Annotated in this window: 208 protein-coding genes, 1 tRNA gene and 4 pseudogenes (1 of these 213 cut by a window edge); 98 read left to right on the top strand and 115 right to left on the bottom strand. The window is 69.3% G+C overall.

From position 1 onward, the window contains the following. Nucleotides 1-146 precede the first annotated feature (146 nt). The 5 genes from E2169_RS07045 to E2169_RS07025 all read left to right on the top strand — a co-directional run bounded on the left by E2169_RS07045 (nt 147) and on the right by E2169_RS07025 (nt 2,577). Nucleotides 147-353: a hypothetical protein gene (locus E2169_RS07045; RefSeq protein ID WP_132985896.1), complete on the top strand. Its 207-nt coding sequence runs from the start codon at nt 147-149 to the stop codon at nt 351-353. Between the two features lie 3 nt (nt 354-356). Then, nucleotides 357-659 (top strand): hypothetical protein, encoded by a 303-nt coding sequence (locus E2169_RS07040; RefSeq protein ID WP_207918366.1) that lies wholly within the window; start codon nt 357-359, stop codon nt 657-659. A gap of 119 nt (nt 660-778) precedes the next feature. Beyond that, a complete protein-coding gene (locus E2169_RS07035) occupies nt 779-1,384 on the top strand; it encodes a hypothetical protein (RefSeq protein ID WP_132985894.1) in 606 nt (201 codons plus the stop codon). An 82-nt stretch (nt 1,385-1,466) separates the two neighbouring features. After that, nucleotides 1,467-1,826 (top strand): hypothetical protein, encoded by a 360-nt coding sequence (locus E2169_RS07030; RefSeq protein ID WP_132985893.1) that lies wholly within the window; start codon nt 1,467-1,469, stop codon nt 1,824-1,826. A gap of 94 nt (nt 1,827-1,920) precedes the next feature. After that, the gene (locus tag E2169_RS07025; protein ID WP_132985892.1) at nt 1,921-2,577 is read left to right on the top strand and encodes a hypothetical protein; all 657 of its coding nucleotides are present in this window, start codon (nt 1,921-1,923) and stop codon (nt 2,575-2,577) included. Nucleotides 2,578-2,583: 6 nt separating this feature from the next. Here E2169_RS07025 and E2169_RS07020 read toward each other — a convergent pair whose 3' ends face one another. The 3 genes from E2169_RS07020 to E2169_RS07010 form a co-directional block, all read right to left on the bottom strand. After that, nucleotides 2,584-3,291, bottom strand: coding sequence for a hypothetical protein (locus E2169_RS07020; protein WP_132985891.1), 708 nt, complete (start codon nt 3,289-3,291; stop codon nt 2,584-2,586). 1,080 nt (nt 3,292-4,371) lie between these two features. Further along, nucleotides 4,372-5,280, bottom strand: a complete 909-nt coding sequence (locus tag E2169_RS07015; RefSeq protein WP_207918365.1) for a 5'-nucleotidase, lipoprotein e(P4) family — start codon at nt 5,278-5,280, stop codon at nt 4,372-4,374. Between the two features lie 64 nt (nt 5,281-5,344). Further along, entirely contained in the window at nt 5,345-7,324 is a 1,980-nt protein-coding gene (locus E2169_RS07010) for a UvrD-helicase domain-containing protein (RefSeq protein WP_132985889.1), read from the bottom strand. A gap of 156 nt (nt 7,325-7,480) precedes the next feature. Here E2169_RS07010 and E2169_RS07005 point away from each other — a divergent pair, with 156 nt between their 5' ends. Together E2169_RS07005 and E2169_RS07000 are read left to right on the top strand one after the other, a co-directional pair. After that, complete coding sequence (locus E2169_RS07005) at nt 7,481-8,275, top strand: SEL1-like repeat protein (protein WP_132985888.1); 795 nt, start codon at nt 7,481-7,483, stop codon at nt 8,273-8,275. Between the two features lie 4 nt (nt 8,276-8,279). Further along, a complete protein-coding gene (locus E2169_RS07000; RefSeq protein WP_132985887.1) occupies nt 8,280-8,903 on the top strand; it encodes a thymidine kinase in 624 nt (207 codons plus the stop codon). Nucleotides 8,904-8,906: 3 nt separating this feature from the next. Here E2169_RS07000 and E2169_RS06995 read toward each other — a convergent pair whose 3' ends face one another. The 4 genes from E2169_RS06995 to E2169_RS06980 all read right to left on the bottom strand — a co-directional run bounded on the left by E2169_RS06995 (nt 8,907) and on the right by E2169_RS06980 (nt 14,296). Continuing rightward, nucleotides 8,907-11,765 carry a serine/threonine-protein kinase gene (locus tag E2169_RS06995; RefSeq protein ID WP_132985886.1) on the bottom strand — a complete coding sequence of 953 codons (2,859 nt, stop codon included), beginning with the start codon at nt 11,763-11,765 and terminating at the stop codon, nt 8,907-8,909. Nucleotides 11,766-11,793: 28 nt separating this feature from the next. Then, entirely contained in the window at nt 11,794-12,357 is a 564-nt protein-coding gene (locus tag E2169_RS06990) for an ECF-type sigma factor (RefSeq protein ID WP_132985885.1), read from the bottom strand. 37 nt (nt 12,358-12,394) lie between these two features. Next, complete coding sequence (gene mutM, locus E2169_RS06985; protein WP_132985884.1) at nt 12,395-13,219, bottom strand: bifunctional DNA-formamidopyrimidine glycosylase/DNA-(apurinic or apyrimidinic site) lyase; 825 nt, start codon at nt 13,217-13,219, stop codon at nt 12,395-12,397. An 84-nt stretch (nt 13,220-13,303) separates the two neighbouring features. Beyond that, nucleotides 13,304-14,296: a glutathione S-transferase family protein gene (locus tag E2169_RS06980; RefSeq protein WP_132985883.1), complete on the bottom strand. Its 993-nt coding sequence runs from the start codon at nt 14,294-14,296 to the stop codon at nt 13,304-13,306. Between the two features lie 170 nt (nt 14,297-14,466). On the opposite strand from E2169_RS06980, the gene E2169_RS06975 reads away from it, so the two are divergent. Continuing rightward, on the top strand, nt 14,467-15,675 hold the full coding sequence (locus tag E2169_RS06975; protein WP_132985882.1) for a DesA family fatty acid desaturase: 1,209 nt from the start codon (nt 14,467-14,469) through the stop codon (nt 15,673-15,675). Nucleotides 15,676-15,688: 13 nt separating this feature from the next. Further along, a complete protein-coding gene (locus tag E2169_RS06970) occupies nt 15,689-16,090 on the top strand; it encodes an EF-hand domain-containing protein (protein WP_229659076.1) in 402 nt (133 codons plus the stop codon). Between the two features lie 20 nt (nt 16,091-16,110). On the opposite strand, the gene E2169_RS06965 is transcribed toward E2169_RS06970, so the two are convergent. From E2169_RS06965 to E2169_RS06940, 6 genes are all read right to left on the bottom strand, one after another. Further along, a complete protein-coding gene (locus tag E2169_RS06965; RefSeq protein WP_132985881.1) occupies nt 16,111-16,629 on the bottom strand; it encodes a hypothetical protein in 519 nt (172 codons plus the stop codon). A 137-nt stretch (nt 16,630-16,766) separates the two neighbouring features. Then, the gene (locus E2169_RS06960; RefSeq protein WP_132985880.1) at nt 16,767-18,542 is read right to left on the bottom strand and encodes a sodium:solute symporter family protein; all 1,776 of its coding nucleotides are present in this window, start codon (nt 18,540-18,542) and stop codon (nt 16,767-16,769) included. Between the two features lie 10 nt (nt 18,543-18,552). Then, nucleotides 18,553-18,810: a DUF4212 domain-containing protein gene (locus tag E2169_RS06955; protein ID WP_132985879.1), complete on the bottom strand. Its 258-nt coding sequence runs from the start codon at nt 18,808-18,810 to the stop codon at nt 18,553-18,555. A gap of 29 nt (nt 18,811-18,839) precedes the next feature. After that, nucleotides 18,840-20,210 carry a DcaP family trimeric outer membrane transporter gene (locus tag E2169_RS06950; RefSeq protein ID WP_132985878.1) on the bottom strand — a complete coding sequence of 457 codons (1,371 nt, stop codon included), beginning with the start codon at nt 20,208-20,210 and terminating at the stop codon, nt 18,840-18,842. 68 nt (nt 20,211-20,278) lie between these two features. After that, nucleotides 20,279-20,908, bottom strand: coding sequence for a 3'-5' exonuclease (locus tag E2169_RS06945; RefSeq protein WP_132985877.1), 630 nt, complete (start codon nt 20,906-20,908; stop codon nt 20,279-20,281). Nucleotide 20,909: 1 nt separating this feature from the next. After that, nucleotides 20,910-22,727, bottom strand: coding sequence for a DUF294 nucleotidyltransferase-like domain-containing protein (locus E2169_RS06940; RefSeq protein ID WP_132985876.1), 1,818 nt, complete (start codon nt 22,725-22,727; stop codon nt 20,910-20,912). 111 nt (nt 22,728-22,838) lie between these two features. Between E2169_RS06940 and acs the strand changes: the two genes are divergently transcribed. After that, on the top strand, nt 22,839-24,782 hold the full coding sequence (gene acs / locus E2169_RS06935) for an acetate--CoA ligase (RefSeq protein ID WP_132985875.1): 1,944 nt from the start codon (nt 22,839-22,841) through the stop codon (nt 24,780-24,782). A gap of 6 nt (nt 24,783-24,788) precedes the next feature. Next, entirely contained in the window at nt 24,789-25,457 is a 669-nt protein-coding gene (locus E2169_RS06930) for a response regulator transcription factor (protein ID WP_132985874.1), read from the top strand. A 15-nt stretch (nt 25,458-25,472) separates the two neighbouring features. Here the strand turns inward: E2169_RS06930 and E2169_RS06925 are convergent, their stop codons facing one another. The 8 genes from E2169_RS06925 to E2169_RS06890 form a co-directional block, all read right to left on the bottom strand. Continuing rightward, nucleotides 25,473-26,006, bottom strand: coding sequence for a TlpA disulfide reductase family protein (locus tag E2169_RS06925; RefSeq protein ID WP_132985873.1), 534 nt, complete (start codon nt 26,004-26,006; stop codon nt 25,473-25,475). Between the two features lie 49 nt (nt 26,007-26,055). Beyond that, nucleotides 26,056-29,520, bottom strand: coding sequence for a hybrid sensor histidine kinase/response regulator (locus E2169_RS06920; RefSeq protein WP_132985872.1), 3,465 nt, complete (start codon nt 29,518-29,520; stop codon nt 26,056-26,058). A gap of 176 nt (nt 29,521-29,696) precedes the next feature. After that, nucleotides 29,697-29,864, bottom strand: a complete 168-nt coding sequence (rpmG, locus tag E2169_RS06915) for a 50S ribosomal protein L33 (RefSeq protein WP_188726152.1) — start codon at nt 29,862-29,864, stop codon at nt 29,697-29,699. Between the two features lie 7 nt (nt 29,865-29,871). Then, on the bottom strand, nt 29,872-30,108 hold the full coding sequence (rpmB, locus tag E2169_RS06910; RefSeq protein WP_132985871.1) for a 50S ribosomal protein L28: 237 nt from the start codon (nt 30,106-30,108) through the stop codon (nt 29,872-29,874). A gap of 259 nt (nt 30,109-30,367) precedes the next feature. Next, complete coding sequence (locus E2169_RS06905) at nt 30,368-31,300, bottom strand: ParB/RepB/Spo0J family partition protein (protein WP_132985870.1); 933 nt, start codon at nt 31,298-31,300, stop codon at nt 30,368-30,370. Further along, complete coding sequence (locus tag E2169_RS06900; RefSeq protein ID WP_132985869.1) at nt 31,297-32,085, bottom strand: ParA family protein; 789 nt, start codon at nt 32,083-32,085, stop codon at nt 31,297-31,299. The genes E2169_RS06905 and E2169_RS06900 overlap by 4 nt, the downstream gene beginning before the upstream one ends. A 67-nt stretch (nt 32,086-32,152) precedes the next feature. Further along, nucleotides 32,153-32,803: a 16S rRNA (guanine(527)-N(7))-methyltransferase RsmG gene (gene rsmG, locus E2169_RS06895; protein WP_132985868.1), complete on the bottom strand. Its 651-nt coding sequence runs from the start codon at nt 32,801-32,803 to the stop codon at nt 32,153-32,155. 16 nt (nt 32,804-32,819) lie between these two features. After that, nucleotides 32,820-33,413: a 4'-phosphopantetheinyl transferase family protein gene (locus tag E2169_RS06890; protein ID WP_132985867.1), complete on the bottom strand. Its 594-nt coding sequence runs from the start codon at nt 33,411-33,413 to the stop codon at nt 32,820-32,822. 113 nt (nt 33,414-33,526) lie between these two features. Between E2169_RS06890 and E2169_RS06885 the strand changes: the two genes are divergently transcribed. Continuing rightward, nucleotides 33,527-34,906: an AMP-binding protein gene (locus tag E2169_RS06885; protein ID WP_132985866.1), complete on the top strand. Its 1,380-nt coding sequence runs from the start codon at nt 33,527-33,529 to the stop codon at nt 34,904-34,906. Nucleotides 34,907-34,997: 91 nt separating this feature from the next. After that, entirely contained in the window at nt 34,998-35,255 is a 258-nt protein-coding gene (locus tag E2169_RS06880) for a GlsB/YeaQ/YmgE family stress response membrane protein (RefSeq protein ID WP_132985865.1), read from the top strand. A 274-nt stretch (nt 35,256-35,529) separates the two neighbouring features. Here E2169_RS06880 and xth read toward each other — a convergent pair whose 3' ends face one another. Continuing rightward, entirely contained in the window at nt 35,530-36,303 is a 774-nt protein-coding gene (xth, locus tag E2169_RS06875) for an exodeoxyribonuclease III (RefSeq protein ID WP_132985864.1), read from the bottom strand. 85 nt (nt 36,304-36,388) lie between these two features. Between xth and E2169_RS06870 the strand changes: the two genes are divergently transcribed. Then, a complete protein-coding gene (locus E2169_RS06870) occupies nt 36,389-36,928 on the top strand; it encodes a gamma carbonic anhydrase family protein (protein ID WP_132985863.1) in 540 nt (179 codons plus the stop codon). Between the two features lie 55 nt (nt 36,929-36,983). On the opposite strand, the gene aroE is transcribed toward E2169_RS06870, so the two are convergent. The 3 genes from aroE to E2169_RS06855 form a co-directional block, all read right to left on the bottom strand. Beyond that, complete coding sequence (aroE, locus tag E2169_RS06865; RefSeq protein ID WP_132985862.1) at nt 36,984-37,823, bottom strand: shikimate dehydrogenase; 840 nt, start codon at nt 37,821-37,823, stop codon at nt 36,984-36,986. Between the two features lie 80 nt (nt 37,824-37,903). Then, nucleotides 37,904-38,893 (bottom strand): porphobilinogen synthase, encoded by a 990-nt coding sequence (gene hemB / locus E2169_RS06860; protein ID WP_132985861.1) that lies wholly within the window; start codon nt 38,891-38,893, stop codon nt 37,904-37,906. A gap of 22 nt (nt 38,894-38,915) precedes the next feature. Next, the gene (locus E2169_RS06855) at nt 38,916-39,941 is read right to left on the bottom strand and encodes a chorismate transformation FkbO/Hyg5 family protein (protein ID WP_132986012.1); all 1,026 of its coding nucleotides are present in this window, start codon (nt 39,939-39,941) and stop codon (nt 38,916-38,918) included. A 67-nt stretch (nt 39,942-40,008) separates the two neighbouring features. On the opposite strand from E2169_RS06855, the gene E2169_RS06850 reads away from it, so the two are divergent. The 10 genes and pseudogenes from E2169_RS06850 to E2169_RS06805 all read left to right on the top strand — a co-directional run bounded on the left by E2169_RS06850 (nt 40,009) and on the right by E2169_RS06805 (nt 47,837). Next, nucleotides 40,009-40,275, top strand: a complete 267-nt coding sequence (locus E2169_RS06850) for a phosphopantetheine-binding protein (RefSeq protein ID WP_132985860.1) — start codon at nt 40,009-40,011, stop codon at nt 40,273-40,275. 20 nt (nt 40,276-40,295) lie between these two features. After that, nucleotides 40,296-40,979, top strand: a complete 684-nt coding sequence (locus tag E2169_RS06845) for a ketosynthase (RefSeq protein ID WP_132985859.1) — start codon at nt 40,296-40,298, stop codon at nt 40,977-40,979. A 60-nt stretch (nt 40,980-41,039) separates the two neighbouring features. Then, nucleotides 41,040-41,795 (top strand): lysophospholipid acyltransferase family protein, encoded by a 756-nt coding sequence (locus tag E2169_RS06840; RefSeq protein ID WP_132986011.1) that lies wholly within the window; start codon nt 41,040-41,042, stop codon nt 41,793-41,795. Nucleotides 41,796-41,813: 18 nt separating this feature from the next. Then, nucleotides 41,814-42,092, top strand: coding sequence for an ApeI family dehydratase (locus tag E2169_RS06835; protein ID WP_132985858.1), 279 nt, complete (start codon nt 41,814-41,816; stop codon nt 42,090-42,092). Further along, nucleotides 42,089-43,051 (top strand): annotated as a pseudogene (locus tag E2169_RS06830) (lysophospholipid acyltransferase family protein); the annotation flags it as partial. The gene E2169_RS06835 and the pseudogene E2169_RS06830, both read left to right, overlap by 4 nt. A gap of 34 nt (nt 43,052-43,085) precedes the next feature. Further along, nucleotides 43,086-43,724: a LolA-related protein gene (locus E2169_RS06825; protein WP_132986010.1), complete on the top strand. Its 639-nt coding sequence runs from the start codon at nt 43,086-43,088 to the stop codon at nt 43,722-43,724. Continuing rightward, the gene (locus tag E2169_RS06820) at nt 43,721-46,057 is read left to right on the top strand and encodes an MMPL family transporter (protein ID WP_132985856.1); all 2,337 of its coding nucleotides are present in this window, start codon (nt 43,721-43,723) and stop codon (nt 46,055-46,057) included. The genes E2169_RS06825 and E2169_RS06820 overlap by 4 nt, the downstream gene beginning before the upstream one ends. Further along, entirely contained in the window at nt 46,054-46,500 is a 447-nt protein-coding gene (locus E2169_RS06815; protein ID WP_132985855.1) for a hotdog family protein, read from the top strand. The genes E2169_RS06820 and E2169_RS06815 overlap by 4 nt, the downstream gene beginning before the upstream one ends. A gap of 7 nt (nt 46,501-46,507) precedes the next feature. Then, complete coding sequence (gene fabG / locus E2169_RS06810; RefSeq protein WP_132985854.1) at nt 46,508-47,248, top strand: 3-oxoacyl-ACP reductase FabG; 741 nt, start codon at nt 46,508-46,510, stop codon at nt 47,246-47,248. A gap of 106 nt (nt 47,249-47,354) precedes the next feature. Next, nucleotides 47,355-47,837, top strand: coding sequence for a hypothetical protein (locus E2169_RS06805; protein WP_132985853.1), 483 nt, complete (start codon nt 47,355-47,357; stop codon nt 47,835-47,837). Between the two features lie 28 nt (nt 47,838-47,865). Here E2169_RS06805 and E2169_RS06800 read toward each other — a convergent pair whose 3' ends face one another. The 7 genes from E2169_RS06800 to E2169_RS06770 form a co-directional block, all read right to left on the bottom strand. Further along, a complete protein-coding gene (locus tag E2169_RS06800) occupies nt 47,866-49,137 on the bottom strand; it encodes a cation:proton antiporter (protein ID WP_132985852.1) in 1,272 nt (423 codons plus the stop codon). A 19-nt stretch (nt 49,138-49,156) separates the two neighbouring features. Then, nucleotides 49,157-50,779, bottom strand: a complete 1,623-nt coding sequence (locus tag E2169_RS06795) for an NAD(P)/FAD-dependent oxidoreductase (protein ID WP_132985851.1) — start codon at nt 50,777-50,779, stop codon at nt 49,157-49,159. After that, nucleotides 50,779-51,618, bottom strand: a complete 840-nt coding sequence (locus E2169_RS06790; protein WP_132985850.1) for a glycosyltransferase family 2 protein — start codon at nt 51,616-51,618, stop codon at nt 50,779-50,781. The genes E2169_RS06795 and E2169_RS06790 overlap by 1 nt, the downstream gene beginning before the upstream one ends. Then, entirely contained in the window at nt 51,611-52,408 is a 798-nt protein-coding gene (locus E2169_RS06785) for a beta-ketoacyl synthase chain length factor (RefSeq protein ID WP_132985849.1), read from the bottom strand. Before E2169_RS06785 ends, E2169_RS06790 begins: the two co-directional genes overlap by 8 nt. Beyond that, nucleotides 52,405-53,601, bottom strand: a complete 1,197-nt coding sequence (locus tag E2169_RS06780) for a beta-ketoacyl-[acyl-carrier-protein] synthase family protein (protein ID WP_132986009.1) — start codon at nt 53,599-53,601, stop codon at nt 52,405-52,407. The genes E2169_RS06785 and E2169_RS06780 overlap by 4 nt, the downstream gene beginning before the upstream one ends. Before the next feature lie 229 nt (nt 53,602-53,830). Next, nucleotides 53,831-56,089: a S9 family peptidase gene (locus tag E2169_RS06775; RefSeq protein WP_132985848.1), complete on the bottom strand. Its 2,259-nt coding sequence runs from the start codon at nt 56,087-56,089 to the stop codon at nt 53,831-53,833. A 91-nt stretch (nt 56,090-56,180) separates the two neighbouring features. After that, nucleotides 56,181-56,882 carry a glutathione binding-like protein gene (locus E2169_RS06770; protein WP_132985847.1) on the bottom strand — a complete coding sequence of 234 codons (702 nt, stop codon included), beginning with the start codon at nt 56,880-56,882 and terminating at the stop codon, nt 56,181-56,183. A gap of 145 nt (nt 56,883-57,027) precedes the next feature. On the opposite strand from E2169_RS06770, the gene uvrD reads away from it, so the two are divergent. Beyond that, nucleotides 57,028-59,208: a DNA helicase II gene (gene uvrD, locus E2169_RS06765; protein ID WP_132985846.1), complete on the top strand. Its 2,181-nt coding sequence runs from the start codon at nt 57,028-57,030 to the stop codon at nt 59,206-59,208. 96 nt (nt 59,209-59,304) lie between these two features. Here the strand turns inward: uvrD and E2169_RS06760 are convergent, their stop codons facing one another. Beyond that, nucleotides 59,305-60,030: a DUF502 domain-containing protein gene (locus E2169_RS06760; RefSeq protein ID WP_207918364.1), complete on the bottom strand. Its 726-nt coding sequence runs from the start codon at nt 60,028-60,030 to the stop codon at nt 59,305-59,307. Beyond that, nucleotides 60,021-60,308, bottom strand: a complete 288-nt coding sequence (locus E2169_RS06755; protein ID WP_132985845.1) for a DUF2782 domain-containing protein — start codon at nt 60,306-60,308, stop codon at nt 60,021-60,023. Before E2169_RS06755 ends, E2169_RS06760 begins: the two co-directional genes overlap by 10 nt. Nucleotides 60,309-60,385: 77 nt before the next feature. Here E2169_RS06755 and polA point away from each other — a divergent pair, with 77 nt between their 5' ends. From polA to E2169_RS06740, 3 genes are all read left to right on the top strand, one after another. Continuing rightward, complete coding sequence (polA, locus tag E2169_RS06750; RefSeq protein WP_132985844.1) at nt 60,386-63,151, top strand: DNA polymerase I; 2,766 nt, start codon at nt 60,386-60,388, stop codon at nt 63,149-63,151. Between the two features lie 771 nt (nt 63,152-63,922). Then, entirely contained in the window at nt 63,923-64,885 is a 963-nt protein-coding gene (gene glk, locus E2169_RS06745) for a glucokinase (protein ID WP_132985843.1), read from the top strand. A gap of 82 nt (nt 64,886-64,967) precedes the next feature. After that, nucleotides 64,968-65,453 (top strand): DUF421 domain-containing protein, encoded by a 486-nt coding sequence (locus tag E2169_RS06740; protein ID WP_132985842.1) that lies wholly within the window; start codon nt 64,968-64,970, stop codon nt 65,451-65,453. A gap of 274 nt (nt 65,454-65,727) precedes the next feature. On the opposite strand, the gene hemF is transcribed toward E2169_RS06740, so the two are convergent. Continuing rightward, on the bottom strand, nt 65,728-66,660 hold the full coding sequence (gene hemF / locus E2169_RS06735) for an oxygen-dependent coproporphyrinogen oxidase (RefSeq protein ID WP_132985841.1): 933 nt from the start codon (nt 66,658-66,660) through the stop codon (nt 65,728-65,730). A gap of 92 nt (nt 66,661-66,752) precedes the next feature. After that, nucleotides 66,753-69,149 (bottom strand): S9 family peptidase, encoded by a 2,397-nt coding sequence (locus E2169_RS06730; RefSeq protein WP_132986007.1) that lies wholly within the window; start codon nt 69,147-69,149, stop codon nt 66,753-66,755. Between the two features lie 163 nt (nt 69,150-69,312). Between E2169_RS06730 and E2169_RS06725 the strand changes: the two genes are divergently transcribed. The 4 genes from E2169_RS06725 (at nt 69,313) to E2169_RS06710 (ending at nt 75,425) form a co-directional block, all read left to right on the top strand. Next, entirely contained in the window at nt 69,313-70,731 is a 1,419-nt protein-coding gene (locus tag E2169_RS06725; RefSeq protein ID WP_229659077.1) for a cytochrome ubiquinol oxidase subunit I, read from the top strand. After that, nucleotides 70,731-71,744 (top strand): cytochrome d ubiquinol oxidase subunit II, encoded by a 1,014-nt coding sequence (cydB, locus tag E2169_RS06720; RefSeq protein WP_132985839.1) that lies wholly within the window; start codon nt 70,731-70,733, stop codon nt 71,742-71,744. Before E2169_RS06725 ends, cydB begins: the two co-directional genes overlap by 1 nt. Nucleotides 71,745-71,842: 98 nt before the next feature. Further along, nucleotides 71,843-72,115 carry a YcgL domain-containing protein gene (locus E2169_RS06715; RefSeq protein ID WP_132985838.1) on the top strand — a complete coding sequence of 91 codons (273 nt, stop codon included), beginning with the start codon at nt 71,843-71,845 and terminating at the stop codon, nt 72,113-72,115. Between the two features lie 67 nt (nt 72,116-72,182). Further along, the gene (locus E2169_RS06710) at nt 72,183-75,425 is read left to right on the top strand and encodes an ankyrin repeat domain-containing protein (protein WP_132985837.1); all 3,243 of its coding nucleotides are present in this window, start codon (nt 72,183-72,185) and stop codon (nt 75,423-75,425) included. Nucleotides 75,426-75,492: 67 nt separating this feature from the next. Here E2169_RS06710 and E2169_RS14555 read toward each other — a convergent pair whose 3' ends face one another. The 4 genes from E2169_RS14555 to E2169_RS14240 all read right to left on the bottom strand — a co-directional run bounded on the left by E2169_RS14555 (nt 75,493) and on the right by E2169_RS14240 (nt 77,555). Further along, nucleotides 75,493-75,933 carry an RICIN domain-containing protein gene (locus E2169_RS14555; protein ID WP_341777416.1) on the bottom strand — a complete coding sequence of 147 codons (441 nt, stop codon included), beginning with the start codon at nt 75,931-75,933 and terminating at the stop codon, nt 75,493-75,495. 208 nt (nt 75,934-76,141) lie between these two features. Next, the gene (locus tag E2169_RS06705) at nt 76,142-76,888 is read right to left on the bottom strand and encodes a PQQ-dependent sugar dehydrogenase (RefSeq protein WP_165942351.1); all 747 of its coding nucleotides are present in this window, start codon (nt 76,886-76,888) and stop codon (nt 76,142-76,144) included. Next, nucleotides 76,885-77,334: a choice-of-anchor V domain-containing protein gene (locus E2169_RS14245; RefSeq protein ID WP_165942350.1), complete on the bottom strand. Its 450-nt coding sequence runs from the start codon at nt 77,332-77,334 to the stop codon at nt 76,885-76,887. The genes E2169_RS06705 and E2169_RS14245 overlap by 4 nt, the downstream gene beginning before the upstream one ends. Then, nucleotides 77,331-77,555, bottom strand: coding sequence for a hypothetical protein (locus E2169_RS14240; protein WP_165942349.1), 225 nt, complete (start codon nt 77,553-77,555; stop codon nt 77,331-77,333). Before E2169_RS14240 ends, E2169_RS14245 begins: the two co-directional genes overlap by 4 nt. A 154-nt stretch (nt 77,556-77,709) precedes the next feature. Between E2169_RS14240 and E2169_RS06700 the strand changes: the two genes are divergently transcribed. Then, nucleotides 77,710-78,510 carry an energy transducer TonB gene (locus E2169_RS06700; protein ID WP_165942348.1) on the top strand — a complete coding sequence of 267 codons (801 nt, stop codon included), beginning with the start codon at nt 77,710-77,712 and terminating at the stop codon, nt 78,508-78,510. Continuing rightward, a complete protein-coding gene (locus E2169_RS06695) occupies nt 78,507-79,352 on the top strand; it encodes an energy transducer TonB (RefSeq protein ID WP_132985834.1) in 846 nt (281 codons plus the stop codon). Before E2169_RS06700 ends, E2169_RS06695 begins: the two co-directional genes overlap by 4 nt. Before the next feature lie 350 nt (nt 79,353-79,702). On the opposite strand, the gene E2169_RS06690 is transcribed toward E2169_RS06695, so the two are convergent. The 5 genes from E2169_RS06690 to trbL are packed head-to-tail and all read right to left on the bottom strand — an operon-like array spanning nt 79,703 to nt 84,319. Then, nucleotides 79,703-79,960: a DUF2274 domain-containing protein gene (locus E2169_RS06690; protein WP_132985833.1), complete on the bottom strand. Its 258-nt coding sequence runs from the start codon at nt 79,958-79,960 to the stop codon at nt 79,703-79,705. Further along, nucleotides 79,957-81,252, bottom strand: a complete 1,296-nt coding sequence (locus E2169_RS06685; RefSeq protein WP_132985832.1) for a TraB/TrbI/VirB10 family type IV secretion system protein — start codon at nt 81,250-81,252, stop codon at nt 79,957-79,959. Before E2169_RS06685 ends, E2169_RS06690 begins: the two co-directional genes overlap by 4 nt. Before the next feature lie 2 nt (nt 81,253-81,254). Then, nucleotides 81,255-82,244, bottom strand: a complete 990-nt coding sequence (gene trbG / locus E2169_RS06680; RefSeq protein ID WP_132985831.1) for a P-type conjugative transfer protein TrbG — start codon at nt 82,242-82,244, stop codon at nt 81,255-81,257. Next, the gene (gene trbF / locus E2169_RS06675) at nt 82,241-82,945 is read right to left on the bottom strand and encodes a conjugal transfer protein TrbF (protein WP_132985830.1); all 705 of its coding nucleotides are present in this window, start codon (nt 82,943-82,945) and stop codon (nt 82,241-82,243) included. The genes trbG and trbF overlap by 4 nt, the downstream gene beginning before the upstream one ends. A 12-nt stretch (nt 82,946-82,957) precedes the next feature. After that, nucleotides 82,958-84,319 (bottom strand): P-type conjugative transfer protein TrbL, encoded by a 1,362-nt coding sequence (gene trbL / locus E2169_RS06670; protein ID WP_132985829.1) that lies wholly within the window; start codon nt 84,317-84,319, stop codon nt 82,958-82,960. Here trbL and E2169_RS14640 point away from each other — a divergent pair. After that, a pseudogene (locus tag E2169_RS14640) lies at nt 84,285-84,392 on the top strand (hypothetical protein); the annotation flags it as partial. The gene trbL and the pseudogene E2169_RS14640 sit on opposite strands and share 35 nt — an antisense overlap. Here E2169_RS14640 and trbJ read toward each other — a convergent pair. The 11 genes and pseudogenes from trbJ to E2169_RS06615 all read right to left on the bottom strand — a co-directional run. Then, a pseudogene (gene trbJ, locus E2169_RS06665) lies at nt 84,342-85,061 on the bottom strand (P-type conjugative transfer protein TrbJ); the annotation flags it as partial. The pseudogenes E2169_RS14640 and trbJ sit on opposite strands and share 51 nt — an antisense overlap. Next, the gene (gene trbE / locus E2169_RS06660) at nt 85,058-87,496 is read right to left on the bottom strand and encodes a conjugal transfer protein TrbE (protein WP_132985827.1); all 2,439 of its coding nucleotides are present in this window, start codon (nt 87,494-87,496) and stop codon (nt 85,058-85,060) included. The gene trbE and the pseudogene trbJ, both read right to left, overlap by 4 nt. 10 nt (nt 87,497-87,506) lie before the next feature. Next, nucleotides 87,507-87,779, bottom strand: coding sequence for a VirB3 family type IV secretion system protein (locus tag E2169_RS06655; protein ID WP_009518842.1), 273 nt, complete (start codon nt 87,777-87,779; stop codon nt 87,507-87,509). Then, on the bottom strand, nt 87,776-88,162 hold the full coding sequence (locus E2169_RS06650; protein ID WP_009518843.1) for a TrbC/VirB2 family type IV secretion system protein: 387 nt from the start codon (nt 88,160-88,162) through the stop codon (nt 87,776-87,778). The genes E2169_RS06655 and E2169_RS06650 overlap by 4 nt, the downstream gene beginning before the upstream one ends. Then, complete coding sequence (gene trbB / locus E2169_RS06645; protein WP_132985826.1) at nt 88,159-89,172, bottom strand: P-type conjugative transfer ATPase TrbB; 1,014 nt, start codon at nt 89,170-89,172, stop codon at nt 88,159-88,161. The genes E2169_RS06650 and trbB overlap by 4 nt, the downstream gene beginning before the upstream one ends. Then, nucleotides 89,169-89,657, bottom strand: a complete 489-nt coding sequence (locus E2169_RS06640) for a ribbon-helix-helix protein, CopG family (RefSeq protein ID WP_132985825.1) — start codon at nt 89,655-89,657, stop codon at nt 89,169-89,171. The genes trbB and E2169_RS06640 overlap by 4 nt, the downstream gene beginning before the upstream one ends. After that, entirely contained in the window at nt 89,654-91,648 is a 1,995-nt protein-coding gene (locus E2169_RS06635) for a conjugal transfer protein TraG (protein ID WP_009518847.1), read from the bottom strand. Before E2169_RS06635 ends, E2169_RS06640 begins: the two co-directional genes overlap by 4 nt. 218 nt (nt 91,649-91,866) lie before the next feature. Then, nucleotides 91,867-92,133, bottom strand: coding sequence for an EexN family lipoprotein (locus E2169_RS06630; protein WP_009518848.1), 267 nt, complete (start codon nt 92,131-92,133; stop codon nt 91,867-91,869). Then, nucleotides 92,130-93,071 (bottom strand): LysR family transcriptional regulator, encoded by a 942-nt coding sequence (locus tag E2169_RS06625; RefSeq protein WP_081921843.1) that lies wholly within the window; start codon nt 93,069-93,071, stop codon nt 92,130-92,132. Before E2169_RS06625 ends, E2169_RS06630 begins: the two co-directional genes overlap by 4 nt. Nucleotides 93,072-93,325: 254 nt before the next feature. Next, nucleotides 93,326-94,819, bottom strand: coding sequence for a porin (locus E2169_RS06620; protein ID WP_132985824.1), 1,494 nt, complete (start codon nt 94,817-94,819; stop codon nt 93,326-93,328). Nucleotides 94,820-94,861: 42 nt separating this feature from the next. Then, nucleotides 94,862-95,236, bottom strand: coding sequence for a cupin domain-containing protein (locus E2169_RS06615; RefSeq protein ID WP_113934479.1), 375 nt, complete (start codon nt 95,234-95,236; stop codon nt 94,862-94,864). Between the two features lie 274 nt (nt 95,237-95,510). Between E2169_RS06615 and E2169_RS06610 the strand changes: the two genes are divergently transcribed. Beyond that, complete coding sequence (locus tag E2169_RS06610; protein WP_009518852.1) at nt 95,511-96,470, top strand: LysR substrate-binding domain-containing protein; 960 nt, start codon at nt 95,511-95,513, stop codon at nt 96,468-96,470. Nucleotides 96,471-96,510: 40 nt separating this feature from the next. Here E2169_RS06610 and E2169_RS06605 read toward each other — a convergent pair whose 3' ends face one another. The 5 genes from E2169_RS06605 to parA form a co-directional block, all read right to left on the bottom strand. After that, entirely contained in the window at nt 96,511-98,463 is a 1,953-nt protein-coding gene (locus E2169_RS06605) for a relaxase/mobilization nuclease and DUF3363 domain-containing protein (RefSeq protein WP_094159807.1), read from the bottom strand. A gap of 400 nt (nt 98,464-98,863) precedes the next feature. Then, nucleotides 98,864-99,439, bottom strand: a complete 576-nt coding sequence (locus E2169_RS06600; protein ID WP_132985823.1) for a S26 family signal peptidase — start codon at nt 99,437-99,439, stop codon at nt 98,864-98,866. Beyond that, on the bottom strand, nt 99,436-99,981 hold the full coding sequence (locus tag E2169_RS06595; RefSeq protein WP_132985822.1) for a DUF2840 domain-containing protein: 546 nt from the start codon (nt 99,979-99,981) through the stop codon (nt 99,436-99,438). The genes E2169_RS06600 and E2169_RS06595 overlap by 4 nt, the downstream gene beginning before the upstream one ends. Next, on the bottom strand, nt 99,978-100,229 hold the full coding sequence (locus tag E2169_RS06590) for a chromosome partitioning protein ParB (RefSeq protein ID WP_132985821.1): 252 nt from the start codon (nt 100,227-100,229) through the stop codon (nt 99,978-99,980). Before E2169_RS06590 ends, E2169_RS06595 begins: the two co-directional genes overlap by 4 nt. Further along, nucleotides 100,226-100,864, bottom strand: a complete 639-nt coding sequence (gene parA / locus E2169_RS06585) for a ParA family partition ATPase (RefSeq protein WP_132985820.1) — start codon at nt 100,862-100,864, stop codon at nt 100,226-100,228. Before parA ends, E2169_RS06590 begins: the two co-directional genes overlap by 4 nt. Here parA and E2169_RS14525 point away from each other — a divergent pair. Beyond that, nucleotides 100,863-100,988, top strand: coding sequence for a hypothetical protein (locus tag E2169_RS14525; RefSeq protein WP_268236919.1), 126 nt, complete (start codon nt 100,863-100,865; stop codon nt 100,986-100,988). The genes parA and E2169_RS14525 overlap by 2 nt on opposite strands. Nucleotides 100,989-101,150: 162 nt before the next feature. Here the strand turns inward: E2169_RS14525 and E2169_RS06580 are convergent, their stop codons facing one another. The 4 genes from E2169_RS06580 to E2169_RS06565 form a co-directional block, all read right to left on the bottom strand. Continuing rightward, nucleotides 101,151-101,921, bottom strand: coding sequence for a replication initiator protein A (locus E2169_RS06580; RefSeq protein WP_207918373.1), 771 nt, complete (start codon nt 101,919-101,921; stop codon nt 101,151-101,153). Between the two features lie 86 nt (nt 101,922-102,007). Next, nucleotides 102,008-102,298 carry a helix-turn-helix transcriptional regulator gene (locus E2169_RS06575; protein WP_132985818.1) on the bottom strand — a complete coding sequence of 97 codons (291 nt, stop codon included), beginning with the start codon at nt 102,296-102,298 and terminating at the stop codon, nt 102,008-102,010. A gap of 83 nt (nt 102,299-102,381) precedes the next feature. Then, nucleotides 102,382-103,167 (bottom strand): DUF2285 domain-containing protein, encoded by a 786-nt coding sequence (locus E2169_RS06570; protein ID WP_132985817.1) that lies wholly within the window; start codon nt 103,165-103,167, stop codon nt 102,382-102,384. Nucleotides 103,168-103,521: 354 nt separating this feature from the next. Then, on the bottom strand, nt 103,522-103,869 hold the full coding sequence (locus E2169_RS06565; RefSeq protein WP_132985816.1) for a DUF2958 domain-containing protein: 348 nt from the start codon (nt 103,867-103,869) through the stop codon (nt 103,522-103,524). A 262-nt stretch (nt 103,870-104,131) separates the two neighbouring features. Here E2169_RS06565 and E2169_RS06560 point away from each other — a divergent pair, with 262 nt between their 5' ends. Further along, nucleotides 104,132-104,425: a helix-turn-helix domain-containing protein gene (locus E2169_RS06560; RefSeq protein ID WP_132985815.1), complete on the top strand. Its 294-nt coding sequence runs from the start codon at nt 104,132-104,134 to the stop codon at nt 104,423-104,425. A 48-nt stretch (nt 104,426-104,473) separates the two neighbouring features. Further along, nucleotides 104,474-105,355 (top strand): TIR domain-containing protein, encoded by an 882-nt coding sequence (locus E2169_RS14330; RefSeq protein ID WP_207918363.1) that lies wholly within the window; start codon nt 104,474-104,476, stop codon nt 105,353-105,355. 84 nt (nt 105,356-105,439) lie between these two features. Here the strand turns inward: E2169_RS14330 and E2169_RS06550 are convergent, their stop codons facing one another. Continuing rightward, nucleotides 105,440-105,754, bottom strand: a complete 315-nt coding sequence (locus E2169_RS06550) for a DUF736 domain-containing protein (RefSeq protein ID WP_132985814.1) — start codon at nt 105,752-105,754, stop codon at nt 105,440-105,442. Nucleotides 105,755-106,504: 750 nt separating this feature from the next. Here E2169_RS06550 and E2169_RS06545 point away from each other — a divergent pair. After that, a complete protein-coding gene (locus E2169_RS06545; protein WP_132985813.1) occupies nt 106,505-107,023 on the top strand; it encodes a GNAT family N-acetyltransferase in 519 nt (172 codons plus the stop codon). A 137-nt stretch (nt 107,024-107,160) separates the two neighbouring features. Here E2169_RS06545 and E2169_RS06540 read toward each other — a convergent pair whose 3' ends face one another. From E2169_RS06540 to trxA, 11 genes are all read right to left on the bottom strand, one after another. Continuing rightward, nucleotides 107,161-109,212, bottom strand: a complete 2,052-nt coding sequence (locus E2169_RS06540; protein ID WP_132985812.1) for a ParB/RepB/Spo0J family partition protein — start codon at nt 109,210-109,212, stop codon at nt 107,161-107,163. A 555-nt stretch (nt 109,213-109,767) separates the two neighbouring features. Then, on the bottom strand, nt 109,768-110,163 hold the full coding sequence (locus tag E2169_RS06535) for an ATPase (RefSeq protein ID WP_132985811.1): 396 nt from the start codon (nt 110,161-110,163) through the stop codon (nt 109,768-109,770). Between the two features lie 275 nt (nt 110,164-110,438). Next, the gene (gene radC / locus E2169_RS06530) at nt 110,439-110,945 is read right to left on the bottom strand and encodes a RadC family protein (RefSeq protein WP_132985810.1); all 507 of its coding nucleotides are present in this window, start codon (nt 110,943-110,945) and stop codon (nt 110,439-110,441) included. Nucleotides 110,946-111,268: 323 nt separating this feature from the next. Further along, nucleotides 111,269-113,140, bottom strand: coding sequence for a UvrD-helicase domain-containing protein (locus tag E2169_RS06525; RefSeq protein ID WP_132985809.1), 1,872 nt, complete (start codon nt 113,138-113,140; stop codon nt 111,269-111,271). Continuing rightward, complete coding sequence (locus E2169_RS06520; protein ID WP_132985808.1) at nt 113,137-115,503, bottom strand: AAA family ATPase; 2,367 nt, start codon at nt 115,501-115,503, stop codon at nt 113,137-113,139. The genes E2169_RS06525 and E2169_RS06520 overlap by 4 nt, the downstream gene beginning before the upstream one ends. A gap of 88 nt (nt 115,504-115,591) precedes the next feature. After that, a complete protein-coding gene (locus tag E2169_RS06515) occupies nt 115,592-115,927 on the bottom strand; it encodes a helix-turn-helix domain-containing protein (protein ID WP_132985807.1) in 336 nt (111 codons plus the stop codon). Continuing rightward, a complete protein-coding gene (locus tag E2169_RS06510; RefSeq protein ID WP_057684961.1) occupies nt 115,924-116,262 on the bottom strand; it encodes a type II toxin-antitoxin system RelE/ParE family toxin in 339 nt (112 codons plus the stop codon). Before E2169_RS06510 ends, E2169_RS06515 begins: the two co-directional genes overlap by 4 nt. After that, nucleotides 116,262-116,408, bottom strand: coding sequence for a hypothetical protein (locus E2169_RS14235; protein WP_165942347.1), 147 nt, complete (start codon nt 116,406-116,408; stop codon nt 116,262-116,264). The genes E2169_RS06510 and E2169_RS14235 overlap by 1 nt, the downstream gene beginning before the upstream one ends. After that, entirely contained in the window at nt 116,405-117,604 is a 1,200-nt protein-coding gene (locus E2169_RS06505; RefSeq protein WP_132985806.1) for a tyrosine-type recombinase/integrase, read from the bottom strand. The genes E2169_RS14235 and E2169_RS06505 overlap by 4 nt, the downstream gene beginning before the upstream one ends. 220 nt (nt 117,605-117,824) lie before the next feature. After that, the gene (gene rho, locus E2169_RS06500; RefSeq protein WP_132985805.1) at nt 117,825-119,585 is read right to left on the bottom strand and encodes a transcription termination factor Rho; all 1,761 of its coding nucleotides are present in this window, start codon (nt 119,583-119,585) and stop codon (nt 117,825-117,827) included. A 261-nt stretch (nt 119,586-119,846) separates the two neighbouring features. Beyond that, nucleotides 119,847-120,173 carry a thioredoxin gene (gene trxA, locus E2169_RS06495; RefSeq protein ID WP_132985804.1) on the bottom strand — a complete coding sequence of 109 codons (327 nt, stop codon included), beginning with the start codon at nt 120,171-120,173 and terminating at the stop codon, nt 119,847-119,849. A 203-nt stretch (nt 120,174-120,376) separates the two neighbouring features. Between trxA and rhlB the strand changes: the two genes are divergently transcribed. The 6 genes from rhlB (at nt 120,377) to rpoH (ending at nt 126,435) form a co-directional block, all read left to right on the top strand. Next, on the top strand, nt 120,377-122,128 hold the full coding sequence (gene rhlB / locus E2169_RS06490; RefSeq protein ID WP_132985803.1) for an ATP-dependent RNA helicase RhlB: 1,752 nt from the start codon (nt 120,377-120,379) through the stop codon (nt 122,126-122,128). Between the two features lie 120 nt (nt 122,129-122,248). Further along, nucleotides 122,249-122,941 carry a cell division ATP-binding protein FtsE gene (locus tag E2169_RS06485; protein ID WP_132985802.1) on the top strand — a complete coding sequence of 231 codons (693 nt, stop codon included), beginning with the start codon at nt 122,249-122,251 and terminating at the stop codon, nt 122,939-122,941. Further along, nucleotides 122,934-123,881, top strand: a complete 948-nt coding sequence (gene ftsX, locus E2169_RS06480) for a permease-like cell division protein FtsX (protein WP_132985801.1) — start codon at nt 122,934-122,936, stop codon at nt 123,879-123,881. The genes E2169_RS06485 and ftsX overlap by 8 nt, the downstream gene beginning before the upstream one ends. 2 nt (nt 123,882-123,883) lie before the next feature. Beyond that, on the top strand, nt 123,884-124,732 hold the full coding sequence (locus tag E2169_RS06475; protein ID WP_132985800.1) for a response regulator: 849 nt from the start codon (nt 123,884-123,886) through the stop codon (nt 124,730-124,732). Between the two features lie 23 nt (nt 124,733-124,755). Further along, nucleotides 124,756-125,442, top strand: a complete 687-nt coding sequence (gene ung / locus E2169_RS06470) for a uracil-DNA glycosylase (RefSeq protein ID WP_132986005.1) — start codon at nt 124,756-124,758, stop codon at nt 125,440-125,442. A gap of 117 nt (nt 125,443-125,559) precedes the next feature. Further along, nucleotides 125,560-126,435, top strand: a complete 876-nt coding sequence (gene rpoH / locus E2169_RS06465; protein WP_132985799.1) for an RNA polymerase sigma factor RpoH — start codon at nt 125,560-125,562, stop codon at nt 126,433-126,435. A 79-nt stretch (nt 126,436-126,514) separates the two neighbouring features. Here rpoH and zupT read toward each other — a convergent pair whose 3' ends face one another. Together zupT and E2169_RS06455 are read right to left on the bottom strand one after the other, a co-directional pair. Continuing rightward, on the bottom strand, nt 126,515-127,324 hold the full coding sequence (gene zupT, locus E2169_RS06460; protein ID WP_132985798.1) for a zinc transporter ZupT: 810 nt from the start codon (nt 127,322-127,324) through the stop codon (nt 126,515-126,517). Then, nucleotides 127,321-128,589: an NAD(P)/FAD-dependent oxidoreductase gene (locus E2169_RS06455; RefSeq protein WP_132985797.1), complete on the bottom strand. Its 1,269-nt coding sequence runs from the start codon at nt 128,587-128,589 to the stop codon at nt 127,321-127,323. Before E2169_RS06455 ends, zupT begins: the two co-directional genes overlap by 4 nt. Nucleotides 128,590-128,641: 52 nt before the next feature. On the opposite strand from E2169_RS06455, the gene E2169_RS06450 reads away from it, so the two are divergent. Further along, the gene (locus tag E2169_RS06450) at nt 128,642-129,475 is read left to right on the top strand and encodes an NYN domain-containing protein (protein WP_132985796.1); all 834 of its coding nucleotides are present in this window, start codon (nt 128,642-128,644) and stop codon (nt 129,473-129,475) included. On the opposite strand, the gene E2169_RS06445 is transcribed toward E2169_RS06450, so the two are convergent. After that, nucleotides 129,469-131,691, bottom strand: coding sequence for a primosomal protein N' (locus E2169_RS06445; RefSeq protein WP_132985795.1), 2,223 nt, complete (start codon nt 131,689-131,691; stop codon nt 129,469-129,471). The genes E2169_RS06450 and E2169_RS06445 overlap by 7 nt on opposite strands. A gap of 440 nt (nt 131,692-132,131) precedes the next feature. On the opposite strand from E2169_RS06445, the gene E2169_RS06440 reads away from it, so the two are divergent. From E2169_RS06440 to E2169_RS06410, 7 genes are all read left to right on the top strand, one after another. Then, complete coding sequence (locus tag E2169_RS06440; RefSeq protein WP_132985794.1) at nt 132,132-133,598, top strand: DUF3106 domain-containing protein; 1,467 nt, start codon at nt 132,132-132,134, stop codon at nt 133,596-133,598. Nucleotides 133,599-133,603: 5 nt separating this feature from the next. Further along, nucleotides 133,604-134,968, top strand: a complete 1,365-nt coding sequence (locus tag E2169_RS06435) for an MATE family efflux transporter (protein WP_132985793.1) — start codon at nt 133,604-133,606, stop codon at nt 134,966-134,968. Nucleotides 134,969-135,043: 75 nt separating this feature from the next. Next, entirely contained in the window at nt 135,044-136,939 is a 1,896-nt protein-coding gene (gene sppA / locus E2169_RS06430; RefSeq protein WP_132985792.1) for a signal peptide peptidase SppA, read from the top strand. Nucleotides 136,940-136,944: 5 nt separating this feature from the next. Next, entirely contained in the window at nt 136,945-137,721 is a 777-nt protein-coding gene (locus E2169_RS06425; RefSeq protein ID WP_132985791.1) for an SDR family oxidoreductase, read from the top strand. Nucleotides 137,722-137,807: 86 nt separating this feature from the next. Beyond that, the gene (locus tag E2169_RS06420; RefSeq protein ID WP_132985790.1) at nt 137,808-139,106 is read left to right on the top strand and encodes a hemolysin family protein; all 1,299 of its coding nucleotides are present in this window, start codon (nt 137,808-137,810) and stop codon (nt 139,104-139,106) included. Beyond that, entirely contained in the window at nt 139,103-140,395 is a 1,293-nt protein-coding gene (locus tag E2169_RS06415; RefSeq protein ID WP_132985789.1) for a hemolysin family protein, read from the top strand. Before E2169_RS06420 ends, E2169_RS06415 begins: the two co-directional genes overlap by 4 nt. A gap of 97 nt (nt 140,396-140,492) precedes the next feature. Then, on the top strand, nt 140,493-141,242 hold the full coding sequence (locus tag E2169_RS06410) for a UPF0149 family protein (RefSeq protein ID WP_132985788.1): 750 nt from the start codon (nt 140,493-140,495) through the stop codon (nt 141,240-141,242). 19 nt (nt 141,243-141,261) lie between these two features. Here the strand turns inward: E2169_RS06410 and E2169_RS14635 are convergent. Further along, nucleotides 141,262-141,525 (bottom strand): annotated as a pseudogene (locus E2169_RS14635) (TonB-dependent receptor domain-containing protein); the annotation flags it as partial. Between the two features lie 120 nt (nt 141,526-141,645). Between E2169_RS14635 and E2169_RS06400 the strand changes: the two are divergent. Next, nucleotides 141,646-141,984, top strand: coding sequence for a YegP family protein (locus tag E2169_RS06400; RefSeq protein WP_132985787.1), 339 nt, complete (start codon nt 141,646-141,648; stop codon nt 141,982-141,984). Nucleotides 141,985-142,033: 49 nt separating this feature from the next. Here E2169_RS06400 and E2169_RS06395 read toward each other — a convergent pair whose 3' ends face one another. Beyond that, the gene (locus tag E2169_RS06395; protein WP_132985786.1) at nt 142,034-143,635 is read right to left on the bottom strand and encodes an SDR family NAD(P)-dependent oxidoreductase; all 1,602 of its coding nucleotides are present in this window, start codon (nt 143,633-143,635) and stop codon (nt 142,034-142,036) included. A 163-nt stretch (nt 143,636-143,798) separates the two neighbouring features. On the opposite strand from E2169_RS06395, the gene E2169_RS06390 reads away from it, so the two are divergent. From E2169_RS06390 to E2169_RS06365, 6 genes are all read left to right on the top strand, one after another. Continuing rightward, entirely contained in the window at nt 143,799-144,350 is a 552-nt protein-coding gene (locus E2169_RS06390) for a DUF6630 family protein (RefSeq protein ID WP_132985785.1), read from the top strand. A 129-nt stretch (nt 144,351-144,479) separates the two neighbouring features. Next, on the top strand, nt 144,480-145,880 hold the full coding sequence (locus E2169_RS06385; protein ID WP_229659078.1) for an NfeD family protein: 1,401 nt from the start codon (nt 144,480-144,482) through the stop codon (nt 145,878-145,880). Then, a complete protein-coding gene (locus E2169_RS06380; RefSeq protein WP_132985784.1) occupies nt 145,877-146,638 on the top strand; it encodes a slipin family protein in 762 nt (253 codons plus the stop codon). The genes E2169_RS06385 and E2169_RS06380 overlap by 4 nt, the downstream gene beginning before the upstream one ends. 75 nt (nt 146,639-146,713) lie before the next feature. Then, complete coding sequence (locus E2169_RS06375) at nt 146,714-147,124, top strand: SRPBCC family protein (protein WP_132985783.1); 411 nt, start codon at nt 146,714-146,716, stop codon at nt 147,122-147,124. Nucleotides 147,125-147,224: 100 nt separating this feature from the next. Then, nucleotides 147,225-147,863 carry a hypothetical protein gene (locus E2169_RS06370; protein WP_132985782.1) on the top strand — a complete coding sequence of 213 codons (639 nt, stop codon included), beginning with the start codon at nt 147,225-147,227 and terminating at the stop codon, nt 147,861-147,863. Between the two features lie 121 nt (nt 147,864-147,984). Beyond that, nucleotides 147,985-149,415: an XVIPCD domain-containing protein gene (locus E2169_RS06365; RefSeq protein WP_165942346.1), complete on the top strand. Its 1,431-nt coding sequence runs from the start codon at nt 147,985-147,987 to the stop codon at nt 149,413-149,415. 1 nt (nt 149,416) lies between these two features. On the opposite strand, the gene E2169_RS14230 is transcribed toward E2169_RS06365, so the two are convergent. The 10 genes from E2169_RS14230 to E2169_RS06320 all read right to left on the bottom strand — a co-directional run bounded on the left by E2169_RS14230 (nt 149,417) and on the right by E2169_RS06320 (nt 160,594). Next, entirely contained in the window at nt 149,417-150,103 is a 687-nt protein-coding gene (locus tag E2169_RS14230; protein WP_165942345.1) for a DUF4124 domain-containing protein, read from the bottom strand. Beyond that, nucleotides 150,103-150,879, bottom strand: a complete 777-nt coding sequence (locus E2169_RS06360; RefSeq protein WP_132985780.1) for a DUF4124 domain-containing protein — start codon at nt 150,877-150,879, stop codon at nt 150,103-150,105. The genes E2169_RS14230 and E2169_RS06360 overlap by 1 nt, the downstream gene beginning before the upstream one ends. Before the next feature lie 86 nt (nt 150,880-150,965). Beyond that, a complete protein-coding gene (gene tsaC / locus E2169_RS06355; protein ID WP_132985779.1) occupies nt 150,966-151,529 on the bottom strand; it encodes an L-threonylcarbamoyladenylate synthase type 1 TsaC in 564 nt (187 codons plus the stop codon). 58 nt (nt 151,530-151,587) lie between these two features. Beyond that, nucleotides 151,588-153,048 carry a peptidoglycan-binding domain-containing protein gene (locus E2169_RS06350; protein ID WP_132985778.1) on the bottom strand — a complete coding sequence of 487 codons (1,461 nt, stop codon included), beginning with the start codon at nt 153,046-153,048 and terminating at the stop codon, nt 151,588-151,590. Between the two features lie 30 nt (nt 153,049-153,078). Continuing rightward, nucleotides 153,079-153,849 carry an XAC2610-related protein gene (locus tag E2169_RS06345; protein ID WP_132985777.1) on the bottom strand — a complete coding sequence of 257 codons (771 nt, stop codon included), beginning with the start codon at nt 153,847-153,849 and terminating at the stop codon, nt 153,079-153,081. Nucleotides 153,850-153,912: 63 nt separating this feature from the next. Continuing rightward, nucleotides 153,913-156,432, bottom strand: a complete 2,520-nt coding sequence (locus E2169_RS06340; protein ID WP_132985776.1) for a DNA topoisomerase I — start codon at nt 156,430-156,432, stop codon at nt 153,913-153,915. A gap of 178 nt (nt 156,433-156,610) precedes the next feature. Next, nucleotides 156,611-157,564, bottom strand: a complete 954-nt coding sequence (locus E2169_RS06335; protein ID WP_132985775.1) for an RDD family protein — start codon at nt 157,562-157,564, stop codon at nt 156,611-156,613. Nucleotides 157,565-157,696: 132 nt separating this feature from the next. Beyond that, nucleotides 157,697-158,170: a DUF494 family protein gene (locus tag E2169_RS06330; protein WP_132985774.1), complete on the bottom strand. Its 474-nt coding sequence runs from the start codon at nt 158,168-158,170 to the stop codon at nt 157,697-157,699. Between the two features lie 27 nt (nt 158,171-158,197). Continuing rightward, a complete protein-coding gene (dprA, locus tag E2169_RS06325) occupies nt 158,198-159,346 on the bottom strand; it encodes a DNA-processing protein DprA (protein ID WP_132985773.1) in 1,149 nt (382 codons plus the stop codon). Between the two features lie 75 nt (nt 159,347-159,421). Continuing rightward, nucleotides 159,422-160,594 carry a LysM peptidoglycan-binding domain-containing protein gene (locus tag E2169_RS06320; protein WP_132985772.1) on the bottom strand — a complete coding sequence of 391 codons (1,173 nt, stop codon included), beginning with the start codon at nt 160,592-160,594 and terminating at the stop codon, nt 159,422-159,424. A gap of 141 nt (nt 160,595-160,735) precedes the next feature. On the opposite strand from E2169_RS06320, the gene def reads away from it, so the two are divergent. From def to rsmB, 3 genes are all read left to right on the top strand, one after another. Next, entirely contained in the window at nt 160,736-161,251 is a 516-nt protein-coding gene (def, locus tag E2169_RS06315) for a peptide deformylase (RefSeq protein WP_132985771.1), read from the top strand. A 21-nt stretch (nt 161,252-161,272) separates the two neighbouring features. Next, on the top strand, nt 161,273-162,196 hold the full coding sequence (fmt, locus tag E2169_RS06310; RefSeq protein ID WP_132985770.1) for a methionyl-tRNA formyltransferase: 924 nt from the start codon (nt 161,273-161,275) through the stop codon (nt 162,194-162,196). 71 nt (nt 162,197-162,267) lie between these two features. Then, a complete protein-coding gene (gene rsmB / locus E2169_RS06305; RefSeq protein WP_132985769.1) occupies nt 162,268-163,611 on the top strand; it encodes a 16S rRNA (cytosine(967)-C(5))-methyltransferase RsmB in 1,344 nt (447 codons plus the stop codon). Here rsmB and E2169_RS06300 read toward each other — a convergent pair. Continuing rightward, entirely contained in the window at nt 163,574-164,506 is a 933-nt protein-coding gene (locus tag E2169_RS06300) for a glycosyltransferase family 2 protein (protein ID WP_132985768.1), read from the bottom strand. The genes rsmB and E2169_RS06300 overlap by 38 nt on opposite strands. A gap of 154 nt (nt 164,507-164,660) precedes the next feature. On the opposite strand from E2169_RS06300, the gene E2169_RS06295 reads away from it, so the two are divergent. Together E2169_RS06295 and E2169_RS06290 are read left to right on the top strand one after the other, a co-directional pair. Next, on the top strand, nt 164,661-165,476 hold the full coding sequence (locus tag E2169_RS06295; RefSeq protein WP_132985767.1) for a glycosyltransferase family 2 protein: 816 nt from the start codon (nt 164,661-164,663) through the stop codon (nt 165,474-165,476). A gap of 20 nt (nt 165,477-165,496) precedes the next feature. Further along, entirely contained in the window at nt 165,497-166,534 is a 1,038-nt protein-coding gene (locus tag E2169_RS06290) for a CDP-glycerol glycerophosphotransferase family protein (RefSeq protein WP_132985766.1), read from the top strand. Here the strand turns inward: E2169_RS06290 and E2169_RS06285 are convergent. Then, nucleotides 166,488-167,297: a glycosyltransferase family 2 protein gene (locus tag E2169_RS06285; protein WP_132985765.1), complete on the bottom strand. Its 810-nt coding sequence runs from the start codon at nt 167,295-167,297 to the stop codon at nt 166,488-166,490. The two genes, E2169_RS06290 and E2169_RS06285, sit on opposite strands and share 47 nt — an antisense overlap. A gap of 131 nt (nt 167,298-167,428) precedes the next feature. On the opposite strand from E2169_RS06285, the gene E2169_RS06280 reads away from it, so the two are divergent. Further along, on the top strand, nt 167,429-168,283 hold the full coding sequence (locus E2169_RS06280; protein WP_132985764.1) for a glycosyltransferase family 2 protein: 855 nt from the start codon (nt 167,429-167,431) through the stop codon (nt 168,281-168,283). A gap of 58 nt (nt 168,284-168,341) precedes the next feature. Here the strand turns inward: E2169_RS06280 and E2169_RS06275 are convergent, their stop codons facing one another. The 3 genes from E2169_RS06275 to E2169_RS06265 are packed head-to-tail and all read right to left on the bottom strand — an operon-like array spanning nt 168,342 to nt 171,302. Next, entirely contained in the window at nt 168,342-169,910 is a 1,569-nt protein-coding gene (locus E2169_RS06275) for a PH domain-containing protein (RefSeq protein ID WP_132985763.1), read from the bottom strand. Continuing rightward, nucleotides 169,894-170,379 carry a PH domain-containing protein gene (locus tag E2169_RS06270; protein ID WP_132985762.1) on the bottom strand — a complete coding sequence of 162 codons (486 nt, stop codon included), beginning with the start codon at nt 170,377-170,379 and terminating at the stop codon, nt 169,894-169,896. Before E2169_RS06270 ends, E2169_RS06275 begins: the two co-directional genes overlap by 17 nt. Continuing rightward, entirely contained in the window at nt 170,376-171,302 is a 927-nt protein-coding gene (locus tag E2169_RS06265) for a lauroyl acyltransferase (RefSeq protein WP_132985761.1), read from the bottom strand. Before E2169_RS06265 ends, E2169_RS06270 begins: the two co-directional genes overlap by 4 nt. A gap of 45 nt (nt 171,303-171,347) precedes the next feature. Between E2169_RS06265 and dtd the strand changes: the two genes are divergently transcribed. The 4 genes from dtd to E2169_RS06245 all read left to right on the top strand — a co-directional run bounded on the left by dtd (nt 171,348) and on the right by E2169_RS06245 (nt 174,606). Next, on the top strand, nt 171,348-171,788 hold the full coding sequence (gene dtd / locus E2169_RS06260) for a D-aminoacyl-tRNA deacylase (protein WP_132985760.1): 441 nt from the start codon (nt 171,348-171,350) through the stop codon (nt 171,786-171,788). Nucleotides 171,789-171,843: 55 nt separating this feature from the next. Then, nucleotides 171,844-173,754, top strand: a complete 1,911-nt coding sequence (gene rpoD / locus E2169_RS06255) for an RNA polymerase sigma factor RpoD (protein WP_132985759.1) — start codon at nt 171,844-171,846, stop codon at nt 173,752-173,754. Between the two features lie 261 nt (nt 173,755-174,015). Further along, nucleotides 174,016-174,393 (top strand): hypothetical protein, encoded by a 378-nt coding sequence (locus E2169_RS06250; RefSeq protein ID WP_132985758.1) that lies wholly within the window; start codon nt 174,016-174,018, stop codon nt 174,391-174,393. Nucleotides 174,394-174,530: 137 nt separating this feature from the next. Then, a tRNA-Ile gene (locus E2169_RS06245) sits at nt 174,531-174,606 on the top strand. 67 nt (nt 174,607-174,673) lie between these two features. On the opposite strand, the gene E2169_RS06240 is transcribed toward E2169_RS06245, so the two are convergent. Continuing rightward, on the bottom strand, nt 174,674-175,015 hold the full coding sequence (locus E2169_RS06240) for a YnfA family protein (RefSeq protein ID WP_132985757.1): 342 nt from the start codon (nt 175,013-175,015) through the stop codon (nt 174,674-174,676). A 203-nt stretch (nt 175,016-175,218) separates the two neighbouring features. Here E2169_RS06240 and fabA point away from each other — a divergent pair, with 203 nt between their 5' ends. The 3 genes from fabA to E2169_RS06225 all read left to right on the top strand — a co-directional run bounded on the left by fabA (nt 175,219) and on the right by E2169_RS06225 (nt 178,193). Then, nucleotides 175,219-175,734 carry a 3-hydroxyacyl-[acyl-carrier-protein] dehydratase FabA gene (gene fabA / locus E2169_RS06235; protein WP_132985756.1) on the top strand — a complete coding sequence of 172 codons (516 nt, stop codon included), beginning with the start codon at nt 175,219-175,221 and terminating at the stop codon, nt 175,732-175,734. Then, nucleotides 175,734-176,942 carry a beta-ketoacyl-ACP synthase I gene (fabB, locus tag E2169_RS06230; RefSeq protein ID WP_132985755.1) on the top strand — a complete coding sequence of 403 codons (1,209 nt, stop codon included), beginning with the start codon at nt 175,734-175,736 and terminating at the stop codon, nt 176,940-176,942. Before fabA ends, fabB begins: the two co-directional genes overlap by 1 nt. 138 nt (nt 176,943-177,080) lie before the next feature. Further along, complete coding sequence (locus tag E2169_RS06225; RefSeq protein WP_132985754.1) at nt 177,081-178,193, top strand: alkene reductase; 1,113 nt, start codon at nt 177,081-177,083, stop codon at nt 178,191-178,193. A gap of 35 nt (nt 178,194-178,228) precedes the next feature. On the opposite strand, the gene E2169_RS06220 is transcribed toward E2169_RS06225, so the two are convergent. Next, nucleotides 178,229-179,560, bottom strand: coding sequence for an XVIPCD domain-containing protein (locus tag E2169_RS06220; protein ID WP_132985753.1), 1,332 nt, complete (start codon nt 179,558-179,560; stop codon nt 178,229-178,231). A 27-nt stretch (nt 179,561-179,587) separates the two neighbouring features. Next, nucleotides 179,588-179,980 carry a hypothetical protein gene (locus E2169_RS06215; protein WP_132985752.1) on the bottom strand — a complete coding sequence of 131 codons (393 nt, stop codon included), beginning with the start codon at nt 179,978-179,980 and terminating at the stop codon, nt 179,588-179,590. A gap of 230 nt (nt 179,981-180,210) precedes the next feature. On the opposite strand from E2169_RS06215, the gene E2169_RS06210 reads away from it, so the two are divergent. Next, the gene (locus tag E2169_RS06210) at nt 180,211-181,110 is read left to right on the top strand and encodes a pirin family protein (RefSeq protein ID WP_132985751.1); all 900 of its coding nucleotides are present in this window, start codon (nt 180,211-180,213) and stop codon (nt 181,108-181,110) included. A 28-nt stretch (nt 181,111-181,138) separates the two neighbouring features. Here E2169_RS06210 and E2169_RS06205 read toward each other — a convergent pair whose 3' ends face one another. The 3 genes from E2169_RS06205 to E2169_RS06195 are packed head-to-tail and all read right to left on the bottom strand — an operon-like array spanning nt 181,139 to nt 183,003. Further along, a complete protein-coding gene (locus E2169_RS06205; protein WP_132985750.1) occupies nt 181,139-181,702 on the bottom strand; it encodes a YceI family protein in 564 nt (187 codons plus the stop codon). A 1-nt stretch (nt 181,703) separates the two neighbouring features. After that, nucleotides 181,704-182,282 (bottom strand): cytochrome b, encoded by a 579-nt coding sequence (locus E2169_RS06200; RefSeq protein WP_132985749.1) that lies wholly within the window; start codon nt 182,280-182,282, stop codon nt 181,704-181,706. A gap of 13 nt (nt 182,283-182,295) precedes the next feature. Then, entirely contained in the window at nt 182,296-183,003 is a 708-nt protein-coding gene (locus E2169_RS06195) for a pirin family protein (protein ID WP_132985748.1), read from the bottom strand. A 304-nt stretch (nt 183,004-183,307) separates the two neighbouring features. Here E2169_RS06195 and E2169_RS06190 point away from each other — a divergent pair, with 304 nt between their 5' ends. After that, nucleotides 183,308-183,901 (top strand): YceI family protein, encoded by a 594-nt coding sequence (locus E2169_RS06190; RefSeq protein WP_132985747.1) that lies wholly within the window; start codon nt 183,308-183,310, stop codon nt 183,899-183,901. Nucleotides 183,902-183,973: 72 nt separating this feature from the next. On the opposite strand, the gene E2169_RS06185 is transcribed toward E2169_RS06190, so the two are convergent. After that, nucleotides 183,974-184,615, bottom strand: coding sequence for a TetR family transcriptional regulator (locus E2169_RS06185; RefSeq protein WP_165942344.1), 642 nt, complete (start codon nt 184,613-184,615; stop codon nt 183,974-183,976). A 157-nt stretch (nt 184,616-184,772) separates the two neighbouring features. Between E2169_RS06185 and E2169_RS06180 the strand changes: the two genes are divergently transcribed. Genes E2169_RS06180 through E2169_RS06170 form a run of 3 tightly spaced genes read left to right on the top strand, consistent with a single transcriptional unit; the run spans nt 184,773 to nt 190,629 of the window. Continuing rightward, the gene (locus E2169_RS06180; RefSeq protein ID WP_132985745.1) at nt 184,773-186,023 is read left to right on the top strand and encodes an efflux RND transporter periplasmic adaptor subunit; all 1,251 of its coding nucleotides are present in this window, start codon (nt 184,773-184,775) and stop codon (nt 186,021-186,023) included. Between the two features lie 6 nt (nt 186,024-186,029). Continuing rightward, nucleotides 186,030-189,185 (top strand): efflux RND transporter permease subunit, encoded by a 3,156-nt coding sequence (locus E2169_RS06175; RefSeq protein ID WP_132985744.1) that lies wholly within the window; start codon nt 186,030-186,032, stop codon nt 189,183-189,185. Continuing rightward, the gene (locus E2169_RS06170) at nt 189,178-190,629 is read left to right on the top strand and encodes an efflux transporter outer membrane subunit (RefSeq protein ID WP_132985743.1); all 1,452 of its coding nucleotides are present in this window, start codon (nt 189,178-189,180) and stop codon (nt 190,627-190,629) included. The genes E2169_RS06175 and E2169_RS06170 overlap by 8 nt, the downstream gene beginning before the upstream one ends. Before the next feature lie 9 nt (nt 190,630-190,638). On the opposite strand, the gene E2169_RS06165 is transcribed toward E2169_RS06170, so the two are convergent. Beyond that, complete coding sequence (locus E2169_RS06165; RefSeq protein ID WP_132985742.1) at nt 190,639-191,883, bottom strand: TerC family protein; 1,245 nt, start codon at nt 191,881-191,883, stop codon at nt 190,639-190,641. 152 nt (nt 191,884-192,035) lie between these two features. Here E2169_RS06165 and E2169_RS06160 point away from each other — a divergent pair, with 152 nt between their 5' ends. The 5 genes from E2169_RS06160 (at nt 192,036) to E2169_RS06145 (ending at nt 197,254) form a co-directional block, all read left to right on the top strand. Next, nucleotides 192,036-193,571, top strand: coding sequence for an OpgD/OpgG family glucan biosynthesis protein (locus E2169_RS06160; protein ID WP_188726129.1), 1,536 nt, complete (start codon nt 192,036-192,038; stop codon nt 193,569-193,571). Then, nucleotides 193,559-195,481 carry a glucans biosynthesis glucosyltransferase MdoH gene (mdoH, locus tag E2169_RS06155; RefSeq protein WP_132985741.1) on the top strand — a complete coding sequence of 641 codons (1,923 nt, stop codon included), beginning with the start codon at nt 193,559-193,561 and terminating at the stop codon, nt 195,479-195,481. The genes E2169_RS06160 and mdoH overlap by 13 nt, the downstream gene beginning before the upstream one ends. 132 nt (nt 195,482-195,613) lie before the next feature. Then, nucleotides 195,614-196,282, top strand: a complete 669-nt coding sequence (locus E2169_RS06150; protein WP_132985740.1) for an alpha/beta hydrolase — start codon at nt 195,614-195,616, stop codon at nt 196,280-196,282. 94 nt (nt 196,283-196,376) lie between these two features. Next, entirely contained in the window at nt 196,377-196,526 is a 150-nt protein-coding gene (locus E2169_RS14225; protein ID WP_165942343.1) for a hypothetical protein, read from the top strand. Continuing rightward, complete coding sequence (locus tag E2169_RS06145; protein WP_132985739.1) at nt 196,523-197,254, top strand: LytR/AlgR family response regulator transcription factor; 732 nt, start codon at nt 196,523-196,525, stop codon at nt 197,252-197,254. Before E2169_RS14225 ends, E2169_RS06145 begins: the two co-directional genes overlap by 4 nt. A 46-nt stretch (nt 197,255-197,300) precedes the next feature. Here E2169_RS06145 and alr read toward each other — a convergent pair whose 3' ends face one another. Both alr and E2169_RS06135 read right to left on the bottom strand, forming a co-directional pair. After that, the gene (alr, locus tag E2169_RS06140; protein ID WP_132985738.1) at nt 197,301-198,383 is read right to left on the bottom strand and encodes an alanine racemase; all 1,083 of its coding nucleotides are present in this window, start codon (nt 198,381-198,383) and stop codon (nt 197,301-197,303) included. Beyond that, a complete protein-coding gene (locus tag E2169_RS06135) occupies nt 198,383-199,669 on the bottom strand; it encodes a D-amino acid dehydrogenase (RefSeq protein ID WP_132985737.1) in 1,287 nt (428 codons plus the stop codon). The genes alr and E2169_RS06135 overlap by 1 nt, the downstream gene beginning before the upstream one ends. Before the next feature lie 115 nt (nt 199,670-199,784). On the opposite strand from E2169_RS06135, the gene hemC reads away from it, so the two are divergent. Then, a complete protein-coding gene (gene hemC, locus E2169_RS06130) occupies nt 199,785-200,699 on the top strand; it encodes a hydroxymethylbilane synthase (protein WP_132985736.1) in 915 nt (304 codons plus the stop codon). A gap of 88 nt (nt 200,700-200,787) precedes the next feature. Here hemC and E2169_RS06125 read toward each other — a convergent pair whose 3' ends face one another. The 6 genes from E2169_RS06125 to E2169_RS06100 all read right to left on the bottom strand — a co-directional run bounded on the left by E2169_RS06125 (nt 200,788) and on the right by E2169_RS06100 (nt 208,131). Next, complete coding sequence (locus E2169_RS06125) at nt 200,788-201,468, bottom strand: DUF481 domain-containing protein (RefSeq protein ID WP_132985735.1); 681 nt, start codon at nt 201,466-201,468, stop codon at nt 200,788-200,790. Nucleotides 201,469-201,551: 83 nt separating this feature from the next. After that, nucleotides 201,552-202,508, bottom strand: a complete 957-nt coding sequence (locus E2169_RS06120) for a dimethyl sulfoxide reductase anchor subunit family protein (RefSeq protein WP_132985734.1) — start codon at nt 202,506-202,508, stop codon at nt 201,552-201,554. A 7-nt stretch (nt 202,509-202,515) separates the two neighbouring features. Continuing rightward, the gene (locus tag E2169_RS06115) at nt 202,516-203,253 is read right to left on the bottom strand and encodes a 4Fe-4S dicluster domain-containing protein (protein ID WP_132985733.1); all 738 of its coding nucleotides are present in this window, start codon (nt 203,251-203,253) and stop codon (nt 202,516-202,518) included. Beyond that, nucleotides 203,250-203,474, bottom strand: coding sequence for a hypothetical protein (locus E2169_RS06110; RefSeq protein ID WP_132985732.1), 225 nt, complete (start codon nt 203,472-203,474; stop codon nt 203,250-203,252). The genes E2169_RS06115 and E2169_RS06110 overlap by 4 nt, the downstream gene beginning before the upstream one ends. Then, a complete protein-coding gene (locus tag E2169_RS06105; RefSeq protein ID WP_132985731.1) occupies nt 203,471-205,240 on the bottom strand; it encodes an SLC13 family permease in 1,770 nt (589 codons plus the stop codon). Before E2169_RS06105 ends, E2169_RS06110 begins: the two co-directional genes overlap by 4 nt. Continuing rightward, nucleotides 205,237-208,131: a molybdopterin oxidoreductase family protein gene (locus E2169_RS06100; protein WP_207918361.1), complete on the bottom strand. Its 2,895-nt coding sequence runs from the start codon at nt 208,129-208,131 to the stop codon at nt 205,237-205,239. Before E2169_RS06100 ends, E2169_RS06105 begins: the two co-directional genes overlap by 4 nt. A 124-nt stretch (nt 208,132-208,255) precedes the next feature. On the opposite strand from E2169_RS06100, the gene E2169_RS06095 reads away from it, so the two are divergent. Continuing rightward, a complete protein-coding gene (locus E2169_RS06095) occupies nt 208,256-209,224 on the top strand; it encodes a helix-turn-helix transcriptional regulator (RefSeq protein WP_132985729.1) in 969 nt (322 codons plus the stop codon). Between the two features lie 15 nt (nt 209,225-209,239). Here E2169_RS06095 and E2169_RS06090 read toward each other — a convergent pair whose 3' ends face one another. Further along, a complete protein-coding gene (locus E2169_RS06090; protein WP_132985728.1) occupies nt 209,240-209,860 on the bottom strand; it encodes a lipocalin family protein in 621 nt (206 codons plus the stop codon). A gap of 280 nt (nt 209,861-210,140) precedes the next feature. Here E2169_RS06090 and E2169_RS14220 point away from each other — a divergent pair, with 280 nt between their 5' ends. From E2169_RS14220 to E2169_RS06035, 12 genes are all read left to right on the top strand, one after another. Next, nucleotides 210,141-210,302 (top strand): hypothetical protein, encoded by a 162-nt coding sequence (locus tag E2169_RS14220; RefSeq protein ID WP_165942342.1) that lies wholly within the window; start codon nt 210,141-210,143, stop codon nt 210,300-210,302. Nucleotides 210,303-210,381: 79 nt separating this feature from the next. Further along, complete coding sequence (locus E2169_RS06085) at nt 210,382-212,499, top strand: prolyl oligopeptidase family serine peptidase (RefSeq protein ID WP_132985727.1); 2,118 nt, start codon at nt 210,382-210,384, stop codon at nt 212,497-212,499. A 58-nt stretch (nt 212,500-212,557) separates the two neighbouring features. Further along, nucleotides 212,558-214,744: a S9 family peptidase gene (locus E2169_RS06080; protein WP_132985726.1), complete on the top strand. Its 2,187-nt coding sequence runs from the start codon at nt 212,558-212,560 to the stop codon at nt 214,742-214,744. A 28-nt stretch (nt 214,745-214,772) separates the two neighbouring features. Continuing rightward, on the top strand, nt 214,773-215,180 hold the full coding sequence (locus E2169_RS06075; protein WP_132985725.1) for a YbaN family protein: 408 nt from the start codon (nt 214,773-214,775) through the stop codon (nt 215,178-215,180). 10 nt (nt 215,181-215,190) lie between these two features. Next, on the top strand, nt 215,191-215,496 hold the full coding sequence (gene lptM, locus E2169_RS06070) for an LPS translocon maturation chaperone LptM (protein WP_132985724.1): 306 nt from the start codon (nt 215,191-215,193) through the stop codon (nt 215,494-215,496). Next, complete coding sequence (gene dapF, locus E2169_RS06065; protein ID WP_132985723.1) at nt 215,483-216,355, top strand: diaminopimelate epimerase; 873 nt, start codon at nt 215,483-215,485, stop codon at nt 216,353-216,355. Before lptM ends, dapF begins: the two co-directional genes overlap by 14 nt. Beyond that, nucleotides 216,352-217,026: a DUF484 family protein gene (locus E2169_RS06060; RefSeq protein WP_132985722.1), complete on the top strand. Its 675-nt coding sequence runs from the start codon at nt 216,352-216,354 to the stop codon at nt 217,024-217,026. Before dapF ends, E2169_RS06060 begins: the two co-directional genes overlap by 4 nt. 39 nt (nt 217,027-217,065) lie before the next feature. After that, nucleotides 217,066-217,986, top strand: coding sequence for a tyrosine recombinase XerC (gene xerC, locus E2169_RS06055; RefSeq protein ID WP_132985721.1), 921 nt, complete (start codon nt 217,066-217,068; stop codon nt 217,984-217,986). Nucleotides 217,987-218,080: 94 nt separating this feature from the next. Next, entirely contained in the window at nt 218,081-218,632 is a 552-nt protein-coding gene (hslV, locus tag E2169_RS06050; RefSeq protein WP_132985720.1) for an ATP-dependent protease subunit HslV, read from the top strand. 8 nt (nt 218,633-218,640) lie between these two features. Next, nucleotides 218,641-220,038, top strand: a complete 1,398-nt coding sequence (gene hslU / locus E2169_RS06045; RefSeq protein ID WP_370465133.1) for an ATP-dependent protease ATPase subunit HslU — start codon at nt 218,641-218,643, stop codon at nt 220,036-220,038. A gap of 147 nt (nt 220,039-220,185) precedes the next feature. Continuing rightward, the gene (locus E2169_RS14520; RefSeq protein ID WP_132985719.1) at nt 220,186-221,961 is read left to right on the top strand and encodes a S8 family serine peptidase; all 1,776 of its coding nucleotides are present in this window, start codon (nt 220,186-220,188) and stop codon (nt 221,959-221,961) included. Nucleotides 221,962-222,127: 166 nt separating this feature from the next. Beyond that, nucleotides 222,128-222,559, top strand: coding sequence for a hypothetical protein (locus tag E2169_RS06035; RefSeq protein WP_132985718.1), 432 nt, complete (start codon nt 222,128-222,130; stop codon nt 222,557-222,559). A gap of 20 nt (nt 222,560-222,579) precedes the next feature. Here E2169_RS06035 and E2169_RS06030 read toward each other — a convergent pair whose 3' ends face one another. Further along, nucleotides 222,580-223,642 carry the 3' portion of a DEAD/DEAH box helicase family protein gene (locus tag E2169_RS06030; protein WP_132985717.1) on the bottom strand. The gene runs 1,913 nt beyond the window's last position, so 1,063 of the gene's 2,976 nt are visible here — the last part of the coding sequence; its start codon lies beyond the right edge, outside the window — the gene reads right to left on this strand; its stop codon occupies nt 222,580-222,582.

The raw sequence follows: 223,642 nt of genomic DNA, 5'->3' as shown, positions 1-223,642 counted from the left end.
GCCGCGCCCCGTTGCGGCCCTGCCCCGGGCCGGCCCTAGGTCGGGTACGCACCAGCTTGGCGCCGCAGCGCGGCTGCGGAAACTGGAGCCTGCACCCGGAGTCCACCCGGGCTATCAACACCCCATCAAGAAGAGAGGACAAGGACATGGGCAGTCAAGTCGGTTCGGTTGTCGGCAGCCTCGTCGGCACGTACTTCGGTGGTCCCATCGGCCAGGCCATCGGCCAGCAGATCGGTTCCTGGCTCGGCGGCGCGCTCGGCAGCGAGATGACCGATGCCGTGGGCTTCAACTTCGATTCGCTGTTCGGCAACGCCTACGGCGCCGGCTTCGACCTCGGCTTCGGGAACGGCTGACGCATGTCCATGGATGGCGCACCCCCGAAGACGCGTGAAGAGTTGGCCGAGCGCCTCGCCGACCTGCGCCAGCAGGGGGTGCTCGATACCGGCGAGGAAGCCCGCCTGCTCGGGCATTACGACGACATGCTTCGCGACATGAACGATGAAAAGTCCAAGCTCGAGCCCGAGTACAACCGGCGCATCCGCGAGGACGGCCTGGACAAGGCGAACGCCTGGCTGCGCGAGATCGCCGCCGACCTCGGGCGTCGCCATGGCGAGGCGACGCGCGTGATCACCGAGCGGCTGCGCGTGGTCACGGGCTGATCCCGCGCACGGCGAGCCGGCGGGCAAGGGTTTGCCCCAGCTTGCCGCTCGCCTTCACGTTGGACAGACTCGAAACCAAGCCACCCTGATGCCAACGCCAGACCGGAGCACGCAAACCGATGTCCCGAACCAAGACCCCCGTAGACATGCAAGCCTGGGCCGGCGCCAACGCCGATGCCGGCGGCGCGTCCACGGGCCGTCAGGGTGCGGAGGCAGCGGCGGGTTTCGATCCGGCGGCGTTGATGGGCCAGTTGCTGGGTGAGTTCGATGCCGTGCTCGCCGCCAACCCGGCCATCGACCGCGAGATGCGGGAGCAGCTGCAGGCGGACTTCTCGCGCGCCCTCGAGGATGCCGCGGAAACGGCGGCAAGCGCCGCCGCGTCGATCCCCGACCGTGCCTCCTGGTCCGACACCGTCCAGGCGCTGCAGCAGAACGGCGCGATTGGCGATGAGGAAGCCAACGAGCTCATCCGCACTTTCGATACGTCGCTGCAGCCGCTGGAGCGTCGCGAGTCGCGGGTTGCGCTCGAGTTCGCGCGCCTGCTCGCCACGGAGGGCGAGGAGAAGGCGCTGGCCTGGTTCCGTACCCAGGCCTTCAAGGCGTCCGTCGGCAGCGCGGATGTCGCTGCGACCGACGGCGCGCCACGTGACAACACCGGTGCGGCCCTGCGCAGCGAAGTGCTCGGCTCCCGTTCGCGTCGATTGAGGGGTCCACCGCGGCGATGACGCGCCGCCGGCCGCACCCGCGGCCGGCCGGCAGCAAGCGCAGCCGTGGCACCACACCCTTCAAGACATACGGAGCACCACCATGAGCGATATCCAGAGCTACAACTTCTCCTTCGTCCAGAACGCCCAGATGCAGCGCCAGGGCGAAGCCCGCGCGGCGGCCGAGGGCGGCAGCTACCTGATGGCCTTGGCCATGATGCTCGGCCAGATCGCCGACAAGATGCTCGACCGCGTGATGGACCTCGCCGACCAGCTGGACAACCTCCAGGACAAGAAGGCCGACATCAAGAATGACAACAAGGATCCGGGCGGCATGGGCGAGAACAAGCTGACCGCCCAGCTGCAGGCGCAGACCCAGATCATGAACATGTTCATGCAGGCCATGAACACCGTGATCAAGAGCGTGGGCGAGGCCAACAGGGACGTGTCCCGCAAGCAATAATCTCTCTCCAAGGGATTGCAAAAGGACGGTCCCGGAGCAATCCGGGACCGTTTCTCGTTTCCAGAGCGAGTCGTTTCCAGGGCGAGGCAAAGGCATGCGCATCATGGCGTCGATGGTCCTGCTGGCGGTGATCGCGCTGGGCGTGGCTGCGCGGACCGGATCCGGCGATGGCAAGGCAGATGCCGGGGAGTCCACGGACATCCGGGCCTTTGCCGGAGGCGCCTACTTCGGCGTGGTGAAGGTGCGGGTGCTTCCACCGGAGGGTTCCGGCGTGCGCGCCACGTCCCGCAACGGCACCGGCAGTGCTGAACTGCAGGACTCGGGCCGGTTGGTCGTGGTCGGGGATATCGACAGCGAGGCCGATGCGGGCTTCGCGGCCGACGGCGGGTTCGCCGGCGGTGGCTGGAGCGGCGGCAGCGGCGGGGTGGAGCTGCGGATCGCGCCGGGCGGCGCGATATCCGGCGGCGGCACGGTGGATGGCAACGCGATGTCCATCAAGGGCAGCATCGACCGCCGGCGCCTCGACCTGTTCTTCGAGATAGAGCTGCTGTCCGACAGCGGTGGCGGGTTTCCCGCGGGGACCCGGTTCCAGTTCCGCTACGACCTCTGGCGGCCCTTTGAACACGCGCCGGGACAGCGTGGCCGGACGCCCGAGGGCGGCTGCCGCGAAGTGGTGTACCGGAACAAGCTCGTGCCCAACCTCAGCGGAGGTGCGATGGGCATGGTGCGGGTGCCGGAGTGCCGGCGCTGAGGCGTCTCAGCCCCGGTCACCCTTGTCGCGCGATCCGCTGTCGTTCCGGTGCGCCATGCCGCGTGCGAACCACCATGCGCCCAGTCCCGCGACCAGGCCTGCCAAGGCAAAGCCGCCGATCCACGCGCGGTTGTCGACCGGGGTGACCCGGCCGCCGCCGAGGCTGCCCGGGGGCAACAGTCCGATGATCGCGAAGGCGACGCAGCCGTAGGCGATGATCGCCAGCAGCCAGAACAGCCACTGCATCATGGCCGCGCGCAGTTCGCGTTCGATGGCCGCAGGATCGCGTCCGGCAGCGCCCGTGTTGCCCTGGGCGCCGAGTGCGATGAGCAGGGTCGACAGCCCACCGGGCAGCGACTTCGCCGCGCGTCGCAGCCCACGGCGGTACGGACCCTCGCCGGTATAGGTGCCCGCGATATCCGTACGGGCGATGACCTGCCCGCGGTCGGCCGCGATCAGCGGGTTGACGCTGCGCGCCTCCACGGCCTGGGTTGCCGCCTGTGCAGCAGGCGCGGTGGCCATCGTCGTTCCGGCTGCAGCGGTGGCGATCGCGGCGGCGTTCGTGGTCGCGGCGGCGTTCGCCGCGGTGGTGGCGGGAAGCGTGCTCGCGAGCGGCATGGGCGCGGCCGCGGCGCGCTGCAGCATCGCCATGCGTTCCGCGGCCGCCACATCGCCCCGGGGCACCGTGGCCGGGTCCGCGCGTTGGGCGGGCATGTGCGTCGCGTCCGTGCGTGCAGGCTGGGCAGCATGCGCGAGCTGCGGTGCTGTTTCCGCCCGTGCGGGAGCGGCGGTCTGTGCGTGCTGCGGTATCGGTGCCTGCTGCGCCATGGGCTGCAGGGTGGCCGTGGCGGGGGCCAATGTTGTGGTGACCGTGGCCGTGGTCGTGGCCGGGCCGCTGAAGGGCAGGGCATGCGCTTGCGTGTGTGCTGCAAGCATGGAGGTTGGCGAGCCCTGCGCATGCGCGGCCAGGGGCAGTGCCGGCGACTGCCCTGGCGGACCGGCAGGCCGGCCCGGCAGTTGCTGTGGCAGGCCGACCGCGTCGAGGACCTGCCTCGGCACGTGCCCGACAAGGCCTGGCGCCCCGCGGTCGGCGCCCGGCGGTGCACCATGGGGGTGGTTCGGGCGGTCAAGGCCCGGCGGGCCGCCATGCGGGTGGCTGGGGCGCTCGACGCCGGGCGGGCCCATGTTGGGAAGATTCGGGCGATCGACGCCGGGGGGACCCGCAACGTTGGGGAGGTTCGGGCGATCGACGCCGGGGGGACCTGCAACGTTGGGTAGGTTCGGGCGATCGACACCGGGCGGACCTGCAACGTTTGGGAGGTTCGGGCGATCGATGCCCGGTGGGCCCGCGACGCTGGGGAGGTTGGGGCGCCCGATGTCCTGCTGCCCGCTGCCGATGCCGAGCGGAAATCCGCCGCGGGCGCCGTCATGGGCTTGCCCGTGGTTGGACATCCAGCTCTGGTGGTGTGCTCCGGGGAGCGGAGGCCCCTTGGCCAGCGCGTTCAGAAGGGAGCTGATGTGATTGATGGGCATCAAGCGCCTCGCGCAGGCAGGAGTGCGCCGCCAGCGATGGCGGGTGGATCCCCTCCATCGGCACGTTAGCCCCAGCGGCGCCGGCCCGCAGCCTGGGGTCAACCCCAGGGTGTCGATTCCGCCGGACAAAAAAAAGCGGGAGGCCCTGGGGCCTCCCGTGAAAACCGGCCGGAGCCGGAGGACTATGTTGTGGCGAGCACAGCCTACCGCCGCCCGGATCCTTATGCAATACCTGAGGTATGGCAACTTAAGTCATTGATACTAGTCACGATCAAGTCGCAAGGCATCGCGCTTGTGCTGGCGCCGTTCGCCCTGCGGCAGGCTCCAGGCGTTGTTGAACTGGGCGGGTTCCCAGGCGCCGTAGGTCGGATTGGGCAGCATCCACCAGCGCTCGCCGAACCAGGCGCGGTATTCGGCATGCAGCTGCATTTGCTGCTCCGGCGTGTTGGCCGTGGCCTGCACGAAGTCGCCCAACTGGTCACCGAACTGCATCAGCACGCGATGCTCCCGCCCCACCAGCTGGCGACGGCAGGTCTTGCCGGAACCCTTCTGTTCGCAGCCCGGGACCTGCATGCCCAGGCCCAGGAACACGTCTCCATGCTGCACCGGCAGGCCTTCGCTGCGCAGGTTGGCCAGCGTGGCTTCGGTCAGCGCCGCACTGCGGTTGGACACATAGAAGACGGTGATGCCCTTGTCCGCCGCCGCGCGGGTGAATGCCACCGCGCCCGGCACCGCGGTCGCCCTGCGCTCTTCCACCCAGGCGTCCCAGGCGGGGTCGGCGAATTCCTTGCCATCCACCACCAGGCGCGCCTGGTAGGGCGAGTTGTCGAGCACGGTCTCGTCGATGTCGAGGATGACCGCCGGCGGCAGCGATGCGGCATCGCCGGCGGCCGCGCGTTCGGCGGGGACCAGCGCGTCCCAGGACGGATCGGCCAGCGCGGCGTCCAGTCGCTCGGTGGCGGCGCGGAACACGGTCTCCGACAGCGCCCGGTATTCCATCGAGCGCTGCAGCCACAGGACGGCGTTGAGGTTGTCGTGTGCGGGCACGGTGTCCGCGGCCGGCGGGTGCGCCGCGGCCTGCGGCGCTTCGGCCTGGGCGGGGACAGTGCGGCAACCGGCCAGTAGCAGGGCGGCGGCCAGGAGGGCGACGGTGTACAGGGGCGTGCGCATGGCGATACCTCGTCCAGGACAGGCGCCGAGTCTAGCCGAGGCCCGCGCCCTTCCGGGACGACGCTCAGCCTTCCAGCAGCGCCTTGATCGCGGCGAAGCCGACGTCGGCGCGCTCCTTCTTGCGCGCCGCATCCGCCACCGGGTCGGCGCCGTCGCGCTGCAGTTCGGCCGCCGGCAGTTCGTCCAGGAAGCGGCTCGGCGCCAGCCGCAGGCGTTCGCCCCAGCGCTGCGCCTCGCGCGCGTAGGACAGCCACAGCTGTTCCTTGGCGCGGGTGATGCCGACGTACAGCAGGCGCCGCTCCTCGTCGATGCGGCCCTCCTCCACGCTGGCCTCGTGCGGCAGGGTGTCGTCGTCGACGCCGACGATGAAGACGTAGCGGAACTCCAGGCCTTTGGCCGCATGCAGGCTCATCAGCCGGATCTGGTTGCCGGCGTCGCCCTTGTCGGCGTGGCTGAGCAGCGCCAGCGACGCCGCCAGCTCGCCCGGACCGGCACCGCCGCGCGCGCCGTCGAACCAGTCGGCCAGCTCGTCGAGGTTGCCGCGGCGGATGCGGAACATCTCCTCGGTCTTGCACTGGGCGCGCAGCGCGGTCAGCAGGCCCGAGCGCTCGTTGAGCACGCGCACCAGCTCCGAGGGCGGCAGGCGCGTGGCGTCCGCGCGCAGCCCGCGCACCACGTCGGCGAAGCCCGACAGCGCCGCGCCCGCGCGCGGGTGCAGCTGCTTCAGCAGCCCGATGGACTCGATCGCCCGCGACATCGGCATGCCGGCATTACGCGAGAGCTCGGCCAGCTTCGCCAGCGTGGTCGCGCCGACGCCGCGGCCGGGCGACTGCACCGCGCGCAGGAAGGCGGAATCATCATCGGGATTGGCCAGCATGCGCAGCCAGGACAGCGCGTCCTTGACCTCGCCGCGATCCAGGAAGGCCGTGCCGCCGGACAGGTGGTAGGGCAGGCGCAGCATCTGCAGCGCCTTCTCCAGCGCGCGCGACTGGTGGTTGCCGCGGAACAGGATGCAGAACTCGCTCCACTCGGCCTTGCGCGCGGCGTTGAGGAACTGGATCTCGGCGGCCACGCGTTCTGCCTCGTGCGCGGCGTCGCGGCATTCCCAGACGCGGATGCGCTCGCCGTCGGGCTGCGCGCTCCACAGCGTCTTGAGGTGTTCGTGCGGGTTGTTGGCGATCAGCGCGTTGGCCGAGCGCAGCACGCGGTTGGAGCAGCGGTAGTTCTGTTCGAGCTTGACCACCCGGAGTGCGGGGTAGTCGCGCGCCATCTGCGACAGGTTCTCGGGATTGGCGCCGCGCCAGGCGTAGATCGACTGGTCGTCGTCGCCCACGCAGGTGAAGTTGCCCTTGTCGCCGGCCAGCGCTTTCATCAGGCGGTACTGGGCGTCGTTGGTGTCCTGGCACTCGTCCACCAGCAGGTAGCCGATGCGCTCGCGCCAGCCCAGTGCGCAGTCTTCGTGGTTTTCAAGCAACTGCACGGGCAGGCGGATCAGGTCGTCGAAGTCGACCGCGTTGAAGGCCGCCAGCCGGGCCTGGTAGAGCTCGTACACCATCGCCGCCTCGTGCTCGGGCGTGGAGCGCGCCAGCGCGCGCGCCTGCTCCGGCGACAGGCCGCCGTTCTTCGCTCGCGACACCAGGCCCTGCACGGCCTGGATGGCATCGGGCTTGGCGCCGGGCATCAGGTCCTTGAACTGGGCCATCGAATCGTCGGAGTCGAAGATCGAGAAGCCGCGCCGCAATCCGGCACGTTCGTGCTCGACCTGCAGCATGCGCAGGCCCAATGCGTGGAACGTGGACACCGTCAGGCCGTCGGCCGCGTCCCCGCGGATCCGCTTCGCCACGCGCTCGCGCATCTCGCGCGCGGACTTGTTGGTGAAGGTGATCGCCGCGACCCGCTTCGCCGGATAGCGCCCCGAGCCGATCAGGTGCGCGATCTTCTCCACGATCACCCGGGTCTTGCCGCTGCCGGCGCCGGCCAGCACCAGGAGCGGGCCTTCGCAGTGGGCAACGGCCTCGGATTGTTGGGGATTCAGGCCGTGCATGGGGACTCCGGGACGGCCGGCGATTGTAGCCAATGCCGTCCGCGGCCCGTCGCGGTGCCCGCGTCAGGGGCGCGGCGGGTAGGCCATCAGTCCCGGCGCACGATGCCCCCGTGAGACGATATGCTCTCGGGGCCGGTAAAAAAAGGAATGAGACCGATGGCCATGAAGCATGCCCTGTTGCTCGCGCTGCTGCCCTTCGCATATGCGCAGGCGTCCGAGCCCGCGAATCCCGCACCTCAGGACCCGACCGACGACCCGCTCGTGATCGCGGCAGGCTTCCTCAACGCGCACCCTGACCTGCAGTACCGGATGTACGGGCTGGAGGCCTACAAGGCGGGGCGGCACGAGAAGGCGCTGGCGTACTTCAAGCGCGCGTCCTTCTTCGCGGACAAGCCGTCGCAGGGCATGGTCGCGGAGATGTACTGGAACGGGCAGGGCCAGCCCCAGGACAGGGTCCAGGCCTACATCTGGATGGATCTTGCCGCCGAGCGCGGCTACACCGGCTTCCTCGGCCTGAGGGAACGCTACTGGACGGCTCTGGACGAGGCCGAGCGCGCCCTCGCCATCGAGATGGGGCAGGAGGTTTACGCGCGCTTTGGCGACGCGGCGTCCAAGCCGCGGATGGCAGCCACCCTGCGGCGCGCGGCCAAGCGCATGACCGGCAGCCGGACCGGACGGGGCATCGGCAATCTCCAGGTGATCGTGCCCGGCCCGGGCGGTACCGAGATGATCCTCGACGGCACCAAATTCTACGACCCGCGCTACTGGGATCCGGAGGAGTACCAGAAGTGGCAGGACTCGGTGTGGGCCCATCCGCGCATCGGGCGTGTATCGGTGGGTGAACTCGAATCGATCGGCACCGCGGCGCAATCGCGCGTGCCCGCCACCGAACCCGACCACGATGCCGAGGCACCGGAGTTGCCCCCGGACGCGGACGAACCGGACATGTGATCCCTTGGCCAAGCTCTACTTCTACTACTCGGCGATGAACGCCGGAAAGACCACCACCCTGCTGCAGTCCGCGCACAACTACCGCGAGCGCGGGATGCGGGTACTGATCCTGGCACCTGGGCTGGACGACCGCTCCGGCAGCGGCCGCGTAGCGTCGCGGATCGGGCTGCAGGCCGAGGCCCTGGCCTTCGGACGCGACGCCGACCTGCAGGCGGTGGTGAAGGCGGACATCGCCGCCGGCGGTCGCCTGCACTGCGTGCTCGTGGACGAGGCCCAGTTCCTCACCCGGCCCCAGGCCTGGCAGCTGTCGGAGGTGGTCGATGCGCTCGGCGTGCCGGTGCTCTGCTACGGCCTGCGCACCGATTTCCAGGGCGAGCTGTTCGAGGGCAGCCGCTACCTGCTGGCCTGGGCCGACGAGATCCAGGAGATCAAGACCATCTGCCACAGCGGCAGCAAGGCGACGATGACCGTGCGCGTGGACGACCAGGGACGCGCGGTGCAGGACGGGCCGCAGGTGGAGATCGGCGGCAACGAGCGCTATGTCTCGGTCAGCCGCGCGGAGTTCAAGCGCATCATGCGCGGCGAGGGCCGCATCGAGCCGCTGCAGCCGTCGCTGCGGCTGGACTGAGCCTCAGCCGGCCGCAGCGGCCACGTCGGTGGCCGCGGGTGCATCGCACTGCTGCCGCCAGTGGCGCACTTCGCGCACCACCACCCCGCCCTCGGGTCGCGCCATCTCGATCAGTTGCTCCAGGGCGGTGAACACGGCCAGGGATTCGTCGCGCCGTGGACCATGGCAGCGCAGCCCGGCGGCGACCGCCTGCGCGCGCCAGGCGACCTTGCGCAGCTCGGTGTCGGTTTTCGGCAGGGCGGCAAGGTGGTCGAGCCGGGCCAGCGCGCCGTGGGTGTCGAGCGTGGCCTCGAACTGCGCCAGCGCCAGCTCGGCACGCCGCGTGGTCGGGTGCGCCGCGCCGTAGTCGGCGCTGGTCAGGGCCACCGCGCGCCGCAGCGCCGCCAGCGCCTCCGGCTTGCGGCCGCGCGCGGCATCGACTTCGCCGGCCAGGCGCAGGGTGGCGCCCACCAGGCCGTGATCGCTGCCGAAGCGGGCGCCGCGCAGGCGCAACGATTCCTCCAGGAGCCCGGCCGCGCGAGCCTGGTCGCCGGCCTCGTGCAGCACCAGGGCTTCGTTGAACAGGCCCGCGGCGAGCATGGTCCCGTTGCCGAGCTGGCGCCAGGTGGAGTTGGCACGCTCCAGCCCGGCGATCGCCTCGTCGAGGTCGCCACGCTCCCAGGCCACGATGGCCATGCTGTTGTCGTTGCGGGCAACGTCGGCGTGCCGGCTGCCCAGGCGTGATACCAGCCAGGCGTGCGCGTCGCGGAAGATGACCTCCGCCTCGCCCAGGCGCCCGTTGTCGACCAGCAGCGCGGCCAGCTGGCGGCGTCCGTCCACGGTGTCGCGATGCTGCGGGCCGCGTATCTCGAGCGCGAGTTCGAGCGCTTCGCGGCAGTCGGCTTCGGCCGAGTGCAGATCGCCCAGTTCGCGGTGCAGCGAACAGGTCGCGCGCAGGATCGCGATCGCCTGCGGGTGGCGCAGCCCCACGCGCGTGCGCAGCAGCGCCAGCGCCGCGCGCTGTTCGCGCAGTGCCAGCGCGCTCTCGCCCGACGCCGCGCGCAGGGTGGCCAGGTCCGACAGGCTCTCGACCACGTCGGTCACGGGCAGCGCCGCCGTGCGGCGGATGGCCAGCGCGCGCTGGAAGCCCGTGCGCGCGGCGTCAAGCTCGCCCTCGTCGCGCTGGCAGCGCGCGAGCTGGGTGTGGTATTCGGCGGTCAGCTGGGGCAGCCGTTCCTGCTCGCGCAGGGCCAGTGCCTGCAGCGGCTGCATCGCCAGACGGCAGGCGCCGGGCTGGCCCAGCAGGCGGCGGATGCGGCCCATGTCCGTGGCGGCCTGCAGGTTCAGGCCGGGCGGCGGCTGTTCGATGCCGGCGATGACCGTCGCCTGGCGCTGCTGCAGCGCGAGCGCCTGGCCGTAGTCGCCCAGGCCGGCGCGCAGGCGCGCGACCACGCCCAGCAGCTCCGCCAGCGCCACCGGCTGCCGGGCGAGCTCGAGTTCGCCGCGCTGCACGCCGTCTTCCAGCAGCCGACGCACGTCGATGTGCGCCCCGCCGGGCGCGCTGCCCGCGTTCTCGAACAGGCCCACCATGAAGCTCTGCAACGCGCGCGTGCGCGCAGCCTGCTGCACCGCCTGCTGCGCCTGCCAGCCCACGATCGCCAGCGCCGCCACCAGCACCACCGCGATCGCGGCGCCGGTGCCCAGCGCCCACCGGTGCCGGCCCAGGTACTTGCGTGCCCGGTACGCCATGCTCTGCGGGCGCGCGCGCACCGGCTTGCCGTCAAGGTGGCGGCGGACGTCCTGGGCCATCGCCTCGACCGAGGGATAGCGCTGCTCGGGCCGCTTGGACAGCGCCTTGAGCACGATGTTGTCGAGGTCGCCGGCGATCCGGCGCGCATCGCGACGGAGCTGCGCCGCCGTCGGCCTTGCCGCGGATGCGGCGGTCGCTTCGCCGGACGTGCGCTGCAGCGCCACCGACGGACGCGGCGGGTCGGCGCTGAGGATCGCCTCCTCCCACTCCGCGTCGCTCTTGCGCTTGAGCCGGTAGGGCTTGCAGCCCGACAGCATCTCGTAGAGCACCACCCCCAGCGAATAGACGTCGGTCATGGTGGTGACCGGTTCGCCGCGGATCTGCTCGGGCGCCGCGTAGTGCAGGGTGAAGGCGCGCACGCCGGTGCGCGTGCCCTCGGCGCCGACGTCGGGGGTGTCGAGCAGCTTGGCGATGCCGAAGTCGAGCAGGCGCACCTCGTCGAGCGGCGTCACCAGGATGTTCGACGGCTTCAGGTCGCGGTGCACGATCAGGTTGGCGTGGGCGTGGCTGACCGCTTCGCAGACCTGCAGGAACAGGCGCAGGCGCGCGTCCACCGTCGGCTCGCGCACCTGGCACCAGTCGGTGATCGGCTCGCCGTCGACGTATTCCAGCGCCAGGTAGGGCTGCTGGTCGGCGCTGATGCCGGCGTCGAGCAGGCGCGCGATGTGGGCGTGTTCCAGGCGCGCCAGGATCTGCCGCTCACGGGTGAAGCGCAGGCGCAGGTTGGGGTCGGCCAGGCCCGGGCGCAGCAGCTTCAGCGCCACGCGGCGCTGGTAGAGGCCATCGGCGCGGCTGGCCAGCCACACCTGGCCCATGCCGCCCTCGCCGAGCATGCGCTCCAGGCGGTAGGGACCGATCACCGCATCGGCGCGCGCCAGCGGCAGCTGCGAGACCACGGGCTCGGAGAGGAAATCCTCCTGGCCTTCCTCGAGCTCCAGAAGTCCTTCGAGGTCGGCCGCCAGCTCCGGGTCGTCTTCCCGCAGCGATGCCAGGCTCTGCGCCCGCGCCATCGGCTCGAGCTCGAGCAGGGCGTCGAGCAGTGGGGACAGGCGTTGCCAGCGGTCTGCGTCCATCAGCCGCGCGTGCCCGCCGGGCGCCTCCTCAGTCCGCCTTCAGCGAGGCGAGGAGGTACAGCCGCGCCTTCTGCCAGTCGCGGCGGATGCTGCGCTCGGAACGCTGGAGCAACTCGGCGATCTCGATCTCGGACAGGCCGCCGAAGTAGCGCAGCTCGACCACGTGGGCCAGGCGCTGGTCGACCGCGGCCAGGCGGGTGAGCGCGACGTCCAGGGCGAGCATGTCGTCGTCCAGGCGCAGGCCGCCCTCGATGTCCTCGGGCAGGTCGGTGACCCGGTGCAGGTCGCCGCCGCGCTTCTGCGCCATGCGCTGGCGCGCGTAGTCGACCACCACGCTGCGCATCGCCGATGCGGCATAGGCGAAGAAGTGCGCGCGGTCGTCGAAGCGGGCCTCGCGGCGGCCGATCAGCTTGAGGTAGGCCTCGTGCACCAGGGCGGTGGCGTCGAGCGTCTGCCCGTACTGCCCGGCCAGCTGGCGCCGGGCCATGCTGTGCAGTTCCTGGTAGAGCGTGGCCAGCACGTTGTCGAGCGCGCCGCGGTCGCCATCGCGGGCGGCGTCGAGCAACAGCGTGATGTCTGCGTTGTCGGGCATGGGGTTCCCCTCGGAGGCCCGATCATAGCGCCTGCGCTCAGCGCTGGCAGGTGCCGCACCATACGGTGGCGCGCTGCGCGACCAGGGCATGGCGCAGGGGGCGGCCGCAGTGCTGGCAGGGTTCGCCGTCGCGACCGTAGACCGAGAGCTCCTGTTCGAAGTAGCCCGGCGCGCCGTCGGGCGAGATGAAGTCGCGCAGGGTCGTGCCGCCGCTGACGATCGCCCGCGACAGCACGGCCCGGATCTCGTTCGCGACCCGCCCGTAGCGCTCGCGCGAGATCCTGCCCGCCGCGCGCAGCGGCGACACCCCGGCCGCGAACAGCGCCTCGGCGACATAGATGTTGCCCACGCCCACCACCACCCGCTGGTCCATGAGGAAGGCTTTCACCGGAGCCCGGCGGCCGCGGCTGCGGGCGAACAGGTAGTCGCCGTCGAAGCCGTCGCCCAGCGGCTCCGGCCCCAGTCCGGCCAGCAGCGGATGGGTTTCGCCCGATGGTTGCCAGAGCAGGCATCCGAAGCGCCGCGGGTCGGTCAAGCGCAGCACGCGCAGCGCGCCGTCGGGTCCGGACATGGCGATGTCGACGTGGTCGTGCGCTCGGGGCGCGGTGTCGGCGGGCAGCACCCGCAGGCTGCCGGACATGCCCAGGTGCAGCAGGGCGCTGCCGGCGGCGGTGTCGAGCAGCAGGTATTTGGCACGCCGGCGCACGGCGTCGATGCGCTGCCCGGGCAGCTGCTCACCCACCTCGGCCGGGATCGGCCAGCGCAGGTCGGGACGGCGCAGCAGCACCCGCTGCACGCGCGCGCCTTCGACGTGCGGCGCCAGGCCGCGGCGGGTGGTCTCGATTTCGGGCAGCTCGGGCATGGCGGCAGCGTGGGGGCGCGTGGGGGGGCGGTGCAAGGCGCGCGGTGGTGGCTGGCGCGCGACCGCCCCCGCGTGGTGGTCGACCTACGGCACCGGCGCGGCCGGCAGGTTCCCGCGGCCGTGCGCTGCGCCCAGGTCCTGCAGCGGGCCCAGCGGCACGATGCCGTTCGGATTGATGGTGGGATGGCTGCGGTAGTAGTGCTGCTTGATGTGGTCGAAGTCGACCGTGCCGGCCACCCCGGGCCACTGGTACAGCTCGCGCAGGTAGCCCGACAGCTGCGGATAGTCGGCGATGCGGCGCAGGTTGCACTTGAAATGGCCGTGGTACACGGGATCGAAGCGCAGCAGGGTGGTGAACAGCCGCCAGTCGGCCTCGGTGATGCGCTCGCCCAGCAGGTACCGGCGCTGCGCGAGGCGCTGGTCCACGTCGTCCAGCGCGTCGAACAGGCGGGACACCTCTTCCTCGTAGACGTCCTGGTCCGTGGCGAAGCCGGCCTTGTACACGCCGTTGTTGATGGCGTCGTAGATGCGCGCGTTGAGCGCGTCGATCTCCGGCAGCAGTGCCGTCGGCGCGTAGTCGCCCGGACGGGCGCCGACGGCGTCGAAGGCGGAGTTGAGGATGCGGATGATCTCCGAGGATTCGTTGTTGACGATGGTGTTGCGTTCGTGGTCCCACAGCACCGGCACGGTGACCCGCCCGCTGTAGTCCGGCTGCGCACGGAGGTAGACCTCGTACAGGTAGCGCGCGCCCTCCGGGTCGGGTGCGACGCCGTCGGCAGGCTCGAAGGTCCAGCCGTTCTCGCCCATGTACGGATTCACGATCGAGACCGGGATCATCTCCTCCAGGCCCTTGAGCGCGCGCAAGATGAGCGTGCGGTGGGCCCAGGGACAGGCGAGGCAGACGTACAGGCGGTAGCGCCCGGGTTCGGCGGCAAAGCCGCCCTCGCCGCCGGGGCCGGGGCGGCCGTCGGGCGTGATCCAGCTGCGGAACTGGGCGTCGGTGCGGACGAAGCGCCCACCGGTGCTGGAAGTGTCGTACCACTGGTCCACCCAGCGGCCGTCGATCAGGAGGCCCATGGCCGTGCTCCCGTGTGTCGGAGTCATCCAGCATGCCCGGCGCGGCGTTGCGGTGCGGAAACGGTCCGTCACGGACCTGTCGCCCGCCTGTCGCACCCGCCTTCCCAGGGCTGGCAATCGCCGGTGCCGCGTTCCATCATGGGGGCGTACTTCGCCCTGACCCCCATACCATGCCTGCTTCCCTGCTCGATTTCCTCGCCGGCGGCCTCGTCCAATCCGGTTTCTGGGGACTGTTCGCCTATTTCCTGGTCGTCACCCAGCTGACGATCTTCACGGTGACGCTGTACCTGCATCGCAGCCAGACCCACCGCGGCGTCGACTTCCATCCCGTGCTGGCGCACTTCTTCCGCTTCTGGTGCTGGCTGACCACGTCGATGATCACCCGTGAATGGGTGGCCATCCATCGCAAGCACCACGCGCGCTGCGAAACCGAGGAAGACCCGCACAGCCCCATGCACAAGGGCATCAAGGCGGTCTTCTGGCGCGGCGCCGAGCTCTACCGCGAGGCGCGGGCGGAGCGCGCCGACATGGAGCAGTACGGCCGCGGCACGCCCGACGACGGGATCGAGCGCAGGCTCTACACGCCCCACGCGACCATGGGGCCCGTGCTGATGCTGGCCATCAACATCGTCCTGTTCGGCGCCGCGGGCGTCGCGATCTGGGCGATCCAGATGGCGTGGATCCCGTTCTGGGCCGCCGGCGTGGTCAACGGCCTCGGCCACTGGTGGGGCTACCGCAACTTCGAGACCACCGACACCGCCACCAACCTCAGCCCCTGGGCGGTGTGGATCGGCGGCGAAGAGCTGCACAACAACCACCACGCCTTCCCGAGCTCGGCCAAGTTCGCCCTGCGCCGCTGGGAGTTCGACATCGGCTGGGCCGTGATCAAGGGCCTGCAGGCGGTGCGCCTGGCGAAGGTGCTGCGCGTGGCGCCGTCTCTGGACGTGCGCCCGAACATCCATGTGCCTGACAGCGACACCCTCAAGGCCCTGCTGGCGCTGCGCTTCCAGGCCATGACCGACTACCAGAAGCGCGTGCTGAAGCCGGCCCTGCGCGAGGAGGCCGCCGCTGCCGGTGCCAGGCTGCGCGCGCTGCTGCCGCGCAAGCTGCGCCGCGGCCTGGTCGACGACGGCCGCTGGCTGAAACCCGATGCGCGCGCGCAGCTGCAGGACTGGGTCGAACAGCGCCCGCGCATCCGCACCCTGGTCGAGCACCGCGCCCGCCTGGCGGCGCTGCTCGAGGCGCGCAGCCACGACGCCTCGGAATCGCTGGCCAACCTGCAGGCCTGGTGCCGCGAGGCCGAGGCCAGCGGCATCCGCGCGCTGCAGGACTACGCCGCGCGGCTGAAGGGGTATTCGCTGCAGCCCGCGCGCGGCTGAGGCGACGGGGCGCGTGCCCGCGGTGATCGACATGGATGCGCGGCGGCCCGGCTGGAAACAGCCGGGCCGCTTTGCGTTCGGCCTGTCCCTGCTTGTGGGCGCGGCGGCTGCGGCCGTGTCCCTGCCGGCCACGGCCCAGGTCACCGCCACCGGTGACTACCTCGAACGCATGGATGCCGATGGCGACGGCCGGGTATCGCTTGCCGAGTACCTCGACTGGATGGGCTACGCGTTCCGGGAAATGGATCGCGATGGCAACGGCGTGCTGACGTCGGCCGAACTGCCCGGCGGCAAGGGCGGGCCGGTCACGCTCCAGCAGCACCGCGCGCGGCTGGCCGAGCGCTTCGCGAAGCAGGATACGAACGGCGACGGCCTGCTCGACGCGAAGGAGCTGGCCGCGCCGCCGCAGCGCTGAGCAGGCCCCGTCGCGTGCGGCTAGCGGCCGCAGGCGGCCTGCATCACTGGATCGTCGGCGGACAGCCGCACCCAGTTCGCGTTCTTCAACTGCCCGCCGTGGTCGAGTTCAACCTCGTCGAGCAGGTCGGCCCGGCGATCCAGGTTGCAGTCGAACACCACGCCGTACTGCCGCATGGGCTCCCAGCGACCGGCGAGGATCACGCGCGTCAGCACCTGGCCCGGCACGTCGGCATGGCGGCGGTCGAAGCGGTGGTCGACGGCGATCAGCCGGTTGGTGAGCGGGACGACGTAGGTCCAGGGCCGGTACCAGGAGCGGACCTGGTTGGTGGAGGCGACCTCGACGCCGTCCGGGAAGGTGGCGGTCGTCCGGTCGAGCCATGAGTACTCCAGCCAGATCGCCATGAGCAGCATCCCGGCGCCGGCCGCGGCGGGCACGATCCACTGCGGCAGGCGCCTGCGCAACGCGATGTTGATCGAGAGCACGATGCCGGCCAGGCCGAAACCGGCGGCGATGATGGCGATGAACTCCAGCAGCATGGATGCTCCCGATGCAGTGTCGGATGGATGGCAGGGGATTGTAGTCGGCGCCGGACACGCAGCATCGCGCGTCCCGGAAGAAGGACGGCCCGCCCCCGTTGCCGGGAGCGGGCCGTCGTTTCAGCACAGTACGTGGATCAATGGTGCGCGGTGGCCGCGCCCGCGCCACGCGGGACGCGGATGTCCTCGACCAGGTGCTGGATGTGCTCCGGCACCGGCTTGGTCAGCTTCATCGTGATGTAGGCGGCGATGAAGTTGAGGAGCGCGCCGATCGCGCCGAAGCCCAGCGGCGAGATGCCGAACAGCCAGTTCTCCGGGGAGTCGGTGAGCATGTTCGTGCCCGGGATGAAGAACCAGCCCTTGTAGGTGAACAGGTACACGCTGGTGGCGATCAGGCCGGTCAGCATGCCGACCACCGCGCCCGTGGAGTTCATCTTCGTGGAGAAGATGCCCATCATGATCGCCGGGAACAGCGAGCTTGCCGCCAGTCCGAACGCGAACGCCACGGTTTGCGCCGCGAATCCCGGTGGATTCATGCCGAGCCACGTCGCGAGCACGATCGCGGCCGCCATCGACACGCGCGCCGCCAGGAGCTCTCCCTTTTCGGTGATGTCGGGCTTGAACGTGCGCTTGATCAGGTCATGGCTCACCGCCGACGAGATCGCCAGCAGCAGGCCTGCCGCCGTCGACAGCGCTGCGGCCAGGCCGCCGGCCGCGATCAGGGCGATCACCCAGCCCGGCAGGCGCGCGATCTCCGGGTTCGCCAGCACCAGGATGTCCTGGTTGAAGGTGACCATCTCGTTGCCCTGCCAGCCGCGCTCGGCCGCGACCGCGGCGAACTCGGTGCTGGCCTCGTTGTAGGACTGGATCATGCCGTCGCCGTTCTTGTCCTCGAACGCCAGCAGGCCGGTCTGTTCCCAGGTGTGCATCCAGTCCGGGCGCGCCTCATAGGTGAGCGACGGGGCCTGGGTGCCTTCGGGATAGATCGTGGTGAGGATGTTCAGCCGCGCCATCGCGCCCACGGCCGGGGCCACGGTGTAGAGCAGGGCGATGAACACCAGCGCCCAGCCCGCCGACTTGCGCGCGTCCGACACCTTGGGCACGGTGAAGAAGCGGACGATCACGTGCGGCAGGCCCGCGGTGCCGACCATCAGCGACAGCGTGAACAGCGTCATGTTGAGCGTCGAATCATGCAGGCCGGTGTAGTCGTTGAAGCCCAGGTCCACCAGGATCTGGTCAAGCCTGGCCAGCAGCGGCATGCCACTGTCGACATGGGTGGAGAACAGGCCCAGCTGCGGGATCGGGTTCTCTGTCAGCTGCAGCGAGATGAACACCGCCGGGATGGTGTAGGCGATGATCAGCACGATGTACTGCGCCACCTGGGTGTAGGTGATGCCCTTCATGCCGCCCAGCACCGCATACACGAACACCACCGTCGAGGCGATCAGCAGGCCGGTATTGGTATCCACCTCGAGGAAGCGCGAGAACGCCACGCCGGCGCCGGTCATCTGCCCGATCACGTAGGTGATCGAGATCATCAGCAGCGACGCCACCGCCACCAGGCGCGCGGTGCGGCTGTAGTAGCGGTCGCCGATGAACTCGGGCACGGTGAAGCGGCCGAACTTGCGCAGGTAGGGTGCCAGCAGCATCGCCAGCAGCACGTAGCCGCCGGTCCAGCCCATCAGGTAGGCGGAGTTGCCGTAGCCGACGAAGGCGATCAGGCCCGCCATCGAGATGAACGAGGCCGCCGACATCCAGTCCGCGGCGATCGCCATGCCGTTCATGACCGGATGGACACTGCGGCCCGCGGCGTAGAACTCGGAGGTGGAAGCGGCGCGCGCCCAGATCGCGATCGCGATGTAGACCAGGAACGAGCCGCCGACGAAGATGAGGTTGAGAGTGAACTGATCCATGGTCGGCCCCTTATTGCTCGTCCACGTCGTACTCGCGATCGAGCCGGTTCATGTACCAGGTGTAGAAAACGATGAGCGCGATGAAGGTCAGGATCGAACCCTGCTGCGCGAACCAGAAGCCCAGGTCGGTGCCGCCGATGCGGATGCCCGCGAGCAGCGGGCGCAGGATGATGCCGAACCCGTACGACACCAGGGCCCAGATGCCCATGCAGATGAAGATGATCCGGAGATTGGCCTTCCAGTAATTTTGTGGTGATTTCTCGGACATGGCTGTCTTTGCCCCCTCAGGCAGGTGGATCAGAAGGTGTACTTGACGGTCGTCTGGATGCGCTTGAGGTCGCCCTTGCGGTTGTCCTCGAGCTCACGCTGGCCCCAGCCGATCTCGGCGCCGATGTCGAGCTTCGGGAACGGCGAATAGATCAGGTTGGCGTGGAAGGACTGCGCGCGCTCGGTGGCGGCAAAACTGCCCGGACCCCAACCCACGAGGCTGCGGTCGTTGTCGAACTCGGCCACCGAATACATCAGGTTGCTGCGCAGCTTGCCGTTGAAGGCATGGCGCCAGGCGACGAAGCCGCCGGCACCGTCCTGCGCGTGCAGGTTGCCGTTGGCGTCGACCACCGAGTCGGCGCCCAGGCCGAAGCCGAGGTAGCGGCCGATGCCGCTGCCGTAGTTGGCCATCCAGCGGATGTCGTCGTTGGCGCCGATGTTGAACCGGCCGGACAGGCTGACCGCGGCGCCGGTGGCGGTCTCGTCCCCGGACTTGAGCTGGCGCAGCAGGCCGGCGGCGCTGAAGTGGCCCCAGTCACCCTTCATCACATAGCGCGCGGTCAGGTCGGGCAGGGAGTCGCTGCCACCGGCGTTGTTGCGCGCGGCAGTGGTGATGTTGCTGACCGTGGTGTGCGGGTTCTCCAGGGCAACGGAGAACGGCCCGCTGGTGTAGCGGATCTGCGCCTGGCGCACGAAGGTGGTGCCTTCGGTGACGCCGACGAAGTCCACGGCCTCCGGCAGCGCCGCCACGTCCTGGAAGTTCGACCAGGTCTGGCCGGCCAGCCAGCTGTTCCAGGTCACGAAGGCCTGGCGCAGGGTGACGCCGTGGGTGTTGGTACTGACCTCGTTGCCGAGGTTCGCGCTGCCGCCGCCGTACATGTCGGCCTCGATGTAGGCGCGGAACTTGTCGCCGCCCTCGGTGGTGTGGTCGGCCGCGAACCAGAACCGCGAGAAGGCGGCATGGAAGTCGGTATAGGGGTCGCTGTCGGGCTCGGCGCCGTTGGCGGTGACCGGGATCGTGCTCGGCACGTAGAACAGGCGCCCCGCGGAGCCTTCGGCGATCGCGCCGTCGCTGGTGTCGGTGACCATCGCGTCGAACTTGATGAAGCCACCGTAGGTGAACACCGCGTCCGGGTTGGCAAGGATCGGCTTGGACTGCAGCGGCGCCGCCGCCGGCTGCGCGACCTGGACCTGGTCGAGCCGGGTCTGGGCCTGGGAGATGCTTTCCTGCTGCTGTTGCTGCCCCTGCAGCAAGGTCTGGATCTGCGCCTCGAGCTGCGCGACCCGTGCCTCCAGCTCTGCTTCCTTCGCGGTCTGCGCGAAGGCCATGCCGGGGGCCGCCAGTGCGACCAGGACCGCGGTTGCCAGCAATCGCCGCGAATTGCGTTGTTTCGTCGTCATTGCTCCCTCCCACAGGATGTCCGCATAGCGCGCGGTTCCCCGAGCCTGACTGCGCGGCCGGCGCCCGCCTATTCGCCATTGGTCGAATAGGCCGACCCGCGTGCCGCCTGCAGCGCCAGCCAGCACAGGCCGACGGTGACCGCGTCGCCGAGCGCGCTGTGGCGGCCCAGCACCGGCACGCCAAGGCTGTCGGCGATGTGCCGGAACTCGAGGTTGGGCGGCGCGTTGGGCAGGGCCCGCCGCGCTCGCGCGGCGTAGGCATCGGCCAGGTCCACGCGCGGGTTGGGCAGCCCGAAACCCGCCAGCCCGCGCACGTGCGGCGACAGCATCGCCAGGTCGAAGGACAGGTGGTAGCCGAGCAGGGTGCGTCCCTCCAGCCAGTGCAGGAACTCGCGCACCGCGGCCGTGACCGCGACGCCTTCGGCGGCCTCGTCGGGGGTGATGTGGTGGTGGCGGATGGAATCGATGCCGAATTCGCGGTCGGCGCGGATGCGGCGCTCGAAGCGCTCCGAGGTCAGCACCCGGCCATCGCGCACGGGCACCGCGGCGAGGCTGAGGATGTGGTCCTGCTTCGGGTCCAGGCCCGTGGTTTCCAGGTCCAGGCTGATCCACTCGCCGGGCGGCGCGGGCCTCAGCAGGCCGGCCCATTCGCCGTCGCCGGCCTTCCGTTGCAGCCACCAGCGCCGGAATGCCCGCATCCTAGTCGCGCAGGTGGAAGCTTTGGCGGATGTGGCTGCGGAAGTCCTTGACCACGTGCAGCGCGTCGCGCACCAGTTCGCGGTCGAGCCGGCGCAGCCGCGTGGGATCGATGTGGTTGTCGGCGGCCCTGCCCTCGGCCAGCGCAGCGAACTGCGCATCCAGGCGCATGTGCTGGAACACGTTGAGCGCCTGCGGCAGGTCCCGGCCCAGCCCGGGCGACAGCTCGCCGCACTCGACCAGCGCGGCGCAGCGCTCGCGGCTGGCGGTGGCGGTGATCCCGTGGCGCAGCGCCAGGCAGCGCAGGCCATGGACCACCGGGAAGATGCCGCCCTTCTTGATGTCGGTGCCGGCGCCGTCGGCCCGGACCCGGCCGAAGAAGGTCAACGGGGTGTCGAACCCGAGCGTGGCCGCGGCCAGGTGGTGGAGCAGGATCCCGTCGTCGCCCAGCGCCATCAAGGCGTCCTTGACCGGCGCGAACAGCGCCATGTTGCCGGCGACCGGCCGCGCGTCGAGGGCGATCGACAGGTCCAGCGCACCCTCGCCGCCGTGCACGTGCTTCCACTGGCCGATGCGATCGCGCCATTGCGCCGCGCTCATCCGCCAGTGCGGATTGTCGACCATCACCCTGCCGGGGCAGGGCGGATAGCCGACTTTCGCCAGTGCGGCGCTGAAGCGGTCCATAGCCTCCGGGAGCCCCGGCCAGTCGAGGTCGTCGGCGAGCACCAGCGCGTTGTCCTGGTCGGTCTTGAGCAGCTGTTCGTGGCGGCCTTCGCTGCCCATGACCAGCAGGCAGACGCGGTCGCGCAGCTCCGCCGGGACCACCAGGTCGAAGATGCGGGCCATGATGCGGCTGTTGAGCGCGCTGACCAGCTGCATCATGTAGGGGATGCGCGTGCCGTTGACATTGAGGCTGCGCACCAGCCGGGTCATGCCGGTGGCGGCCTCGGCGATGGCGTCGATGTCGCGCGCGCGGGCCAGGCGCAGGCTGATCAGGTGCGAGTGGCTGGCGAAGTGGGCCAGCACTTCGGCCATGCCCAGGGTCCCCGCGATCCGGCTGCCTTCGGTGACCACCACGCGCTCGATCTGGCGCTCGGTCATGTCGATCAGGGCCTGGAACAGCACTTCGCCCGTGCCGATGGTGGCCAGCGGGCGGCTGGCCAGCGGGCCGATCGGCGCTTCCAGCGGCAGGCGCAGCCGCGTCAGTGCCTCCAGCAGGTCGGTACGGGTGACGATGCCCGGGGTGTCGTGCGCAGGGTCGTAGACCAGCAGGCAGTCCACGCGCCGCTCGCGCAGGCGTGCGCTGGCCTCGGCGATGCTGGTCGTCGCGTCGACGCGTTCCGGGGGAGCGAGGTCGGCCTCCCCGACCCGGATCACCATCAGTTCCGCGGCCTCGCCCCGCTCGCTGCCGCTGGAGAGCCGGCCCTTGGTGGCCAGTCCCTCGTTGAAGTACGCCGCGACCGGGGGGTTGTCGGCCAGCAGCTGGCGAAAGGTCGCGGCCGGGACCAGGTGGGTCAGGCAGTCGCCGTCGGCGCGGTAGCTCAGGCGCGCGCGCCCGGCCATGACCGCCCAGGCACCGATGACGTCGCCCGGCCCGTAGTCTGCGAAGCGCTCCTCGCGGCCGCGGTCGTCCACCTGGTGGGCGTGGACCAGGCCCTTGAGGATGATGAAGACGTGCGGCGAGTCCTTGCCCGCCTCGATCAGGGTGGTGCCGGCGGGATGGAAGCCGATGTCGACGCTGGCCTCCAGTTGGCGGCGCCCCGCGTCATCGAGCAGGTCGAAGGGCGGGAGGCTGAGGTCCAGGCCGGGCACGGGATCCATGGCCGCATTGTGCGTCGCACGCGGCGGGCGGTGAATAGACGAAGGTCTAAAAACCCGGTTGCATGGCAATGCGGCAAACTGACCTGTACACGTTCCAGAGGGTCAGCTGCCATGTCCGATGTCTACCCCGTCCCAGAGGCCTTCGCCGCGCAGGCCAACGTCAAGCCGGCCGACTACGAGCGCGACTACGCCGAGTCCATCCGCGACCCCGACGCGTTCTGGGGGCGCATCGCCCAGCGCCTCGAATGGATGACGCCGCCGACCCGCATCCGCGACGTCAGCTTCGACCGCGAGGATTTCCGGATCCGCTGGTTCGCCGATGGCGAGCTCAACGTCAGCGTGAACTGCCTCGACCGCCACCTTGCCACCCGCGGCGACAAGACCGCGCTCATCTTCGAGCCCGACAGTCCCGATGGCGAGGCCCAGCGCGTCAGCTACCGAGACCTGCATGCCCGGGTCTGCCGCCTGGCCAACGCGCTGCGCAACCTCGGCGTCGCCAAGGGCGATCGCGTCACCATCTACCTGCCGATGATCGTCGAGGCGGCGGTGGCCATGCTGGCCTGTGCCCGTATCGGCGCGGTGCACAACGTGGTGTTCGGCGGCTTCTCCGCCAACTCGATTGCCGACCGCGTGGGCGACTGCAAGGCCAAGCTGATCATCACCGCCGACGAAGGCCTGCGCGGCACCAAGAAGGTGCCGCTGAAGGCCAACGTCGACGCCGCGCTCAAGCTGCCGGGCACCACCACCGTCGAGACCGTGCTGGTGGTGCGCCACACCGGCGGCGCGGTCGACATGCAGATGCCGCGCGACCGCTGGTACGACGCCGTGGTCGACGACCAGCCCGATACCTGCGAGCCCGAGCGCATGAACGCGGAAGACCCGCTGTTCATCCTCTACACCTCGGGCTCCACCGGCAAGCCCAAGGGCGTGCTGCACACCACCGGCGGCTACCTGCTGTTCGCGTCCTTCACCCATGAATGCGTGTTCGACCTCAAGGAAAACGACGTCTACTGGTGCACTGCAGACGTGGGCTGGGTCACCGGCCACAGCTACATCGTCTACGGCCCGCTGGCCAACGGCGCCACCTCGCTGATCTTCGAAGGCGTGCCGAGCTATCCCGACGCCTCGCGCTTCTGGCAGGTGATCGACAAGCACCAGGTGACCATCTTCTACACCGCCCCGACCGCCATCCGCGCGCTGATGCGCGAGGGCGACGAGCCGGTGAAGAAGACCTCGCGCAAGTCGCTGCGCCTGCTGGGCAGCGTCGGCGAGCCGATCAACCCCGAAGCCTGGCGCTGGTATCACGACGTGGTCGGCGACGGCCGCTGCCCGATCGTCGACACCTGGTGGCAGACCGAGAACGGCGGCATCCTGATCTCGCCGCTGCCCGGCGCCTGGCCGACCAAGCCGGGCTCGGCCACGCGGCCGTTCTACGGCGTGCAGCCCGCGATCGTGGACCCGGCCGGCAACGTCCTCGAGGGCGAGGCCGAGGGCAACCTCGTCATCCTCGACTCCTGGCCAGGCATGATGCGCACCGTCTACGGTGACCACGAGCGCTTCTTCGACACCTATTTCGCCGCCTATCCCGGCACCTACTTCACCGGCGACGGCTGCCGCCGCGACGCCGACGGCTATTACTGGATCACCGGCCGGGTCGACGACGTGATCAACGTCAGCGGCCACCGTATCGGCACCGCCGAGGTCGAGAGCGCGCTGGTGCTGCACCCGAAGGTGGCCGAGGCCGCGGTGGTGGGCTTCCCGCACGACGTCAAGGGCCAGGGCATCTATGCCTATGTGACCCTGGTGGCGGGCGAAGTCGAAAGCGACGCGCTGCTGAAGGAACTGGTCGCCCACGTGCGCAAGGAAATCGGCCCGATCGCATCGCCCGACTTCCTGCAGTGGGCGCCGGCGCTGCCGAAGACGCGCTCGGGCAAGATCATGCGGCGTATCCTGCGCAAGATCGCCGAGAACGCGCCCGACCAGCTCGGCGACACCAGCACCCTGGCCGACCCCTCCGTGGTCGACGCGCTGCTGGGCAACCGACGGGATGCATGAGCGCACGTGGCCACCCTGCTGATCGCCGACGACCACCCCCTGTTCCGCGAAGCGCTGCGGGGGGCGGTCGCGCGCGTGCTGCCGGGCGCCACGCTGCACGAGGCCGACAACGTCGACAAGCTCTACGCCCTGGTGGAGTCCGAGCCCGACGCCGACCTTCTGCTGCTTGACCTCAACATGCCGGGCGCGCACGGCTTCAGCGCCCTGGTGCACCTGCGCGCGCAGCACCCGGAGCTGCCGGTGGTGGTGGTGTCGGCGCGCGAGGAGCCTGCGGTGATGCGCCGCGCGCTCGACCACGGCGCGATGGGCTTCATTCCCAAATCGGTGGACTCGGCCACGCTTGGCCTGGCGCTGACACAGGTGCTGGAGGGCGACCGCTGGGCGCCGCCCGCGGCGCATGCCGCACCGGCTGCCGGTGCCGACGAACACGACGCCGCCCAGCGCGTGGCCGACCTCACCCCGCAGCAGTTCCGCGTCCTGCAGATGCTGGGCGAGGGCCTGCTCAACAAGCAGATCGCCTATGAGCTCGGCGTGTCGGAGGCCACGATCAAGGCGCACATGACGGCCATCCTGCGCAAGCTCGGCGCGAACAACCGCACCCAGGCGGTGTTGATCGCCGGCAAGCTGGCGCTGGAGCCGGGCGTGGTCGCGCCGCAGCCCGACGAAGGTGACTGAGGCCCGGTCTCGGCGTCATGAGCCCGCGGGGCGCGTAAGTACCTCGGGCGGCAGCACCGACATGACTTCTTCCACGATCCCCGGCAGCGCGGCCTCGCTGTAGCCGCGGTGCACGGCGGCGACCTTGCCTTCGCGGTCGACGATGAACATGTTCGGCAGCGCCTGCACGCCGTAGCTGTCGCTGATGCGGCCGCGCAGGCCGTGCACCCAGGTGACGTCGATGTCCTTGTTGGCGCGGATCACCGCGAGGAACTCCTTGCGCGGCTCCTTGACGTTCACCGCGATGACCTCGAGCGCGTCGCGTCCCACCGCCTGCTGGAAGCGCCCGAGCACCGGCAACTCCTTGCGGCAGGGCCCGCACCACGACGCCCAGAAGGTCACGATCACGACCTTGCCGCGGTAGTCGCGCAGGTCGATCGCGCTGCCGCCGAACTGGCTGCCGAGGTCGAAGGGCGGCACTTCGCCCACCCTGGGCTGGACCGCGTCGGCTGCCGACACGGGCAGGAAGGAGGCGCACAGCAAGAGCAGGATCAGCAGGCGTCGAAACATGGATGTCCCCGGTTCGCAATCCACACGTCGAGGCTAGCATCGATGTTCCCTACGGCGTATGCCCCGCCACATGCGCACTCCGCTGCGCCGCCAGGAACGCCCTTAGCGACGCCGGCTTGATCGGCTTGGTCAGCACCCGATAACCCCGGGACCGCGCATCCCGCTTCACCTGGTCGCTGCCGTCCGCGGTCACCAGCGCACCCGGCACCCGCGGGCCATGCTCGCGCAGCGCGTCCAGCGTATCCAGGCCGTCCATCCGGTCATGCAGGTGGTAGTCCACCAGCAGCACGTCCGGCGCTTCGGTCATCTTCTGCAGTGCCTCGTCCACGGTGGTCGCGCGCAGCACTTCGATGTTCCAGCGCCCCAGCAGCAGGACCATGCCGGCGAGGATGTCGACGTCGTTGTCCACGCACAGCACGCGCATGCCGTCGAGCGAGTCGGGCAGGCTGATGGCCTGGACCGGGGCCGGCGGCAGTTCGGCCAACGCCGAGCGCGGCGTGCGGATCGAGAACATGCTGCCGCGGCCGGGGCGCGAGCGCACGTTGAGCGGATGCGACAGCACGTTGGAGATGCGCTGGCAGATCGACAGGCCCAGGCCCAGGCCCTGCGCGTCCCAGCTGTCGGGATGCTCGATGCGGAAGAACTCGTCGAAGATCTGCTGCAGGTGGTAGGTGGGGATGCCCGGGCCGGTGTCCCAGACCTGCAGCTCGACATCGCCGCCGCGCAGGCGCGCGGCGAGCACGATGCGCCCCTCGCGGGTATAGCGCAGGGCGTTGGCGAGGAAGTTCTGCAGCACGCGGCGCAGCAGGCGGCGGTCGCTGCGCACCGGCAGGTGGCGGGCGTGCACGCGCAGGTCGATGCCGCGGGCCGCGGCCAGCGGTGCGTACTGGGCGGCGAGCTCGGCCAGGAGTTCGGCGGCGTCGAAGTCCGAAAGCTGGGGTTCCAGCGCACCGGTGTCCAGGCGCGAGACGTCGAGCAGGCCTTCCAGCAGCTCCTCGGCGGCGCGCAGCGAGGTGTCCACACGCTCGGCGAGGTGGTGCTGCTCGGCGGCGGTGTCGCTTTCGCGCAGCGCGGAGGCGAACAGGCGCGCTGCGTTGAGCGGCTGCAGCACGTCGTGGCTGACCGCGGCCAGGAAGCGTGTGCGCGAGGCCTGCGCGGCCTCGGCCTCGCGGGTGCGGGTGGCGACGCGCTGTTCCAGCGTTTCGTTCACCTCGCGCAGTTCGCGCTCCACGCGCTTGTACTCGGTGACGTCGCTGTAACTGGTGACATAGCCGCCGCCGGGCAGTGGCTGGCCGCGCATCTCCACCACCTGGCCGGTGCTGCGCACGCGTTCGAACACGTGGGGTGAGCCGGCGCGCATGTACTCGATGCGCTTCTCGACCTCGGTGTCGATGTCGGGACTGCCGCTGCCGAGCTCGCCGCGCAGGGCGTTGTAGCGGATCAGGTCGGCCACGGGGCGGCCGACGTAGAGCATGCCTTCAGGGTAGTCGTACATCTCGGCATAGCGCAGGTTCCAGGACACCAGGCGCATGTCGCGGTCGACCACGCTCACGCCCTGGTCGAGGTTGTCGAGCGTGGCCGAGAGGATCGCGCGGTCGAACCTGAGGTCCTGGCCGGCCTCGTCGAGCACCGCCACCACTTCGGCCACGTCCATGCCCGAGCCCTTCAGCGCGCTGGTCATCACCAGGCGCGCCGAGGCGGCGCCGATGGCGGCGGCCAGCAGGCGCTCGGTGAACTGGGCCCAGGCGCGGTCGCTGGGGGCGGCGGGGTCGAGCTCGCGGCTGCTGCCGGTGGCGTGGTCGGCGAAGGCGCGGCGCGCGGTCGATTCGCCGACGATGCGCCCGGCCAGGGTCATCAGGTCGCCGAGCTGCATCGAGGAGTGCGGGACGCCGCTGCCCGCCGGCAACTGTGCCGAAGCATAGGGATCGAGGAAGGGCGCGGTGCGCAGGCGCTCCTCGAAGCTGGGGCGCCAGCGCGCCGACACCAGGAACAGCGCGCCGATGTTCGCCAGCAGCGACCAGAACGTGCCGTGGGTCAGCGGATCCCAGCCGGCCAGCCCGAACAGCTGGCGCGGCCGCAGCCAATCGATCCCGAAGGGCCCGGCGAGCAGCCAGGCGTCGTCGAACCAGCCGGCTTCGGTCAGCGTGGGCAGCAGCAGCGTGTAGATCCACATCGCGAAGCCCAGCAGCAGGCCGGCCTCCACGCCCTGGCGGCTGGCGCCGCGCCAGTACAGGCCACCGATCAGCGCCGGCGCGAACTGTGCCACCGCGGCGAAGGACATCAGGCCGTAGGAGGCCAGGGTGGTGTCGCTGCCGCTGACGCGGTAGTAGCCCCAGGCCAACGCGGCGAAGCAGACGATGGCCACGCGGCGGATCCACAGCACGGTGGAGGCGACGTTGCCTCCGTGGCGCTGCGCCCAGCCGCGGGCAAGCAGGGGCGGCATGATCAGATCGTTGGAGACCATGGTCGCCAGCGCCACGCTGGACACGATCACCATGCCGGTGGCCGCGGAAAAGCCGCCCACGTAGGCGAACAGCGTCAGCAGGTCGCGGCCCTCGGACAGCGGCAGCGCCAGCACCAGGGTATCGGCCGAGGCGCCAGCGCCCGCGACGGTGCCCGACATCGCCAGACCCGCCGCGGCGATCGGCAGCACGGCCAGCGACACCAGCGCCAGGTAGCCGCCGAACATCCAGCGCGCGCGGCGGATGTCGGAGACGTCCATGCACTCGACCACCGCGACGTGGAACTGCCGCGGCAGGCAGATGATGGCGGTGAACGCGAGCAGGGTCTGGCCGATGAAGCCCGTCGGCGCCGATTGCGACAGCAGGGTGGCGGTGGCTTCGGCCAGCGGCAGGTCGCGGCCCCTGAACCAGAACACCGCGAACACGCCGACGAACACCAGCGCCATCAGCTTGACCATCGACTCCAGCGCGATGGCCAGCATCATGCCCGGGCGGTGCTCGGTGGCGTCGACCTGGCGGGTGCCGTAGAGGATCGCGAACAGCGCCATCAGCACGGCGACGTACAGCGCCGGGTCGCCGATGCTGTCCAGGAGCTCGTCGCCGCCGCCGAGCACGTTGAGGCTCAGCGCAACCGCCTTGTACTGCAGCGCGAGGTAGGGCACCGCGGCGATCAGCGCGATCAGCGTGACCAGGGCCGCCAGCCGCTGCGCGCGGCCGTAGCGGGCGGCGATGAAGTCGGCGATCGAGACCGTGCTCTGGCTCTGCGCCACCAGCGCCAGGCGCTCGAGGATGCGCCAGCCGAACAGCAGCATCAGCAGCGGACCGAGGTAGATCGCGAAGTAGCCGATGCCGTTGCGCGTGGCGGTGCCGACCGCGCCGTAAAAGGTCCACGACGAGCAGTACACCGCCAGCGAGAGGCTGTAGACCAGCGGCCGCAGCCAGCTGCCGCCGGCGCGCATGTGCACCGGGTGGCGGTCGCCCCACCAGGCGACGGCGAACAGCAGCGCCGCATAGCCCAGCGATACCAGCAGCAGGATCCAGCCCGGCAGCATCCGCGTCCCCGCCCCTCCATCGTGTGGGAGCAGCTGCGGCTGCGACCGATCGCCCGGGTCGCAGCTGCAGCTGCTCCTACAGTATGCCCAATGCCACGGCAGACCCGATGCCGGCATCCGCCCACGAAAAAGCCCGCCTTGCGGCGGGCTTTTCGCGGAACAAGGGAAGGCAGGCCTTACTTGATCTTGCCTTCCTTGTAGATCACGTGCTTCCGGACGACGGGATCGTACTTCTTGATCTCCATCTTGCCGGGGGTGTTCTTCTTGTTCTTGTCGGTGGTGTAGAAGTGGCCGGTGTTGGCCGAGGAGATCAGTCGGATCTTGTCGCGCTTGCTAGCCATGATGTTCTCCTCAGACCTTTTCGCCGCGGGCGCGGAGTTCGGCCAGAACGACGTCGATGCCGTTCTTGTCGATGGTGCGCATGGCATGGGCGGACACGCGCAGCTTCACCCAGCGGTTCTCGCTGGCGACCCAGAACCGGCGCTCGTGCAGGTTGGGAAGGAAACGGCGGCGGGTCTTGTTGTTGGCGTGTGAGACGTTGTTGCCTGTCTGCACTCGCTTGCCGCTGACCTGGCAAACTCGGGACATAACGCACCTCGATGGTGATTGGTGTACCCCATGGCCTGGGGGACGGCGGCCCCGGCAGGCCCTTGCGGGGCGTGCCATGCGAAACGGGTCAAGGTCGCTGCCGGGCGGGGCGCCGGAATCGCACTCCGGGCCGCCGGGGTCGTCCCAAGGGATGACCGGACGCAGCGAGCCGAGCATTTTGTGGCATTGATGGGGGTTTGGCAAGACTTGCCCCCATCCGCCCTCCAGGCGCCTTCCCCCGCCTTGCGGGCGAAGGGGGTCAGCGCTGGCGGCGCAGCCTCTCCAGCACGCCATCCAGCGAGTCCAGGTCGCTGTAGTGGATCACCAGCTTCCCCTTGTTCCCGCGCCCGTGCGCGATGCTGACCCTGGTCGCCAGCACTTCCGACAGCTCGTTCTCCAGCGCCACGATATCCGCCTGCGGCTTCGCCGAGCCGCTGCCGGCCTTCTTCTTCGCCGTCGTCGGCAGGCGGCCGGCGGCGAACTGCTGCGCCCGGTGTTCCACTTCGCGCACCGACCAGCCGTGCTCCGCGGCATCGGACGCCAGCTTGCTCGCCAGCTCCGGCGACAGGGTCAGCAGGGCGCGGGCGTGGCCCATCTCCAGGCGCCGGGCCTCGAGCAGGATGCGGATCGCCGGCGGCAGCTCCAGCAGGCGCAGCAGGTTGGACACCGACGCGCGCGAGCGGCCCACGGCCTCGGCCGCGGCGGCATGGGTCAGGTCGAATTCGTCGATCAGGCGCTGCAGGGCCTGGGCCTCTTCCAGCGGGTTCAGATCCTCGCGCTGGATGTTCTCGATCAGCGCCATGGCCACGACCGTGCGGTCGTCGACCTCGCGCACCACCACCGGGATCTCGGCCAGGCCGGCCTCGCGCGAGGCGCGCCAGCGGCGCTCGCCGGCGATGATCTCGAAGGTGCGGTCGGGCAGCTGGCGCACGACGATCGGCTGGATCACGCCCTGGGCGCGGATCGATTCCGCAAGCTCGGTGAGCTTGCCCGGGTCCATGTGCTGCCGCGGCTGGTATTTGCCGGGCGCCAGCGCGTCCACGGGCAGCGTGCGCAGCGCGTCGCCCGGGCGCGCTTCCAGCGCCGGGGCCCCTTCGGCGGCCTTGGGGCCGAGCAGGGCTTCGAGCCCGCGGCCCAAGCCACGCTTCTTGGCCGCCGCCTTCACGGTCGGTGCCTTCTTGCCGGCGGTCATGCCGCGTTCTCCTTTTGTTCGCGCTCGCGCTGGCGGCGGATGACTTCACCGGCCAGGCCGAGGTAGGCGATGGCGCCCCGCGAGGCGCGGTCGTAGCCGACGATGCTCTGGCCGTGGCTGGGCGCCTCGGCCAGGCGCACGTTGCGCGGCACGATGGTGCGGAAGACCTTGTCGCCGAAGTGCGTGACGAGTTCGGCCGAGACCGCGTTGGTGAGGTTGTTGCGCACGTCGAACATGGTGCGCAGCACGCCTTCGATCTCCAGCCCGGGATTCAGCCGCGCCTTCAGCGCCTCGATGGTCTGCAGCAGCGAGCTCAGGCCTTCGAGCGCGTAGTACTCGCACTGCATCGGCACCAGCACGCTGTCGGCGGCGGTGAGCGCGTTGAGCGTGAGCAGCGACAGCGCCGGCGGGCAGTCGACGATGATGTAGTCGTACTCCGGGCGCAGCGGGTCGAGCGCGCGCTTGAGCCGTTGCTCGCGGCCTTCCTCGTCCATCAGCTCGATCTCCGCCGCGGTGAGGTCGGTGTTGCCGGGCAGCAGGTCGAAGCCTTCGGGCGTGCGCACCACGGCATCGGCCGCGTGCACTTCTTCAAGCAGCACGTCGCAGGTCGAAGCGGCAAGTTCGCGCTTGTCCACGCCGCTGCCCATGGTGGCGTTGCCCTGCGCGTCGAGGTCGACCAGCAGCACGCGCCTGGGTGTCTGCGACAGCGCGGAGGCAAGGTTCACCGCCGTTGTCGTCTTTCCGACGCCGCCTTTCTGGTTGGCGATGGCGATGATGCGGGCCATGGGCTCGGCTGCCTCGATGCAGGGATGCGACGGGAATCCCGGCCTGGAACCCCGACCGGGTCGGTGATTATGCCCCGCCCGGCCCCGCCCGGCCCACCACCACCAGATGGCGTTCGGCGTCAAGGCCGGGGACGGCCAGCGGATGCACCACTTCGACCCGCCAGCCGGCGGGCAGCGCCGTGATTTCGGCGTCCGGGTGCGCGCCCTTCATCGCCAGCAGCCGGCCGCCGGGCGCAAGCAGGTGCCCGCCGACGGCCAGGATGTCGGCCAGGGTGGCCAGCGCGCGGGCGGTGATCGCCTCGAAGGCGCCGGGCATGTCCACTGCTTCGGCCCGCGATTCGACGACGCGCGCGTTGGCCAGGCCGAGCGTGCGCACGACCTCGCGCAGGAAGCGGGCTTTCTTGCCGTTGGATTCGACCAGGGTGACCTGCAGCTCCGGCAGCGCGATCGCCAGCGGGATCCCGGGCAGGCCGGCGCCTGCGCCGAGGTCGGCAAGCGACGCGATGTCGCGCGAATGGACGTGCATCGACAGCGAGTCGAGCAGGTGCAGGGTGACCATCTCGCCTGGGTCGCGGATCGCGGTGAGGTTGTAGGTGCGGTTCCAGCGCGCCAGCAGTTCAAGATAGCGGCGCAGCGGCGCGGCCAGCGCCGGATCCAGGCCGAGCGCGGCGAGGCCGGCGTCGAGCGCGGCGTGGGGATCGGTATGCATGGCGGCCATTGTAGGCGGCGCCGGCTCAGGTCCAGCGGGCGCGCCAGGCCACGGTGGCCAGGTAATCCGGTGCGGGGCGGAAGGTCCGCAGCGTCCAGTCCGCCGGCGTGCCGAGCGCGGGATCGCAGGCCTCCAGCCGCCACTCCTCGCCCTCGAGCTCGAAGGCCAGCCGGTGCAGCCCGAAGGACAGGCCCTGGCCGTGCGCCTTCAGCACGGCCTCCTTCGCGCACCACAGGCGCACGAACGCGGGTTCGCGCAGGGCGTCGGGCATCGCCGCCAGCGCCGCGGCTTCCTCGGGGGCGAAGAAGCGCTCGGCCAGCACTCCGGCCTTGGGCCGGGGCCGCCGCAGCTCCAGGTCGATGCCCACGCGCAAACCCTGGGCCAGCGCCATCAGCAGGCCTTCGCCGCTGTGGCTCCAGCTGGCATCCCAGTCCGCGTGCGGAGCGCCCAGGTGCGGGCGGCCGTGCTCCGTGCGGTGGATTTCCAGGGCGGCGGCCGCCGTGCCGAGCTCGCCCGACAGCCACTCGCGCACCAGCGGTTCGGCCGGCCGGCCGTGGCGGTAGGGCCGCCAGGCGCAGCGGACGGGTCCGAGCTGGAGTTGGCCGTCGGCTAGCGGCATCGGGGCGGGGATCCTTTCGACACGGGGGCGGCCAGCGTAAAGTACCGCCCCGGCCGGCGGGGATTCCGGCAGCAGTCACGGGGAGCGCACGCGCGTCCGGGAGAATCGAACGCATGTCGGCAGTCATCAGCATCCATGGGCGGCAGGACGCCGCCAGCCACCTGGCATCGCCACTGGCGGTCGGCGCGCCGGAGCGCCCCCTGGCGTTCGGCGCGCACGGCAGCGTGGCGCTGTCCGATTTCCTGGCCGAGGTGCGCGGCGTGGCCGCGCTGCTGCCCGACCGCCCCTATGCGGTGAACCTCTGCGAGGACCGCTACCGCTTCCTGGTCGCCTTCGCCGCGGCCGCCGTGCGCGGGCAGGTGACCCTGCTGCCGCCGTCGCGCACGCGCGCGGCGATCGACGATGTCCGCGCCCACCATCCCGACAGCTACTGCCTGGGCGATGCCGACGCCTGCGGCTGCGAGGACATTGCGCCGCTGCAGCACTACCTGCGCCTGCCCGACGCCCTGCCGCGCGGCGACGGCGACATGCCGCAGGTGCCCAGGGACGCCATCGTCGCCATCGGATACACCTCCGGCAGTACCGGAAGGCCCACGGCCAACCACAAGACCTGGGGCAGCTTCGCCACCAGCACGGCGCAGAACATGGCTGCGCTCGATGGATTGCTGCCCGCTGGCGGCAGCGCGCACGTGGTGGCCACGGTGCCGCCGCAGCACATGTACGGGATGGAGATGTCGGTGCTGCTGCCGCTGGTCGGCGGCGTGGCGGTGCACGATGCGCGCCCCTTCTTCCCCGTCGACATCGCCGCCGCGCTGGTCGCGGCGCCGCTGCCGCCGCTGCTGGTGACCACGCCGGTTCATCTGCGCGCGCTGGTCGAGTCCGGCGTGGTGCTGCCGCCGCTGGCCGGCATCGTCACCTCCACCGCGCCCCTGTCCGCGGAGCTGGCCGGCACCGCGGAAGCCGCCTTCGGCTGCGAGGTGCGCGAACTGTTCGGCTCGACCGAGACCTGCATCCTCGCGCGGCGCCGCAGCGCCAGCGAAGAGGCCTGGACGCTGCTGCCCGGCGTCGACCTGCACCCGCAGCCCGATGGCACCCTGGTGCATGCCGCGCACCTGGCCATGCCGGTGACCCTGGCCGACATCGTCGAACTGCTTCCCGGCGGCCGTTTCCGCCTCTGCGGGCGCCAGGCCGACCTGCTCGAGATCGCCGGCAAGCGCGCCTCGCTGTCCGACCTCACCCACCGCCTGCTGGCGATCCCCGGCGTACGCGACGCCGCCCTGGTGCAGCTCGAGCCCGACGCCTGCGGCGTGCGCCGGCTGGCCGCGGTGGTGGTGGCGCCGGGTCTGGACGAAGCGGCGGTCCGCGACGGCCTGCGGCGCGCCGTGGATCCGGTGTTCCTGCCGCGACCGCTGCGCCTGGTGGCGGCGCTGCCACGCAACGAGACTGGAAAATTGCCCCGCCAGCGGCTGCTGGAGCTGCTCTCCGCGGTGTGATCGCGACCCCGGTTTGCCTACGCCGCCATCACAGGGGGAGGGCCAGACTGGCGTTGCGCCGTTCCGGCGAAGTCAAGGCACTGGAGGAGCAATGAACTTCATCATCTACCTGATCGTCGGCGGCATCGCGGGCTGGCTGGCCAGCATCATCATGCGCACGGATGGCCAGCAGGGCCTCCTGCTGAACATCATCGTCGGCATCATCGGCGGATTCCTGGGTGGCTGGCTGTTGCCGGCGATCGGCCTGGGGCTGGGCGGGGGCTGGCTGGGCTTCCTGATCACGGCATTGATCGGCGCCATCATCCTGTTGGCGATCGTCAACCTGTTCCGGCGCGGCAGCGTGCGGTGAGCGTGGGCTGGTAGAACAGCAGGTTGCGAAAAGGGGCCCGGTGATCGCCGGGCCTCTTCTCGTTTGGTTTGTCAGCCTCGATTGGCGTGTCGGCCTCGATGGGGGAGCGTGCTCCCGCAGGCGGGGTATGGACCGGCAAGGCAGCCATCCATGGCTGACTTGCCTACCGCGCACATCCTTGTGCGCTGTCCATATCCCGCCTGCGGTATCCCGCTTTCGCGGGGTTGTGGATTGCGGCTTCGGGGAGACGGTGTCCGCCGAGCGTGCCTGGGCGTCAGCCGCCGATCTGGACCCACGCGGGTGCGTGGTCGCTGGGACGCTCCCAGGTGCGGGGTTCGCGGTCGATGCCGGAGGCTGCGGCGGTGGAGAGCAGGGCGTCCGAGACCAGGGTCAGGTCGATGCGCAGGCCGAGGTCGCGGCGGAAGGCGGCCTGGCGATAGTCCCACCAGCTGAACACCCCGGCGTCGTCGCTGTGCAGGCGGAAGGCGTCGTGCAGGCCGAGGTCGAGCAGCGCCTTGAGCGCGGTGCGTTCGGCGGTGGAGGTGAGGATGTGGGTTTCGTTCCAGACCGCGGGGTCGTGCACGTCGCGGTCGTCGGGGGCGATGTTGAAGTCGCCCATCACCACCATCTTCGGATGCCGCTGCAGTTCGTCGGCCAGCCAGTCGCGAACGGCGGCCAGCCAGCGCAGCTTGTAGGCGTACTTGTCGGTGCCGACGTCCTGGCCGTTGACCACGTAGAGGTTGACGATGCGGACGCCATCCACCGTGGCCGCGATCACGCGCTGCTGCTCGTCCTCGAAGCCGGGAATGCCGTACTGCACCTCGCCGATGGCGCGGCCGCGGGCGAGGATGGCGACGCCGTTGTAGGTCTTCTGGCCGCAGAACACGCTGCGGTAGCCGAGCGCGGCCAGGGCGTCATCGGGGAAGCGCGGGTCCTCGAGCTTGGTTTCCTGCAGGCCGACGATGTCGGGCGCGAAGGCCTGCAGCCACTGCTGCAGGTGCGGCAGGCGGACGTTGAGGGAGTTGACGTTCCAGCTGGCGATTTTCATGCGGTGTCCTGTTTCACGCGCGCCGCACGAGCGGGCGATGCGGTCGGGGAGGCGGCCGCGACTATAGCCCGGCTAGAATCCCCGCATGGCCAACATCCGCCCCTACCGCGGCACGCTGCCGAAGCTCGGTGACCGCGTCTACGTCGACCCCGCCGCCACCGTCATCGGCGACGTCGAGATCGGCGACGACAGTTCGCTGTGGCCCGGCACCGTGGTGCGCGGCGACGTCAACTTCGTGCGCATCGGCGCGCGCTGCAACCTGCAGGACGGCACCATCGTCCACGTCAGCCATGCCGGGCCGCATTCGCGCATGGACGGCTACGCCACCCTGATCGGCGACGACGTCACCATCGGCCACGGCGCGATCGTGCATGCCTGCACGATCGGCCAGGGCGCGTTGATCGGCATGGGTGCCACGGTGATGGACGGGGTGGTGGTCGAGGAGCACGGCTACGTGGGCGCGGGGGCGCTGGTGCCACCGGGCAAGGTCGTGCGCAGCCGCGAGCTGTGGCTGGGCAACCCGGCGAAGCGGGTGCGCGTGATCGACGACGCGGCGGTCGAAGGCCTGCTGTACAGCGCCGCGCACTATGTGCGGCTCAAGGACGAGTACCTCGCGGCCCGGTGAGTGCCCGCGGTGCTGGCCGAGCCACCGTCGCCCGCGCGCTGGCTGCGGCGCGGCTTCAGTCCGCGGTGATCAGGTGCGAGTGTTCGGCGCGCAGTTCGCCATAGATGATGTCGGTCTCGGGCACGACGCCGTGCCAGCGCGCGAACGCCAGCGCGGCCTGCTCCACCAGCATGCCCAGGCCGTCGACGACGGCATAGGCGCCGCTGGCGCGACCCCAGGCGAGGAAGGGCACGGCGGCTTCGCCGTAGTTGAGGTCGACCGCGGCCATGCGGCGGCCCACCAGGGAGCGCGGCAGCGTCGGCAGCCCGTCGCCGCGCGCGGCCGAGGTGGCGTTGACCACCAGTTCGAACTCGCCCAGTGAGCCGATGTCGGCCAGGTGCCGTGGATGGACCCGCCCGGGCTGGCCGATCTGGTCGGCCAGGGCGTCGGCGTGGGCCGATGTCCGGTTGACGATGTAGAGGTCGCCGATGCCGGCGTCGAGCAGGGCCGGTGCCACGCCGCGCGCGGCGCCGCCGGCGCCGATCAGCAGGGTGCGGCGCGCGCGCAGATCGAGCGCGTGGCGGCCGGTGAGGTCGCGGACCAGGCCTTCGCCGTCGGTGTTGTCGCCGTGCCACTGGTCGCCGTTGCGCACCATGGTGTTCACTGCGCCTGCGCGGCGCGCGCGCTCGGTGACGTCGGCGCACAGCGCCAGGGCCTCCTGCTTCAGCGGCAGCGTGACGTTGGCACCGACGCCTCCGCGCGCGGTGAACTCGGCCAGGCGCTGCCGGAAGCTGCCGATGTCGGCGTCGAGGGCGGTGTAGTCGATGGCGATGCCGGTTTCGCGGCCGAACGCGGCGTGGATGCGCGGCGACAGCGAATGCTCGACAGGGTGCCCGAAGACAGCGTAATGCTTCATGCCGTATCTCCCGGATGCTTCGGCGGCGCGCGCTGCGTCGCCCACGAACCGAGTCTACGCCTCCGCCGTGCAGGCGGCGCTCAGTCGGCGCGCAGCCAGCGCGCGGCGTCGAGCGCGAAATAGGTCAGCACGCCGTCCGCGCCCGCGCGCTTGAAGCCCAGCAGCGCTTCGAGCACGCAGGCACGCTCGTCCAGCCAGCCGTTCGCGGCGGCCGCCTTGAGCATCGCGTACTCGCCGCTGACCTGGTAGGCGAAGGTCGGCACGCCGAAGGTGTCCTTCACCCGGCGCATCACGTCGAGATAGGGCATGCCGGGCTTCACCATCACCATGTCGGCGCCTTCGTCGAGGTCGGCGGCGACTTCGCGCAGCGCCTCGTCGGTGTTGCCGGGATCCATCTGGTAGGTGCGCTTGTCGGCCTTGCCCAGCGCCGAGGCCGAACCCACCGCGTCGCGGAACGGACCATAGAAGGCCGAGGCGTACTTGGCGGCGTAGGCGAGGATGCGGACGTTGACGTGGCCGGCCTCTTCCAGCGCCATGCGGATAGCGCCGATGCGGCCGTCCATCATGTCGCTGGGCGCGACCACGTCGGCACCGGCGCGCGCGTGCGACAGCGCCTGCTTCACCAGGGCTTCCACGGTGACGTCGTTCTGCACGTAGCCGGCGTCATCGAGGATGCCGTCCTGGCCGTGGCTGGTGTACGGATCCAGCGCGACGTCGGTGATCACGCCCAGCTCCGGAAAGCGTGACTTCAGCGCGCGCACCGCGCGCTGGCAGAGGCCGTCGTCATCCCAGGCGGCGGCGGCGTCGAGCGACTTGGCTGCGGCCGCGGTCACCGGGAACAGCGCCAGCGCCGGCACGCCGAGTACCGAAGCCTGCTCGGCCTCGCGCAGCAGTTCGTCGATCGACATGCGCTCGATGCCGGGCATCGACGGCACCGCGGCACGGCCGTCGTGCCCGTGCACGAACACGGGATAGATGAGGTCGTCGACGGTGAGCGTGTGCTCGCGCATCAGCCGCCGCGAAAAGGCGTCGCGTCGCATCCGCCGGAAGCGGGTGTCTGGATAGGTCATGGCCGCATTCTACGTCGGGACCTCAGGCGGCGAGGTTGCCTTGGGAGCCAGGCCTGCCGTGCACGCCGTCGATCTCGACGGCGAGCTCGCGGCGGCAGATCGCGGCGTGCAGGATTATCCGCGGCACGGCATCGCCGAAGCGGCGGTCGAGCGCGTCCGCGACCAGCGGCAGGTCGTGGCGGTCGCGCACGTAGACCTTGAGCCGGGTGCCGGGACCGAAGTGGGGTGGCAGCGACGGATCGTGCACGCGCGCGGCGCCCACCAGGGCATCGAAGTTGGTGAACGTCTCGTCCAGCTGCGCCAGCAGTTCGCCGTCGTGCATCGAGGCGTGGCCGACCACGGCCGCGGTGCCGGAGAGCAGCAGCGGCATCGAGCTGCCCGGCGGCGGCAACATGGCGCGCGCGAAGCTCGGCGACTGCGGGCCGTACTGGCGCGGGTAGCGGTAGGCGCTGACCTGGCGCGGGTTTTCCACCGGCGTGCCGGGCGCGGCCGAGGCCAGCCAGTACACCTGCACCACGCGCTCGCCGTCGCAGCGGCCGATGGCGGTGGCGGCAGGCAGGGCCTGCACGTCGAAGCTGCCAAGCCCGCGCGCGCGGCCGACGCAGAATGCGCGGTAGCGCTCGTCGTCGCCGGCGCCCAGGGTGATGTCGTCGACGTAGTTCCAGATGCGCAGCAGGTGGGGCGTGCGGCTGCTGGCGGTGAAGGCCGCCAGCCGCGCGTACGCCCGTCGCGCCGCTTCCTGGATGCCGCCGACACCCTCGTGGATCTCGATCACGCCGAACAGCAGCTGGCCGTCGCTGGCCCAGCGCACGCCGTCGTCGCGGCCCCGGACCACCGGCGCGTTGCCATGCCAGACCTCGAACCACGCCGGGCCGTGCGGTTCCAGCGGGATGCGCAGGTAGCGGGGGTCGGGCAGCGCGGCGGGTGCATCGGCACCGAAGCCGAAGGCGGCGAGCACGTCGTCGCCGGCGAGCAGCACAGCCGGCGCGGTCGAGTCGACGTAGTCGACCTGGAGCCGCGGCGAAGTGTCTTCCATGGGGTTGTGCATTTCGCGGCGCGTGGTGGCCATGCGATCATCCGGGGACGCGAATGATAGCCGCAACGGAAGCCAGACCATGTCCAGCCAGTCCCCCGCCGAACGCGAACTCGCCCAGCTGCTGGTCGAGGCACTGAGCCTCGACGATGTCGATCCGGCGTCCATCGACCCCGAGGCGGCCCTGTTCAACGCCGGCCTGGGCCTGGACTCGATCGACGCCCTGGAACTGGCGCTGGCGGTCGGCAAGCGCTATGGCTTCCAGCTGCGCTCGGACAGCGAGGAGAACCGCCGCATCTTCGCCTCGCTGCGCGCGCTGTCGACGCACGTCGAAGCCCACCGCGCCTGACGGCGCCCCCGGTGCCGGCCATGGGCCTGGCCCTGACCTTGGCGATGGCGGTGGCTTATGCCGCGCTCGCGCACATGGCCAGCGCCACCCTCGATGACCGCTATGCCTACGCGGCCCTGCTCGCGCTGGTGGCGATGATGCTTGCCGCAGGCCTGGTGGCGCGCCGCGCCTGGGCCTGGGTGGCGCTGCCGCTGTCGCTGCTCGCTTGCCACCTGCTGTACGCGGCCGGCCATGCCGGGTTGCCGCTGCTGCTGGCGCCGGTGGTGTTCGTGGCTGCCATCGCCTGGCTGTTCGCGCGCAGCCTGCGGGCGCCGCGCGGGGCCCTGATCACGCGCATCGTCGCCGCGCTCGACGGCAGCACCCCGGACACGCTGGCGCCGGAGCTGGTGTCCTACAGCCGCGGCCTCACGGCCGGCTGGGCCGCTGCGCTGGGCGTGCTCGGGCTGGCCAACCTGGCGCTGGCGATGGTCGCCGAGCCCGGCGGCCTGCTGTCCAGCCTGGGCCTGCGCGCACCGCTCACGATCACCCGCGAGCAGTGGTCGCTGTTCGCCAACATCCTGAACTACGGCATCGTCGGTGGCTTTTTCGCCATCGAGTTCGCGTGGCGCAAGCACCGCTTCCCGGGCCGCCACGGCAGTTTCGTGGGCTTCCTGCGCCAGATGGCGAACCTGGGCCCTGCGTTCTGGCGCGACTTCCTCCGCTGAACGGGCGGTTTGGCCGCGGCCATTGGGTATGCTTTGCCGATGCAGCAGCGCGTCGACAACATGGATGTGGCCGAACCGGCCGCGCAGCGCTTGGCCTGGGGCCTGCACAACGCACTCGGCTTCGTCTTCATGGTGGCCTGGACAGTCGGCTGGATCTGCCTCGCGTTGCTGCTGCTGTTGGTGACCCGGCGCCGCGACCTGGCCCTGCGCATGGCCGCGCGCTGCTGGGCGCCGGCGCTGCTGGCCGGCACCGCCGCACGCCTGGTGGTGGAGGGCGCCGACGCCATCGACTGGTCGCGGCCGCGGCTGCTGGTGTCCAACCACCAGTCGATCATCGACATCTGCGCGCTGTTCCGCGCGGTGCCCGTGCCGCTGCATTTCCTGCTCAAGCGGGAGATGACCCGGGTGCCCTTCGTGGGCTGGTATGCGCGTGCCTGCGGCATGCTGTTCATCGAACGCGACAACCCGCGCGCGGGTGCCCGCCTGCGTCGTGAAGCCGCCGCGCTGCTGCGCGAAGGCAGCACGCTGTGCCTGTTCCCGGAAGGCACGCGCAGCCGCACCGGCGTGGTGGCGCCGTTCAAGGGCGGCACCTTCCAGTCGGCGATCGACGCCGGGGTCGACGTGTTGCCGGTGGCGATCGATGGCGCCGGCGCGGTGCTGCCGGCCGGTGGCTTCCGCGCCCGCCCGGGCGTGATCCGCGTGCGCTTCGGGACGCCGCTGCCGACATCCGGCTGCGGTTCGGGGGCGGGTGCCCGCCAGGCGCTGGCCGATGCCGCCCATGCCTCGGTGGTGGCGCTGCTGCGCCGCCAGGACTGAGGGCGGGTGCGCGGCCCCATGGAGTTCGTCGTCGAGCACGGCCACCCTTGCCTGCCGGGGCATTTCCCGGGCCGCCCGCTGGTGCCCGGTGTCGTGGTCCTCGACCACGTGCTGGCGGCCATTGAAGCCGTGCACGGGCCCCTGGGTCCGCTGCGCCTGCCGCAGGTGAAGTTCGCAAACCCCTTGCTGCCCGGCGAGGCCGCGTCCATCGAGATCGAAGGCGCGGCGCCGCGCTGGCGCTTCCGCGTGTTGCGCGGCGTGACCCTGGTCGCCTCGGGCGAGGTGGCGCTGGCATGAGCGGCGACTGGAAGCAGCGCCGCGAGGGTGGCGCATGGTTCGCGCTCTGGCTGCTGCGCGGCTTCAGCCTGCGCGGCGGACGTGGCCTGGCGCGGCTGCTGCTGTATCCGATCACGGCGTACTACCTGCTCCGCCGCGGCGAAGAGCGGCGCGATTCCCGCGCCTACCTGTCGCGCGCACTCGGCCGACCCGCGCGCCTGGCCGACATCGCGCGCCACATCCACACCTTCGCCGCGACCATCCTCGACCGCGTGTTCCTGCTTGGCGGCGACATGCGCCGCTTCGACATCAGGGTCAGCGGCCTGGAGTCGCTGCACGCGGCGCTCGACCGTCGCCAGGGCGTGCTGGTGTTCGGCTCCCACCTGGGCAGCTTTGAAGTGCTGCGCGTGCTTGGCCGCCAGCGCCCGGAGCAGGAGATCCGCGTGGTCCTGGACAAGGCGCACAGCCCGGCGGTCACCCAACTGCTGGACGCGCTCAATCCCGGGATCGCGGCCTCGGTGATCGATGCCTCGCAAGACGGGCCCGGAATCATGTTCGAGATCCAGAAAGCCGCCTCGGACGGTGCGCTGGTGGCGCTGCTGGTCGATCGCACGCAGCCGGGCGAGGCCTCGGTCGCGGTGCCGATCCTCGGCGACGATGCGCGGTTCCCGGTGACGCCGTGGCTGCTGGCTTCGGTGCTGCAGGTCCCGGTGCAGCTCGCCTTCGGCCTGTACCGCGGCGGCAACCGCTACGATCTCGTGTTCGAGCCGTTCAGCGACGGCGTCGCGATCCCGCGGCGCGAGCGCGCGGCGGCGGTGCCCGCGCTCATCCGCCGTTACGCGGAGCGCCTCGAACATCACATGCGCGATGCGCCGTTCAACTGGTTCAACTTCTATGATTTCTGGGGCGACCGTGAGCACAGCCGAAGCCAGCAAGACGCCATCCCGCACCAGTCGCCGCCCCCGGCGCCCGAAGCGGACGGGCCGTCACCGCGCGACCAGGGGCCCGGGCCGGATCCTGGCCGTCCTGGTCCTGCTGCTGGCGGCGACCGCGCTGCCGCTGGCCGCGCAGCCGGCGGCGGTCGATAGCGCCTGGATCCTGCAGCGACTGGCGCGGCCCGCGCCGGTGAGCACGCCGTTCGTGGAGTTGCGCGGTTCGGCGATGTTGAAAGCGCCGCTGCGCATCGAAGGCGAGTACGCGCGTCCCGACGACGACACCCTGGTGCGCGAGGTGCGCGTGCCCTATGCCGAGACCACCACCATCCGCGACGGCGAGGCCAGCATCGCCCGCGGCAGAAGCACGCGCAGCTTCGCGCTGTCGCGTGCGCCCGAGCTTGCGGGGCTGCAGGCCAGCTTCGGCGCCCTGCTGGCCGGCGACGCCGCGGCGCTCGAGCGCGACTACCGCATCGAATCCCGCGGCCGCCGCGAGGACTGGACCCTGGTGCTGGTGCCGCGCGACGCGGCGTTGGCCGCCAGCGTCCGCGACATCACCCTGCGCGGCCGTGGCGCCGAACTGCGCTGCATCGAGACCCGGCCCACCGAGGGCGACCTGCAGCGCACCCTGCTCGCTGGCGCCGCGCGCGCCGCGGTGGCCGCCGGCGAAGGCGCCGACTATGAGGCCCTGTGCCGCGACCTCGGCGCCGCGGCGCAATGACGCCCGCGTGGCGCACCGCGCTGGCGTTGCTGTGGCTGGCGGCGCTGCTGGTCGCGGGCTGGGCGATCGGCCAGCGGCTCGAACTCAGCGGTGACCTGCGCCGCTTCATGCCCGAGCCGCGCACGCCGGCGCAGACGCTGCTGGTCGACGAGCTGGGCGACGGTCCGGGCTCGCGCCTGCTGCTGGTGTCGCTGTCGGGCGCATCGCCCGAGGCCCTGGCCGGGCAGTCGCGCGCCCTGGCCGGAGCGCTGGCCGCGAATCCCGACTTCGAGTTCATCGCCAACGGCGCCGACGCGGGACTCGAAGCCGTGCCGGAATCCCTGCGTCCCTATCGCTACCTGCTGTCGTCCACGCTCGACCACCGGCGCCTGGACGCCGACTATCTCGGCGAACAGCTCGACGAGCGCCTGCAGGACCTGGGCTCGCCGATGGCGGGTCTGGTGGAGCCCTTGCTGCCCGCCGACCCGACGCTGGAGATGCTCGCGCTGGCCGAGGCCTGGCAGCCGAAGGTCGCGCCGCAGCGCCTGCACGGGGTGTGGTTCGACGCCGCGGGCGGCGAGGCCCTGCTGCTGGCGCAGACGCGCGCGGCCGGCTTCGATCCCACCGCCCAGCAGCGTGCCTACGACGCGCTGCAGTCAGCCTTCGCCGACGCCGCCGGCGACAGCGGCGCGCGGCTGCAGATGGCCGGCCCGGGCGCGTTCTCGGTCGAGATCGGCGGCCGCACCGCGCGCGAGGCGCAGTGGATCGGCGCCATCGACAGCATCGGCCTGGTCCTGCTGCTGCTGCTCGCCTACCGCAGCTGGCGCGCGCCGCTGATGGGCGTGCTGCCGCTGGCCACCGCGGGACTCGCCGGACTGGGCGCGGTGGCGCTGGCGTTCGAGGCCGTGCACGGCATCACCGTCGCCTTCGGCTTCACCCTGATCGGCGTGGTCCAGGACTATCCCATCCACTTCCTCAGCCAGCAGCGCGCCGGCATCAGCCCGCGCGACAACGTGCGCGCGCTGTGGCCGGCGCTGGTGACCGGCGTGGTGGCCACCTGCATCGCCTACCTCACCTTCCTGTTCTCCGGCGTGGATGGCTTGCGCCAGCTGGCGGTGTTCACGATCTCCGCGCTGGCGGCGGCCGCGCTGGCCACGCGCTTCGGGCTGCCGCCGCTGGTGGATCCGGCGCCGCGCGACCTGGCCGAGTCCCCGCGGCTGCAGGCGCTGTGGCGCGGCATCCAGCGCCTGCCCCGGCCGCGCTGGTCGCTGCTGCTGCTCGCGGCCGGCTGCCTGGTGGTGCTGGCCACCGCGCGCGGTCCGTTCTGGGAAAACGACCTGTCGAAGCTGACCCCCGTGCCGGCCGAGGGCATGGAACTCGACGCGCGCCTGCGGCAGGCCCTGGGCGCGCCGGACGTGCGCTACCTGCTGGTGCTGCGCGGCGCCGACGCCGATGCCGCGCTGGCCGCGACCGAAGCCCTGCATCCGCGGCTGGATGCGCTCGTGGCGGAAGGCGCGCTGGGCGGCTACGACAGCGCCGCGCGCTACCTGCCGTCGGCTGCCACCCAGCGCGCGCGGCAGCAGGCGCTGCCCACGCCCCAGGCCTTGCGCGCGGCCATGGCCGAAGCGCTCGCGGACTCGCCGTTCCGCGAGGACGCCTTCGCACCCTTCCTCGCCGATGTCGAGCGCGCGCGCACGGCCGACCCGCTGCGGCCGGCGGACCTTGCCGGCACGCCGCTGGCCGCCACCGTCGAGGGCCTGCTGCTGCAAAGCGACGGCTCGACGGCGGAAGGCGCCATTGCGCTGGTGTCGCTGAGCAGCCTGGAGGACGTCGATGCGGTGGCGCGAGCGGCGTCGGAAGCCGGCGGCGAACTGCTGGACATGAAGGCGGCGTCCGAGTCGCTGGTCGTCGAATACCGCGGGCGCGTGCTGGCCGCGCTGGCGGTCGCCGCGCTGCTGCTGGCGGCCACGGTGTGGATCGCGCTGCGTACGCCCGGCCGCGTCGCGCGCGTGCTGCTGCCGATGGCGCTGACCACGCTGGTGGTGCTTGCGGTGCTGCGCGGCTTCGGCGTCGAGCTGAACCTGTTCCACCTGGTCGCGCTGATCCTGGCCGCGGGCCTCGGCCTGGACTACGCGCTGTTCTTCGAACACGCCGGCGACCGCCGCGCCGACCAGGTGCGCACCCTGCACGCGGTGCTGGTCTGCAGCCTGATGACCCTGCTGGTGTTCAGCCTGCTGGCGCTGTCCTCGATCCCGGTGCTGCGCGCGATCGGCAGCACGGTGGCGATCGGGGTGCTGTCGAACTTTGTCCTGGCGCTGCTCGTCTCCCGGCACGACGCTGGCGACACCTTATGATCCCCCGCCAGGACATCTTCGACCTCATCCCGCACCAGCACGCCATGTGCCTCTGGGACGAGGTGGTCGAGTGGGACGCCAGCCGCATCCGTCTGCGCGCCCACAACCACCGCGATCCGACCCACCCGCTGCGCAGCAACGGCCGGCTCCGTGCCGTGCACCTGTGCGAGTACGGCGCCCAGGCCATGGCCGTGCATGGCGGCCTGCGCGGACGCGACTCCGGCGAGGCGGTGCGCCCGGGCATGCTGGTCGCGCTGCGCGGCGTCGACCTGCGGGTGGCGCGCATCGACGACCTGCCGGGCGTGCTGGAAGGCGAGGCCGAAGTGCTGATGGAGGGCGGGTCCAGCCAGCAGTACGCCTTCCGCATCCATCATGCCGGCGTGCTGCTTGCCGAGGGCCGCGCAGCGGTGGTGCTCGCCGACGCGCCGCCGATGCCGCGATAATCGGCGCATGAGCGAACACTCCCATGCACTCCGCCGCGCCCTGGTCACCGGTGGCAGCGGTGACCTCGGCGGGGCGATCTGCCGCCAGCTGGCCGCCGACGGTTTCCACGTCATCGTCCATGCCAACGGCAACCTCGCGCGTGCCGACGCGGTGGTGGTCGACATCACCACCGCCGGCGGCAGCGCGGAGGCGGTGGCGTTCGACGTCGCCGACGGCGAAGCCGCGGGCGCGGCCATCGCCGCGCTGCTGGAGGCCGGTCCGGTGCAGGTCGTGGTCAACAACGCCGGCATCCACGACGACGCGCCCATGGCCGGCATGTCCGCAACCCAGTGGCGGCGCGTCATCGACGTCTCCCTGCATGGTTTCTTCAACGTCACCCAGCCGCTGCTGCTGCCGATGGCGCGCACGCGCTGGGGCCGGATCGTCAGCGTGTCCAGCGTGGCCGCGGTGCTCGGCAACCGCGGCCAGGCCAACTACGCGGCGGCCAAGTCGGCACTGCACGGCGCCTCGAAATCGCTCGCGCGCGAGATGGCCAGCCGCGGCATCACAGTGAACGTGGTCGCGCCGGGCGTCGTCGCCGGGCGCATGGCCGAAGCCGCGTTCCCGCCCGAGGTGGTGAAGCAGATGGTGCCGGCGGGTCGCGCGGGCACGCCGGACGAGGTGGCGGCGGTGGTGCGCTTCCTGTGTTCGGATGCCGCCGCCTACGTCACCGGCCAGGTGATCGGCGTCAACGGCGGCATGGCCTGAACGCAACCCGGACACCACGCGCAGCCGGCATGGCCAGGGGCGGCTGGTGACACCGGATTCATCGGGATGGGAGGATGATCGGCAACCAATCGTCCAAGGTGCCGCCATGAATCCCACCCGCATGCTTCGTATCGCCGCCGCCAGCGCCGTGCTGCTGCTGGCGGGCTGCGCCAGCTCGCACATCCTCACCGGCACGCCGCGGCCGCCGATCGATCCGGCGCAGGTGCGCGTCTACTATGGCTCGCCCGGCGTCCCCTACGAGGAAGTGGCCCTGCTCGAGACCTCCAGCGGTGCGTTCACCTATGGCGAGCAGAACAAGGCCGACTCGGTGATGCGCAAGCTGCGCGAAGAAGCCGCTTCGCTGGGCGCCAACGGCATCCTGTTCCAGGGCACGGCCGACGGCTATGGCGGCGGTGGCGTCAGCATCGGCGCCGGCACGGGGCGCTTCGGCGGCCGCAGCTATACCAGCGGCGGTGTCGGCGTGAACATCAGTCCGCGACAGAAGCACGGCCGCGGCGTGGCGATCCACCTGGCCAACCCGCCGCCGGAACATGCGCCGCCGCCGGTGGCGGAGCAGCCGCTCGACTGAGTCGCGGGCTCCGGACTGGCCGGCGCACTCAGCCGCCGCGCTGTGCGGGCGGCTCGCCGGCAGGTACGGTGCCCAGCGCCTGCGCCGCGCGCCGGCCCAGCGACAGCGACACCAGCGGTCCGGTCATGACCGTGGTCAGGATCGCCATCACCAGCAGCATGGTGAAGAGGTCCTGGCCGATGATCCCGGCGTCCAGGCCGACCTTGATCACGATCAGCTCCATCAGCGCGCGTGCGTTCATCAGCGATCCGACCGCGAAGCTCTCGCGCCAGCCGAGGCCCGACAGCCGCGCGCCGGCCGCACCGCCGGCGACCTTGCCCACCACCGCGACCGCCAGGATCAGCAGCATCGCGCCCAGCGCCGCGCCGGTGAAGGCGTCGCGGGTGGTGCTGAGCCCGGCCAGCGCGAAGAAGATCGGCATCAGCACCACGATGGCGAGGTATTCCACGCGTTCGATCAGCGATCCCAGCAAGCGATCGTCGCGCGGCAGGCAGGCGCCGAAGAGGAATGCGCCGAACACCGCGTGCACGCCCAGCCATTCGGTGGCCGCCGCGCAGGCGAAGGCACCGATCAGCAGCGCCGCGAGCACCATCAGCGATGGCACGCCGTCGGCGGCGTGGGTGCGCAGCAGCCAGGCATAGAGCGGTCGCAGCAGGACGAACACCACCGCCGCCAGGATCGCCAGGCCCGCGATGGTGCGGAGGAAGCCGCCATGGCCGTCGCCCGCGCCGACCAGCGCCACCACAAGTGCCAGCATGATCCACGCGAGCACGTCGGCGATCGCGGCGCCGCCGAGCGCCAGGCGCCCCAGCGGCGTATGGGTCATGCCGCGCTCCTTGAGGATGCGGGCCAGGATCGGAAACGCGGTGATCGACATGGCCGCGGCCATGAACAGCGCGAATGGCGCCAGTGCCACGCCGTCGGGCGCGTACGGATGCAGCAGGGGCGACGCCGCGAAGCCCAGCGCCATCGGCACCAGCACGCTGGCCACGCCGACCAGGCCAGCCGACCTGAGCTGCGCCTTCACGCCGTCGGGCGCGCGCAACTCGACCCCGACGATGAACATGAACAGCACCAGGCCCAGTTCGGCCAGCGAAGCCAGCCCGGGCAGCGACTCCGGCGCGAACACCGTCGCGTGGAACCCCGGGAACCAGGCGCCGAACACGATCGGCCCCAGGAGCAGGCCCGCGGCCATTTCGCCGATCACCGGCGGCTGGCCGACATGGCGCAGCAGAAGCCCGCAGGCGCGCGCGGTGAGCAGGATGATGACGAGCTGCAGCAGCAGGGGACTGTGATGCATCGAAGTCCTTTGCCAGCGGTCAGGCGGCGGTGTACCAGGCCGCGCCGAGCGAAGGTTCTGGCGCGGTGAGACCGGCCGGGAGTGCGGCAAGGCCATGGTCGCCGATGGCCGGATGCGCGTCGCGCGCGCGGGCGAGGATCTCGACCGCCAGCGCCTCCATGCGCCCGACGTTGTCGGCGATGCGCGCGTCGAAGGCCGCATCGTCGAGCTGGTCGCGCAGCGCGCGGTTGAGCTCGTGGAACCAGTGGATTCCGTGCTGGTCGAGCGCGCGTCCCTGGCCGTCCGGCGTCGAGCCCGCGGCTGCCGCATTGCGTTCGCCCCATTCGCGCAGCAGGGGCTGCATGGCGGCGTTGAGTCCGCTGCCACGCTCGAACAGCGGCTGCAGGCGCCTGTACATGGCGACGTCGGTGATGCGGCCGGTGAAGAACACCGGTGCCAGCAGCGCCCAGTAGAACGTGTAGTCCCAGATCACCTTGACCGGCAGGACCTGTTCGTCGCCGAACAGCGGGTACTGGTCCTGGTAGAGCGTCATCGTGTTCTCGTAGAACGAGAAGTACAGCTGCTCGTACAGCCTTGCATACGGTGCGAACGGGGTGCCGGCGCGGTCGCGTGCGATCAGGTCGCTGACCTGGGAGTTGGAGATCGCGATGAAATCGCTGCCCGGCGAATAGAACGGATCCATGAACAGGCCGGCCTCGCCGGTCAGCGCCCAGCGCTCGCCGTACACGTGGCGGCAGCCGTGCGAAAAATGGCGCAGGAAGCGGAAATCCTTCACCGCGTGGCCTTCGAGCGCGGAGGCCACGCGCGGCTGGTGCCGGCGCAGCCAGTCCATGGCCTTGTCGTGGGTGTTCATGCCTTCCAGCGGGTGCAGCTTCGCGTCGCAGACGATCCCCAGCGAGTGCGCGCCCGAGGCCAGCGGGATCATCCAGAACCAGTAGCCGGTGCCGCACATGTGGTTGGTCGAGCGCCAGCGGTCGGGCGGCGTGCAGCGCGCGCGCCAGGCGGCGTCGTCGGACCAGTCGTTGGGATCGAGGATGCCTTCCACCCGCCACCAGGCGGCGTTGGCGTCGTGGTCGTTGGCTTCGGCCAGGCCCAGCTGGCGCTTCAACAGCCCGGCACGACCGCTTGCGTCGACCACCCAGCGCGCGGCGAGCGTGCCTTGCACGTCTTCGCGCGACCAGGTGACGCGGTGGTCGTCGCCGCCTTCGCCGAGCTCCACGCCGCGCACCATGCTGCCGTCGCGGAAGTCGATGCCCGCTGCCTGCGCGCGCTCGCCGAGCATGTTCTCGAAGCGGCCGCGGTCGATCTGCCAGGACGGCGTGGGCAGCAGGTGGCTGACGCCGATCTCGGTGCAGCGGTCGATGTCGCTGCGGCCATCGGAGAAGAAGAAGCGGAAGCCGAACTTGCGGATCTGCTCCTGGTCGAGGTGCTCGCGCAGGCCGAGCACCTCGGCGAAGTAGTGGGCACCGACTTCGACGGTGGACTCGCCGACCTTGAAAGCCGCCTCTGGAGCCGGGTGCGCGTGACGCTCGAATACCACGATGGTGATGGATGGATCGGCCTTGCGCAGCTGCAGCGCGAGGGTCAGGCCCGCCAGCCCGCCTCCAAGGATCGCGACATCGACGCGTCGTGCACTGTCCATCAGCCGTGGCCTCCCTTGGCCTTCTCGATGCGACCCCCCGCGTCCACGGTAGCGGATCCTCCGCTGCAGTCGTCGATGACCGGCGGACAGCGACGCGCGCGAGCGTATTCAGCGGCCATGTCGCCGTGGCCCCGGACCTGGCCCACCACGTGCGAAGTGATCGCCCAGAGGTCGCGGAACAGGCGGAAGTGGCTCTTGCGGAACTCGAGGCCGGGCCCGGAGCCGGCGTAGCGGGTTTCGATCGGCACCGCGACCACGCCGGCGCCGGCCTGGCGCGCGGCCGAGATCAGCATCTGCGCCTCGAACACGAAGCCTTCGCCCGGCACGTCCGGCAGGGTGAACACCTCGCGTGGATACAGGCGCTGCCCGCTCTGGCTGTCGACCAGGCGGAAGCCGCAGGCCCAGCCGATGCCCCAGTCGCCGAAGTCGTTGCCCAGGCGCCGGTGCGGCGGCTGCGAGGCGCGCTTGCGCAGGCGTGCGCCCACGATCACGCAGCCGGGATGGCGGTTGGCCGCGGCGATCAGTCGCGGGATGTCCCCCGCGTCATGCTGGCCGTCGCCGTCCATCGTGACCACCGCGCGCGCGCCCAGGCGGGCGGCCTCGGCGAAGCCGTCGCGCAGGGCCGCACCCTTGCCCATGCGCCGTGGGTGGCGGACCACCCGTGCCGGAAGGTCGGCGATGCGGGCGACGGTGTCGTCGTCGGAGCCGTCGTCGACCACGATCACCGTCGGCGCCTGCGCCAGCGCGCCCTCGACCACGCCGCGGATGTGCAGCGACTCGTTGAGCGCGGGGATCACCACCGCGACGTCTTCGCGGCGCAGCGGAACGGACTCAGCCATGTGCGAGCTCCACGCGGAGCGTGCGACCGTGGCCGGCGTGCAGGAGCGCGAGGTCGCTGCGACCGGCCAGTGCGTCGAACAGCGGCAGCATGGGCGCCATCGCGTTGGCCGCGCCAAGGCGGGCCAGCGCGCCGTGTCGCGTTGGCGCGTTACCGTCGACCAGGGTTGCGCGCAGCAGCACGCCGTTGCGGTTGCCATCGCCACGGCGCTCGCAGCGGGCCAGTACCAGCGCGCCGCCCAGCAGGCCGCTGCTGTGCGACACGGTGCCCAGCGGGCCCGTGCCGGCGGTGTCGTACGCAGCCAGCAATACCGCCTCGTCGCCGCAGGCCAGCTGCGCCAGCGCTTCCAGCAGGCCCTGGGCGAAGCTGGCGCGGTGCGCGCTCAGCGCCGTGGCCGGGCGCAGGCAGCCGGCACCGATGGTCCAGTAGCCGGCGGCGGCGTTGTGCACCGAGTTGTGGAACTTCGTCGGCGAGATCGCGCTCGGGTCGTCGGCCAGCGTCGCGCACATGTAATCGGTGATCGCGAGGTCGCCGTGGGTGGAGGCGAAGACCGAAGGCAGCGTCGCGGGGTCGCGGGCGGCGGCCTCGCAGGCGGCCAGCGCGACGTCCAGCGCCACCGCCACCGAGGGCGGCGCGCGGCGGCGCTCGTTCGGCGCCAGCAGTCGCGGCGACGGCTTGCCGCGCTCGCCCGGGGGCGAGCCCCTGGACACGTGGCCGACCGCAGCCTGCCAGGACGGCAGTCCGTCGGCCCAGAAGCCGACGCCCTCGATGCAGGCGGTGAGCGTGTTCATGCGCGCCCGAACACCAGGCTGGCGTTGTTGCCGCCGAAGCCGAAGGAGTTGTTCATCGCGTAGCGGATCGCGGTGTCCTCCGCGTTGCTGAAGCGGATCTGCGGACCGCAGGCAGCGTCCGGGGTCTCGCTGTGCAGGATGCCCGGCAGCAGGCCGTGTTCGAGCGCGACCAGCGCGAAGACCGATTCAACGATCCCGGCGGCACCCAGCGTGTGTCCGGTCCAGCCCTTGGTGGAGCTGGCATGCAGCGTGTCCGGGAACATCGCCGCCACGGCGGCGGCCTCGACCGCGTCGTTGGCCGGCGTGGAGGTGCCGTGCAGGTTGAGGTAGCCGACCTCGGCCGAAGTGATCCCCGCCCGCGCCAGCGCGTCGCGCATCGCGAGCGTCGCGCCCAGGCCTTCGGGATGCGGCGCGGACATGTGGTGGGCGTCGCTGGATTCGCCGTAGCCGCGCAGGCGCAGGCCGTGGCTGCCGGGCGCGACGCGTTCGAGCATGGCAAAGCCGCCGGCCTCGCCGAGCGACAGGCCGTCGCGGTCGCGGTCGAACGGTCGGCACGGATCGACCGACACCAGGCCCAGCGAATTGAAGCCGAACAGCACGCTGCCGCAGAGGGTGTCGACGCCGCCCACGAGCGCCGCATCGACCAGGCCGGCATGGATCAGCCGTGCCGCCTGCGCGAAGACCTTGGCGCTCGACGAGCAGGCCGTGGCCACGGTCATGCAGGGGCCGCGCAAACCGGTGGCGGCCTGCACGAAGTCGCCCAGCGAATGCGGGGTGTGCACGATCGGCCGCGCGAGGTCGGCGGGGAAGGCGGGTGCGCCGTCGGCACCGGGAACCAGGCGCGAGTAGGCCTCTTCGCTGGCACCGATGCTCGAGGTCGAGGTGCCGATCACCACCGCGACGCGTTCCGCGCCGTGGCGCACGCGCGCGACGTCGATGGCATCCATCAATCCGTCGTTCTGCAGCGCCATCCACGCCAGGCGGTTGTTGCGGCAGTCCCACTGCGCGAAGGCCGCTGGCAGCGCCTCGTCCTCGAGGCCGTCGACGCGACCGATCCAGGCCGGCAGCGGGTCGGGTCCGAAGTCGTTCGACCGCAGGCCACCACGGCGCGCGCGCAGCGCCTCGACCTGTGCGTCCCGGCCGCGGCCGAGGGCGGTGGTGGCGGTGTAGGCGGTGATCGCCAGGGCCGGCATGGGCAGGGGTGGCGACGGCAGCGATGACGGCAAGGCGCGGGTCCGACGGGGAAAGGAGGCGAGTATAGCCACGGCCACGAATGCCCCGGGTGATGCCCCCATTGCCTCGTCCGACCCGCAGGAGCAGCCACAGCTGCGACCCCGAACTGGCGATCACCAATCGGACGTGCTGATGGTGGTGGTCGCAGCTATAGCTGCTCCTGCAGGGTGGCCGGCAGTTCGCGGAAGGCTATGGGGTCGGGGCCAGACAGTTGTCCAGGAACCGTTCCGCCAGTCGATACCGGTGCAGCGCATCAGCCCCGCGCAGCCCGTGCTTCGCGCCCGGATACGTCATCAGCTCGAAGCGCGTACCCGCCGCCTGCAGCCGCGACATCAGCGCGGTGGCATTGCTGAAGAGCACGTTGTCATCCGCCATGCCGTGCACCAGCAGCAGGGCGTCGTCGCGGATGCCGTCGAGGTGGGTGAAGACGCTCGCTGTGCGGTAGCCGTCGATATTGGCCGCGGGCAGGCCCATGTAGCGCTCGGTGTAGTGGGTGTCGTACAGCGCCCAGTCGGCCACCGGTGCGCCGGCGATGCCGCAGGTGAAGTCATCGGGCGCCTGCCCCAGCAGCATCAGGGTCATGTAGCCGCCGTTCGACCAGCCGTGCACGCCGATGCGATCGCCGTCGACCCAGGGCTGCGCGCGCAGCCACTCCACGCCCTTGCGCTGGTCTTCGACTTCCACCGTGCCCTGCTTTCCGTACAGCGCGCCGCCGAACTCGCGCCCGCGCCGCGGGGTGCCGCGGTTGTCCAGCGAGAACACCACGTAGCCCTGTTGCGCCAGGTACTGGTTGAAGAAGGCGTCGGCGCGGCCCGGCCAGGCGTCGAGCACGGTCTGCGCGGCGGGGCCGCCGTAGACGTACACCACCACCGGATGGCGCTTGGCGGGGTCGAAGCCGGCGGGCTTGATCACGCTGTAATGCAGCGGCGTGCGGCCGTCGGCAGCGGTCAGCGTGCCGAACTCCGTGGGCAGGTGCGCGCCCATGTGCCGCGCGTAGGGATGCGCGGGTTCGGCGGGATCGTTCTCGAGCAGGACCGCGATGCGGCTGCCGTCGGCGCCGTACAGCGCGAGCTGCGGCGGCGTGCGCGTGTTCGACCAGCTGTCGACGTAGACGCTGGCGTTGTCGGCAAACGTGATGGCGTGGCTGCCCGGCGTGGCGGTCAGCGCGACGATGCCACCGCCGTCCACCGGCACCGAATACAGCGCGCGCTGCGTGGGCGATTCGCGCCCTGCGGTGAAGTAGACCAGGCCGCGCGCTTCGTCGATCGCCTCGACGGCGTCGACCGGCCAGTCGCCGCGGGTCAGCTGGCGCAGGTTCGAGCCGTCTTCGTCGGCGATGTACAGGTGCTCGAAGCCGTCGCGTTCGGAAGCCCACAGGAAGCGGCCATCCTTGAGGAAGCGCAGGTCGTCGTGCAACGGCACCCAGGTGTCCGAGGACTCGGTGGCCAGGACGCGCTGGCGGCCGCTGGCCAGCTCCGTTTCGATCAGCTCGAGCCGCTGCTGCTCGCGCGATTGGCGCTGGAACGTCAGCCGCTGCGGATCGCGCCAGTCGACGCGTGCCAGGTAGATGTCCGCGTCGTCGCCGAGGTCGATGGGGGTCGGCGCCGCCTGCGGCCGGTCGGGGCGTGCGACGAACAGCTCGACGCGCACGTTCGGGTCGCCGGCGGCGGGATAGCGCTGCTCGACCACCTCGGTGCGGTCGGGATAGACCTCGTAGCGCTTCTGCACCGGCACCGGCGACTCGTCGATGCGCGCGTAGGCGATGGCGGAATCGTCCGGCGCCCACCAGTAGCCGGTGTGGCGGGCCATTTCCTCGTCGGCCACGAACTCGGCCACGCCGTTGCCGATGGCGCCGCCGCCGTCGGTCGTGAGCTGCACTTCATTGCCGCTGGCAAGGTCGACCACCCACAGGTTGCGGCCGCGGATGAAGCTGACGTAGCCGCCCTTCGGCGACACCTTCGGGTCGGTGGCGAAGCCGCCGCCGGTCAGCTTGCGCACGGCTTCGGGGCCGGACTTCGCCAGGTCGTACAGGTACAGCTCGCCGCCGAGCGGGAACAGCAGGGTGCGGGAGTCCGGCGCCCACTGGTAGTCGACGATGCCCGACAGCGCGGCGATGCGCTGGCGCTCGCGGCGGGCCTTTTCCTCGTCGCTGAGCACTTCGTCGCCGGGCAGCACCAGCGCGGAGTCGACCAGCATCGCGGTGTCGCCGCTGGCGACGTCGAAGGCCCAGAGGTCGAGGCGGTTGCGGTCGCTGTCCTTGCCGCGCAGGAAGGTGACGCGAGAGCCGTCGGGCGAAACCTTGGGCTTGAGCAGTGTCGGCCCGGAGAGGGCCGCGTCGCCGGTGATGGCTTCCAGCGTGAGCGGAACCGCGCGCGAAGTGTCGGGCGTGGCGGCGTTGGCGTTGGCGAGGGTCATGGACATCAGGGCGGTGGCCAGCAGCAGGCGCATGGGGCGTTCCGGGATGGTCGAGGGCGACATGATGCCGCAGGGACGCATTTGTGCGGGTCGGGGGGACATGCCGTGGCGCTGGCGGGGCGGTTCAGTCGCGTTTGGCGCCCTGGCCGAACAGCAGCGCTTTCTCCTCGTCCGACATCGGCTTGCCGGCGTCGGGGTTCACTTCCTTCGTGAGCGCCCAGGCGCGCTGCGTGGCCGGGCGGGCGGCGATCACGGCCTGCCAGCGGCGGACGTCCGGGAAGGGGGCCAGGTCCAGCGGGGCCTTGTCATAGGCGTTGATCCACGGATAGGCCGCCATGTCGGCGATCGTATAGTCGTCGCCGGCGATGAAGGCGCGCCCGGCCAGTCGCTTGTCGAGCACGCCGAGCAGGCGCTCGGCCTCCCTGGTGTAGCGCTCGATGGCGTAGGGGATCTTCTCCGGCGCGTAGACCTGGAAGTGGCCGTACTGGCCGTTCATCGGGCCGAGGCCGGCCATCTGCCAGAACAGCCACTCCAGGGCTTCGATACGGCCGCGGGCGTCGGCGGGCAGGAAGCGGCCGGTCTTTTCGGCCAGGTAGAGCAGGATCGCGCCGGATTCGAACACGCTCTGCGGCGCACCGCCGTCCGCGGGCGCGGTGTCGACGATGGCCGGCATCTTGTTGTTGGGCGAGATGGCGAGGAAGTCCGGCTCGAACTGCGCGCCCGTGCCGATATTGACCGGATGGATGCGGTACTCCAGTCCGGCCTCCTCCAGGAACAGCGTGACCTTGTGGCCGTTGGGGGTGGGCCAGTAGTAGAGCTCGATCATGCCGCTTCTCCGCGGGGACAGGGGATCACGAGTCTAGGCCGGTGTGGCGCGGCGCGATGTCGCAGGGCCGCAACGCTGCGTCACGGATGGCGGCCGCGGTCGCCGCAGCAGCGGCTCCCGCAGTGGGGTCGCGTAAACTTCGGCGATGGATGTCTCCCACCTGCTCGACGGGCTCAACGATGCCCAGCGCGAGGCCGTGTCCGCGCCTCCCGGCCACTATCTCGTGCTCGCCGGCGCCGGTTCCGGCAAGACCCGCGTGCTCACGCACCGCATCGCCTGGATGAACGAGGTCTTCGGGGTGCCGGTGCACGGCATCTTCGCGGTCACCTTCACCAACAAGGCCGCGGCCGAAATGCGCCAGCGCGCCGACGCGCTGCTGCGCAACGGTGCTCGCGGCTTGTGGATCGGCACCTTCCACGGCCTCGCCCACCGCCTGCTGCGCCTGCACTGGCAGGACGCGACATTGCCCGAGGCCTTCCAGATCCTGGATTCGGACGACCAGCTGCGCCTGGTCAAGCGCGTGGTCCAGCAGCTGGAGCTCGACGAGGCACGCTTCCCGCCGCGGCAGATCGCCTGGTGGATCAACGCGCAGAAGGACGAGGGCCGGCGGCCGGCGCACATCCAGGACGGCCAGGACGAGTGGGGCTCGGTGATGCTCAAGGCCTATGCGCTCTACCAGGAGCGCTGCGATCGCGCCGGCCTGGTCGATTTCGCCGAGATCCTGCTGCGCGCGCACGAGCTGCTGCGCGACACGCCGGCGCTGCTGGCGCACTACCGCCAGCGCTTCGGCCACCTGCTGGTCGACGAGTTCCAGGACACCAACGCCATCCAGTACGGCTTCATCCGCCTGCTTGCCGGCGAACAGGGCCAGGTGTTCGTGGTCGGCGACGACGACCAGGCCATCTACGGCTGGCGCGGTGCCAAGGTCGAGAACGTGCAGCGCTTCCTGCAGGACTTCCCCGGGGCGCAGACCATCCGCCTGGAACAGAACTACCGCTCCACGGCCGCGATCCTCGATGCCGCCAACGCGGTGATCGCGCACAACCCCGGCCGCATGGGCAAGCGCCTGTGGACCGACAGCGGGCAGGGCGATCCGATCGATCTCTTCGCCGCCTACAACGAGATCGACGAGGCCGATTACATCGTCGGCCGCGTCCGCGAGTGGGTGCGCGACGGTGGCAGCCATGGTGACTGCGCCGTGCTTTACCGCAGCAACGCGCAGTCGCGGATCATCGAGGAGAAGCTGCTGGCCTCGCAGGTGCCCTACCGTGTCTACGGCGGCGTGCGCTTCTTCGAGCGCGCCGAGGTCAAGGACACCCTGGCCTACCTGCGCCTGGTGGCCAACCACGACGATGACGCGGCCTTCGAACGCGCGGTCAACACGCCCACGCGCGGCATCGGCGGGCGCACGCTGGACGAGGTGCGCATGCGTGCGCGGGCGGACAGCGTCCCGCTCTGGGAGGCCTCGCTGCGCTGCACGCAGGGCACGGCGCTGGCCGGACGCGCGCGCAACGCGCTGGCGGCCTTCCACGCGCTGATCGACGCCATCGGCGGCGAACTGGTCGACCTGCCGCTGAAGGACAAGATCGACCATGTCCTGCTGCGCTCGGGCCTGCGCGAGCACTATGCGCGCGAGTCCAAGGGCAGCCTGGATTCGCGCGTGGACAACCTCGACGAGCTGGTCTCGGTGGCCTCGCGCTTCGTGCGCGGCGAGGACGACGAAACCGCGGCGCTGTCCGAGCTCGTCGCCTTCCTCGCCTACGCCGCGCTCGAGGCCGGCGAGGGCCAGGCCCAGGCCGGCGAAGACGGCGTGCAACTGATGACCCTGCACAGCGCCAAGGGCCTGGAGTTCCCGCTGGTATTCCTGGCTGGGCTCGAGGAGGGCCTGTTCCCCAACGCGCGCTCGATCGACGAGAGCGGGCGCCTGGAGGAGGAGCGCCGCCTGGCCTACGTCGGCATCACCCGCGCGCGGCAGAAGCTGGTGCTCAGCCACGCCGAGACCCGCCGCCTGCACGGCCAGGACATGTACGGCATGCCCTCGCGCTTCCTGCGCGAGATCCCGCCGGCGCTGCTCAATGATGTGCGGCCGAAGGTGCAGGTGTCGCGGCCGCGCTACCAGCCGACGCCGCGCCGTGACTACGGCCATGCGGTGGTCGATGACACGCCGGGTATCGCCGTCGGCCAGGGCGTGGTCCACGCCAGCTTCGGCAGCGGCGTGGTCACCGACATCGAGGGCGCCGGCGCGCATGCGCGGGTGCAGGTCAACTTCGACGACGCCGGCAGCAAGTGGCTGGTGCTGGCCTACGCCAAGCTGCAGCCGGCCTGAGCGGCGCCTGGTCGCGCAGTGGCGTGAATTGCGGTGTTCGGCGCGCTTGCCGGCCATCGATCCGAGCATGGGGATCGAGGGCGGATGCACGCCGGATCAGGACGCAGGCGTGCGATCGACGCGCGCCGATGCAGCGCCGGGCCTGGGGGTGGTGATGCCCATCGACAGGTAGACGCTGGTCAGGGTGTCGATGCCGATCTCGGCCGGCTTCACCCACTCCGCGGGCACGTACAGCAGGCCGCCGCCGACCGGGATCGGCGCGGTCGGCACCAGCACGGTGAGGTACATGCGGCCCTGCAACTCGATCGGCTCCGGATTGGGCAGCAGGCCGAGCACGGCCACGCCGTCGCCGCCGAAGAAGCACCACACCGGGCTCATCGCGGCGATATCGGCCTCCTGGCGGTCGCCGATCACCGACACGAAGCGCTCGGCCAGCGCGTACACGCTGCCCACCAGCGGGATCCGGCGCATGGTGTTGTCGAGCAGAGCCTTGAACGGCCCCTTCAGCCGCGACTGCACCAGCAGGCCGAGCAGGTACACCAGGGCCAGGGTCAGCATCGTGCCCAGCAGCCAGGCCGCCATCGGGTGCGCGGCGAACCAGACGCCGAACACGGTGAACGAGCGTCCAAACAGGCTGTTGGGTCCGAGGACGCCGTTGACGATGCCCACCGCCCAGCCCAGCAGCACCAGGGTGAGCACCAGCGGCAGCACCGCCAGCAGGCCGGTCAGCCACGTGGTGACGATCGGCCGCAGGTGCTTCTTCAGGTCGGAGCCGGCTTCGTCATCACCATGGTCGTGACCGGGGGGCGTGATCAGTTCCACTCGAACAGCTTGAAGTAGACCGGAGACACGCCGTCGCGCTCGCTGTCGACGACGCCGTCGCCGTTGCGGTCGAACAGGTAGTAGGTCGCGCCGCGCGAGGGTTCGACCCGCAGCGCGCGCAGGCGGCCGTCGACCCGGTACTCGGTGACCACGTCGCCGTTGGCTTCGGTGCGGATGGTTTCCACGGCGCCTTCCGGGATCTGTCCGGCGGGCTCGTCGTACGTGGCGCAGGCGCCGAGCAGGAGCGCGGTGGCCAGCGCGGCGGCGAAACGGTTCATGGCGATCTCCCGTGGGGCTGGCGCCAATTATGCGCCAGCCGCCGCGGCCCCGGCCGGCGAGGACGTAGAATCCGGGCATGACGCACCTGGTACTGATCGACGGATCCTCCTATCTCTACCGCGCCTTCCACGCGCTGCCGCCCCTGTCCAACGCCCAGGGCGAGCCCACCGGGGCGCTGTTCGGCGTGGTCAACATGCTGCGCGCCACGCTGAAGGAACGGCCCGAATACGTCGCCTTCGTGGTCGACGCGCCCGGCAAGACCTTCCGCGACGACCTGTATCCCGCGTACAAGGCCAACCGGCCGCCGATGCCCGACGACCTGCGCGCCCAGGTGCAGCCGATGTGCGACGTGGTCGAGGCGCTCGGCATCCCGATCCTGCGCGTGCCGGGCGTGGAGGCCGACGACGTCATCGGCACCCTGGCGCTGGCGGCGGCGGGCGAGGGCATCGACGTCACCATTTCCACCGGCGACAAGGATTTCGCCCAGCTGGTGCGCCCGGGCGTGGCCCTGGTGAACACCATGAGCGGCACCCGCACCGATTCCGACGAGGCGGTGATCGCGAAGTTCGGCGTGCGTCCGGACCAGATCGTCGACCTGCTGGCGCTGATGGGCGACAGCGTCGACAACATCCCCGGCGTGGAAAAGTGCGGGCCGAAGACCGCGGCCAAGTGGCTGGCCGCCTACGACAGCCTGGACGGCGTGATGGCCTCGGCCGGCGAGATCAAGGGCAAGGTCGGCGACAACCTGCGCGCGGCGCTCGACCGCCTGCCGCTGAGCCGGGAGCTTGCGACCATCCGCACCGACGTCGCGCTCGATGTCGGCGCCACCGGCCTGGGCCTGCGCGAACCCGACGTCGAGACCCTGCGCGGGCTGTACCAGCGCTACGGCTTCGTGCAGGCGCTCAAGGAGCTGGACGGCGGCAGCGCCAGCGGCGTGGTGCCGGCGCGCGCCGCGATCGCGCGCCCCGGCAGCGGCTTCATCGCCCCGGCGCCGACGGCTGCCGACGCCGCGCTGGATCCGGAGCTGGCCGCGCCCGGCCGGCATGAAACGATCCTCGACGCCGCGGCGCTCGAAGCCTGGATCGCGCGCCTGCGCGCGGCCGGCCTGTTCGCGCTCGATACCGAAACCGATTCGCTGGACGCGCTGCGCGCGAACCTGGTCGGCATCAGCGTCTGCTGCGAGCCCGGCCACGCCGCCTACCTGCCGCTGGCGCACGACTATCCGGGCGCCCCGGCCCAGCTCGACCGCGGGCTGGCACTGGAAGCCCTCCGGCCGCTGCTCGAGGACGCCTCGGTGCGCAAGGTCGGCCAGAACGGCAAGTACGACCTTCACGTGCTGCGCCGCCACGGTGTCGACGTCGCCGGCTATGCCGAGGACACGCTGCTGCAGAGCTTCGTGCTCGATGCCGGCCGCGCGCGCCACGACATGGATTCGATGGCCAGGCGCGAGCTCGGCTACCAGACCGTGGCCTATGCCGACGTCGCCGGGAAGGGCGCCAAGCAGATCCCGTTCTCCCAGGTCGCCATCGACGACGCCACCCGTTACGCCGCCGAGGACGCCGACGTCACCCTGCGCCTGCACCGCGTGCTGTCCGCGCGCCTGGACGCTGAGCCGGGCCTGGTCCCGGTCTACCGCGACATCGAGATGCCGCTGGTGCCGGTGCTGGCGCGCGTCGAGGCCAACGGCGTGCTGATCGATGCCGGCGAACTGCGCCGCCAGGGCGCGGAGCTCGGGCGGCGGATGCTCGAGCTGCAGCAGCGCGCCACCGCGCTTGCCGGGCGCAGCTTCAACCTCGACTCGCCGAAACAGGTCTGCGCGCTGCTGTACGACGAACTCGGCCTGCCGACGCGGGTGAAGACGCCCAAGGGCCAGCCCTCGGCCAACGAGGAGGCGCTGGAGGCGATCGCCGACCTGCACGAGCTGCCGCGCGTGATCCTGGACTACCGCAGCCTGGCCAAGCTGCGCGGCACCTATACCGACAAGCTGCCGGAGATGGTGAATCCCGACACCGGCCGCCTGCACACCAGCTACCAGCAGGCCGGCGCCGCCACCGGGCGGCTGGCATCGAGCGATCCCAACCTGCAGAACATCCCGATCCGCACCGAGGACGGCCGCCGCATCCGCACCGCCTTCATCGCGCCCGCGGGGCGGAAGATCGTGGCCTGCGACTACTCGCAGATCGAACTCCGGATCATGGCCCACCTGTCGCAGGACGCCGGCCTGGTGGCCGCGTTCGAGGCCGGCGCCGACATCCACCGCGCCACCGCGGCGGAGGTGTTCGGCCGCGCGATCGACGACGTCAGCGGCGACGAGCGCCGCGCCGCCAAGGCGATCAACTTCGGCCTGATGTACGGCATGGGCGCCTTCGGCCTGGCGCGCAACCTGGGCATCGGCCGGGGCGAGGCCCAGGACTACATCGCGCTGTATTTCTCGCGCTATCCCGGCGTGCGCGACTTCATGGAGCGCACGCGGGTGCAGGCGCGCGAGCAGGGCTACGTCGAAACCGTGTTCGGCCGCCGCCTCTGGCTGGAATACATCAGCCGAGGCACCCAGGCGCAGCGCGCCGGCGCCGAGCGCGCCGCGATCAACGCGCCGATGCAGGGCACGGCCGCGGACATCATCAAGCGCGCCATGGTCTCCGTGGAAGGGTGGCTTGCCGACCATCGCGAGCGCGCGCTGATGATCCTGCAGGTGCACGACGAACTGGTGTTCGAATGCGATGCCGGCTTCGTCGACACCCTGCTGGCCGAGGTGGTGGCGCGGATGACCGCGGCAGCCAGCCTGAGGGTGCCGCTGGTGGTCGACAGCGGCGTCGGCGACAACTGGGAACAGGCGCACTGAGTATTCAGAAACCGACCTGAACAGGCGTCCGGAATCCGGTCAGTGGTGAGGGGTCTGGACCCCTCGCCCGGCACTGGTAAACGCCGGCTGAATCCAACAGAAACTTAACGGTGATCTTCACGAACCATCCATGTGCGCGGTGGTCATATAGCCCGTGACAGATGCAAGGTCTGTCGCAGATCACCTCCCTCCCCTGGAGTTGATCGACCCCGGAACGACGGCTTCTCCCCGAGCCCCGTTCTCAGCCCCGCCGGCCCCCCCTGCCAGCGGGGCTTTTTTATTGGTTCTTCTCCCAACTGAGGGAGTGGCGCGCATTGATACAGCGCGGGCGCCGGGTGCCAAGGCCCTTGAGTGCTCATGTCCCCCGGCGCTGGCCTGCGGCCATCGCCTCCTCCTTGACTTCGCTCTCAAGGGCCTTGGCACCCGGTGTGCAGCAGTACGCGGTGGCCCGGGAGCAAAAGCCGGGCATCGTGCGTACTCCAGCCGAAGCCGAGCCCCGTCGTGGGCGGGGGGGGCTGCGCGGGGAAGTAAAGGAGGAGGCATCCGCCGCCTGGGGGTTGCGGGGGGACATGAGCCGCGAAGCCCTCCCGGCCACGGCGGGGCCCTCCAGGTCACGGCCGGGCGTAGCGAAAGAAGCAGACACTCCTCGTCGAACCGGTTCCCCGGAGTTCGGAGATGAACCTTTTTACTGTCCGTGGCCTGAGCGCCATCGCCTCCTTCGGGGAGGTGCCTGTAGCCTGTGGGGCCTGACGGGCTGCCTGGAGCGATGCCGTGACCGGAGAGCTGGCGCTGATCGCGGACATCGGCGGCACGAATGCGCGGTTTGCGCTGTGCGACCCCACGGCGACGGTGCCGGAGCTGGTGGAGCCGATGGCACTGCGCAACGCGGAGTTCGCGAGCCTGCAGCATGCCGCCGAGCACTACCTTGCCGCCGTCGGCGTCCGCCCGCAGCGGGCGGCCATCGCGCTGGCCAGCCCGGTCGACGGCGACGAAATCCGGCTGACCAACCGCGCCTGGTCGTTCAATCGCCACGAGCTGCGCGCCTCGCTCGGCCTGGAGGAGCTGCGCCTGGTCAACGACTTCGGCGCCATCGCGCACGCGGTGCCGGTCCTGGCACCGGGCGAGCGCGTGGTGCTGCATGGGCAGGCGCATGAGCTCACGCGTGGCCCGATCAGCGTGATCGGGCCCGGCACCGGCTTCGGGGTCGGCCTGCTGGTGGGCAGCGCCGAACGCGGCTGGCAGGTGGTGGAAACCGAGGGCGGCCACGTCGGCTTCGCGCCCCTGGGCGACGAGGAGCGCGTGCTCGCGGACCGGGTGGCCGTGCGCCACGGCCGCGCGTCCTGGGAGCGGCTGCTGTCGGGCAGCGGTCTGTCGATCATCGATGCCGTGTTGCGTGGGCACGATGGCGGGCCGGACGGGCAGCTGCGCGATCCGGCCGAGGTCGTGGCCGCGGCGCTCGACGGCCACGACGTGGTCTCGCGCCGCGCGCTCGCGCGCTTCTGCGCGATCCTCGGCAGCGTTGCAGGCGACGTCGCGCTGGTGCACGGTGCGCGGACGGTGATGATCGCAGGCGGCATCGTGCCGCGCTTCCTGCCCTTCCTGCGCGCCAGCGCCTTCCGCGAGCGCTTCCTGGACAAGGGCCGTTTCGCCGCGTACCTGGAGCCGGTATCGATCCAGGTCGCGACCCACCCCCACCCTGGGCTGCTGGGAGCCGCGGTGGCGCTGCGCGCGTAGGCGCGCGCGAAGCGCGGGCGGCGGACGACGCCTTCACGGGCAGGGTGGCCTGATTGGCCTTCCACTCCCTGGGTCCTGCGCCATGTCCGGACTGTTCGAGCTTGCGATGCCGTGGTGGGAGTTCGTGCTCCGCGCGGTGATCGTCTACTTCCTTCTGCTGCTGATGCTGCGCCTGTCGGGCAAGCGCACGGTCGGCCAGTTCACGCCCTTCGACCTGCTGGTGGTGGTGCTGCTGGGCACCGCGGTGCAGAACTCGCTGATCGGCGAGGACGTGTCCCTGCTCGGCGGCCTGATCCTCGCCGCCACCCTGATCGGCTGCAACTGGCTGGTGGGCTTTGCGACCGCCCGCAGCCGGCTGCTCGACCGCCTGGCTGAAGGCAGCCCCGTCCTCCTGGGTCGCAAGGGCGAGCTGTTCCCGGCGGTGCTGCGCCGCCAGAACATCAGTCGCCTCGACATCGACGAAGCCCTGCGCGAAAACGGCATCGCCGACCTGTCCCGGGCCGCGCTGGTCATGCTGGAAGTCGACGGCACGATCACCGTGGTGCCGCGTCGGGATGCGGCGGGCTGAGAGAGCGGAAGCGCTTTCTGCCACGGATTTGCGCGGATAGGGCAAAGACAGAAGAAAAAGCGTTCTTTTGCCGCGGATTTGCGCGGATGACGCGGATCGGGGCGAGGCCAGCCGGATCACCGCGCCCTGTTCCAAAGATTTTTTGCCTACAGGGATTCTCGCTTCGAACTTGCCTCGGCCAAATCCGCGTCATCCGCGCAAATCCGTGGCCAAAAAAAGCTTCTGCTCCATCCGCGCCTATCCGCGCGAATCCGTGGCAAAAAACGCTCTTCCCTCAGCCCAACTCCGCCAGCCAATCCCGCGGCCGGAGGTAGTCGGCCAGGCGTGCCTCGGGGCTGTCGGCCTCCGGTTCGAAGCCGTATTCCCAGCGTGCCAGCGGCGGCAGGCTCATGAGGATCGATTCGCTGCGGCCGCCGGATTGCAGGCCGAAGTGGGTGCCGCGGTCCCAGACCAGGTTGAATTCGACGTAGCGGCCGCGGCGGTAGAGTTGGAACTCGCGCTCGCGCTCGCCGTACTGCGTGGCCTTGCGGCGTTCGACGATCGGCAGCCAGGCGTCGAGGAAGCCGTCGCCGACCGCGCGCATGTAGGCGAAGTCGCGATCGAAATCGTCCGCGAGGTCGTCGAAGAACAGGCCGCCCACGCCGCGGGTCTCGCCGCGATGCTTGAGGAAAAAGTACTCGTCGCACCACGCCTTGTGCGCGTCGTAGCGCGCCTGGCCGCCGAAGGGCTCGCACAGCGCGCGCGCGGTGCGGTGCCAGTGCAGCACGTCCTCGTCGAAGGGATAGAAGGGCGTGAGGTCGAAGCCGCCGCCGAACCAGCTGGCGACGGTCCGGCCGTCGCGCTCGGCGCGGAAGTGGCGCACGTTGGCATGCGTGGTCGGCAGGTAGGGGTTGCGCGGGTGGAACACCAGCGAGACGCCGATGGCGCGCCACGAGGCACCGGCGAGCTCCGGCCGGTTCGCCGTGGCCGAGGGCGGCAGCGCTGTTCCGGAGACGTCCGAGAAGCCGATGCCGGCCTGTTCGAACACCGCGCCGTCGCGCATCACGCGGGTGCGGCCGCCGCCGGACAGGCCGCCGTCGGTGCTGTGGTCCGGGCGTGTCCAGGCGTCTTCGTGGAAACGGGCGGCGCCGTCGGCGCCCTCCATGGCGGCGCAGATGCGGTCCTGCAGGCCGGTGAGATAGCCGCGCACGGCGTCGAAGTCATTCATGCCGCCATTGTAAGGCGGTGCACCGCCGTCCCGCGGGCGCGCACGTCCCGTTGCCCGGGGACGTGATCGCGCATCGCCACTGCCCGCAGGCTTCAGTCCTTCAGCGCCCTCTCGAACAGCTCGTGGATCCGCCGGTATTCGTCGTACCACGAGTCCGGATGCACGAATCCATGCCGCTCCATCGGATAGCTCGCCAGCTCCCACTTGTCCTTGCGCAGTTCGATCAGGCGCTGCGCCATCATCACCGAGTCCTTGTAGAACACGTTGTCGTCGATCATGCCGTGGGCGATCAGCAGGTGGCCCTGCAGGCCGTCGGCGTACTCCATCGGCGAGGACTTCGCGTAGGCCTCGGGATCGAGCTCGGGAGTGTTGAGGATGTTGGCGGTGTAGCCGTGGTTGTACTGCGACCAGTCGGTCACCGGGCGCAGCGCGGCCCCGGCCTTGAACTTCTCCGGCTCGCGGAACATCGCCATGAAGCTCATGAAGCCGCCGTAGCTGCCGCCGTAGATGCCGACGCGGTCGCGGTCGGCCTGGCGGTTGGCAACCAGCCAGTCGATGCCGTCGAGATAGTCCTCGAGCTCCGGGTGCCCCATCTGCCGGTAGATCGCCGTGCGCCAGTCGCGGCCGTAGCCTTCCGATGCGCGGAAATCGAGGTCCAGCACGATGTAGCCCTGCTGCACCAGCAGGTTGTGGAACATCTGCTCGCGGAAGTAGTTCGGGTAGCGGTCGCTGACGTTCTGCAGGTAGCCGGCGCCGTGCACGAACAGCACGACCGGGTACTCGCGGCCGGGCTCCATCGTGGCCGGGCCGTAGTACTTGCCCCAGATGGTGCCGGCGCCGTGCTTCGAGGGCACCTGCACGGTTTCGGGCTGGATCCACTCCCGCGCCTTGAACTCCGCGCTGCGGGTGTCGGTGAGCTGCCGGGCGCTGCCGCCGCCGGCGTCGACCACGGAGAGCTGCGGCGGCACGTAGCTGGTCGAGTGCCGCACCAGCACGCGGCTGCCGTCGGGTGATGCAACGAAGTCCTCGACGCCGTCGAGCGCGGTGAGTTCGCTCACCTCGCCGCCGTCGGCGCCGACGTGGCAGACCTCGTAATCGCCGGGACGCGCGCGGTTGCAGAGGAACAGGAAGCCCTGGCCATCGGCGGCCAGCACCGGCTGCGAGGCCTCCCAGCGGCCCGAGGTCAGCGCGCGCGCGCGGCTGCCCGAAGCCGTGTACAGGTGCGACCAGCCGGACTCCTCGGACAGGAACCACAGCGTGCGTGCGTCCGGCATCCAGCCGAACTCGTTGAAGCCCCAGTTGATCCAGGCGGCGTCGGTCAGGCGGTGCACCGGCTGCAGGCTCGCCGTCGACAGGTCGACGGTGGCCAGCCAGCGGTCCTTGTTGTCGACCGAGTGCAGCATCAGCGCGAGTGCGCCGCCGTCGTCGCTCCAACGCGCGCCGGAGGAGACGTCGCCGCCCCAGCCCTCGATGCGCACCGCGCGGTTGCCCTTCAGCGCATCCTTGCCGGCGGCCTTGCGCAGCGCGGCCAGGGGATCGGTGGTGACGCCCGGCAGCGGGTCGGTCTTCAGCTCGCGCACCTTGCCGTCGTCCAGCGACACCAGCCAGAACGACTGCGGCGTGGGGTCGTTGCGGCCGACGCGGGTGCGCACGTCCTCGAACTCCTCGTAGCCGGACTCGGTCACGTACTTGGGCATCTTGCCGCCCTGGCCGGCCTCGGCGCCCTTGGCCTGGGTCACGGCGAACAGCCAGCGGCCGTCGGGCGACAGGGCGCTGCCCTGGATCTCCACATCCTTGCCGAGGAAGGCCGGTGCCGGCGCGCGGCTCGGATCGGCGCTGCGCCAGGCCTCGGCCTGGGTGCGCAGTTCCTCGCGGCGCTCGCGCTCCGTGCGCAGGGTCTCGATGTAGCGCAGCTGGCGCTCGCGCAGGTCGTCGGGCTTCGGCGCCGTGCCCGGCGCATCCTCGGCGCGAAGGCTCGCGGCCTGTCCCACGCCGCCGCCCGCGGTCCAGCGGAACCAGTCGTTGCCGCTGCGCCAGGACAGTGAACCGTCGCGACCCCATTGCAGTTGGGACTCGCCGGCCTCGGTGCGGGTCAGCTGGGTCAGCGCGCCGCCGCGCAGGTCGCGCACGAAGACGTCGCCGCTGCGCAGGAAGGCCATGCGCGCGCGGGTGGCGTCGTAGACGGGGTCATGGGCGTCGATGCCGGCGCGCGCGGCGCCGTCGACCAGGGCCGCGGCGCCACCGGTGACCTGCTGCGCGAAGGTGTCGCGCACGTTGCTGCCGCTGCGCTTGGCCATGTAGTAGGCGGTGGCGCCGTCCCAGGACCACCACGCCCGCTCCACCGGCGGGCCGATCCAGTCCGGGTCGGCCATGACCTGGTGCAGGTCGAGCGCCTGCGGCTGCGCGGACTGGGCGGTGGCGGTGAGCGCCGGCGCGGTGGCCAGCAGCAGCGACAGTGAAAGCAGCGGAACAGCAGAGCGGTGGCGCATGGTGCGGCGATCCCCGGGGCGATTGACGCGCCAGCCTATCAGCCGCGCGCGCCGCGTCTCAGGGCCGGTGGTCATGGCCGTGTTCACGCCGCCTGAACAGGCCGGTACCCGTAGGGGCGCACAATGGCCGGCGCGGCGCCCGGTCAACGCCGCGGAGAACGGCGTGGACGCACTTGACGCACTGTTGCTGTCGCGGATCCAGTTCGGCTTCGTGATCACGTTCCACATCCTGTTCCCGGCCTTCACCATCGGCCTCGCGCACTGGCTGGCGTTCCTGGAGTGGCGCTGGCTGCGCACCCGCGACACCCTCTGGCGCGACCTCTACTTTTTCTGGCTGCGCATCTTCGCGATCTCCTTCGGCATGGGCGTGGTGTCGGGGATCGTGATGAGCTTCCAGTTCGGCACCAACTGGGCGGTGCTGTCCGAACGCGCCGGCGCCATCCTCGGGCCGCTGCTGGCCTACGAGGTGCTGACCGCCTTCTTCCTCGAGGCCAGCTTCCTCGGCGTGATGCTGTTCGGCTGGAATCGGGTCTCGCCGAAGCTGCACCTCTTCTCGACCTGCATGGTCGCGCTGGGCACGCTGTTCTCGACCTTCTGGATCCTCGCCGCGAACAGCTGGATGCAGACGCCGCAGGGCCACGAGATCATCGACGGCATGTTCCACCCGGTGGACTGGTGGGCGATCATCTTCAGCCCGTCCTTCCCCTACCGGCTGGCACACATGGTGCTGGCCGCGTTCATCACCACCTGCATGGTGATCGGCGGCGTCAGTGCCTGGTACCTGCGCCGCGGCGTGCACATCGATGGCGGGCGCCGGATGCTGAAGCTGGCGGTGGCTTTCGCCGCGATCGCGCTGCCGCTGCAGGTGCTGGTCGGCGACCTGCACGGGCTCAACGTCGGCGAGCACCAGCCGGTGAAGCTGGCGGCGATGGAGGCGCACTGGGAACAGGGCGAACCCGGTGCCGGCGTGCCGCTGGTGCTGTTCGCCTGGCCTGACGAGGCCGCCGAGAGCAATCGCTACGAGCTCGCCATCCCGCGCCTGGGCAGCCTGATCCTCACCCACAGCTGGGACGGCGAGATCGAGCCGCTGACCGCTGTTCCCGCCAGCGAACGACCGCCGGTGGCGCCGGTGTTCTGGGGCTTCCGGATCATGGTCGGGCTGGGCGTGGCCATGCTGCTGCTGGCGCTGGCCTCGGCCTGGGCCTGGTGGCGCGGCTGGCTGTTCGAATCGAAGTGGCTGCTCAACGGCTGGCGACTGCTCAGCCCCGCGGGTTTCGTGGCCCTGGTCGCGGGCTGGTACGTGGTCGAGATCGGCCGCCAGCCCTATGTCGTCTACGGACTGCTGCGCACCAGCGAAGCGGTCAGCCCCAATATCACCGCGGCGGCCGTGATGACGTCGCTGATCACCTATGCCGTCGCCTACGCCGTGATCTTTGGCGCCGGGATCTGGTACCTGCTGGGCCTGGTGCGCAAGGGACCGCAGCGGCATGAGGACGCGCCCGGTACCGAAGGGGGCGACAAGACCCCGGCGCGGCCGCTGTCGGTCGGCGACCGCGACGATGCCCAGACGGAGGGTGCGTGATGGACACCGCGACCTGGCTGCCGGTGGCCTGGTACGGCGTGATCGGCTTCGGGGTGCTCATGTATGTGCTGCTCGACGGCTTCGTGCTCGGCCTGGGCATCCTTGCGCCGTTCGCCGAGGACAGCGGCCAGCTCGACCACATGATGAACACCGCCGCGCCGATCTGGGACGGCAACGAGACCTGGCTGGTGCTCGGCGGCACCGCGCTGCTGGCCGCGTTCCCCAAGGCCTATGCCGTACTGCTGTCGGCGCTCTACCTGCCGGTGCTGGTGATGCTGATCGCGCTGATCTTCCGCGGCGTGGCCTTCGAGTTCCGCTTCAAGGCGCGGCGTGCCAGGCGGTTCTGGGGTGGCGCGTTCTCGGCCGGCTCGATGGTGGCGGCGTTCGCACAGGGCCTGATCCTGGGCGCGCTGGTGGAAGGCATGCCGCTGGAAGAGGGCAAGTACCTCGGCGGCGCCTTCGACTGGTTCAGCCCGTTCTCGATGCTCACCGGCGTGGCGGTGGTGTTCGGTTATGCGCTGCTTGGCGCCGGCTGGCTGATCCTCAAGACCGAAGGGCCGCTGCAGAAGGTGGCGCGCACGCTGACGCGGCCGCTGGTGCTGGTGGTGGTGGCCTTCATGGGCCTGGTCAGCGCCTGGCTGCCGTTCCTGGACTCGCAGGTGATGGCGCGCTGGTTCGAAAGCGGCAACTTCTGGTGGCTGGCGCCGGTGCCGCTGCTCGCCCTGGTCAACGCCGTGCTGCTCTGGCGCGCGGCGATGCGCGAGGGCCGTGATGCCAGTCCGTTCCTGCTGACGCTGAGCTTCTTCGTGCTCGGCTTCATCGGCCTGGTGGTGGGCATCTGGCCCAACATCATCCCGCCGTCGCTGAGCATCTGGGACGCGGCCTCGCCGCCGTCCTCGCAGATATTCACCCTGGTCGGGCTGGTGGTGTTGCTGCCGATCATCCTCGGCTACACGGCGTGGTCGTATTCGGTGTTCCGCGGCAAGATCCAGGCCGACGCCGGCTATCACTGAACGCACCCGCAGCAGCCCGCGGGCCCGGTCCCGGGCACCGCGGCGCGCTTGCTTTATGCTTCCCCCTGCACGCGTGCGCCCACACGCCGGACCAGCAGATGCAAGCCTTCGTCTACAAGAGCCTTCGAAAGGCCGATACCTACGTCTACCTCGCCGGCCACGACGACTTCGGCCGCATCCCCGTTCCGGTCCGCGGCGAGCTTGGCGAGCTGCGCTTCGTGCTCGAGGTCGCGCTCGACCCCGGCCGTCGCCTCGCCCGCGAGGACGCCGACGTGGTGCGCGCCAATCTCGTCGCCCACGGCTTCCACCTGCAGATGCCGCCGCGTCCCGACTTCGACCCGCTGACGGAAGACTGGGGCACCGATGCCTGAGCCGTCGCAAGTGGACAGTTCGTCCGTGAAGAGTGCGCCCCCGAAGAGCCCGCCCCTGAAGGGGTGGATGCCGCTCGCCGCCGGCGGGGTGCTGGCCCTGCTGGCCGGCGTTCCCGAAGCGGTGGTCGCGGTCGTGGCGGCCTGGCTGGCGCAGCCGGCGTTCGCGCTCGGCCTGCGCACGGTGCGCGGCGGTGCGCTGCCCGCGGACGCCGGGCTGCGCCGCGACCTGCTGGCGCTCGCCATGCTGTGGGGGCTGGCCATGGCCGCCACCGCGCTGCTGGTGGGCTGGCCGCTGTCGGCGCTGCTCGCAAGCCGCGGCGCCTCGCTGGGGTCGGCGGTCGCGCTCAGTGCCACCGCCGGCCTTGGCGTGATCGCGCTGTGGCGGCTGTGGCCGCTGTGGCAACTGGTCGAAGGCGCGGGCGGCCAGGGCCTGGCGGGCCATTGGCGCGCGCTGGACGACTACGACGGTTCCAGCTGGCGCGGCCTGGGCGCGGCGCTGGCGATCGCCGCCATCCTGGCCCTGGCGCTGGCGCTTGCCTGGCCGGGGCTGGTGGCCGGCGGTGCGCGCTGGGCGCTGGCAGCGCTGGCGGCCGCGGCCTGGCCGCTGCTGCACTTCGCCGTGCTGCGGACGCCGTTGTCGCAGGCCCTGATCGAAGTGGTGGACATGCCGGAGCCGGCGCAGCCGGCCGCCCTTGAAGAGGCCGAAGCCGGCGACGCCACCGCGGCGCTGTACGCAGCGGCGCGGGGCGGGCGCGTCGAGCGTGCGCTGGCCCTGCTCGAAGACGGCGCCGACCCGCGCGCCCTGCCCGATGCGGACGGTCGCGACCAGCGCCCGCTTGCGGTGCTGGCCGCCGTGCTGCCCGACCTGCGCCTACTGCGCGCGCTGATCGCCGGCGGCATCGACCTCAACCACGCCCATGCCGGCCTGACGCCCCTGCTGGCCGCGACCCGCGACAGCTGGCACGGCCGGCCGGAAGCGGTGATGACGCTGCTCGCCAACGGCGCCGACCCGCGTGCCGCCGATCGCGACGGCAACACGCCCCTGCACCACGCCGCGCGCAGCTCGGATCCGGGCGTGGCCGCGCTGCTGCGCGATGCCGCCGCCGAGCTCGACGCCCGCAACGCCGAGGGCCTGACGCCGCTGGGCGTCGCCTGTGGCTGCGGCAACTGGCGGCTTGCACGCTTCCTGCTGGAGCGCGGCGCGCGCACCGAGCCCGAAGGCGGCTCGCCGCCGCTGCTGGCCGCCGCCGGTGGCGATGACGACGACGTCGCCGGCGTGGCGCTGCTGCTCCGCCACAAGGCGAAGGTCGACGCCCGCGACGCCCGAGGCCGGAGCGCCCTGCACGAGGCCGCCCTGGCCGGCCACGCCGAGATCATGGCGGCCCTGCTCGATGCCCGCGCCGATGCCGATGCCCGCGACGCGGACGGCCGCAGCCCGCTGCACGAAGCCGCCTTCGGTGGCCACCTGGCGGCGCTCGAACTGTTGGCCGACCGCGCTGACGCCCATGCGCTCGACGGCGAGGGTCGCAACGCGCTGCACCTGGCCTGCCTCTGCGCCTCCGGCAGCGCGCCGCTGTCTGCGCGCCTCCTGGAGCTCGGCGTCGATGCCGGGCTGGCGGACGCCGCCGGCAAGCGACCGGTGGACCACGCCGCCGCCGGTGGCCGCTGGGCGATGGTGGCCCTGCTCGACCCCGCGCACCCGCTGCCGGCCGGCGTGCTCGGCGGCGACAGCGACGTTCCGGCCGATCGCCCGCCGCTGGACGTGCTGCGCGAACAGCTCGGGGAGGGCCGCTTCGAAGGCCTCGAGCCGCTGGCGCAGCTGGTGTCCCCGGCCGAGCTCGGCGGCCTGCTCCTGGCCGGCGACGCGCCGCCGGCAGCGGCGCGCATCGAATGGCTGCTGCTCAACGGCGCCGATCCCGACGTGCGCGAGGGCGGCGGCGACAGCGCGCTGATGCAGCTGCTCGGCCGCGGCACCGCCGCGCTGCCCGCGGCGCAGGCGCTGCTGCGCGGCGGCGCCTCGCCGGCGGGTGCCGGCGGCCTGGCGCGCTTCCTCGAAGCCTGCGTGCGCGAGGACCAGGCCGGACGCGGGCTGGAGCAGTTCGCGCTGGAACTCATCGAACGCGGCGCCGACGTGTTCGCGCCATCGCCGGGCGGCGACCCCGCCGCGGCGCTTGCCGTGCGTCTGGGCTGGATGCGCCTGCTCGAACGCCTGGTCGCCGACGGCGTCGACCTCGACCGCCGCGACGGCCACGGCATGGCCGCCCTGCACCTGGCCGCGGCCCTGGCGCGCGAGCCGGCGCTGAAGCTGCTGGTCAAGGGCGGCGCCTCGCCCGGCGTGCGTGCCGCCGACGGCCAGACGCCGCTGGGCGTGGCCCTGTCCGCCGGCCGCCGCGACCTTGCCGACTGGCTCGACTGGAACGGCTGGGCGCTGCCCGGGCGCCCGCTGCAGGCCGGCGACCTGCCGGCCGCGGCCATGGCCGGCGACACCGGCGCGGTGCGCCGCCTGCTCGAACTCGGTTTCCCGGTCGATGCCGCCGACGACAAGGGCTGCACCGCGCTGCTGCGCGCCGCCGGCGGCGGCCACGCCGACACCCTCGAGCTGCTGCTGCAGCGCGGCGCGGATGCACAGCGCGCGGCGCATACCGGTGCCACGCCGCTCTCGGCCGCGGTGAGCATGCGCCACGGCGCGATCGTCGAGCGCCTGCTGGCCACCGGCGCCGCGCTGGAACAGCGCCTGCCGGGCGACGTCACCGTGCTCATGCTCGCCGCAGCGCTCGGCATGCCCGACATCTGCGCGCGCCTGCTCACCACCGGCGCCAACGTCCAGGCGGCCGACGCCCAGGGCCTCACGCCGCTGCACTGCGCCGCGCTCTACGGCTTCACCGCGCGCGACCGTCCGCGCCTGCTGGCCCTGTTCGACACCCTGCTGCTGGCCGGCGCCGAGCCCGATGCCGTCGCCGCCGGCGGCGTGACCCCGCTGCTGCTGTTGCTGGGCGCGCGCGCCGAACCGGGCACCGCCTGCGACGAGGACGTGGTGCTCTCCGCGGTCGACCGCCTGCTCGACGAAGACACGCGCCTGGACGCCCAGGACCCGCGCGGCTTCGGCCCGCTGCACCTGACCGCCCTCCACGGCCTGCTGCGCCTGGCCCGCCACCTGCTGCGCGCCGGCTGCGATCCCGACCTGCGCGACGCGCTGAACCGCAGCCCGCGCGAGGTCGCGGTGATGCGCGGTTTCATCGACGTCGCCGCCGAGTTCGCGCCGGCGCCGACCGGGGTGTCGATGGCGCGGTTCCTGCGCGACCGGAGCTGAGGCTCACTGCGACTCGCGCCAAGCGTGCGCGCGAGTGCAGTGGGGGCGTGCGGATCCGGCGCTTTCCTCAGCGCTTGGCGCGTGCCGGTGCCGGTGCGGGCACGAACACCCACACCTGGCTGTTGGCCCCGCTGCAGTCCGACATCTCCACGCTGCGGCGGGCGGTGCGCGAGTGGTCCAGGCACTGGCCGCTGGCGCCGCGCAGCTCGTTGTCGGGAGTGGGCGTGAACTGCTGCGAAGACTGGCTGTTGCAGTCCGAGAGCCGCAGCTGGCCTGCTCCGCGCAGGGAGACGCTGGCGGCGGAATCGGCGCAGCGTCCGGATGCGGGGTTGAGCAGTGCGCCGTCCCCCTGCAGCACCCAGCGCTGTCCGCTGCCGCCAGTGCACGGCCACACCAGGAGCTGGGTGCCCTGCGCGTGCAGGCACTGCCCCGTGAGCGTGGTGACCTGCGACTCCCCGGTGTCGCCCGTACCGACGATGCGATAGATCGTGCCGGTGAGGCTGGACACGTACAGCTCGCCGAACACGTCCTCGCCGAACGCGACCGGCTGGCTGATCGCGCCGGCCGGGATCGGGGTCTCCACCCGCGGCTGGCCGTTGTCGAAGGTGATGGTGTGGATGGCCGTGTTGCAGTAATCGGTGAAGAAATAGCGCGCGGCCAGCGACGGTGACGCGGCGCCGCGATACGCGCGGCCGCCGGTGATCGAGCAGTTGCCGTCAGCGTGGCGGGTGGTCACCAGCGGCGCGAAGTAGGCACTGTTGCAGCCCGCGCCGTTGTAGGGCTGGTCGCCCTCGTAGCAGCGCCAGCCGAAGTTGAGGCCTGCGGCGGTGTCCGCCGGCACGAAGTTGATTTCCTCGTAAGCGTTCTGGCCGACGTCCGCGATCCACAAGGTCGCCGGTGAGCGCGTCGAAGGCGATGCGCCAGGGATTGCGCAGGCCGAGCCCGTAGATCTCGTCGCAGCCCGCGCCGCCGGTGCCGTCGGTGTACGCGTTGTCCGGCGGGATGCCGTAGTGCTGGCCGGAGGCCAGGTTGCAGTCCGGCGCGCCGCCGCCGTCGACGTCGATGCGCAGCAGCTTGCCGAGCAGCCTGCCGGGGTTCTGCGCGTTGTTCTGCGGATCGCCGCCGCTGCCGCCGTCGCCCGATGCGATGTACAGATAGCCGTCGGGTCCGAACTGGATGTCGCCGCCGTTGTGGTTGGCGCAGGGCTGGTCGAACTCCATCAGCACCAGTTCGGAGCCGGGGTCGGCCACGTTGGCATTCGTGCCTGCGGTGAAGCGCGAGATGCGGGTGCGGTCGAGGCCGCTGCCGGGTGGATCCCAGCTGTAGTTGACGTAGAAGTAGCCGTCGTCCGCGTGGTCGGGATGGAAGGCCAGGCCGAGCAGGCCCTGCTCGTTGCCGCTGTCGTCGACGCGGTCGCGGATGTCGAGGAAGGGCACGGGCAGCACCACACCGCCGTCGATCACGCGGATGCGTCCGGGCTGCTCGGCGACGAACAGGCCGTGTCGCCGGAGTGGGTGATCACGACCGGCTGCGTCAGGCCTGAAACGAAGGACTCGAGCGCGGCGTCGGTCGGTGGCGGGGTGATTGGCGGCGGCGGATCGGCATCGCCGTTGCTGACTGTCACGGCGAGCTGGCCGGTGCCGATGCCGTCGCCGAGCAAGTCGAGCTGGCCGTTGCTGGAATTGCCCGCCGCGTACAGGGTCACCGGGCCGTTGTAGGCCGGGGTCTGCCAGCGGAACTGGAAGCTTGCCGTGCCTTGGGCGAAGCGCTTGGGCTGCGTGTGCGACAACTCGCCGCCGACCACGTGCACGTCTTCGGCCGGCGCCTGGAAGGTGCCGGCGGCACCCACGACACCGGCGGCCGACACGCCCAGGCCGGCGGTCGCGCCGGGGCCGCCGCTGATAGTCACCGTGAACTCGGCGATCGTGCCGGCGTCGAGGACCTGGGGCCGCTGATGGTCACCGTCGGCGTCGCCGCGCCGGGAGCGTGGCAGGCGTTGCAGTTGGCGCCGTTGTTGATGCCGGGATTCCCGGAGAAGCCGTCGCGGCCGTACAGGCTGGCGTCGGCCGAGGCGGTCCAGGCCAGCAGGATGGCGGCGGCGATCGACGCACGGAACCAGGTCTTGCCCATGGAGCTCTGCAATTTCCCCCCCCCGAAGGGCCGGAGTATTGCGCATCGCCGGCCGCCCGTCAGTGAAGCGCCCGATCGGGCATTCCCGTGCGCGTGCAGTGATGCCGGGCCATGGGCTAGTCTCCGTGCAGGCACCGTCGCCGGGGAGGGCGGCATGCACAAGCACTGGATCCTGATCATCGCGTGGCTGCTGTTGGCCTGGCCGCTGGCTGCGGCGGCTGCCGTGCCGGTGGGCAAGGTCGAGGTCCGCATCAAGGGGCGAATCGCGGTCGACCCGAGCGGCGAAGTGATGGAATACCGGCCCAGCGTCGACGTTCCACCCGGGGTCGAGGCGATGCTGCAGTCGATGGTTCGCGGCTGGGGGTTTGAGCCGGTGGTCGTCGAGGGCCGCGCGGTCACCGCCGAGACCGGCCTGCTGCTGGTGTTCGACGCCTGGGACAAGGGCGGCGACCAGCTCGCGCTGCGCCTGAAGGATGTAGCCTTCGGCGCGCACGAAGGCGGGCGGGCACTGGCGCCGCCCCCGTACCCGGTCGAGGCGCTGCGCAGCGGGGTGAACGGGAAGGTCGTATTGCTCCTGCGCGTCGACGGGGAGGGCGACGTGCTCGACGTCGCGGTCGAGCAGACCAGCGTCAGCGATCGCCTGCCGCACGATCGGGCGCGTCGCTATGCCGAAGCCTTCGAGAAGGCAAGCATGGGCGTCGCCCGGCGCTGGCGCTTCGGCGTCCGCGAACGGGTCGACGGAGTGCCCACCGGCGGCACGCTTCGCATTCCGGTCGAGTTCTTCGTGGGCCAGCACGGGAGCAGCCTCGCCCCCGGGCCGGTGCGTCAGGCACCGTGGGCGCCCGACCTGCCGACCCTCCCTGCCGAGGCCTTGGCCGCGCTGGACAGCCGCGACGTGCGGGCGGTGGATTCCGCGCTCCGGCTCATTGAACCCGTGATAGGAGCAACGCTGTGAAGCGACTTTCCGTCTGGCTCGTGCTGCTGCTCGCGCTCGTGTCCCTGGATGCCGTGGCGCAGACGCGCGCGGGGCTGATGAAGCAGCTAGAAGGGACGATGCTCCTCACCGGCCGCATCGACGTGGCGGCCGACGGCAGCATTACCTCCTGGTCGATCGACCGGCAAGACGAGGTGTCGGCGGATGTGATGGCGCATATCGCGCATCACGTTCCGCTCTGGCAGGTACTTCCGGCGACTGTCGACGACCAGCCGGTGGCCTCGTCCACGCGTTTCAGCTTGCGCCTGGTCGCGCGCCCGGTGGATCGCTCCACCTTCCGCTTCAACATCGCGAGCGTCCACATCGAGGAGGAACTCGAGGAGCGCGCACGGCTGAAGTCCCGCCGGTTCGACCCGCCAACCTATCCGCACCGGATGCTGCGCATGGGCGCCACGGGCACGGTCTACGTGCTGGTCCAGATCGATCGCAGTGGCGCCGCCATCGGCTCGCACGTAGAGCGAGTCGACCTGACGGTGCTCGCCAAGGACGCCCAGGCCGTCCAGATCCGCCGTGAGCTGGGCGACGCGGTAATGCGCGCGGCGCAGACGTGGGGCTACGACGTACCCACGACCGGGCCGGATGTGCGGGACGACTACTACGTCGTCCGCGTCCCCGTGCAGTTCGTCATCGGCGACCAGACTTCGCGCTACGGCAACTGGCAGGTCTACCTTCCCGGCGAGCGGACGCGCGCGCCGTGGTCCAAGCGCGACGACGGTGGCAACGACGCCGCGGTTCCCGGGCGCGTGATGCTGGCCGGCAGCGGCATGAAACTGCTGTCGCCGCTGGAGCCCGGCGCGATGTGACCTGTTGCGCCGGCGCACGGCGTGCACCTGGCCCGGGCCACTGGCCGTTGTCCCGGCCGCCACAAATAAAAAATGTCGCCTGTCAAGAATTCTCTGCTGACCGGCAAAAGACCTAAGTCTATATGGGACAAGGATTTTGGCTTCTATGCCAGCTTCTAGCACATACCTGCTCTTGCAAGCTGGGAGCCACATAGGAGCAAGGCGGTTGCGGGTCTCGGCGTAGCCGAGCAAGCGTCCGGCAATGTCCGTGCAAATGATATGACAAGGCTCCCGCGAACCATAGCCCAGAAAAGCGAAGGCGCAGGTCAGTGACCTGCGCCTTCGTGAGTCGCCGCCGATGTGAGGCACGCCTACGTCGGCGGCGCGTCCCGGCGGGACGCTGAAGGCGTTTTCGCGGTCGTCCCTTTCCTGAATCCCCGATCCCGTGCGATGAACGTTTCCAGCATGTGCGGGATCAGCGTCACCGCATCGACCGCCTCGCCGTAGGTCTGCGCGTGCAGCGTGGCGTAGCGGTCAAGATCAGCCTTCAGGCTGGCCGGACACGCGAATGTCAGCTTGACGGTCTCGCTCTTGGGCAGCGGGCCGAGCCGCAGTTTGTTCGTGTTCATTGCGATGATCCTCTCTGGAAGAACAGCGGCTGGTACGGCCGCAGCACCAGATCCCGGTTGACGATGATGCGCACCGGCAGGCCGGGGCGAGCCGTCAGCGTGGGCTGGATGTTCATGTTGCGGCGGGTCATCTCCTGGCCGATCTGGTTCACGCTATCCTGCACGCTGTCGCGGCCGGCGACGATGACGCGGTCGCCGTCCTGGCGATTCTCCGGGGCGGCCAGCTCGGCGCCGACGCCCAGCAGCGTGGTCAGCACCGCACCGGCGAAGATGCGGTCCCAATGCCAATCGACGCCATCCTCCAGCCCTGCGTAGCCGGCCGGGTCGGTGCCCACAAGGTTGTCGAGCTGGCTTGATGAGGTGTCCGGCAGAATCAGCCGGTGCCACACCATCTGGATTCGGGTCTGCCCATAGCTGACCTGGCTGTTGTAGCGGCCCAGGATGCGCGAGCCCTGCGGGATCAGCAGATGGCGGCCGGTGGCCGTGTCGTAGACCGGCTCCGTCACCGTGGCGATCACGTCGCCCGGCAGGTCGGACTTGATGCCCGTCACCAGTGCGCCCGCGATCACCGTGCCGGCCATCAACTGGTACGGTGAGGTCGGCAGTTGCAAGTTGCCGGAATTACGGGTTTGCGTAGAACCGGCATTGCTCAGAAACGCTTCCTTCTGGTCCTGCCGGTTCTGCACGGCGGTGGGATCGGCGGGCTGCGCAGCCGTCGAAGCCGGCCCGGCGGCCAGCGGGTCGAAGCCAGCCAGCCCGGTCAGCGCTGGCGGCCCTGCCACGCTCCGAGTGGGGGCGGCTACGGCAGCGCGCTGTCCGCCCGTGCTGAAGAACACGGACGAAGCTGCCGCTTCCTCGGCCTCCTTGAGCCGCGCCAGGCGCTCGGCCTCTGCCGGGTCATAGCCCGGTTGTGAGTAACCCTGCGCCCGCTGCTCGGCGCGCAGGATCGGCGCGCCGAGGTCGCCGGGCAGCGGTTCGCCCAGCTCCGGCGGCAGCGGTGGCAAGGTCGGCGGTAGTTGCGAATAGTCGGCGGGTAACTGCGCCAGCCCTTCGGAGCGCGAGACGCGATCGACGTTGTACAGCTCAGCTGACTCGCTTGCGCCACGGCGCTGCGGCGCTTGCAGCGACCAGAGCGTTGCGCCCAATACTGCGATGGCCACGCTGCCGACCAGAATCGCCAGCATGCGCCGGTTCAACCGCGTGACCGGACGCGGCTGCGCCCGCAGGGCGACTTGTTCCGGTGCCAGCTTCGGTGCGGCGCGAGGCATGTCCGGGGAGTCGTCTTGGCTCATGGTCAGTTCCTCCGCGCGACGCCGTCCGTGCGCTCGATGCGCACCACGTCGCTCTTGTCGCCGCCCAGGCGCAGCTCGGCGGCGCCGAACAGCCGGTCCACGATGTAGTACGGTGACCGGAAGCGGTAGTTCACGAGCTGGCCATCGCCCTGCGCACCGATCACGAACAGCGGCGGCAGCTCGCCCTGTGCGATGCCGCCGGGGAACTGGATGTAGACCTTCTCGCCATCATCGAAGGCGCGCAGCGGCTTCCACGACGCATTGCTGCCGCTGATCACGTAGCGGAAGCGGATGTTCTCCAGCGTCAGGCCCGTATCGACCGGTGCGGTGCTTTGCGCCGCTTGTGACTGTCGCTGCAAGGCGAGCATGCGGTCGCGCGGATAGTCCCAGGATACCGACGCCATCCACGCCCTCTCGGTCGAGGTCAGCTCGATCAGGTACGTCCTGCGGCTGGTGGTGATGACCAGGTTGGTCTTCAGTGCGGTGCGGGTGGGCTTCACCAGCACGTTGACTCGCAACTCGTCACCGCCGCCGCTGGAGGTATCGCCGACGATCCAGCGTACCGTGTCGCCGGCGGCGACCGTCACCAGTTCCTCGCCGGGCTGCAAGGCGATCATCGTCACGCGGCCTGGACTGGTATAGACCTGATAGAGCGCGCCGTCGGTGAAGGGCCAGACCTGAATCGCGTTGATGTAGCCTTCGCGTGTGGGCGCCATGCGTGCTTCCGCGTTGGCGAGGGATACGCGCTCGCGCGCGTCTTCCGGCTCGGGCGTCGGCGGCGTCTCGTCCTGCACCGGCAGCGGCATCAACTGTCCCGGCAGCGGCAAGGGCTCCGGCACAGCGACCACTTCCACCGGCAGGGGTGGTTCGGGCAGGGGCTGCGCCTGCACCAGCTCGTCTAGCGTGATGGTCGGCGGCTTGCGCGGCGTGGCGCAGCCCGCCAGCGTGACGGCAATCAGTGCAACAGCGTAAAAGCGCAAAGACGGTTTCATGGCCTGTCTCCTTCGATCGAGTCGAGTTCCCGGCTCCACGACAAGCCGTTGATGTAGATGCCCAAGGGATTGCGGCGCAGCCGCTCCTCGGTGCGCGGCGTTTGCAGCACGATGGAGACCACCGCCGTCCAGCGCTCCAGTCCCGCCGCTGCGCCGTTGACGTAGCGGCGCTCCGTCCACCGCACCTGAAATGACTCACCGCTTGCGCGCACGACGCTGTTGACCTGTACCGTCACCGTTTCCCGGCCGATGCGCGCGAAGGGATCGTTGACGCGCGCGTAGTCATTGAGCACGGCTGCGCCGCGGTCGGTGGTGTAGTCGTAGGCATCCAGCCAGTTCTGCCGCACCACGATCGGGTCGATGGACAGCGAGCGCACCAGCGTGACGAAGCGCGCGAGGTGATGCGCGGCCTGCGCATCGTTGGGCCGGTACGGCGTGGCGGCCTCGCCCACAGCGCGGACCTGCCCGCCGTGGTCCACCTCCACCACGTAGGGCGTGACGATGGACTGCGCTGAGCGCCACACAAGGCCGCCGGCCATCAGCAACGCGAGTGTGAGGCAGCCAAAGGCCATCAGCCGCCAGTTCTTCGCTTGTGAACGGGCCGAGCCGATGCGCTCGTCCCATACCTGTTCGGCGGCCTGGTACGGCGTGGCCGGCTGCGGTGTGTCGGCGTAGCGTACCTGCGGTCGTTTGAATCGCATGGCAGGTTCTCCTTATGAGTTCGATGGGTCGCGCAGGCTGGGGCCGCTGCCCGAGCCTCCGCCGTCGCCGCCGCGCAGCGTGTGTGCGACGGTGGTGGCGGCATGGGTGAGCTGCTGGCGACGTTGCAGGCGGCTGGCCCACGCGGGTTGTCCGGTGTTGGCGGTCGCGGCCTCCGCGCTGCCCTGAGCGGGCGAGCCGGTAGCAGCGCTGCCTGTGGAAGCATCGGGATTGATGGCGGCAGCGGCACGCGTCTTCAGCGAATGCGCACCGGCGGCCACGTGCTGCCCAACCGACTGCGCGCCGGTCCGGGCGACGTTGCCGAGACCCACCGCCGCGCCCCTGAGGCCACCGCCGGCACCGGCGGAACCAGCCTGAAAGGCCGACCTCGCGCTGCTGGCGGTCGATGCCATCGAACGTGCGCCGCCGACGGCCATGCGGGCAGCGCCGGGCGTCATGCGCGCACCAGCCGCGACGGCACCACCGACACCCGTGGCCACCGCGCCCACCGCGACAGCCGTACCGGCCGCGCCGAGCGTGGCACCCGCCATCGCACCGGCGCCGAGCTGCGGCGAACCGGACACCAGGCCGGTGGCAATACCCGGCCCGAAGATCCCGAGCGCCAGCAGCGCGAGGGACGCCAGCATGATGACCAGCGCGTGGTCGATGGAGGGTTCGTTCGGCGCAACCTGGAACTCGGCAAACAGGCCGGTGCCGATGCCGACGATCACCGCCAGCACCAGTACCTTGATGCCCGACGACACCACGTTGCCCAACACCTTCTCGGCCAGGAACGCCGTCTTGTTCCACAGTGCGAACGGCACCAGCACGAAGCCGGCGAGCGTGGTCAACTTGAACTCGATCAGCGTGATGAAAAGCTGGATCGCCAGCACGAAGAACGTGACGATCACCACCAGCCAGGCCAGGAACATGACCACGATGGGGGTCATGTTCACGAACACCTCGGGGAAGCCCGCCATGTCGCTGATCTGTTCGAGGATCGGCGAGGCGGCATCGACGCCCACCTTGGCCAGCCGGCCGGGTTGCAGGAACTCGGCCTGTGAGATCGTGGAACCCGACGCCATCAAACCCAGCCCCGCGAAGGAGCGGAACACGATGCTCGCCAGCCAGTTGAAGTTACCGATGATGTAGGCGAAAGCGCCGACGTAGAGCACTTTGCGAATCAGCTTGGCGATCACGTCCTCGCCCTGGCCGGTGGCGTGACTCATCGCCCAATAGAGGCCCGCGATGGTCATGTCGATCACGATCAAGGTGGCGGTGAGGAACGCGACCTCACCACCCAGCAGACCGAAACCCGAGTCGATGTAGGTGGAGAAGACGATGAGGAAGCGGTCGATCACCGAGATGTCGTTCATGGCGCGTGCCTCAGTCGCCGCCGTAGAACGGCACGGTCTGCGGCGTGTAGGGCGTGCCCTCGCCGTGGAAGCGCCGCCGCACTTCGCGGGCGCGCTCGGTGGCCGCTGCCTGGCGCGCCAGCTCCAACGACGCGGCGCGATCCTGCGTTAACTGGAGCTGCTGCGCCTGGATCGCCTGCTTGGCCTGCAAGGCCAGCAACTGATTGGTCGCCTGCATGGCTTGCAGCGCGCCGTTGGCCGACTGGCTCTGGCCGACCAGATCGGCGAGCACGCCTTCGTCTTCGCTGAGGTTCTGGTACACCTGCGCCTGCACACGCATCGCGGTGTGCAGTCCGTCGAGCGTATGGCGCCAGCGCTCGCGCGCGTCCTGCGCCATGCGGTCGCCGCTGACGGTGGCGGCGTACTCGTGCGGATACAGCCGGGCGAACTCCCGGTCCATGTTCGCCACGTCGTAGGCCAGCCCCTGCGCCTCGGCCATCAGGCGTTCGATGGTCGCCAGCGTCGAGCGCAGGCGGTTGACCGTGTTGTAATCCAGCCGCTCCAGATTGCGCGCCTGGTTGATGAGCATTTGCGCTTCGTTCTGGAGTTGCCGCACCTGGTTGTCGATCTGTTGCAGCGTGCGGATCGCGGTCAGCGTGTTCTGCACCAGATTGGTTGGATCAATCACGGCCCACTGCGCGTGCGCGACAGGCAGCGTGCAAAACAGCGCGGCGGCAACGGTTGCGAGAAGTGTCTTTTTCACGACGGGTTCTCCTGTGGTGGGTTGGAAGCGGCAGGCGCGGACGGCAGCAGATCGGCCGCCCAATCCAGACCGCAGTGACGCAGCCAGGCGGCTGCGAAGCTGGAAGACGAAGCGGCCGCCTCCACCGCGTCGATGTCGCGTTGGTCCTGCGGTGTCGAGGCGCCGGCAAAAGCCAGCGCGACCGACCCCAGGTCGAGGTCGAACAGGCGATTGCCCAGCCGAGACTGGTAGTAGTAATCGCGCTTGGGCTGCGCGGTGGCGACGATCTCGATCTGCCGGGCGTTGAGCCCGAAGCCTTCGTAGATCGTGCGAATCTGCGGCTCGGTCGCCTGCGGGTTGGGCAGGAAGATGCGGCTCGCGCAGCTCTCGATGATCGCGGGCGCGATGCTGGAGTCCTTGATGTCGGCGAGCGACTGCGTGGCGAAGATCACCGATACGTTCTTCTTGCGCAGTGTCTTGAGCCACTGGCGAATGCGCGCGGCGAACACCGGGTCGTCGAGAAACAGCCAGGCTTCGTCGAGGATCAAGAGCGTTGGCGCGCCGTCGAAGCGCTCGTCGAAACGGGCGAACAAATAGCGCAGCACGGCCAGCACAGCGGCGCGGCTGGCCATCAGTTCCTCCATCTCGAAGCACTGCACGTCGGCCGTGCCCAGCCGGTCGTGGTCGGCGTCCAGCAGCTTGCCGTGCGCGCCGCCGAGCACATAGGGCGCGAGCGCCTGACGCAGCGCGTTGTTCTGCAACAGCACGGAAAACCCCGTCAGCGTGCGCTGTTCCACCGGCGCGCCGGCGAGGCTTTCCAGCGCCGACCAGATGGCCGCCTTCTCGTCGGGGCCGATGGCCGCGCCTTCCTGCACCATCCGGCCTTCCAGCCATTCGGCGGCCCAGGTGCGGTAGCCCTCCTGGTCGATGCGGGCGAGCGGCTGGAACGCGATGCCGCCGTCCGTGCCGAGGTCGTAATGCTCGCCGCCCAGGCCCAGGGTCGTGGCGCGCAGCGAGCGGCCCATATCGAACGCGAAGATGCGTGAGCCGCGATAGCGGCGGAACTGCATCGCCAGCGTCGCCAGCAATACCGACTTGCCCATGCCGGTCGGGCCGGCGATCAGCACATGCCCGACATCGCCGATGTGCGTCACCAAACGGAACGGCGTGGCGCCATCGGTGCGCGTGACGATCAGCGGCGGCCCGTCCAGGTGCGCATTGCGCTCCGGCCCGGCCCACACCGCCGACACCGGCATCAGGTGCGCGAGGTTCAGCGTCGAGACGATGGGCTGGCGCACATTGGCGTAGGCATTGCCCGGAATCGAGGACAGCCAGGCATCCACCGCATTCAGCGTCTCGGGAATGGTGACGAAGCCACGGCCCTGAATGACGCGCTCGATCATGCGCAGCTTCTCGTCGGCCACCGCTGCATCCGCATCCAACACCGCGACCGTCGCGGTGACGTAGCCGAACGCCACCTGATCGCTGCCCAGCTCCTGCAAAGCAGCGTCGGCGTCGCTTGCTTTGTTGCTGGCATCGGTATCCACCAGCGGGCTTTCCTGCTGGAAGATGGTTTCGCGCAGCAGCGCGACGACGTTCTTGCGCTTGGCGAACCACTGGCGACGCAGGCGGCCCAGCTCCTTTTCCGCCTCGGCCTTGTCCATGCACAGGAAGCGCGTGCTCCAGCGGTACGCGAAGCCGAGTCGGTTCAGGTCATCGAGCAGTCCCGGCCAGGTCGAAGTCGGAAAGCCGCGTACCGATGCGACGCGCAAATGCGCATCGCCCAGCATCGGCGCCAGCCCGCCGGTCAGTGGGCAGTCGGTCAGCAGCGCATCGATGTGGAACGGATGTTCCGGAACCGCCACGCGATAGCGTCGCGTGGAAATGGTCGCGTGCAGATAGGTCAGCGTCTCGCTGTCGTCGAGCCAGGCAATCTCCGGCATCACGCCGTCGAGCAGGTCGAAGCAGCGATCCGTCTCCGCCAGAAAGGCCGTCAGGCGCTCGTGCCAGTCCACGCCGCGCTGCGGCGTGTTCTCGTAGAGCAGCTTGGCGGCGCGTGCGCGCGATTCCTCCGGCGGCAGGTACACCAGCGTCAGGTGATAGCGGCTCTCGAAGTGGCTCTGGTCTTCCTCGAACACCGCTCGGCGTTCCTCGTCCACCAGCCACGACAGCGGTTCGGGAAACTCGGACTGCGGATAGTCAGCCGCTGACAGCCTTTCGGCCTCGACGAACAAGGCCCACCCGGAACCCAGGCGGCGTAGCGCGTTGTTGAGCCGCGCTGACGTGGCGATCAGCTCGCCCTGCGTCGCGCTGTCCAGGTCCGGCCCGCGAAAGCATGCTGTCCTTTGGAACGAACCGTCCTTGTTGAGCACGATGCCGGGCGCCATCAACCCGGCCCAGGGCAGCCAGTCGGCGAGCAGTGCGGGACGCTGACGGTATTCGGCGAGATGCAACATGGCGTCGTCCTCACACGTCCAGCAGAGGCTTGTGCTTGATGTGCCGCGCGAACACCTGCATGAACTGCGGATCGACGCGCGCCCCCCATACCGCGAGCGAATGGCCGACGATCCACATCACCAGACCCGGAATCCACAGTTGCAGGCCCAGTCCCACGGCGGCGGCCAGCGTGCCGTTGGCAATGGCGACCGTGCGCGGCGCACCGCCCAGCAGGATGGTTTCGGTCAACGAACGATGCAGCGGCACCTCGAAGCCGCTGGCGAACTCATCGGGCGCACTCATACGACAGCCCCACCGGAGAAGCTGAAGAAGGACAGGAAGAACGAGGACGCCGCGAACGCGATGGACAGGCCGAAGACGATCTGGACCAGTTTGCGAAAACCGCCGCTGGTATCGCCGAAGGCCAGCGCCAGGCCGGTGGCAATGATGATGATGACTGCGACGATGCGCGCCACCGGCCCCTGGATGGAGTCGAGGATGGCTTGCAGCGGCCCTTCCCAGGGCATGCTGGAACCGGCCGCGTGCGCCGTGCCGGTCGCCAGCAGGAATACGACCGCCAGCAGCAGCCCCTGTTGTGCTGGCCCGGCCAGGCACCGTAGGCGTGCGAGCAGGGAAAGCGGATTTACGGAAATGCGGGAATCATGAGAAACGTAAGCAGGCGTCATGGCAGTTCTCCAGAGTGGGTTGAGGACGGGGAAGGAAGCGGCGCGAGCGCGTCGTCGAGTTGGTAGCCCTGACCGTCGAAGCCGGTCACGCGGGCGACGGTCTGGACCTGGCGGGCACGGCCGCGCCCGGCAATGAAGACAATGACGTTCACCGCTTCGGCGATCAGCGCGCGCGGCGGCGTCATGGCGACTTCGAGAATCAGTTGTTCGAGGCGCAGCAGCGCGCCGTGCGCGGAGCTGGCGTGCAGCGTGGCAATGCCGCCGGGATGCCCGGTGCCCCACACCTTGATGAGGTCCAGCGCCTCGCCGCCGCGCACCTCGCCGACGATCACGCGGTCGGGCCGTAGGCGCATCGTGGCGCGCACCAGCTCGGTCATCGACACCACGCCGGCGCGGGTGCGCAGCGGCACGTGGTCGCGTGCCGCACACTGCAATTCCACCGTGTCTTCCAGCACCAGCACGCGGTCGCCAGTGCTGGCGATTTCGGCCAGCAGCGCATTGGCGAGCGTGGTCTTGCCGGTGCTGGTGCCGCCGGCGATCAGGATGTTCTGTCGCTCGCGCACCGCGCGGCGCAGGAACTCGGCCTGCTGCTCGGACAGGATGCGATCGGCCACGTAGTCGGCCAGGCCGATCACGCCCACGGCGCGCTTGCGCAAGGCGAAGGCCGGGCCCGGCGCCGCCGGCGGCAGGATGCCCTCGAAGCGCTCGCCGGTCTCCGGCAGCTCGGCAGTCAGCAGCGGCCGGCCGCGATGCACTTCCGTGCCGACGTGAGCGGCGACCAGGCGGATGATGCGTTCGCCATCGGCGGCGGACAGCGACTCGCCGGTGGCGGCCCGCCCGGTGGAGAGGCGGTCGATCCACAGCGCGCCGTCCGGGTTCAGCATCACTTCCACCACGTCCGGGTCTTCCAGCGCGGCGGCGATCAGCGGTCCCATTGCCGTGCGCAACATGCGGATGCGCCGATCCAGTGAGGTGACAGAGGACGACGGTTGCTGTGGGACGGCACTCATACGGCAGCCTCCCGTGCACGTTCCTGCGCTTCGGCCAGTGCCGCCGTCTCGTCCAGCCGCTGCGTGTCGGGCTGGATCTCCTCGTAAACTTCGCGCACCAGGCTGCGACCACGCAGCAGGTGGCGGCCGAGCTGTTCGACGAACTGCTCGAAGCGCGCCTTGCCTTGTGCTCTCGCCGCGTCCTGATGCGCCTCGGGCAGCGGTGTGCTGACCGTCAGGTAGTAGCGCACGAACAGCGCCAGCGTCTCGATCAGGATGTTCTGGTCGCGCTCCAGCTTCTCGAACTGGCGCGACAGCCGATCCAACCGTTTCGCCATCGCCGCTTCGCGCTGGTCGGCCGCATCCGGCGACAGCCAGGACGCGAGTGCGGCCGCGACGATGCTGGATTTCGAGACGCCTTTCTTCGCGGCCAGCTCGTCCAGGCGCTTCGCATGGTCGCGCTCGATGAACAGGTTCAGGCGATGGCGGGAATGAAGATGGCTCATAGCTGGATTCCGTCGTCGGGGTTGAGGGCGGCCAGCCGAGCCGCGCGCTGCAAGCGCGGGTCGAGCTGGGACGGCAGGGGAAGCGGCAGATCGTCGTCGTCATCGAGCAGCGCCAGATCGCTGGCCGCGTGCTCGGATTCAGAGCTGTAGGCGACGACTTCGGACAGCTCGGGCTGTTGGCGCGGGCCGCCTTCGTTGGCGTCTCCCAAGTCCGAAGCCACAGCGGGCACGGCAGGCATGGCGGGAATCGCCAAGGCGCTCCAGTCATCGGGCCGCGCGGCCGGGGCATCGGCGTAGCGGCCCTGCGCCAGCGTGGGTGCTGGCAACACGCGGCGCTTGAAGTTGGCGTCCGCGTAGTAGCGCAGCTTCTTCGCCTTGATCGGCGGATGGCCGGAGACCATCACCACGGCGTCGTCGGGTGGGAGCTGCATCACCTCGCCGGGCGTGAGCAGCGGGCGCGCCGTTTCCTGCCGCGACACCATCAGGTGCCCGAGCCAGGGCGCGAGCCGATGGCCCGCGTAGTTGCGCTGCGCGCGCAGCTCGGTGGCGGTGCCCAGCGTTTCGGAAATGCGCTTGGCCGTGCGTTCGTCGTTGGTGGCGAAGGTCACGCGCACATGGCAGTTGTCCAGAATCGAATGGTTCTGGCCGTAGGCTTTGTCGATCTGGTTGAGCGACTGCGAAATCAGGAAGGCGCGCAGCCCGTAGCCGGCCATGAAGGCGAGCGCGGATTCAAAGAAGTCGAGCCGGCCGAGTGCGGGGAACTCGTCGAGCATCAGCAGCAGCTTGTGCTTGCGCTCCACGCCGTCGCTGCCATCGAGCGATTCAGTGAGGCGCCGTCCGATCTGGTTGAGGATCAGACGAATGAGCGGCTTGGTGCGGCTGATGTCCGACGGCGGTACCACGAGGTACAGCGATACAGGATGCTGCGCGGAAATCAGGTCCGCGATGCGCCAGTCGCAGCGCGACGTGACTTCGGCCACCGTGGGGTCGCGGTACAGGCCAAGGAAACTCATCGCGGTGGACAGCACGCCGGACCGCTCGTTGTCCGACTTGTTGAGCACTTCGCGCGCAGCAGACGCGACGACGGGATGCGGTGCATCGCCGAGGTGCTTCGTCGTCATCATCCGATGCAGCGTCACCTCGAACGGACACGCGGGATCGGACAGGAAGTTGGCGACGCCGCGCAGCGTCTTGTCCTCGCTGGCGTAGAGCACATGCAGGATCGCGCCGACCAGCAGCGCGTGCGAAGTCTTCTCCCAGTGGTTGCGCCGCTCCAGCGCGCCTTCGGGATCGACCAGAATGTCCGCGATGTTCTGCACGTCGCGCACTTCATGCGCACCGCGCCGTACTTCCAGCAGCGGGTTGTAGGCGGCGGACTTCGCATCGGTAGGGTTGAATAGCAGGCAGTGCGAGAAGCGCGAGCGCCAGCCGGCGGTGATAGCCCAGTTCTCGCCCTTGATGTCGTGGATCACGGCGGACGCGGGCCACGACAGCAGCGTGGGCACCACCAGGCCGACGCCCTTGCCCGAGCGCGTGGGCGCGAAGGTCAGGACGTGTTCTGGGCCTTCGTGTCGCAGGTACTGGCGGCCATGCAGGCCGAGGAAGACTCCGGATGGCTGGGTCAGCCCGGCTTTGCAGATTTCCGCGGCATCGGCCCAGCGGGCCGAGCCGTAGGTCGTGACCAGACGAGATTGGCGCGAGCGCCAGATGGACATGCCTATGGCGACCACCACGGCCACCAAGCCGCTTCCGCCCGCGATGGCGCCACCAATGTCAAAGACGTGCGACGCATAGGCGTCGAAAAGGAACCACCACTCGAACAGCTTCCACGGGTGGTAGATCGGCGTGCCAAGGAAATCGAACCACGGCGAGCCAAGACGTATCTGATAACCAAGGGTCGCAGCTGTCCATTGTGTGGCGCTCCACACTCCGGCGATCACGATGCTGAATACCACGGCAATCTGACCGAACAACACGTTCGTCCCTTGCATCTCCCGGCCTCCGATTTCCCCTGCGCGCACTGCGTTCAACGTGCCGCTGGTGTCAGGATCGGTGCCGGGTCAGTGCCGGTCAAAGACCGTTATCGGGAGAAAGGTCGAACAAAAAGCAAGAACTCGCGCAGGGGCGTAGGCAGAAAAAAAGCCGCAAGCGATGGCGCATTGCGGCGTGTTTGACAGAAATTAAATGATTCGTGGCGAACTGCCTACAATCAAAATTTGGGCGGATTCTCCAGTGATGTATACGGCACCTTGCCGTCGCCATAGAAGCGCTTGCGCGTTGCCTCAGAAACCCGGTTGCACAACTCATTGCCCAGCTTGGCTCGTTCCAGCTTGCATTGCTGACGCAGCTCTTTGAGGCGCTCGGGATTAGCTGCAAGGGACTCCACCGTTTCAATGGTGGTCTTGGTCGCGATCGGGTTTGACTGACCGCATGCGGTTAGCATCAAAGCGAGCAGAAGCAGGATGATCTTCTTCATAGCTCGATATCCTTCAAAGCACCAGATTTTGAGGATGCAGGCCAATCAGGATCGTTCGACTCCATGGACGCCAGCCGTTCAATGAAGCGAGCCAGCATCTGCGACGGTTCGGCGTCCCTACGAAGCAGGTAAGTAGTCAACAAGGGTGGCTGTCCCGCAAGCGGGCGCGCCACGACGCCTAGCTCACGACTGAATGCGATGTGCGCGCCACCCGCAAGGCCCAATGCCAAGCCGGCCGATACCAGCATCATCATCACGTCGAACGTCGCCACACGCTGCGCGATCAGCGGCTCCCGTTCCTGTCGGCGCAGGATGCGATCAACTTGGCGAGCATGGCCTTCGCATGCTGCGGGATCACCCAGCACGATCGGGTAGCGCAGCACTTCTTCCAGCGGAATTCGTTTGTAAGCCAGCACGGGATGACGCGCGGGCACGGCTACCATCAACTGGTCTTCCCAAACTGGATTGACGATGATGCCGTCGCCGGCCTCATCGGCCATGGAAAAGCCCGCGTCGTACAGATCATCATGCAGGCCCTTGATCTGCTGATCCAGCGGCACTTCGAAGAGCCGGATTTCGATTTCTGGATATTCTTCGCGGCAACGTGCCAGTAGCGCCGGCAGGCGCGATGGTGTGATGCCATCAGACAAAGCAATGCGCAACTGCCCGTGAAAGCCATTGGTAGCCGATTTCACGCTTTCACGCGCCTGCTCCAGGACTGCAAACACGCGCGGAATGTGATTGAGGAACAGCTTTCCGGCGAGAGTCAAGCGCGTGCTGCGAGTAGTGCGCACAAAGAGCTGCACGCCCAACTCCTCTTCCAGTTCCTTGATAGCACGTGATAGAGGTGACTGCTCGATGTGTAGCCGCTCAGCGGCACGGGCAAAGTGGAGTTCTTCAGCAACGGCCAGAAAGCAACGCAGATGACGAAATTCCACTGGACGATCTCCTTTGTGTGATAGCACCACCGACTGCTTCGATCGTTGTGGAAGCCTTAGCCTTGATCGCCATCATTTGCGTTAGCCGTAAAGATGGTGTCCCCAGTCAGAGGTGCGAGGAGCAACAGCACCGCCTCAACCCAGCGCTGGAACTAGCGAACGTTGCAGCTTCGTGTTCGCGCGGGGCACGTCGCTGTAGGTCAAGGAAGAGGCGTCGATGCGGCGGTCATTCCTTGGTCTTTCGTGGATGGAGGTCAGAACGCGATCTGCGTGCGGGCACCAACGGCTTGGTACCTCGCGCCAATGTCGCCACCGCCACCCGTTCGCTTGTCCACCGTGCCGTTGATGTAATTAAGCATGAAGCGGATGTTGCTGTTCACATACCAGTTCAGGCCGAGCGTGAGGTTCTCCTGCCGGCCGCCGAAGATGTCCCTGTCGTTGAGATCAATCATGCTGTAGCGCGCAGCAATCTCCCATGCGCCCCAGTCGCCCATCCTCCAGTCGAAGGGACGACTTGGCGCAACGCTCCCATAAGAGCCGGAGCTTGCGCTGTAGCGTCGCGTCTCGCCGGTGAGGATATAGCCGCCTTGGATGTAATAGCCGCTGAAGTTGAGGCTGGGCCCGTTGCCAGGGGGCCGCTCGACGTTGAAATCGAAATACTCGCCCTGGAAGTGGAAGCTGCCCAGTGTTCCGGCCAGTTCCGCGCTCAAGACGCGCGCGGAGTCGATCGGAAGAGGACCGGTGCCCAAGATGCGGTTGCCGTCGATGCGCATCTCAATCCGGTCTCGCAGGTTCAGTTCCGAGGCGCCCGTCGGCGCATCGAACAGGTACTGCACGTCGCCGCCGATCAGGAGCGAGGCGCTGTCGGTCAGAACTGGCAGGAACACCACCCGTCCGGTCGCGGCGGTCTGCCTTGCATCGTGCGATGTCCTGCCGGAGGCCGGTCCCGTCAGGAAGGCGCCGGCCCACCATTGCCGCTCGTTGGCGGTAATGCCGAAGCCTGAACGCGTGGCGGCGCCGATGCCGGCGGCGACTTCCACGGGCGCGGCTCGCTCCATAAAGGTGATGTTGTTGTTACTTGTCGCTCGGTCGAGCGAGTAGCGCACGCTGAGAATGCCGGCCCAGATCTTGAATGGTTCGAAACCACTATAGGAAAGGTAAGCTTTATCTAGGACCACGCCGGACCCGCCGCCGGACCCGCCACCCTCAAATTCGATGCTGTATCCCCAGTCGTTCAGGAACGCGCCGATGACCCCGAACTTCGCTCGGCGCGCGATCACGCCGCCGACAAGATTCTGCGGCGTCGTGGCCGTGGTGTTCGGCCGGTAGTTGTAGCCGCCGAAGTCGAGCTGCAGGCGGCTCGTGAGCGAGATGCAGTTTCGCCCGTCGGAACTGCAGATCGTCGGCTGGTTGCTGGAGGATACTCGAATGCTAGGTGCGTCGGCGGGCGGCTCCGTTTTGGCCGCAGCCATCTGCCCAGTGGCCCCTCTGGCTTCCTCTCGCCCCTCCGCAACGTCCCCTTTCAGGGCCTCGACTTCGTTCCGCAGCTCGTTGATTTCCGCCTTCAGCGCCTCCAGCCGGGCGCTGGCGGAATCCTGCGCGGCGGCGGGTCCGCCGGCGAGGATCGCAGCGACAATCGCCGTCGCCGTGAAGATTCCGCATCGTTTCACGCAATTACATTTACGCGGGCGAGGACAAGAATGGTCCGGTGCAGGTTCCAAACCACTTCGCTTAATGTGCCTGCTCACGAAGATCCTGCTCGTACTGAATTGCCCAGTCCCCGACACACGCTAGTCTTCCAATGGTTTTGGAATGGACCGCCCTTTGTCCTTTTCAGCCACGATGAATTCGAGAAAGCGGAGTCTCTCCGTTGAACTCGGATTCCAGTGAGCATGAATGGTGCCGGCCGGAACGAGCAGACTGTCGCCAGCGCGTAGAGTGACTGGCGGTTCACCTTCCTCCTGCCAGATGCCAGTGCCGGAAAGGATGTGGAAGGTGACCGCAGCCGGATGAAGGTGCCGTGGATTGATGCCACCCGGCTCATATTCGACGTGATAGACGGCGACTTCCTGGTTAGCCGTATCGGGCACGGCTGTTCTCAGCAGCGGCGCATGCGGTATCACGCCTCGCTTTTCCTGGGCGAAAGCCGGTTGGGTGTAAGCCATACATAAAACTCCTGTTATCGCAATGACGATGCTGAAGAGAGCGCCTTTGGTCACACATTGCCTCCCAACCTTCAGAGATGCCCAAAGGCCGGGTCCGACTGGAACCGGACATTGCGCTGGCGATAGCCAGTTGAAAACAGAGCCTGAATTAGCGAAGTAGTGCATGTGAGCCTCCGTAAGAAATTTGATTCTTTCAAGGCATATTAAGGTAGTAGGCATTGTCAGACAAACGACTTTAACTTACCATTCCCCCAAGAAAAAATTGGGGTCTCACATGATGCGACAATTACCCTCGCTGAACGGACTGCGGGCTTTTGAGGCGGCTGGCCGGCATGGCAGTTTCACTGCCGCGGCAAGAGAGCTGAACGTCACCCAAACTGCGGTAAGTCGCTTGGTCCGTCTGCTGGAAGATCGTTTTGGCTTTCCTCTGTTTCTGCGACATGCGAACGCGCTTGAACTGACGGCGCAAGGGCAGGCGCTGCTGTCCGGTCTGACTGATGCTTTCGATTCCATTGCCCGGCTCACCGAAAGCGTTACGGCAATGCGTAGTGGCCCGGTGCTGACGGTTGGAGTCGGTCCAACCTTGGCGATCACTTGGTTGATCCCGCGACTGGCAAGCTTCTATCGCAGCCATCCCGACGTCGAAGTGCGCATGGCGACGGGTGGCGCAACTCGTCCGGTACGCGATGACTGGACCTGCACTATCCGACGCGATACCGACGCGTTGCCAGGCTACGATGCAGAACGCCTATTCCCGAGCGCCGTCGTGCCGGTCTGCACCCCTAAACTCGCATCGACGCTGCGCTCGCCTGACGATTTGCGCGACGCGATTCTCATCGTCGTGTCCGACATGCCCAATGAATGGCCGTACTGGTTCGAGGCTGCGGGCTTGCGTTCTCCCGTGCACCCCGCCAGTGAAGTGTCGTTCGAGAGCAATGTCATGGCGATGCAGGCAGCGCTCGACGGGGTCGGAGTCGCTATCGCTCAAATCCCTTACGTCAGCGACGCCCTGGCAGCGGGCCGGTTGGTCGCGCCATTCCCGATCGTCGCGCACACAGTCGGGAGTTGGCTTCTAGAATACCGCGCTATTCGAAAGGAAGATCCGGCACTTCTAGCTTTTCGCGCTTGGTTGCACCAGGAAGCTGATCTGGCGCGTCAAGTTGAGATCGTGCTAGGGCGTGCGAACACAAACGGAAGCGCTCGGCGATCAGCAGGCCACCCGCCGCGCGATTGACGCCGGCTTCGAGACGTGGAGCTGCATGGGGCATCCGACACTAGACGGATATGCCCTTGGTACGTCCGATTTCCCACGACACGCCACCGCCTCGCACCGTGGCGGCGATCTGCTGTCCCAGTCTCTGTTCGATCACCGGCCGCCACGGGACCAGACGGAACCCAATGCCGTCATCGAGCATCGCATAGCGCCCGCTGGCAAGTATGATGCTGCGCCGATAGATGCCGGCCACGCGCTGCCCGTCGGCCACTGAGCGATGCTCCAGCCCGGTTTCGGTGGCAATGTCCTGCGCGGCCTGCGTCAGTTCCCGATTGCGCAGCGTCGCCAGCAGGTTGCGCGCCAGGATCACCCGCTGGCCGCGCCGCTCGGCCAGTCCCTGTTTGGCCAGGAAATCTGCCCGATTCTGTAGCGCGTCCTTGACCTCGCTGCCAAAGCCAAAATCTCCAAATCTCTTGCCGCCACCGATCAACTGCTGATCCAGCCAGGTAGCCCCGATCACGTGAGCCTGCCGCTCGATGGGCAGGTGCGATTTCAACTCCACGGCCACGCCGCCCAGGCGCTGCGCGTCATACTGATGCCCGCGTGCGGGCAGATCGTCCGGCACCTTCCACAGCCCCTCGGCCACACGCTCCACGATACCGGCCCGGCGCAGGGCTTCCAGCCGACGGACATGGGCCGCAACGACTTCCTGCGGATCGCGGCCGGCCTGCGCCTGACCTTGTGCAATCGCCAGGTGATGATCGGTGCGATACAGCCCATCGCTCGCCAGCGCGGCGATGTTCCTGTCCGCCGTCCGCACCTCGGCGGAACCGTGCACTTCCACCACAGCGCCGGTCGGGTAGTTGCCGGGTGCGTCGCGGGCGTTGAGCGCGACATAGTGGGCCTTGCCATCCACGCCGTCGATGATCAGATAGCCCCGGTCGAGCAGTTCGTCGGCCAGCCCCTTGGCGGCCACCCGGCCGATGACGGTTCGGCCGTCCTCACCTGGCTCGAAGACAGCCAGCTCGCGCGGCTGGCCGCTCATGGCCCGTTGCATGGTGCGGATGATGTCGCCGCGCTCGCCCATCGCGCGCAGCGTTGGTTCCGCGTCGGCATGAACGGCCCACACACCAGGCTGGCTTTCACTCGCTAGTCCCATGCGCTGCAAGCGTTGCAGGCGGCCAACCAGCAGCAGGCGCTGGCGTTGCAGCCGGGGTTCGTTGAAGTGTTCGACATGCACCAGGCCGTCCGCCGCTTCACGCTGTAGGGTACGGTCCAACCCCGTCCACCGTTCCTGTTCCACCTCGCGCGCCATGCTGCGCTGGATCTCCAGCTCGGTGCGAGGCCCGAGCCATTCGGTGGCGAGTTCGGCGGCACGTTCGCGCATGCCGCGCGTGATGTACTCCTGCGAGATGATGAGGTCTTTGCCGGTGTCGTCCTTGCCGCGCAAGACGACATGGGTGTGCGGGTTGTCGGTGTTCCAGTGATCGACGGCAACCCAATCGAGTCTCGTGCCCAAATCGGCTTCCATGCGGGTCATCAGGTCGCGGGTGTAGCGCCGCAGGTCTTCCAGCTCGGCGGCATCTTCCGGCGAGACGATGAAGCGGAACTGGTGACGGTCCTCGCGGCCACGTTCCTCGAAGGCGGCCAGGTCGGCGTCGTCGGTGGTCGTGCTGTACGCCTGCCCCGGCTCGCCGTCGCGGCCGACGCCTTCGCGCTCGATGTAGCGCAGGTGCGTGATGGTCGAACGCGCGCCGGCCTGCTTGAGATACACCAACCGCACCTTGACGGTGGCGCGGCGCGAGGTCGCGGACAGCGACTGCCCGGTGAAGCGCGCGGCGACGTGGCCGCGCCCCAACCGCGAACCGGGTGCCTTGCCGCGTTTGCCGCCGGTGGCATTGGCCGCTTTGCTGGCCTGGCGCAGCACCTTGGAGACGAAGGCATCGCCGCGCTGCTTCGGCGCGCCGGGGCGCAGGCGGAAGCGGTCGGCGTCGTCATTGCTGCGCCGGCTCATGCGGCAGCTCCGGCGAAGTGCAGCGCACCACAGGGCGTGATGCACGCGGTTTCGCCAATGCCCGTGCGGCATTGACGCTGCTCGCGGCACGGTGCCGCGATAGGGCGCGTGCCGCGCCAACCCCACGTGCAGACTGGCTTTGTGCGCACCGTGGTGCCGCACCCTTCAATCTTGCCCTGCATCTTCCCCCGGCCTGACGGCACGGGGGTGCGATGCCCCGGCGCCGCTGCGCAAGGCGCAGCCCGGCCGCCGGCGAGCGCCAGCCATGCCTGCGGCATGGCGCGCTCGGGGCAAGCTGTCTGCACGGGGGAATGCCGGGCGAGGCGCGGTGCGAATGCACGCGCGCCGCACCGGCATGAACGCGAAGGCTGCATGCCAAGCGGCGCACGGATGTGCGCCGTCACGGCTGCGGCTCCAGGCGGATCGGTCGCGCGACGCCGAGCACGGCGGATGCGCTGACCGGGCCGAAGTAACGGCTGTCGAAGGACGCCGGGTTGGTGGCGCTGAGCAGGAACAGTTCGCCCTGGGCGAGCTGCCGGCACTGCGGCCAGGATGGCAGCGGCCGGCCCCAGCGGTCGGCGCGCAGCACGGCGGCCACCGGCACGCCGTCGATGCGCACACCGCCATTGGCGATGCAGACGTGTTGCGGCGCGACCGCGCCCACCCGTTTGAGCAGCGGAACGTGCGACGGCAGGTAGCCGCGCTGCGCGGCCAGCGCGGCGGCGTCTGCCGGCAAGGAGGTCAACACGATGCTGCCCACGGACAACGGACGGGGTAGCGAGTCGGCCCGGTGCTGGCGTGGTTCGATGCGATACCAGCCGATCGGCACGCTGTCGGACGGGTTGTAGACGATGCGCACCGCAGGCTGCACGAAGGCCGCCCAGGCCAGCGCAGCGAGGCCGCCGGCAGCGAGTGCGGCCAGGACGATGCGCGCGCGACGGCGCGGGCGAGGAAGGGTTGCGGTCGTGGCGGTCATTGCAGGTTCCTCCCGGCCAGGAAAGCCGCGTGCCGTTCGCGGGTGTAGTCCGGCAGCGGCAGGCGCGCGGCCAGGCGGTTGCCCAGCGTGCGCCAGTACGCGGGCGACACCTCGGCGGGGTCGATGCCCAGCGCCTCGATGGCGTCGATCTGCGCGAGCACGGCGCGCACCTTCTGTTCGCCTTCGGTGTGCAGCAGGATGCGCGCGCCGGGGCGAATGCCGGGGATGCGCTGCATGGCATCCAGTGGCGTGCAGGCTTGCAGCACCATGAGCTGCCAGCGCACGGTGGCGTAGTCGTTGGACTCCCAGCGGATGCGGCAGAAGATCGCGGCCGGCAGGAAGACGGCGCAACGCCGCCAGCGATCGAGCTGCACGGTGCGCGCCGGATGGCCGAAGCGCAGATAGAGGTTGATGCGCTGCGCGAGGTAGGCGAGCGATACGCGCGTGAGCGGCACGCGGCTGTCGAGCGCGGCGAGCGGTTGCGGTGAAGGCGGCGGCGCGGTCGTGCTTTCATGGGGCTGTGCCTGCGCGGTGAGGGTCATGGCGTGCGCTCCGGGAACTCGCGCTCCAGCAGCGCGCGCAGCAGCTCGGCCACCGTCACGCCCTGCGTGAAGGCCGAGACCTTGATGCGGGCGCGCATGGCCGGCGTCACGTCGAGGGTCAGGCGTGCGGTGTAGAGGTCGCCTTTCTGCACGCCGTTGGCGTCGCCCTGGCGAATCCAGGCTTCCGCCTCGGGATTCGCGGGCGGACGCGCGCCGATGGCGATGCGCTTGCCGCGTGCGCTGCTCATGGCGACCACCGCAGCAGTTCGTCGGCCAGTGCGGCGATCTCGCGTGCCGCCGTGCTGTCGGGCGCGGTTTCGCGTGCGAGCCGCCCAGCGGCCACGCTGTCGGCAAAGACGATGCGCTGGCGAATTTCAGCGTGCAGTGCGGGCAGCGGCTGTTCGGCGAGCGCGCCACGCGCTTCGCGTCCGATCACGGTGCGCACGACACGCCGGTTGATGACGAAGGCCGCGCGCAGCGCCGGCCGGAACACTTGCGCTTCGCGGATCAGCGCCACCATTTCGGCAGACGCCCACAGGTCGTAAGGACTCGGCTGCACCGGCACTAGCACGCGGTCGGCCGCCAGCAGCGCGGAGCGCGCGAGTGCGGCGATGCGTGGCGGGCCGTCGATGACGATGTGATCGCAGCGCCGTGCGAGCTCCGGCGCTTCCTGGTGCAGCGTTTCGCGTGCGAGACCGACGGCGCTGAACAAGCGCGGCAGGCCCTGCTGGCTGCGCCGCTGCGTCCAGTCCAGTGATGAGCCTTGCGGGTCGGCATCCAGCAGGATGACCTGTTGACCGCGCAGCGCGAGTTCGCCGGCGATGTGGGTGGCGAGCGTGGTCTTGCCGACACCGCCTTTCTGATTTAGCAAGGCGACGATCATGGCGCAGCCCTCCGTTGCGGATGGCGGCACCATGATCGGCCTGAAAAACGCTGTTGCTGTTGATCTCGGGCGGTTATCCACCGCGCCAATAACAAGTTATTGGTATGTGTTAGATAGCTTTTAAAGTTAGATATAAAGTTAAGGGCCGGAAAAACCCTTGCGGCCGCTGAAGTTAGCTGCGATTTACGCGCCTGATAGCACGATACGGGTGCGCCTGATAGCACGAGTCGCGGCGCGCCTGATAGCACGAGCCCATTCACAGCTTGTCCCGTTTTCATTCCCACGGTTATCCACGTGCCGTGGACGGCACGGGGCGGAAGGCGAGGATTTCCGGCTCGCCGGGCCAGCGTTCGACGGACAGCACATAGCCCGGCAGCGACTGCCGGGCGGCCAGCAGGCGCAGGTCGCGGGCGAAGTCGCGGGGCTGCGCCAGGCTGCCCGACTTGCGATACAGGTAGGGGAAGTCGAACTGCCAGCCGTCGCGCTGCTTGCCGCCGTGTTTGCGCACCAGGCGGTACAGCCAGCGCTCGATGCCGCCGGTGAGCTTGAAGTAGGCCCGGTCGATGGTCAGCACCAGCGCTTCGTCCAGCACGCCGGCAAAGAACCAGTCCGGCAGGATGAGTTCGAGGCCCAGCGGCGCACCTTTGGCGTCCGCGCGCTCCTTCCATTCGTTGATCCACGAGAAGCGGTGCAGACGCCGCCCGGTCGTCTCGCGGATCGAGGTGGCAATCGTGGTCGATTGCAGGCGATCCAGCGCGGCCTTGAGGCGCTGGTAGTCGCGCAGCGAGGTACCGCGGCCGATGAAGCGCAGTATCTCGTAGGGCGTGGCCTGCATCCTGCGCGACGGGCGAATGCCTGCGTCGCGCGCTTCGACGATCTGACTGGCGGCCCAGATGAGGATGTCCGCATCCCAGATGGTGGCGATGCCGTGCTCCTGCGTGCCTTCCACGCGCACGGTGACGCCGCCGGAGTGGAAGTCGATCGGCGCGGTGCGCCGCGATTTCGCCAGCGAGAAGAACGGATAGGCCATCAGGTCTTGTGCATCGCGCGGCGCCATGTCGCCCGGTAGCGCACGGAACAGGTCGAGCTGTTCGCGCTCCTTCTCCGAGCTGGACACGACGAGGGCCACCCGCGCGCCGGCTGTCAGCGGCCATCGCGGTAATCGCCGGCGTGGCGTTCGGCGTATTCGGGGTCGGACGTGGCCTCGAAGCTGCGCGCGTCGGCCCAGGCATCGAGGTCAGCCACCGAATACATGACGCGGCGGCCGAACTTGCGAAAGCGCGGGCCGCCGCCGATCACGCGCTGCTTCTCCAGCGTGCGCGGCGACAGGCGCAGGTATTCGGCAGCTTCGTCGTTGGTGAGGTAGCGCGAAGGCTGTGCGGGCTGCGTAGTGGCAGCGGGTGCGGTTTGCGGCCGCAGCGGTGCGGGTCTCATGGCGTGAACCTCCATCGGTCTGAATCGCCGACCGCGACGGCGCGGCCGGATGGAGGCAGTCTCAGAAAAGCAAGGCGTCTTGCTCAGGGACGTTTTGCGCGCGCGGCAGAACGTCCCTGTTCAAGCGCGGGAAGCTGTACCAGGCGGCGATAGCCGCCGCACATCAGGGTTTGGCCGCGCCGGACCAGGCGACGCACGCGGGCGCGCAGCGCACCGTCGGCGTGCCAGTCGTGGCGGATGGCCCCCGCGCCGAACAGCACCTGGGCCACGGTGCGCAGGGAGGCTCCAGCCAGCGCACCATCGAGCGCCTGCAAGGTGTGCAGTTCCAGCAGCGCGGTCGTCGAAGGGCGCGGGCCGGCCAGGGCCACCGGCACGGTGACGACCATGAGCTTGTCCAGTTCGCCCACCAGCGCGCGGCAGCGCGCGCACGGATCGGGTGCGGCACGCACGGCATAGGCGTAAGCCATGCCATCTTCGAGGCCCGGTGCGAGGGCCAGGCGGATGCAGTAGCCCGCCCAGTGCGTGGCCAGCACCAGACGCCGGCCATCGTGGATCAGGTGCTTGCGGCCGGGGATGCGCCAGAACGCGAAACGCTGTGCATCGGGTGGCGGGTCGGCATCGGGATAAACCTGCACCACGCCGTCGTGGTCGGGAAACCAGGCCGGATGCGCGTCACGCGCATCCAGGACAGGGTTTTCCAGCAGGCGCAGCCCCCAGCGCTGCGCCGTTGCGGGATGACGGCGGCGGCGTTGCCAGTCGCGCCGGTAGCCGGGGTGGCGACGCAGGTACTCCCACGCCAGCGCGGGACCGTCCAGGTGCAGGACGTAGAGGTAGGCGGCACCGGGGTGCCAATGATCGGACTCTGCCATGACGCGGCCTCCTGTCGGACAGCAGGACTCGTCGCCACGGGCGTCAGGGGGAGCTACGGTGTCATCGGCGTATCGTCACAGGTATTCGCCAGGCTGGTGGTGTCAAGACCGATCGGCTCCAGGGTATTGCACGGATCGTCCGAATGCGACGGCCGCGCGGCCACTGGTGGTGCGCGGCATGGGATACCTTGCCGAAAGCTGCGCCAGGGATCAGGACTGTTTTGGTCTTGCCGCACCGCTGCGGTGCATGAGTGCCGATTGATGCACGGACGGTCTGAAACCAGACCGAAATAGACGCAATGCGCTCCGCTTGGCGGTGCTGTGCCGACCTGCCCGAACGGGTCGGCAGGCCGGTCAGTCGATGATCGACCCGTTGCGCTGCGCCAGCCGCGTGTATTCCGACAGCGTGCGCGTGGCGACGAAGTACAGGTCACGCGCGATGGGTTGCTCCTGCGGCCCCAGGATAGACGCCAGCTCGGACAGCCGCACGGTGTCCAGCGCGGGCATGCCGATGCCAATGTCGCACAAGCCGTAGGCCGTATCGCCGTCCTCGGGATCGAGGGCGGCCAGCAGCCAGGTGGCGTGCGCATCCAGGGTGAACAAGCGAACCACCGGCAGCGGGTCGAGGGCCTGGTCCTCGGCGCGGGCGCGGCCGTTGGCGAGCAGTTGCGCGCGCTGCGCGTCGGTGATGAGGGGCTTCATGGGCGGCGCGCCTCCTGCACCTGCAAAACCGCTAATGCACGGATGCGCTTGTGCGCCAATCCGTGGAGGCGCAAAGCCAGAATAGTGGAAAGCATCAAAGGCACAGAAGCGGTTCCCCGGATCAGTACACATCCACCGAAGCGGATTTCCGTAAAAGCACGGAAGAACAGAGACGGCGGTTCACAACACCAAATGAACACTATAGATTGTAGTCCTATAGTGCGCAATAAGTTGTCATTCTGGATTTTGGGGAAAGTCCAGAATGACGACGCGCAAGCCATCATTGCCCGATGCACTGCGGCAGATCAGGAAGGCACGCGGCCTGAGCCAAGAGGCATTCTCGGACGTGTCCAGCCGCACCTACCTGAGTTCGCTGGAGCGCGATCTGAAAAGCCCGACCCTGAACAAGCTGGCCGAACTGTGCGAAGTCATGGAAGTTCATCCGCTCACGCTGCTGACGTTGGCGTATGCCGGCGACAGCACGCGCAAGGCTGAGGATGTTCTGGAGCAGGTACGGCAGGAACTCAAAGAAATTGTCGGAGAAGGTGGTGACTGAATCGCAGCCCCTTCATCCCGCGGACGCTGACTAAGGAAGATTAGAATTGTGTACAACCTGCTTGTTACAGCTGCCGAAGGTGCATGGGACATTTCCGCATACGAATATGATCGGACGCGGTTTCTTGAGCACACCACAGATAGCCTCAAGGCGAAATTCTCCAGCCTTGATGCAAATGCTCTGGAAGAGCTGAAATCGCTGCCGACACTTTTCACGTATGAAGGCGACGATGAGGTTGTGCAGGTTGGGTACATCAGAAGAATAAAAGAGCGAGGGCGAAGCATCCTGGTCGAGTATGAGTTCGATGACAGTATCCCTGCTTTCAATTTCTCCAAACTGAAGCCATTGCTGACAAAGCTTGATATTGGAAGGTGGGAGATGTCGCGCACCCACTGGGCTGTAAAGGACGAGGATCTTTTCGAGCTACTTGCCTCAGAGGGCCTTGTAGATGAGAGCTATGTGGCCGAAGGCCGCCCGCCCGGTCGCGTTGAAGAAATGCGATTTCGGGTTGCTTTGTCCTTTCCCGGTGAAAAACGAGATTACGTAGCTGCCGTAGCCGCCGAAGTAAAGAAACGATTGGGACGCGATGCCGTTTTCTATGACAAGGATTTCACTGCACAGCTAGCGCGGCCTAATCTGGACACCTTGTTGCAGCGCATCTACCTCAATAACTCCGATCTGGTCGTCGTATTTCTTTGCGCAGAGTACGAGCGAAAGGAATGGTGCGGCCTAGAGTGGCGCGCCATCCGAAACATCATCAAGAACAAGAACGATCACGCAATCATGTTCATGCGCTTCGATCATGCCGATATAAGCGGCAGCTTTTCGATTGATGGTTACGTGGATTTGGATGAGTACACACCGCTGGAGGCAGCGCGGATGGTTGTTGAGCGAGTTCGCTTGAATAATTTGCCCCCCGCTGGGCCTTGATGCATCTGAAGTGCGCTGTCTGACAGCGAAAACTCATAGGCACGAAGTGCCCCGCCGCAATGGACGGGGCGCAGTGAGCCGTCATCAGGCCGCCTTGGGCTTGCTGCGCGACCAGATCAGGTCGTGTGTGCCGTCCTCGCCTTCGATCAGGCGGGCATAGACCGTCGCCGGGAACGAAGGATCGTCCAAGCTCACCGACAGGTAGGGCCGCCCGGCCTCGCTGGTTTTCTTCCACGCCGCGCCAATGTCGTGGCCCGCCGCCTGCAAGCGGAAGTCAGGGGCGTTCTCGGTGTCGCCCTTGTCGTTGGGAATCAGCTTAGCCTTGACGTTCAGGGTCAGGGTGCGGAGCTGGCCGGTGTAGCCGTCTTTCTCTGCGGTGAAGGTGCCGATGGTAGCCATGATGTTTCTCCTTTCGGGTTGAACAAGGCCGCGCCCATCGCGTCCTTGTTGTGATCCGGTCAGCGGGGGATGGGCTGGCCGCACCGCTTGCGGTCGAAACGCAGTGGAGAACCTGGAAGCGAAAAGAATTTGTCCCGCGAGGAATGCGCGCAGCGCAGGGGAAATTGTTTTCGCTGCAAGGTTGCGGCCATGAAGCCCAAGGCGCAGCCGCGCCACCGCCAGGATTCACAACGAGACAAGGACGCAGGGGCCGCCCTGTCCCGAAGGGAGAGATGGCCGCCTCGGCATCCCCGCATGACGGCTGCACCGGCCTGCGCCCTGGCGCGGGCAAGGCCAACACGCCAATGACAGGCAAGAATGCCCCCTGCCGTTGCTGGCGGCGACGTGCTTGCGGCGTGGTGTGGAAGCTCCATAGGCGTGGCCGGGCGGCGTGTCGGTAAACCGTCCTTCGTGACGGGGTTGCGCTGAACCGCCAGCGTCGAGGGCGGTACGCTTTGGTGCAACCTGCCGCAGCAAGCCGGGGCGTAGCCCCGCGCCCCGCCAAGCTGTGCGCGGCGGGGATAGCCCGCAGGGCTTTCCCCTGGAGGCAAGCGCAGCGCGCAGCGCCGCAGGTGCGAAGGCGTGAGGGATTGAAGCCGAATGGCCGTGACAGCGAAGTCGGCACGGGGCGCAGCCCGAAAGCCCGGCGGCGCTATGCGCCGACACGCCCAGGCCGTTCTATATTTTCAGGAAGCAACCGAAGACAAGCCCATGACCCTCCAGCTCCGACACGAAACCCCGGATGACATTGCCGCCATCGAAGCCGTCACGGTTGCGGCTTTCGCCGATGCACCGCACACCAGCCACACCGAGCAATTCATCATGCGCGCCTTGCGCGCAGCCAACGAACTGACGCTTTCCATCGTGGCCCAGGAACAGGGGCAGATCGTCGGCCACGTTGCGCTGTCCCCCGTCACGATCACCGATGGCCACCACCAGCAGGCCGAGGGCTGGTATGGACTGGGGCCGATCTCCGTCCTGCCGCAACGGCAGGGGCAAGGCATCGGTTCACGTTTGATGGAACAGGCACTGTCCGAACTGCGGACCATGCGGGCCGCAGGTTGCGTGCTGTTGGGAGATCCCGCGTACTACGGGCGCTTTGGCTTTCAGGCCCATGCGGGCCTGCAACTGCCGGGCGTGCCGCCCAACTACTTTATGGCGCTGGCCCTGCATGGGCCAGTACCGGAAGGCACCGCGCACTACAGCGATGCCTTCAACGCCGCCGCCTGAGCCACCGCGAAGGCGGCGGCGTGGCGGTTTGGCTTTGGCCGTTGAAACCGGGCGCGGCGGGCACCGCCGTGCCCGGTTTTGAGGGCGGCAAAAGCCCCGGCGCGGGCAGCGCCGGGGCCATGCTTTGCGCGGCTACCTCATGCCGCCAGCGTTTCCGTTTTCTCCGCTTCGGCGTCGGCCTTGGCTTCCTGCGGGGCGGCGTCCTGCGCTTCTTCCGGCGCGCTCGCCTGCGCCGCCTCGTCCTCGGCCTTGAACACGGTGGGCATCCAGCCGGTGCCATCAGCCAGCCGCTCGGCCTCGCTGGCAATATCGGTCTTCTTGAGCTTGGACAAGCGGGTGACGTGCGACGGTGCGAATTGCTGCACGGCATCGAGGATCACAGCCTTGGACACATGGTTGAAATAGCCATCGGCGGTCGGCTGCCACCATGCGGCCATGTCCAGCCCGACCGCCTGCGCCAGTTCCGCGCCGGGCTGGTACGGCGTGGCGCGGGGCGTCACCACGTCCACGCTGGCGGCCACGCACACGGCCAGCAGCCGCACTAGTTCGCCTTGCTCCATCGCCAGCAGCGCGACGAACAGTTCGGCGCTGTCCTGCGGCAGCCGCTCTCCCCATGCCTGTTGCAATTCGCGCAGGGCGACGGCGGCGGATGATTCCGGCCAGTCCGGGGCCATGCCTTCCAGCCGGTCTTGCACTTTCAGGCTCATGCCCAGCGGCAGGTCGTGGCCGTAGTGGCCTTCCTGCAAGATGGTTTGCACCATGCCATGCACCAGCGCGGCCAGCGCCACCTGCGGATGTCGGGCCACTTCGATTTGCAGCGCGGCGGTGCGGTGCGCGCTCAGGCGCTGCGCCAGCCGGTCGGACAGGTTGGCGGACTTGGGCGGCTCGGCATCTTCGCCTGCGTCGTCGTCCGCGCCTTCGGTGCCGGTGAAGCCTTGGCGCAGCTTTTCCAGCGTGCGCAGTGCCTTGGCCTCAGCCTCGCGCAACAGCCCGCGATAAATCGCGGCATCGCCCTCGCGGTCGATGGTGACGATAGCACCGGCCACGGCGCGCACGTCCGAGGCGTAGTCCTGTAAGGCATCCTCTGCGGCTTGCAGTTCCTCTGCGGCTTGTTCACGGCGCGATTCCAGTGTCTCGGCCTTGTCCTCGTCTTCGGCGTCGTAGGCTTCTTCCAGTTCGGTGTCGATCTTGTCGAAACGGTTTTGCAGCGAAACGAGGCGGCGGGCTTCGCGGGCGGTCGGTTCGCGCCGCTGGCGCGGGGCGTTCTGGAACGCCTGCCGGTCGGCGTGGCTCAGGTGCGGCACGGCCTCCACCCATGCCCATCCCTCGGCGCGCACGTCCTCGGCCAGCGTTGCCAGCTTCTCGCGCACCAGCCGTTCCAGCAGCGCCGCATCGTTCAGATAGACGCCGCTATCGTCCTCCGCGAACAAGTCGCGGCGGGTGCCGCCGCCTACGTCGGTGTAGGCGTCCATTCCGACGAAGCGGGCCAGCGGGTGCTGTGCGTCGATTTCGCGCTCGGTCAGGTGCTCGCGCAATGTGGACGGGCTGCGCTGCCACTGCGGCGCGCTGTAGAACGCAGCTTCCTGCGCGGTGTGGTCGTCGGTGATGGCAAGGGCCATCAACTGTTCCAGGGTGACGGCTCCGGCGCGGTAGTCGGTCATCAGGCGCGGCGAGACGTTGGCGAGTTTCAGGCGGCGCTGCACCACCAGCGGGGTCACGCTGAAATCGGCGGCAATGTCCTCGATGGGGCGGCCTTCCTTGACCAGCGCGGCGAACGCCTCGAACTGGTCGGCGGGGTGCATGGCTTCGCGCTGCACGTTCTCGGTGAGGCTCACGGTGCGGGCGGACGCATCGGCCACCAGCAGGCAAGGCACGTCCCAATCCTTGGCGATGCGCTTTTTCTTCGCCAGCAGCTTCAACGCGGCCAGCCTGCGGCCTCCGGCCACCACTTCGTAATGCTCGCCATCGGCGGACAGGATGACGATCAGGTTTTGCAGCAGGCCGACGCGCGCAATGCTCGCGGCGAGTTCTGGAATGGACATGCGCGGGGTCTTGCGCACGTTGCGCTTGGACTGGCGCGGCAGCAACTGCGACAGCGGGACAAAAATCAGGTTCTTGGTCGGGTCGGCCACTTCCAGTGCGGCGGCGGTGTGGGTGGTGTGGACTTCGGTTTGGGTCATTGCGTTCATGGTGTTACTCCTGACAAAGGGTTTGCTGTTGAAACCCCACCGGATTCCTAGATTCGGAGCCCGCTTTTGCGGTTTTCCGGTGGGGTCGGCGCGGAGACCTGGGCCGGCCCCGTTGCCCGTCTTTCCTGAGTTCATCGCCCGCGACGGTCAGGAGCGCGCGAACGGGGGCCGTCAAGGAAACCAGCGACGGGTTGGTGCGGCCCGCAGCGCAGCGAGGACACGGCCCGACGCGCCTTGACGGCACACGGGCGCGGGCTACAGTCGCGGATGAGGTGATGAGCGAGGGAAGACGGCGTTTGTGGCAACGGCCGCAGATGGCGCCGACCCCACGCAAGCGAAGCGCGCAGCGCCGCAGGCGCGAAGGCCGATCAGGTGCAACCTGTTCGGCGGCTGTCAGGGGCGCCAAGCCATGCGCGGCGGGGATCGGCTGCAAGCCGTTCCCCTGGAGTGCAAGCGCAGCGCGCAGGCCCGCAGGGCCGAAGGACTCGACACCAGGCGCAGCAGAAAAAAGGTGCGCCGCCCCGCAGGGCAGCGCACCGGATGTTTGCCGTGCGATCAACTCGTTGCCGGCGCGACCATCGACTGAAGCTGCTCGATCACGCCGGGTTCGACGAACACGCACGGCTGATTGGCCTCGATCGGCACGTTGAACACCTTGGCGAATACGTTGCGTTTCAGGTGCGCCAAGCGGCCAGTCCGGTAAGCCTGCTCAGGCTTCATGCGGGCAGCACCGGACGGCGAGCCGCTGCGCTGCGGGTCGCATTCGACCAGCGCGACGAAGCCGTCGTCGGACAGTTTCTGGTGTTCGGGGCACAAGCCCCAGCCTGTCGTCGTGTGGCGCTCCATGCTCGCGCGCAGGCGCTTGTCGAGAAGCAGATTGCCCGTGTCGTAAGCGACGCCGCAGACCAGGCAGACATGGCGTTCCAGCGAAATATGCGATTTGTCGTTCATGATGACGATCTCCGGTTACTGGGGCGGAATTGCCCGGAACCGTCGCCAGCACGGCGCAGCGCAAGCAGTCAGGGGTCGCAGACGGCCGCCAGGACGCCAGCGCGCAAGGCGCGCGCAGCCCTTGACGGCGAGAACGCCGTGATACGGTGAAGGGAACAGCAAGACCGCCTACCCAACTCCAACGAAGGCACGGACAGGCAAGCGCAGCGCGCAGGCCCACAGGGCCGGAGGGTTCGTCACAAGGCGCAGCAAAAAGGGGGCCGAGGCCCCCGCGATCACAGCAGGCCGCGTTCGGCGAAGGACGCCGTGGTCTCACCGCCGACGATGATGTGATCCAGCGTGCGGATCTCCACGAGCGCCAGCGCCTCCTTGAGCCGCAAGGTCAGCACCTTGTCGGCCTGGCTCGGCTCGGGATTCCCGCTCGGATGGTTGTGCGAGAAGATCACTGCCGCCGCATTGACCCGCAGCGCTTCCTTGACCACCTCGCGCGGATACACCGATGCACCGTCGATGGTGCCCCGGAACAGTTCGACGTATTCGATCAGCCGATGCTGTGTGTCGAGGAACAGCGCCGCGAAGACTTCGTGCTCGAAGCCGGCCAGCTTGGTGCACAGGTAGTCCCTGACTAGCGCCGGCGAAGTGAACAGCGCCCCGCGCGGGTTCTTCTGGTCGATGACCAGGCGTGCAGCTTCAAGAATCTGGTCGGCAGTCGCCGGCAGGTAGCGCCCCTGGTCGTCACGCACCAGCAGCGAGGCATCGGAAGTGAGAGAAAGTTGCGACATGATCGTGCTCCGGTTGCTCGGGCGGAATTGCCCGGAACCGGCGCCAGCACGGCGCAGCGCAAGCTGTCACAGGGTCATGGACGGCCACGGCCGCAAGCGTGCAAGGCACGCGCAGCCCTTGACGGCGAGAACGCCGTGGTACGGTGAAGGGAAACAGCAAGACCGCCCATCCCACCTCTATCGAAGGCACGGATGGGCAAGCGGAGCGCGCAGGCCCTCAAGGGCCGGAGGCGTCAGGGATCAAAGCCGGATGGCCGCGATTCGGCACGAAGCGCGGGGCGCAGCCCGCGAGCCCGACGGCGGAACGCCGGGACGCTTACATTTCAGTGGCCAGGAATTCCGACGATAACTTCTTCGGATTCGAACCACCCCTCTTTTAGAACAAACTGGCGGACACGATCTGGCTGTATCGAATAAGCCACCAATGCCAAACTATTTTCCGCACGACTACAGGTGACATAGAACAATCTTCGCGTAGATTCAACTGATGTGTCACCTGCCTCCTTTCCACCAAATAGCTTGTCGTAGCTAAACAAGAAACCCCGGGCTTCGGTGTCATCCATGATGACCATGACTCTCGGGAACTCCAGCCCTTTAACGCCTTGGTGGGTGTCGAAATGCGCTTTGCCTGAAACGTAGGTGACATAAGGCTCGATCTGCGAAAAAGGTGCCGCAAGAAATTCTTCTATCGCTTTCGCTTTTTCAGTTTGGCGATTAACCTCATCAAGTTCGCCATCTTCCTCCACGGCACTCAGCGATACGTCACGGTCAACTGTTGGCCGAAGAGCCTCGGGCACGGCAAACAGTCCGCTGGCCGCAATATTTCCCAAAATCTCGCCAAAAGTTGGACTGGCATCTGTGTGCCATAGTGAAAGGAGGCTGCTTATCGCCTCACGAGCATGTCGCAACTGCATCGTCTGGTCTTCGGCATATCGGAGCTTGTCGCCACTGAGGAGAGGCGAGGATTCGCGAACGATGCGTGCGACAGCAAACCGATCATCGAGTTGCTGTGCTCTCACAAGTGGCAATATCTGCTCGGAGAAGAAGCGCACGAGGGGAAGGCTTCCATCAAGCAACCCCGTCCGAAAGCTTTCCACCTGATGGAGAGCAACGAACATTTCCAAGAAACCCATTCGCCGCGCTGCCATACGGTGCTCAAGGATTAAGCTCTTACAGGCTGCGCTACTGGTCCAGTCATTGTCCCCCGTAAGCTCCGCCATATACTGCGCTACTGCACGTTCCGCAGCAGGTTTGTCTGCTGTATCTCCAGGCAAGACAAAGAGTCGAACCCAACCTTCTGCACTGTCGCTACGGGGGATTTGTTCCTGGCCGTCAACCGTCTGGCGTACCTTGTTGATTAGACCAATCACCCGCTTGGGACAGCGATGATTCAAGCGTTTCCCCGGCGTGGCCCAATCATCCGGCAGATTCTGACCAAGTCCTTCTTTGCCATCGCTGTAAATCCTTTGCATCATGTCCCCTAGCAGGCCGAGGGCAAAGCTCTCCCGATGTATGGATTGAACTGTGAATAGGGCATCGATCAAGAGTTTGTTAGTATCTTGACTCTCGTCAATCAGCAAGATCGGGTAGCGCCCGACCAAGATGCTCTGCATTATTGGCTTGGTCTGCAAAAAGGTCGCCGATATTTTGATGACTTCGCTATGGTTGAGCGCATCACGACCTCTGTTGTCTCCGGTGGGACTGTAGACAAATCGTCGCACGGTATTCAGGTTGGCCAGCCGCTTTCCCTTTGACGCGATCTTGCTGATTCGCTCTGCTGATGCCTTAGTTCCGCTCCGACCTTTGGCCTCAAGCGCTTTGAGTTCCTCAATTTCTGCTGCAAGATTAGTTCGCAGCCACTCGCGAATGTCATGGTTCAGTCCGCTGATGAGAGACCAAGCAAAACTGTGAATCGTCGAGACTTCAACTGTGCTATCGAACTCCAAACGGCGGTTGATCTCGTCGCATGCGGCATTGGTGTATGTGATGACACCAACCCGTTGACCACGAAACCGAAGCGTTTCGCCGAACGTCCGCCGGACATGGTCAAGCGCTTTGACCAGTGAGCGCGTCTTGCCAGAACCCGCGCCGGCGAACAAGAAGAAGCTCTTAGGGGAACTAAGGTCAAGACAGCCCGCGATCTCTTCATCAGCCGAGCTATCCATATCATTGTTAATCATACTGGCGGCAGTCATGCGACCACCTTTGTCTTGCCAATAACATCCTGTTCTTTACGCTTCAACTGCACCGCAAGCCAGATAAGGCCATCATGGATGTATGCAGGCACCTTCAACGCTTCTATCTTCTCGCTATACAGAAGATCGAGTGCAAACTCTGCTTTGTTCCCTGCCTTCAGTGCTTTATGCACTGCTGCGGCAAGAGCATCCAAATCTGCACTGTCCGCTAGAGCATCCCGAAATTTCGCAATGAGTCCATGGCCCTCAAGATCGGCAAACAGTGCCGTATTTTCATAGAGAAGTGCGTCCTCGAATGTGTTTGCCAATGCCTCGGCTGGATCATTCGACTTGAACCCCAGGGCGATAGGTTGCTGATAAGCCACCCGTATCGCGTATCCGCTGGGGTCCGCCTTGGTAAGGTCGGCGGCAGTCTTGTCCAACAATGTGTCCAGAGAGTCTTCGGCAGGAATCCACGACTTCAATGTTTCGTTCCGCGCCTTCTGGCCGCTATTGCGCTTCGGGGGTAAAGCTGCGCTCGACGTGCCGTCCTTGGCATCAATGTCAGTCACGATCAAGGTGGTAAGCCCGAGATGCTCCAACAACGGCTTAAGGCGGTGCGCATGGCTTCCACCGATCTCCAGCCAAGTTATGTAGCATCGTCGCAGATACTCGTAATCTGAACGCTCACGAACAAGATGCGGTACGAGGATTCGTTCTGCGGGGCCTTCGACAAGCACAGCGCCATCTGCGAAGAACAAGTCGCAGTGCGTGGCTTTGAGATAGCGCGTAACGAACTTCTCGGTTGGGTCGAGGCCACCGAAAACCTCTGAAAGGTTAACTACGGAGGCTACCGGCACGGCACCAGCTTCGGCAGGAGCCGGTAGCCTGCGAAAATACCGAAGGGATGCAAACTCACACTCGTGCGCGAGATGGCTGGAATGTGTGCTGACAACCAATTGGGTTCTCAAGGCGGAAGCATCCCCCAATTGGGGATGCTTCCGAAGTACGGCATAAGCCTGCTTGATGAATACCTGCTGTACCTGAGCGTGCAGGTGTGCCTCAGGCTCTTCAACAAGCACGAGATGAAGGGGGGCAACGAAACCATCCTCCACTGTGGTGGTGCCGCCGGCCTTACCGACGCGCATCCACCTGTCGCGAAAGCTCATAAGCGCGAACACCATCGAAACCAGATTCTGGTATCCAAGGCCATTAGAGTCTTCCGGCAAGCGGTGTCCCTTTGCCGGTTCAGCCAGATGCGTCGGTACTTCGTACTGGACTGCTGATCCGTGATTCAGGCCATCCGTCGGCTTGATCCGTGTCGTGATCGTTAGCTTCGGATCTGTGACACCCGGATAGCCGATATGCTCCAGCTCCTTCAGTGCAGCGGCGAATCCCTCGGTCAGCCGAGCTTCAAAAGCCGCTTCCGCCTCATGGAGCGCCTGCAATGCCTGCAAGTCACTAGGCTCCGGCTTGTCATACGGGTCCAGATGCTGTTGATAGTACGAGCGCAGTTGCGCTGATAGCTTTTTCCCGCCGCGTGTTTCCTGTGGATCGTAGGTGGGGCCGTCCTCGCTGGATGTACGCGAGATACCAGCATGCCCAAAGCCGCGTTGCGCACTTATCTCATCGACACAGATCAGGCCCTTGAATGGGTCTCCATCGACTGGATCACTGTCAGGTGACAACACCTGGGGTACTGCCAAGCCTCCTTGGGGGCTCTTGAGTGCCGCCGGATCAAGAAGGTAAGCACGAACCGTGAACAAGCTACGCAAGCGGCGACCAAGGAAGTCCATCATGGACTGGGGCCAAAGTGAGAAGGTAAATGCAGGCGCGGCTGACGACGCCGATGCTGTTTCCACAACTACGTCAGCACCGCCTTCGGACTCCACAACTGCGGAGGCGGCTGCCGTGACAAGCGGCTGCGCAAGTAGCTCAGCGATTGCCGTTCTTGCCTTCAAATACTCTCGCTGTATTCCTTCGTTGTCCTTAGGTTCTAGGCGAAGTCGAACGCCGAGATGGCCTCCCGCCCAGTCCAGAGTAGGAAGCAATTTCTGGACATAGTGCAGTTCGTTGTTGGGAACATTGAGCCATACGTCCAAGAATGGGAGAACCTCGCTCCAATCAAGTTCGGGCAGTGCTTCACCGTTATTGACAGCCGCCTCCCACGCCGCGGCGGAGGCATTGATCTTTGTCCAATGAGAAAGAGTCAGGTCATTGACAGTGAACTCAGACGGCTCGACCAAGAATCGCCGAAGCGCAACCATCGCAGATGTTTTACCGCTGTTGTTCGCCCCCACAAAGACAGTCTTCTGTTCCGAGAAATCTATGCGTACTGCTTTGAGCTTTCGGAAGTTACCAATCTCGACGTGCTGAATATGCATTCTGTTTATCCCTTCGCTACCGACGACAAGGCGGCGCTAATATTGTTTTTTCTATGCGTAAAGCCTCTGCTGGGTAGCGACGATGTACCTACTGGCCAACAGCCAACCGGACGGGCTTGCCAATGCGGCTCAACATCTCGACCAGCGTATCAATAGTGAACTTGGTCGTCTTCCTGTTCACCACATCCGACACGCGCGGGCGAGACACCATCAGGATTTCCGCCGCTTCGGCCTGCTTCAAGTGATGCTGCTCGATCCACGCCGCCAACTCGGCCATGAGCTGTTCCTTGAGCTGCTTCGTGTCATTGATCTGCTTTTGCGACGCCAGATGCAGCCGCTTGGCTTCCTCCGGTGGGAACCCTAGTTCCAGGAACAGATTCGCTCCCGGCTTGGTCACATGGCGGATTTCAGTGTCGATCTTCATGGCTTGCTTTTCCTCGCGTTGACGATGGCCCGATAGCGCGCCTCGGCGATGCGCTTGTCCTGCTGGCTGGTCGCCTGCGTCTTCTTCTGGAAGCAGTGCAGGACGTACACGGCTTCCTCGAACTTGGCCACATACATCACCCGGAACGCACCGTTAGCTTCCCGGATGCGGATTTCACGGGTGCCGGCCCCCACTTCATCGAAGGGCTTCCAGTCCTCCGGCTCCAGTCCTGCCTGGACCTTGCCCAACTGGAACCCTGCCTGCCGGCGGGGTTCGACGGGAAAGGCCAAGAGGTCGTCGTAGGCCGACCCGACCCAGCGAATCTCTTTCTCCATCATGCACCGCCTGTATAAAATTTTATACCAGAATGACCGCCGATGCCACCCTTTGGCATCGGTGCCGAGGAAGATTCGCCAGACACTGTCTGGCGAATTGGCATGGCGGGGAGAACCCCCGCCGCCGAAAGCACCTTCTTGCTCATGCCACCGCTTCCTCGGCGCGGCGCGCACCCGTAATCGTCTTGCGCCGGTTCGCCACCAGTTCCGCCGCCTGGCGCACCGGGTCATCCTCGGTGTGGACGTAACGCATGAACATCGCCACGGTCTTGTGCGCGGTCAGCGCCATGCCGACCTTGACCGGGATACCGGAGTTGGCAATGTCGGTGGCCGAGCGGTGGCGGATGCCGTGCGTCCCCACATGCGTCGCACCCGCCGCCTTGAGCACGCGGCTCCAGCCGTTGTAATACTCTCCCGTGGTCAGGTGCTGCCCTGGATGGCTCGGCGACGGCAGGACGTGGGGGCAGTCTTCCCGCCGTGGTGCCGTCGAGAGCAGCCGGTGGGCTTCCTCGCTCAAGGGCTTCGACATGCCGCCGGTCTTGCTGTCGGGCCAGACCACCCGCCGGTTCTCCAGATCGACCCAATCCCATTGCAGGCCGACGATTTCGGAGCGGCGGCCGGCGAACTCGAACTGCAAGCGGATCGCCAGGGGAATGACATAGTTCTCCAGCCCCTCCGCCTCCAGCTTGTCGAGCTGGCGGAAGATCCGCCCCATGTCCTCGTCGCTGATGAGGTGAGTGGCTTTGCCGTTGGGGTACATCGGGACATGGCGGCATGGGTTCGTGCCGTCGGGACGGTAGCCCCACACTTCGGCCAGGTTGAACATCCGGCGCATGACGCCGAACGTGCGGTTCGCGTCGGCGGGCTTGTGGGCCATCTTCTTCATCATCCCGGCGATGTCCGGGCGCTTCACGTCCCGAACCTTCAGCCGGCCGATCATCGGGATGATGTTGCGGTCGATGACGCTCTGGTAGCCTTTCTGCGTGCTGGGCTTGTTGCGCTGCTTGGAGTAGTCCTCCATGAACTTCGCGCACAGCTCTTTGACCGTTGGCGCCGTGCGTGCCTCGGCCTTGTCCGCTGCCGGATCGCCACCCCGGCGCACCTGGGCCAGCCACTCTTGCGCCAGCGAGCGGGCCTGTTCGACGGTCAGTTCGCCGTACTGGCCCAGCGCGGGCTTGCGGCGCTCGCCGGCGTTCGTGCGGTACTGGAGCATGAAGACCTTGCGACCGGCCGGCGTGATCTTGCACAGGAAGCCGGGAACAAGCGTGTCGCGCAGCTCGATGGGCTGCCCCTGGGGTTGTGCCGCATCGACTGCGGACTTGGTGAGTTTGATCTTGGCCATGATGACTCCTCGGAAGGACACGGTTTCCAGGAGCCTGTTGGGAGCCAAGCGGACGGAAGCCGGGTCAAGTTTCGGAAAGCACCGGCATAGGATGAACTCACGTAAGCTCTTGATAAACCTGCCACAACGGGCTGTGGCGTAGTCCAGCGAAGTTCGGTGCTGGAGTCATGGTGAAATAAAAAAAGCCCCACCGGAGTGGAGCTTTTTCTTCCGTTGTAGCTCAGCGCCTCATCGAAGCGAAGAACTCGTCGTTGGACTTGGTCGTCTTCATCTTGTCGAGCAGGAACTCCATCGCCGCGATCTCGTCCATCGGGTGCAGCAGCTTGCGCAGGATCCAGATCTTCTGCAGCAGCTCGGGCTCGATCAGGTAGTCCTCGCGGCGGGTGCCGGACTGGTTGACGTTGATCGCCGGGTAGACGCGCTTCTCGGTGATGCGGCGGTCCAGGTGCACTTCCGAGTTGCCGGTGCCCTTGAACTCCTCGTAGATCACCTTGTCCATCGCGCTGCCGGTATCGACCAGCGCGGTGGCGATGATGGTCAGCGAGCCGCCTTCTTCGACGTTGCGTGCGGCACCGAAGAAGCGCTTGGGGCGATGCAGTGCGTTGGCGTCGACGCCACCGGTCAGCACCTTGCCCGAGCTCGGCATCACGTTGTTGTACGCACGCGCCAGGCGGGTGATGGAGTCGAGCAGGATCACCACGTCCTTCTTGTGCTCGACCAGGCGCTTGGCGCGCTCGATCACCATTTCGGCGACCTGCACGTGGCGCGCGGCCGGCTCGTCGAAGGTCGAGCTGATCACTTCGCCGCGCACGGTGCGCTGCATCTCGGTGACTTCCTCGGGCCGCTCGTCGATGAGCAGCACGATCATGTGCACGTCGGGATGGTTGGTGGTGATGGCCGTGGCGATCTGCTGCATCATCATCGTCTTGCCGGCCTTGGGCGGCGACACGATCAGCGCGCGCTGGCCCTTGCCCTGCGGCGCCATCAGGTCGAGCACGCGGCCGGCGATGTCCTCGCTGCTGCCGTCGCCGCGCTCGAGCTTGAATTTCCTGCGCGGGAACAGCGGCGTCAGGTTCTCGAACAGTACCTTGCCCTTGCTGGCTTCCAGCGGCTCGCCGTTGATGGTGTCGACCACGTTGAGCGCGAAATAGCGCTCGCCGTCCTTGGGCCAGCGGATGCGGCCCGACAGATGGTCGCCGGTGCGCAGGTTGAAGCGGCGGATCTGGCTGGGCGAGATGTAGGTGTCGTCCGGGCCGGCCAGGTAGCTGGCCTCGGCGGCACGCAGGAAGCCGAAGCCGTCGGGCAGGATCTCGAGCACGCCGTCGGCGACGACGCCCTCGCCGTGGCGGGTCAGCACCTTCAACAGGGCGAAGATCACGTCCTGCTTGCGCGCGCGGGCCACGCCTTCGTGGATGTTCAGCTGCTCGGCGATGTCCATGAGCTTCTGCGCAGGCATGCGCTTCAGGTCGGACAGCGAGTACTGCGGGAAGCCTTCGGGGATGTTCGGCGGCGGCAGGCGGTTGGCCTGGTCGTTGTTGTCGGTCGGCAGGCCGTCGTCGCGCGGGCGGTCGCCGCGGGGGCGCTGCTCGCGGTCGCGGCGGTTGCGGAAGCGCTCGCGGCGGTTGCCCTGGCCCTGTTGCTGGTGCTGCTGGCCTCCGCCCTGCTGCTGGCCGCCCTGGGACTGGCGATGGCCGTCCTGCGCATCTTGGCTGTCGCCGTCATTGCGGGGCTGTGGGGCGTCGGCCTGCTGCGGCTGCTGCTGGGAGGCGCCCGCGGGCGCTTCAGCGGCCGGTGCGGGCGGCGGCGGGGAGGCCTTGGCGGGGGCCTCGACCTTGAGCTCGGCCTGGACCGGCGCGTCGGCCGGCTTCTCGGCCCCGGCCTTGGCGGGAGCCTCGGCCTGGGCCGTTGCGGTCTTGGTTGCGCGCGGCTTGCGCACGCGCTTCGCGGCGGTATCGCCGGGATCGGAAGGATTGTCTGACAAGTGCGGAACCTCGCTCGCTGCGAGCGCCCTGGACGGGCGGCCTGAGAGTGGACTGGTGGGGTATTGCAGAAGGTGCGGCGTGACTGGAGCGCGCCGGGGTGCGGTTGAAGCTAGCACTCCCGGCCCGTTACGGCAAGCGGGGGCGCGCGCGTCTGGACCCGCAGGAGCAGCTGCAGCTGCGACCCGGGTAGCGCCGTCTACCGGTTGTCACGGTCGCAGCTGCAGCTGCTCCTGCGGGGGGCATGGCCCCCGGGGGATCGATCAGAGGGCCTTGTCGATCATCTGGGCCAGGACCGGCTTGCCGACGGCGCCGATCTGGGTGGCCTGGACCTGGCCGCCCTTGAACAGCAGCAGCATCGGGATCGAGCGCACGTGGTACTTCATGGCGGTGGCGCGGTTCTGGTCGATATCGATCTTCACGACCTTGGCGCGGCCGGCGTACTCGCCTGCGAGCTCGTCCAGGGCGGGGGCGATCATCTTGCACGGGCCGCACCAGGGCGCCCAGAAATCGACCAGCACCGGCTCCTCGGAGGCGAGGACGGTGGCGTCGAAGTCGGCGTCGCTGGTGTGGATGACGTCTTGGCTCACGGGGATCTCCTGCGTGGGGGGGCGGCCGGGCCGGCCCGGAGGCAGGCGGTTGACAGCCGCGGTAGCTGCTAAACTTGGGCGATTCGCGGCCGATTCAAGGGGCTGCCCCGTCGGAGGGGGCAAGCCGCCGCGCCATCACCACGGCAGTCTGCTTGGCTGCCGCCTTCCACGCAAGCGCGCCCCGCCGCGCAGACTTCCGACGAATGACCGACAAACCACTTACCGACCTCACCTTCTCTTCCTTCGACCTCCACCCGCGGCTGCAGGCCGGCCTCGTGGCCGCCGGGTTCACGCGCCTCACGCCGATCCAGGCGCTGACCCTGCCGGTCGCGCTGCCCGGCGGCGACGTCGCCGGGCAGGCCCAGACCGGCACCGGCAAGACGCTGGCCTTCCTGGTCACGGTGGTGAACCGCCTGCTGACGCGCCCGGCGCTGGCCGAGCGCAAGCCGGAGGATCCGCGCGCGCTGATCCTGGCGCCCACCCGCGAGCTCGCGATCCAGATCCACAAGGACGCCGTGAAGTTCGGCCCCGAGCTGGGCCTGCGCTTCGCCCTGGTCTACGGCGGCGTCGACTACGACAAGCAGCGCCAGCTGCTGCAGGAGGGCGTTGACGTCATCATCGCCACCCCCGGCCGGCTGATCGACTACGTCAAGCAGCACAAGGTGGTCAGCCTGCACGCCTGCGAAATCTGCGTGCTGGACGAGGCCGACCGCATGTTCGACCTCGGCTTCATCAAGGACATCCGCTTCCTGCTGCGCCGCATGCCGGTGCGCACCGAGCGCCAGACCCTGCTGTTCTCGGCCACGCTGAGCCACCGCGTGCTCGAGCTCGCCTACGAGCACATGAACGAGCCGCAGAAAATGGTGGTCGAGACCGAGACCATCACCGCCGCGCGCGTGCGCCAGAAGCTTTACTACCCCTCCGACGAAGAGAAGCTGCCGCTGCTGATCGGCCTGCTCTCGCGCGGCGAGGGTGCCCGCACGATGGTGTTCGTGAACACCAAGGTGTTCGTCGAGCGCGTGGCCCGCGCGCTGGAACGCGCCGGCTACCGCGTCGGCGTGCTGTCGGGCGATGTGCCGCAAAAGAAGCGCGAAAGTTTGCTGAAGAAGTTCCAGGCCGGCCAGCTCGAGATCCTGGTCGCCACCGATGTCGCCGCCCGCGGCCTGCACATCGACGGCGTGAAGTACGTCTACAACTACGACCTGCCGTTCGACGCAGAGGACTACGTCCACCGCATCGGCCGCACTGCGCGCCTGGGCGAAGAGGGCGATGCGATCAGCTTCGCCTGCGAGCGCTACGCGATCGGCCTGCCGGACATCGAGGCCTTCATCGAGCAGAAGATCCCGTCGGAACCGGTGAGCGCCGAACTCCTGACCGCGCTGCCGCGCAAGCCGCGCGAGGGCGTTGAGCTGCAGCCCGAAGAAGGCGAGAGCGTCAGCGAGATCTTCCGCGAGGCGCGCGAGCAGCGCGCCGCCGACGACGCCCGTCGCGGCGGTGGCCGACGCGACGGCGGCGGCGGGCGCTCGCCCGGCCCCCGTGCCGGGAGTGAAGCGCGCCGCGAACGCGCCCCGCGCAAGCCGCGCGCAGCGCAGGACGAGACCGTCGTCGCGGCCATGCCCGCCGAGGCAGTGAGCGCCGACGCCGTGCCGACCGCAGCCGCGCCCGCCGTCGCGTCGGCTCCGGCCGCGCCCGCCAGCGCGGGCGGGACCACGCCGGGCGCCGAAGGCGAACGTGCGCCGCGCAAGCGCCGCCGCCGCCGTGGCGGCCGCCGCGTCAATGGCGAAGAAGGCCAGCAGGCGCCGGCGAAGCCGCAGCCGCAGGGCGTACAGCCCGGGCCGCAGCAGGCCGCCGGCCGGCCCGCCACCTCGGCTTCGGAACAGGCGCCGTCGCTGTTCGGCCGCATCGGCCAGGGCCTGCGCAAGCTGGTCACGCGCGCCCCGCGTTCGCAGCACTGAGCACAGCAGGTGCTGCCGACATCCCTGTGGGAGCCGCTATAGCGGCGATCGCGGCCATGGCCGCTCCCACAAACTCGGCGGGCAGGCGATACTCATGCCTCCCCCGACTCGAGCCTTGCGATGCCGCCGGTCCTGCGCTTTGACAACGTCTGCAAGCAATACCCGGGCGGGCACGTCGCGCTGGAGGACGTCAGCTTCAAGGTCGACGCGGGTGAAATGCTGTTCGTCACCGGCCATTCCGGCGCCGGCAAGAGCACCCTGCTCAGACTGATCCACCTGTCCGAACGGCCCAGCCGCGGCGCGGTGCTGTTCGGCGAGCGCAACCTGCTCAAGGTCCGTGGCGGCCGCGTGGCCCTGCATCGGCGCGAGGTGGGCGTGGTGTTCCAGGACCACCGCCTGCTCGCCGACCGCAGCGTGCACGACAACGTCGCCCTGCCACTGATACTGCGCGGCATGCGCCGCGGCGAGGCCGGGCGGCGGGTGCGCCCGGTGCTCGAGCGCCTGGGCCTGGGCGCGCGCGGCAATGCGCTGCCCGGCGAACTCTCCGCGGGCGAGCAGCAGCGCGTCGGCATCGCGCGCGCTGTGGTGGCCGAGCCGCGCCTGCTGGTGGCCGACGAGCCCACCGGCAACCTCGATCCCACGCTGGCCGCCGAGATCATGGCGCTGTTCGCATCGCTGCCCGGACAGGGCACCAGCGTGCTGGTCGCCAGCCACGACCTGGGCCTGGTGAAGCGCATGAAGAAACGCGTGCTGGTGCTCGACCACGGCCGCCTGGCGGACGACATCGCGCCGGAGGACCTGGCCGATGAATGAGCCCATCGCACGCAGGAAGGTGCCGGCCCCCTCGCGACCGGGCGCCTGGCTGGACCACCACGCCTACAGCATCGTGGCCAGCCTCGGCCGCCTGTTCCGCAAGCCCGGGTCCACGGCCCTGACCATCGGCGTGATGGCGGTGGCGCTGGCGCTGCCGCTGGGGCTGTGGCTGGTGCTGGCGAACGTCGAACGCTTCGCCGGCGACGTGCAGTCCTCGCGCCAGCTGAGCATCTTCCTGAAGCAGGACACCGCGCCTGCGCGCGTGGCCGAACTGGTGGCCGCGCTCGATGGGCGCGCCGACATCGGCGTGGTCGAACACCGCACGCCCGCGCAGGGCCTGGAGGAGTTGCGCGCGCGCAGCGGCCTGGACGAGGCCATCGACGCGCTGGGTGAGAACCCGCTGCCGCACGTGCTGGTGGTGACGCCAGCCGGCGACGAGGCGCTGCTGGCCGACTCGCTGCGCACCCTGCCCGAAGCCGAACTGGTGCAGCACGACGCCGGATGGCGCGAACGCCTGGACAACTGGCTGCGCTTCGGCGGACGCGTGGCCTGGGTGCTTGCGGCGCTGCTTGGCCTGGGCGCGCTGCTGGTGGTCGGCAACACGGTGCGCCTGGACATCCAGTCGCGGCGCGAAGAACTCGGCGTGCTGCAGCTGCTCGGCGCCAGCGACGGCTTCATCCGTCGCCCCTTCCTGTATCTCGGTGCCTGGTATGGGCTCGCCGCGGGCGCGCTCGCGCTGGGCTTGCTCACCGTGGCCGGCACGGCCCTGGGCGCGCCGCTGGCCGAGCTCGCCGCAAGCTACGGCAGCAGCTTCGCGCTCAACGGCTTCGCGCCACGCCAGGCACTGGCGGTGATCGCCGGCGCCACCGTGCTCGGCTGGCTTGGCGCCGGCGCGGTCACCGGCCATTTCCTGCGCCAGACCCGGCCCACTGAAACCTGAGCATGGCCGAGCCCAACGACATCCGGCACCTCGATGGCACCGCGCCGAGGATCATGGTCGTCGACGGTTCGCGCCTGGTGCGCAAGCTGATCGGCGACGTGCTCAAGCGCGAGTTGCCCGGTGCCGAGGTCGTCGCCTGTGCCGGCCTGGCGGAGGCGCACGCCGCGCTCGAGGCCGCGCCGATCGACCTCGCCACCACCTCGCTCGTGCTCCCCGACGGCGACGGCCAGCAGCTGGCCGAAGCCGTGCGCGCCGCGGCCGGCCAGCGCTACGTGCCGGTGGTGGTGGTGTCCGGCAATGCGCAGCAACATCTCGAAGGGCGCCACTTCAGCGACGACATCACCGACTACTTCGACAAGTCGCACGGCCACCACGCGCTCGCCGAGTTCATCCGCGGCTACGTGCAGCCCGCGCCGATCCCGGGCGTGCGCGTGCTCTACGTCGAGGACAGCCGCACCGTGGCGCTGGCGACGTCGCGCATGCTCAAGGCGCAGCAGATGGAGGTCGAGCACGTGACCAGCGTCGAGGCCGCGCTCGAGTTCCTGCAGGCGCGCCGCGACGCCGGCGACGCCCCCGGCGTCGACCTCGTGCTCACGGACGTCTACCTCAAGGGCGAGCTCGACGGCGGTGACCTGGTGCGGGCCATCCGCGGCGAGTTCGACTACTCCAAGCGCCGCCTGCCGGTGCTGGTGATGACCGGTGACGCCAATCCCGCCAACCAGGCCGCGCTGCTGCGCGAAGGCGCCAACGACCTGGTGCTGAAGCCCATCGAGGAGCGCCTGCTGGTGACCAAGGCGCTGTTCCAGCTGCGCCTGGCGCGGACACCCGGATCCACGGTCTTCGGCGCGTGAACGACGCCGAAGACCGCATCCGCATGGAACCGTCCTGGAAGGCGCGGGTGGGCGACTGGTTCGAACGCGACGACATGCGCGAGCTGTCGGCCTTCCTGCGCGAGCGCAAGGCGGCGGGCGCGCGCATCTTCCCGCCGGGTCCGGAGATCTTCGCCGCCTTCGACGCCACGCCCTTCGACGACGTGCGCGTGGTGGTGCTCGGCCAGGACCCCTACCACGGCGCCGGCCAGGCGCACGGGCTGTCCTTTTCGGTGCGCCCCGGCGTGCGCGTGCCGCCGTCGCTGGACAACATCTTCAAGGAGATCCAGCGCGACCTCGGGATCGCCCGCCCCGACCACGGCTGCCTGCTGCCCTGGGCGCAGCGCGGCGTGCTGCTGCTCAACGCCGTGCTTACCGTCGAGGAAGGGCGCGCGGGGTCGCACCAGCGCAAGGGCTGGGAGGGCTTCACCGACCACGTGGTCGAAGTGCTTGGCCGCGAGCGCGAGGGCCTGGTGTTCATGCTCTGGGGCGCCTATGCCCAGGCCAAGGGCAAGGTGATCGACCCGCGCCGCCACCGCGTGCTGCGCAGCACGCATCCCTCGCCGCTGTCGGCGCACCGGGGATTCCTGGGCTGCGGGCATTTCTCCGCGGCCAGCGAATATCTCGTGCGCAGCGGTGGAAGGCCGATGGACTGGTCGCTGCCGCCTGCCGCAGCGCTGGTCCCGGCGTAAACCGGGCCACGAGGTCGGGGAAGGCGCGCTCGGACGTGCTTATCGTTCCATTAACGCAACGATGGGAACCTTCACGATCCTTAGCAGTCGAAGTTGGACACTGCTAAAATGACTGCCATGACCGCAACCACTGCTACCGCACTCGTCCCCAACAGCCTGCCCATCCCCAGCGCGCTCGGCTCGCTGGACGCCTATATCGGCGCCGTGCACCAGATCCCCGTGCTCACGGTGGAAGAGGAGCAGGCGCTTGCCCGCCGCTTCCACGACGGAGAAGACCTCGGCGCCGCGCGCGAGCTGGTGATGTCGCACCTGCGCTTCGTGGTCCACGTGGCCCGCGGCTACAACGGCTACGGCCTGCCGCTGGGCGACCTCATCCAGGAGGGCAACATCGGCCTGATGAAGGCCGTGAAGCGCTTCGACCCGGACGTCGGCGTGCGCCTGGTCTCGTTCGCGGTGCACTGGATCCGCGCCGAGATGCACGAGTACATCATCAAGAACTGGCGCATCGTCAAGGTCGCCACCACCAAGGCGCAGCGCAAGCTGTTCTTCAACCTGCGCCGCAGCAAGAAGCGCCTGGGCTGGCTCAACGCCGCCGAGGTCAGCGCGGTGGCGAAGGATCTCAACGTCTCCGAGCGCGAGGTGGTGGAGATGGAGTCGCGCCTGTCCGGCCGCGACGTCGGCTTCGACGCGTCCGCCGACGATGACGACGAGCGCGCGCCGCCGGCACCGGCCGCCTACCTGATGTCGCGCGACGAGGATCCGTCGCAGGCCTACGAGCGCGAGGACAGCGCGTCGCAGCAGCTCGGGCTGCTGCGTGAGGGCCTTGCAACCCTGGACGCGCGCTCGCGCGACATCGTCCAGCGCCGCTGGCTCGACCCCGACAGCAAGGTCACGCTGCAGGAGCTGGCCGACGAATACGGCGTCTCCGCCGAGCGCATCCGCCAGGTGGAGGCCAACGCGCTGAAGAAGATGAAGGGGCTGTTCGCGGCCTGAGCCGCACGACACCGCAGCGCCGCGACGGCCCGGGAAACCGGGCCGTTCCGTTCGTGGCCGGGCTATCGCCGCCTTGGTTTCACCACTTGAACAGCACCAGGCTGATCGCCAGCACGCCCATGCCGCTGACCAGGCCGTAGACGGTCTCGTGGCCGCGCGAATAGCGCTTGGCCGCCGGCAGCAGTTCGTCCAGCGCCAGGAACACCATCACGCCGGCGATGACGCCGAACACGCTGCCGAACACCGCGTCCGACATCCACGGCCGCAGCAGCGTATAGCCGATGATCGCGCCCACCGGCTCCGCCAGCCCCGACAGCAGGCAGGCGCCGAAGGCGTAGGCCTTGTTGTTGGTGGCGAAGTACACCGGCACCGCGATCGCGATGCCCTCGGGCACGTTGTGGATGGCGATGGCGAAGGCCAGCGGCATGCCCACGCCGGGGTTCTCCAGCGTGGCGAAGAAGGTTGCCAGGCCTTCGGGAAAGTTGTGCACGGTGATCGCCAGCGCGGTCAGCAGGCCGACGCGCTTGATGTAGGCGGCGTTGTGCTCGCGGAAGAAGGGATCGTCGGCCTCCAGGCGCTCGTGCGGGTTGGGGATCAGGCGGTCGATGGCCATGATCAGGCCGACGCCGCACAGGAAGGCCAGCGTGCCGAGGCTGAAGCCCGCGCGGTCGCCGTAGCCCTGGCTGAAGGAATGGATCGACTTGTTGAGGATCTCCGACAGCGAGACATAGACCATCGCACCGCCGGCAAAGGCCAGGCCGAAGGCGAGCAGGCGCGCGTTGGGCGTCTTCTGCGCGAACACCAGCAGGCCGCCCACGCCGGTGGCCAGCCCGGCCGCGGTGGTCACGGCCAGCGCCATGAGCAGGTTGGCGTTGGAGAACTCGATCATGTGCCGCCGCTCCCGCCCTTTCCGAAAATGATCCGTGCCGCGCGCTGGTAGCTCCAGTACGCCCAGGTCCAGTTGAACATCACCACCACGCGGTTGCGAAAGCCGATCAGGAAGAGGATGTGTACCAGCAACCAGAACCACCACGCCAGCACGCCGGAGAGCTTGATGCGCCCGAAGTGCACCACCGCGGCCATGCGGCCGATGGTGGCGAGGTTGCCCCAGTCACGGTAGCCGAAGGCGGGCGCGGCGTGGCCGCCGATGCGCGCGCGGATCGCCTGCGCGACGTGGCGTCCCATCTGCTTGGCCGCCGGTGCAACGCCGGGCACCGGTTGGCCGTCGGGGCGGGTGACGGCGGCCAGGTCGCCGGCGACGAAGATCCGCGGCTGCCCCGGCACGCCCAGGTCCGACTCGACGGGCACGCGTCCCGCGCGGTCCAGCGGCACGCCGAGTGATCGCGCCAATGGCGAGGCGGCGACGCCCGCCGCCCAGAGCACGGTGCGCGACGGCATGAAGCGATCGCCCAGGCGGTAACCAGAGGCGTCGATGGCGGTGACCGGCGTGCCGGTGAGCACCTCGACACCCAGGCGCTCGAGCTGTCGCCGCGCCCGCTCCGAAAGAGCGTCGGGGAACGAGGCCAGCACGCGCGGGCCGGCCTCGATCAGGCGCACCCGCGCGCTGGCCGGATCGATGTTGCGGAATTCGTCGCGCAGCGTGTGGCGTGCGATCTCCGCCAGGGTGCCGGCCAGCTCCACTCCGGTCGGTCCGCCGCCGATGATGGCGAAGTCGAGCCAGGCGGCGCGCTTCGCGGGATCGGATTCCGCTTCGGCGCGCTCGAAGGCAAGCAGTACGCGGCGGCGGATGCCCAGTGCGTCGTCCAGGGTTTTCAAGCCGGGCGCGTGCGCGGCCCACTGGTCGTTGCCGAAATACGCGTGGGTGGAACCGGCGGCCAGCAGCAGGTAGTCGTAGGCAAGGTCGGTGCCGTCGTCCAGGCGGATGCATCCGGCCGCTGCATCGACCGCCTCCACGTCCGCCAGCCGCACTTCGACGTTGCGCTGCCCGCGCAGGATGTGGCGCAGCGGCGCGGCGATGTCCGGTGCCGACAGTCCCGCGGTCGCCACCTGGTAGAGCAGCGGCTGGAACAGGTGGTGGTTGCTGCGGTCGACCAGGGTGATGCGCACGCGGTCGCGGGCCAGTGCACGCGTGGCCCAGAGGCCGGCGAAGCCGCCGCCCACGACCACCACCCGGGGAAGGGAGGACACATCCATTGCGCTATTGTGCTCGCATCGCGCCACCCGGCGCACCGCCGGAGCCCACGCAATGCCCGATCACGAGAAGCGCATCGCACTGTTGATCGACGCCGACAACGCGCCGGCGTCGAAGATCGAGGTGATCCTCGCCGAGATCGCGCGCCACGGCGTGGCCAATGTGCGCCGCGCCTACGGCAACTGGAAGAGCCAGCACCTGGTGGGCTGGGAAAAATGCCTGCACACCTGGGCCATCCGCCCGATCCAGCAGTTCGCCTATACCAGCGGCAAGAACGCGTCCGACATGGCGATGGTGATCGATGCCATGGACCTGCTGTACGCGCGCAACCTGGACGGCTTCGCCATCGTGTCTTCCGACGCGGACTTCACGCCGCTGGTGATGCGCCTGCGCAACGACGGCGTGGCGGTGTACGGCTTCGGGCAGGAGAAGACGCCGGAGCCGTTCGTGCGCGCCTGCTCGACCTTCCTGTACCTGGAGAAGCTCGGCGAACCCGACGAAGACAACGGCGACGCCCGCCAGGCGCCTTCGCCGGCGCAGCTGCAGCACGATGCCGACCTGGTGCGCCTGCTGCGCGGCGCGGTCGACGCCACCCAGGGCGAGGACGGCTGGTCCAAACTGGGCGCGGTCGGCAGCCACGTCGGCAACCAGGGCTCGTTCGACTCGCGCAACCATGGCTACCGCAAGCTCAGCGACCTGATCGAAGCGATCGGCCTGTTCGAGGTACGTCGCCAGGGCCAGGTGATCGAGGTGCGCAACAGCGGGAACCGTGGTGCCGCCCGCAAGCAGGCGACGGCGAAGGGCGATGCGGCCGCGCCCGCGGCGAAGGCAGGCAGGACTGCCAAGAAGGCTGCCAAGTCCACCAAGGCAAAGGGCCCGCCTCAGTAGAGGTCGATGGGGTCGACGTCCAGCGACCAGCGCACGCGTCGCGCTTCGGGCAGCGTGTGCAGCCTGGCGACCACGGCATCGAGCACGAGGTGCAGCGCACGCCGACCGGGTGAAGACAGCAGCAGCTGTGCGCGATGCATGCCCGCGCGCCGCGGCATCGGCGCCGGCACGGGGCCTGCGATCAGCAGCGCCTGCGACTGCGCGGCCGGCAGTGCATCACGCGCCTGGCTGAAGGCGGCGGCGGCGGCCTGCAGGAACGCATCCGGCAGCCCGGTCTTCTGCGCTTCGGCGCGCAGCATGGCCATGTGCGCGAACGGCGGGAACGCCGCGGCTTCGCGCTGGCCGAGCTCGGCATCGGCGAAGGCCCGGTAGCCACCGTGCACCAGCACCTCCAGCAGCGGGTGTCCGGGATGGTGGGTCTGCAGCAGCACTTCGCCCGGACGCTCGGCGCGTCCCGCGCGCCCGGAGACCTGCACCAGCAACTGCGCGAGCTTCTCGCTGGCGCGGAAATCGGCCGAGAGCAGGCCTTCGTCGATGCCGACCACGCACACCAGCACCAGCTTCGGCAGGTCGTGTCCCTTGGCCAGCATCTGCGTGCCGACCAGGATCCCGGGGCCGTCATCGAGCTTGGCCAGCTCGCGCGCCAGGCCGTCGCGCCGGCGCGTGCTGGCACTGTCGATGCGCAGCACCGGCACGTCGCCGAAGCGCGCGGCCAGCAGTTCCTCGATGCGCTCGGTGCCCACGCCCTGGGGCTGCAGTGCCAGGCCGGCGCAGTCCGGGCAGGCCATCGGCACCGGCCGCCGTGAACCGCAGTGATGGCATTGCAGGCGGCGGCCGCCGGCGTGCACGGTCATCGGCACTGCGCGCTCGGGCGCGCTGCAGCGCGGGCAGGCGGCGCTCCAGCCGCAGTCGTGGCACAGCAGCACCGGCGCGTAGCCGCGGCGGTTCTTGAACACCAGCACCTGGCCGCCGCCGTCGAGCGCGGTGCGGATCGCCGCAAGCAGCTCTTCGGACAGGCCCGCCTGCAGCGGCCGCTTGCGCACGTCGAGCACGCGCACCCGCGGCGGCTTCGCTTCGCCCGCACGCGTGCGCAGGCGCAGGTGCGCATGGCGACCGGCGCGGGCGTTGTGCAGGGTTTCCAGCGAAGGCGTGGCGCTGCCCAGCAGCACCGGCACGTCCAGCGCCTTGCCGCGCACCAGGGCGACATCGCGGGCGTGGTAGCGGATGCCGTCCTGCTGCTTGTAGCTGCCGTCGTGCTCTTCGTCGACTACGATCAGCCCGGCATTGGGCAGCGGTGCGAAGACCGCCGAGCGGGTGCCCACCACCACCTGTGCCTCGCCGCGCCAGGCGGCCGCCCAGGCGCGCGCGCGCTCGCCGTCGTTGAGCCCCGAATGCAGCGCGTGCACCGGCACGCCCAGGCGCGTGCGGAAGCGGGCAAGCATCTGCGGCGTGAGCCCGATCTCCGGCACCAGCACCAGGGCCTGGCGGCCGTGGGCCAGGCAGCGTTCGGCGATCGCCTGCAGGTAGACCTCGGTCTTGCCGCTGCCGGTGATGCCTTCCAGCAGCACCGGCGCGAACCCCGCCGCGGCACGCAGCGCCTCCAGCGCCGCGGCCTGTTCGACGGTGGGCATGGGGCCGGGCTGCACGGCGGCGGACGATCCCGGTCCGTCGACCACCACGCGCTCGACCAGCCCGCGCTCTTCGAGGCTGCGTGCCGCCGTGCGCCATCCATCGATCGCATCGTCGAGGAGGTCCTCGGCCAGCGGTCCGTCGCGCAGTGCCTCGGCCAGCCGTCGGGGGCGGCCGCCGGCGCGCAGCCCGTCGATCGCTGCCGCCCCGGCAGCAGTAAGCGCGCGCCCCCAGGTGGCCGTGTCCGGCAGCGGCTCGCCGCGGCGCAGGGACGCCGGCAGGGCGGTGGCCAGCACCTCGCCCAGCGGCGCATGCAGGTAGCGCGCCAGCCATTGGCAGCTCGCCAGCAGTTCCCCGTGGACCAGGGGCTCCGGATCCAGCCAGGCCAGGGCCTCGCGCAGTGCCGGCGCGTCGCCGCCGACCGGGCCGGCCGCGGCCACCACGCCCACGAGTTCGCGCGGGCCGAAGGGCACGCGCACGCGTCGGCCGACGTCCGTCGGCGAGGCTTGGCCACCGCCGGGCGCGAGATAGTCGAACAGGCGCGGCAGTGGCAGCGGCAGCGCGATGCGCAGGACGTTTGCAGGCATCGCGGCAGTCTAGCGACTCACCCGGAGGGGTCGGAGGTCGGTTGCAGGCCATAGTTGCCTTGCAAACTACGATTCGGCTGCAAGTCCTCGACAGACAAAGGAATTTTGTTTATCCACACAGGCTGTGGATAAGTCTGTGCATGGTGTCTGCGGGGAGTGCGCAATAGCGCATGGGAACAGCGTTCAGGCTGCGTTGGCGAAAAATTCACCATTCGAAAGAATTCAATTGAATTCAAATACTTGGCCGTGAAACATGGCTGTAGCAATGCTCCACGTTGGAGTGAAGGCCCGATCAATGACATTTGCGTGACCGCTGTGAACAACCTTCAGGGGTGCGGAACGCTCGCGCGGGACCGCTGGAACGTAAAGTGTGCGCCCCGTCAAGGGGCGGCCCCCGCCACGGCCACGGCTATGATGGCGCCCTGCACGCGCCCGGCCCCATGACCCCACGACTCCCGACCGAACCCGCCGATGCCGCCGCGCCCACTGCGCTGGGCGCCTTCCTGCGCGGCGTGGAGCGCCGGGGCCTGGTGTTCGCGCGGCTGCTGGCCGGCTCCCGTGAGGCCGGGGACGACGCCCTAGCCTGGGCGCTGGAGCGCTTCGCGGGCGAGGCCGGGAGGATCGCCTTCGGCGAATGGCCGCGCCGCTTCTGGTCGCTGTTGCTGGCCGCGCCCGCGCTGCGGCGCACGCCGTCGGATCCAGGCTGGGACCCCCGGTTCGAATGGCTGTCGCGGATCGGCCACGGCCCGCGGGCGGCCCTGCTGCTGCGCCTGGTGGCGGGGCTGGCCGAGTCCGATGCCGCGAGCGTGCTCGGCATCGCGCGACCCACCTACCGCCTCGGCCTGCAGCGCGCGCTGCCGCACCACGCCGACGGCAGCGCCGACGTTGAAGCCTGGCAGGCGCTCGGCCAGGCGGCGCAGGACATGCAGCGCGCGCTGCCGCCGGGGTCCCTGGCGCTGTCCTTGCGGTTGGGCGAGAGGGTGGGTGACGGGACGGGTGACGCCGCACCACCGCGCGCCTCAGGCCGCCAGCCGGCGGGCCGCGGCGTCCGCGCGGCCCTGTGGCTGGTGGCGCTGGTTACTCTCGGCGGCCTGGGGGCCACCTTCGTTGCCATCGACCGCCTGCCCGAAGGCCTGGACGAAGCGCCGGGCCACATCCTGTCCGAACCCCTGTCCATGGCCGAACCACCGGCCGGGCGCTATGCGGATGAGGACGCGCTGGCCCTGCATCCCGACCTGGGCCTGTTGCTGGACGGCGAGGACCAGGACGCCGCGGCCGCCGATCCCGCGTTCCACGCCTGGCTGGTGGCGGAAGCCCGGGCGAACGCGGATGCGGATGCCGCGTCCGCCGGTGTCGCTGCGTCCGCTGCTGCCATTGCGCGCCCGGAACCCCGGTCCCGGCCGGCGACGGAGCGCCTCGCCGCGCTCGACCCTGCCGCCCGCACGCGCCTGGTCCAGCGCCGCGACCAGTGGGACGCGCTGCCGCATGCCGAGCGCGGCGATCGCCGCGAGCGCTGGCAGGCATGGCACGACTTCTCCGCGACGGAGCGCGCGCAGCTGCGCCAGGTGGTCGCCGGCTTCGCGCTGCGCAGCCCTGACGAACAGGCTGCGCTACGCGCCCGCTTCGACGCCATGGATGCCAGCGAGCGCCACGGCTGGCTGCTCGGTCCCGACCTTGGCGCCGACTACCCGCGGCTGCATCCGCTGATCGCCCAGGTGCCGCTCGATGCGCGGACGGCGCTGCTCGAGGCCCTGCGCGGACTGGACCCGCAGGCCCGCGACGACCTGGCCGTGCTCGCCGCGCGTACGCCGCCGCAAGCGCGCGCCGAGCTGCGCATCGAGCTGCTCGCCATCCCGGCCGCGCAGCGCGGCCGCTGGCTGCGGCGCACCGTGGCGCCGGTCCAGTAAGCACCATGTCCACGCAATCCGAACCGCTTCGCTTCGGCGGCGAAGTCCGTGCCACGGCCGTGCTCGCCACTCCGCTGGTCTTCGGGCACCTGGCCACCGGCATGATCGGCCTGGTCGACAGCGTGATCGCCGGTCGCCACGGCACCGCGACGCTGGCCGCGGTGTCGGTCGGCACGGCCATGTTCTGGCTGCCGATGATGATCCCGATGGGCACGCTGATGGCGCTGCCGCCCTCGGTGTCGCAGCTCAATGGCTCCGGCCGCCGCAGCGAGATCGCGCCGCTGTTCCGGCAGTCGCTGTGGCTGGCGCTGGGCCTGGGCCTGCTGCTGTTCGCTTTCCTTAGCCTGGCGCCGATGGTGCTCGCGCCGATGGGCATTGCCGAAGGCATCCGCCCGGGCGCCCGCGACTTCCTGCACGGCATCCGCTGGGGCGTGCCGGCGCTGACCCTGTACTACGCCATGCGCTACCTGAGCGACGGCCTGCACTGGACGCTGCCGACCATGCTGCTCGGCTTTGGCGGCCTGCTGCTGCTGGTGCCGCTGGGCTACGCCTTCACCTTCGGCCGCTTCGGCCTGCCCGAGATGGGCGCCGGCGGGCTGGGCCTGGCCTCGTCGCTGATGATGTGGGCGCAGGCGATCGCCTTCGCCGTCTATCTTGCGCGCGCGAAGCGGTTCGCGTCCCTGGGCCTGTTCGCGCGCTTCGATCCACCGCTCCTGGCGCCGATCCGCGACCTGCTGCGCACCGGCCTGCCGATCGGCGTGACGGTGGCGATGGAGGGCGGACTGTTCGTGGTCACCGCGCTGCTGATCGGCCGCCTGGGGCAGTTCGAGGCCGCGGCCCACCAGGTCGCGATCAACGTCGCCAGCCTGTGTTTCATGATTCCGTTCGGCGTGGCCGAGGCCACCACGGTGCGCGTCGGCCATGCGATGGGCGCGGGTGGCGGTCGCGAAGGCGTGCGCCGGGCGATGCTCGCGGGGCTGGCGCTGGTGCTCTGCACCCAGGCGCTGTCGGCGCTGGTGCTGGTGGCGGGACACGACGTGATCGCCTCAGTATACACCGCCGACCAGGCGGTGGCGGCGCTGGCGGGCTCGCTGCTGCTGTTCGCGGCGGTGTTCCAGTTTCCCGACGGCGTGCAGGTGCTGTCGGCCGGTGCGCTGCGCGGCCTCAAGGACACGCGCGTACCGATGCTGCTGGCCGCGTTCGCGTACTGGGGCGTCGGCATGGCCCTGGGCGCCACGCTCGGGCTGGGGATGGGCATGGGCCCCCGCGGCATGTGGATCGGACTGATCGCCGGCCTGGTGGTCGCGGCGCTGCTGATGGGCGCGCGCTTCCTGCGCACCTCGGGGCGCTTGCCCCGAAGGGCGCGGTGACCAAAGGCGGATGACGCCGGCGCCCGCCAGCGGTGATACTGGCGGCAACGCATCACTTTCCTGCGAGTTGCCCACATGTCCGATCCGCAAGACACCGTCCGGCGCCGCCGCGGTCCCATCGCCCGCGTGCTGGTCGGCGCCTGGGACACGCTCAACTTCACCCGCCGCCTGGTGTTCAACCTGTTGTTCCTGCTGGTCGTGGTGGTGCTGTTGATCGCGCTGCTCAGCGCCGAGCGCGCCAAGCCGGTGCTGGACCGCACGACGCTGGTGATCGCGCCCCAGGGCGCCCTGGTCGAGCAGTTCAGCGTCGACCCGGTCAGCCGCGCGATCGGCAAGATGAGCGGCAGCGATACGCCCGAAGTGCGCCTGCGCGACCTGCTGCGCGTGATCGAGAAGGCCGCCGCGGACGATCGCATCGAGCGCGTGCTGCTGCGCACCGACCGCATGGCGTTCTCCGGCTACGCATCGATGCGCGAGCTTGCCGACGCCATCGGCACGCTGCGCGAAGCCGGCAAGGAAGTGATCGCCTATGGCGACTACTTCGGCCAGGCCCAGTACCTGCTGGCCGCGCAGGCCGACGAGGTCTACATGGACCCCTACGGCGGCCTGGTGCTTGAAGGCCTCGGCCGCTACCGCCAGTACTATCGCGAGGGCCTGCAGGACAAGCTTGGCGTCGACATCCACCTGTTCAAGGTCGGCGAGTTCAAGTCCGCGGCCGAGCCCTACGTGCTCGACCACGCGTCGCCCGAGGCCAAGGAAGCCGACCTGTACTGGATGAACGACATCTGGCAGCGCTTCCTGGGCGACATCGCCACGGCGCGCGGGCTGGATGTCGCCGTGCTGGCGGCGAACGTGGAGACGCTCCCCGAGGGCGTCGATGCCGCCGGCGGCGATCTCGCGAAGCTTGCCGTGGACCAGAAGCTGGTCGACGGCCTGAAGACGCTCGAGGAAGTGCAGCAGCTGCTGGCCGAGCGCGGCGAAGCCGACGAGGACAGCGACAGCGGCGTGCGCGACATCGCGTACGACGCCTACCTCAAGCACGTCACCGGCCCGCTGGCCGCCGCCGATGCGCGGCCGCAGGTGGCGGTGGTGGTCGCCGAAGGCGCGATCATGGGTGGCAAGCAGAATCCCGGCAACGTCGGCGGCGAGTCGACCTCGGCCCTGCTGCGCGCCGCGCGCGACGACGAAGCGGTCAAGGCCGTGGTGCTGCGCGTGGACTCCCCCGGCGGCGAAGTCTTCGCTTCCGAGCAGATCCGCCGCGAGGTGGTGGCGCTCAAGGCCGCCGGAAAGCCCGTGGTGGTGTCGATGGGCGACCTGGCCGCGTCCGGCGGCTACTGGATCAGCATGGACGCCGACGCGATCTATGCCGATCCGTCGACGATCACCGGTTCGATCGGCATCTTCGGCATGTTCCCGACCATCCCGCGCACGCTGGAGAAGATCGGCGTGCGCACCGACGGCGTCGGCACCACGCGCTTCGCTGGTGCCTTCGATCCGACCCGCCCGCTGCAGCCCGAGGTCGGCGCGGTGATCCAGAGCGTGATCGACAAGGGCTACCGCGACTTTGTCGGCAAGGTGGCCGGCGCCCGCGAGCGCAGCGTCGAGCAGATCGACCTCGTGGCCCGTGGCCGCGTGTGGAGCGGTGCCCAGGCGAAGGAACGCGGCCTGGTCGACGAATTCGGCGGCCTGCGCGACGCGCTGGCCAACGCCGCCTCGCGCGCCGAGCTCGGCGAGGACGACAGCTGGGGCGTGAAGTACATCGAAAAGCAGCTCACTCCGTTCGAGAACTTCGTGGCCGGCATGGCCGAGAGCCGCATCGGCGCGGGGATGCTGGCGCGCAGCGGGTTTGCGCAAAGCCTGCTGCTCAACGCCATGCCCGGCGTCGCCGGCGACCTGCGCTTCATCGAGCAGGCCATGGCCCGCGGCGGACACCCGGTGAAGGCCGTCGCCCACTGCTTCTGCATGCCGTGAGCACCATGGACCGGTCGCGCTGGCGCCTGGACGGACAGTTGGCCCTGGTCACCGGCGGCAGCGCCGGCATCGGCCGCGCCATCGCCGCCGAACTGCTGGGCTTCGGCGCGCGCGTGCTGATTGCCGCGCGCGACGGCGACGCGCTCGAAGCCACGCGCGAGGAGTTGCTCGAGGAGCATCCCGAAGGCGACGTGCGCGCGCTGATCGCCGACGTCGCCGACGACGAGCAGCGCCGCGAGCTGCTGGACTGGGTCGAGGACCAGGGCGAAGGCCTCAACATCCTGGTCAACAACGCCGGCGGCAACCTGGCCAAATCCTCGATCGACTACACCGAGGACGAGTGGCGCGAGATCTTCGAGGTCAACCTGTTCAGCGCCTTCGAACTCAGCCGCTACGCCTATCCGCTGCTGACCCAGCACGCGGCCAGCGCCATCGTGAACGTGGGCAGCGTGTCCGGCGCCGTCCACGTGCGTACCGGCGCGCCCTACGGCATGAGCAAGGCCGCACTCCAGCAGATGACCCGCAACCTCGCCTGCGAATGGGCCGAGGACGGCGTGCGCGTGAACAGCGTGGCGCCCTGGTACATCCGCACCCGCCGCACCTCGCCGGCGCTGGCCGATCCGGACTACCTCGACGACGTGCTGCTGCGCACTCCGATGGGGCGTATCGGTGAACCGGAGGAGGTGGCCGCCGCGGTTGCATTCCTGTGCCTGCCTGCGGCGGGCTATGTCACCGGCGAATGCATTGCCGTGGATGGCGGGTTCCTGCGCTACGGGTTCTGATTCCTCCGCAGGGCGGCGATGGGGGGCCAGGATCCCCGTGGCAGCCTCCCGCGGATATAGTGTTCCACCCTGCCCAAGACGCTTCCATGATTGCCGCGCTCCCCTTTGCCATCATCCTGCTGATGGTGGTGGCCAACGCGCTCTACGTCGCCGCCGAGTTCGCCACCGTCGGATCGCGGCGCTCGCGGGTTCAGGAGGCCGCCGAGTCGGGCGACCGCACCGCGGCCACGCTGCTGGTCATCCTCCGCGACCCGGTGAAGCTCGACCACTACGTGGCCGGTTGCCAGATCGGCATCACCCTCAGCAGCCTCGTCGCTGGCGCCTTCGGCCAGGCACAACTGACGCCCCTGCTCGCGCCGCACCTTGGGGCGGTGGGCGGCGTCACCGCGGCCATCGTCATCGTGCTGCTCGGCGTCACGGCACTGCAGGTGGTGTTGGGCGAGCTGCTGCCCAAGACCGTGGCCTTGCGCTATCCGGAGCGGTTGGCGATGGCCTGCATGCTGCCCATGCGCATCAGCCTGTTCGTATTCAGGCCGCTGATTGCGCTGTTCAACGGCACGGCGTTCTCGCTGATGGGCGTGGCCGGGCTGCGCGTGGACCACAGCCACGCGCACGTGCATTCGCCGGAAGAGCTCGAAGGCCTGTACCGCGAGAGCGCGGCCGGGGGCCTGATCGACGCCGCGGAGCGCGACATGCTCGCCGGCGCACTCAATCTCGACGAGCGCCTGGTGCGCTCGATCATGACGCCGCGTACGCGCATGCTCACCGTGCGCGGCAGCGACCCCGTGGGCGAGGCGTTGCTGCGGCTGGTCGAGACCGCCCACTCGCGGTTCCCGGTGGTGGGCAGCGGAGCCGACGACGTCACCGGCATCGTGCACCTGCGCGAACTGTTCGCCGCCAGCGAACGCGATCCGGCCGCGACCGTGGCCTCGGTCCAGCGCGAGCCGCTGGTGGTGGCCGACGTGATGCCGGTGCCGGCGCTGTGGAAGGCACTGCGTTCCGCCGGGCGGCATACCGCCATTGTGGTCAACGAGTACGGCACGGTGGCCGGCATGGTCACCCTGGAGGACGCGTTGGAAGAGGTGTTCGGCGAAATGCAGGACGAGTTCGATCGCGAGGAGGAGCTGATCATCGAGTCGGGCGCGGACCTCGACGTGCGCGGTGACGTCGGGATCACCTCGCTCAACGAGCGTTACGCGCTGGGCCTGCCCGAGGAGCTGGTGGACACCATCGGCGGGCTGGCCTGGCATGAACTCGGCCGCCTGCCGGTGGTGGGCGACGAGACCGGCATCTCCGGCACGCCGCACCGACTGCGGGTGGTGGCGATGGATCGCCAGGCGGTGCAGCGCGTGCACCTGCTGCGCGACGCGGAGGACCGGGAATGAGCGAAGTCTGGCTGCCGATCCTGGTGATCCTGGTACTGATCGTGGTCAACGGCGTGTTCGTGGCCGCCGAGTTCGCCCTGGTCGGCGCCCGGCGCAGCCGCCTCGCGACGCTTGCGCAGGGAGGGAGCCGCCCCGCGGGCTGGCTGCTGGGGGTGTTCGACCGCCCGGCCGGCAAGGATGCGTACATCGCCATTGCCCAGTTGGGCATCACCCTGGCAAGCATCGGCCTGGGCATGTACGGCGAGCCCGCCGTCGCCAGCTGGCTGTACCCGGGCCTGCATGGCCTGGGCCTGTCGGATGCGCAGGTGCATCTGGTCGCGTTCGTGATTGCGCTGAGTGCCATCACCTATCTGCACGTGGTGCTCGGCGAGATGATCCCCAAGGCGCTGGCGCTGCAGGCGCCGGAGCAGGTCAGCATCGCCACCAGCCCGCTGATGCGCCTTTTCGGCATCGTGTTCAGGCCGATGGTGTTCGTGCTCAACCGCACGGCGTTCGCCCTGATGCGCATGCTGGGGATCCCCGAGCCGGGCAAGGGCGCCTCGCTGTACACCAGCAAGGAGCTGGAGATCGCTACCGGCGAACTCGCGCAGAGCGGGCAGCTCGACCTCGGCCAGCGCGCGCTGCTGGACAACATCTTCGAGATGGAAGACCGCATCGCCGAGGAGCTGATGACCTCGCGCGGGCGGATGCAGGCGATCGCGGCCGACGCCGACTTCGGCGCCGTAGCCCTGCTGGTGGGCAACGGGAACGCCAACCGCTATCCGGTGTTCGAGGAGTCGCTGGACAACGTGCTGGGCGTGCTTCACGTCAAGGATTTCATCCGTGCGCGGGCCCGCGGGGAGGACGCGAGCCTTCGCGGCCTCCTGCGCCCCCTGCCGAACGTGGCGGCGACGACCTCTGCGGAAGAGCTTCTCGCCCTGTTCAAGCGCCAGCGCGTGCATGCCGCCCTGGTGGTGGACGAGTTCGGCGGCACGCTCGGCTTCGTGACCATGGACGACCTGGTGGCGGACGTCATCGACGAGGAGGCCGCGACCCCGAGCGACTGGATCCGCCGCGACGAAGACGGCAGCCTGGCGCTTGACGGCGAGGTGACCCTGGCCGAATTGGGTGAGGACTACGGCATCGACCTCGAGCACCCCGAGGTGATGACGGTGGCGGGCCTGTTCCTGGCCGCGCGCGGCACCCTGCCCGGCGTGGGCGACGCCATCGAGTGCAAGGGCCGGCGGCTCGTGGTCGAGGAGCTGAAGGGCCTGAAGATCACCCGCGTGCGGCTGCTGCCGGTGGCGTGATCGCGCAAGGGCCGCGCTTTGCCAAGCCGGCGCGCTGATGCCGGGCCATGCCACGAAACCCACTACCATGCGCGCACCCCAGTTCCGGCCGATTCGCATGTCTACCCCGACCATTGCGCCCAACTACCTCGACGACGACCACATCCAGCGCCTTGCCGCGCTGCTGGAGCAGCGCGCCGTCCCGTTCAAGGGCTTGAACCTCGAGGCGCTGGACGGCTTCCTGTCGGCGCTGGTGGTGGCACCGTCGCTGGTGCTGCCCAGCGAATGGCAGCCGGTGGTCTGGGGCGGCAAGCCGCCGCGCTGGGACAGCATCGAAGAGGCGCAGGAAGTGCAGGGCCTGCTGATGGGCCACTGGAACATGTGCAGCGCGCGCGTGCGCCACGGCGACGACGACCTGCCCGACCACCTGGCCCCGCTGCTGTGGCTGCCGGAAGACCCGGAGCTGACCGGCGAGGAGGCCCTGCGCGAGGACGAGCTCGACGTTGGCCACGACTGGGCGCTGGGCTTCTTCGCCGCGGTCGGGCTGCGGGAGCAGGAGTGGGACCGGTGGCTGGACGACAACGACTGGATGGAGGACATCTTCGACCTGCTCGACCGGCTGGTCAGCGGTGAAGTCATGGATTTCGAGGATCCGACTGCGGCTGCGACACCAATCAGCTACCGCGAGCGCCTGGAGATCATCGTCGGGCTGCCGGGGATGCTGGCCGACCTCAACCACCACCGCGTTGAAGCGCTGACCCCACGCGAACCGATCCGCCGCGAGGCCACGCCCGAGCGCAACGCACCGTGCCCCTGCGGCAGCGGAAGGAAATACAAGAAATGCTGCGGCAGTGCCACCACCGGTTAGCGGACGCCACGGCCTGCTGCACGTAGCGCAGGCTGTCGTCGTCGCGCACGGTGGCCTGGAAGTTGGTGTATTCGCAGTGGTAGGCGGCGACGTCGTACAGGAAGCGGCCGTCCAGCGCCGTGCCCTTGAGGCCGAGCTCGGCGCTGGTCACGGTCTCGTCGTCGATGATTTCGCTCGATAGCACGTGGAGGTTGACCACGTTCGGGCGCCGGCCGCGCGACAGCGAGGCGTAGCCGCGCAGGTCGTCGCTGAAGGCGTAGTCGCCGACCACGCGGCCGACCAGGGACTTGAAGCTTTCGCTGCGCTCGACCAGCTGGGCTCATGCAGCCTTGAACCGGGCAGCGTGGCGTGTATGTTGGAACGGCCGCGGCGGATCGCGGATCGATCGGACAAAGGAGTCGACATGGCAGCTTGGTACCAGATTTCGAAGACCTCGGACGGGCAGTTCCAGTTCGTGCTCAAGGCCGGCAACGGCGAAACCATCCTCACCAGCGAGCGCTACAAGGCGATGGATTCGGTGCACACCGGCATCGCTTCGGTGCAGAAGAACTCGCCCGATGCGGCGCGCTACGAGAAGAAGGAGGCCAGCAACGGCAAGCCCTACTTCCTGCTCAAGGCCGCCAACCACCAGGTGATCGGCAACAGCCAGATGTACAGCTCCGAGGATGCGCGCGACAAGGGCATCGCCTCGGTGCAGTCCAACGGCCCGGCCACGACCATCAAGGACACGACCGCGGCCTGAGCTATCCCGGCCCGTCCCGCGCTGTCAGCGGGCACGGGCCCGGGGCGGGCTACCAGTCCGTCGGCCGATAGTCCTTCAGGAACTGCCCCCAGACGTGCTCGCCGGTGTTCAAGCCGGCGATGATCGGATCGACGATCCGCGCCGCGCCATCGACGATGTCCAGCGGCGGGTGGAAGCGTTCCTCGATGGTCTTGCGCGCGGCGATCTCCACCGGATCCTCATCGGTCACCCAGCCGGTGTCGACGCTGTTCATGTGGATGCCGTCGCCCTGGTAATCGGCGGCCGAAGTGCGCGTCATCATGTTCAGCGCGGCCTTGGCCATGTTGGTGTGCGGGTGCCGGGTGGTCTTGAAGTTGCGGTAGAACTGGCCCTCCACCGCCGACACGTTGACGATGTGGCGGTCGCGCGTGGGCGGGCTGCCGTCGCGCGTGCGCAGCATCAGGGGCTTGAGCCGTGCGTTGATCAGGAACGGCGCGATGGCGTTTACCAGCTGCACTTCCAGCAGTTCCACCGACGGCACCTCGTCCATCAGCAGCCGCCATGAATTGCGGCCGCGCAGGTCGACCTGCTGCAGGTCCTGGTCCAGGCGCCCCTCCGGGAACAGGTGCGACTGGCCGAGCAGCTCCTCGGCCAGCAGCGGCACCTGCGACAGCTCGGCGGCGCGGGTCAGGCCCGCGGCGGCTTCGTGGCGGAGGTCGCGGCCGGCCAGCGCCGTGCGCTCGCCTTCCGGCAGCAGCGCGTCCGCGCGCAGGCCTTCGTAGCGGCCGAGCAGGCGCCGCTGGTGTTCCGGCGCGTCGTGCAGCGCCGCGCTTTCCGCCGCCATCATGTGGGTGTAGAACCCCGGCGGGCGGCGCACGGTCTGGCAGGCGTTGTTGATGATGAAGTCCAGGCGGTCGTGGGTGGCCAGCAGCTCGCTGCAGAACGCTTCCACGCTGGGCGTGTGGCGCAGGTCGAGGCCGAAGATCTCCAGCCGGTCCTGCCACTCCGCGAAGTCCGGCTCGTCGGCGTAGCGCGCCGCCGAGTCTCGCGGGAAGCGCGTGGTCACGATCAGCCGCGCGCCGCAGCGCAGCAGCTTCAGCCCGGCCTGGTAGCCGATCTTGACCCGGCCGCCGGTGAGCAGCGCCACGCGCCCGCGCAGGTCGGTGAGCTCGGTGCGCTTGGCGAAGTTGAACTCCGCGCACTCCGGGCACAACTGGTCGTAGAAATGGTGGATCAGCGTGTACTTGCGCTTGCACACATAGCAGTGCTGCGGCTCCAGGGCCTCGTGGTGAGGCGGCACGTCGGCGTCGAGATCGTTGGCCTCGAAGCCCGTCGGCGGGAAGTAGTTCGGCGTGGTGAACACCGGCTGCCGGCGCAGCGTGCGGATGCCGGTGGCGTCGAGGATCGCATCGTCGCGCTCGTTCTTCGCCTGCACGCGGCTGCGCTTCTGCTGCTTGCGGCGCTGGCGGCGCGCGACCGGGTCGACGGGCGCGTGCAGCGCGGCGAGCGCGCGGTGCAGCCGCTCGCGGGTGGCATCGTCCAGCACGTCGAGCAGCGCGTGCTCGGCCGCGACGGTTTCAAGGAGGTCGGTCGCGTCCCGCAGGCGGGCTTCGAGCGTAGCGTCGGGCAGGTCGGCGCGGGCGTCGGATGCGCCCGGAGAGGTCGTGGTCATGCACTTAGTTTGCGGGCTCGGGGGCGCAAACGACAGCGGCAGGCGGTCGCGTGCCGCCCAGGCGCCTCCTCGGGGGTGTCGCGGCTGTCGGCCCAGGCGCGAACGCCTCCGCCCACGCCCCCTGCGCTTATCCTGTGCGCCCGGCCACCCGACGACCCCCGCCATGCACCTGCCCGACACCGAATTCGACCCGGACGACAACTTCGCCCACGGCACCGACCCCGACCTGGAGATCGACGAGGACGCCGGCACCGAAACGCTGGTCTGGCAGCTGCTGCTGCTGGTCAATCCCGGCGACGAGGAGACCGCGCTGCAGCAGTTCGCCGCTTACCAGGACGCGACCGCCGACGCCGGCGAAGACGAGTTCGAGCCGGCCTGGGTGCTGAAGGACATCATCGACTGGAAATCCGGCTTCCAGGTCCACGACGACGATGCCGCCGCGCTGGTGGAAAGCATCACCGAACTCGTCGCGCGCTGGAACCTTGATCTCGACTGGGGCGTCGAGGATCCGACCGACGACGAATTCCTGGCCGATGCCAGCATCCCCGCCCTGCTGCAGGTGGCCTACGACGCCCTGCGTGCCTACGGTTACACCCTGTGGATATGGGACACCGGCACCGCGACCACGGCGGGCTGGATCACCCTGAGCCGCGACAACGAGGCGATGGGCGCGATCGCGCCGGCGCTGGGCATCAAGCTGCGCCCCGGCGGCTGAGCGTCGTCGGGGAGCGCCGATCGCGAGGCAACCGGCTTCCTCGAAGCTGTCGAGGCCTTGCCACTTTGTTTACGCCGCAAGGCGTGTACTGCCAGCTTGGGCGTGTCGCGTCGCTGTCTGGTACGTGCCATGAAGCTGGGCCGATGGATGTTCCTTCCGGCGTGGGGGCTGATGGCGCTCGCGTTGTTGCTGGTGCCGCCGGCGCACACGGCCGCGCCCGCCACGGACGCCGCGGCGGACGTGGTGCTGCTGGACATCCAGGGCGGTATCGGCCCGGCCAGCCACGACTACGTGCGCCGCGGCCTGGCGCGCGCCGCCGCCGACGGGGCACCTGCGGTAATCCTGCGGATCGATACGCCCGGTGGCCTGGATGCGGCGACCCGCGACATCAATCGCGCCATCCTGGCCTCGGACGTGCCGGTGATCGCATGGGTCGGCCCGGCGGGCGCGCGCGCGGCCAGCGCCGGGACGTACATCGTCTACGCGAGCCACCTGGCGGCGATGGCGCCGGCGACGTCGCTGGGCGCGGCGACGCCGATCGCGCTGGGCGGCGCGTCGGGCCGGGATCCGGAGCCCGATGCAGGTGACGAACGCGGCCGCGACGACGGCGCGATGTCGCGCAAGGCGGTCAACGATGCCGTCGCCTACCTCCGCAGCCTGGCCGAGCTGCGCGGCCGCAACGTCGATTTCGCCGAGGCGGCCGTGCGCGATGCCGCGACCCTGACCGCGACCCGCGCCCTCGAACAGGGCGTCGTGGACATCCTCGCCACCGACATCGACGACCTGCTGCGCCAGGCCGACGGCCGCGAAGTACAGCTGGGCGATCGCCGCCAGGCCCTGTCCACCGCCTCGCGAACGGTGGTGCCGCTGGCGCCCGACTGGCGCAACCGCGTGCTGTCGGTGATCACCGAACCCACGATCGCCTACCTGTTGCTGCTGGTCGGGTTGTACGGGCTGCTGTTCGAGGGCTACAGCCCGGGGGCGATCGTGCCGGGCGTGGTCGGCGGCATCTGCCTGCTGCTGGCGCTGTACGCGCTGCAGGTGCTGCCGGTGAACTACGCCGGCGTGGCGCTGATCGTGCTGGGCGTGGCGCTGATGGTGGGCGAGATCGCCTCGCCGAGCTTCGGGGTGCTCGGCATCGGAGGCCTGGTGGCGCTGGTCGCCGGGTCGGTGGTGCTGTTCGATACCGAGGATCCGGGTTTCGGCGTTCCCGGCCGGCTGATCGCCGGCATCGCGGTCGCCAGCGGCCTGGTGTTCATGGTGGCGCTGTGGCTGGCCGCGCGGTCGCGGACACGGCCGGTGGTCACCGGGGTCGATGAACTGCTCGGCGAGCGCGCGATCGCGCTCGACGACTTCCATGGCCGCGGGCACGTGGCGATCCGCGGCGAGACCTGGCAGGCCGACAGCGCCACGCCGGTGCGGCGCGGCCAGCGACTGCGCGTGCTGGTGGTCGATGGTCTGGTGCTGCGCGTCGCGCCCGATGCCGTGGCGGCCGAAGAATCCACCCTGCCCGAAGGAGACAAGCCATGAGTACCATCGCGTTTTTCCCGGTGCTGCTGGTCCTGATCGTGCTGCTGGCAAGCGCGATCAAGGTGTTGCGCGAATACGAGCGCGGCGTGGTGTTCCAGCTTGGCCGCTTCTGGAAGGTGAAGGGACCCGGGCTGATCCTGCTGGTGCCGGTGGTGCAGCAGATGGTGCGCGTGGACCTGCGCACCATCGTCATGGACGTACCGGCGCAGGACGTGATCTCGCGCGACAACGTCTCGGTCAAGGTCAACGCGGTGGTCTACTTCCGCGTGGTCGACCCGCAGAAGGCGATCATCAACGTCGAACACTTCTACGAGGCCACCAGCCAGCTGGCGCAGACCACGCTGCGCTCGGTGCTGGGCAAGCACGAACTCGACGAGATGCTGGTCGAACGCGACAAGCTCAACGACGACATCCGCGGCATCCTCGACGCGCAGACCGACGCCTGGGGGATCAAGGTCGCCAACGTCGAGATCAAGCATATCGACCTCAACGAGACCATGGTGCGCGCGATCGCCAGGCAGGCCGAGGCCGAGCGCGTGCGTCGCGCGAAGGTGATCCACGCCGAGGGCGAGCAGCAGGCGGCTGCGAAGCTGGTCGAAGCGGCGAAGCTGCTGGCCGGCGATCCGCGCGCGATCCAGCTGCGCTACCTGCAGACGCTCACCGAGATCGCGGGCGAGAAGAGTTCGACGATCGTGTTCCCGCTGCCGATGGACCTGATCGAGCCGATGCTGGAGCGGCTGCGCGGCGGGCGCGGCTGAGGGCGACCGGGACGTGACCGCGGGCGTATCGTCTGGAGTCGAATTCGGATCAGGCCCGCTCACGTGGAGGATGCCATGAGGATCACCATCGAAACCCTGGTCGACGCGTCCGTCGACCTTGTCTGGGACGCGTGGAACACTCCCGCCGATATCGAACGATGGAACGCGGCCAGCGAGGACTGGCACACCACTCGGAGCAACGTGGATCTGCGGGATGGCGGTCGCTTCTCTTCGCGCATGGAGGCGAAGGACGGCAGCGCGGGCTTCGACTTCGAGGGCACGTACACCCGCGTGGCGCCGAAACAGGCCATCGAGTACAGGATGGACGATGGCCGCGAGGTGGCGACGACGTTCTCGGAAAGTCCCGGCGGCGTGCTGGTAAGCACCGCGTTCGACGCCGAATCGGAGAACCCGGTGGAGATGCAGCGCGATGGCTGGCAGGCGATCCTCGACAGCTTCAAGCGCTATGTCGAAGCCCGCGCTTAGGAAAAGCCCGACGCGCGTTTCGTGACCTGCAAGGCATGCGAAGGCTTGCATGCGGATGCGGCCCGTTGTAAACCGGTCCGACATCGTGCAGGGAAGCGCCATGAAACGACATCGCAAGTCCGCGCCAACGGCCGCCGCACTCGCCATCGCGCTCGCCGCGACTTTACTGCTGCAGGGATGCCAGACCGCCATGAGTATTGCCGACGCCAGCGGTGACGCCGGGTCACACGAGGCTGCGGGTTCGCCCGATGATCTTTTCTCGCCGTGGCCGCTGAAGTTCAAGAAGCACAACTTGGGCGTGCATTGCTTTGATACCTATGGCTGCAAGGTGATGTATGACGGCCGGGTGCAGGCGATGGACGATCCCGATGTGTTGCAGCGGTCGTCGGCCAGCATTGGTCCGGATTACCGCAAGAACTGGTTGGGAGGCCAGCTTGGCTTCCACAACTTCCCGCCGCCGGCGAAGCTGAGTTGGACGTCCAAGGACGGCGTCGCGCACGAGACGAAGATCGACTTCGGAAAAATTTTCAAGGATGAACTGGTGCGGCACAACGTGCCGCGCGAGGACATTCCGCTGTACGCGACATTCGGAAGTCCGGACATACACCTCGAGATCAATGACCGTACGGTCAATGTGTACATGCTGGCGATGATTCCGCTGCGTGAGCCGCTCATTCCCGGCAACCGCTACAGCGATATGCGAAACGACCTGATCCTGGCGCACACGGAGACGTTCTAGCTGATTGTAGAAAAAGGAGAAGCTTGCCATGGGAGGCGGGAAGGTTGGAGGCATTGGCACGCATGAAGCCAGTGCCGAGAAGCTAGCAACGTATGAGGCAGCACGACAAGATCTGGCAGGGATGCAAGTCCCCATCCTCTATCAGAGCGACAACCCGAACAGCTATTTGTACTTCGCAAGCTTCGACGGTAGCGGTCAAGACGTTGAACGGGAGAGCCAGATATCCACTAATGTCGGCGTGAATCACCGGGAGGTACAGGGCTTAAAGAAACTCGGGGAGGAGCGCATCGCTGGCGGCTATACCGCAGGGCCGGGCACCCAACGCAACCCCATCGTCCGTACCCTCGACAGCGTGGCGGCCTTCAGCTACGACGACCGCATCATTGATGCTTATCTGCAGTTTGCCCGTCAGGCAAGAATCTGGCTCCAGGAAAACCCCAACGCCGAAATCCACATCGCCTCCATCGGCTACAGCCGCGGCGCCACGCTGATCCCGGGCTTCGCGCGACTCGTGGAACGCCACGGCATCCTCGACCCCACCGGCCTGGGCTTCCACAAGGACGGGAACGGCGAGTTGATCGCATCCAGTCCGCGCCCACCGCTGGTACCGCCAGGCCAAACCGCGCATGCAGTCGCCCTGTTCGATCCTGTCTCGACCAGCCTGCCGAAGCACTACGACCTCCGCCTCCCGCCCTCCGTGATCTCCGGCTATTCGCTGCTGGCTGGTGACGAGCTGCGACGGCTGTTCCCGTACACCACGATGATCGGCGACGGCGTCACGGCGGACGGCCGCTTCGGCCGCAGCACCGTGGCGGGTGCGCACTCCGACGTGGGCGGCGGCAACCGCGCGAACGGGCTGGAGATCCGCTCCGGCAACGTGGTGGTCGGCTATCTCAATTCGCTGACGGATCGCCCGCTGCTGTCCATGCGGGAGGTTCCGGACGACCCGGCCATGAGCGTCATCCATCGGTCCGAGCAGGCGATGTTCGGCCTCTTCGCCATCGGGGCCTCGGCACCCGGCGAGCGCTACGTGCGCGAGCGGCTTTGCGTGGTGGTCGATCCCTGCACCGACGCGATGCCGCGTGACGAGGCGCTGGCAGCGCGCTTCGAATACCGGTTCCCGTCCCCGGCCTCGATGGCCATGCCGATGCCGGGCGTCGCGGCCTCGCCGCTTCATGAACCGGGCCATCCCGGCCATGCGCTGTTCCGGCAGGCGCTGGACGGGGTGCGTGCGCTCGATGCGCGCCTGGGACGCACGCCCGACGCCGGCAGCGAGCGCCTGGCCGCGGCGCTGGCGGCGACGGCCGGGCGCGAGGGGCTGCGGGACATCGACCACGTCGTCGCAGGAGACAGCGGCCGCCGGATGTTCGCAGTGGAGGGAGCGCTGCACGATCCGGCGCAGCGGCGGGCGTGGGTGGACACCGTGCCGGCGCTGGCGCAGCCGTTGGCCGAGAGTGCACGCCAGCTGGAAAGTCTCAGCCCCGGACTTTCGGTCGTCCCGCGCGTGCCGGAGCGCGGGCTGACGCAGCAGCCGGCGCCCGCGATCTTTTGACCTAGGGTGAGCCGGGCAGCCCGCAGGTGGTGTCGCCGAGGATCGTCGCCACGCGTGCGAACTCTTCCTGCAGCGGCGCCTTGGCGTCGCCGCGGGCGTAGCGCCAGCCCGATTCGATCTCGCGCCCGCGCTGGCGCCAGCCGTCGCAGGCCTCGCCGTCGGGGACGCGTTCGCAGCGGTCGTACTGCCATTCACAGGCGGCGCCCGCCGCGAGGCTGGGGTCGCCGTTGATGCCGACGGTCTGCAGCGCTACGCAGCGCGGCTGGGGCTCGGAGGACTCGCTGATGTAGCGGTCGTTGCCGGGGGTGTGGCAGCGGAAGATCGGCGGCGGGGGCAGGCGGTCGGCGTCGGCGATGCGCGCGGGTGGCGGTGCGTCCGGCCGGTCCGGCGCGGCTGGCGCGGCCGTCGTGGCGGGCTCCGCGGCCGGCGCCGGTGCGGGCGCTGCGGGTGGCGGTGTCTGCGGCACGTAGGCCGGCATCGGGGGTGGGGGATCCACCACCGTGCGTTGCTGTTGGCTGCCGGCCGGGCAGGGCTCGTCGTTCTGCACGGTGAGGGCGCCGCTGGCGTCGGTGCAGCGGTAGATCACGACCTGCGGCGCGGCGGACGCGGCGGGAATGGCGATCGCGGCGATGGCGAACAGTGCGGCCAGGCCCAGGCGGCCCAGGCAACGCGGGGTGGATCGAGGCATCAATACGTCCTGCAGTCGCGGTCGATGCGGGCGTTGAGGCCACGCTCCTCGACGCGCAGGGTATCGCGCTCGCGCTGCTGGGCGTTGAAGAAGCGGGTGCGGATGTCGTCGCGGCGGTCTTTCATGCGGGCGCAGGTCTCGGCCGCCGGCAGCACGTGGCATTGGTCGCGCTCCCAGGTGCCGGCGCCGCCCGGCCAGCCGTGGCCGCCATGCGGCGGACGCGGACGGTTGCCGACGCTGCCCGGGTCCGGCCGCGGCGGGTCGGACGGAATGCTGATGCGGCTGATCGGCGGCGCGCTCAGGCCGCTGCCGGCAGATTGGGTCTGGCCGCGGCTGCCAGTATCGCCACGGCCGCCATGGCCGGGCCGGCCGCGATGCCCGGCGCCGATACCCACGGGGTAGCCCATCGTCCATAGCGGCACCCAGCGCGGCTCGCCGTCACCGCTGTCGCTCTCGTACACGCTGCCGTCCGGACGCACGCACTCGTACAGCGGCTGCGGCGGCTGCGCGACCACGTAGTGCACGCTTGGTACCGGGGCCGGGTCCGGCGCCGGCGGGGCAGCCGGCACCGGCGCGGGTTCGCCGTCCACCGGCCGCATCATGCTGCGCACGTCCTGTCGCGCCCCGTCTGCGCAGGGCACGTTGCCGATGACCACCTGGCCGCCGGCGTCGGTGCAGCGATAGATGGTGACGTCGTCCTGCGCTGGGAGCGGCGCAGCAGCCAGGATGACCGCGAGGCCAAGCAGGGCAGCGGCGATGTGGGCGGCGCGGTCCATGGGCGCATCTTGCGCGTCCGGCCCCCGGGTTGGAAGGGCGGTGCCGCGGGCACGCATCGCAGGCAGCCCGGGGCGGCGCGACGTGCTCAAGCGCGCAAGCCGGCACCGCTGCGGGCATCGCGGATCGGGGTCGGACGCTCAAGGCCGCCGGTGTCGCCTTCCAGCACGACATCGAGCGCTGCCAACAGCGCGGCGTCGGCCTCGGCCAGCGTGCGCGGCGGGGACGCACCTGCGGGATTGGCGCTGGTCGACACCAGCGCGCCGCCAAAAGCTTGGCAGAGGCGGACCACCAGCGGGTGCGCGGTGATGCGCACCGCAACGCCGTCGTGGTCGCCGGTGATCCAGCGCGGCACGCTCGCGGTGGCGGGCATGACCCAGGTGTGCGGACCAGGCCATGACGCCATGACCTCATCGCGGCGTGCGTCGGGCAGCGCGCCCCAGTCAACCAGGCCATCGAGCTGCCCGGCGTCGGCGGCGACCAGAATCAGCCCTTTGTCCACCTCGCGCTGCTTCAGCGCCAGCAGGCGCATGACCGCGACCTCATCGAACGGATCGCAGCCGAGGCCCCAGACCGCTTCGGTCGGATACGTGATGACGCCGCCGCGGCGGAGCGCGGACACGGCAACGTCGACGTGGGGTGACCGGTTCATCGGGCAAAAGGCCGTGGAAATGACGTGGCGCGGACCGGCTGCGGTCCGCCCCGACAGCTTACCCCGCCATGCAGGGCGTACCCGCGGAAGGTTGGCCCGGACGTGGCGCGAGCGCATGGTGCCTGCCGACATCCTGCTCCCGCTCGCCAAGCGTGTTCACCGCCGCCAGCCGGCGGTCGGACTCCTCGACGGTGACGAGCGCGGCGTCGGCCGCGGACACGGACGCCCGCTTGTGTGCCGGGTCGTCCAGCCGCCCTTCGATGGCGAACACGTTGCCAGTAGTGCCCATCAGCACATGGTCGACGCGCCGCAGCACCATGCCGGGCGCGACGGGCGCGACGGACGCGTCCGCCGCATGCGGACATGCGCCGGCACCCTTGCAACGGGCCAGCAGGCTCCGGCTGATGCGCTCGCTTGCCTCGTCATAGGGCTTGCCGTTGGCCTCTTCGATCGCCCGGACGCCGGCGCGGATGCGCTCGTACATCGCGTGGTCGGGGTGCGAGGGGTTGGTGGGGTCGGGTAGTGTGCGTGCCGGAGCCGCCGCTGTGTCATGAGCATCGCCGGGGTGCATGACTGCCGTCCTGGTCCGGGAATCGCGCAGCAGTTCGCGCGTACGCCGGTCGACTACGCCGCTGGTGTCGAGCCCATTCCAGAGCTGGAAGTTTTCGACCGCCTGGCGCGTGCTGGAGCCGAAGATTCCGTCAACGGTGAGCGCGCGTCCATGCCCGTCACGGATGCCAAGCCCGCCCAGCGCCGACTGCAGTGCGCGGACCCGCTCGCCGCGAGCGCCTTGTTGCAGATCGCCGGCGGCGGAAGGCCTTTCAGGTACGGGATTCACGCGTAAATAGTCGGGGAGACCGTCTTTTACCTCGGAAGAGACGGCGGCTGCGCGCGGCACGATGCCGTCAAGGGTCTGTTGCAGCTTTTGATTCCAGTCAAGGGCTGCGACCGGATCCTGTTCCCTGGCCTTCTCGATGAGCATCGGAACGGACTGCTCCCAGGCTGTGGCGTATTGGTCGCAATCCTCTGCAGCCTTGATCGTCCAAGCCTGGCTTGTGATTCCGTTGACCACGCGCCTCGCGTTGTATGTGTCCTGCGAGTCGTCGTTGATATATCTGTCCAGTCGCCTGCCGGTGAACAAGCCATCGCGCATGCCGATGACGAGGATCTGTGCAGCGAGCTCAGGCTCCTTGGCCCGGTCCGGGTTCTTTACAAGCTCTCCATCCAGGCTGAGCAGTTCGTCAAATTTCCGGTAGTTGTAGTCGTGGGTAAGGTGCACGTACCCGCGTCCGTAAAAGTCTTCGCCTCCGCTGTATCCGAGCTTCCGGGCCTGGCTCCTGCCGTAGTCCTCTTCAGGCGCGGCAAAATCGCGGGTTTCGTGTTGCGCGGTCGCCAGCATGTACGCGATCTGCTTCGGATCGCTCACGCCATGGTTCAGTGCGGTACGCACGATCAAGTTGACGGACGATTCGCGATCGATCCCGAATCCCCCGGTGCTACGGCCCTCTCCATTGCTCATTGCTGCATCTCCATATGCAGGACCGCATTGTCATTCGTCGTCGACGATCTGCAGCTTTCCGTCGAGCAGCCGCTCGGTGGTCACCTTGGCGGTGCCATCGGCTTCTTCTTCGGTCGTGACCCGTTCCACAAGCTCCGGGACGCTTGCCTCGACGACGTAGGTCTCTTGAACGTGGAGGCAGCACCCGCTCTTTGCATCGGTCGTGATGGCTCGACCGTCCACGCCGAAGATACCGACATAGCCGACCGTCAGCTCGGAGAAGGCCTCGCTCAAATGCAGCTGCCCATCGCCTTCGTCGAACAGGTAGACCTGGAAAGAAGGGCCGCCGTAGGCGCCATCCCGCCCCGACCAGAGGATCAGGTCTTCGCGACCGTCGGCGTTGACGTCGCTGATGATGAAAGAATGGGCATCCGGCCTGTCGTCCGCATGCAGGGGGCCGCGGTATACCAGGGATCCGGCCTTCAGCATGACTGCGGCCGGATGCAGCGTCTGCTGAAGCTGCGCCCGCGGCATTGCAACGTCCAGTCGAACGTCGTCCTCGCAGGCCAGAAGCCCCTCGACGAAGGGCTCACACCCGGCTGAACGCAGTCGCAGATGGATATCGCCCGAAACAATGGCCAAGCCGTCGGCGCTGGCCAGTGCTTCATTGATTTTGGCGGCGTTCCCGTCACCGGATACCGCGCCAGGTGCGGTATCCGTCGTGTCGACGAACGAGGCCGCGTGCGTTTCGGTTGCACCGGTCCCACAGGCAGCCAGCGTTGCTACGCCAGCAAAAGCTATCGCACGGAATACCGTTTCCATATCACGTCCTTGTCGACCCAGTCGCGGTTATATACCACGGCTGGAAGGCCAAGGCGTGCGTGATCAGAACGGCGCGCTGTCGGGCAGATCCGCTTTGTTGGCGGCAGCCTTCTTGGCCGGGGCTTTCTTCGCTGCCGCCTTCTTCGTCACCTTCTTGACCGCAGTTTTCTTGGTCGCGGCCTTCTTTGCAGCTGCCTTCTTCGCCACCTTTTTCGCGGGTGCCTTCTTCACCGCGGCCTTCTTTGCCGGCACCTTCTTCGCCGCCGTCTTCTTGCCGAAGCGCCCACGCGCGGGCTTGCCGGTTTCCTCCAGCAGCTTCACCACTTCTTCGAAGGTCAGAGAAGCGGGCTCGCGGTCCTTCGGGATCTTGCCGTTGAGCTTGCCGTCGCTGATGTAGGGGCCGAAGCGGCCGTTGAGCACCTGGATGTCGCTGCCTTCGAACGCCTTGATGATCCGGTTGCGCGCGATTTCTTCCTTCTCTTCGATCAGGAACACCGCGTGCGCAAGGTCGATCGTGTACGGGTCATCCTCCTTCTTCAGCGACGCATACACGCTGCCGCGCTTGGCGAAGGGCCCGAAGCGGCCGATGCCCACGCTGACCTCCTCGCCCTTGTCCTCGCCCAGCTTGCGCGGCAGGCGGAACAGGTCGATGGCCTGCTCGAGCGTGATGGTGTGCATGCTCTGGCCGGGACGCAGCGACGCGAAGCGCGGCTTCTCTTCCTCGTCTTCGGCGGTGCTGCCGATCGCAGCGTATGGCCCGTAGCGGCCCAGGCGCACGCTGACCGGCTTGCCGGACTTGGGGTCGGTGCCGAGTTCGCGCGCGCCGGTGGCCTGGTTGCGGTCGACGCTCTCGGTCTTCTCGTCCACCAGCTCCTTGAACGGGCCCCAGAACTTCTCCATCAGGGGCACCCATTCCTCCTCGCCGCGCGACACCGCGTCGAGCTCGTCCTCGAGCTTGGCGGTGAAGTCGTAGTCGACGTAGCGGGTGAAGTGCCCGCTGAGGAAGTTCGACACCGCACGCCCGACGTCGCTGGGGCGGAAGGCGCGGCCGTCCATCTCCACGTACTTGCGGAACTGCAGCGTCTGGATGATCGAGGCGTAGGTCGACGGGCGGCCGATGCCGTACTCCTCCAGCGTCTTCACCAGTGAGGCTTCGGTGAAGCGCGGCGGCGGCTGGGTGAAGTGCTGGTCGGCGTGGATGCGGTCGAGCGGCACGCGGTCGCCGGGCTTCATCGCCGGCAGCTTGCGGCCTTCGTCCTCGTCGTCCTTGCCCTTGTTGTCCTTGCCTTCCTCGTAGACGGCCAGGAAGCCGGGGTCGACCACGGTGGTGCCGCTGGCGCGGAAGGTGTGCTCGCTGCCGGCAGCCAGGTCGACCGACACGGTGTTGAGGATGGCAGGCACCATCTGCGAGGCCACCGCGCGCTTCCACACCAGTTCGTACAGGCGGCGTTCGTCGTCGGACAGGAAGCGCGCGACCTGCGCCGGGGTGCGCAGTGCCGAGGTCGGGCGCACGGCTTCATGGGCCTCCTGCGCGTTCTTCGACTTGGTCTGGTAAAAATTCGGCTTGTCGGGCAGCGCCTTGGTGCCGAAGTCGCGCGCGATCACGTCGCGGATCTCGCCCAGCGCCTCGGCAGACAGGCTGACCGAGTCGGTACGCATGTAGCTGATCAGGCCGACCGCGCCTTCCTCGCCGATCGCGACGCCCTCGTACAGTTTCTGCGCCACCTGCATGGTGCGGCGGGTGGTGAAGCCGAGCTTGCGCGAGGCTTCCTGCTGCAGGGTGGAGGTGGTGAACGGCGGCGCCGGGCGGCGCTTGCGCTCCTTGCTGGCGACGTCGGTGACGTGCAGCGCGCCCTGCGCGGCGGCGACGATGCGGCTGCGCGCGTCCTCGGCGGTGTCGCCGTCGGTGACGGTGAACTGTTCGAACTTCTTGCCGTCGAGCCTGGTCAGCTTGGCGCTGAATGCCTGTGTCGGGTGCGCGCACTCGGCCTCGATGGTCCAGTACTCGCGGGCGATGAAGGCTTCGATCTCCTCCTCGCGCTCGACGATCATGCGCAGCGCCGGCGATTGCACGCGGCCTGCGGACAGCCCGCGCTGCACCTTGCGCCACAGCACCGGCGACAGGTTGAAGCCGACCAGGTAGTCCAGCGCGCGCCGCGCCTGCTGGGCGTCGACCAGGTCGCTGGCGATCGCGCGGGGCTTGAGCATCGCTTCCTTGATGGCGCGCGGGGTGATCTCGGTGAACACGACCCGGTGCAGCTCCTTGCCTTCGAGCAGGCCGCGCTCGCGCAGGATCTCGGCGATGTGCCAGCTGATGGCCTCGCCCTCGCGGTCCGGGTCGGTGGCGAGGTAGATGCCTTCGGCGGACTTCGCGGCCTTGGCGATCGCCTCGACGTGCTTCTCGTTCTTCTCGATCAGGTCGTAGCGCATCCGGAAGCCGTGCTCCGGGTCGACCGCGCCCTCCTTGGGCACCAGGTCGCGGACGTGGCCGTACGAGGCCAGGACCTGGAAGTCCTTGCCGAGGTACTTGTTGATCGTCTTGGCCTTGGCGGGCGACTCGACGATGAGGAGATGCTTGGCCATTGCGGCTGGGGCTCCGGGGACGGCGGGGGCCGCCCCTTGGGGGGGCGATGATGCCGCTTGTGGACGGCGGCGTGTAGACGGCGACGCCCGGGACGGCTGCCCCGGGCGTTCGCGGATGCTATTTATAGTGGAATCACGGCCGCAATGGGACTGTCAAGCGGCTTTGCGTGAAAATCCTTCAGCCGCGGCACTCCTGCGGCAGCCAGGCATCCCTGATGTCGGAGGAGCAATGCCACCGGGCATCGTCCAGGTCCAGCTGCCACCAGATCGTGCCGCCATCCAGGTCCGGGTGGCCGGTATTGCCGAGTTCCTGCTCGATGCCGCAGCTGCCGTCGTCGAAACTGCCGACCACCACGCGGCTGGCGAGGGTGCCGCCGATGCTTTCCTCCGGGCCGATCCCGCCTTCACCGTTGAACGGACAGCGGCCCTCAGCGGTCCGGAAGTCGGCGACCATCGTCTTCAGGGGGGCGGTGTCGGTCATCGCCTGCATCACCCGTGAGCGCTGGAGGTAGTCCTGGTAGGCCGGGAGCGCGATGGCGGCCAGGATGCCGAGGATGGCGATCCCGAACATCAGCACCACCACCAGGATGGCCGCGATCAGGCAGCCGCCGAGGTCCCTGCGCTGCCGTTCGGGGTGCTCGCTGAAGGCCCAGCGATCCACGACCAGGGTGCCGGCGACCATGTCGTGCAGGGCGCGCTTGCGCTCGGTGAACGCGGCCATCAGGAAGCCGATGTACAGCGTGAGGTAGGACAGTGTCGCGGCCACCCAGCGCCCGAGCGCATGGCCGAACGACAGCCGCTGCCCGTGCTGGTCCACCACTTTGATGCCCAGCGCCATCTTGCCGGGCGTGGCCTGGTGGCGCGAGCTCTCGAACAGCGAGAAATACAGGGCGGCGGCGACGTAGTAGAGCAGCACGAAGCCGATGTAGGCGACCATCACGGCCGGATTCGCATCGCCCGAATCAAGGGTTTCGATCCATTCCATGCCGCCGGCGATGCCGACCAGGATGGCGACTGCGAACAAGGTGCCATAGAAGCCCACGCCCAGGATCAGCTGGTCGATGAACAGGGCGGCCCACCGCCGCCAGAATCCCGCGTAGACGACGTCTTCGGTGTGCTGCGTGCTTTGCATCTGCCCTCCCCGGCAAGATGACCGCCGCGAAGCGCGGCGGTGGTCTGAAGTGTGTGGTGTGGCGGCTGATGAAACCGCCCATTGTGGCCGTTTCCGCCGCGGAACTGGCCGGTCAGCGACCGGAGACGTGGATCAGTGCACCGTTTCCGGCTCGTCCACGAACATCTGGGTCTCCATCCAGGCGTAGGCCGCCTCGGCACCGGGCTGGTTGAACAGCACCATCAGCACCACCCACTTGAGGTCGTCGAGGTCGAGCTCGTCCTGGTCGAGCGCCATGGCGCGGTCGACCACCAGTTCGCGGCGGTCGGCGTCGATCACGCCGTGCTGCTCCAGGAACATCAGGAAACCCCGGCATTCGACGTCCAGCTTGGTCTCTTCGCGCTGGGAGAACAGGCGCGTGGGGCCGTCGGCGCGCTGCGCGGCGTCCACCGGGCGCTGGGCCGCGAGGGCGTCGAGCCAATCGAAGGCCTTGCTGGTTTCGGCGGGGCTGAATCCGGCCTGGAGCAGGCCGCTCTGCAGGGAATCGCGGTCGCGGACGGGGTCCGCGTCTTCGGTGAAGTAGTGTTCGAACAGATAGAGCAGGACGTCCAGGATGCTCTCTTTCATTTCCCCCGGCCTGCGCCCGGGGGCGCGTTATTGAGACGTTCGGGAATACCGGCCGTGCTCGACCGCGACACGACCCTCCAGCTCCATGAGCAGCAGCATGCTGCCTAGCTCCGCGGCCGTCAATCCGGTGCGCGAGACCAGGTCATCCATACCTGTGGGGTCGTGGCCCAGCGCGTGCCACAAGCGCTGGTGGTCGGAGCCTGCGGGCAGGCCGGCGGTGCCGGCCACCCCGTCAGCGGTCCCGGACACTTCAATGGGGGCGGCCAAGCGCCCGCGCAAGTCGTCGCCCAGGCTGGTCGCGACCGTGGCCAGCGCCTGGACGACTTCGGCCGGTGTCTCCACCAGGCCGGCGCCGTCGCGGATCAGGCGGTGGCAGCCGCGGGCCTTGGGGTTGTGGATCGAGCCGGGGATGGCGAAGACCTCCCGTCCCGCCTCGCCGGCGAGGCGGGCGGTGATCGCGGCGCCGGAGCGCAGCGCCGCCTCGACCACCACCACGCCCAGCGACAGGCCCATCAGGATCCGGTTGCGGCTGGGGAATGAGCCGCTGCTGTACGCCATGCCGGGTGGGACCTCGCTGACCACGGTGCCGGTGGCGGCGATCCGGTCGTAGAGGCCGGTGTTGCGCTGCGGATAAGGCCGGTCGATGGCCGTGCCGAGCACGGCCACGGTGCGCCCGGCCGGCGCTGCCAGCGCGCCCTCGTGGGCGGCGGTGTCGATGCCGGCGGCCATGCCGCTGGTGACCGCCAGGCCGGAGACGGCGAAGGCGCGGGCGAAGTCGAAGGCGTTCCTGAGGCCGCCTGCGCTGGCCGCGCGGCTGCCGACCACGGCCACGGACGGGTGCCAGAGGAGGTCGGGATCGCCCAGCACCCAGATCGCCAGGGGTGCATTGCCGAGGCGGGCCAGCAGCGAGGGATAGTCCGGCTGGTGCAGGCCGATGACCCGGTGGCCGGGCGCGGCCTCGAGCCAGCGCCGCCATCGCGTGACATCGTCACCGCCGCTGCGGGCGCACAGGGCGCCCTGCTGGGCGGCGTCCAGGCCGGCGGCGCGCCAGGCCGTGCGTCCGGCCGCGAGCGCCGCCGTGGCGCTGCCATGGTTATCGAGCAGCCTGCGCCGGGGTTCGCTGCGGCCGCCGGCGGCGAGCAGCCGCAGCAGCGCCAGGGTGTCTTCGCTGTCCATGGCCCAGCCTGGCCCGCAAACGACGACGGCGCCCTGGGGCGCCGTCGCATGTCACGGTCGGGAAAGGCCGCGGCCTCAGTAAGGCGCGTCCGGATGCTTCAGGTGGTAGCCCACGCGCGTCGGCTTGATGCTGTCCATGACCAGGCCGTAGCTCATGCGGTCGAAGGTGCGGAACACCATGACGTGGCCGGCGAACTCGTCGGGCAGGCGCACCTTGTTCTCGAAGAACACCGTGTCCTCTTCGCGGTCCAGGCCCTTCTCGACGCGGTCGACGACGTTGCTGCCCTCGCGCCAGATCGAGAACACGGTGCCGTTGTCCACGCCCTCGCGGGCGCCGACCGACAGCGCGATGACGTCGCGCGGGCCGCCGGAGGTGAGCATGTCGGTCACCGCCAGCACGCGCGCCTTGCCGTAGTCGGTCTGGACCTTCGGCGGATGCGGGAAGAACTGCAGGTCGTAGGCCTGGGCGTCCACCGGCACCACGCGGTCGCCGATGCGGACCTCGCGGCCCTCCTCGTCGAGCAGCAGGGTGCTGGCCTGGATGCCGCCGACTTCACCACGGGTCACGGTGCCGGCGGTCACGCGCATCAGCTCGTGGCCCAGCACTTCCTGGCCCTTGTCGGGCATGACCACGTTGGCCCAGAACTTCCCGAAGTCGACGCTGCGGCGGCCGGTGGCGTCGAACTCGTCCTTGTCGAAGGTGTCGCAGCACATGCCCGCGCGCAGCAGGTGGGTGTAGCGCACCGTGGGGCGCAGCACCGCATAGCGCGTGCCCGCGACGGCGTCGGCAAGGCCGCGCACGTAGACCACCTGGCCGCGGCTGGCGCGCATGCGGTCGTCTTCCAGGCCGACCACGTAGGGCATGTGGTCGAAGGCGTCGACCACGCGCAGGTCCTTGAGGAAGGGCTCGACCTCGGACAGCGGGATGGCGTTGATCGGCGCGGCCTCGGTCCGCGGGCCGGGCGTGACGCCGACGCGGTTGAGGTAGGCCAGGCTGATCACGTCGCCCGGATAGATCAGGTGCGGGTTCGCGATCTGCGGGTTGGCCTGCCAGATTTCCGGCCACAGCCAGGGCTTCTCGAGGAAACGACCCGAAATGTCCCACAGCGTGTCGCCGCGCTGGACCACATATGTATCCGGGTGGTCGCCGCGCAGGCCCTGGGCCGCCGCGTACGTCGCCACCGTGAGCATCGCCACCGCAATACCCGTGCGTAGCGCTTGAGAAAGGCGCTGAAGCTTGCCGGCCATCTACTTGCTCCCCTTGGAGATTTCCCCGTATAGCGGCCGCACTATGCCTACAGGAACCGATCCGGCGCAAGCCTGCGGGCGCTACAATTACCCGCCGTGCCGCCCGGTTGTGACGGCTGCCACCCTTTATCACACGCCCGCATGTCCCTGATCACGATTCTCGAACACCCCCATCCCCATCTGCGCAAGGTCGCCGCCGAGCGCGAGGCGGCCGGCATTGCCGATCCGGCCTTCCAGCGGCTGCTCGACGACATGTTCGAGACCATGTACGAAGCACCGGGCATCGGCCTGGCGGCCACCCAGGTCGACGTCCACGAGCGCTTCATGGTGATCGACGTCACCGAGGGCCACGAGCAGCCGCTGGTGTTCATCAACCCGGTGATCCGCGAGCGCTCGGCCGAGCTGCGCGTGCACCAGGAGGGCTGCCTGTCGATCCCGGGCATCTTCGCCGACGTCACCCGCGCCGACGGCATCGAGGTCGAGGCGCTCGACCGCCATGGCAAGCCGTTCGTGATGGCCGTCGACGGCCTGCTCGCCACCTGCGTGCAGCATGAAGTCGACCACCTCGACGGCAAGCTGTTCATCGACCACCTCTCGCCGCTCAAGCGCGAGCGGGCGATGAAGAAGTACGACAAGCTGCGCCGGCATGGCGACTGACCGCCGCCGCGGGGCCGGCCGATGAGGGTCGTCTTTGCGGGGACGCCGGAGTTCGCGGTGCCTGCGCTGCGCGCCGCCTGCGGCAAGGCGGAAGTGGTGGCGGTCTACACCCAGCCCGACCGTCCCGCGGGGCGCGGCCGCGGCCTGCAGGCCTCGCCGGTGAAGCTCGAGGCGCTGTCGCGCGGCATCCCGGTGCTGCAGCCGGAGAGCCTGAAAACGCAGGTCGCGCGCGATGCGCTGCGTGCGCTCAAGCCCGACCTGATGGTGGTGGTGGCCTACGGCCTGCTGCTGCCGCAGAAGATCCTCGACATCCCCGAAGACGGCTGCTGGAACGTGCACGCTTCGCTGCTGCCGCGCTGGCGCGGCGCGGCGCCGATCCAGCGCGCGATCGAGGCCGGTGATGCCGAAACCGGCGTCTGCCTGATGCGGATGGAGAAGGGCCTGGACACCGGCCCGGTGCTGCTGTCGCAGTCGCTGTCGATCGGCGAAGGGGAGACGGGTGGCCAGCTGCACGACCGGCTTGCCGATCTCGGTGCCCAGGTGCTGTCCGACGGGCTCGGTCTGCTGCGCGCCGGCATCCGCCCGGTGCCGCGGCCGCAGCCGGACGACGGCGTGACCTACGCCCACAAGCTCGACAAGGCCGAGGCGAAGCTCGACTGGTCGCAGCCGGCCGAAGCGCTGGAGCGCAAAGTCCGCGCCTTCAATCCCTGGCCGATGGCGGAAGCCGTGCTGGCCGGCGAGCGCGTGCGCATCCACGGCGCGATCGCCATCGCTGCGCCATCCGGCGCGACGCCCGGCACTGTGCTTGCGGCCGGGCGCGAAGGCATCGACGTGGCCTGCGGCGAGGGTGCGCTGCGCGTCCGCGTGCTGCAGCGTGACGGTGGCAAGGCGATCACCGCCGCCGATTACCTCAATGCCCGCCGTGACCTGGCGGCGGGGGCGTAGTCGCCAGCTCGCCTCGGCGTCCACCAGCCACGCCGCATGCGCGGCGCCGGCGGAGCGCGGACAATGGCGCGATGGAAAAGCTTTCGCCCGGAACCCGTTCGCGCGTGGTCGCCGCGCGCGTCCTCGATGCGGTCCTGCACCAGGGGCAGTCGCTCAAGGACGCGCTTGGCGCGGCGCAGGGTGCGCTGCCCGACGTCCGCGACCGCGCCCTGGTGGAAGCGATCTGCTTCGCCGTGCTGCGCCAGCCGGCCCGCTACGACGCGGCGCTGGCGGCCTGGCTGCCGCGTCCGCTGGGCCGGCGCGACCGGGAGCTGCGCGCGCTGCTGCTCGCGGGGTTCGCCCAGCTCGACCCGCTCGAGCTGCCGGCGCACGCCGCGGTGGCGGCCACGGTCGAGGCCGCGCGCGCGCTCGGCCGGGCGCACCAGGCGGGGCTGGTCAACGCCGTGCTGCGCCGGGCCCAGCGCGAAGGACTGCCCGCCGCGCCCGCCCATGCCCACTGGCCGGGGTGGCTGCGTGAACGCATCGCCGCGGACTGGCCGGAGGATGCCGCCGCGATCCTGGAGGCCAGCGAACAGCTCCCTCCGCTGTGGCTCAGGGTCAACCGGCAGCAGCAGTCGCGGGATGGCTACGCCGCCAGGCTGATCGACGCCGGCATCGCAGCGGAGGCGGTGGCCGGGCTCGACGACGGCCTGCGCCTGCAGGTCCCGGTGCCGGTCGCGAGCCTTCCGGGCTTTGCAACCGGCGCAGTGTCGGTGCAGGACGGCGCCGCGCAGCGCGTGGCCGACGCACTCGCGCCGGCCGCCGGCGCCCGCGTGCTCGATGCCTGCGCCGCGCCCGGCGGCAAGGCCGCGCACCTGCTGGAACGCGAGCCGACGCTGCGCCTGACGGCGCTGGACGTGGATCCGCAGCGCCTGCGCCGCGTGCGCACCACTCTGGACCGGCTGCAGCTGGGCGCCGGGGCGACGCTGCTTGCGGGGGATGCAACCCGACCCGCGGCGTGGTGGGACGGCGTCGCGTTCGACGCGATCCTGCTGGATGCGCCCTGTTCGGCCACCGGCATCATCCGCCGCCAGCCCGACGTGCTGCTGCATCGGCGCGCCTCCGACGTGGCCGCGCTGGTCGCGCTCCAGGCCCGCCTGCTCGATGCGCTATGGAGCACGCTCGCGCCGGGCGGCGTCATGGTCTACGCGACGTGTTCCATCCTCAAGCAGGAAAACCAGGCGCAGGTGGCGGCATTCCTGGTGCGTACCCCGGATGCGCTGCTCGAGCCGCTCGACGACGGGTTCGGACGCGGCGTGTCCGTGGACGGCGTGCGTTTGGACGGCGTGATCCCCGGGCGTCAGCGGCTGCCGGGCGAAGACGGCATGGACGGCTTCTTCATCGCCCGGCTGCGCAAGGCCGCGGGCGGGGCCTAGGCTGCCGGCGTGCGACACGCAGGTCGGGAAGCGGCGCGCGCCGTGCCGCGTCCAGGTGGTGATCAAGTCCACGTTCGCAGCGGAGCAGGCCGTGCGCCCGGGTCTCGGCGACGAAGCGATCGTTCGGGCTCTCGCCGTCGCTGTGCCGCTCCTCGTGGTGGAGATGGTAGGCAAGTCCTGCGAAGCGCAGTTGCCGGCAGTTGATGCCCGCATGGTGCGCGCGCCAGGCAAGCTCGAGGTCCTCGCGCCCCCAGCCTTCCATGCGTTCGTCGAAGCCGTTGAGCTGCAGCAGATCCGTGCGCCACCAGCCCTGGTTGCAGGTCTTGATGGCATGCGGCGTGGTGCGCCTGTTCATGGACAGCCAGGCGTCGGAGAGCGCCAGGGAGCGCAGGGCGTTGCGTCGGCGCGCGACCCCCCGGGACAGCGGCGTGGGTTGCGCATCGGGCCGGGCGAGCATGCGCTCGCGGAACGCTGGGCTGGTCAGCACGCGCGAACCCTGCACGAAGCTGCCGCGCCGTGCCGCGTGTGCGTGATCGGCGACGAAGTGGCGCTCGAGCACCATGTCGCCGTCCAGCAGAAGCACGTACTCGCCCTGCGCCGCGGCGATCGCGAGGTTGCGCGCACGCCCGGCACGGAAGCCGAGGTCGTCTTGCCAGGCGTGGCGCAGCGGCACCGGATAGCCGCCGGCCACTGTGGCGACGAGGTCCGAGGTGAGCGCGCACGAGCCATCGTCGGCCACGATGACTTCATCGGGTGGACGGGTCTGTCGGGCGGCGCTGTCGAGCACCCGCGCCAGCGCCTCGGTCCAGTTGTAGGTGGTCACCACGAGGCTGATGGAGGCCGGCGGTCCCGACGGAGCGACGCGGTGAAGGCGGGGCGTGCGGGGAAAGGGCATTGGGAGACGTGGTGTGGGTGGATGCCACGCCGCCTGCCCCCCGCAGGCGCCGCTGGTCAGTCAAGGCCGCGCAGGGTTCTCCCATGACCGTTAACGCGGCGTCAAGAATCCTTCTTCAAGTGGTAACGGTGGTCGTGTCCGCTACCATTGCCCGATGCCGACCCTGCCGCTCACGCTGCTCGTCATCACGCACAACGAGGCGGCCAATATCGCCCGTTGCCTGGATAGCGTGCCCTTCGCCGCCGAGAAGGTGGTGCTCGACAGCGGGAGCGACGACGACACCGCGGCGATCGCGCAGGCCCATGGCGCGCGCGTGGTCCACCAGGACTGGCTGGGCTTCGGCGCGCAGCGCAATTTTGCCACCACCCAGGCCAGCCACGACTGGATCCTGGTCCTGGACGCGGACGAGTACTTCGGCCCCGAGGATGCGATGCACCTCACCCGGCTGCTGCCCGGAGTGCTTGCGGGTGACGCGGCCGTGGCCGTGCTGCGCCGGCGCACCCTGTACATGGGTGCGCCCATGCGCTGGTACCGACCGATGGTGGGCGAACGCATGGCCCGGCTCTACCACCGCGGGCGCGCGCGGTGGAGCGATGCCCGCGTGCATGAGTCGCTGCGTTGGGACGGGCGTGCGGAATCGCTCGATGTCGCGTTCGAACACCTGCACAACCCCACGCTTCCGCACAAACAGCTGAAGGTGCTGCGCTACGCCGAGCTCAAGTGCCGCGACTGGCTCGAGCGCGGCCGGCCGCCGCGCGTGTGGATGGCGCCCCTGGTGTATGTGGCATCGTTCGCCAAGGAGGCGTTGCTGCGCCTGGCCCTCCTCGATGGCTGGCGCGGCCTGGTGGTGGCGCATACCGCGGCCGCGTACGCGGTCTACAAGCGCATCCGCTACTACGAGATGGTGCGCAACCCCGAGTCCGTCGAGCAAGCCCGCGCGGTCCTGCTGCGCCATGGCCTCGACCGTTGACACCTGCCCCCGGAGTTCCGATGAGACAGCCGCGCCACTATCTCCTGTACGGCTCCGAGCGCTATGCGCTGGCGATCCTGCGCCCGATCCAGGACGCCATCCGCGCGCGTGGCGATGCGACGGCGTGGTTCTTCGATGGCCCCGGCGCTGCCGACCTCGTCGAGGGCGAGACCCTGCTCGACGTCCAGGGCGTGCGCCATTGGCACCCCGACGCGGTCCTGACGCCCGGCAACCACCTGCCGCACTTCTTTCCCGGCGCGAAGGTGGAGGTCTTCCACGGCTTCGACGCGGGCAAGCCGCGGCACATCTACATCCGCGGCTTCTTCGACCTGTACTGCACCACCGGACCGCGCGACACCGTCCAGTTCCAGGCGCTGGCGGAGAGGCTGGGGCATTTCAGCGTCGCTGAAACCGGCTGGCCGAAGCTCGATCCCTTCATGCGCTCGATCGCGGGCCCGCTCCCGCCCGTGCGCGACGTCCCGGTCATCCTCTACCACTCCACGTTCTCGCCTTCGTGGAGCGCCGCCGAGACCCTGTACGAAGAGGTGCGGCGGCTGTCGCGCGACGGCCGCTGGCGCTGGATCGTCACCTTCCACCCGAAGATGGCGGCGGAGACCGTGGCGAAGTTCAAGGCGCTGCAGAATGATCACCTGACATTCGCCGAGAACGACAACATCCTCGAGCTGTTCCCGCAGGTCGACATGATGTGTTCCGACACATCATCGGCGCTCAACGAGTTCCTGCTCACCGGCAAGCCGGTCGTGACCTTCCGCAACCGCCGCCCGGGACCGCAGCTGATCGACATCGACGCTCCGGCCGACTTCGAGCCGGCCATCGCCCGCGCGCTGTCGCGCCCGCCGGAACTGATGGAGGCCATCCGCGCCTACGGCGACGAAATCCACCCCTCGCGTGACGGCTGCAGCAGCGAACGGGTACTGCAGGCGATCGACGACTTCCTCGCGCGTGGTGGCCGCAACCGTGTACCCAGGCCGCGCAACCTGTGGCGAAAGCTCAGGCTGCGCCGCCGGATCGGTTATTGGGGCCCGGCGCGCTGCTGACGTCACCGGCCGCGCGCTGCAGCAGCCACAGGCGGACGGTCTTCTGGCGTGCCGTGTCGGCGGTGACGTACGCGTACACCAGCCCCGCCCAGCCATCGCGGAAACCGCCGCGCAGCAGGTATCCGCGCCAGAACCGCCACGCCGGCGCCAGGACCAGCTTGCCCAGCGTGGCGCGCCTGCCTCGGGCGTTTGCATGCTCGGCCATCATCTGCGCGTACTGGCGGCCCTTGGCGAGCTGGTGCTCGAACGACCGGAACGGGTGGTGCAGGAGGTCACCGGCCAGGGTGCGGACCGGGCCGTCGACGCTCGCGGTCTCGTGGATCTCGCGATCGCCGCGCCAGCCGCCGCGGCGACGGTCGAACAGCCGCAGCTTGCGGTCCGGATAGGCGTTGCCGTGGCGCAGGTAGCGGCCGAAGTATTCCGAGCAGCGCGCGAAGCGATAGCCGGCGGCGCCCTCGAACCCGCGCGCGCGCTCGGCCTGGATCGAAGCCGCCAGTTGGGGGGTGACGCACTCGTCGGCGTCGACGCTCAGCACCCAGTCGTGGGTGGCCTGTTCCACGGCGAACTGCTTCTGGCTGCGGAAGCCGTCGAACGGCCGCACCAGGACGCGTGCGCCGGCCGCTGCGGCGATCTCGCGGGTGGCGTCGGTCGATCCGGAGTCGACCACCAGGACCTCGTCGCAGAACGCAAGCGCAGCCAGGCAGTCGCCGATGCGGTCGGCTTCGTTGAACGTGATCACGGTGGCGGAGATCGGGGTCGGCATGGTGGGCGGTGGGCAGGGCCGGTTGGCGGGTGCGGATGTCGGGCGTTCCCGGAGTATCACCGCCCGGCATTGCAACAAGGTTGTCGCCCGGGCGTAGGCGCGCTGTCATCGTCGGGTGTCATCATTGCCTGATGGAACATGCCCCCGCCGCCAGCGTCATCTTCACCACCTACAACCAGCCGGACTGGCTGGAGAAGGTGCTGCTCGGTTTCGCGGTACAGGACCGCGTCGACTTCGAGGTGCTGGTGGCCGACGACGGCAGCGACGACTTCACCCGGGAGCGCCTGCAGGCGCTGCGGCCGCTGCTGCCGATGCCGGTGCGCCACCTCTGGCAGCCGGATCAAGGCTTCCGCAAGTGCGAGGCGCTGAACATGGCGATCGCCGCCGCGCGTTCGGACTACCTGGTGTTTACCGACGGCGACTGCATTCCGCGGGCGGATTTCGTTTCCACCCACCTGCGCGAGCGCGCGCCGGGGCGCTTCCTGTCGGGGGGTTACCACAAGCTCCCGATGGCGACGAGCCGCGCAATCACCGCCGACGACATCCACGGCCAGCGCTGCTTCGATGCGCGCTGGCTCCATGCCAGCGGCATGCCGCGCTCGCACCGCGACCGCAAGCTGACCGCAGGCCCGGCCACTGCGCGCCTGCTGGACGTGGTCAGCCCTGCCCGCGCGAGCTGGAACGGGCACAACGCCTCGGGCTGGACGCGCGACGTGCTGGCGATCAACGGCTTCGACCAGCGCATGCGCTACGGGGGCCAGGACCGGGAGTTCGGCGAGCGGATGGAGAACGCCGGGATCCGCGGCAAGCGCATCCGCCACCGCGCGGTCGTGGTCCACCTCGACCATCCGCGTGGCTATGCCACCGAAGAGAGCATCGCCTTCAACCGCGCCCTGCGCGCGGAGACCCGTTCCGGCAAGCGGACCTGGACGGAGTTCGGCATCCAGTCTGGCGCCGCACCCGTCGCACTCGACGCTGCGGCCTGAACTGCGGACGGGCCCGGGGACGACGAGCCTCACCGCAGCAGCGGTCAGCTGCGCGCCGCTACCAGCGCAGCGGCATCCGCGCCAGCTCCGCCGCCAGCCGGCCGTGCAGGGCGCGCGCTTCGGCCTCGGGCAGGAAGCGCAGCTGCAGCAGCGTGGTGGGGCGTGCGCCGGCGGTGTCGAGCCACAGCGTGGCCATGCCGAACCAGCGGTCCAGCGGCGATTGCTGCAGGCTCAGCGCCTGCAGCTTCTCGATCTCGGCGAAGCGCCAGCGCCGTGTCCACCAGCCTTCGCGCACCGCAAGCATGCGGGCGTCGAGCGCATAGCCCGCGCGCCATGCGTGCTGGCGGGCGGCATGGACCGCCCACGGCGCCCAGGCCAGGGCCAACAGGCCCGGCAGGCCGAAATACCAGCAGGCGGCAACCGTCGCCAGCGCTGAAAAGACAAGTCCGGGCAGCGCCAGCCGCTGCCACGCGCGCGGATGCAGCCGCCGCCAGCCCACGGGCGGCCAGGCCACGCCGGGAAGCACCTCGCGCACCAGCGCATCGCAGGCCTCGGGCGTGGCGATCGGCGCCAGTTCGCGCAGGCCGCGCTGTTCACCGCCCTCGCCGGCGCTGGCGACGGTGTCGATATGCAGCGCGCGCCGCCGCAGCAGGCGGTGGAGCACACCTTCGCGCAGCGTCCAGGACTGGATCCGCTGCCGCGGCGCGCTGGTGCGCAGGCGGGTCAGCAGGCCGCGCTCCACGGTCAGTCGCCGGCCCTGCAGCAGCAGCCGGAAGCCGTGGTACTGCAGCAGCGCCAGCGCCACCGAGAGCACGCGCAGCAGGGCCAGCGCCACCACCACTACCAGGGCCATCGCCGCCGCGCGCGCGACCATGCCGTCGGCGAGGCTGCTGGCGTAGCCGAAGGCCTTGCCCGCGGCGTCCTGCACCGCGACTGCGAACATGCGGTCGGGCAGCACCTGCCAGGACACGGCGAACGCACCGGCGACCACCACCATGCCGCGGTTGCTCACCAGACCCAGGCGCAGGAGCTCGGCAACCGGGAGCGCGAGCAGCAGCCTGCCATCGCCGTGGCCGGCCGCGACGCCTTCGCCCTCGACATCGCCGGTATCGGCGGCCGCCGCGCCGCGGGTGCGGATCAGGCGCTCCAGCGCCAGCGCCTCGTCCATGCGCAGCACGCGCATCTCGGCCTCGGGCTTGGTGCCGCCGGCCGACTCCAGGCGCACTTCGGCCACGCCGAACAGGCGGTGCAGCAGCGTCTGGTGCAGGGCCACGTTGTGGATCCGCGCGAACGGCACCTGCCGCACCTGGCGTTCTAGCAGGCCTTCGCGGACCACCAGCCGGTCGTCGTCGACACGGTAGCGGTAGGTGAAGTAGCGCCAGATCGAGGCCGCCGCGAGCACCGCCACGCCGACCAGCGGCCAGAGCGCGTAGCTGTCGCCGCGGCCCAGGAACACCAGCACCAGCAGCGGCACGATGAACTGGCGCAGCTGCTGCAGCAGCACGAACAGCCACGACCAGGGGTGCAGGCGGCGTTCGTCGCCGCCCGATGGCAGCAGCGGCGCGCCGGTCGGCTGCGACGCGTCCGTGGACTCCGGCGTGCCGGGTACCTCAGGCGTCGTCGGCATCGTCGTCGTCCACCTGCTGCGCCAGGCGGTCGCGCAGCCGCGTGGCTTCGGCGGCGTCGAGCCCGGCCACGGCCACGGCGCTGTCGCGGGTGCCGGCGGTATGCACCACCAGGGTCGCCAGCCCGAAGCGGCGCTCCAGCGGGCCGTGCTTGAGGTCGACGTGCTGCACGCGGGTGCGTGGCACCCGGGTCTCGGTCTGCCACATGCGGCCGCGGCGGTAGCCCAGGCCGGTGTCGTCGAGCAGCCAGCGCGTGTAGCGGTAGCGGCGGATCGCCATCCACAGGCCCCAGGCCGGCAGCAGCACCAGGCTGGCCAGGGCCAACGGCAGGGCCGGCAGCGGCCGCGGCACCAGCAGGGTGATGGGCACCAGGCTGACCAGCGCCAACGCGCCCCAGGTGGCGCCATGGGCGAGCAGGAACAGGCTGCGCGCGCGAGCCGGCAGTGGCTGCCAGCCGGTGTTCGCGGTCATCGTCCGATCTCCAGGTCGCGGTAAGGGTTGGTCTCGCCGCTGCCCGGCGGCCGCAGGGTGTAGCGCTTGTAGGTCCACTGGTACTGCGCCGGTGCACGCCGTGCCATGGCTTCCACGCCGGCGTTGAGCGCGGCCACCGACACCGCGGTATCCGGGTGGTCGATGCCGTCCGGTGCCGGGTCGATGCGCAGGGCGTAGGCGAGGTCGCGGCCGTCCAGGCGCTCGCAGCAGGCGAACAGCACCGCCGCCCCGCTGCGCTCGGCCAGCCGCGAGAGCAGGGTCATGGTCAGCGCCTGCTTGCCGAAGAAGGGAGCGAAGACGCCGTCGCCGGCCTTGGGCTGCTGGTCGGGCAGGATCCCGATCACGCCGCCGTCCTTGAGGGTCTTGTACAGCTGGCGGATGCCGGGGCCTTCGGCGCGGACCTGGGTAATGCGGTCGGCATCGGTATCGGCGCGCACCCGGCGCAGGAAGGCTTCGCCCACGCTGGATGCCGGCGGTTTGTACAGGATCGCCAGCGGCGTCCGGGCGGCCAGCCACTGGTTGAGCAGCTCCCAGTTGCCGTGGTGGGGCGCGGCCACGATCACCCCGCGGCCGGCGGCGGTGGCGGCATCGAACAGGTCTTCGCCGTGGGTCTCGCGGATCAGGCGCAGGTTGTCTGCATGCGGCCGGGTCCACAGGCGCAGGGTCTCGATGGCCTGGCGGCCGGTGGTGCGCATCACCTCGCGGTGCAGGGACTGGCGGCCGGCGGCGTCCAGCCCGGGCAGGGCCAGCTCCAGGTTGCGCAGCGCCACCACGCTTTCGCGGGTGCCCAGCCGGCGGGTCAGTCCACCCAGGGCATTGCCCAACGCGCGCTGCAGCGCCCACGGCAGGCGCCCGACGGCGGTGGCCCCCCAGTGCAACAGGCTTGCGAGGAACTCGGTCATCGCTAGAGTCTATCCGGCCGATCCCGTTCCCGAGGCTGCCTTTCGATGCTCCTGCTGCTGCAACGCGTGACCCGGGCCAGCGTGGAGGTGGCCGGCGAGACCGTGGGCGCCATCGGCCCGGGCCTGCTGGTCCTGGCGGGCATCGAGCCCGGCGACGGCGCCGCCGAGATCGCGAAGATGGCGCCGCGGCTGCTCGCCTACCGCGTCTTCGCCGACGATGCCGGCCGCATGAACCACTCGCTGGCCGACACCGGCGGCGGCTTGCTGCTGGTGAGCCAGTTCACCCTTGCCGCCGACACCCGCTCCGGCCTGCGCCCGGGCTTCAGCACGGCCGCGCCGCCGGACGAAGCTGAACGGATATTCGGCGCCCTGGTCGCCGAATGTCGGCGTCTTCACGCCCCGGGGGTGGAAATTGGCCGCTTCGGGGCCCATATGACGATAAGTCTGGTCAATGATGGTCCAGTCACCTTCCTGCTGCGGTCCTGAGCCCTCGCGCCGGATGGTATAATTACGGGTTCCCCTTTTCCACGGTGAGCGCCACATGGCGATCGAGCGTCCAGCCCCGCAGTCCGATATCAAGCTCCTGATTTCAAAGGGGCTCGAGCAGGGCTACCTGACCTATGCCGAGGTCAACGATCACCTGCCCGACGATCTCGTCGACGCGGAGCAGATCGAAGACATCATCGGCATGATCAACAGCATGGGCATCGAGGTGCATGAAAACACCCCGGATGCCGAGCAGTTGCTGCTCTCCGGCGATTCGACCGCCAACCGCGATGTCGACGACACCGCCGCCGAAGAGGCCGCAGCCACCCTGACCGCGCTCGACGGCGAGGGCGGCCGCACCACGGACCCGGTGCGCATGTACATGCGCGAGATGGGCACGGTGGAACTGCTGACCCGCGAGGGCGAGATCGCGATCGCCAAGCGCATCGAAGAAGGCCTGAACCAGATGGGCGCCGCCCTGGCGACCTTCCCGTGGTCGGTCGAGCAGCTGCTCGAGGATTACGAACTGCACAAGGGCGGCAAGAAGCGCCTGGCCGAGATCGTGGTCGGCTTCACCGACGGCCTCGACGATGAGCCGATCGCCACGCCTGCACCGCCTCCCGCTGCCGCCGCTGCTCCCGCCGCCAAGGCCACCAAGGCCGGCGCCGCCGAGGCCGACGACGAAGCCGAAGCCGACGGAGACGAGGAAGACGAGAAGGACGACACCGCCGCCGAGGAAACCGGCCCCACCGGCCCGGACCCGGCCGAGGTCGCGCGCCGCATGGAAGAAATGGGCGCCGCCTACGTCAAGTTCCAGAAGACCGTGGCCAAGAACGGCCCCACCGCCAAGCAGGCGCTGAAGCTGCGCGAGGAGATGGCCGCCACCTTCACCAGCTTCAAGCTGCCGCTGCCGCTGACCGACGTGCTGGTCCGCAAGCTGCGCGACGTGGCCGGCCAGATCAAGGACCACGAGCGCCGCATCCTCGACCTGTGCACCCGCGTGGCCAGGATGCCTCGCAAGGACTTCATCCGCGCCTGGGACGGCAACCAGACCAACCTCGGCTGGGTGGACGACCTGCTCAAGCGCAAGCAGAAGTGGGCCAGCGCCCTGCGCGACGTCAAGGACCAGGTGGTCGCCGAACAGCAGGCCACGCTCGACATCGAGAAGGCGATGATGGTGACGCTTGCCGACCTGCGCGAGATCACCCGCGCCATGGCCTACGGCGAAGCCAAGGCGCGCAAGGCCAAGAAGGAAATGGTCGAGGCCAACCTGCGCCTGGTGATCTCGATCGCCAAGAAGTACACCAACCGCGGCCTGCAGTTCCTCGACCTCATCCAGGAAGGCAACATCGGCCTGATGAAGGCGGTCGACAAGTTCGAGTACCGCCGCGGCTACAAGTTCTCGACATACGCCACCTGGTGGATCCGCCAGGCGATCACCCGCTCGATCGCCGACCAGGCGCGCACCATCCGCATCCCGGTGCACATGATCGAGACCATAAACAAGTTGAACCGCATCTCCCGCCAGATGCTCCAGCAGTTCGGCCGCGAGGCCACGCCGGAAGAGTTGGCGAAGGAGATGGAGATGCCCGAGGACAAGATCCGCAAGGTCATGAAGATCGCCAAGGAGCCCATCTCCATGGAGACCCCGATCGGCGACGACGAGGACTCCCACCTGGGCGACTTCATCGAGGACACCAACGTGGAGTCCCCGGTGGACGCGACCACCAACACCAACCTCTCCGAGACCGTGCACGACGTGCTGGCCGGCCTCACCCCGAGGGAGGCGAAGGTGTTGCGCATGCGCTTCGGCATCGACATGAACACCGACCACACCCTTGAGGAAGTCGGCAAGCAGTTCGACGTCACCCGCGAGCGCATCCGCCAGATCGAGGCGAAGGCGCTGCGCAAGCTGCGCCACCCGAGCCGCTCGGAGCAGCTGCGGAGCTTCCTCGATATCGAGTGAGTCGATAGTCCAGGAACGACATGGAGCCCCGCGAAAGCGGGGTTTCGTGTTTTGGCCACTCGAAGTGGCGATCGAAACCCGTGATCCATCGAGGCCGTCCCGCTCTACTCCTATGCAGCGCGCGCCGGCCCCGTGAGTATCGAGTAGCTGATCGGCATCTGAATGGCGCCGGGCGACACGGGCGATCTTCGCGCGACGCCGACACCCGGATGGGCATCTTGCGACCCACGGCGCACCAAGGCGTCACATCCGGAGATACCCATGAATACTGCCAAGACACTCCTCGCCCTCGGTTTCGCCACGGCCCTGGCGGCCTGCAGCAACACCGACCAGGCCGCCAACTCCGCGCAGGAAGCCGCTGAGTCGGCCACCGAGGCCCAGCAGGCCGCGCAGCATGCCGCCTCCACTGGCGACATGGCCGCCGCGCAGTCGGCCCAGGCCGCGGCCGACGCCGCAGACGCCGCAGCCGATGCGTCCGCGCACATTGCCGGCCAGGTCGATACGGGCGACGAAATGACCCGCCGCGACGACCTCGCCGACGCCGCCGAGAAGGCCGCCGATGCCGCGGAACAGGCCCAGGACGCCGCCGAGGAAGCCAACGCCGCCGCCGACGGCGAGAACAACAACGACGGCATGTAATCCGTCACTCGACGAACCCTGCGACGGTCAGCCGCCGCGGGATCGTGTCGCGTGGTCGTGGCCAGTCACTCGTCGTCTGGTCGCGGCCGCGCGATTCTTTCTTATGTCGCGCAGTGGCGGATTACAATCCGCGCTGCGGGCCTATAGCTCAATGGTCAGAGCAGAGGACTCATAATCCTTTGGTTCCAGGTTCGAGTCCTGGTGGGCCCACCAACGCTTCGCGCGGTGGCATGACGTGTCGTCGCTTCCCAGGGAAGCCGCAATGCCGGTGAGTGTCTGCTCACCGCGACCAGTGCCCGACCACCATCACCAGCGCCCCCAGCAGGATCAGTCCGCCGCCCAGCACGTCGATCCGGTTGAGCGGGACCCTGTCCACCCATACCAGCCAGGCCAGCGCGGTCGCGACATAGATGCCGCCGTACGCGGCATAGATCCGGCCCGACGCGACCGGGTGCAGGGTCAGCAGCCAGGCGAACAGCGCCAGGCTGGCCGCGGCTGGCAGCAGCAGCCACGGGCTGCCGCCGTCCTTCCGCCACAGCAGCACCAGCCAGCAGCCGACGATCTCGGCCAGTGCCGTGAACGCGAACAGCGCCGCGATCTTGAGGGTGAACAAGGGGCTCATCGGTGACCACGCGTTCTCGCCACGGCGGCTGGCGAGTATGTCATCGCTCTCCGTGGCCGCCTCATGCACCATACGCAAGCGCACTGGCTTCGCCCGGGGGAAAGCACGCTCGGACACGCTGACCTGCGTCAATGCAGTGCGCCCCGTTGTGGTAAAAATGCTGGTCTTCTCCGGCCCTTCGGCCGTACGTGAACAGGAGTCCCATGACGCGTCCTTCTTCGCTCGATCGCGAGCAACTGCTGGCCTGTGGCCGCGGTGAAATGTTCGGCGAGGGCAATGCCCGCCTGCCGGCGCCGCCGATGCTGATGCTTGACCGCATCACCCACATTGCCAGCGAGGGCGGCGCCTATGGCAAGGGCGTGATCAAGGCCGAACTCGACATCACGCCGGACATGTGGTTCTTCGAATGCCACTTCCTCGGCGATCCCGTGATGCCCGGCTGCCTGGGCCTGGACGCGATGTTCCAGCTTGCCGGCTTCTATCTGCCCTGGCTGGGCGAGCCGGGCCGCGGCCGCGCGCTGGGCTGCGGCGAACTCAAGTTTTCCGGCCAGGTGTTGCCGACCGCGAAGCGCGTGGGCTACGAGATCGACATCCGCCGGGTGATGCGCGGCAAGGTGCCGATGGTGATCGCCGATGGCCGCACCTTCGTGGACGACCGCGAGATCTACGTCGTGCGCAGCATGCGCGTGGGCCTGTTCAAGGACCTGGAGGACAACTGATGCGTCGCGTAGTCGTGACTGGCATGGGCATCGTGTCCTGCCTTGGAAACAAGCTTGATGAAGTCTCGCGCTCGCTGCGCGACGGACGCAGCGGCATCACCGCGGTGCCGGCCTATGCGGAGCTCGGCCTGCGCAGCCAGGTCGCCGGCGTGCCGGTGATCGACCTGGATGCCGAGATCGACCGCAAGCGCAAGCGCTTCATGGGTGACGCCGCCGCCTATGCGTGGGTGGCGATGCGCGATGCGATCGCCGACGCGGGCCTGTCGGCCGACAAGGTCAGCGATCCGCGGGTGGGCGTGATCGCCGGCTCCGGCGGCGGTTCGGCCGAGTGGCAGGTCGCCACCGCCGACCTGCTGCGCGCCAAGGGCGCGCGCAAGGTCGGGCCGTACATGGTGCCGCGCACGATGTGCTCGACGGTGTCGGCCACGCTGGCCACCGCGTTCGGCATCCTCGGCCTGAGCTATTCGATCTCGGCGGCCTGCGCCACATCGGCACACTGCATCGGTGCCGCCGCGGACCTGATCCGTCATGGCGCGCAGGACGTGGTCTTCGCCGGCGGCGGCGAGGAAGAGCACTGGGCGATGAGCGTCATGTTCGATGCCATGGGCGCGCTGTCGTCTGGCTTCAACGACACGCCAGCGGTGGCCTCGCGTCCCTATGACGCGGCCCGCGACGGCTTCGTCATCGCCGGCGGTGGCGGCATGCTGGTGCTCGAGGAATACGAACACGCGAAGGCGCGCGGCGCGACCATCCATGCCGAGCTGGTCGGCTATGGCGTGACCTCGGACGGCGCCGACATGGTCGCGCCGAGCGGCGAGGGCGCGGTGCGCTGCATGAAGAACGCGCTGGCCACGGTGCACGCGCCGGTGGACTACCTCAACACCCACGGCACCTCGACCCCGCTGGGCGACATCGTCGAACTCGAGGCCGTGCGTGCGGCCTTCGGCGACAAGATGCCGCCGCTGTCGTCGACCAAGGCGCTGACCGGGCATTCGCTCGGCGCAGCCAGCGTGCACGAGGCGATCTACAGCCTGCTGATGATGCGCGACGGCTTCATCGCGGGCTCGGCGCACATCGACCAGCTCGATCCGCGCGCCGAGGGCTATCCGGTGGTGCGCGAAAGCCGCGAGGCGAAGCTGGACACGGTGATGTCGAACAGCTTCGGCTTCGGCGGCACCAACGGCAGCCTGGTGTTCGCGCGCGTCTGATACACAGCGTTGTGCCGCGGCCCTGCACGGCGCCGCGGCACGGCGCGTCCGGGATCCATCGTTCCATTGCAGGGCACCCGCGAGCGGTGCCCGCGACGTAGATTGATCGCATACGTCACTGGAACACCGGACCCTCCCATGAGCACACTGTTCGACCACTACGACCTGCGTGGCCTGGCGCTGCGCAACCGCATCGTCATGGCCCCCATGACCCGCTCACGCGCCGTCAGCACCGTGCCCGACGCGCTCACCGCGACCTATTACGCGCAGCGCGCGGGCGCCGGGCTGGTGGTCACCGAAGGTGCGCAGGTCTCGGAGCAGGCGCGCGGCTACCTGTTCACGCCGGGCCTGCATTCGAAGGCCCAGGTGGAGGGTTGGAAGGAAGTCACCGCCGCGGTGCACGCCGGGGGCGGCACGCTGTTCGCGCAGCTCTGGCACGTGGGGCGCGTCGCGCACTGCTCGGTGCAGCCGGGCGAACGCGCGCCGGTGAGTTCGGTAGCGAAGGTCGCCGCGGGCGTGCAGGCCTTCGGCTACCGCGAGGACGGTACGCCAGGGCAGATGCCGGCCAGCACGCCGCGCGCGCTGGCTGCCGGCGAGCTGGCGGGGATCACCGCGGACTTCGTCGCCGCGGCCCGCAATGCGATCGACGCCGGCTTCGACGGCATCGAGATCCACGGTGCCAACGGCTACCTGTTCGAGCAGTTCATCAATGGTGGACTCAACGTGCGCGACGACCGCTACGGCGGCGCCGAAGTCGCCAATCGCCTGCGCTTCGTGCTGGAAACCGTGGACGCCGTCGCTGCCGCCATCGGCGGCCACCGCGTGGGCGTCCGCCTGTCGCCGTTCAACCGCGTGTTCGACATGCCGGCCTTCGATGGCGAAGCCGACACCGCGCTGGCGCTGGCCCGCGAGCTGGCCACGCGGGACCTCGCTTACGTGCACCTCAGCAATCGCGAGGCGATCCTGGCCGGCGGCGGCGAGGGCTTCCTCAAGGCCTTCCGCGAAGCGTATGCCGGCGGCACGCTCATCCTCGCGGGCAACTACACGCACGAGAGCGCTGCGTCCGACCTCGCGGCCGGCCTGGCCGACTTGGTCGCTTTCGGCCGTCCCTTCATCTCGAACCCCGACCTGGTGGAGCGCCTGCGCAACGGCTGGCCGCTGGCCGAGGCCGACAACGCCAGCTTCTACGGCGGTTCGGCGGAGGGGTATACCGACTATCCCGCCTATCGCATGGAAGCCGAGCCGGCCTGAGGCCAAGTTCCGCGGCGTCCGCAACAGGACCAGGCTCAGACGGCCACCCGCGCCATCGTCATCTCCTGGGCTTGCTCGACTGCGGCCCGGTGCGCGGACATGGCGACGCTCGCTTCTTCGATCATCCGGAGGTAGGCCACGGACTCGGCAACGGGAGTGCCAAGTGCTTCCGCCATTGGCATCCATGCCCGGCGCTGCGCGGGATCGTCCAGACGCCCCTGCACGACGAACACGCGCGCGTCGCTGGAGCCCGGAGGTGCGCCGCCACCCGGCAGCACGTGGTCGACGGTGTCCAGACGATGCTCGACCGCCAGCCGCAACAGCGAGCAGGCGACGCGTTCGCGCTCGCATCCGGACAGGGCAGGCCCGTCGGGCGGATCCAGGGCGCCAAGGCGCCCCCTGATCCGATCGAGCAGGCCTTGCTGCGCCGCCGGCGGATGCTCCGGTGATTCATCGGCCACGGTCGGCGGCAGCAAGGGCTTGCCCAGTGTGAGATCCAGCGCCTTGCGCCAGGTCGGCGCGTCGACGTCTGCCGAGGGCTCGAGGCCCTGGTCCTGCTGGAACTGCAGCACAGCGCCCTGCATCGAAAGCCGGTACACGCCATCGACCGCGATCGGCGCATCGCCGGTGCCGCGATATCCGCCGGCGACCAGCGCGCGCTGGACGGCCGCCACCCGCTCCCCGGCCTCGCCCACGCGCTGCACGCCGTCATCGACGAACGTGCGCGGCTCGACGCTATCGCGGTGCACCGCCTGCACCGGCAGGCGCCCCTCGACGAGGTCGAGCATGTAGTTCCCGAACTGCTGGTAGTGGCGCGTGTCCATCTCGATGTGCACGTGCTTGCCGGCCTTCGGGCCCAGGCCGATGTTGTTCTGCGTGCCGAGCGACTGGCCATAGGCCACGGAATCGCCCACCTCCACCGCGATGGGGCCGAGATGCCGGATCCGCGCCACGAGCGGCCCATCGGCGGTTTCGTGGACGTCGACCACGCCGTTCGGAAGATCGACGCGGCCGATGACACCGGCCACCGGCGAAGGGACGTCTACCCGCCGGGTATTGGCAGCGGTCATGTCGTCGAGGATGAAGTCCTTGATCAGCAGGACCTGGTCGGGCTGGAGGCTGCGGTATTTGTCCACGCGACCGTCCAGCACTTCCTGGAACTCACCGCCTACGACTGCATAGGACCGGGTCGTCGTGTTCTCAGCGTTTACCGGGAGGCCGTACACGAGCCCGGCGCTGAAGTTCCGCTTGGGATGATGCGTGTGGAGACTGTCCAGGTCGGCCACCGGAGCATTCATGACGAAAGTACCCTGGGGCGCACGACCGGATTGCGTGACCTGGTAAGTCCTCGGGCGTTCTTCAGGCATTGGACCTTCCTTGTCGATGCCGTGGCTTTACCTACAGCGGATGTACGTGTCTGCCCGTTCCCCGTTGGTGATCGTCAATGTGTTTCTGCGCAGAACGTAGATATCCGCTTCGCCCTGGATTTCGATGGGCGCGATATCGGAAATCGTCACTACGCGCCAAGTCATGGGCTCCTCGGCAATCCCCTCGATCGACTGTAGGGCATCGTTGTTCTCATAGCCATGAAGGACATCCGTCTCGAAATGGATCCTCGTGTCACTGTCCGAAGGACCATCGTCGATGCACGGCAAGGGATACGCGTCCCAGACACCCAGGATTTCGGCCGGGAACTGCGCGCTTCCTTCGGTGCCTGGTTCGAGAGCCACTGTCTCCGGTATAACGAGGAAGAACAGGCAGGCTGCAAAAATCGTGCGGAAACGCATGACGTCCTCCATGACATTCAACAGTGCATGGAGCCTAGCACCGCCTTCACCCTGGCAAAAGTCGGTGTTTGCCTCGAGCTGGAGCAGGTGAAATCCGCAGGCGCTCCGTAACGCCGGACGAATCCAATCGGGCTTACCATCGACCCGCCCGCCGGCTTGCGACCCACCCGGCCAAGCCACGGGCATCCCGGGAACACCGCCTGCGACCCGCTTCCACCGGAGGTTCCAGCATGATCGAACTCGTCATCCAGCAGCGCCGCCGCGACCTCGGCGCCTTCGAAGTCGGCCGCGTGCTTCCCTATGCGAAGCGGCGCATGGTCGGCCCCTATATCTTCTTCGATCGGATGGGTCCCAAAGACCTGGCGCCGGGGCTGCCGACGGAGGCCGATGTGCGCCCGCATCCGCATATCGGGCTGTCGACGATCACCTATCTGTACGACGGCGAGATCATGCATCGCGACAGTCTCGGCTCGGAGCAGGCGATCCATCCGGGCGAGGTCAACTGGATGACCGCCGGCCGCGGCATCACCCACTCCGAGCGCTTCGAGCAGCTGCGCCGACAGGGCGGGCCGATCGACGGCGTCCAGGCCTGGGTGGCGCTGCCCGAGGAGCGCGAGGAGATGGATCCGGGCTTCTGGCACTACCCGAGCGAAGCACTGCCGTTGTTCGACGGCGACGGCATCGTGGGGCGCCTGATCGCGGGTCGGCTGGCGGGCGTGGAGTCGCCGGTGAAGATCGATTCGCCGCAGTTCTACGTGCACTGGCAGCTGCGTGCGGGTTCGCGGGTATCGCTGGGCGCCGAGTATCCGGAGCGTGCGGTATACGTGGCCAGCGGCGAGGTCGAGGCCGATGGCCAGCGCATCGAAGCCGGTGCCATGGCGGTGCTCAAGCCGGGCAAGGCGGTGACCATCGCGGCGCTTGGCGATGCGGTGGTGATGGCGCTGGGCGGCGAGCCGGTGGGGCCGCGCTATATCGACTGGAACTTCGTGTCTTCGTCGAAGGAGCGGATCGAACAGGCCCGCGAGGACTGGAAGGCGGGACGCATGAAGCTGCCCGATCTGGACAAGGACGAGTTCATTCCGCTGCCGCCGAAGATCGGCACGCTGCGGGAACCAGAACCGATGTCGTGAGTGGTGGAGGGCGGCGGGTGCTCCGTAATCAGGGCTTGGGCTGGAACGTCACCTTGGTCGATACCGCGACATCGTTCGGGATGATCGAGACGTCGCCCCAGTCGCCGGCGCCGACGCCGAAGTCCAGGCGCTTGACGGTGGCGTTGCCGGTCAGCACGGGGCGGTCGCCGGGGGTCCAGGTGAAGGTCAGGGTGACCGGCTTCTTGATCCCGCGCAGTTCCAGGGTGCCGTCGGCGGCGTAGCGGTCGTCGCCCAGGCTGCGGAAGCCGCTGGCGGTGTAGCGTGCCTGCGCGAACTTCGCGACGTTGAAGAAGTCGGCGGTCTTGAGCGTGCCGTCACGGTCGCCGTTCTTCGAATCCGCCGTGGCCAGGGGGATGGTGACGTCGAGCTTCGCGTCCTGGGGTGCGGTCGGGTCGAAGCTCAGCGTGCTGCTGAAGTCGGGGAACAGGCCGACGAAGGTTTCGCCCTGGTATTCGCTGGCGAAGCTCAGGGCGCCCGAGGACTGCACGTAGTCGGCGGCGACGGCGGGCGCGGCGGCGGCCACGAGGGCGGTGGCGAGCGCGAGGGAAAGGCTGCGGTTGCGGATGGTCATGTCAGTGCTCCGGAGTCTGCTTGGCGGGGGTGCGACGCAGCGCGGGCAGCATGCGCCGCAGGGTGTCGTCGCCCTGGAAGAGGTGGTGGTAGAAGGCGGCGCCGGCGTGCATCACGACCAGCAGCAGCAGCAGCCAGAAGCCGTACTCGTGCACCTGGATGGCGAGCGCGGCGAGGTCTTCGCTGCGCCCGGCGATCGACGGCAGGTTGAACAGCTTGAACCACTGCAGTGGATAGCCCGAGGCCGAGTTGAACACCCAGCCGCTGAGCGGGATCGCGAACAGCAGCACGTACAGGGCAACGTGCGTGGCGCCGGCGATGCGTTCCTGCCAGGTCGGCGTGCCGGGCACCGGTTTCGGCGCGCCGGCGAACAGGCGCCAGGCCAGGCGCAGCGCGACCAGCGCCAGCAGGGTCAGGCCCAGCGACTTGTGCAGGGCATAGGCGTTGATCTTGGCCGGCGTCGGCGGCATGTCGACCATGGTCAGGCCGCGCCAGGCCATCCAGGCGATCAGCGCCACGATGGCCCAGTGCAGCAGCATGCTGACTGGACCCCAGCGGTCGGCGGAATTGCGCAGTTGCATGTGAAGCTCCGTCTTATTGAAGGCGTGGCAGGTCGAACACGAGGATCTCGGCGCCGTTGCCGCGGGCGATGTCCACGCGCGGCTCGTCGGCATACAGCAGGGCGTCGCCGGCCGACAGGCTCTGGCCGTTGACCGTCGCGGTGCCGCGCGCCACGTGCACATAAGCCAGGCGGCCGGGGGCGATGTCCAGCGCGGCGTTCTCGTCGCCGTCGAACAGACCGGCATACATGCGCGCGTCCTGCTGCATGCGCACCGAGCCGTCGCTGCCGTCGGGGCTGGCGACCAGGCGCAGGCGGCCGCGCTTCTCGGCTTCGGTGTAGTGCTTCTGCTCGTAGCCGGGCGCGCTGCCCATGGTGTCGGGGATGATCCAGATCTGCAGGAAGTGCGTGCTCCGGTCGGCTTCGTGGTTGTACTCGGAGTGGGTGACGCCGGTGCCGGCGCTCATGCGCTGCACTTCGCCGGGCACGATGCTGGCGGCGTTGCCCATCGAGTCCTTGTGCGCCAGGCTGCCGTCGAGCACGTAGCTGATGATCTCCATGTCGCTGTGGCTATGGGTGCCGAAGCCCTGGCCGCCCTGCACGCGGTCTTCGTTGATGACCCGCAGCGGGCCCCAGTGCACGTGGCGGGGATCGCGGTAATCTGCAAAGGAGAAGCTGTGCCAGGAGTCCAGCCAGCCGTGTTGGGCGTGGCCGCGTTCGTGGGCGGGGCGCAGAGTGATCATGGGTGCTTGCTCCGTAGTCCGTGAGGCGGCGGTGCCGCGTTGGAGCCCAGTCTGATTGCGTTTGATTTCAGGATAAACATTCTAAATTAGCCATCATTGTTCTATTGTCAGCACAATGGCCATTCTTTCAGTGAAAGATCCAATGACGCCGGCAAAGCGCCATTCGTTCCATAAATGCGATCATTTGTTCTAATTCGACCTATTTCCAATCGAAATCAGAACGATATGCTGTGCGTCCCGGTCGACGGATCACCGTGCCGGCCTGTTCGACCCATTCCATTCATACAGCCATCCGGAGCATCCCATGATCAACCGTCTTTCCCGCGGCGCCCTTGCCGTCAGCCTGCTCGCCGCGTCTGCCTACGCCTTCTGCGCTCCGGTCACCTATACCATCGACCCGACGCATACCGACGTCATCGCGCAGTGGAACCATCTCGGCTTCTCCAACCCGATCGCGCACTTCGGCCAGGTCGAAGGCACGATCACCTATGACGCCGACAATGTCGCCGCGTCCAGCGTCGAGGTCGTGCTGCCGCTGGCGGGCCTGTCCTCGCACGTGAAGGCCTTCGACGACCATCTGAAGAGTGACGACTTCTTCGACGTCGCCAGGTTCCCGCAGGCGACCTTCAAGAGCACCGCCGTGGAATCCGCCGGCGAAGGCAAGCTGAAGATCACCGGCGACCTCACCATCAAGGACATCACCAGGCCGGTGGTGCTCGACGCCACCATCAACAAGATCGACACCCACCCGATGACCAGCCAGCCGGCCGCCGGCTTCGACGCCGTGGCCACGCTCAAGCGCACCGACTTCGACCTGGGCATGAACGCGCCCTACGTCAGCGACGAGGTGCAGCTGCGCATCACCACCGAAGCCGCGGTGCCGAAGCAGGGCGAGTAAACCCCGCGCACGCACCACCCGGGGCCGCCGCATCGCGAGGTGCGGCGGCCTTGTCGCGTCAGGACGCGGGGGTCAGCTGGCGTCGGGAAACTGCAGCGGCTCGCGGGCGATGGCCTGCAGCGCGAGGTCGACCGCGGCGAGCCCGTCGCGCTCGAGGTCGACGGTCTCGGGATCGAGCAGGTGCAAGCGCAGCGCGCCGCCGATGATGAAGTGCAGGCTGCGCGCGCAGCTTTCGGCCTGCAGGCCTTCGCGCAGCTGGCCCAGTGCCTCCGCGCGCTTGAACGCCGCGGTGATGCGGGCGTGGGTCTTGCGCATGCCTGTCTTGCGCAGCACGGTCACCGCATCGTCCTCGACCGGGACCTCGCAGCGCAGTTCGATCACTTCGAGCGCACTGCGCACGCGCGGGTTGTGCACGAGGTCGGCGAAGGACTGGCGCATCATCTCGCGCAGGTCTCGCAGCGGGGTGGTGCCATCGGGCCGCGAGACGTGCTCCAGGCCGTGGAAGAAGGGCACGGTCACGCGGTTGATCATCGCCTCCAGCACTTCGGCCTTGTTCTTGAAGTGCCAGTAGACGGCGCCGCGGGTCACGCCGGCCTTGGCCGCGATGGCCTCCAGGCTGGTGCGGAACAAGCCGTTCTCGCGGAAACAGTCCTCGGCCGCATCAAGGATGCCCTCGCGGGTGGTCTGTGCATCCTCTTTGGTCCTGCGCGCCATTAACGTCTCCTGTATCGCCAGCTGAACAATCTTTTGACCAACATACATCCGTGTATGTATGATACGCCGGTTCGCTTCCCATGCCCAGCGCCGACGCCGTTCATTCGAACACCGGTCGCTGGGCATTCCGTTTCTGGATCCCACCAAGGCTGCCCCCATGACCACGACCCTCCGCCGTGCCTACCCCTTGCTTGCCGTCCTCGTCCTCGCGCTCGCCGCCTGTGGCGGTGGCCAGGAGGGCGGGGCGCCGCCAAAGCCCGCAGTGACCGTGGCCACCCTCGAAGCCCGTCCGGTGACCATCACCCGCGAGCTGCCCGGGCGCACCAGCGCGTGGCTGGTGGCCGAGGTCCGGCCGCAGGTCAGCGGCATCGTGGCCAAGCGGCTGTTCACCGAAGGCGCCCTGGTGGAGGCCGACCAGCCGCTGTATCAGATCGATGACGCAACTTACCGCGCCACCGCCAACAGCGCGCGCGCGCAGTTGAAGCGCGCCGAGGCCACCCTGGTGGCGGCCCGCCTGACCGCGAAGCGCACCGCCGAACTGGTGGAGGTCGACGCGGTCAGCCGCCAGGACAACGACAATGCCGTCGCTGCGCTTGGCCAGGCCGAGGCTGACGTCGGCGCCGCGCGCGCCGCGCTCGATGCCGCCAACGTGACCCTTGGCTTTGCACGCATCACGTCCCCGATCAGCGGCCGCATCGGCAAGTCCAGCGTCACCCAGGGCGCGCTCGTGACCGCCAACCAGCCTGCCGCGCTGGCCACGGTGCAGCAGCTCGACCCGATCCATGTCGACCTCACCCAGTCCAGCACCGAGCTCCTGGACCTGCGGCGCTCGCTCGCAGACGGCAGCCTGCAGAGCACCGAGGGCATGCCGGTGAAGATCCAGCTCGAGGATGGCAGCGAGTACGCGCACCCGGGCAACCTCAAGTTCTCCGAAGTCGCCGTGGACCCGAGCACCGGCAGCTACGCGCTGCGCGTGGAGGTGCCCAACCCCGACCACGTGCTGATGCCCGGCATGTACGTGCGCGCGATGCTGGGCGCCGGCGTGCGCAACAACGCGCTGCTGGTGCCGCAGAAGGGCGTGGCCCGCGATCCCAAGGGCAACACGTCCGTGCTGGTGGTCAACGCCGAGGGCGTGGTCGAGCAGCGGCCGGTCGTGGTCAGCCAGACCATCGGCGACCAGTGGCTGGTGGAGTCCGGCCTGGCTGCGGGCGACCGCGTGGTGGTCGAGGGCCTGCAGAAGATCGCCCCCGGCGCGGAGGTCGAGGTGACCGCGGAAGCCGGGGCGCCGCGCCTGCCAGCCGCGACGTCGGCTTCGGCCGGCGCCGATGCGGCTGACACGGCCGAGGTGGCCGATGCCGCCCACGCGGACGCGGCCGATGCCGCCGACGCTCCGGCAGTGCAGGAGTAAGCCCCGATGGCACGCTTCTTCATCGACCGGCCCATCTTCGCGTGGGTCATCGCGATCATCATCATGCTCGCCGGCGCGCTGTCGATCTTCAGCCTGCCGGTGTCGATGTATCCCACCGTGGCGCCGCCCAGCGTCGAGATCCGCGCCACCTACCCCGGCGCCTCGGCCAAGGTGGTCGAAGACTCGGTGACCCAGATCATCGAGCAGAACATGAAGGGCCTCGACGGCCTGATGTACTTCTCCTCGCAGTCGTCGTCCAACGGCATGGCGACCATCGCCATGACCTTCGAGACCGGCACCGACGGCGACATCGCCCAGGTCCAGGTCCAGAACAAGCTGCAGCTGGCGATGCCGCTGCTGCCGCAGGAGGTCCAGCGCCAGGGCGTGAACGTCAGCAAGTCGACGTCGAGCTTCCTGCAGGTGATCGGCTTCGTGTCCGAAGACGGCAGCATGGACAAGGTCGACATCTCCGACTACGTCGGCGCCAACATCGTCGACCCGCTCAGCCGCGTACCGGGCGTAGGCACCATCCAGGTGTTCGGCGGCAAGTACGCCATGCGCATCTGGCTGGACCCGAACAGGCTGCACACCTACCAGCTCTCGATCCCGGAAGTCACCGCCGCGATCCAGGCCCAGAACGCGCAGGTCGCTGTCGGTTCCCTCGGCGGCGCGCCGGCGGTCGACGGCCAGCAGCTCAACGCGACCATCAACGCCCAGGACCGGCTGCAGACCCCCGAGCAGTTCCGCGACATCATCGTGCGTTCCAACCCCGACGGCTCCGCGCTGCGGCTCGGGGACATCGCGCGCGTCGAGATGGGCACCGAGAGCTACGAGTTCGATTCCCGCTACAACGGCCAGCAGGCCACCGGCGTCGCGATCTCGCTGTCCACCGGTGCCAACGCGCTAGACACCGCCGCAGGCGTGAAGGAAGCCCTGGCCGAGCTCGAGCCCTACTTCCCGCCGGGCCTGAAGGCGGTGGTGCCGTTCGACACCACGCCCTTCGTGCAGGTGTCGATCAAGGGCGTGGTGATGACCCTGCTCGAGGCGATCGTGCTGGTGTTCCTGGTGATGTACCTGTTCCTGCAGAACTTCCGCGCCACCCTGATCCCGACGATCGCGGTGCCGGTGGTGCTGCTGGGTACCTTCGGCGTGCTCGCCGCGCTGGGCTTCTCGGTGAACATGCTGACCATGTTCGCGATGGTGCTGGCGATCGGCCTGCTGGTGGACGACGCCATCGTGGTGGTGGAGAACGTCGAGCGCATCATGAGCGAGGAAGGTCTCTCGCCGCTGGAGGCCACGCGCAAGTCGATGGACCAGATCACCGGTGCCCTGGTCGGCATCGGCGTGGTGCTGTCGGCGGTGTTCGTGCCGATGGCCTTCATGTCCGGCTCCACCGGCGTGATCTACCGGCAGTTCACCGTGACGATCGTCTCGGCGATGACGCTGTCGGTCCTGGTCGCCATCGTGCTGACGCCGGCGCTGTGCGCGACCATGCTCAAGCCGCTGAAGAAGGGTGAAAGCCATGACAGCGGCACCGGCTGGTTCGCGCGCTTCTTCGGCTGGTTCAACCGCGGCTTCGAAAGCACCAGCAGCAAGTACCAGCGCGGCGTGCGCGGCATCCTCGGCCGCCCGTGGCGGTTCATGGCCGTATTCGCGGCGCTGGCGCTGGTGATGGGCCTGCTGTTCATGCGCCTGCCCAGCTCCTTCCTGCCCAACGAAGACCAGGGCGTGCTGATGGCGATGATCCAGACGCCGGTCGGCGCCACCCAGGAGCGCACGCTGGAGTCGATCGCGGCGCTCGAGAAGCACTTCCTCGAGACCGAGCCCGACGCGGTCGAGTCGGTGTTCGCGGTGCAGGGCTTCAGCTTCGCGGGCATGGGCCAGAACATGGGCATCGCCTTCGTCAAGCTCAAGGACTGGAGCGAACGCACCGATCCCGAGCTCAGCGCCGAGGCCGTGGCCGGCCGCGGCATGGCCGCGCTCAGCCAGGTCAAGGACGCCTCCATCTTCGTGTTCGCCCCCCCGGCCATGCCGGAGCTCGGCATTGCCAGCGGCTACTCGTTCTACCTGCAGGACAACGGCGGCCAGGGCCACGATGCGCTGATCGCGGCGCGCAACCAGCTGCTTGGCCTGGCCGGAGAGAGTGCGCTGCTGGCCAACGTGCGGCCGAACGGCCAGGAGGACACGCCGCAGCTGAGCATCGACGTGGACGTGGCCAGGGCCGGCGCGCTGGGCCTGTCGCAGGACGCGATCAACGCGACGCTCGCCGCGGCCTGGGGCGGTCAGTACATCGACGACTTCATCGACCGTGGCCGCGTCAAGCGCGTCTACATCCAGGCCGATGCGCCGTTCCGCATGACGCCCGAGGATTTCAACCTCTGGTCGGTGAAGAACTCCGCCGGCGACATGGTGCCGTTCACGGCCTTCGGCAGCTCGCACTGGGATTACGGCTCGCCGCGGCTGGAGCGCTACGACGGCGTGCCGTCGGTGGAGATCCAGGGCGAGGCCGCGCCGGGCCTGTCCTCGGGCGAGGCGATGGACGAGATCGAGCGTCTGGCCGAGCAGTTGCCGGCGGGCTTCGGCATCGAATGGACGGCCGTCTCCTACCAGGAGCGCGAGTCCGGATCGCAGACGCCGCTGCTGTACTCGCTGTCGCTGCTGATCATCTTCCTGTGCCTGGCGGCGCTGTACGAAAGCTGGACGGTGCCGACGGCGGTGCTGCTGGTCGCCCCGCTGGGCATCCTCGGCGCGGTGCTGGCCAACACCCTCCTGGGCATGGAACGCGACGTGTATTTCCAGGTGGCGATGCTGACCACGGTGGGACTCACGAGCAAGAACGCGATCCTGATCGTGGAGTTCGCCAAGGCCAACCTGGAAAGCGGCATGGAGCTGATCGCCGCGACCATGCAGGCCGTGCGTGATCGCCTGCGCCCGATCATCATGACTTCGCTGGCGTTCGGCCTGGGCGTGCTGCCCCTGGCGCTGGCGACCGGCGCGGGTTCGGGCGCGCAGCGCGCGATCGGCACCGGCGTGGTCGGCGGCATGGTGGTGGGCACCCTGCTGGGCGTGTTCTTCATTCCCCTGTTCTTCGTCGTGATCCAGAAGGTCTTCGGCGGCAAGGCCGACAAGGCCGCGACGGAAGGAGTCACCGACGATGCGTAAGCATGCATGCCTGACCCTGGCCCTGGCGGCGGTCCTTGCCGCCAGCGGCTGCGCCACCCTGGTTCCCGCCACGCCGGAGGCGCAGGCGGGCATCCCGGCCGAGTGGCCGCTGCCGGAAGTGACGCCCACGGATGCGGAATCCGCGGCGGAGGCGTCGGCGCTGCCGATGGCCGACATCGGCTGGCGAGACTTCTTCGCCGATCCGCGCCTCGAGCAGCTTGTCGGACTCGCGCTGGACAACAACCGCGATCTGCGCGTGGCCATCCTCAACGTCGAGCGGGCGCGGGCGCAGTACCGCATCCAGCGCGCCGATCGCCTGCCCTCGATCGGCGCCGAGGTGGAAATGGTGCGCCAGGGTGGCGACAGGCCGGTGACCGAGGCCTACACCGCGGGCATCGGCCTGGCCGCGTTCGAACTCGACCTGTTCGGCCGCGTGCGCAATCTCGGCGAAGCGGCGCTGCAGCAATACCTGTCCACCGATGAGGCGCAGCGTGCCACCCAGCTCTCGCTGGTGGCGGAAGTCGCTTCCGCCTGGTTGACGCTGGCGGCCGACCAGGAGCAGCTGCGCCTGTCGGAGCAGGCGATGGAGACCTACCTGCAGACGCTGGACCTGACCGTCAAGCGCCACGCGCTGGGCGCGACCTCCGCGCTGGAGGTCGAGCAGGTGCGCACCCAGGTCGCCACTGCCCGTACCGACGTCGAGCGCCTCAAGGGCCAGGTGGCCCGCGACCGCAATGCGCTGGACCTGCTGGCCGGCGCGCCGGTGGACGCCTCGCTGCTGCCCGCCGCCGACGCCCGCGTCGATGCGGTCACCGGCATCGCCGCGGTGCCCGCGGGTCTGGATGCGGACGTGCTGCTGCGTCGTCCCGACGTGATCGCCGCCGAGCACCGCCTGCTGGCCGCCAGCGCCAATATCGGCGCGGCGCGCGCGGCGTTCTTCCCGTCGATCAGCCTGACCGGCAGCATCGGTTCGGCCAGCGATGAACTGTCGGGCCTGTTCGACAGCGGCACCCGGGTCTGGAGCTTCATCCCGCGCCTCAACCTGCCGATCTTCCAGGGCGGGCGCCTGCGCGCCAGCCTGGGCATGGCCACGGCCGACCGCGACATCGCGCTTGCCGAGTACGAGAAGGCGATCCAGTCCGGCTTCCGCGAAGTGGCCGACGCGCTGGTGTCGTCGGAGTCGCTGGCGAAGCAGGTACGCGCGCAGCAGGACCTGGTCGATGCCGCAACCCGTGCCGAAGGGCTGGCGCGTGCCCGCTACGAGGCCGGAGTCGACAGCCACCTGGTCGCGCTCGACGCGCAGCGCACGCTCTACGGTGCGCAGCAGGCGCTGGTGGCCACGCGCCTGGCCGAGCAGGCCAACCGCGTGACCCTGTACCGCGTGCTGGGCGGCGGCTGGCGCGAGGACAGCGTCGCACCGGTCGCGCAGGCCACGGGGGGCTGAGCCCCGGCCTCAGTCCCCGTCGTCGCCCTCGGGCGGCGGCGGCAGGCCCAGGTCGTGGTGCGCGATGGCGTCGCCGATGGCCACGGCGTGCGCCTCATGGGCGCGCCGCAGGTCGTACTGCAGCACGTCGGGGCGCTTGACCATGGCCTTGAAGCGCGGCTCCAGCGCGTCGACGCGCCGCTGGGCCTCGCCCATTTCGTCGAACACTTTCTGCCGCAGCGTGGCCGCTGCATCGTCGCCCAGCGACAGGTAGTCGGCCACGCGCGCACGCAGCGCCGAGACGGCCACCTTGGCCTTGCCCTTCGGGCTCGTCAGCGAGGCGACCACCGTGAGCGCGAGCACCGCGACGATGACCACCAGCGAAGTCCAGGTGCTGATTTCGATCACGGGCACCGGCTGGCCGTCGTTGATGAACGGCAGGCTGTTCTCGTGCAGGGCGTGCAGCACCAGCTTGATGCCGATGAAGCCCAGCACCGCCGCCAGGCCCAGCGAAAGATAGACCAGGCGCTCGAGCAGGCCGCCGACCAGGAAGTAGAGCTGGCGCAGGCCGAGCAGCGAGAAGGCGGTGGCGGTGAATACGATGAAGACGTTCTGCGTGAGCCCGAAGATCGCCGGGATCGAATCGAAGGCGAACAGGATGTCGGTGCCGCCGATGGCCAGCATCACCAGCAGCATCGGCGTCAGCGCGCGCTTGCCCTGCCAGGTGGTGAACAGCTTGTCGCCGTCGTAGCGGGGGCTGGCGTGGAACAGGTTCCGCACCAGCCGGACCACGATATTGGGCTTGTCCTCGTCGTGGTCGTCGGGCGCGAGCAGGTTGCCCGCGGTCACCAGCAGCACCAGGCCGAACAGGTAGAACACCCATGAGAAGCGCTCGATCATCGCGGCGCCGAGCAGGATGAACACCGTGCGCGCGATCAGCGCGAAGGTGATCCCGAACAGCAACACCTTCTGCTGGCTCTCGCGTGGGACCTTGAAGCTGGTCATGATCACCAGGAACACGAAGACGTTGTCGATCGACAGCGCCTTCTCGGTGATGTAGCCGGAGAAGTACTCCGCGCCCATGTCGGCCCCGCCCCAGGTCCAGACCGCAACGCCGAACAGCAGGGCGATGCCGACGTACAGCGCCGACCAGATCGCGGCCTCGCGCAGGGTTGGCGCGTGCGCCTTGCGCACGTGGAAGAAGTAGTCGAATGCGAGCAGGCCGATGATCAGTGCGATCGTGGCCTCCCAGACGAGAGGGGTGGTTGTCGGCATTGGCGTCCCGTGGGCGTTTACCTGCAAAAGCATGTCATGCCATGCGTGGCGCCTGCATCACGTGCGTGGCTCCATTCGTTATCCGCGCGTGAAATGGCCCGCCGGGCGCGCGCTATATTCCGCCGCCATCCTCCTGTTACCCGGCGATCGCCTTGCACCGACGACAACTCCTGCTGGCGGGCCTGGCGCTGCCGGTAGCCGCGGCGCTGCCCGGCCGTTCCATCGCCGCCGCCACGCAGCGCGGCACCACCTTCGACGACGACACCGTGCCGGCGCTGGCGGCGGCGCTTGCCGCGAGTGCGTACCGGCCGCCGACGCGCGAACTGCCGGCCGCGCTCGCCGACATCGGCTACGACCGCTATCGCGACTACCGCTACCGGCCCGAACGTGCGCTGTGGCACGGCGAGGGCAGCGGCTTCGAGGCGCAGTTCTTCCATCGCGGCTACATGTTCCGCGAGCGCGTGGAAATACACGTGGTCGAGGGTGGGCGCAGCCGGCCGTTCGCGTACTCGCCCTCGCTGTTCCGCTTCGACCACGGCGTGCCGGCACCGGCGGATGGCACCGACCTCGGCTTTGCCGGCTTCCGCCTGCACGGTTGGCTGCAGGACGGCGGCAGTACGCAGGCCGGCCCGCCGCCGGATGAAATCGCCGCCTTCCTCGGCGCCAGCTACTTCCGCGCGGTCGCGCGCGGCCTGGGCTACGGGCTGTCGGCCCGCGGCCTGGCCCTGGGCAGCGGCGATCCCGCGCCGGAGGAGTTCCCCGTCTTCCGCGCGTTCTGGCTGGAGACGCCTGCGCCCGGCGCCCGGCACGTGGTCGTGCATGCGCTGCTGGATTCGCCCAGCGTCGCCGGCGCCTTCCGCTTTGTCATCGTGCCCGGCACAGAGACCGTGTTCGAGGTCGATGCGCGCCTGCATCCCCGCGTCGACCTGATGGCGGCCGGCATCGCGCCGCTGACCAGCATGTACGAGTTCGACGCCCACGACCGCGCGCGCATCGACGATCCGCGCCCCGCTGTGCACGACTCCGACGGCCTGGCGCTGCTGGCCGGCAGCGGCGAGCAGGCCTGGCGCCCGCTGCGCAATCCGCGCGCCGTCGAGCACAGCGGTTTCCAGGATCGCGACCCGCGCGGTTTCGGACTGATGCAGCGCAAGCGCGGCTTCGAGGATTACCAGGATCTGGAAGCCGGATACGAGCGGCGTCCCGGTTGCTGGGTCGAACCGCTGGATGACTGGGGCGAGGGCGAGGTGCACCTGCTCGAAATCCCGACCGACAACGAGTACGCCGACAACATCGTCACATTCTGGCGCCCGCGCGCGCCGCTGGCCGCCGGCCGCGAGCACCGCTGGCGCTACCGCCTGCACTGGGCGGCGGAACACGACTGGAACCCGTCGCTTGCGCGCGTCGTGGCGACGCGCAGCGGCGCGCTGGACCGGACCGGGGGCCGCCAGTACCTGGTCGACTTCGCCGGCGGCGCGCTGCCCGCTGTCGATGGTGCCGTGCGCGTGCAGGCGTCGGACAACGTCGGCGCGCTGCGCAATGCGGTCGCCTATCGCAATCCGGAGACCGGTGGCTGGCGCGTGGGCTTCGAACTCGAGCCCGGCGATGCGGCCGCCGTCGAGATGCGCCTGTGGTTGGAGGGCGACGGCGGGCGTCTGTCCGAAACCTGGCTGTCGAGATGGACGCCTTGAGCGCGCACCGGAGCCCTCGTGCGGGGGCCGACGCCCCGTCGCTGCCGCCGCTTCCCCCGGAGTCTCCGCTGGAGATGCGCGTGCAGGCGCTCGACCACGGCCGGGTCGCCAATCCGACGCGCCCGACCACGCCGCCGAACATGGCCTGGCGCCGCTTCGCGGTGATCGGTGGTGCGGCGCTGCTGACCCTCATCGCCACCTACCAGATGTGGTGGCTGCTGCGCGGTGACGGCATCGATCCGCTGGAAGGCACGCTGCTGCTGCTGTTCGTCGCCCTGTTCGCCTGGATCGTGCAGGCCTTCGTCGGCGCCATCGCCGGCTTCGTGCTGCTGCTGCAGCGGCGTCCGCTGCGCATGGGCATGAGTGCGCACGGTCCGCTGCCGGCGCTGTCCACGCGCACCGCGCTGCTGATGCCGATCTACAACGAGGATCCGGAGCGCCTGGTGGCCGGGCTGCAGGCGATGCACGAATCGCTGGCCGCCACCGGACAGCTGGACCGCTTCGACTTCTTCGTGCTCAGCGACACCCGCAGGCCGGACATCCAGGCCGCCGAGGCCGCCGCGTTCGCGGCGCTGCGCGAACGCCTGGGTGCGGAAGCGCGCGTGTACTACCGCCTGCGCGAGGACAACAGCGAACGCAAGGCCGGCAACATCGCCGACTGGGTGCGGCGCTGGGGCGGGGCCTGGCCGCAGTTCCTGATCCTCGACGCCGACAGCGTGATGGACGGCGGCACCATCGTGCGCCTGGCCGCGGCGATGCAGCGCCACGACGACGTCGCGCTGATCCAGACCCTGCCGGTGATCGTCAACGGCAACACCCTGTTCGCGCGCATGCAGCAGTTCGCCGGCCGCGTCTACGGCCCGGTGATCGCCTACGGCGTGGCCTGGTGGCACGGCGCGGAGAGCAACTACTGGGGCCACAACGCGATGATCCGCACCCGCGCCTTCGCCGATTGCGCGGGCTTGCCGCAGCTGGCCGGCGTGAAGCCCTTCGCCGGTACCGTGCTCAGCCACGACTTCGTCGAAGCCGCGCTGATGCGCCGCGGCGGCTGGGCGCTGCACATGATCCCCGGCCTCGGCGGCAGCTACGAGGAAGGGCCGCCCTCGCTGACCGACATGCTGGTGCGCGACCGGCGCTGGTGCCAGGGCAACCTGCAGCACGGCGCCGTGCTGCCCGCGCGCGGCCTGCACTGGGTCAGCCGCTGGCACCTGCTGATCGGCATCGGCCACTACTTCACCGCGCCCATGTGGGCGATGCTGATGCTGGTCGGCGTGTCGATCCCGCTGCTGCACGCGGGGTTTTCGTGGGGCCATTTTTCGCTTGATGGCTTCACGCCCACGGCGTACTGGCGCGAGCAGGACAGCGCGCGCTTCATCGGTGTGTTCATCGTGACCATGGCGATGCTGCTGGCGCCCAAGCTGATGGGCTACCTCGCCACGGTCGTCGACCCGCCGATGCGCCGCGGCTGCGGCGGCGCGCTGCGCATCGCGGCCGGCGTGCTGCTGGAAACCCTGCTGGCCGCGCTGATGGCGCCGGTGACGATGTGGGTGCAGTCGCGCGGCGTGGCCGAGGTGCTGGCGGGCAAGGATTCGGGCTGGGAGTCGCAGCGGCGCGACGACGGCACGCTACCGCTGCGCGAACTGCTGCGCCTGTACGGCGGGCTGACGCTTGCCGGCGCCGTGGCCGGCGTGGCCGCCTGGATGGTGTCGCCAGCGCTTGCCGCGTGGATGTCGCCGGTGGTGCTGGGCCTGCTGCTGGCAGTCCCCGTCGTGGCCCTGGGCGCGTCGCGCGTCGCCGGCCAGTGGCTGCGCAGGCACCGCATCTTCGCCACCCCCGAAGAACTGGTGCCGCCGCCGGTGCTGGTGCGCGCGGTCGAGCTTCGCGCAGCGCGCGCACGTACGACGGACTGACCCGCCACCGCAGCAGGATCGTCATCGAAGCCGCATGGCGTGTGCCGTGATTCGCCCCTGGCCCGGCAGCTGCGTGGCGGCCCGCCTGGTGCGCCTGTGCATAATGGCGCGCCAGGTGCGTAGAGGGTTGCCATGCTGCTGGAATGCATTGAACGCGAGACCGGGCCGGACCCGGCATGGAGCATCGTCTGGCTGCACGGCCTTGGCGCCGACGGCAGCGACTTCGTGCCGATCGTGCCCGAGCTGCTGCGTCGCGACTGGCCGGCGCTGCGTTTCGTGTTCCCGCACGCGCCGCTGCGTCCGGTGACCATCAACAACCGGGTGCCGATGCGGGCCTGGTACGACATCGTCGACACCGACCTGGCCAATCGCGCCGATGAGGCCGGCGTGGCCGAGTCGACGGCGCAGGTCGAGGCGCTCATCGCCCGGGAAGTCGAACGCGGCGTGCCGCGCTCCCGCGTGGTGCTGGCGGGTTTCTCGCAGGGCGGCGCGGTCACGCTGGCTGCAGGCCTGCGCAGCGCCGAGCCTCTGGCCGGGCTGGTCGCGCTGTCCACGTACATGCCCTCCGCACACAAGGCGCGCGAGGCGCTGGTCGCCGGCGCCGGGAAGCCGCCGGTGTTCATGGGCCACGGCAGCCAGGATCCGGTGGTGCCGTTCCAGGCCGGCCAGCAGAGCGCGGCGCTGCTGCGCGAACTCGGCTTCGAGGTCGAGTGGCACGGCTATCCGATGCCGCATTCGGTCTGCGCCGAGGAGATCCGCGATCTCGGGGACTGGCTCTCGCAGCGGTTCGCGGCGGGCTGAGGACAATGGGCCAGGCGCGCGCCGACGAGCCGTGGCTGTCCGACCTGTGCCGGTTGCCGCGGCTTGCGGCGATGCTTGGCATCGCGCAGTTGGCGTGCACGCCGCCGGCCACGCGCAGCGCAGCATCGCCCATCGTCCGGGCTATGCCTTCGGCCCGCGGACGCGCATGGCCTGCGGCTGGGACGCGGGCTACTATGCCTGCGGGCTGGAGCTGTCGCTGGCGACGCTGAGGAGGACGCCATGAAGGTGGTCATCGCCGACGACGAACCGCTGGCACGCGAGCGCCTGCGCACGCTGCTGGCCGCGCACGCCGACATCGACGTGGTCGCCGAGGCGGGCGACGGCCGCACCGCGCTGCAGGCCTGCGCCGAGCACGAACCCGACCTCGTGCTGCTGGACATCGCCATGCCCGGCATCGACGGCCTCGAGGCCGCCCGTCACCTGGCCGCCTTCGAACCGCGCCCGGCCGTGGTGTTCTGCACCGCCTACGACGCCCACGCGCTGTCGGCCTTCGACGCCGCCGCGGTCGACTACCTGGTCAAGCCGGTGCGCCCGGAGCGCCTCGAGGCGGCGCTCGAACGCGTGCGCACTTTCACAGCGGGACTGGAGCGCGGCCGCGGCGAGGGCGGCGCCGGCAAGCGCCGTACCCATCTCTGCGCGCGCCTGCGCGGCAGCCTGCGCCTGATCCCGATCGAGGACGTGCACTACCTGCAGGCCGAGGAGAAGTACGTGGTCGTGCACCACGCCCGCGGCGAGGACCTGATCGAAGAGTCGCTGAAGTCGCTGGAGGAGGAGTTCGGCGACCGTTTCCTGCGCATTCACCGCAACTGCCTGGTGGCCCGCCACGAACTGGTCGAACTCCGGCGCGACCCCGAGGGCCACGTCCACGCCATCCTCCGCCACGGCGCCCAGCCGCTGGAGGTCAGCCGCCGCTGCGCGGCGCCGCTGCGCGAGATGCTGCGCGAGCGCTGAGCGGCGCAGGTCCGCGGCGCCGGGCATGGCCCGTGCGCAACCGGGATCAGGAGCGCTCGACCACCTGCCGCGGCGCCCGCTTCAGCCCCGTCAGCAGCCGGTACGGGCTGTTCCCGCTGCGCGCCGCGACTTCTGCGACCGGCAGGCGCGCGCCCCACAGTTCGATATCGCTGCCGATACCGGCGCCGGGGTGGTCGGTCAGGTCCACGGTCAGCATGTCCATCGAGACGCGCCCGATCAGCTCGCCCGGCTGGCCGTCGATGATCACCGGGGTGCCCGAGGTCGCGTATTGCGGATAGCCGTCGGCATAGCCGGCAGCGACCACCCCTACACGCGTCGGGCGCGAGGTGGTGAAGGCACCCGCGTAGCCGATCGGCTCGCCCGCGGCGAGCTCGCGCACGGCGATGACCCTGGATGCCAGTTCCATCACCGCGCGCAGCGGCTCGGCCTCCGCGCACGGCGCGTCGAGCATGTGCGAGCCATAGAGCATCAGGCCGGGGCGCACCCAGTCGCGGCGCGCCGTCGGCCAGGCCATCAGCGCGGCGGAGTTGGCAAGGCTGGTGGTGGTGCCGGGTGGAAGCCGCGCCAGCATCGCGTCGAAGGTGGCCAGCTGCGCGGGCGTGCTGGCGTGACCGAGTTCATCGGCGCGCGAGAAGTGGCTCATCGCGACCATGTCGCCCACCCACGGCAGTGCGCGCAGGCGCCGCCATGCATCGGGATAGTCCTCGGGTGCGAGGCCCAGGCGGTGCATGCCCGAGTCGAGCTTCAGCCAGACCGGCAGCGGCTGCCGCAGCGGATGGCGCTCGAGCACATCCACCTGCCAGGACGAAGCCACCACCGTCCACAGCGCATGCCGTTCGATCAGCGGCAGCTCGTCGGCGTCGAAGAAGCCTTCCAGCAGCAGGATGGGTGCGCGGATGCCGGCCTCGCGCAGCTCGATCGCCTCCTCGATGCAGGCCACGCCGAAGCCGTCGGCCTCGCCGTCGAGCGCGCGCGCGCAGGCCACGGCGCCGTGTCCGTAGGCGTCGGCCTTGACCACGGCCAGCGCCTTGCCGCCGCCGAGCGTGCGCGCGTGGCGGTAGTTGTGGCGCAGGGCGTCGAGGTCGATGGTGGCGCGCGCAGGGCGCATCAGCGCAGCCCCGTGGGCGCCGCGGGCCAGGCACGCCCGTAGCGGGAGATGTCGAGGCCTTCGCTGTCGATCGCGGGCGGGCGGCCGTCCACCAGGTCGGCCAGGTAGCGCCCCGAGCCGCAGGCCATCGTCCAGCCCAGGGTGCCGTGGCCGGTGTTGAGCAGCAGGTTGCGGTACGTCGTGGTGCCGACGACGGGCGGGCCATCGGGCGTGGACGGGCGCAGGCCGCTCCAGAAGCTGGCGTTGGCGAGGTCGCCGCCGTCGGGATACAGGCTGCGCACCACCATCTCCAGGGTGTCGCGGCGGCGCTGCGGCAGCGACAGGTCATAGCCACTGACTTCGGCCATGCCGCCGACGCGGATGCGCTCGTCGAAGCGGGTGATCGCGACCTTGTAGCTTTCGTCGAGCACGGTCGAGTGCGGCGCCAGCTCGGGGTTCGTGATCGGGATCGTCAGCGAATAGCCCTTGAGCGGGTACACCGGCAGGCGGATGCCGAGCGGCGCCAGCAGGCGCGGCGACCACGCGCCCAGGGCGAGCACATAGCGGTCGGCGGTCTCGGTACGGCCCTGGATGCGCACGCCGGCGAGGCGGTCGCCGTCACCCAGCAGGGCTTCGATATCCTGCCCGTAGCGGAACTCGACGCCTGCGGCCTCGGCCATCGCCGCCAGCCTGGTGGTGAACAGGTGGCCGTCGCCGGTTTCATCGCCCGGCAGGCGCAGCGCGCCGGTCAGCGTGTCGGCGACCCTGGCCAGCGCCGGCTCCACGCGGACGATTCCCGCGCGGTCGAGGAGTTCGTAGGGCACGCCGTACTCGCGCAGGATCGCGATGTCCTTGGCGGCACCGTCGAGCTGCGCCTGTGTGCGGAACAGCTGCGTGGTGCCGAGTGTGCGCTCCTCGTACGCGATGCCGGTGTCGCGGCGCAGTTCCTCCAGGCAGGCACGGCTGTACTCGGCAAGCCGCACCATCCGCGCCTTGCTGATGGCATAGCGGTGATGGGTGCAGTTGCGAAGCATCTGCCACATCCAGCGGTACTGCGCGGGGTCGGCGGTCGGCCGTATCGCCAGCGGCGCGTGCCGCGACAGCAGCCAGCCCACCGCTTTCAGCGGGATGCCCGGCGCGGGCCAGGGCGAGGCGTAGCCGGGCGACACCTGGCCGGCATTGGCAAAGCTGGTTTCCATGGCGGGCCCGGACGCGCGGTCGATGACGACGACGTCGTGTCCCTGTTGCCGCAGATACCACGCGCTGGTCACTCCGATCACACCGGAGCCCAGGATCAAAATACGCATTGGATTGACTCGATCGGGCGGGCGGCCAGGGGCGGCGTGGCCGGCGGGTTCATGGAATCCGCCAGTATATGGATCGGAATCCACGGTGGCCCGTGCGGAAGGCGATAATGGCGGCGTGAACACACTCCGCATCGCCACCCGAAAGAGCCCGCTCGCCCTCTGGCAGAGCGAACACGTCGCCGACCTGCTGCGCGCCGCCCACCCGGGTCTGGCCGTGGAGCTGGTGCCCATGTCCACCCGCGGCGACGAGGTGCTGGACCGCTCGCTGGCGGCGATCGGCGGCAAGGGTCTGTTCCTGAAGGAGCTGGAGCTGGCGATGCTGCGTGGGGACGCCGACTGCGCGGTGCATTCGCTCAAGGACGTGCCGATGGAGGTCGACGCGCCGTTCGCGCTGCCGGCCTTCCTGGCGCGCGCGGACCATGCCGACGCCTTCATCAGCAACCAGTTCGCGACCTTCGACGCGCTGCCTCCGGGTGCGTGCGTCGGGACTTCCTCGCTGCGGCGACAGGCGCAGCTGCGCGCGCTGCGCCCGGACCTGGAGATCCGCGACCTGCGCGGCAACGTCAACACGCGGCTGGCCAAGCTGGATGCGGGCGAGTACGACGCGATCGTGCTGGCCTGCGCGGGACTGGATCGGCTGGGCCTGGGCGGACGCACCCGCGCGCGCCTGGATGCGCCGGAATGGCTCCCTGCGCCGGCACAGGGCGTGATCGCGATCGAGTGCCGCGGCGACGATGCCGAGGTCATGGCGCTGTGTCGCGTCCTCGACCATGCGCCCACCCGCACCTGTGCGTCGGCGGAGCGCGCGCTCAACCTGGCGCTGCATGGCAGCTGTCACGTGCCGGTTGCGGCGTTTGCGCGTCTCGATGGCGACATGCTGCGGCTGGATGGGCTGGTGGGCAGCGAGCGCGATGGGCGCAGCGTGCGCGCGCATGCCGAAGGGCCGGCTGCCGACCCTGAAGTGCTCGGCCGCGATGTTGCGGGGCGGCTGCTGGCTGCGGGGGCCGGGGAGTTTCTGCCGGAAAGATGAGGCTCTTCTCTTGTTGGAGGGAACGCGCGGCACTGATATGACGCGGGGCCCTTCGTGGCGCAGACACTTTTCGTCGAAACCGTTTCCCCTAGAACCGGTACCGCACCTGCACGGAGCCTTCGGTGTCCGTCGCCCCTGTCCCACCGTTGCCAGCGCTGTCATGCCGCAGTTCGAAGTTCGAATGCAGCGTCCACTGGTCCTGCAGGCGCAGGTCCAGGCCGATCACCTGGCGGGTAGTGGTGTTGAACCTGCCCGTCTCGACCAGCAGGTTCTGGGTCAGCAGGGCGCGGTCGGCGATGCTCTGGCGCAGCTCCAGCCGGCTGCGGACGATCATGCCTTCGCCGGCGGTGCCATGGTCGGCATAGGGCTGCAGGCGGTAGCCGGTGCCGAACTCGAGCTTGACGTTGGTATCGGGGGTGCGCACGGCCTCGTAGCCGAAGCCCGCGGTGAAGCGCGAGTGGCTGCCGTGGTTGATCCGCCAGTCGCGGCGCGATGCCGGCGAGTACAGCGGGTAGCGCCGCGCGGCGATCACCGGAAGGCGCATCGGCATCAGCGGGTCGACGGCGCCTGGCGTCGACGGTTGCTCGATGCGCGTAAACCGGGACGGTGCCTTCCAGCCGGCATCCGCGCAGACCAGGCGGTAGCAGGGACGGCGCAGGTCGGCACGGCCCGACGCCAGCGCGATCACCGCCGGCTCGCCGGGGGATTCCGGCAAGGGCTGGAGAAGCACGGGTGGGGCGGCAAGGGCCAGCCAGAGGGCCGCGAGCATGCGCAGGGGCTCCGAAGTAAACGGTTACATCGCCATTATCGCGACCAATCGCCGCCGTTCCAAGACGCCCGCGGACCTGCGGTTCAGTAATAGGCGCTGACGACGTGCCGTGCCTGGGCAAAAAACAGCCAGCGCTCGGCGAACGCGCCCGCCAGCAGCCCCAGCGCCGCCAGCCCGGTCGCGGCCAGGGCCGGTAGCCAGCCCAGGACCATCAGCGCGCTGGCCAGGAGTGGAGCCGCCACCAGCCCGGCCACCGCCGCCAGCCGCAGCCGGAGCGCGTGGCGGCGCGCGAGTTCGAAGACCATCTCGCGGGTGACGTAGTTGGCCTCGGTATGCGGGCGTTCGAACACGCGCACCTCGCGGTCGGGCAGGCCCACCGCGGCGCCCCGGGTGGCCGGCTCCTGCGCAGCGTCGATCGCGCGCCAGTACAGCCACTTCAGCACCGCCAGCGCCAGGCCGAACAGCACCAGGGTCGGCAGCATCCCGGCCAGGTCCTGGCCGCGCAGCATCGCCGCCATGACCACCATCTGCAGCGCGAGGCCGGTGAGCAGGGCGAACAGCAGGTACACCGGCAGCACCAGCGGATGGCGCCAGGCCGGAATCGGCTTGAGCGAGGCGTAGATCATCGCGGTACAGGCCACCGTGACCAGCGCCAGCACGGCCAGCAGCAGGCCCAGGCAGGCCAGCCACGCGGCGCGCGTGGCGCCGGGCTCCATCCACAGCAGCAGGGCCATCGCGGCCAGCACCGGCAACGGGGTGGCCACGGCCAGCACGCCCTCGCGCGACAGCCACGAGGTCCGCCACTGGCTGAAGGCGCGCCAGGCACGGCCGGGCTTGCCCAGGTGCGCGAGCGAACACAGCAGGCCGATGGTCGACAGCAGCAGGCCGAACCCCAGTCCCGCGAGCTGCACGCCTTCCAGCGCCGGCGACAGGCCGCCGCGCAGCGCCAGCAGCGCGATGCTCAGCCCCGACCAGGCGAGCAGGCCGTAGCCGGCGCCGGACAGGGTGGTGAAGAAAATGACCGACAGGGCGGGATGCATCGTGGGTTCAGCGCCTCAGCATGCGGTTGAGCCAATGCAGCGGGGAAGATGCGCGCGTGGGCGCGGTGGCTTCGGCGCTGGCGCCGTCGCTGCCGTCGCGCCGCGGCCGCGGCGGGAGGTAGCGGTTCACCGGCTGGTAGCCGAGTTCGGGCATCAGCGCCACGCCGCCGCGCTCGGCGACCAGCTTCGAGACGTCGGACTCGGGATCGCCGAGGTCGCCGAAGTGCCGCGCGCGCGTCGGGCAGGCCTGCACGCAGGCGGGTACGCGTTCGGACTCGTCGAGGTTCTCGTTGTAGATCCGGTCCACGCACAGGGTGCATTTCTTCATCACCCCTTCGACCGGGCTGTACTCGCGCGCGCCGTAGGGGCAGGCCCAGCTGCAGAGCTTGCAGCCGATGCACTTGTCCTCGTCGACCAGCACGATGCCGTCCTCGGCGCGCTTGTAGCTGGCGCCGGTGGGGCAGACGGTGACGCAGGCGGGGGTTTCGCAGTGCAGGCAGCTGCGCGGAAAGTGCAGGGTCATGGCGGGCTGTGCTGGTTCCGCGGCGACCTCGTAGCTGTGCACGCGGTTGAACCAGACGCCTTCGGGTTCCTTCCCGTAGGGCCGCTCGTCGGTCAGCGGCCCGGTGATGCCGCCGGCGTTCCACTCCTTGCAGCTGGTCGCGCAGGCATGGCAGCCCACGCAGGTGTCGAGGTCGATCACCAGGCCGAGCTTCTTCGTCGACGGCGGTGGCAGCGAGGTCATGGCAGCTCCCGGTGGCGCAGCTTGCCGCTGCCGAACAGCAGCAGCGCGATCGACAACACCAGGCCGAACGCGGCGCGCCAGCGTGGCGAGGGTGCCTCGAAGGCACCCAGTGAGGTCGGCGACATGATCGAGGGATCGACCAGGGCCCAGATGCAGGCCAGCGCGCCGGCGAAGCCGCCGACGAGCATCAACACGCCGATGATCCGATGCAGTGTCTTCATGGGCTGAAAGGGAAATAGCGCGGGATCAGCACCACCGCCATCGTGATGAAGATGATGTTGAGTGGCAGTCCCACTTTCACGAAGTCGCGAAAGCGGTAACCGCCTGCGGCATAGACCATGGTATTGGTCTGGTAACTGATCGGCGTGGCGAAGCTGGTGGATGCGGAAAATGCCACCGCCACCAGGAAGGGCTTGCTGTCCAGGCCGAGCGACTCCGCGGTGGCGATGGCGATTGGCACCACCAGCGCGGCCGAGGCGTTGTTGCTCATGACCTCGGTCAGCACGGAGGTCATGACGTAGATCACCGCCAGCGTCGCCACCGGGCCGAAGCCGCCGACGAGGCCGATGGAAAAGTCGGCCAACAGCGCCGCGGCACCGCTGTTCTGCAGGGCGATGCCCAGCGGCAGCACGCCCGCCAGCAGCAGCACCACGCGCCAGTCGATGGCGGCATAGGCATCCTCCGGTTCCAGCACGCGCAGCAGGACCAGGGCGATGCAGCCGAGGATCGCCGCGGCGACGATGCTCATCAGGCCGGACGCGGCCACGGCCACGACTGCCGTCAGGATGCCCAGCGCAAACAGCGCCCGGCGCATCGACGTGCGCGGCTGGTCGCGCTCGCCAAGCAGTACCAGGCCGGGGTCGGCGCGCATCAGGTCGAGCGCGCTTTCCGGCGCGTCCAGCAGCAGCACGTCGCCCATCGCCAGCGGCACCTGGTCCAGCGGCTGCCGGATCGACAGCCGGTGGCGGTGCAGGCCCTGCACGCGGGCATGGTAAAGGTGGGCGAATCGCACGGCGGCCAGGGTGTGGCCGATCAGGTGGGAGCCCGGCGCCACCATGGCCTCGGCGTACACGCGTTCGCCCTCGTCGTCGACCTCGAGGTCGCGCGCCACTTCGTCGTGGCTGAGCTTGAGCTTGCGCCGCGCCGCCTCGATGTCCGGCCACGTCCCGCGCACCAGCATGCGATCGCCCGGCTCGATCTCGGTGCCGCGGGGGGAGGGCACGGCCGCCCGGCCGCGGAAGATCTCCAGCACCACCACGTCGCCGCTGTCATCGGGCAGCAGCTCGCTGCCGCGTTTGCCGATGGCGGTCGATTTCCCGGACACCAGCAGCTCGGCCACGTAGCGGCCGGCGTGGCCGCTGTCGGCCTGCTGCGGCACGCCGAGGTCGGGCAGCAGGAAGCGGCGGGCGAACATCAGGTACACCGTGCCCACCACCACGAAGATGATGCCCAGGCGGCTGAACTCGAAGATGGTGAAGCCGGCGTGTCCCGCCTGCCGCGCCATCGAGTCGACCAGCAGGTTGGTGGAGGTGCCGATCAGCGTGCACACACCGCCGAACTGGCCCGCGTACGACAGTGGGATCAGGAACTTCGACGGCGGCAGCTTGTTGGCCACGGCCGCGGCGATGATCAGCGGCAGGAACACGGCGACCGCGGCGGTGTTGTTGATGAAGGCCGAGACCGCGGCGGTGAGCAGCATCATCACCAGCGCCAGCAGCCAGCCCCAGCGGATCCGCGCGATCATCTCGCCCAGGCGGTTCAGCGAGCCGCTGTGCTGCAGGCCTGCGCTGAGCACGAACATCGCCGCCACGGTCACGGTGGCGGGGCTGCTGAAGCCCGACAGGGCTTCCTCGGTGGTGACCAGGCGCAGGGTGAGCAGCGCGGCCAGCGCCAGCATCGCCACGACTTCGGGAGGCATCTTTTCGCTCACGAACAGCGCGACGGCGCCGGCGAGCACCAGGAAGGTGAGCCACATGTCGAGGCTCATCGCTTGCGGGCCCCGTAGCGCAGCGGTCCGCCCGGCGCGTCGCCCAGGGCCAGCGGTTCGAACTGCGGCTGCGTCAGCGTCGTCGCGTCGGTCGTCCGGTCGCCGGCGTCACCTGTGCCGCCGGTGGTATCCGGCGGCGCACGCCGCAGGCTCACGCGCAGGTCGAACCACGCCGCCTGGCCGGTGACCGGGTCGGCATTGGCGTAGTCGCCGCGCGGGGTAATGTCGGAGATCAGGTGGTTGAGCAGGAAGCCCTTGCGTCCTTCCGGCGCGTCGGCGTCCAGGCGCCAGGCGCCGCGGCGCTTGCCGATCGCGTTCCAGGTCCACAGGGTGTCGGGCTGCACGTTGCCGGCGAACTTCGCCTGCACCGTGATCTCGCCCAGGTGCGAGGCCACCACCACCCAGTCCTCGTCGGCCACGCCATGGCGGGCACCGGTGTCGGGATGCATGTACAGCCAGTTGCGTGCCGCGATCTGCCGCAGCCAGGCGTTCTGCGAGCCCCAGGCGTGGTACATGAACATCGGCCGCTGGGTGATGGCGTGCAGGGGGAATTCGGCCTCGTCCACCTGGGCCTGCTCGAAGGGCGTGTACCACATCGGCAGCGGGTCGAAATACGTTTCCACGCGCTCGCGGTGCTCTTCCGGCGGCTGGTGTTCGCCGTGGCCCTGTGCGGCGAGCCTGAACTTCTGCAGGTGCTCGGCGTAGAGGTGCAGGGTGATGGGTGCGGACGAACCGATGAAGCCGAGCGCCTGCGCCCATTCCAGGTAGCCGCGGTTGCCCATCTTGAAATAGCGCGCGTGCTCCGGCACTTCCTCGCGCCAGAAGCCGCCGTTGTCGATGTAGCGCTGCAGCTGTTCCGGATTGGGCGCGCCCTTGCCGGCCTGCGTGCCGTTCTCGCCGCGCCAGCCGGCCAGCAGGCCGACCCCGGGCGTGCGTTCGTGGCGGACGATGTAGTCGGCGTAGTCGCGGTACTGCGGCGAGCCGTCGGCGTGCACCATGCCCGGCAGCCCAAGGCGCGCACCAAGATCCAGCAACACCGACTGGAAGCCGCGCACGTCGCGCGCGCGACCGTCCTTGTCGGGCTGCGTGGCGGCATCGAACAGCGGCTGGCGGATCGCGTCGGCGGCGCCATCGGCGTCGGAGATCGGCCGGTCGAGCATGCTGATCGCGTCGAAGCGCTCGAGGTAGGTGGTGTCGGGCAGCACCAGGTCGGCGTAGGCCACCATCTCGGACGCGTAGGCATCGGAATAGATGATGCGCGGGATGCGGTACTCGCCGTCGTCATCCCTGTCGGTCAGCCAGGCGATGGTCTCGCGGGTGTTCATCGACGAGTTCCAGGCCATGTTGGCCATGAACATCAGCAGCGTGTCGATGCGGTAGGGGTCGCCGGCGTGGGCGTTGCGCAGCAGGGTGTGCATCATCCCGTGCGCGGACAGCGGGTAGGCCCAGGAATAGGCGTGGTCGATGCGCCGCGGCTGGCCGTCGGCGTCCACCAGCAGGTCTTCGGGACCGTGCACGAAGCCGAGCGGGCCGGCGTCGAGGCTGCCGTCCTCGCGGCGCGCGCGACCCGGACGGTTGGGCGGCGGGATCGGCTTCGGATACGGCGGCTGGTAGCGGAACGAGCCCGGCGCATCCACCGCGCCGAGCAGCAGTTGCAGCAGGTGCAGTCCGCGGCAGGTGTGGAAGCCGTTCGAGTGCGCGCTGATGCCGCGCATGGCGTGCAGCGCGACGGGGCGCCCGACCATCTCCGCATGCTCGCGGCCCCAGCTGTCGGTCCAGGCGATGGGCAGGCTGAGGTTTGATTCGAACGCGGCTTCGGCCAGTTCGCGCGCGATGCGGCGGATGGTGTCGGCGGGGATGCCGCAGCGCTCGGCCACGGCGTCGGGCGCGTACTGCGGATCAAGGTAGCGCTCGGCGACGAGATGGAAGGCCGGGACCGCGGTGCGGCCGTCGGGCAGGACGTACTCGCCGACCACGGCGGGCGAAACGTCGGGAGCGTCGGCGGGATGGAGCGCATCCGCCACCCAGCATTGCGGGCGTCCTTCGCCGTCGCGCACGAACAGCCCGTCCTCCGCCCCGCCCGGATCCTTCACCACCAGCCAGTGCGCATCCGCGTACCGGACCAGGTAGTCCAGGTCGATGCGGTCCATCCGCAGCAGTTCGTGGATCAGCGCGAACGCGAACAGCCCGTCGGTGCCCGGCCGGATCCCGATCCATTCATCGGCGATCGCGCCGTAGCCGGTGCGCACCGGGTTCACCGCCACCACCTTCGCGCCGCGTGCCTTCAGCTTGCCCAGGCCCAGCTTGATCGGGTTGGAATCGTGGTCTTCCGCCACGCCCCACAGCATCAGGTAGCGCGTGTGCTCCCAGTCCGGCTCGCCGAATTCCCAGAACGAGCCGCCCAGGGTGTACAGCCCGCCCGCGGCCATGTTCACCGAGCAGAAGCCGCCGTGGGCGGCGTAGTTGATGGTGCCGAACTGCTGCGCCCACCAGCCGGTGAGCGCCTGCGACTGGTCGCGGCCGGTGAAGAAGGCGAGCTCGTCCGGGTTGCGCTCGCGGACCGGTGCCAGCCAGGAGGTCGCGATCTCCATCGCCTCGTCCCACTCGATCTCGCGGAACTCGCCGCTGCCGCGCTCGCCCACCCGCAGCAGCGGCCTGGTCAGCCGTGCCGGCGAATGGTGCTGCATGATCCCGCTGGCGCCCTTGGCGCAGAGCACGCCCTGGTTCACCGGGTGCGAGGGGTTGCCCTGGATGTAGCGGATGCCTCCGTCGCGCAACCACACCTTGATGCCGCAGCGGCAGGCGCACATGTAGCAGGTGGTGGTCTTCACCTCGTCCCCAGGGGACGGCGAAAGATCCAGGTCCGGCTCGTTCGGGAGGTGCGCGCGCATGACGGCCATTGTGCCCGTGTGCCGGATGCGCGGCGAGCCGGGGCCAGGGCGGACATGCGAGCGGCCCGGGAATCACCCGCGCGATGCGCTGGCTTGCGGCGGCAATAAGCCCATAATCGGCCCCATGGACCGATACGAACGCATCCTGTCACTGCACCGCATCCTCGGCAACGCGCGCTATCCGGTCACGGTGGCGCGGCTGCAGGACGAGCTGGGCTGCTCGCGCGCCACCGTGTACCGCGACGTCGCCTTCCTGCGCGACGCGCTGATGGCGCCGATCGTGGGCGACGGCGAGGCCGGCATCCGCTACGACCCCGAGGAAAGCGGTCGCTTCGAGCTGCCGGGCCTGTGGCTGAGTTCGGAGGAACTGCACGCGCTGCTTGCCGCGCAGCAACTGCTGTCGCGCAGCGGCGGCGGGGTGCTGTCTACGGCGCTGGCGCCGCTGCAGTCGCGCATCGAGAAGCTGCTCAGCGAGCACGCCAGCGGCAAGCAGTGGCCGATGGAGCGCGTGCGCGTGATCCCGCACCGCACCCGGCGCCTGGACGAGCACGCCTTCCGCACGGTGTGCTCGGCGGTGCTCGAGCGCAGGCGCCTGGCGTTCGAATACCGCGCGCGTTCGACCGACGAGAAGACCCGGCGCACGGTGTCGCCGCAGCGCATCACCCACTACCGCGACAACTGGTACCTCGATGCCTGGGACCACGAGCGCGAGGGCCTGCGCAGCTTCTCGGTGGATCGCATCGTGCAGGCGCGCAGCCTCGAGGACGCCGCGATCGACGTCGACGAGGGCGAGCTCGACCGTCACCTCGGCGGCAGCTACGGCATCTTTTCCGGCGTGCCTAAGGGCGTGGCGACCATCGTCTTCAGCGCCAAGGCGGCGCGCTGGGTGGCCGACGAGCACTGGCATTCGCAGCAGCAGGGGCGTCACCTGGCCGATGGCCGCTACGAGCTCAAGGTTCCTTACAGCGCCGCGCGCGAGCTGCTGATGGACGTGCTGCACTACGGCAGCGACGCCGAGATCATCGAGCCGCAGTCGCTGCGCGAGCAGGCGCGATCGCTGCTGCAGCTGGCGCTGTCGAACTACGAACGCTGAAGCACGCGGGCGGAGTCAGCGCCCTGCAGTGGGGCTGGCCGCGGGTTCGAAGCCGAGCCGCCCCTCCTGCTCGGGAAGCTGCGGTACGCGGCGCAGCTTGTCGGTGTTGACGCCGTGCCTGCGGATGCGGCGCTCGAGTTCCAGGTAGGCCTCATCCCCGGTCTCCTGCGCCCGGGTCAGGATCCAGGCGTGGTCGCGGCCCGGCGAATCGAGCAGCATCCAGCTGCCGTCCCCGGCCACTTCGAGCATGCGCAGCCGCGTGGGCAGGACGCCGTAGGTGCGCATCTTCCACAGCCGGTCGCCGTGGCCGTCGCGCCGGGCGCTGGAGGTGTCGGACTCCACGGGTTCGGCAAAGCCTTCGCGCCAGCTGCGGGTGACATCGAGCCGGTCGCCGTCCGCCATGGCCAGGCGGATCCGCGACGCCACGCGCCCGCGCTCGCCGAACCACGGCACCCGCCCCGCCACGTGCCAGTCGCCCATCAGTGCGTCCAGCGGCGGCATCGGCACCTCGCGGATGCTGTCGTGGCCGTCGCGGCCGCTGGCGCAGGCGGCCAGCACCAGGCACAGCGCGAACGCGCACAGGGCGAGGAGGGGCGGCGGGATGATGCGGGCGGGTGGTCGGGAATCCAGGGTCATCACAGGGTCCATGGCGCCGCGGCAGGGTGGCAGCGGCCCGGCGAAGGCGGCGTCATGAAGGTCGCAGTCCGTGAGATGGGGTGGCCGCAGGCTTGGGTCGACAGTCTGGAGAGCGATCATGACAGCGAACCCTACGACAGCACACCGCACCGCGGCACGCCGCGCCACGGCAAATCGCGCCACGGCGCGCGGGCCCGCCACGAGCCGCTTCACGACGCGCCCGACGTGTCCCCACCGGCACGCTCCGGCGGCGGCCGGCCCGGACTGGCCGGCGCGCGTGGTGCTTGCGCTCATGTTCCTGGCCGCGGTCGCGATGCTGTCGCTGCCCCAGGCCCGCGCCGCCAGCGCCACGTTCGGCTGGCTGCCCCTGTGGCTGGCCGGCCTGCCGGCAACGGCCTGGCTGGCATTGGCCGTCGCGCGCCGCCGGGCCGCGGCGGCCTGAGCACGACCTTCGGCCCGGGGCCATGGCCCGGGCGCCGTGCTAGGTTTGCCGGTCCATCCGACCTGCCGGAGCCTGTTGCATGCCCAAGCTGCCCCATGCCTGCCTGTTCGCCGCGCTTGCCGTGGCTTCCTTCGGCGCCACCGCACAGGAGGACGCCGAAATGACCGATCCGCACCAGTGGCTTGAAGACGTCGAGGGCGAGAAGCAGCTCGCCTGGGTCCGGGAGCAGAACGCGAAGGCCGAAGCGGAACTGGCTGATACGCCGGGCTTCAAGGCCCTCGAGGCCGACCTGCTGGCCATCTACGACTCCGACGACAAGATCCCCGGCGTCTACAAGCAGGGCGAGTGGTACTACAACTTCTGGAAGGACCGGAACCACGAGCGCGGCATCTGGCGCCGCACCACGCTTGACGAGTACCGCAAGCCGCAGCCGCAGTGGGAGACCGTGATCGACCTCGACGCCCTCAACAAGGCGGAAGGCGAGAACTGGGTCTGGCACGGCGCCAACTGCCTGCGCCCCGAATACGAGCGCTGCCTGGTCGCGCTCTCGCGCGGCGGCGCGGATGCCAACGTCACCCGCGAGTTCAACCTGTCCACGAAGCAGTGGGTCGACGGCGGCTTCTACCGGCCCGAGGCCAAGGGCGGCCTGCAGTGGATCGACCGCGACACCGTGTACGTCTACACCGATTTCGGCGACGGCACCGTGACCAGCTCGGGCTATCCGCGCATCGTCAAGCAGTGGGCGCGCGGCACGCCGATGGCATCCGCCGAGGTGGTCTATGAAGGCCAGGCCGGCGACATGTACATCTCGGCCGGGCGCGACCATACGCCCGGCTTCGAGCGCGACTTCGTCAGCCGCACCATCGCCTTCTACAACGACGAGCTCTACCTGCGCGCCGCCGATGGCTCGCTGACCAGGGTCGATGTGCCGAACTCGGCGCAGAAGTCGGTGCAGCGCGAGTGGCTGGGCCTCGAGCTGCGCGAAGCCTGGGAGGTCGGCGGCAAGACCTACAAGGCCGGCTCGCTGCTGGCGGCGAAGTTCGACGACTACATGGCCGGCGAACGCGAGTTCGAGGTGCTGTTCGAGCCCACCGACACCAGCTCGCTGGCCGGCGCCTCGTTCACGGAAAACCACCTCGTGCTGAACGTGCTGGACGACGTCAAGAACAAGCTGGCGGTGCTCACGCCCGGCGCGGACGGCTGGACGCGCAGCGAACTCGCGGGCGTGCCGGAATTCGGTACCGTCAGCGCCAGCGCGGTGGACAGCGACGAGTCCGACGCGCTCTGGCTGACCGTCACCGACTACCTCACACCCACCACGCTGATGCTCGCCAGCGCCGCGCCCGGTGCGGCCGCGCCCGAGGTGCTGAAGACGCAGCCGGCGTTCTTCGACGCTTCCAGGCACGCGGTCGAGCAGCACTTCGCCACCTCGAAGGACGGCACCCGCGTGCCGTACTTCCTCGTGCGCCCGAAGGACCTGGCGCTAGACGGCAGCAATCCGACCCTGCTGTACGGCTACGGCGGCTTCGAGATCTCGCTGACCCCGGGCTATTCCGGCGGCGTCGGCAAGGGCTGGCTCGAGAAGGGCGGCACCTATGCGGTGGCCAACATCCGCGGCGGTGGCGAGTACGGCCCGCGCTGGCACCAGGCGGCGCTCAAGGCCAACCGCCACAAGGCCTACGAGGACTTCGCGGCGGTCGCGCAGGACATGATCGATCGCAAGATCACGTCGCCGGCACATCTGGGGATCCGCGGCGGCAGCAACGGCGGCCTGCTCACCGGCAACATGCTCACGCAGTACCCGGACCTGTTCGGCGCGGTGGTGATCCAGGTGCCGCTGCTGGACATGCAGCGCTACCACAAGCTGCTGGCCGGCGCCTCGTGGATGGCCGAGTACGGTGACCCGGACAAGCCGGAAGAGTGGGCCTTCATCAAGACCTTCTCGCCCTACCACCTGTTCGACGCGGCAAAGGACTATCCGCCGACGCTGATCCTGACCTCGACCCGCGACGACCGCGTCCACCCGGGCCACGCGCGCAAGATGCACGCGCTGATGTCCGGTGCCGGCAAGGACGTGCGCTACTACGAGAACATCGAGGGCGGGCACGGCGGCGCGGCCAACAACCGGCAGGCCGCGCACATGGAAGCGCTGTACCTGACCTTCCTCTGGCAGCAGATCGGCCGCAACGCCGAGTGAATCCGACGGGGCGCCTCAGGGCGCCCCGGTTGCATCCAGCCCCAGTGGACCCCATCCAATGAAGCCCATCGCACTTGCAGGCCTGCTGCTCATGACCGCCACCAGCCACGCCGCCGCCCCGGTCCCGCCCGACGTCGAGAAGCGCGCCCACGAAGTCCGTGCTCCGCACGGTGCGGTGCGCCAGGACGAGTACTACTGGCTGCGCGACGACACCCGCGAGGACAAGGCCATGCTGGCCTACCTCGAAGCCGAGAACGCCTACGTCGATGCGGTGGTGGCGCCGCTGAAGCCCGTCGAGGACGCGCTGTACGACGAGTTCGTCGCCCGCATCAAGCAGGACGATGCCAGCGTGCCCTTCCGCGAGCGCGGCTGGTGGTACTACCAGCGCTACGAGACCGGCAAGGACTATCCGGTGCACGCGCGCCGCAGGGATGCCGAAGGCCTGGGCGCCGCGGAGATCATGCGCCTCAACGAGGCCGGCGACTTCGCCGCCGAGCAGGTGCTGCTCGACGTCAACGCCATGGCCGAGGGCAAGGAGTACTTCAGCGTCGGCGTGTACGAGATCAGCCCGGACAACCGCATCCTGGCCTGGGCCGACGACAGCATCGGCCGCCGCCAGTACACGATCCGCTTCCGCGACCTCGAGACCGGCAAGGATTACCCGGAATCCATCCCCGGCCTGTCCGCGGACATGGCCTGGGCCGACGACAACAGGTCTCTCTTCTACGTCGAGAACGATCCCGACACCCTGCTGACCGTGCGCGTGAAGAAGCACGTGCTCGGCACCCCGGTGGCCGATGACGTGCTGGTGTACGAGGAGAACGACGACAGCTTCTACATGGGCCTGTCGCGCACCCGCGACGACCGCTTCATCTGCATCGGCGTGGAAAGCACGGTGTCCAGCGAGCTGCGATGCGCGCCGGCGGCCGACCCGGGCGAATTCACCGTGCTGGCCGCGCGCGAGCGCGACGTCGAGTACGACGCCGACCACTTCGACGGCCGCTGGGTGATCCTCACCAACGCCCCCGATGCGGACGGCAACAAGGCGCCGAACTACCGCATCGCCACCGCCCCCACCGCCGCCACATCGCGCACGGAGTGGAAGGAGTGGATCGCGCACCGCGACGACGTGCTGCTGGAAGGCTACGGGCTGTTCGACGGCTTCACCGCCATCGCCGAGCGCTCGAACGCGCTCGAACGCATCCGCCTGCTCAAGCCGGATGGCGAAGAGGAATACGTGGCCGCCGACGAACCGGCCTATTCGATGGGCCTGTCGATCAACGCCGAGCCGGACACCCAGTGGCTGCGCTACGGCTACGCATCGATGACCACGCCTGGCACCACCTACGAGATCAACGTGGCCACCGGCGAGCGCCGCCTGCTCAAGCAGCAGCCTGTCATCGGCTACGACGCCTCGAAGTACGCCACCGAGCGCACCTGGGCGACCGCCCGCGACGGCACCCGCATCCCGGTGTCGCTGGTCTACCGCAAGGGCTTCGCGAAGGACGGCACCGCGCCGCTGCTGCAGTACGCCTACGGCAGCTACGGCTATTCGATGGATCCAAGCTACAGCCTGACCACCACCAGCCTGCTCGACCGCGGCATGGTCTACGCCATCGCCCACATCCGCGGCGGCCAGGAGATGGGCCGCAAGTGGTACGACGACGGCAAGCTCGGCAACAAGATCAACACCTTCACCGACTTCATCGACGTCACCGACCACCTGGTGGCCGAAGGTTGGGCGGCGAAGGACCGCGTGGCCGCCTATGGCGGCAGCGCCGGCGGCCTGCTGGTGGGCGCGATCGCGAACATGGCGCCGGAGAAGTACCGCCTGATCCTGTCGCAGGTGCCCTTCGTCGACGTGGTCACCACGATGCTCGACCGCAGCATCCCGCTGACCACCAACGAGTACGACGAGTGGGGCAACCCGGAGCGCAAGGCGGACTACGACTACATGCTCCGCTACTCGCCTTACGACAACCTGGAAGCCAAGGCCTACCCGGCGATGTTCATCGGCACCGGCCTGTGGGATTCGCAGGTGCAGTACTGGGAGCCGGCGAAGTACGTCGCCCGCCTGCGTGACCTGGACACCTCGGACGCGACCCTGCTGTTCCGCACCAACATGGACGCCGGCCACGGCGGCAAGTCGGGCCGCTTCCGCCGCTACCGCGAGCTGGCGGAGATGTACGCGTTCATGCTCGACCAGCTGGGCGTCGAGGCCGCGGACGGGGTGGCCGCGCGCTGACCCTCGCCGCACGCGGCATCATGGCGTGATGGACGACGCTCCCCGCCGACGCACGCGCTTCCGCTGGGCCTGGTGGCTGCTGGCCTATATCGCGCTGGGCCTGGGCCTGCTCGGCGTGGTGCTGCCGGGGCTGCCCACCGTGCCCTTCATCCTGCTCTCGGCCTGGGCCGCGGCGCAGGGCTCCGAGCGGCTGCACGCCTGGCTGCTGGCGCATCGGGAGTTCGGGCCGATGATCCGCGACTGGCACGAGCACGGTGCGGTCACCCGCCGCTCCAAGCGGCTGGCCACCGGCGCCATGGCCGCCTCGGCCGCGATCCTGCTGGCGCTGGCCTGGCTGACCGGCTACCAGCGCTGGTGGGCGGTGGCCCTGCCGATCGGCTGCATGGCGGTGGTCGGTGCGTGGCTGTGGATGCGGCCGGAACCGCCGCCGCGCTAGACTGCCGGCCATGAACATCCGCACCCTGGTTCCGCTCGCCCTGCTGTCGTCCGTGCTCGTGCTGTCCGCCTGCGGCAACAAGGGCTCTCTGCTGCCGCCGCCTGCGCCCGACGACGATTGGCCGGCCGAGCAGGTGGACGACGCCGATGACCAGGACGACGAAGCTGTGGATGATCCGGCGGTCCGCGACGACGGGGCCGTCGAAGATGATGCCGGTGCCGAGGAGATCGAGGACGGCGTGGACGGCGAAGGCGAGGATCCGGCCGCAGATGGTTCCGGCGGCGATCCCGGCGACGACGGTGATGGCGACGCCTGACCCCGTGACGGCCACGGCGGCGCCCGCCGGCCTGCGCTTCAGCAAGATGCACGGCGCCGGCAACGACTTCGTGGTGCTGGACCTGCGCGATGGCACGTCGCCGCCCGATGCCGCGCTGTGCCGCCTGCTGGCCGACCGCCACCGCGGCGTGGGCTGCGACCAGATCCTGACCATCGCAGCGCCCCGCAGCGACGGCGCGGTCGCGTCCTATGCCATCTGGAACGCCGACGGCTCGCCCTCGCAGCAGTGCGGCAACGGCGCCCGCTGCGTTGCCGCCTGGCTGGTGCGCGACGGCGCGGCCGCCGGCGACTTCCTGCTCGACAGCCCGCTTGCCAGCCATCGCGTGCGCGCGCTGGGCGACGCCGGCTTCGAGATCGGGATGGGCGTTCCGGTGTTCGCGCCGGCGCGGATCCCGCTGGCCGGCTTCGACGAGGAGGCCGATGCCTGCATGATCGAGGTCGACGGCCGCAGGCTGCGCGTGGGCGCGGTGTCGATGGGCAATCCGCACGCAGTGCTCGAGGTCGACGACGTCGATGCCGCGCCGGTCGCGGAGCTTGGCCCCGCGCTGCAGCGGCACGCCGCCTTCCCGCAGTCGTGCAACGTCGGCTTCGCCCAGGTGCTCGACCGCAGCCGCATCCGCCTGCGCGTGTACGAGCGCGGCGTCGGCGAAACGCTGGCCTGCGGAAGCGGCGCCTGCGCTGCGGTGGCGGTGCTTGCGCGGCGCGGGCGCGTGGACGCGGCCATCGGCGTGGACGTGGCGCTGCCCGGCGGCACGCTGCGCATCTATCATTGTGCCGACGGCAGCCTGCGCATGGCGGGGCCGGCGGCATTCGTCTACGAAGGGATATTCACCGCATGAACGACAGCAGCGAGAAGCTTGGCGCCCACGAAGTCGCGGCCTGGCTGCGGCGGCACCCGAAGTTCCTGCAGCAGTTCCCGGACCTTGCGATCAGCATGGTGGTACCGCGCGAGGACGGCCCGGCAGCGTCGCTGGCCAGCTACCAGCTGGAAGTGCTGCGCGACAAGAACCGCGAGCTGTCGCGACGGCTGCAGGACCTGTACGCGGTGTCGCAGGAGAACGAGCGCCTGGCCGTGCGCACGCACCAGCTCACCCTGGCACTGATGCGCCCGGACAGCGCCGCCGGCGTGGTGCGCGCGATGGTCGCGACGCTTGCCGAGGACTTCAGCGGCGACCTGGTGCGCGTGGTGCTGTTCGAAGACGCGCCTGGCCTGTCCGAAGAAGAATGGTTGCAGGTGATTGCGCGCGACGACCGCAGCCTGCAGCCCTTCGCCGACTGCATCCGCGACGGTGAGCCGCTGTGCGGCCGCCTGCATCCGGACAAGCAGGCGCTGCTGTATGCCGCCCGCGTGGACGACGTTGCATCCACCGCACTGCTTCCCGTGGAGGGCGTAGGCCTGGTTGCGGTGGGCAGCCGCGATGCCAACCGCTTCTATCCCGGCATGGGCACGCTGTTCCTGCGCATGATGGGCGAGGCCTTCGCGGCGGCGCTGCAGCGCCAGCGCGATTAGGCTCGCGAAGCCGCGAAGACGCCAAGGGAGGGAGGAGGCATGGCCGGGGTGGATGCGGAGAGTGCGGTGGCCGCCGGACCGCATCCGGCGGTCGCCGATTACCTGGCCCATCTCGAAGTCGAGCGCCGCATGTCGCCGCACACGCTTGATGCCTACCGACGCGACCTCGCCGCGCTGGCCGGATGGGCCGCGGCTTCGGGTCACGACGATCTGCTGGCGCTCGACACCGCGGCGATGCGCGCCTTCGTCGCTGCCGAGCACCGCCGCGGGCTGGCGCCCAAGAGCCTGCAGCGCCGCCTGTCCGGCTGTCGCAGCTTCTACCAGTGGCTGCTGAAGCACGGCCGCGTCGTCGCCAATCCCGCTGCCGGCGTGCGCGCCCCGCGCGCACCGCGCAAGCTGCCGCAGGTGCTCGACGTGGACGAGGCCGTGGCGCTGGTGGCGGTGCCCACCGACGTGCCGCTGGGCCTGCGCGACCGCGCGCTGCTCGAACTGTTCTATTCCTCCGGCCTGCGCCTGTCCGAACTGCGCCTGCTGCGCTGGCGTGATATCGACCTGGACCAGGGCCTGGTGACCGTGCTTGGCAAGGGCAGCCGGCAGCGCACCGTGCCGGTGGGCTCGTTCGCCTGCAAGGCACTGGCCGAGTGGCGCGCCGACACCGGTGCCGGCCACGACGCGCCGGTGTTCCCGGGCCGCGGAGGCGCGCCGATCAGCGCGCGTGCCGTCCAGCTGAGGCTGCGCGAGCTGGCGCGCCGGCAGGGCCTGTTCAAGCGCGTGCATCCGCACCTGCTGCGTCATTCATTCGCCAGCCACATGCTGGAATCGTCCGGCGACCTGCGCGGCGTGCAGGAGCTGCTGGGCCACGCCGACATCGCCACCACCCAGATCTACACCCACCTCGACTTCCAGCACCTGGCCAAGGTCTACGACGCCGCGCATCCGCGCGCCAAGCGCAAGGGCTGAACCCGCCGGGCCCCACGGGAGCCAGGCGCCACCGCGCGGGCTTGCATCCGCCGGGGGCGGTCCCCATCCAGTGGATTCAGCCCACGGAGGCCGCATGGATCCCAGCCAGAATCCCAACGTGTTCCACGCCACCACCATCGTTTCGGTGCGCCGCGACGGGCGCGTCGCCATCGCCGGCGACGGCCAGGTCACCCTTGGCCATACGGTGATGAAGTCCAACGCACGCAAGGTGCGCCGCCTCGGCAAGGACGGCCAGATCCTGGCCGGCTTCGCCGGCGCCGCCGCGGACGCGTTCACCCTGTTCGAACTGTTCGAATCCAAGCTCGAGAAGCACGGCCAGCTCACCCGCGCCGCCGTGGAGTTTGCGAAGGACTGGCGCACCGAGCGCCGCTTCGGGAAGCTCGAGGCGCTGCTCGCGGTCGCCGACAAGGACACCTCGCTGATCATCAGCGGCACCGGCGACGTCATCGAGCCCGAGGATGGCCTGGTCGCGATCGGCTCGGGTGGCCCGTACGCGCTGTCCGCCGCACGCGCGCTGCTCGCACACACCGCCATGGACGCCCGCGGCATCGCCACCGAGGCGCTGCACATCGCCGGCGACATCTGCATCTATACCAACCGCAACGTGGTGGTCGAGGAGCTCTGAACATGCACATGAACGTCGACACCAGCCACGCGTCCATGACCCCGCGCGAGATCGTGCAGGAGCTCGACCGCCACATCATCGGCCAGCAGGAGGCCAAGCGCGCGGTGGCGATCGCGCTGCGCAACCGCTGGCGCCGCGCCCAGCTCGGCGACGAGCTGCGCAACGAGGTCATGCCCAAGAACATCCTGATGATCGGCCCGACCGGCGTCGGCAAGACCGAGATCGCGCGCCGACTGGCGACGCTCGCCAACGCGCCGTTCGTGAAGGTCGAGGCCACGCGCTTCACCGAGGTCGGCTACGTCGGCAAGGACGTCGAACAGATCATCCGCGACCTCGCCGACACCGCGGTCAAGCTCTACCGCGAGCAGGCCAAGCAGCGGATGCGCACCCAGGCCGAGGAGCGTGCGGAAGACCGCATCCTCGACGCCCTGCTGCCCAGGCGCGAGCAGTCGCAGTCCCCGGGCTTCGGCTTTGGTGCCGCGGCGCAGCAGGGCAGCACCACCGTCGACATCGGCGCCGAGCCCTCGTCGCAGGAATCCGAGACCCGGCGGAAGCTGCGCCGCCAGCTGCGTGCCGGCGACCTCGACAACCGCGAGATCGAGCTCGACCTGTCCGCGGGCGGCGGCGTCGACATCATGACCCCGCCGGGCATGGAGGAAATGGGGCAGCAGCTGCGGCAGATGTTCGCCAACCTCGGCAGCGGCAAGACCCAGAAGCGCACCATGGCGATCCACGCCGCGCGCCCGCTGCTGGTCGAGGAAGAGGCCGGCAAGCTGGTCAACGAGGACGAAGTGCGCGCGGCCGCGATCGAGGCCTGCGAGCAGCACGGCATCGTCTTCATCGACGAGATCGACAAGGTCGCCAAGCGCAGCGAGGGCATGGGCGCCGACGTCAGCCGCGAAGGCGTGCAGCGCGACCTGCTGCCGCTGGTCGAAGGCTCGACGGTCAGCACCAAGTACGGGCCGGTGAAGACCGACCACATCCTGTTCATCGCCTCGGGCGCGTTCCACCTGGCCAAGCCCAGCGACCTGATCCCGGAGATGCAGGGCCGCTTCCCGATCCGCGTCGAACTGTCGGCGCTGTCGAAGGAAGACTTCGTGCGCATCCTCACCGAGCCCAAGGCGGCGTTGACGAAGCAGTACGTCGAGCTGATGAAGACCGAAGGGCTGGAGCTGGCGTTCTCCGACGATGCCGTCGACCGGCTCGCCGAGATCGCCGCCGAGGTCAACGAGCGCCAGGAGAACATCGGTGCGCGCCGATTGCATACCGTGCTGGAACGGCTGCTCGACAGCCTGAGCTTCGAGGCACCGGACCGTGGCGGCAAGGTCGCGATCGATCGGGCCTACGTCGACGACCAGCTGGGCGAGCTGGTGCAGGACCAGGACCTGAGCCGCTACATCCTCTGACCGCCGGGCCCGGCGGCCCGGCAGCCCTTGACGCAACGCACAACCGCACCGGGGTTCCCCGGTGCTAGATTCCGCTTTCGTGCGCCGCCCCGGGGAGGGTGGGCACGCAGCGGCATTACCTGTTCGTCAATCGGGAGAGAGGTGTAGATGAAACAGCACACGTTGGTAGTGGCGATTTCCGCCGCCATGTTCCTCGCAATGTCCGGAGCCGCGTCCGCGGCCGAGCCCGACCCCGACCCCAACCGGGTCATGGTGAAGTTCAAGCCAGGTGCGTCGGCGCAGGTGCGTTCGGCGCTCGGGGCCGCCGGTGGCAGGGTCCACCTCGAACTGGGTCCGCAGCGCGTGATCGCGGCCACCGTCCCACAGCAGGCACTGGCCGGTCTGCGCAACAATCCCAATGTCGAATACGTCGAGCTGGACGCGCCGCGCTATCCGACCGCGCAGGTCACGCCGTACGGCATCAACAACGTGCAGGCACCGCAGGCCTGGTCGGTGGGCGCCGATGGCGGCGGCATCAAGGTCTGCGTGATCGACTCGGGCATCAACGCCGGGCACGAGGATTTCGCCGGCATCCAGATGACCGGCTATCCGAGCGGCTGGAACAATGACAGCTGCGGCCACGGCACCCACGTCGCGGGCACGATCGCCGCGGCGAACAACAGCGTCGGCGTCGTCGGCGTGAGCCCCGGCGCGGTGTCGCTGCACATCGTCAAGGTCTTCGATGGTGCCAGCTGCGGCTGGAGCTACGCGTCTTCGCTGGTCGATGCGGCCAACCGCTGTGCGACCGCGGGCGCCAAGGTGATCAACATGAGCCTGGGCGGCTCCACCTCGAGCAGCACCGAGAACAACGCCTTCGCCAACCTCGACAGCCAGGGCATCCTCAGCATCGCCGCGGCCGGCAATGGCGGCAACACCCGCCACAGCTACCCGGCCTCCTACGACAGCGTGATGTCGGTGGCGGCGGTGGATATCAACAACGCCCACGCCTCCTTCTCGCAGGCCAACAACCAGGTCGAGATCGCAGCGCCCGGCGTCGGCGTGCTCAGCACCTATCCCTTCCTCGATGCCTCGATGAGCGTTGGCGGCGCCAGCTTCATCGTCTCGCCGATCGAGGGCACGGTGCAGGCCAACGCCAGCGGCCAGCTCGCCGATGGCGGGCTGTGCACCGGCGCCGGCAGCTGGGGTGGCAAGGTGGTGATGTGCGAACGCGGCGAGATCAGCTTCGCCGACAAGGTCGCTGCGGCTCAGGCCGGCGGTGCGGCGGCCGTGGTGATCTACAACAACGTCCCCGGCGGGTTCGCGGGCACCCTGGGTACGGCCACCTCGACCGTGCCGGCGCTCAGCATGAGCCAGGAAGACGGCCAGGCGCTGGTCGGCGGCTCGCTCGGCCAGACCGCCTCGGTCAGCACGGTGTCCCAGTCCAATGCCAGTGGCTACGCCTACCTGGACGGCACCTCCATGGCATCCCCGCACGTGGCCGGCGGCGCCGCAGTCGTCTGGAGCGCCAATCCCGCGGCCAGCAACCAGCAGGTGCGCAACGCGCTCACGTCCACCGCGCTCGACCTCGGAGCGGCAGGCCGCGACAACTACTACGGCCATGGCCTGATGCAGGTGTTCGCCGCGACGGAATCGCTGGTCGGTGGCGGTGGTACCGACCCCGATCCGGTTGCAGCGCCGTCGTCCCTGACCGCGTACAACTACGGCACCAGCAAGGGCAGCCTGCAGTTCGGCCTGCAGTGGAGCGGTGGTGACGTGACGGTCGACGTCTACCGCGACGGCAGCAAGGTCGCATCGGGCATCGGCAATACCGGCAGCCACACCGACCTGGTGAAGGTGAAGAAGAACACCAGCGGCACCTTTACCTACAAGGTCTGCAATGGCGGCACCAGCGACTGCTCGGCCGAGGCCAGCGTCAGCTACTGACGCCTGTCTGCGTCGTGAACTGGAGGGGCCTGCCAGTCGGCAGGCCCCTTTTTTGTCTCCGGTGAAGCGCTTCAGGGCATGTGAACGACGGCCAACGGCCCGGCTGGCATGCAGGGATCAGGGGGCTATCCTGTCGTCCGACAAGCAGCCCCCGGAAGGTGCCCTGATGAACAGGTTTCCCTTGCTCGCCGCCGCCGCGTTGTTCCTGCTGGCCGCGGCGCCGGCATCCGCCCGCGACGTGTCCTGCCGCCTCGACTTCGACATGGCCGGCTGGTCGGTCTTCTACAAGACCGCGTCGGGCACCGGCCGTGTGAGCTGCGACAACGGGCAGGCCATGGCGGTGCGCATCGACGCCAAGGGCGGCGGCTTGAGCGTGGGCAAGTCCGAGATCCGCGGCGGCCGCGGCGAGTTCTCCGGCGTCCGCAGCATCAACGAGGTGCTGGGCACCTACGTCGCCGCCGAGGCCCACGCCGGCGTGGTGAAGTCCAGCAAGGCGCAGGCGATGACCAAGGGCGAAGTGTCGCTGGCCCTGGCCGGCACCGGGGAGGGCTTCGACCTGGGCGTGGCCTTCGGGGCGTTCACGATCGAGGCGCGCTGACGCACGCCGCGCGGCGTGCGTCAGATCGCCAGTGAGCCCTGGTCGGCTCGGCCGGCCACACTGCGGATCCGACAGAACGCCAGAAGATCGGCCATGCGCGCATGCTTGCCGCGCCAGTCCTCGAACAGGCTTTCACCCACCAGTGCGTAATGCCATTCGCGGCCATCACGGTCGTATGGCGACAGCTCGTTGATCCGCCCGCACCAGGTGGCCGCCGCCTTGCGCTTGCGCTGCACGTTGGGATGGCTGGTCTGCTGCTGCGCCTTGGTTTCGACCATGTAGATGGCATCTACAGTGCGCACCATGAAATCAGGAAAGTAGAACGCCGGCAGGCCATCCTCGCGCACGTAGCGCAGGCGGGCGAAGTCGTGCCGGTTCTCGCTCAGCTTGCAGAAGGCCTCGACGCTGGCGTCCTCCTGGCACCATTCGATGAACGCGCGCTCCAGCCCGCCGCTGCGGGCGGGCCAGCCCTGGCGTGGATAAATGCACTTGGCCACCTCCATCGAGGTGGTCTCGCGCACCGTGATCCTGTCGACTTCCGACAGGCGACGGTGCCGTACTTCTGTCTCGCCGATGGTGCTGTGTTCTTCCGACCTGACCAGCGCCAGTCCGAAGACCTTGACGATGTGATCGATCACCGGCTGCAGCAGCAGAAGTCGCCAGTTTTCGTCCTCGAAGGGCTCGAAGCTTTCCTGGAACAGACGGTCGCGGACGTAGTCGTCCAGCGCCTGCGCCAATACGGCGCTTTCGACCTGCATATAGGGTGTTGCCAGGTGCTCGGCGATCCGGTTACCACGGGGCAGGGGATTGCTCAGCGCCTGGCCGACCCGGCGGGTCAGGCGCGACAGGTACTCGTTGTACCCGCTGACGTTCATCACGCTGCCCTCGACGCGGTAGTCGCCGAACAGGGTGCTGCTCTGCAGGTCCTGCGAGACGAAAGTGTCGCCCTTGCCCAGCAGCATGGAGAGGGCGGCGCGCGGCATCTGCGTGAACGGCTGCAGCTCGCCGATGTCGATCGGCAAGTGCTCGAGGGCGTCGTCGGCTTCGCGCAGGATGAAGGGGATCGCGAAGTCCCAGGCTTCG

The sequence above is a fragment of the Luteimonas terricola genome, assembly GCF_004352845.1.
Taxonomy (GTDB): domain Bacteria; phylum Pseudomonadota; class Gammaproteobacteria; order Xanthomonadales; family Xanthomonadaceae; genus Luteimonas; species Luteimonas terricola.
Note: the sequence above shows the minus strand (reverse complement) of the source record. Positions and strands in the feature narration are given on the sequence as shown.

What these genes read in the sequence shown, in the direction of transcription:
- E2169_RS07045 (WP_132985896.1), top strand. Translation starts at nt 147, where the DNA reads ATGGGCAGTCAAGTCGGTTCGGTTGTCGGCAGCCTCGTCGGCACGTAC.
- E2169_RS07040 (WP_207918366.1), top strand. Translation starts at nt 357, where the DNA reads ATGTCCATGGATGGCGCACCCCCGAAGACGCGTGAAGAGTTGGCCGAG.
- E2169_RS07035 (WP_132985894.1), top strand. Translation starts at nt 779, where the DNA reads ATGTCCCGAACCAAGACCCCCGTAGACATGCAAGCCTGGGCCGGCGCC.
- E2169_RS07030 (WP_132985893.1), top strand. Translation starts at nt 1,467, where the DNA reads ATGAGCGATATCCAGAGCTACAACTTCTCCTTCGTCCAGAACGCCCAG.
- E2169_RS07025 (WP_132985892.1), top strand. Translation starts at nt 1,921, where the DNA reads ATGCGCATCATGGCGTCGATGGTCCTGCTGGCGGTGATCGCGCTGGGC.
- E2169_RS07020 (WP_132985891.1), bottom strand. Translation starts at nt 3,291, where the DNA reads ATGCCCGCCCAACGCGCGGACCCGGCCACGGTGCCCCGGGGCGATGTG.
- E2169_RS07015 (WP_207918365.1), bottom strand. Translation starts at nt 5,280, where the DNA reads ATGCGCACGCCCCTGTACACCGTCGCCCTCCTGGCCGCCGCCCTGCTA.
- E2169_RS07010 (WP_132985889.1), bottom strand. Translation starts at nt 7,324, where the DNA reads ATGCACGGCCTGAATCCCCAACAATCCGAGGCCGTTGCCCACTGCGAA.
- E2169_RS07005 (WP_132985888.1), top strand. Translation starts at nt 7,481, where the DNA reads ATGGCCATGAAGCATGCCCTGTTGCTCGCGCTGCTGCCCTTCGCATAT.
- E2169_RS06995 (WP_132985886.1), bottom strand. Translation starts at nt 11,765, where the DNA reads ATGGACGCAGACCGCTGGCAACGCCTGTCCCCACTGCTCGACGCCCTG.
- E2169_RS06990 (WP_132985885.1), bottom strand. Translation starts at nt 12,357, where the DNA reads ATGCCCGACAACGCAGACATCACGCTGTTGCTCGACGCCGCCCGCGAT.
- mutM (WP_132985884.1), bottom strand. Translation starts at nt 13,219, where the DNA reads ATGCCCGAGCTGCCCGAAATCGAGACCACCCGCCGCGGCCTGGCGCCG.
- E2169_RS06980 (WP_132985883.1), bottom strand. Translation starts at nt 14,296, where the DNA reads ATGGGCCTCCTGATCGACGGCCGCTGGGTGGACCAGTGGTACGACACT.
- E2169_RS06975 (WP_132985882.1), top strand. Translation starts at nt 14,467, where the DNA reads ATGCCTGCTTCCCTGCTCGATTTCCTCGCCGGCGGCCTCGTCCAATCC.
- E2169_RS06965 (WP_132985881.1), bottom strand. Translation starts at nt 16,629, where the DNA reads ATGCTGCTGGAGTTCATCGCCATCATCGCCGCCGGTTTCGGCCTGGCC.
- E2169_RS06960 (WP_132985880.1), bottom strand. Translation starts at nt 18,542, where the DNA reads ATGGATCAGTTCACTCTCAACCTCATCTTCGTCGGCGGCTCGTTCCTG.
- E2169_RS06955 (WP_132985879.1), bottom strand. Translation starts at nt 18,810, where the DNA reads ATGTCCGAGAAATCACCACAAAATTACTGGAAGGCCAATCTCCGGATC.
- E2169_RS06950 (WP_132985878.1), bottom strand. Translation starts at nt 20,210, where the DNA reads ATGACGACGAAACAACGCAATTCGCGGCGATTGCTGGCAACCGCGGTC.
- E2169_RS06945 (WP_132985877.1), bottom strand. Translation starts at nt 20,908, where the DNA reads ATGCGGGCATTCCGGCGCTGGTGGCTGCAACGGAAGGCCGGCGACGGC.
- E2169_RS06940 (WP_132985876.1), bottom strand. Translation starts at nt 22,727, where the DNA reads ATGGATCCCGTGCCCGGCCTGGACCTCAGCCTCCCGCCCTTCGACCTG.
- acs (WP_132985875.1), top strand. Translation starts at nt 22,839, where the DNA reads ATGTCCGATGTCTACCCCGTCCCAGAGGCCTTCGCCGCGCAGGCCAAC.
- E2169_RS06925 (WP_132985873.1), bottom strand. Translation starts at nt 26,006, where the DNA reads ATGTTTCGACGCCTGCTGATCCTGCTCTTGCTGTGCGCCTCCTTCCTG.
- E2169_RS06920 (WP_132985872.1), bottom strand. Translation starts at nt 29,520, where the DNA reads ATGCTGCCGGGCTGGATCCTGCTGCTGGTATCGCTGGGCTATGCGGCG.
- rpmB (WP_132985871.1), bottom strand. Translation starts at nt 30,108, where the DNA reads ATGTCCCGAGTTTGCCAGGTCAGCGGCAAGCGAGTGCAGACAGGCAAC.
- E2169_RS06905 (WP_132985870.1), bottom strand. Translation starts at nt 31,300, where the DNA reads ATGACCGCCGGCAAGAAGGCACCGACCGTGAAGGCGGCGGCCAAGAAG.
- E2169_RS06900 (WP_132985869.1), bottom strand. Translation starts at nt 32,085, where the DNA reads ATGGCCCGCATCATCGCCATCGCCAACCAGAAAGGCGGCGTCGGAAAG.
- rsmG (WP_132985868.1), bottom strand. Translation starts at nt 32,803, where the DNA reads ATGGCCGCCATGCATACCGATCCCCACGCCGCGCTCGACGCCGGCCTC.
- E2169_RS06890 (WP_132985867.1), bottom strand. Translation starts at nt 33,413, where the DNA reads ATGCCGCTAGCCGACGGCCAACTCCAGCTCGGACCCGTCCGCTGCGCC.
- E2169_RS06885 (WP_132985866.1), top strand. Translation starts at nt 33,527, where the DNA reads ATGTCGGCAGTCATCAGCATCCATGGGCGGCAGGACGCCGCCAGCCAC.
- E2169_RS06880 (WP_132985865.1), top strand. Translation starts at nt 34,998, where the DNA reads ATGAACTTCATCATCTACCTGATCGTCGGCGGCATCGCGGGCTGGCTG.
- xth (WP_132985864.1), bottom strand. Translation starts at nt 36,303, where the DNA reads ATGAAAATCGCCAGCTGGAACGTCAACTCCCTCAACGTCCGCCTGCCG.
- E2169_RS06870 (WP_132985863.1), top strand. Translation starts at nt 36,389, where the DNA reads ATGGCCAACATCCGCCCCTACCGCGGCACGCTGCCGAAGCTCGGTGAC.
- aroE (WP_132985862.1), bottom strand. Translation starts at nt 37,823, where the DNA reads ATGAAGCATTACGCTGTCTTCGGGCACCCTGTCGAGCATTCGCTGTCG.
- hemB (WP_132985861.1), bottom strand. Translation starts at nt 38,893, where the DNA reads ATGACCTATCCAGACACCCGCTTCCGGCGGATGCGACGCGACGCCTTT.
- E2169_RS06855 (WP_132986012.1), bottom strand. Translation starts at nt 39,941, where the DNA reads ATGCACAACCCCATGGAAGACACTTCGCCGCGGCTCCAGGTCGACTAC.
- E2169_RS06850 (WP_132985860.1), top strand. Translation starts at nt 40,009, where the DNA reads ATGTCCAGCCAGTCCCCCGCCGAACGCGAACTCGCCCAGCTGCTGGTC.
- E2169_RS06845 (WP_132985859.1), top strand. Translation starts at nt 40,296, where the DNA reads ATGGGCCTGGCCCTGACCTTGGCGATGGCGGTGGCTTATGCCGCGCTC.
- E2169_RS06840 (WP_132986011.1), top strand. Translation starts at nt 41,040, where the DNA reads ATGGATGTGGCCGAACCGGCCGCGCAGCGCTTGGCCTGGGGCCTGCAC.
- E2169_RS06835 (WP_132985858.1), top strand. Translation starts at nt 41,814, where the DNA reads ATGGAGTTCGTCGTCGAGCACGGCCACCCTTGCCTGCCGGGGCATTTC.
- E2169_RS06820 (WP_132985856.1), top strand. Translation starts at nt 43,721, where the DNA reads ATGACGCCCGCGTGGCGCACCGCGCTGGCGTTGCTGTGGCTGGCGGCG.
- E2169_RS06815 (WP_132985855.1), top strand. Translation starts at nt 46,054, where the DNA reads ATGATCCCCCGCCAGGACATCTTCGACCTCATCCCGCACCAGCACGCC.
- fabG (WP_132985854.1), top strand. Translation starts at nt 46,508, where the DNA reads ATGAGCGAACACTCCCATGCACTCCGCCGCGCCCTGGTCACCGGTGGC.
- E2169_RS06805 (WP_132985853.1), top strand. Translation starts at nt 47,355, where the DNA reads ATGAATCCCACCCGCATGCTTCGTATCGCCGCCGCCAGCGCCGTGCTG.
- E2169_RS06800 (WP_132985852.1), bottom strand. Translation starts at nt 49,137, where the DNA reads ATGCATCACAGTCCCCTGCTGCTGCAGCTCGTCATCATCCTGCTCACC.
- E2169_RS06795 (WP_132985851.1), bottom strand. Translation starts at nt 50,779, where the DNA reads ATGGACAGTGCACGACGCGTCGATGTCGCGATCCTTGGAGGCGGGCTG.
- E2169_RS06790 (WP_132985850.1), bottom strand. Translation starts at nt 51,618, where the DNA reads ATGGCTGAGTCCGTTCCGCTGCGCCGCGAAGACGTCGCGGTGGTGATC.
- E2169_RS06785 (WP_132985849.1), bottom strand. Translation starts at nt 52,408, where the DNA reads ATGAACACGCTCACCGCCTGCATCGAGGGCGTCGGCTTCTGGGCCGAC.
- E2169_RS06780 (WP_132986009.1), bottom strand. Translation starts at nt 53,601, where the DNA reads ATGCCGGCCCTGGCGATCACCGCCTACACCGCCACCACCGCCCTCGGC.
- E2169_RS06775 (WP_132985848.1), bottom strand. Translation starts at nt 56,089, where the DNA reads ATGCGCCTGCTGCTGGCCACCGCCCTGATGTCCATGACCCTCGCCAAC.
- E2169_RS06770 (WP_132985847.1), bottom strand. Translation starts at nt 56,882, where the DNA reads ATGATCGAGCTCTACTACTGGCCCACCCCCAACGGCCACAAGGTCACG.
- uvrD (WP_132985846.1), top strand. Translation starts at nt 57,028, where the DNA reads ATGGATGTCTCCCACCTGCTCGACGGGCTCAACGATGCCCAGCGCGAG.
- E2169_RS06755 (WP_132985845.1), bottom strand. Translation starts at nt 60,308, where the DNA reads ATGAACCGTTTCGCCGCCGCGCTGGCCACCGCGCTCCTGCTCGGCGCC.
- polA (WP_132985844.1), top strand. Translation starts at nt 60,386, where the DNA reads ATGACGCACCTGGTACTGATCGACGGATCCTCCTATCTCTACCGCGCC.
- E2169_RS06740 (WP_132985842.1), top strand. Translation starts at nt 64,968, where the DNA reads ATGTCCGGACTGTTCGAGCTTGCGATGCCGTGGTGGGAGTTCGTGCTC.
- hemF (WP_132985841.1), bottom strand. Translation starts at nt 66,660, where the DNA reads ATGAATGACTTCGACGCCGTGCGCGGCTATCTCACCGGCCTGCAGGAC.
- E2169_RS06730 (WP_132986007.1), bottom strand. Translation starts at nt 69,149, where the DNA reads ATGCGCCACCGCTCTGCTGTTCCGCTGCTTTCACTGTCGCTGCTGCTG.
- cydB (WP_132985839.1), top strand. Translation starts at nt 70,731, where the DNA reads ATGGACACCGCGACCTGGCTGCCGGTGGCCTGGTACGGCGTGATCGGC.
- E2169_RS06715 (WP_132985838.1), top strand. Translation starts at nt 71,843, where the DNA reads ATGCAAGCCTTCGTCTACAAGAGCCTTCGAAAGGCCGATACCTACGTC.
- E2169_RS06710 (WP_132985837.1), top strand. Translation starts at nt 72,183, where the DNA reads ATGCCGCTCGCCGCCGGCGGGGTGCTGGCCCTGCTGGCCGGCGTTCCC.
- E2169_RS14240 (WP_165942349.1), bottom strand. Translation starts at nt 77,555, where the DNA reads ATGGGCAAGACCTGGTTCCGTGCGTCGATCGCCGCCGCCATCCTGCTG.
- E2169_RS06700 (WP_165942348.1), top strand. Translation starts at nt 77,710, where the DNA reads ATGCACAAGCACTGGATCCTGATCATCGCGTGGCTGCTGTTGGCCTGG.
- E2169_RS06690 (WP_132985833.1), bottom strand. Translation starts at nt 79,960, where the DNA reads ATGAACACGAACAAACTGCGGCTCGGCCCGCTGCCCAAGAGCGAGACC.
- E2169_RS06685 (WP_132985832.1), bottom strand. Translation starts at nt 81,252, where the DNA reads ATGAGCCAAGACGACTCCCCGGACATGCCTCGCGCCGCACCGAAGCTG.
- trbG (WP_132985831.1), bottom strand. Translation starts at nt 82,244, where the DNA reads ATGAAACCGTCTTTGCGCTTTTACGCTGTTGCACTGATTGCCGTCACG.
- trbF (WP_132985830.1), bottom strand. Translation starts at nt 82,945, where the DNA reads ATGCGATTCAAACGACCGCAGGTACGCTACGCCGACACACCGCAGCCG.
- trbL (WP_132985829.1), bottom strand. Translation starts at nt 84,319, where the DNA reads ATGAACGACATCTCGGTGATCGACCGCTTCCTCATCGTCTTCTCCACC.
- trbE (WP_132985827.1), bottom strand. Translation starts at nt 87,496, where the DNA reads ATGTTGCATCTCGCCGAATACCGTCAGCGTCCCGCACTGCTCGCCGAC.
- E2169_RS06655 (WP_009518842.1), bottom strand. Translation starts at nt 87,779, where the DNA reads ATGAGTGCGCCCGATGAGTTCGCCAGCGGCTTCGAGGTGCCGCTGCAT.
- E2169_RS06650 (WP_009518843.1), bottom strand. Translation starts at nt 88,162, where the DNA reads ATGACGCCTGCTTACGTTTCTCATGATTCCCGCATTTCCGTAAATCCG.
- trbB (WP_132985826.1), bottom strand. Translation starts at nt 89,172, where the DNA reads ATGAGTGCCGTCCCACAGCAACCGTCGTCCTCTGTCACCTCACTGGAT.
- E2169_RS06640 (WP_132985825.1), bottom strand. Translation starts at nt 89,657, where the DNA reads ATGAGCCATCTTCATTCCCGCCATCGCCTGAACCTGTTCATCGAGCGC.
- E2169_RS06635 (WP_009518847.1), bottom strand. Translation starts at nt 91,648, where the DNA reads ATGCAAGGGACGAACGTGTTGTTCGGTCAGATTGCCGTGGTATTCAGC.
- E2169_RS06630 (WP_009518848.1), bottom strand. Translation starts at nt 92,133, where the DNA reads ATGAAGAAGATCATCCTGCTTCTGCTCGCTTTGATGCTAACCGCATGC.
- E2169_RS06615 (WP_113934479.1), bottom strand. Translation starts at nt 95,236, where the DNA reads ATGGCTTACACCCAACCGGCTTTCGCCCAGGAAAAGCGAGGCGTGATA.
- E2169_RS06610 (WP_009518852.1), top strand. Translation starts at nt 95,511, where the DNA reads ATGATGCGACAATTACCCTCGCTGAACGGACTGCGGGCTTTTGAGGCG.
- E2169_RS06605 (WP_094159807.1), bottom strand. Translation starts at nt 98,463, where the DNA reads ATGAGCCGGCGCAGCAATGACGACGCCGACCGCTTCCGCCTGCGCCCC.
- E2169_RS06600 (WP_132985823.1), bottom strand. Translation starts at nt 99,439, where the DNA reads ATGACCGCCACGACCGCAACCCTTCCTCGCCCGCGCCGTCGCGCGCGC.
- E2169_RS06595 (WP_132985822.1), bottom strand. Translation starts at nt 99,981, where the DNA reads ATGACCCTCACCGCGCAGGCACAGCCCCATGAAAGCACGACCGCGCCG.
- E2169_RS06590 (WP_132985821.1), bottom strand. Translation starts at nt 100,229, where the DNA reads ATGAGCAGCGCACGCGGCAAGCGCATCGCCATCGGCGCGCGTCCGCCC.
- E2169_RS14525 (WP_268236919.1), top strand. Translation starts at nt 100,863, where the DNA reads ATGGCGCAGCCCTCCGTTGCGGATGGCGGCACCATGATCGGCCTGAAA.
- parA (WP_132985820.1), bottom strand. Translation starts at nt 100,864, where the DNA reads ATGATCGTCGCCTTGCTAAATCAGAAAGGCGGTGTCGGCAAGACCACG.
- E2169_RS06580 (WP_207918373.1), bottom strand. Translation starts at nt 101,921, where the DNA reads ATGGCGCCGCGCGATGCACAAGACCTGATGGCCTATCCGTTCTTCTCG.
- E2169_RS06575 (WP_132985818.1), bottom strand. Translation starts at nt 102,298, where the DNA reads ATGAGACCCGCACCGCTGCGGCCGCAAACCGCACCCGCTGCCACTACG.
- E2169_RS06570 (WP_132985817.1), bottom strand. Translation starts at nt 103,167, where the DNA reads ATGGCAGAGTCCGATCATTGGCACCCCGGTGCCGCCTACCTCTACGTC.
- E2169_RS06565 (WP_132985816.1), bottom strand. Translation starts at nt 103,869, where the DNA reads ATGAAGCCCCTCATCACCGACGCGCAGCGCGCGCAACTGCTCGCCAAC.
- E2169_RS06560 (WP_132985815.1), top strand. Translation starts at nt 104,132, where the DNA reads ATGACGACGCGCAAGCCATCATTGCCCGATGCACTGCGGCAGATCAGG.
- E2169_RS06550 (WP_132985814.1), bottom strand. Translation starts at nt 105,754, where the DNA reads ATGGCTACCATCGGCACCTTCACCGCAGAGAAAGACGGCTACACCGGC.
- E2169_RS06545 (WP_132985813.1), top strand. Translation starts at nt 106,505, where the DNA reads ATGACCCTCCAGCTCCGACACGAAACCCCGGATGACATTGCCGCCATC.
- E2169_RS06540 (WP_132985812.1), bottom strand. Translation starts at nt 109,212, where the DNA reads ATGAACGCAATGACCCAAACCGAAGTCCACACCACCCACACCGCCGCC.
- E2169_RS06535 (WP_132985811.1), bottom strand. Translation starts at nt 110,163, where the DNA reads ATGAACGACAAATCGCATATTTCGCTGGAACGCCATGTCTGCCTGGTC.
- radC (WP_132985810.1), bottom strand. Translation starts at nt 110,945, where the DNA reads ATGTCGCAACTTTCTCTCACTTCCGATGCCTCGCTGCTGGTGCGTGAC.
- E2169_RS06525 (WP_132985809.1), bottom strand. Translation starts at nt 113,140, where the DNA reads ATGACTGCCGCCAGTATGATTAACAATGATATGGATAGCTCGGCTGAT.
- E2169_RS06520 (WP_132985808.1), bottom strand. Translation starts at nt 115,503, where the DNA reads ATGCATATTCAGCACGTCGAGATTGGTAACTTCCGAAAGCTCAAAGCA.
- E2169_RS06515 (WP_132985807.1), bottom strand. Translation starts at nt 115,927, where the DNA reads ATGAAGATCGACACTGAAATCCGCCATGTGACCAAGCCGGGAGCGAAT.
- E2169_RS06510 (WP_057684961.1), bottom strand. Translation starts at nt 116,262, where the DNA reads ATGGAGAAAGAGATTCGCTGGGTCGGGTCGGCCTACGACGACCTCTTG.
- E2169_RS14235 (WP_165942347.1), bottom strand. Translation starts at nt 116,408, where the DNA reads ATGAGCAAGAAGGTGCTTTCGGCGGCGGGGGTTCTCCCCGCCATGCCA.
- E2169_RS06505 (WP_132985806.1), bottom strand. Translation starts at nt 117,604, where the DNA reads ATGGCCAAGATCAAACTCACCAAGTCCGCAGTCGATGCGGCACAACCC.
- rhlB (WP_132985803.1), top strand. Translation starts at nt 120,377, where the DNA reads ATGACCGACAAACCACTTACCGACCTCACCTTCTCTTCCTTCGACCTC.
- E2169_RS06485 (WP_132985802.1), top strand. Translation starts at nt 122,249, where the DNA reads ATGCCGCCGGTCCTGCGCTTTGACAACGTCTGCAAGCAATACCCGGGC.
- ftsX (WP_132985801.1), top strand. Translation starts at nt 122,934, where the DNA reads ATGAATGAGCCCATCGCACGCAGGAAGGTGCCGGCCCCCTCGCGACCG.
- E2169_RS06475 (WP_132985800.1), top strand. Translation starts at nt 123,884, where the DNA reads ATGGCCGAGCCCAACGACATCCGGCACCTCGATGGCACCGCGCCGAGG.
- ung (WP_132986005.1), top strand. Translation starts at nt 124,756, where the DNA reads ATGGAACCGTCCTGGAAGGCGCGGGTGGGCGACTGGTTCGAACGCGAC.
- rpoH (WP_132985799.1), top strand. Translation starts at nt 125,560, where the DNA reads ATGACCGCAACCACTGCTACCGCACTCGTCCCCAACAGCCTGCCCATC.
- zupT (WP_132985798.1), bottom strand. Translation starts at nt 127,324, where the DNA reads ATGATCGAGTTCTCCAACGCCAACCTGCTCATGGCGCTGGCCGTGACC.
- E2169_RS06455 (WP_132985797.1), bottom strand. Translation starts at nt 128,589, where the DNA reads ATGGATGTGTCCTCCCTTCCCCGGGTGGTGGTCGTGGGCGGCGGCTTC.
- E2169_RS06450 (WP_132985796.1), top strand. Translation starts at nt 128,642, where the DNA reads ATGCCCGATCACGAGAAGCGCATCGCACTGTTGATCGACGCCGACAAC.
- E2169_RS06445 (WP_132985795.1), bottom strand. Translation starts at nt 131,691, where the DNA reads ATGCCTGCAAACGTCCTGCGCATCGCGCTGCCGCTGCCACTGCCGCGC.
- E2169_RS06440 (WP_132985794.1), top strand. Translation starts at nt 132,132, where the DNA reads ATGACCCCACGACTCCCGACCGAACCCGCCGATGCCGCCGCGCCCACT.
- E2169_RS06435 (WP_132985793.1), top strand. Translation starts at nt 133,604, where the DNA reads ATGTCCACGCAATCCGAACCGCTTCGCTTCGGCGGCGAAGTCCGTGCC.
- sppA (WP_132985792.1), top strand. Translation starts at nt 135,044, where the DNA reads ATGTCCGATCCGCAAGACACCGTCCGGCGCCGCCGCGGTCCCATCGCC.
- E2169_RS06425 (WP_132985791.1), top strand. Translation starts at nt 136,945, where the DNA reads ATGGACCGGTCGCGCTGGCGCCTGGACGGACAGTTGGCCCTGGTCACC.
- E2169_RS06420 (WP_132985790.1), top strand. Translation starts at nt 137,808, where the DNA reads ATGATTGCCGCGCTCCCCTTTGCCATCATCCTGCTGATGGTGGTGGCC.
- E2169_RS06415 (WP_132985789.1), top strand. Translation starts at nt 139,103, where the DNA reads ATGAGCGAAGTCTGGCTGCCGATCCTGGTGATCCTGGTACTGATCGTG.
- E2169_RS06410 (WP_132985788.1), top strand. Translation starts at nt 140,493, where the DNA reads ATGTCTACCCCGACCATTGCGCCCAACTACCTCGACGACGACCACATC.
- E2169_RS06400 (WP_132985787.1), top strand. Translation starts at nt 141,646, where the DNA reads ATGGCAGCTTGGTACCAGATTTCGAAGACCTCGGACGGGCAGTTCCAG.
- E2169_RS06395 (WP_132985786.1), bottom strand. Translation starts at nt 143,635, where the DNA reads ATGACCACGACCTCTCCGGGCGCATCCGACGCCCGCGCCGACCTGCCC.
- E2169_RS06390 (WP_132985785.1), top strand. Translation starts at nt 143,799, where the DNA reads ATGCACCTGCCCGACACCGAATTCGACCCGGACGACAACTTCGCCCAC.
- E2169_RS06385 (WP_229659078.1), top strand. Translation starts at nt 144,480, where the DNA reads ATGAAGCTGGGCCGATGGATGTTCCTTCCGGCGTGGGGGCTGATGGCG.
- E2169_RS06380 (WP_132985784.1), top strand. Translation starts at nt 145,877, where the DNA reads ATGAGTACCATCGCGTTTTTCCCGGTGCTGCTGGTCCTGATCGTGCTG.
- E2169_RS06375 (WP_132985783.1), top strand. Translation starts at nt 146,714, where the DNA reads ATGAGGATCACCATCGAAACCCTGGTCGACGCGTCCGTCGACCTTGTC.
- E2169_RS06370 (WP_132985782.1), top strand. Translation starts at nt 147,225, where the DNA reads ATGAAACGACATCGCAAGTCCGCGCCAACGGCCGCCGCACTCGCCATC.
- E2169_RS06365 (WP_165942346.1), top strand. Translation starts at nt 147,985, where the DNA reads ATGCAAGTCCCCATCCTCTATCAGAGCGACAACCCGAACAGCTATTTG.
- E2169_RS14230 (WP_165942345.1), bottom strand. Translation starts at nt 150,103, where the DNA reads ATGCCTCGATCCACCCCGCGTTGCCTGGGCCGCCTGGGCCTGGCCGCA.
- E2169_RS06360 (WP_132985780.1), bottom strand. Translation starts at nt 150,879, where the DNA reads ATGGACCGCGCCGCCCACATCGCCGCTGCCCTGCTTGGCCTCGCGGTC.
- tsaC (WP_132985779.1), bottom strand. Translation starts at nt 151,529, where the DNA reads ATGAACCGGTCACCCCACGTCGACGTTGCCGTGTCCGCGCTCCGCCGC.
- E2169_RS06350 (WP_132985778.1), bottom strand. Translation starts at nt 153,048, where the DNA reads ATGAGCAATGGAGAGGGCCGTAGCACCGGGGGATTCGGGATCGATCGC.
- E2169_RS06345 (WP_132985777.1), bottom strand. Translation starts at nt 153,849, where the DNA reads ATGGAAACGGTATTCCGTGCGATAGCTTTTGCTGGCGTAGCAACGCTG.
- E2169_RS06340 (WP_132985776.1), bottom strand. Translation starts at nt 156,432, where the DNA reads ATGGCCAAGCATCTCCTCATCGTCGAGTCGCCCGCCAAGGCCAAGACG.
- E2169_RS06335 (WP_132985775.1), bottom strand. Translation starts at nt 157,564, where the DNA reads ATGCAAAGCACGCAGCACACCGAAGACGTCGTCTACGCGGGATTCTGG.
- E2169_RS06330 (WP_132985774.1), bottom strand. Translation starts at nt 158,170, where the DNA reads ATGAAAGAGAGCATCCTGGACGTCCTGCTCTATCTGTTCGAACACTAC.
- dprA (WP_132985773.1), bottom strand. Translation starts at nt 159,346, where the DNA reads ATGGACAGCGAAGACACCCTGGCGCTGCTGCGGCTGCTCGCCGCCGGC.
- E2169_RS06320 (WP_132985772.1), bottom strand. Translation starts at nt 160,594, where the DNA reads ATGGCCGGCAAGCTTCAGCGCCTTTCTCAAGCGCTACGCACGGGTATT.
- def (WP_132985771.1), top strand. Translation starts at nt 160,736, where the DNA reads ATGTCCCTGATCACGATTCTCGAACACCCCCATCCCCATCTGCGCAAG.
- fmt (WP_132985770.1), top strand. Translation starts at nt 161,273, where the DNA reads ATGAGGGTCGTCTTTGCGGGGACGCCGGAGTTCGCGGTGCCTGCGCTG.
- rsmB (WP_132985769.1), top strand. Translation starts at nt 162,268, where the DNA reads ATGGAAAAGCTTTCGCCCGGAACCCGTTCGCGCGTGGTCGCCGCGCGC.
- E2169_RS06300 (WP_132985768.1), bottom strand. Translation starts at nt 164,506, where the DNA reads ATGCCCTTTCCCCGCACGCCCCGCCTTCACCGCGTCGCTCCGTCGGGA.
- E2169_RS06295 (WP_132985767.1), top strand. Translation starts at nt 164,661, where the DNA reads ATGCCGACCCTGCCGCTCACGCTGCTCGTCATCACGCACAACGAGGCG.
- E2169_RS06290 (WP_132985766.1), top strand. Translation starts at nt 165,497, where the DNA reads ATGAGACAGCCGCGCCACTATCTCCTGTACGGCTCCGAGCGCTATGCG.
- E2169_RS06285 (WP_132985765.1), bottom strand. Translation starts at nt 167,297, where the DNA reads ATGCCGACCCCGATCTCCGCCACCGTGATCACGTTCAACGAAGCCGAC.
- E2169_RS06280 (WP_132985764.1), top strand. Translation starts at nt 167,429, where the DNA reads ATGGAACATGCCCCCGCCGCCAGCGTCATCTTCACCACCTACAACCAG.
- E2169_RS06275 (WP_132985763.1), bottom strand. Translation starts at nt 169,910, where the DNA reads ATGCCGACGACGCCTGAGGTACCCGGCACGCCGGAGTCCACGGACGCG.
- E2169_RS06270 (WP_132985762.1), bottom strand. Translation starts at nt 170,379, where the DNA reads ATGACCGCGAACACCGGCTGGCAGCCACTGCCGGCTCGCGCGCGCAGC.
- E2169_RS06265 (WP_132985761.1), bottom strand. Translation starts at nt 171,302, where the DNA reads ATGACCGAGTTCCTCGCAAGCCTGTTGCACTGGGGGGCCACCGCCGTC.
- dtd (WP_132985760.1), top strand. Translation starts at nt 171,348, where the DNA reads ATGCTCCTGCTGCTGCAACGCGTGACCCGGGCCAGCGTGGAGGTGGCC.
- rpoD (WP_132985759.1), top strand. Translation starts at nt 171,844, where the DNA reads ATGGCGATCGAGCGTCCAGCCCCGCAGTCCGATATCAAGCTCCTGATT.
- E2169_RS06250 (WP_132985758.1), top strand. Translation starts at nt 174,016, where the DNA reads ATGAATACTGCCAAGACACTCCTCGCCCTCGGTTTCGCCACGGCCCTG.
- E2169_RS06240 (WP_132985757.1), bottom strand. Translation starts at nt 175,015, where the DNA reads ATGAGCCCCTTGTTCACCCTCAAGATCGCGGCGCTGTTCGCGTTCACG.
- fabA (WP_132985756.1), top strand. Translation starts at nt 175,219, where the DNA reads ATGACGCGTCCTTCTTCGCTCGATCGCGAGCAACTGCTGGCCTGTGGC.
- fabB (WP_132985755.1), top strand. Translation starts at nt 175,734, where the DNA reads ATGCGTCGCGTAGTCGTGACTGGCATGGGCATCGTGTCCTGCCTTGGA.
- E2169_RS06225 (WP_132985754.1), top strand. Translation starts at nt 177,081, where the DNA reads ATGAGCACACTGTTCGACCACTACGACCTGCGTGGCCTGGCGCTGCGC.
- E2169_RS06220 (WP_132985753.1), bottom strand. Translation starts at nt 179,560, where the DNA reads ATGCCTGAAGAACGCCCGAGGACTTACCAGGTCACGCAATCCGGTCGT.
- E2169_RS06215 (WP_132985752.1), bottom strand. Translation starts at nt 179,980, where the DNA reads ATGCGTTTCCGCACGATTTTTGCAGCCTGCCTGTTCTTCCTCGTTATA.
- E2169_RS06210 (WP_132985751.1), top strand. Translation starts at nt 180,211, where the DNA reads ATGATCGAACTCGTCATCCAGCAGCGCCGCCGCGACCTCGGCGCCTTC.
- E2169_RS06205 (WP_132985750.1), bottom strand. Translation starts at nt 181,702, where the DNA reads ATGACCATCCGCAACCGCAGCCTTTCCCTCGCGCTCGCCACCGCCCTC.
- E2169_RS06200 (WP_132985749.1), bottom strand. Translation starts at nt 182,282, where the DNA reads ATGCAACTGCGCAATTCCGCCGACCGCTGGGGTCCAGTCAGCATGCTG.
- E2169_RS06195 (WP_132985748.1), bottom strand. Translation starts at nt 183,003, where the DNA reads ATGATCACTCTGCGCCCCGCCCACGAACGCGGCCACGCCCAACACGGC.
- E2169_RS06190 (WP_132985747.1), top strand. Translation starts at nt 183,308, where the DNA reads ATGATCAACCGTCTTTCCCGCGGCGCCCTTGCCGTCAGCCTGCTCGCC.
- E2169_RS06185 (WP_165942344.1), bottom strand. Translation starts at nt 184,615, where the DNA reads ATGGCGCGCAGGACCAAAGAGGATGCACAGACCACCCGCGAGGGCATC.
- E2169_RS06180 (WP_132985745.1), top strand. Translation starts at nt 184,773, where the DNA reads ATGACCACGACCCTCCGCCGTGCCTACCCCTTGCTTGCCGTCCTCGTC.
- E2169_RS06175 (WP_132985744.1), top strand. Translation starts at nt 186,030, where the DNA reads ATGGCACGCTTCTTCATCGACCGGCCCATCTTCGCGTGGGTCATCGCG.
- E2169_RS06170 (WP_132985743.1), top strand. Translation starts at nt 189,178, where the DNA reads ATGCGTAAGCATGCATGCCTGACCCTGGCCCTGGCGGCGGTCCTTGCC.
- E2169_RS06165 (WP_132985742.1), bottom strand. Translation starts at nt 191,883, where the DNA reads ATGCCGACAACCACCCCTCTCGTCTGGGAGGCCACGATCGCACTGATC.
- mdoH (WP_132985741.1), top strand. Translation starts at nt 193,559, where the DNA reads ATGGACGCCTTGAGCGCGCACCGGAGCCCTCGTGCGGGGGCCGACGCC.
- E2169_RS06150 (WP_132985740.1), top strand. Translation starts at nt 195,614, where the DNA reads ATGCTGCTGGAATGCATTGAACGCGAGACCGGGCCGGACCCGGCATGG.
- E2169_RS06145 (WP_132985739.1), top strand. Translation starts at nt 196,523, where the DNA reads ATGAAGGTGGTCATCGCCGACGACGAACCGCTGGCACGCGAGCGCCTG.
- alr (WP_132985738.1), bottom strand. Translation starts at nt 198,383, where the DNA reads ATGCGCCCTGCGCGCGCCACCATCGACCTCGACGCCCTGCGCCACAAC.
- E2169_RS06135 (WP_132985737.1), bottom strand. Translation starts at nt 199,669, where the DNA reads ATGCGTATTTTGATCCTGGGCTCCGGTGTGATCGGAGTGACCAGCGCG.
- E2169_RS06125 (WP_132985735.1), bottom strand. Translation starts at nt 201,468, where the DNA reads ATGCTCGCGGCCCTCTGGCTGGCCCTTGCCGCCCCACCCGTGCTTCTC.
- E2169_RS06120 (WP_132985734.1), bottom strand. Translation starts at nt 202,508, where the DNA reads ATGCATCCCGCCCTGTCGGTCATTTTCTTCACCACCCTGTCCGGCGCC.
- E2169_RS06115 (WP_132985733.1), bottom strand. Translation starts at nt 203,253, where the DNA reads ATGACCTCGCTGCCACCGCCGTCGACGAAGAAGCTCGGCCTGGTGATC.
- E2169_RS06110 (WP_132985732.1), bottom strand. Translation starts at nt 203,474, where the DNA reads ATGAAGACACTGCATCGGATCATCGGCGTGTTGATGCTCGTCGGCGGC.
- E2169_RS06105 (WP_132985731.1), bottom strand. Translation starts at nt 205,240, where the DNA reads ATGAGCCTCGACATGTGGCTCACCTTCCTGGTGCTCGCCGGCGCCGTC.
- E2169_RS06100 (WP_207918361.1), bottom strand. Translation starts at nt 208,131, where the DNA reads ATGCGCGCGCACCTCCCGAACGAGCCGGACCTGGATCTTTCGCCGTCC.
- E2169_RS06095 (WP_132985729.1), top strand. Translation starts at nt 208,256, where the DNA reads ATGGACCGATACGAACGCATCCTGTCACTGCACCGCATCCTCGGCAAC.
- E2169_RS06090 (WP_132985728.1), bottom strand. Translation starts at nt 209,860, where the DNA reads ATGACCCTGGATTCCCGACCACCCGCCCGCATCATCCCGCCGCCCCTC.
- E2169_RS06085 (WP_132985727.1), top strand. Translation starts at nt 210,382, where the DNA reads ATGCCCAAGCTGCCCCATGCCTGCCTGTTCGCCGCGCTTGCCGTGGCT.
- E2169_RS06080 (WP_132985726.1), top strand. Translation starts at nt 212,558, where the DNA reads ATGAAGCCCATCGCACTTGCAGGCCTGCTGCTCATGACCGCCACCAGC.
- E2169_RS06075 (WP_132985725.1), top strand. Translation starts at nt 214,773, where the DNA reads ATGGACGACGCTCCCCGCCGACGCACGCGCTTCCGCTGGGCCTGGTGG.
- lptM (WP_132985724.1), top strand. Translation starts at nt 215,191, where the DNA reads ATGAACATCCGCACCCTGGTTCCGCTCGCCCTGCTGTCGTCCGTGCTC.
- dapF (WP_132985723.1), top strand. Translation starts at nt 215,483, where the DNA reads ATGGCGACGCCTGACCCCGTGACGGCCACGGCGGCGCCCGCCGGCCTG.
- E2169_RS06060 (WP_132985722.1), top strand. Translation starts at nt 216,352, where the DNA reads ATGAACGACAGCAGCGAGAAGCTTGGCGCCCACGAAGTCGCGGCCTGG.
- xerC (WP_132985721.1), top strand. Translation starts at nt 217,066, where the DNA reads ATGGCCGGGGTGGATGCGGAGAGTGCGGTGGCCGCCGGACCGCATCCG.
- hslV (WP_132985720.1), top strand. Translation starts at nt 218,081, where the DNA reads ATGGATCCCAGCCAGAATCCCAACGTGTTCCACGCCACCACCATCGTT.
- hslU (WP_370465133.1), top strand. Translation starts at nt 218,641, where the DNA reads ATGAACGTCGACACCAGCCACGCGTCCATGACCCCGCGCGAGATCGTG.
- E2169_RS14520 (WP_132985719.1), top strand. Translation starts at nt 220,186, where the DNA reads ATGAAACAGCACACGTTGGTAGTGGCGATTTCCGCCGCCATGTTCCTC.
- E2169_RS06035 (WP_132985718.1), top strand. Translation starts at nt 222,128, where the DNA reads ATGAACAGGTTTCCCTTGCTCGCCGCCGCCGCGTTGTTCCTGCTGGCC.